This is a genomic window from Ureibacillus sp. FSL K6-0165, assembly GCF_038004285.1.
Taxonomy (GTDB): Bacteria; Bacillota; Bacilli; order Bacillales_A; family Planococcaceae; genus Ureibacillus; species Ureibacillus thermosphaericus.
The window spans coordinates 1592501-1823186 of the sequence record NZ_JBBOQS010000001.1 but is presented as its reverse complement, the minus strand read 5'-3'; the positions used below and the strand labels follow the sequence as shown (position 1 = coordinate 1823186).

The 230686-nt window shown below is 35.6% G+C and carries 216 protein-coding genes, 16 tRNA genes, 2 riboswitches and 4 other annotated features (2 of these 238 cut by a window edge); of the genes, 44 read left to right on the top strand and 188 right to left on the bottom strand.

The window, feature by feature from the left end; translation table 11 throughout:
* The 12 genes from NST00_RS09120 to NST00_RS09065 all read right to left on the bottom strand — a co-directional run.
* A protein-coding gene (locus NST00_RS09120; protein ID WP_168412389.1) for a hypothetical protein crosses the window boundary here: on the bottom strand, positions 1-777 show its 5' portion. The gene continues 75 nt to the left of window position 1, outside the view; 777 of the gene's 852 nt are visible here — the first part of the coding sequence; it begins with the start codon at positions 775-777; its stop codon lies off the left edge, out of view.
* A gap of 129 nt (positions 778-906) precedes the next feature.
* Positions 907-2196, bottom strand: a complete 1290-nt coding sequence (gene hemL, locus NST00_RS09115; RefSeq protein WP_096551367.1) for a glutamate-1-semialdehyde 2,1-aminomutase — start codon at positions 2194-2196, stop codon at positions 907-909.
* Between the two features lies 1 nt (position 2197).
* Complete coding sequence (hemB, locus tag NST00_RS09110; RefSeq protein WP_340433988.1) at positions 2198-3178, bottom strand: porphobilinogen synthase; 981 nt, start codon at positions 3176-3178, stop codon at positions 2198-2200.
* Positions 3178-3930, bottom strand: coding sequence for a uroporphyrinogen-III synthase (locus NST00_RS09105; RefSeq protein ID WP_340709874.1), 753 nt, complete (start codon positions 3928-3930; stop codon positions 3178-3180). Before NST00_RS09105 ends, hemB begins: the two co-directional genes overlap by 1 nt.
* Positions 3923-4852: a hydroxymethylbilane synthase gene (gene hemC / locus NST00_RS09100; RefSeq protein ID WP_016838430.1), complete on the bottom strand. Its 930-nt coding sequence runs from the start codon at positions 4850-4852 to the stop codon at positions 3923-3925. Before hemC ends, NST00_RS09105 begins: the two co-directional genes overlap by 8 nt.
* Positions 4853-4870: 18 nt before the next feature.
* Entirely contained in the window at positions 4871-5695 is an 825-nt protein-coding gene (gene ccsA, locus NST00_RS09095; protein ID WP_016838431.1) for a cytochrome c biogenesis protein CcsA, read from the bottom strand.
* A 108-nt stretch (positions 5696-5803) separates the two neighbouring features.
* On the bottom strand, positions 5804-7165 hold the full coding sequence (gene hemA / locus NST00_RS09090) for a glutamyl-tRNA reductase (protein WP_016838432.1): 1362 nt from the start codon (positions 7163-7165) through the stop codon (positions 5804-5806).
* Between the two features lie 312 nt (positions 7166-7477).
* Positions 7478-8059: a ribosome biogenesis GTP-binding protein YihA/YsxC gene (gene yihA, locus NST00_RS09085; protein ID WP_016838433.1), complete on the bottom strand. Its 582-nt coding sequence runs from the start codon at positions 8057-8059 to the stop codon at positions 7478-7480.
* Positions 8060-10378, bottom strand: a complete 2319-nt coding sequence (lon, locus tag NST00_RS09080; RefSeq protein ID WP_340709873.1) for an endopeptidase La — start codon at positions 10376-10378, stop codon at positions 8060-8062.
* A gap of 337 nt (positions 10379-10715) precedes the next feature.
* Positions 10716-11990 (bottom strand): ATP-dependent protease ATP-binding subunit ClpX, encoded by a 1275-nt coding sequence (gene clpX / locus NST00_RS09075; protein ID WP_016838435.1) that lies wholly within the window; start codon positions 11988-11990, stop codon positions 10716-10718.
* A gap of 210 nt (positions 11991-12200) precedes the next feature.
* Positions 12201-13493 (bottom strand): trigger factor, encoded by a 1293-nt coding sequence (tig, locus tag NST00_RS09070; protein ID WP_340709872.1) that lies wholly within the window; start codon positions 13491-13493, stop codon positions 12201-12203.
* Positions 13494-13601: 108 nt separating this feature from the next.
* Complete coding sequence (locus tag NST00_RS09065) at positions 13602-14594, bottom strand: tetratricopeptide repeat protein (protein ID WP_016838437.1); 993 nt, start codon at positions 14592-14594, stop codon at positions 13602-13604.
* 280 nt (positions 14595-14874) lie between these two features.
* Between NST00_RS09065 and NST00_RS09060 the strand changes: the two genes are divergently transcribed.
* A complete protein-coding gene (locus NST00_RS09060) occupies positions 14875-15396 on the top strand; it encodes a DUF3231 family protein (RefSeq protein WP_340709871.1) in 522 nt (173 codons plus the stop codon).
* Positions 15397-15463: 67 nt separating this feature from the next.
* On the opposite strand, the gene NST00_RS09055 is transcribed toward NST00_RS09060, so the two are convergent.
* The 4 genes from NST00_RS09055 to NST00_RS09040 all read right to left on the bottom strand — a co-directional run bounded on the left by NST00_RS09055 (position 15464) and on the right by NST00_RS09040 (position 17680).
* Positions 15464-15856, bottom strand: a complete 393-nt coding sequence (locus NST00_RS09055; protein ID WP_016838439.1) for a DnaA N-terminal domain-containing protein — start codon at positions 15854-15856, stop codon at positions 15464-15466.
* A 137-nt stretch (positions 15857-15993) separates the two neighbouring features.
* Positions 15994-16446 carry a MaoC/PaaZ C-terminal domain-containing protein gene (locus tag NST00_RS09050; protein ID WP_016838440.1) on the bottom strand — a complete coding sequence of 151 codons (453 nt, stop codon included), beginning with the start codon at positions 16444-16446 and terminating at the stop codon, positions 15994-15996.
* 97 nt (positions 16447-16543) lie between these two features.
* Entirely contained in the window at positions 16544-16960 is a 417-nt protein-coding gene (locus NST00_RS09045; RefSeq protein ID WP_016838441.1) for a universal stress protein, read from the bottom strand.
* A 228-nt stretch (positions 16961-17188) separates the two neighbouring features.
* The gene (locus NST00_RS09040) at positions 17189-17680 is read right to left on the bottom strand and encodes a hypothetical protein (protein WP_016838442.1); all 492 of its coding nucleotides are present in this window, start codon (positions 17678-17680) and stop codon (positions 17189-17191) included.
* 506 nt (positions 17681-18186) lie between these two features.
* On the opposite strand from NST00_RS09040, the gene NST00_RS09035 reads away from it, so the two are divergent.
* On the top strand, positions 18187-18312 hold the full coding sequence (locus tag NST00_RS09035) for a YjcZ family sporulation protein (RefSeq protein ID WP_016838444.1): 126 nt from the start codon (positions 18187-18189) through the stop codon (positions 18310-18312).
* 153 nt (positions 18313-18465) lie between these two features.
* On the opposite strand, the gene NST00_RS09030 is transcribed toward NST00_RS09035, so the two are convergent.
* The 3 genes from NST00_RS09030 to NST00_RS09020 all read right to left on the bottom strand — a co-directional run bounded on the left by NST00_RS09030 (position 18466) and on the right by NST00_RS09020 (position 20395).
* A complete protein-coding gene (locus NST00_RS09030) occupies positions 18466-18654 on the bottom strand; it encodes a hypothetical protein (RefSeq protein ID WP_016838445.1) in 189 nt (62 codons plus the stop codon).
* A 185-nt stretch (positions 18655-18839) separates the two neighbouring features.
* Positions 18840-19838: an NADPH:quinone oxidoreductase family protein gene (locus NST00_RS09025; RefSeq protein WP_168412395.1), complete on the bottom strand. Its 999-nt coding sequence runs from the start codon at positions 19836-19838 to the stop codon at positions 18840-18842.
* 122 nt (positions 19839-19960) lie between these two features.
* Entirely contained in the window at positions 19961-20395 is a 435-nt protein-coding gene (locus NST00_RS09020) for a DMT family transporter (protein ID WP_016838448.1), read from the bottom strand.
* 166 nt (positions 20396-20561) lie between these two features.
* Here NST00_RS09020 and NST00_RS09015 point away from each other — a divergent pair, with 166 nt between their 5' ends.
* The gene (locus NST00_RS09015; protein WP_096551401.1) at positions 20562-21023 is read left to right on the top strand and encodes a branched-chain amino acid aminotransferase; all 462 of its coding nucleotides are present in this window, start codon (positions 20562-20564) and stop codon (positions 21021-21023) included.
* 30 nt (positions 21024-21053) lie between these two features.
* On the opposite strand, the gene NST00_RS09010 is transcribed toward NST00_RS09015, so the two are convergent.
* Together NST00_RS09010 and NST00_RS09005 are read right to left on the bottom strand one after the other, a co-directional pair.
* Complete coding sequence (locus NST00_RS09010) at positions 21054-21692, bottom strand: HAD-IIIA family hydrolase (RefSeq protein WP_168412609.1); 639 nt, start codon at positions 21690-21692, stop codon at positions 21054-21056.
* A 218-nt stretch (positions 21693-21910) separates the two neighbouring features.
* A complete protein-coding gene (locus NST00_RS09005; protein WP_016838455.1) occupies positions 21911-22675 on the bottom strand; it encodes an SDR family oxidoreductase in 765 nt (254 codons plus the stop codon).
* 278 nt (positions 22676-22953) lie between these two features.
* Between NST00_RS09005 and NST00_RS09000 the strand changes: the two genes are divergently transcribed.
* Positions 22954-23073 carry a YjcZ family sporulation protein gene (locus NST00_RS09000; RefSeq protein WP_016838457.1) on the top strand — a complete coding sequence of 40 codons (120 nt, stop codon included), beginning with the start codon at positions 22954-22956 and terminating at the stop codon, positions 23071-23073.
* An 83-nt stretch (positions 23074-23156) separates the two neighbouring features.
* Here NST00_RS09000 and NST00_RS08995 read toward each other — a convergent pair whose 3' ends face one another.
* Positions 23157-23885, bottom strand: coding sequence for a YqjF family protein (locus NST00_RS08995; protein WP_340709869.1), 729 nt, complete (start codon positions 23883-23885; stop codon positions 23157-23159).
* A 136-nt stretch (positions 23886-24021) separates the two neighbouring features.
* On the opposite strand from NST00_RS08995, the gene NST00_RS08990 reads away from it, so the two are divergent.
* On the top strand, positions 24022-24201 hold the full coding sequence (locus tag NST00_RS08990; RefSeq protein ID WP_016838461.1) for a small acid-soluble spore protein H: 180 nt from the start codon (positions 24022-24024) through the stop codon (positions 24199-24201).
* Positions 24202-24389: 188 nt separating this feature from the next.
* On the top strand, positions 24390-25340 hold the full coding sequence (locus NST00_RS08985) for a TRM11 family SAM-dependent methyltransferase (RefSeq protein ID WP_311733643.1): 951 nt from the start codon (positions 24390-24392) through the stop codon (positions 25338-25340).
* Positions 25341-25558: 218 nt separating this feature from the next.
* Here the strand turns inward: NST00_RS08985 and NST00_RS08980 are convergent, their stop codons facing one another.
* The 6 genes from NST00_RS08980 to NST00_RS08955 form a co-directional block, all read right to left on the bottom strand.
* Positions 25559-25765: a zinc ribbon domain-containing protein gene (locus NST00_RS08980; RefSeq protein ID WP_016838465.1), complete on the bottom strand. Its 207-nt coding sequence runs from the start codon at positions 25763-25765 to the stop codon at positions 25559-25561.
* A 146-nt stretch (positions 25766-25911) separates the two neighbouring features.
* Entirely contained in the window at positions 25912-26412 is a 501-nt protein-coding gene (locus NST00_RS08975) for a CarD family transcriptional regulator (protein ID WP_016838466.1), read from the bottom strand.
* 614 nt (positions 26413-27026) lie between these two features.
* Positions 27027-27830 (bottom strand): MBL fold metallo-hydrolase, encoded by an 804-nt coding sequence (locus tag NST00_RS08970; RefSeq protein ID WP_016838469.1) that lies wholly within the window; start codon positions 27828-27830, stop codon positions 27027-27029.
* A gap of 67 nt (positions 27831-27897) precedes the next feature.
* Positions 27898-28143, bottom strand: coding sequence for a hypothetical protein (locus tag NST00_RS08965; protein WP_339288307.1), 246 nt, complete (start codon positions 28141-28143; stop codon positions 27898-27900).
* Between the two features lie 144 nt (positions 28144-28287).
* Positions 28288-29052 (bottom strand): formate/nitrite transporter family protein, encoded by a 765-nt coding sequence (locus tag NST00_RS08960; RefSeq protein WP_096551410.1) that lies wholly within the window; start codon positions 29050-29052, stop codon positions 28288-28290.
* A 137-nt stretch (positions 29053-29189) separates the two neighbouring features.
* A complete protein-coding gene (locus NST00_RS08955) occupies positions 29190-29630 on the bottom strand; it encodes a GNAT family N-acetyltransferase (RefSeq protein ID WP_096551412.1) in 441 nt (146 codons plus the stop codon).
* A 377-nt stretch (positions 29631-30007) separates the two neighbouring features.
* Here NST00_RS08955 and NST00_RS08950 point away from each other — a divergent pair, with 377 nt between their 5' ends.
* The 3 genes from NST00_RS08950 to NST00_RS08940 all read left to right on the top strand — a co-directional run bounded on the left by NST00_RS08950 (position 30008) and on the right by NST00_RS08940 (position 32307).
* Complete coding sequence (locus NST00_RS08950) at positions 30008-30808, top strand: amino acid ABC transporter substrate-binding protein (protein ID WP_016837229.1); 801 nt, start codon at positions 30008-30010, stop codon at positions 30806-30808.
* Positions 30809-30892: 84 nt separating this feature from the next.
* Positions 30893-31549, top strand: coding sequence for an amino acid ABC transporter permease (locus tag NST00_RS08945; RefSeq protein ID WP_016837228.1), 657 nt, complete (start codon positions 30893-30895; stop codon positions 31547-31549).
* An 11-nt stretch (positions 31550-31560) separates the two neighbouring features.
* The gene (locus NST00_RS08940; RefSeq protein WP_016837227.1) at positions 31561-32307 is read left to right on the top strand and encodes an amino acid ABC transporter ATP-binding protein; all 747 of its coding nucleotides are present in this window, start codon (positions 31561-31563) and stop codon (positions 32305-32307) included.
* 35 nt (positions 32308-32342) lie between these two features.
* On the opposite strand, the gene NST00_RS08935 is transcribed toward NST00_RS08940, so the two are convergent.
* Positions 32343-32828 (bottom strand): hypothetical protein, encoded by a 486-nt coding sequence (locus NST00_RS08935; protein WP_340709868.1) that lies wholly within the window; start codon positions 32826-32828, stop codon positions 32343-32345.
* A 169-nt stretch (positions 32829-32997) separates the two neighbouring features.
* Here NST00_RS08935 and NST00_RS08930 point away from each other — a divergent pair, with 169 nt between their 5' ends.
* On the top strand, positions 32998-33456 hold the full coding sequence (locus tag NST00_RS08930) for a DinB family protein (protein ID WP_016837225.1): 459 nt from the start codon (positions 32998-33000) through the stop codon (positions 33454-33456).
* Between the two features lie 38 nt (positions 33457-33494).
* Here the strand turns inward: NST00_RS08930 and NST00_RS08925 are convergent, their stop codons facing one another.
* Entirely contained in the window at positions 33495-33995 is a 501-nt protein-coding gene (locus NST00_RS08925; protein WP_016837224.1) for a hypothetical protein, read from the bottom strand.
* Between the two features lie 284 nt (positions 33996-34279).
* Between NST00_RS08925 and NST00_RS08920 the strand changes: the two genes are divergently transcribed.
* Positions 34280-35311, top strand: a complete 1032-nt coding sequence (locus NST00_RS08920) for a hypothetical protein (protein WP_340709867.1) — start codon at positions 34280-34282, stop codon at positions 35309-35311.
* Positions 35312-35498: 187 nt separating this feature from the next.
* On the top strand, positions 35499-36023 hold the full coding sequence (locus NST00_RS08915; protein WP_016837221.1) for a hypothetical protein: 525 nt from the start codon (positions 35499-35501) through the stop codon (positions 36021-36023).
* A gap of 805 nt (positions 36024-36828) precedes the next feature.
* Here the strand turns inward: NST00_RS08915 and NST00_RS08910 are convergent.
* From NST00_RS08910 to NST00_RS08800, 23 genes are all read right to left on the bottom strand, one after another.
* On the bottom strand, positions 36829-38820 hold the full coding sequence (locus tag NST00_RS08910) for a methyl-accepting chemotaxis protein (protein ID WP_016837220.1): 1992 nt from the start codon (positions 38818-38820) through the stop codon (positions 36829-36831).
* Positions 38821-39164: 344 nt separating this feature from the next.
* Positions 39165-40073, bottom strand: a complete 909-nt coding sequence (locus NST00_RS08905; protein ID WP_016837219.1) for a glycine betaine ABC transporter substrate-binding protein — start codon at positions 40071-40073, stop codon at positions 39165-39167.
* 443 nt (positions 40074-40516) lie between these two features.
* Complete coding sequence (locus tag NST00_RS08900) at positions 40517-40654, bottom strand: hypothetical protein (protein WP_168412600.1); 138 nt, start codon at positions 40652-40654, stop codon at positions 40517-40519.
* A 72-nt stretch (positions 40655-40726) separates the two neighbouring features.
* Positions 40727-41719, bottom strand: a complete 993-nt coding sequence (locus NST00_RS08895) for a DUF4179 domain-containing protein (protein WP_340709866.1) — start codon at positions 41717-41719, stop codon at positions 40727-40729.
* A complete protein-coding gene (locus tag NST00_RS08890; RefSeq protein ID WP_016837216.1) occupies positions 41712-42263 on the bottom strand; it encodes a sigma-70 family RNA polymerase sigma factor in 552 nt (183 codons plus the stop codon). Before NST00_RS08890 ends, NST00_RS08895 begins: the two co-directional genes overlap by 8 nt.
* A gap of 151 nt (positions 42264-42414) precedes the next feature.
* Positions 42415-43269: a Gfo/Idh/MocA family oxidoreductase gene (locus NST00_RS08885; RefSeq protein WP_339288295.1), complete on the bottom strand. Its 855-nt coding sequence runs from the start codon at positions 43267-43269 to the stop codon at positions 42415-42417.
* Positions 43247-44530, bottom strand: a complete 1284-nt coding sequence (locus tag NST00_RS08880; RefSeq protein ID WP_096551424.1) for a hypothetical protein — start codon at positions 44528-44530, stop codon at positions 43247-43249. The genes NST00_RS08885 and NST00_RS08880 overlap by 23 nt, the downstream gene beginning before the upstream one ends.
* A 66-nt stretch (positions 44531-44596) precedes the next feature.
* On the bottom strand, positions 44597-45643 hold the full coding sequence (locus NST00_RS08875; RefSeq protein ID WP_168412598.1) for a dihydrodipicolinate synthase family protein: 1047 nt from the start codon (positions 45641-45643) through the stop codon (positions 44597-44599).
* Entirely contained in the window at positions 45643-46659 is a 1017-nt protein-coding gene (locus NST00_RS08870) for an NAD-dependent epimerase/dehydratase family protein (RefSeq protein ID WP_026018977.1), read from the bottom strand. The genes NST00_RS08875 and NST00_RS08870 overlap by 1 nt, the downstream gene beginning before the upstream one ends.
* A 14-nt stretch (positions 46660-46673) precedes the next feature.
* Positions 46674-47942: an Nramp family divalent metal transporter gene (locus tag NST00_RS08865; protein ID WP_340709865.1), complete on the bottom strand. Its 1269-nt coding sequence runs from the start codon at positions 47940-47942 to the stop codon at positions 46674-46676.
* Positions 47943-48189: 247 nt separating this feature from the next.
* Positions 48190-48762, bottom strand: a complete 573-nt coding sequence (locus NST00_RS08860) for a PepSY domain-containing protein (RefSeq protein WP_016837211.1) — start codon at positions 48760-48762, stop codon at positions 48190-48192.
* A 1569-nt stretch (positions 48763-50331) separates the two neighbouring features.
* Positions 50332-50709, bottom strand: a complete 378-nt coding sequence (locus tag NST00_RS08855; protein WP_016837209.1) for a PH domain-containing protein — start codon at positions 50707-50709, stop codon at positions 50332-50334.
* Between the two features lie 520 nt (positions 50710-51229).
* Positions 51230-51303: transfer RNA gene (locus NST00_RS08850), tRNA-Arg, on the bottom strand.
* Between the two features lie 103 nt (positions 51304-51406).
* Positions 51407-51916 (bottom strand): metallophosphoesterase, encoded by a 510-nt coding sequence (locus NST00_RS08845; RefSeq protein ID WP_016837208.1) that lies wholly within the window; start codon positions 51914-51916, stop codon positions 51407-51409.
* Positions 51917-52168: 252 nt separating this feature from the next.
* Positions 52169-52498: a zinc ribbon domain-containing protein YjdM gene (locus NST00_RS08840; protein WP_016837207.1), complete on the bottom strand. Its 330-nt coding sequence runs from the start codon at positions 52496-52498 to the stop codon at positions 52169-52171.
* Between the two features lie 93 nt (positions 52499-52591).
* Positions 52592-53185 carry an XTP/dITP diphosphatase gene (locus tag NST00_RS08835; RefSeq protein ID WP_026018976.1) on the bottom strand — a complete coding sequence of 198 codons (594 nt, stop codon included), beginning with the start codon at positions 53183-53185 and terminating at the stop codon, positions 52592-52594.
* On the bottom strand, positions 53185-53943 hold the full coding sequence (gene rph / locus NST00_RS08830; RefSeq protein WP_016837205.1) for a ribonuclease PH: 759 nt from the start codon (positions 53941-53943) through the stop codon (positions 53185-53187). The genes NST00_RS08835 and rph overlap by 1 nt, the downstream gene beginning before the upstream one ends.
* A gap of 261 nt (positions 53944-54204) precedes the next feature.
* A complete protein-coding gene (gene racE, locus NST00_RS08825; RefSeq protein WP_016837204.1) occupies positions 54205-54999 on the bottom strand; it encodes a glutamate racemase in 795 nt (264 codons plus the stop codon).
* A gap of 297 nt (positions 55000-55296) precedes the next feature.
* A complete protein-coding gene (locus NST00_RS08820) occupies positions 55297-55518 on the bottom strand; it encodes a helix-turn-helix domain-containing protein (RefSeq protein WP_016837203.1) in 222 nt (73 codons plus the stop codon).
* A 71-nt stretch (positions 55519-55589) separates the two neighbouring features.
* Positions 55590-56036: an acyl-CoA thioesterase gene (locus tag NST00_RS08815; protein WP_016837202.1), complete on the bottom strand. Its 447-nt coding sequence runs from the start codon at positions 56034-56036 to the stop codon at positions 55590-55592.
* Between the two features lie 261 nt (positions 56037-56297).
* Positions 56298-57080 carry a succinate dehydrogenase iron-sulfur subunit gene (gene sdhB / locus NST00_RS08810; RefSeq protein WP_016837201.1) on the bottom strand — a complete coding sequence of 261 codons (783 nt, stop codon included), beginning with the start codon at positions 57078-57080 and terminating at the stop codon, positions 56298-56300.
* A 2-nt stretch (positions 57081-57082) separates the two neighbouring features.
* Entirely contained in the window at positions 57083-58843 is a 1761-nt protein-coding gene (gene sdhA, locus NST00_RS08805) for a succinate dehydrogenase flavoprotein subunit (RefSeq protein WP_016837200.1), read from the bottom strand.
* A gap of 50 nt (positions 58844-58893) precedes the next feature.
* Positions 58894-59505 carry a succinate dehydrogenase cytochrome b558 subunit gene (locus NST00_RS08800; protein WP_016837199.1) on the bottom strand — a complete coding sequence of 204 codons (612 nt, stop codon included), beginning with the start codon at positions 59503-59505 and terminating at the stop codon, positions 58894-58896.
* A 285-nt stretch (positions 59506-59790) separates the two neighbouring features.
* On the opposite strand from NST00_RS08800, the gene NST00_RS08795 reads away from it, so the two are divergent.
* Positions 59791-60207: a YslB family protein gene (locus tag NST00_RS08795; protein ID WP_016837198.1), complete on the top strand. Its 417-nt coding sequence runs from the start codon at positions 59791-59793 to the stop codon at positions 60205-60207.
* A 20-nt stretch (positions 60208-60227) separates the two neighbouring features.
* Here NST00_RS08795 and NST00_RS08790 read toward each other — a convergent pair whose 3' ends face one another.
* The 13 genes from NST00_RS08790 to zapA all read right to left on the bottom strand — a co-directional run bounded on the left by NST00_RS08790 (position 60228) and on the right by zapA (position 75048).
* On the bottom strand, positions 60228-61454 hold the full coding sequence (locus tag NST00_RS08790) for an aspartate kinase (protein WP_016837197.1): 1227 nt from the start codon (positions 61452-61454) through the stop codon (positions 60228-60230).
* A 121-nt stretch (positions 61455-61575) separates the two neighbouring features.
* Positions 61576-61760, bottom strand: a riboswitch (Lysine riboswitch).
* Positions 61761-61797: 37 nt separating this feature from the next.
* On the bottom strand, positions 61798-63585 hold the full coding sequence (uvrC, locus tag NST00_RS08785) for an excinuclease ABC subunit UvrC (protein WP_016837196.1): 1788 nt from the start codon (positions 63583-63585) through the stop codon (positions 61798-61800).
* 147 nt (positions 63586-63732) lie between these two features.
* On the bottom strand, positions 63733-64047 hold the full coding sequence (gene trxA / locus NST00_RS08780) for a thioredoxin (RefSeq protein ID WP_016837195.1): 315 nt from the start codon (positions 64045-64047) through the stop codon (positions 63733-63735).
* A 193-nt stretch (positions 64048-64240) separates the two neighbouring features.
* Entirely contained in the window at positions 64241-65218 is a 978-nt protein-coding gene (locus NST00_RS08775) for an electron transfer flavoprotein subunit alpha/FixB family protein (RefSeq protein WP_096551436.1), read from the bottom strand.
* Positions 65219-65291: 73 nt separating this feature from the next.
* Complete coding sequence (locus NST00_RS08770) at positions 65292-66065, bottom strand: electron transfer flavoprotein subunit beta/FixA family protein (protein WP_016837193.1); 774 nt, start codon at positions 66063-66065, stop codon at positions 65292-65294.
* Positions 66066-66084: 19 nt separating this feature from the next.
* Positions 66085-66855, bottom strand: coding sequence for an enoyl-CoA hydratase (locus NST00_RS08765; protein WP_016837192.1), 771 nt, complete (start codon positions 66853-66855; stop codon positions 66085-66087).
* 13 nt (positions 66856-66868) lie between these two features.
* Positions 66869-67453: a TetR/AcrR family transcriptional regulator gene (locus tag NST00_RS08760; RefSeq protein WP_016837191.1), complete on the bottom strand. Its 585-nt coding sequence runs from the start codon at positions 67451-67453 to the stop codon at positions 66869-66871.
* 93 nt (positions 67454-67546) lie between these two features.
* Entirely contained in the window at positions 67547-69238 is a 1692-nt protein-coding gene (locus NST00_RS08755; protein ID WP_016837190.1) for a long-chain-fatty-acid--CoA ligase, read from the bottom strand.
* A gap of 384 nt (positions 69239-69622) precedes the next feature.
* A complete protein-coding gene (locus NST00_RS08750) occupies positions 69623-70042 on the bottom strand; it encodes a DUF350 domain-containing protein (RefSeq protein WP_340709864.1) in 420 nt (139 codons plus the stop codon).
* Positions 70043-70047: 5 nt separating this feature from the next.
* A complete protein-coding gene (locus NST00_RS08745; protein WP_340709863.1) occupies positions 70048-72414 on the bottom strand; it encodes an endonuclease MutS2 in 2367 nt (788 codons plus the stop codon).
* Positions 72415-72441: 27 nt separating this feature from the next.
* On the bottom strand, positions 72442-74151 hold the full coding sequence (gene polX, locus NST00_RS08740) for a DNA polymerase/3'-5' exonuclease PolX (RefSeq protein ID WP_016837187.1): 1710 nt from the start codon (positions 74149-74151) through the stop codon (positions 72442-72444).
* An 88-nt stretch (positions 74152-74239) separates the two neighbouring features.
* The gene (locus NST00_RS08735) at positions 74240-74782 is read right to left on the bottom strand and encodes a CvpA family protein (RefSeq protein WP_016837186.1); all 543 of its coding nucleotides are present in this window, start codon (positions 74780-74782) and stop codon (positions 74240-74242) included.
* A gap of 5 nt (positions 74783-74787) precedes the next feature.
* On the bottom strand, positions 74788-75048 hold the full coding sequence (zapA, locus tag NST00_RS08730; protein ID WP_016837185.1) for a cell division protein ZapA: 261 nt from the start codon (positions 75046-75048) through the stop codon (positions 74788-74790).
* A 204-nt stretch (positions 75049-75252) separates the two neighbouring features.
* On the opposite strand from zapA, the gene rnhC reads away from it, so the two are divergent.
* Positions 75253-76197 (top strand): ribonuclease HIII, encoded by a 945-nt coding sequence (gene rnhC / locus NST00_RS08725; protein ID WP_340709862.1) that lies wholly within the window; start codon positions 75253-75255, stop codon positions 76195-76197.
* A 94-nt stretch (positions 76198-76291) separates the two neighbouring features.
* Here the strand turns inward: rnhC and NST00_RS08720 are convergent, their stop codons facing one another.
* The 3 genes from NST00_RS08720 to NST00_RS08710 all read right to left on the bottom strand — a co-directional run bounded on the left by NST00_RS08720 (position 76292) and on the right by NST00_RS08710 (position 79129).
* Positions 76292-77794, bottom strand: coding sequence for an ATP-binding protein (locus tag NST00_RS08720; RefSeq protein WP_016837183.1), 1503 nt, complete (start codon positions 77792-77794; stop codon positions 76292-76294).
* A 242-nt stretch (positions 77795-78036) separates the two neighbouring features.
* Entirely contained in the window at positions 78037-78645 is a 609-nt protein-coding gene (safA, locus tag NST00_RS08715; protein ID WP_096551448.1) for a SafA/ExsA family spore coat assembly protein, read from the bottom strand.
* 268 nt (positions 78646-78913) lie between these two features.
* Positions 78914-79129 (bottom strand): hypothetical protein, encoded by a 216-nt coding sequence (locus tag NST00_RS08710; RefSeq protein WP_016837181.1) that lies wholly within the window; start codon positions 79127-79129, stop codon positions 78914-78916.
* Between the two features lie 313 nt (positions 79130-79442).
* Between NST00_RS08710 and NST00_RS08705 the strand changes: the two genes are divergently transcribed.
* On the top strand, positions 79443-79628 hold the full coding sequence (locus NST00_RS08705; RefSeq protein ID WP_016837180.1) for a hypothetical protein: 186 nt from the start codon (positions 79443-79445) through the stop codon (positions 79626-79628).
* A 126-nt stretch (positions 79629-79754) separates the two neighbouring features.
* On the opposite strand, the gene NST00_RS08700 is transcribed toward NST00_RS08705, so the two are convergent.
* Positions 79755-80303, bottom strand: a complete 549-nt coding sequence (locus tag NST00_RS08700; RefSeq protein WP_340709861.1) for a hydrolase — start codon at positions 80301-80303, stop codon at positions 79755-79757.
* A gap of 119 nt (positions 80304-80422) precedes the next feature.
* On the opposite strand from NST00_RS08700, the gene NST00_RS08695 reads away from it, so the two are divergent.
* Entirely contained in the window at positions 80423-80884 is a 462-nt protein-coding gene (locus NST00_RS08695; RefSeq protein ID WP_126434509.1) for a hypothetical protein, read from the top strand.
* A gap of 6 nt (positions 80885-80890) precedes the next feature.
* Here the strand turns inward: NST00_RS08695 and NST00_RS08690 are convergent, their stop codons facing one another.
* From NST00_RS08690 to NST00_RS08665, 6 genes are all read right to left on the bottom strand, one after another.
* Entirely contained in the window at positions 80891-82177 is a 1287-nt protein-coding gene (locus NST00_RS08690; protein ID WP_016837177.1) for a glucose-6-phosphate isomerase, read from the bottom strand.
* Between the two features lie 138 nt (positions 82178-82315).
* Positions 82316-83206, bottom strand: a complete 891-nt coding sequence (galU, locus tag NST00_RS08685) for a UTP--glucose-1-phosphate uridylyltransferase GalU (protein WP_340709860.1) — start codon at positions 83204-83206, stop codon at positions 82316-82318.
* 151 nt (positions 83207-83357) lie between these two features.
* Positions 83358-85763 carry a phenylalanine--tRNA ligase subunit beta gene (pheT, locus tag NST00_RS08680; RefSeq protein WP_340709859.1) on the bottom strand — a complete coding sequence of 802 codons (2406 nt, stop codon included), beginning with the start codon at positions 85761-85763 and terminating at the stop codon, positions 83358-83360.
* 12 nt (positions 85764-85775) lie between these two features.
* Positions 85776-86813, bottom strand: coding sequence for a phenylalanine--tRNA ligase subunit alpha (gene pheS, locus NST00_RS08675; RefSeq protein WP_096551455.1), 1038 nt, complete (start codon positions 86811-86813; stop codon positions 85776-85778).
* A 123-nt stretch (positions 86814-86936) separates the two neighbouring features.
* Positions 86937-87165 (bottom strand) — a binding site (T-box leader).
* Between the two features lie 147 nt (positions 87166-87312).
* Entirely contained in the window at positions 87313-88074 is a 762-nt protein-coding gene (locus tag NST00_RS08670) for a TrmH family RNA methyltransferase (RefSeq protein ID WP_016837173.1), read from the bottom strand.
* A 20-nt stretch (positions 88075-88094) separates the two neighbouring features.
* Entirely contained in the window at positions 88095-89207 is a 1113-nt protein-coding gene (locus NST00_RS08665; protein WP_016837172.1) for a cysteine desulfurase family protein, read from the bottom strand.
* Positions 89208-89343: 136 nt separating this feature from the next.
* On the opposite strand from NST00_RS08665, the gene nadB reads away from it, so the two are divergent.
* The 4 genes from nadB to sspI all read left to right on the top strand — a co-directional run bounded on the left by nadB (position 89344) and on the right by sspI (position 93178).
* The gene (nadB, locus tag NST00_RS08660) at positions 89344-90933 is read left to right on the top strand and encodes an L-aspartate oxidase (RefSeq protein ID WP_340709858.1); all 1590 of its coding nucleotides are present in this window, start codon (positions 89344-89346) and stop codon (positions 90931-90933) included.
* Positions 90890-91735 (top strand): carboxylating nicotinate-nucleotide diphosphorylase, encoded by an 846-nt coding sequence (nadC, locus tag NST00_RS08655; RefSeq protein WP_016837168.1) that lies wholly within the window; start codon positions 90890-90892, stop codon positions 91733-91735. The genes nadB and nadC overlap by 44 nt, the downstream gene beginning before the upstream one ends.
* A complete protein-coding gene (gene nadA / locus NST00_RS08650) occupies positions 91735-92838 on the top strand; it encodes a quinolinate synthase NadA (RefSeq protein ID WP_016837166.1) in 1104 nt (367 codons plus the stop codon). Before nadC ends, nadA begins: the two co-directional genes overlap by 1 nt.
* Positions 92839-92968: 130 nt before the next feature.
* Positions 92969-93178 (top strand): small acid-soluble spore protein SspI, encoded by a 210-nt coding sequence (sspI, locus tag NST00_RS08645; protein WP_016837164.1) that lies wholly within the window; start codon positions 92969-92971, stop codon positions 93176-93178.
* A gap of 32 nt (positions 93179-93210) precedes the next feature.
* Here sspI and NST00_RS08640 read toward each other — a convergent pair whose 3' ends face one another.
* The gene (locus NST00_RS08640) at positions 93211-93633 is read right to left on the bottom strand and encodes a MarR family winged helix-turn-helix transcriptional regulator (RefSeq protein WP_016837162.1); all 423 of its coding nucleotides are present in this window, start codon (positions 93631-93633) and stop codon (positions 93211-93213) included.
* 198 nt (positions 93634-93831) lie between these two features.
* Here NST00_RS08640 and NST00_RS08635 point away from each other — a divergent pair, with 198 nt between their 5' ends.
* Positions 93832-94944 (top strand): S-layer homology domain-containing protein, encoded by a 1113-nt coding sequence (locus tag NST00_RS08635; protein ID WP_168412066.1) that lies wholly within the window; start codon positions 93832-93834, stop codon positions 94942-94944.
* Between the two features lie 415 nt (positions 94945-95359).
* Here NST00_RS08635 and argF read toward each other — a convergent pair whose 3' ends face one another.
* From argF to NST00_RS08620, 3 genes are all read right to left on the bottom strand, one after another.
* Positions 95360-96325, bottom strand: a complete 966-nt coding sequence (argF, locus tag NST00_RS08630; RefSeq protein ID WP_016837158.1) for an ornithine carbamoyltransferase — start codon at positions 96323-96325, stop codon at positions 95360-95362.
* A gap of 287 nt (positions 96326-96612) precedes the next feature.
* Positions 96613-97701: a M42 family metallopeptidase gene (locus NST00_RS08625; protein ID WP_026018973.1), complete on the bottom strand. Its 1089-nt coding sequence runs from the start codon at positions 97699-97701 to the stop codon at positions 96613-96615.
* 11 nt (positions 97702-97712) lie between these two features.
* Positions 97713-98195, bottom strand: coding sequence for a dUTP diphosphatase (locus tag NST00_RS08620; protein WP_016837153.1), 483 nt, complete (start codon positions 98193-98195; stop codon positions 97713-97715).
* Between the two features lie 92 nt (positions 98196-98287).
* Between NST00_RS08620 and NST00_RS08615 the strand changes: the two genes are divergently transcribed.
* Positions 98288-98671, top strand: coding sequence for a hypothetical protein (locus NST00_RS08615; protein ID WP_016837151.1), 384 nt, complete (start codon positions 98288-98290; stop codon positions 98669-98671).
* A 187-nt stretch (positions 98672-98858) separates the two neighbouring features.
* Here the strand turns inward: NST00_RS08615 and NST00_RS08610 are convergent, their stop codons facing one another.
* From NST00_RS08610 to citZ, 22 genes are all read right to left on the bottom strand, one after another.
* Complete coding sequence (locus NST00_RS08610; RefSeq protein WP_016837150.1) at positions 98859-99128, bottom strand: DUF1294 domain-containing protein; 270 nt, start codon at positions 99126-99128, stop codon at positions 98859-98861.
* A 90-nt stretch (positions 99129-99218) separates the two neighbouring features.
* Positions 99219-99578: a 50S ribosomal protein L20 gene (gene rplT, locus NST00_RS08605; RefSeq protein WP_016837149.1), complete on the bottom strand. Its 360-nt coding sequence runs from the start codon at positions 99576-99578 to the stop codon at positions 99219-99221.
* A 53-nt stretch (positions 99579-99631) separates the two neighbouring features.
* Positions 99632-99832 (bottom strand): 50S ribosomal protein L35, encoded by a 201-nt coding sequence (gene rpmI, locus NST00_RS08600; RefSeq protein ID WP_016837148.1) that lies wholly within the window; start codon positions 99830-99832, stop codon positions 99632-99634.
* Positions 99833-99864: 32 nt separating this feature from the next.
* The gene (infC, locus tag NST00_RS08595; RefSeq protein WP_016837147.1) at positions 99865-100368 is read right to left on the bottom strand and encodes a translation initiation factor IF-3; all 504 of its coding nucleotides are present in this window, start codon (positions 100366-100368) and stop codon (positions 99865-99867) included.
* 92 nt (positions 100369-100460) lie between these two features.
* Positions 100461-100607: a sequence feature (ribosomal protein L20 leader region), on the bottom strand.
* Between the two features lie 248 nt (positions 100608-100855).
* Positions 100856-102787 carry a threonine--tRNA ligase gene (gene thrS / locus NST00_RS08590; protein ID WP_016837146.1) on the bottom strand — a complete coding sequence of 644 codons (1932 nt, stop codon included), beginning with the start codon at positions 102785-102787 and terminating at the stop codon, positions 100856-100858.
* 413 nt (positions 102788-103200) lie between these two features.
* Positions 103201-104136: a primosomal protein DnaI gene (gene dnaI / locus NST00_RS08585; RefSeq protein WP_026018972.1), complete on the bottom strand. Its 936-nt coding sequence runs from the start codon at positions 104134-104136 to the stop codon at positions 103201-103203.
* Positions 104137-104146: 10 nt separating this feature from the next.
* Positions 104147-105517, bottom strand: a complete 1371-nt coding sequence (locus NST00_RS08580) for a replication initiation and membrane attachment family protein (protein WP_016837144.1) — start codon at positions 105515-105517, stop codon at positions 104147-104149.
* Positions 105518-105536: 19 nt separating this feature from the next.
* A complete protein-coding gene (gene nrdR, locus NST00_RS08575; RefSeq protein WP_016837143.1) occupies positions 105537-106001 on the bottom strand; it encodes a transcriptional regulator NrdR in 465 nt (154 codons plus the stop codon).
* 318 nt (positions 106002-106319) lie between these two features.
* Positions 106320-107339: a glyceraldehyde-3-phosphate dehydrogenase gene (locus tag NST00_RS08570; RefSeq protein ID WP_016837142.1), complete on the bottom strand. Its 1020-nt coding sequence runs from the start codon at positions 107337-107339 to the stop codon at positions 106320-106322.
* 287 nt (positions 107340-107626) lie between these two features.
* On the bottom strand, positions 107627-108223 hold the full coding sequence (gene coaE / locus NST00_RS08565) for a dephospho-CoA kinase (RefSeq protein WP_340709857.1): 597 nt from the start codon (positions 108221-108223) through the stop codon (positions 107627-107629).
* 13 nt (positions 108224-108236) lie between these two features.
* On the bottom strand, positions 108237-109109 hold the full coding sequence (mutM, locus tag NST00_RS08560) for a bifunctional DNA-formamidopyrimidine glycosylase/DNA-(apurinic or apyrimidinic site) lyase (RefSeq protein WP_016837140.1): 873 nt from the start codon (positions 109107-109109) through the stop codon (positions 108237-108239).
* Positions 109110-109124: 15 nt separating this feature from the next.
* Positions 109125-111752 carry a DNA polymerase I gene (polA, locus tag NST00_RS08555; protein WP_340709856.1) on the bottom strand — a complete coding sequence of 876 codons (2628 nt, stop codon included), beginning with the start codon at positions 111750-111752 and terminating at the stop codon, positions 109125-109127.
* 133 nt (positions 111753-111885) lie between these two features.
* A complete protein-coding gene (locus NST00_RS08550; protein WP_340709855.1) occupies positions 111886-112308 on the bottom strand; it encodes a DNA polymerase I in 423 nt (140 codons plus the stop codon).
* 112 nt (positions 112309-112420) lie between these two features.
* A complete protein-coding gene (gene hflC / locus NST00_RS08545; RefSeq protein ID WP_016837137.1) occupies positions 112421-113470 on the bottom strand; it encodes a protease modulator HflC in 1050 nt (349 codons plus the stop codon).
* The gene (gene hflK, locus NST00_RS08540; protein WP_340709854.1) at positions 113467-114435 is read right to left on the bottom strand and encodes an FtsH protease activity modulator HflK; all 969 of its coding nucleotides are present in this window, start codon (positions 114433-114435) and stop codon (positions 113467-113469) included. The genes hflC and hflK overlap by 4 nt, the downstream gene beginning before the upstream one ends.
* A gap of 195 nt (positions 114436-114630) precedes the next feature.
* Positions 114631-114774: a hypothetical protein gene (locus tag NST00_RS08535; protein ID WP_172597779.1), complete on the bottom strand. Its 144-nt coding sequence runs from the start codon at positions 114772-114774 to the stop codon at positions 114631-114633.
* A 550-nt stretch (positions 114775-115324) separates the two neighbouring features.
* A complete protein-coding gene (gene pnpS, locus NST00_RS08530) occupies positions 115325-116776 on the bottom strand; it encodes a two-component system histidine kinase PnpS (RefSeq protein WP_016837135.1) in 1452 nt (483 codons plus the stop codon).
* The gene (locus NST00_RS08525; RefSeq protein WP_016837134.1) at positions 116773-117483 is read right to left on the bottom strand and encodes a response regulator transcription factor; all 711 of its coding nucleotides are present in this window, start codon (positions 117481-117483) and stop codon (positions 116773-116775) included. The genes pnpS and NST00_RS08525 overlap by 4 nt, the downstream gene beginning before the upstream one ends.
* A gap of 57 nt (positions 117484-117540) precedes the next feature.
* Entirely contained in the window at positions 117541-117978 is a 438-nt protein-coding gene (locus NST00_RS08520; RefSeq protein ID WP_096551495.1) for a MaoC/PaaZ C-terminal domain-containing protein, read from the bottom strand.
* An 82-nt stretch (positions 117979-118060) separates the two neighbouring features.
* Positions 118061-118999 (bottom strand): malate dehydrogenase, encoded by a 939-nt coding sequence (mdh, locus tag NST00_RS08515; protein ID WP_340433231.1) that lies wholly within the window; start codon positions 118997-118999, stop codon positions 118061-118063.
* A 130-nt stretch (positions 119000-119129) separates the two neighbouring features.
* Positions 119130-120395 carry an NADP-dependent isocitrate dehydrogenase gene (gene icd, locus NST00_RS08510; RefSeq protein ID WP_096551501.1) on the bottom strand — a complete coding sequence of 422 codons (1266 nt, stop codon included), beginning with the start codon at positions 120393-120395 and terminating at the stop codon, positions 119130-119132.
* A 107-nt stretch (positions 120396-120502) separates the two neighbouring features.
* Complete coding sequence (citZ, locus tag NST00_RS08505) at positions 120503-121618, bottom strand: citrate synthase (RefSeq protein WP_340433226.1); 1116 nt, start codon at positions 121616-121618, stop codon at positions 120503-120505.
* 268 nt (positions 121619-121886) lie between these two features.
* On the opposite strand from citZ, the gene NST00_RS08500 reads away from it, so the two are divergent.
* Positions 121887-122855, top strand: a complete 969-nt coding sequence (locus NST00_RS08500; protein ID WP_016837129.1) for an AI-2E family transporter — start codon at positions 121887-121889, stop codon at positions 122853-122855.
* On the opposite strand, the gene NST00_RS08495 is transcribed toward NST00_RS08500, so the two are convergent.
* The 8 genes from NST00_RS08495 to NST00_RS08460 all read right to left on the bottom strand — a co-directional run bounded on the left by NST00_RS08495 (position 122842) and on the right by NST00_RS08460 (position 133031).
* The gene (locus NST00_RS08495; RefSeq protein WP_016837128.1) at positions 122842-123231 is read right to left on the bottom strand and encodes an FxsA family protein; all 390 of its coding nucleotides are present in this window, start codon (positions 123229-123231) and stop codon (positions 122842-122844) included. The two genes, NST00_RS08500 and NST00_RS08495, sit on opposite strands and share 14 nt — an antisense overlap.
* Positions 123232-123375: 144 nt before the next feature.
* Positions 123376-125136 (bottom strand): pyruvate kinase, encoded by a 1761-nt coding sequence (pyk, locus tag NST00_RS08490; protein ID WP_016837127.1) that lies wholly within the window; start codon positions 125134-125136, stop codon positions 123376-123378.
* A gap of 23 nt (positions 125137-125159) precedes the next feature.
* Positions 125160-126119 (bottom strand): 6-phosphofructokinase, encoded by a 960-nt coding sequence (gene pfkA / locus NST00_RS08485; protein ID WP_016837126.1) that lies wholly within the window; start codon positions 126117-126119, stop codon positions 125160-125162.
* Positions 126120-126299: 180 nt separating this feature from the next.
* Positions 126300-127265 (bottom strand): acetyl-CoA carboxylase carboxyl transferase subunit alpha, encoded by a 966-nt coding sequence (gene accA, locus NST00_RS08480; protein WP_096551508.1) that lies wholly within the window; start codon positions 127263-127265, stop codon positions 126300-126302.
* Complete coding sequence (accD, locus tag NST00_RS08475; RefSeq protein ID WP_016837124.1) at positions 127258-128130, bottom strand: acetyl-CoA carboxylase, carboxyltransferase subunit beta; 873 nt, start codon at positions 128128-128130, stop codon at positions 127258-127260. Before accD ends, accA begins: the two co-directional genes overlap by 8 nt.
* Before the next feature lie 20 nt (positions 128131-128150).
* Positions 128151-128798 (bottom strand): FadR/GntR family transcriptional regulator, encoded by a 648-nt coding sequence (locus NST00_RS08470; RefSeq protein ID WP_016837123.1) that lies wholly within the window; start codon positions 128796-128798, stop codon positions 128151-128153.
* Between the two features lie 195 nt (positions 128799-128993).
* Entirely contained in the window at positions 128994-132068 is a 3075-nt protein-coding gene (dnaE, locus tag NST00_RS08465) for a DNA polymerase III subunit alpha (RefSeq protein WP_168411915.1), read from the bottom strand.
* Between the two features lie 18 nt (positions 132069-132086).
* Entirely contained in the window at positions 132087-133031 is a 945-nt protein-coding gene (locus NST00_RS08460; protein WP_016837121.1) for a DHH family phosphoesterase, read from the bottom strand.
* Between the two features lie 99 nt (positions 133032-133130).
* On the opposite strand from NST00_RS08460, the gene NST00_RS08455 reads away from it, so the two are divergent.
* Entirely contained in the window at positions 133131-133439 is a 309-nt protein-coding gene (locus NST00_RS08455; RefSeq protein ID WP_016837120.1) for a YtpI family protein, read from the top strand.
* 51 nt (positions 133440-133490) lie between these two features.
* Here the strand turns inward: NST00_RS08455 and NST00_RS08450 are convergent, their stop codons facing one another.
* Both NST00_RS08450 and NST00_RS08445 read right to left on the bottom strand, forming a co-directional pair.
* On the bottom strand, positions 133491-134798 hold the full coding sequence (locus NST00_RS08450; RefSeq protein WP_016837119.1) for a DRTGG domain-containing protein: 1308 nt from the start codon (positions 134796-134798) through the stop codon (positions 133491-133493).
* Positions 134799-134977: 179 nt separating this feature from the next.
* Positions 134978-135658 carry a metal-dependent hydrolase gene (locus NST00_RS08445; RefSeq protein WP_016837118.1) on the bottom strand — a complete coding sequence of 227 codons (681 nt, stop codon included), beginning with the start codon at positions 135656-135658 and terminating at the stop codon, positions 134978-134980.
* 137 nt (positions 135659-135795) lie between these two features.
* On the opposite strand from NST00_RS08445, the gene NST00_RS08440 reads away from it, so the two are divergent.
* On the top strand, positions 135796-136887 hold the full coding sequence (locus NST00_RS08440) for a M24 family metallopeptidase (protein ID WP_339288250.1): 1092 nt from the start codon (positions 135796-135798) through the stop codon (positions 136885-136887).
* A 48-nt stretch (positions 136888-136935) separates the two neighbouring features.
* Here NST00_RS08440 and NST00_RS08435 read toward each other — a convergent pair whose 3' ends face one another.
* The 6 genes from NST00_RS08435 to ald form a co-directional block, all read right to left on the bottom strand.
* Positions 136936-137652: an ABC transporter ATP-binding protein gene (locus NST00_RS08435; protein WP_016837116.1), complete on the bottom strand. Its 717-nt coding sequence runs from the start codon at positions 137650-137652 to the stop codon at positions 136936-136938.
* On the bottom strand, positions 137645-138418 hold the full coding sequence (locus NST00_RS08430; protein ID WP_016837115.1) for an ABC transporter ATP-binding protein: 774 nt from the start codon (positions 138416-138418) through the stop codon (positions 137645-137647). The genes NST00_RS08435 and NST00_RS08430 overlap by 8 nt, the downstream gene beginning before the upstream one ends.
* The gene (locus NST00_RS08425; protein ID WP_168411917.1) at positions 138418-139368 is read right to left on the bottom strand and encodes a branched-chain amino acid ABC transporter permease; all 951 of its coding nucleotides are present in this window, start codon (positions 139366-139368) and stop codon (positions 138418-138420) included. Before NST00_RS08425 ends, NST00_RS08430 begins: the two co-directional genes overlap by 1 nt.
* 5 nt (positions 139369-139373) lie before the next feature.
* Positions 139374-140255, bottom strand: a complete 882-nt coding sequence (locus tag NST00_RS08420) for a branched-chain amino acid ABC transporter permease (RefSeq protein ID WP_016837113.1) — start codon at positions 140253-140255, stop codon at positions 139374-139376.
* A 42-nt stretch (positions 140256-140297) separates the two neighbouring features.
* Positions 140298-141482, bottom strand: a complete 1185-nt coding sequence (locus NST00_RS08415; protein WP_340709853.1) for an ABC transporter substrate-binding protein — start codon at positions 141480-141482, stop codon at positions 140298-140300.
* A 182-nt stretch (positions 141483-141664) separates the two neighbouring features.
* A complete protein-coding gene (ald, locus tag NST00_RS08410; RefSeq protein ID WP_340709852.1) occupies positions 141665-142786 on the bottom strand; it encodes an alanine dehydrogenase in 1122 nt (373 codons plus the stop codon).
* Positions 142787-143074: 288 nt separating this feature from the next.
* On the opposite strand from ald, the gene NST00_RS08405 reads away from it, so the two are divergent.
* Entirely contained in the window at positions 143075-143521 is a 447-nt protein-coding gene (locus NST00_RS08405) for a universal stress protein (protein ID WP_016837110.1), read from the top strand.
* Between the two features lie 223 nt (positions 143522-143744).
* Positions 143745-144707 (top strand): acyltransferase family protein, encoded by a 963-nt coding sequence (locus tag NST00_RS08400; RefSeq protein WP_016837109.1) that lies wholly within the window; start codon positions 143745-143747, stop codon positions 144705-144707.
* Positions 144708-144767: 60 nt separating this feature from the next.
* On the opposite strand, the gene NST00_RS08395 is transcribed toward NST00_RS08400, so the two are convergent.
* From NST00_RS08395 to ezrA, 9 genes are all read right to left on the bottom strand, one after another.
* Positions 144768-145706, bottom strand: coding sequence for a class I SAM-dependent methyltransferase (locus NST00_RS08395; protein WP_016837108.1), 939 nt, complete (start codon positions 145704-145706; stop codon positions 144768-144770).
* Between the two features lie 170 nt (positions 145707-145876).
* Positions 145877-146380: a thiol peroxidase gene (gene tpx / locus NST00_RS08390; RefSeq protein WP_016837107.1), complete on the bottom strand. Its 504-nt coding sequence runs from the start codon at positions 146378-146380 to the stop codon at positions 145877-145879.
* Between the two features lie 133 nt (positions 146381-146513).
* Positions 146514-147293, bottom strand: a complete 780-nt coding sequence (locus tag NST00_RS08385) for an RDD family protein (RefSeq protein WP_340709851.1) — start codon at positions 147291-147293, stop codon at positions 146514-146516.
* 13 nt (positions 147294-147306) lie between these two features.
* Positions 147307-148308: a signal peptide peptidase SppA gene (sppA, locus tag NST00_RS08380; RefSeq protein ID WP_016837105.1), complete on the bottom strand. Its 1002-nt coding sequence runs from the start codon at positions 148306-148308 to the stop codon at positions 147307-147309.
* A gap of 173 nt (positions 148309-148481) precedes the next feature.
* Complete coding sequence (mbcS, locus tag NST00_RS08375) at positions 148482-150068, bottom strand: acyl-CoA synthetase MbcS (RefSeq protein ID WP_339288238.1); 1587 nt, start codon at positions 150066-150068, stop codon at positions 148482-148484.
* Between the two features lie 180 nt (positions 150069-150248).
* Positions 150249-150458 (bottom strand): alpha/beta-type small acid-soluble spore protein, encoded by a 210-nt coding sequence (locus NST00_RS08370; RefSeq protein ID WP_016837103.1) that lies wholly within the window; start codon positions 150456-150458, stop codon positions 150249-150251.
* Positions 150459-150571: 113 nt separating this feature from the next.
* Entirely contained in the window at positions 150572-151780 is a 1209-nt protein-coding gene (thiI, locus tag NST00_RS08365) for a tRNA uracil 4-sulfurtransferase ThiI (RefSeq protein WP_026018967.1), read from the bottom strand.
* A 5-nt stretch (positions 151781-151785) separates the two neighbouring features.
* Positions 151786-152925: a cysteine desulfurase family protein gene (locus NST00_RS08360; RefSeq protein WP_016837101.1), complete on the bottom strand. Its 1140-nt coding sequence runs from the start codon at positions 152923-152925 to the stop codon at positions 151786-151788.
* A gap of 225 nt (positions 152926-153150) precedes the next feature.
* Complete coding sequence (gene ezrA, locus NST00_RS08355) at positions 153151-154857, bottom strand: septation ring formation regulator EzrA (protein WP_016837100.1); 1707 nt, start codon at positions 154855-154857, stop codon at positions 153151-153153.
* Positions 154858-154991: 134 nt separating this feature from the next.
* On the opposite strand from ezrA, the gene hisJ reads away from it, so the two are divergent.
* Together hisJ and NST00_RS08345 are read left to right on the top strand one after the other, a co-directional pair.
* Positions 154992-155786, top strand: a complete 795-nt coding sequence (gene hisJ / locus NST00_RS08350; RefSeq protein WP_016837099.1) for a histidinol-phosphatase HisJ — start codon at positions 154992-154994, stop codon at positions 155784-155786.
* A gap of 8 nt (positions 155787-155794) precedes the next feature.
* Positions 155795-156274 carry a GAF domain-containing protein gene (locus NST00_RS08345; protein ID WP_016837098.1) on the top strand — a complete coding sequence of 160 codons (480 nt, stop codon included), beginning with the start codon at positions 155795-155797 and terminating at the stop codon, positions 156272-156274.
* A gap of 44 nt (positions 156275-156318) precedes the next feature.
* Here the strand turns inward: NST00_RS08345 and NST00_RS08340 are convergent, their stop codons facing one another.
* Positions 156319-158169, bottom strand: a complete 1851-nt coding sequence (locus tag NST00_RS08340; protein ID WP_016837097.1) for a sensor domain-containing diguanylate cyclase — start codon at positions 158167-158169, stop codon at positions 156319-156321.
* 422 nt (positions 158170-158591) lie between these two features.
* Here NST00_RS08340 and rpsD point away from each other — a divergent pair, with 422 nt between their 5' ends.
* Positions 158592-159194, top strand: coding sequence for a 30S ribosomal protein S4 (gene rpsD, locus NST00_RS08335; protein ID WP_016837096.1), 603 nt, complete (start codon positions 158592-158594; stop codon positions 159192-159194).
* 124 nt (positions 159195-159318) lie between these two features.
* Here rpsD and NST00_RS08330 read toward each other — a convergent pair whose 3' ends face one another.
* Both NST00_RS08330 and tyrS read right to left on the bottom strand, forming a co-directional pair.
* Entirely contained in the window at positions 159319-159585 is a 267-nt protein-coding gene (locus NST00_RS08330; protein WP_340709850.1) for a hypothetical protein, read from the bottom strand.
* Positions 159586-159904: 319 nt separating this feature from the next.
* Positions 159905-161173 (bottom strand): tyrosine--tRNA ligase, encoded by a 1269-nt coding sequence (gene tyrS, locus NST00_RS08325; protein ID WP_339288227.1) that lies wholly within the window; start codon positions 161171-161173, stop codon positions 159905-159907.
* Between the two features lie 118 nt (positions 161174-161291).
* Positions 161292-161480, bottom strand: a binding site (T-box leader).
* A gap of 121 nt (positions 161481-161601) precedes the next feature.
* Between tyrS and NST00_RS08320 the strand changes: the two genes are divergently transcribed.
* On the top strand, positions 161602-164451 hold the full coding sequence (locus NST00_RS08320) for a transglycosylase domain-containing protein (RefSeq protein ID WP_340709849.1): 2850 nt from the start codon (positions 161602-161604) through the stop codon (positions 164449-164451).
* Positions 164452-164615: 164 nt separating this feature from the next.
* Here NST00_RS08320 and NST00_RS08315 read toward each other — a convergent pair whose 3' ends face one another.
* From NST00_RS08315 to acsA, 5 genes are all read right to left on the bottom strand, one after another.
* Positions 164616-165746, bottom strand: a complete 1131-nt coding sequence (locus tag NST00_RS08315) for an acetylornithine transaminase (RefSeq protein WP_016837087.1) — start codon at positions 165744-165746, stop codon at positions 164616-164618.
* A complete protein-coding gene (argB, locus tag NST00_RS08310) occupies positions 165743-166522 on the bottom strand; it encodes an acetylglutamate kinase (protein ID WP_026018964.1) in 780 nt (259 codons plus the stop codon). The genes NST00_RS08315 and argB overlap by 4 nt, the downstream gene beginning before the upstream one ends.
* Complete coding sequence (gene argJ, locus NST00_RS08305) at positions 166485-167705, bottom strand: bifunctional ornithine acetyltransferase/N-acetylglutamate synthase (protein WP_016837085.1); 1221 nt, start codon at positions 167703-167705, stop codon at positions 166485-166487. The genes argB and argJ overlap by 38 nt, the downstream gene beginning before the upstream one ends.
* 31 nt (positions 167706-167736) lie before the next feature.
* The gene (gene argC, locus NST00_RS08300) at positions 167737-168771 is read right to left on the bottom strand and encodes an N-acetyl-gamma-glutamyl-phosphate reductase (RefSeq protein WP_016837084.1); all 1035 of its coding nucleotides are present in this window, start codon (positions 168769-168771) and stop codon (positions 167737-167739) included.
* Positions 168772-168978: 207 nt separating this feature from the next.
* Positions 168979-170709 (bottom strand): acetate--CoA ligase, encoded by a 1731-nt coding sequence (gene acsA / locus NST00_RS08295; protein WP_016837083.1) that lies wholly within the window; start codon positions 170707-170709, stop codon positions 168979-168981.
* Between the two features lie 166 nt (positions 170710-170875).
* On the opposite strand from acsA, the gene NST00_RS08290 reads away from it, so the two are divergent.
* The 3 genes from NST00_RS08290 to NST00_RS08280 are packed head-to-tail and all read left to right on the top strand — an operon-like array spanning position 170876 to position 173325.
* Complete coding sequence (locus tag NST00_RS08290; protein WP_016837082.1) at positions 170876-171508, top strand: GNAT family N-acetyltransferase; 633 nt, start codon at positions 170876-170878, stop codon at positions 171506-171508.
* Positions 171509-171523: 15 nt separating this feature from the next.
* Positions 171524-172171 carry a CBS and ACT domain-containing protein gene (locus NST00_RS08285; protein ID WP_016837081.1) on the top strand — a complete coding sequence of 216 codons (648 nt, stop codon included), beginning with the start codon at positions 171524-171526 and terminating at the stop codon, positions 172169-172171.
* Entirely contained in the window at positions 172168-173325 is a 1158-nt protein-coding gene (locus NST00_RS08280; RefSeq protein WP_340709848.1) for an acetoin utilization protein AcuC, read from the top strand. The genes NST00_RS08285 and NST00_RS08280 overlap by 4 nt, the downstream gene beginning before the upstream one ends.
* Before the next feature lie 55 nt (positions 173326-173380).
* Here the strand turns inward: NST00_RS08280 and ccpA are convergent, their stop codons facing one another.
* Both ccpA and NST00_RS08270 read right to left on the bottom strand, forming a co-directional pair.
* A complete protein-coding gene (gene ccpA / locus NST00_RS08275; protein WP_016837079.1) occupies positions 173381-174394 on the bottom strand; it encodes a catabolite control protein A in 1014 nt (337 codons plus the stop codon).
* 181 nt (positions 174395-174575) lie between these two features.
* Positions 174576-175661: a bifunctional 3-deoxy-7-phosphoheptulonate synthase/chorismate mutase gene (locus NST00_RS08270; RefSeq protein WP_016837078.1), complete on the bottom strand. Its 1086-nt coding sequence runs from the start codon at positions 175659-175661 to the stop codon at positions 174576-174578.
* Positions 175662-175835: 174 nt separating this feature from the next.
* Here NST00_RS08270 and NST00_RS08265 point away from each other — a divergent pair, with 174 nt between their 5' ends.
* A complete protein-coding gene (locus NST00_RS08265; RefSeq protein ID WP_016837077.1) occupies positions 175836-177992 on the top strand; it encodes a cell division protein FtsA in 2157 nt (718 codons plus the stop codon).
* 84 nt (positions 177993-178076) lie between these two features.
* Here the strand turns inward: NST00_RS08265 and NST00_RS08260 are convergent, their stop codons facing one another.
* The 9 genes from NST00_RS08260 to NST00_RS08220 all read right to left on the bottom strand — a co-directional run bounded on the left by NST00_RS08260 (position 178077) and on the right by NST00_RS08220 (position 187880).
* Complete coding sequence (locus NST00_RS08260; protein WP_340709847.1) at positions 178077-178517, bottom strand: YtxH domain-containing protein; 441 nt, start codon at positions 178515-178517, stop codon at positions 178077-178079.
* 17 nt (positions 178518-178534) lie between these two features.
* A complete protein-coding gene (locus tag NST00_RS08255; RefSeq protein WP_016837075.1) occupies positions 178535-179011 on the bottom strand; it encodes a DUF948 domain-containing protein in 477 nt (158 codons plus the stop codon).
* 138 nt (positions 179012-179149) lie between these two features.
* Positions 179150-180457 carry a UDP-N-acetylmuramate--L-alanine ligase gene (gene murC, locus NST00_RS08250; RefSeq protein WP_016837074.1) on the bottom strand — a complete coding sequence of 436 codons (1308 nt, stop codon included), beginning with the start codon at positions 180455-180457 and terminating at the stop codon, positions 179150-179152.
* Between the two features lie 175 nt (positions 180458-180632).
* Positions 180633-183674: a DNA translocase FtsK gene (locus tag NST00_RS08245; RefSeq protein WP_340709846.1), complete on the bottom strand. Its 3042-nt coding sequence runs from the start codon at positions 183672-183674 to the stop codon at positions 180633-180635.
* 228 nt (positions 183675-183902) lie between these two features.
* A complete protein-coding gene (gene ytpR, locus NST00_RS08240) occupies positions 183903-184520 on the bottom strand; it encodes a YtpR family tRNA-binding protein (RefSeq protein ID WP_016837072.1) in 618 nt (205 codons plus the stop codon).
* A complete protein-coding gene (locus NST00_RS08235; RefSeq protein ID WP_016837071.1) occupies positions 184517-185332 on the bottom strand; it encodes a DUF1444 domain-containing protein in 816 nt (271 codons plus the stop codon). Before NST00_RS08235 ends, ytpR begins: the two co-directional genes overlap by 4 nt.
* A gap of 111 nt (positions 185333-185443) precedes the next feature.
* A complete protein-coding gene (locus NST00_RS08230; protein ID WP_016837070.1) occupies positions 185444-185959 on the bottom strand; it encodes a hypothetical protein in 516 nt (171 codons plus the stop codon).
* A gap of 110 nt (positions 185960-186069) precedes the next feature.
* Complete coding sequence (locus NST00_RS08225) at positions 186070-186591, bottom strand: DUF84 family protein (RefSeq protein WP_168411928.1); 522 nt, start codon at positions 186589-186591, stop codon at positions 186070-186072.
* A 215-nt stretch (positions 186592-186806) separates the two neighbouring features.
* Positions 186807-187880, bottom strand: a complete 1074-nt coding sequence (locus NST00_RS08220; RefSeq protein ID WP_339288215.1) for a M42 family metallopeptidase — start codon at positions 187878-187880, stop codon at positions 186807-186809.
* A gap of 233 nt (positions 187881-188113) precedes the next feature.
* On the opposite strand from NST00_RS08220, the gene NST00_RS08215 reads away from it, so the two are divergent.
* Positions 188114-188428, top strand: a complete 315-nt coding sequence (locus NST00_RS08215) for a hypothetical protein (RefSeq protein WP_339288213.1) — start codon at positions 188114-188116, stop codon at positions 188426-188428.
* A 45-nt stretch (positions 188429-188473) separates the two neighbouring features.
* Here the strand turns inward: NST00_RS08215 and NST00_RS08210 are convergent, their stop codons facing one another.
* The 5 genes from NST00_RS08210 to pepV all read right to left on the bottom strand — a co-directional run bounded on the left by NST00_RS08210 (position 188474) and on the right by pepV (position 193684).
* Positions 188474-189334 carry a YtnP family quorum-quenching lactonase gene (locus NST00_RS08210; protein ID WP_016837066.1) on the bottom strand — a complete coding sequence of 287 codons (861 nt, stop codon included), beginning with the start codon at positions 189332-189334 and terminating at the stop codon, positions 188474-188476.
* 102 nt (positions 189335-189436) lie between these two features.
* Positions 189437-190084, bottom strand: coding sequence for a tRNA (guanosine(46)-N7)-methyltransferase TrmB (trmB, locus tag NST00_RS08205; protein WP_168411930.1), 648 nt, complete (start codon positions 190082-190084; stop codon positions 189437-189439).
* Positions 190085-190288: 204 nt separating this feature from the next.
* A complete protein-coding gene (locus tag NST00_RS08200) occupies positions 190289-191266 on the bottom strand; it encodes a nuclease-related domain-containing protein (RefSeq protein ID WP_340709845.1) in 978 nt (325 codons plus the stop codon).
* A 161-nt stretch (positions 191267-191427) separates the two neighbouring features.
* Positions 191428-192279 carry a D-amino-acid transaminase gene (dat, locus tag NST00_RS08195; RefSeq protein WP_016837063.1) on the bottom strand — a complete coding sequence of 284 codons (852 nt, stop codon included), beginning with the start codon at positions 192277-192279 and terminating at the stop codon, positions 191428-191430.
* 13 nt (positions 192280-192292) lie between these two features.
* On the bottom strand, positions 192293-193684 hold the full coding sequence (gene pepV / locus NST00_RS08190) for a dipeptidase PepV (RefSeq protein ID WP_340709844.1): 1392 nt from the start codon (positions 193682-193684) through the stop codon (positions 192293-192295).
* A 292-nt stretch (positions 193685-193976) separates the two neighbouring features.
* On the opposite strand from pepV, the gene NST00_RS08185 reads away from it, so the two are divergent.
* Complete coding sequence (locus tag NST00_RS08185; RefSeq protein WP_026018962.1) at positions 193977-194198, top strand: DeoR family transcriptional regulator; 222 nt, start codon at positions 193977-193979, stop codon at positions 194196-194198.
* Positions 194199-194266: 68 nt separating this feature from the next.
* Here the strand turns inward: NST00_RS08185 and NST00_RS08180 are convergent, their stop codons facing one another.
* The 3 genes from NST00_RS08180 to asnB form a co-directional block, all read right to left on the bottom strand.
* The gene (locus NST00_RS08180) at positions 194267-194992 is read right to left on the bottom strand and encodes a pseudouridine synthase (RefSeq protein WP_340435134.1); all 726 of its coding nucleotides are present in this window, start codon (positions 194990-194992) and stop codon (positions 194267-194269) included.
* Between the two features lie 12 nt (positions 194993-195004).
* Positions 195005-196618, bottom strand: a complete 1614-nt coding sequence (locus NST00_RS08175) for a putative polysaccharide biosynthesis protein (protein WP_339289675.1) — start codon at positions 196616-196618, stop codon at positions 195005-195007.
* Between the two features lie 266 nt (positions 196619-196884).
* Entirely contained in the window at positions 196885-198738 is a 1854-nt protein-coding gene (gene asnB / locus NST00_RS08170; protein WP_168411932.1) for an asparagine synthase (glutamine-hydrolyzing), read from the bottom strand.
* 289 nt (positions 198739-199027) lie between these two features.
* On the opposite strand from asnB, the gene NST00_RS08165 reads away from it, so the two are divergent.
* Positions 199028-200278 carry a BaiN/RdsA family NAD(P)/FAD-dependent oxidoreductase gene (locus tag NST00_RS08165; RefSeq protein ID WP_340709843.1) on the top strand — a complete coding sequence of 417 codons (1251 nt, stop codon included), beginning with the start codon at positions 199028-199030 and terminating at the stop codon, positions 200276-200278.
* A gap of 94 nt (positions 200279-200372) precedes the next feature.
* On the opposite strand, the gene cysI is transcribed toward NST00_RS08165, so the two are convergent.
* From cysI to leuS, 6 genes are all read right to left on the bottom strand, one after another.
* On the bottom strand, positions 200373-202127 hold the full coding sequence (gene cysI / locus NST00_RS08160) for an assimilatory sulfite reductase (NADPH) hemoprotein subunit (RefSeq protein ID WP_096551618.1): 1755 nt from the start codon (positions 202125-202127) through the stop codon (positions 200373-200375).
* Positions 202117-203913 (bottom strand): assimilatory sulfite reductase (NADPH) flavoprotein subunit, encoded by a 1797-nt coding sequence (locus NST00_RS08155; protein ID WP_016837053.1) that lies wholly within the window; start codon positions 203911-203913, stop codon positions 202117-202119. Before NST00_RS08155 ends, cysI begins: the two co-directional genes overlap by 11 nt.
* 31 nt (positions 203914-203944) lie before the next feature.
* Positions 203945-204058: a DUF2292 domain-containing protein gene (locus NST00_RS08150; protein WP_408056479.1), complete on the bottom strand. Its 114-nt coding sequence runs from the start codon at positions 204056-204058 to the stop codon at positions 203945-203947.
* A gap of 34 nt (positions 204059-204092) precedes the next feature.
* A complete protein-coding gene (locus NST00_RS08145; RefSeq protein ID WP_340709842.1) occupies positions 204093-204845 on the bottom strand; it encodes a sirohydrochlorin chelatase in 753 nt (250 codons plus the stop codon).
* A 9-nt stretch (positions 204846-204854) separates the two neighbouring features.
* Positions 204855-205622 (bottom strand): uroporphyrinogen-III C-methyltransferase, encoded by a 768-nt coding sequence (gene cobA / locus NST00_RS08140; RefSeq protein ID WP_016837050.1) that lies wholly within the window; start codon positions 205620-205622, stop codon positions 204855-204857.
* A 460-nt stretch (positions 205623-206082) separates the two neighbouring features.
* On the bottom strand, positions 206083-208497 hold the full coding sequence (gene leuS, locus NST00_RS08135; RefSeq protein ID WP_016837049.1) for a leucine--tRNA ligase: 2415 nt from the start codon (positions 208495-208497) through the stop codon (positions 206083-206085).
* A 143-nt stretch (positions 208498-208640) separates the two neighbouring features.
* Positions 208641-208853, bottom strand: a binding site (T-box leader).
* 532 nt (positions 208854-209385) lie between these two features.
* Between leuS and NST00_RS08130 the strand changes: the two genes are divergently transcribed.
* Together NST00_RS08130 and NST00_RS08125 are read left to right on the top strand one after the other, a co-directional pair.
* On the top strand, positions 209386-210342 hold the full coding sequence (locus NST00_RS08130) for a TIGR01212 family radical SAM protein (RefSeq protein ID WP_168411936.1): 957 nt from the start codon (positions 209386-209388) through the stop codon (positions 210340-210342).
* Complete coding sequence (locus tag NST00_RS08125) at positions 210339-210920, top strand: class I SAM-dependent methyltransferase (RefSeq protein ID WP_026018961.1); 582 nt, start codon at positions 210339-210341, stop codon at positions 210918-210920. Before NST00_RS08130 ends, NST00_RS08125 begins: the two co-directional genes overlap by 4 nt.
* Positions 210921-210939: 19 nt before the next feature.
* Here NST00_RS08125 and NST00_RS08120 read toward each other — a convergent pair whose 3' ends face one another.
* Positions 210940-212418, bottom strand: a complete 1479-nt coding sequence (locus tag NST00_RS08120) for an alanine/glycine:cation symporter family protein (RefSeq protein WP_340709841.1) — start codon at positions 212416-212418, stop codon at positions 210940-210942.
* A 163-nt stretch (positions 212419-212581) separates the two neighbouring features.
* The gene (locus tag NST00_RS08115; RefSeq protein WP_016837044.1) at positions 212582-213376 is read right to left on the bottom strand and encodes an alpha/beta hydrolase; all 795 of its coding nucleotides are present in this window, start codon (positions 213374-213376) and stop codon (positions 212582-212584) included.
* A 123-nt stretch (positions 213377-213499) separates the two neighbouring features.
* Here NST00_RS08115 and NST00_RS08110 point away from each other — a divergent pair, with 123 nt between their 5' ends.
* Complete coding sequence (locus tag NST00_RS08110) at positions 213500-214012, top strand: gamma carbonic anhydrase (protein ID WP_016837043.1); 513 nt, start codon at positions 213500-213502, stop codon at positions 214010-214012.
* 91 nt (positions 214013-214103) lie between these two features.
* Here the strand turns inward: NST00_RS08110 and metK are convergent, their stop codons facing one another.
* Positions 214104-215300 (bottom strand): methionine adenosyltransferase, encoded by a 1197-nt coding sequence (metK, locus tag NST00_RS08105; protein WP_096551632.1) that lies wholly within the window; start codon positions 215298-215300, stop codon positions 214104-214106.
* A gap of 232 nt (positions 215301-215532) precedes the next feature.
* Positions 215533-215644: riboswitch (SAM riboswitch) on the bottom strand.
* Positions 215645-215895: 251 nt separating this feature from the next.
* On the opposite strand from metK, the gene pckA reads away from it, so the two are divergent.
* The gene (gene pckA / locus NST00_RS08100) at positions 215896-217482 is read left to right on the top strand and encodes a phosphoenolpyruvate carboxykinase (ATP) (protein WP_016837041.1); all 1587 of its coding nucleotides are present in this window, start codon (positions 215896-215898) and stop codon (positions 217480-217482) included.
* A gap of 298 nt (positions 217483-217780) precedes the next feature.
* On the opposite strand, the gene NST00_RS08095 is transcribed toward pckA, so the two are convergent.
* The 4 genes from NST00_RS08095 to NST00_RS08080 form a co-directional block, all read right to left on the bottom strand.
* Positions 217781-218572, bottom strand: coding sequence for an alpha/beta hydrolase family protein (locus tag NST00_RS08095; protein WP_340709840.1), 792 nt, complete (start codon positions 218570-218572; stop codon positions 217781-217783).
* Positions 218556-219023: an NUDIX domain-containing protein gene (locus NST00_RS08090; RefSeq protein WP_016837039.1), complete on the bottom strand. Its 468-nt coding sequence runs from the start codon at positions 219021-219023 to the stop codon at positions 218556-218558. The genes NST00_RS08095 and NST00_RS08090 overlap by 17 nt, the downstream gene beginning before the upstream one ends.
* Before the next feature lie 46 nt (positions 219024-219069).
* Positions 219070-219390 (bottom strand): hypothetical protein, encoded by a 321-nt coding sequence (locus NST00_RS08085; RefSeq protein WP_016837038.1) that lies wholly within the window; start codon positions 219388-219390, stop codon positions 219070-219072.
* Between the two features lie 100 nt (positions 219391-219490).
* Positions 219491-219934 carry a Dps family protein gene (locus NST00_RS08080; RefSeq protein ID WP_168411937.1) on the bottom strand — a complete coding sequence of 148 codons (444 nt, stop codon included), beginning with the start codon at positions 219932-219934 and terminating at the stop codon, positions 219491-219493.
* 342 nt (positions 219935-220276) lie between these two features.
* Here NST00_RS08080 and yidD point away from each other — a divergent pair, with 342 nt between their 5' ends.
* Positions 220277-220510, top strand: a complete 234-nt coding sequence (yidD, locus tag NST00_RS08075; protein ID WP_096551638.1) for a membrane protein insertion efficiency factor YidD — start codon at positions 220277-220279, stop codon at positions 220508-220510.
* A 108-nt stretch (positions 220511-220618) separates the two neighbouring features.
* Entirely contained in the window at positions 220619-221578 is a 960-nt protein-coding gene (locus NST00_RS08070) for a metal ABC transporter solute-binding protein, Zn/Mn family (RefSeq protein ID WP_340709839.1), read from the top strand.
* A gap of 158 nt (positions 221579-221736) precedes the next feature.
* Here the strand turns inward: NST00_RS08070 and NST00_RS08065 are convergent, their stop codons facing one another.
* From NST00_RS08065 to NST00_RS07965, 21 genes are all read right to left on the bottom strand, one after another.
* On the bottom strand, positions 221737-223173 hold the full coding sequence (locus tag NST00_RS08065; RefSeq protein WP_340709838.1) for an o-succinylbenzoate--CoA ligase: 1437 nt from the start codon (positions 223171-223173) through the stop codon (positions 221737-221739).
* 176 nt (positions 223174-223349) lie between these two features.
* A complete protein-coding gene (gene menB / locus NST00_RS08060; RefSeq protein WP_016837033.1) occupies positions 223350-224168 on the bottom strand; it encodes a 1,4-dihydroxy-2-naphthoyl-CoA synthase in 819 nt (272 codons plus the stop codon).
* Between the two features lie 20 nt (positions 224169-224188).
* Complete coding sequence (menH, locus tag NST00_RS08055) at positions 224189-224998, bottom strand: 2-succinyl-6-hydroxy-2,4-cyclohexadiene-1-carboxylate synthase (RefSeq protein ID WP_168411939.1); 810 nt, start codon at positions 224996-224998, stop codon at positions 224189-224191.
* Positions 224986-226707, bottom strand: coding sequence for a 2-succinyl-5-enolpyruvyl-6-hydroxy-3-cyclohexene-1-carboxylic-acid synthase (gene menD, locus NST00_RS08050; protein ID WP_340709837.1), 1722 nt, complete (start codon positions 226705-226707; stop codon positions 224986-224988). The genes menH and menD overlap by 13 nt, the downstream gene beginning before the upstream one ends.
* Positions 226700-228079, bottom strand: a complete 1380-nt coding sequence (locus NST00_RS08045; protein WP_016837030.1) for an isochorismate synthase — start codon at positions 228077-228079, stop codon at positions 226700-226702. Before NST00_RS08045 ends, menD begins: the two co-directional genes overlap by 8 nt.
* 243 nt (positions 228080-228322) lie before the next feature.
* Entirely contained in the window at positions 228323-229264 is a 942-nt protein-coding gene (locus NST00_RS08040) for a dipeptidase (RefSeq protein ID WP_016837029.1), read from the bottom strand.
* Positions 229265-229386: 122 nt separating this feature from the next.
* Positions 229387-229458 (bottom strand) — tRNA-Glu (locus NST00_RS08035).
* Positions 229459-229469: 11 nt separating this feature from the next.
* A tRNA-Ser gene (locus NST00_RS08030) sits at positions 229470-229562 on the bottom strand.
* A gap of 3 nt (positions 229563-229565) precedes the next feature.
* Positions 229566-229640 (bottom strand) — tRNA-Asn (locus NST00_RS08025).
* Between the two features lie 5 nt (positions 229641-229645).
* Positions 229646-229722 (bottom strand) — tRNA-Ile (locus NST00_RS08020).
* 2 nt (positions 229723-229724) lie between these two features.
* Positions 229725-229798: transfer RNA gene (locus NST00_RS08015), tRNA-Gly, on the bottom strand.
* Between the two features lie 6 nt (positions 229799-229804).
* Positions 229805-229877, bottom strand: a tRNA-Phe gene (locus NST00_RS08010).
* 7 nt (positions 229878-229884) lie between these two features.
* Positions 229885-229960, bottom strand: a tRNA-Asp gene (locus tag NST00_RS08005).
* A 4-nt stretch (positions 229961-229964) separates the two neighbouring features.
* Positions 229965-230041: transfer RNA gene (locus NST00_RS08000), tRNA-Met, on the bottom strand.
* Positions 230042-230061: 20 nt separating this feature from the next.
* Positions 230062-230154 (bottom strand) — tRNA-Ser (locus tag NST00_RS07995).
* A gap of 29 nt (positions 230155-230183) precedes the next feature.
* Positions 230184-230260 (bottom strand) — tRNA-Ile (locus NST00_RS07990).
* 6 nt (positions 230261-230266) lie between these two features.
* Positions 230267-230340: transfer RNA gene (locus NST00_RS07985), tRNA-Met, on the bottom strand.
* Between the two features lie 24 nt (positions 230341-230364).
* Positions 230365-230440: transfer RNA gene (locus NST00_RS07980), tRNA-Ala, on the bottom strand.
* An 11-nt stretch (positions 230441-230451) separates the two neighbouring features.
* Positions 230452-230528: transfer RNA gene (locus tag NST00_RS07975), tRNA-Pro, on the bottom strand.
* Between the two features lie 12 nt (positions 230529-230540).
* Positions 230541-230617, bottom strand: a tRNA-Arg gene (locus NST00_RS07970).
* Positions 230618-230633: 16 nt separating this feature from the next.
* Positions 230634-230686, bottom strand: a tRNA-Leu gene (locus NST00_RS07965); it runs 36 nt beyond the window's last position.

The window sequence follows — 230686 nt, the reverse complement described above, 5'->3', positions numbered from 1 at the left end:
CTTTTCATCAATGAATAGTTTACTAGATGATTCATTAACTAATTTTACTTCTTCCGTTTCTTTTCGAATTTTTTTTGCTTCTTCCACAAAGTTATATTCTTCAGGTGGTTCTACGGAAATGGACGGATTTTCATGTAGAGTAAATTCATCAGAATCCTGTAATCGTTGATTTTCATTCATTTTCGACGAATGGTCAGTAGTTTCAATCGTTCTTTGGGTTGTTTGTTGCAATGGTTCATTTACTAGTGGATGTTCTAATGTAGATGGCGGCTGGTCAGTTTTGGCTCTTTCTAATACTTCTCCTGTATTAGCCGCCACAACGGCTACTCGTTCAGCTACCTTCTCTTCAGATTCTACTTGGAATAATGCACCTACTACCGGTTCATCAAATGTGCATTTTACTTCCCATTTAAACGTACAGCTTGAGCCATCATATACAAAAAAGGATATATCATCAACAAGCAATTCTGGTCGACAATCTTTTGCAACTTTCTCACGAGGTAAATCAACTTCTAAAGGCAATGCGTATTCAAAGTAACCTTCATCACCTTTTAAATCTAAATGTTCAATTAACGTACCTTCGCTATAATCTGGCTTTATTTTTGGATTAAACTTCACTGTTGCTTTAATATGATAAATGCCTGTTAAACGAAGAGATTCTTCTAATTCTGTTTGTTGCCAACGCGGGATGACTTGGACCGAAACAACTTCTTCTACAATCCCATAAGCTTCTGGAAAAATAAATTGCGTCATCATTTCCCAATTGATTTTTGCCATATGTTTCCCTCCCGTAATACTCTATGCCCGAGAATCGGAAGTATGATTAAAGAATTAAAAATCCCTCATTACTTTTTAAAAATAAAAAAGAGTGTCTTTTCCTTATCAACGGAAAAGACACTCTAATTATTATCGAGCTAATTTTGCAAATACTTTGTGGAATGCATCTACCGTTTTTGCGATATGTTCTTCCGTATGTGCAGTTGAAATAAACAATCCTTCAAATTGGGAAGGTGGTAAGTATATTCCTTCTTCTAGCATGAGTCGATAGAATTCAGCAAATAATGTTAAATCGGAAGTTTGGGCAGATTTAAAATCAACTACATCTTCATTTGTTAAGAATAATCCAATCATACTTCCCGCGCGATTTATTGTATGCGGAATGTTATATTTTGTTGCGGCTTCACGAATTCCAGCTTCCAATTGGTCACCTAATTTTTTAAAGTAGTCATAAGATTCAGGTGTTAAACGGGATAATGTTTCAATTCCAGCAGTCATCGCGAGAGGGTTACCTGATAATGTTCCTGCTTGATACACTGGTCCACTTGGCGCAACCTTTTCCATGATTTCCCGCTTACCAGCATAAGCACCTACAGGAAGTCCGCCTCCCACAACTTTTCCAAGGCATGTTAAATCTGGATCAATGCCATAGTAACCTTGAGCGCAGTGATAATCGACGCGGAATCCTGTCATGACTTCATCAAAAATAAGCAATGCGCCATATTGTTTCGTAATTTCACGTAAACCTTCTAAAAATCCTGGTTTCGGTGGAACAACCCCCATGTTCCCTGCAACAGGTTCTACAATAACCGCGGCAATGTTATCACCTAATTTTTCAAATGTTGCTTTTACTGCTTCTAAATCATTATAAGGAACCGTTGTTGTATTTTTTGCAACGTCTGCAGGTACGCCAGGGCTGTCAGGTAAACCAAGTGTTGCAACACCTGATCCCGCTTTAATTAATAATGAATCTCCATGGCCATGGTAAGAACCTTCAAATTTCATTATAATGTTGCGGCCTGTGTATCCTCGAGCTAGTCGAAGAGCAGCCATCGTCGCTTCTGTCCCAGATGAAACAAAACGAACCATTTCAACTGAAGGTACTCTTTCAATAACGATTTGGGCTAATTTGTTTTCTAATACTGTCGGTGCACCAAAAGAAGTTCCTTTTGCTGCTTGTTCTTGAATTGCTTTCACAACTTCTGGATGAGAGTGCCCTAAAATTAACGGCCCCCAGCTAAGCACATAATCGATATATTCGTTGCCGTCAATGTCACGAATAATAGCACCTTCCCCAGATTCAATAAATATCGGTTCTGCATTAACAGATTTGAATGCACGAACAGGGCTGTTCACCCCTCCAGGCATTAAATTTACTGCTTCTTTAAATGCTTTCACTGAATTTTCATAGGTACGCATTTTACTTCTCCTCCAACCAACGAGCTACATCTTTAGCATGATAAGTAATGATTAAGTCAGCACCCGCACGCTTCATTCCAAGTAAAGTTTCTAACACAACAGACTTTTCATCAATCCAGCCGTTTTGTGCTGCTGCTTTCACCATCGCATATTCTCCAGATACGTTGTATGCAACTACTGGAACTGGGAAATTGTTTTTCACATCTCGAATAATATCCATGTAAGCTAGAGCTGGTTTAACGATTAAGAAATCAGCTCCTTCTTCAATGTCGGTTTCAGCTTCACGGAACGCTTCTAAACGATTGGCTGGATCCATTTGATATGTTTTGCGGTCGCCAAATTTCGGTGCTCCTTCCGCTGCTTCACGGAATGGTCCGTAATAGCTTGAAGCATATTTTACAGCATAGGACATGATTGGAACATCTTGGAATCCCGCTTCATCTAAAGCATGGCGAATGGCCACTACAAATCCATCCATCATATTGGAAGGTGCAATGATATCAGCTCCTGCTTTCGCTTGAGAAACAGCTGTGCGAGCTAATATATCAAGGGATGGGTCATTTAAAATTTTGTCCCCTTCCACTAAACCACAGTGACCATGATCAGTAAATTCACATAAACATGTATCTGCAATGACCATCAATTGAGGATATCTCTCTTTAATTTGTTGTGTCGCTTTTTGCACAATTCCATGGTCATGGAAAGCACCTGTTCCTTGTGCATCTTTATCAGCAGGAATTCCGAATAAAATCACTGATGGGATTCCAAGTGATACCACTTCATCAATCTCAGCATCTAAATTATCCAAAGAAAGTTGGTAGACACCTGGCATAGATTTTACTGGATTTTTAATGTTTTCGCCCTCAATCACGAAAATAGGGTAAATTAAATCTTCTTTGTGTAAATGGTTTTCTCTTACCATAGAACGAATTGTAGCGTTTGCACGTAATCTACGATGTCTTCTGAATTCAAATTGTGACATTATGATTCCTCTCCTTTTATAATCGCTTCAATAACTGATTGCATTGTATATTTCTTCGGAAAATATGTAACAACGGCACCATATTTTTCAACGGCACCTTTAGTTATGTGACCAATGCAAGCGATTTTCATTTGGTTCCATCCTACTTGTGAAACTGCAAATTTATTGAAACAATCTACCGCTGACGGACTGGCAAAAATAACAATTGGATCATTATTCGTTTGAATCGTCTTTACTAGCGTTTCAATGGATTTCCTATTTTCAATCGTTTTATATACCGTCCATTCGTCAATTTGAAATGGTAGCCCTTTCTTTATGGTGTCCTTTGCTAATTCCCCTCTAATAAATAAACATTTTGGTGACGTACCACTTACAAAAGGGAATTCTTTTACAAATGTATCAGCGCTGAAAATAGTAGGCATGAAATGAACCGTAAAGCCATATTGTTCTAACATTTTGGCCGTCTTTTCTCCTACAGCAGCAATTTTACTAGAAAAATGTGCCAAGTTAAAATGATGACGTTCTATTTTTTTATAAAAAAACTCAACACCATTTTGACTCGTAAAAATAAGCCAGTCATAGTTTAGGCAAGAAAATAATCGCTCTTTGTCCTCAATACTAATTACTTCTTCAGTTTGTATGAGCGGACAAACTACCGCTTCTCCCCCAAGCTGATCGATTTCGTCTATAATAGACAACGTTTTTTTTGAACCAGTTAGGATTATAGTTTTTCCTTCCAAAGGTTTATGCATTGTTCTCCGCCTTCACCTTAGCGATTAAATCATAAGCACCTTGATCAGTTAAAAGTTGAGCAAGTTTATTTCCAATTTCTACTGGGTCATTTCCTTGAATTGTTTCTTTGTAACAAATCGCTCCATCAGGTGATGCCACAAGTCCCGTCATTGTGATGACATCTCCATCAACCGTTGCATATCCAGCAATCGGTACTTGACAACCTCCATCCATCGCAGCTAAAAACGTCCGCTCAGCAGTTACCGCTTTCTTAGTGTTATTATCTGTTAATTTCGCTAGTTCTGTTAAAAGTTCTTCATCATCTTCACGACATTCAATTCCTAATGCTCCTTGAGCAACAGCCGGTAAGCAAATGTCAACATCCAAATATTCTGTTACAACTTCGCTTGACCATCCCATACGTTTTAACCCTGCTGCAGCAAGAATAATCGCATCATAACCTTCCGTCTCAAGTTTTTTCAATCGGGTATCGATATTTCCTCGAATCCATTTGATTTCAAGGTCTGGTCTCACTTGTAATAGTTGAGCACTGCGTCGTAAAGAACTTGTCCCTACAACTGCCCCCTCTGGTAAATCATTGAACTTAATATGATTTTTTGAAATAAGGGCATCACGAGGGTCTTCGCGGAATGGAATACAGCCGACTGTTAAACCATCCGGTAATACTGCTGGCATATCTTTCATCGAATGCACCGCAAAATCAATTTCTTTATCTAACAATGCTTTTTCAATCTCTTTTACGAATAATCCTTTTCCTCCTACCTTTGATAATTGAACGTCTAATATTTTATCACCTTTAGTGACAATTTCTTTGATTTCGAATTCAAAAGGAAAACCAGCTTTTTTACATTCGTTAATAAACCAATTTGTTTGGGTTAATGCTAATTTACTTTTTCGAGAACCTACAATAATTTTTCTCATGATGAACCTACCTTTCTGCTAATACCATATATGAAATTGGGATAGCTTACTTCCCAAAAAGAAATTAATGAGTACAACGAAATAAGCATAAACTTGAGTCCAAGCAAATGACAGTCCCGTAATTATTCCTCGCTGCTTTAACATAATGATAGCTACATATATGACAAGCACTATGAAAGAACCGATGATTTTTGCATCAAAAAACGAAATTGCTCCCTCCACTTTCATAAATGCTGATTCTAGTCCTAATAGCAAACTAATCACCATGATTGGAAGGCCAATAATGATTGAATAATTCATCCAAGTCGCCATTTGAGATAAGGAGGGTAAACGAGACCAAAGTTTTGTATATTTTTTCTTTTTTAATAGGTGGTATAAAATTAAGTATAGCACTGAAAAGACAAATGAAATGGAAAATGCTGCATACGATAAAATGGCAAAACCAATATGTATAAACAGCATTTCAGATTCCATGGTTTTTAATACTGGATTCAAATTATTTGGTGCAAACAGTCGAATTGTCATAAAAATAAATCCGAGTATATTAATAAAAAACACCGGTAAATCTGTTCTTGCTATGCAATGCAAGAAGATTGACAGCGTTACAAGTAACCAAGCATAAAAATAAATCCCTTCAGAAAGCGATAATATAGGGAATCGTTTAGTCTCCAACACGCTTAATACGATAAAAGCCGTTTGCAATATCCAAACAATGGATACTAACCAAAATGCAGTTCTACGAATGATTTCTTTTTTATAAAAATAATCGACAAAATAAAACATTATACTTATCGCATATAGTATAACCATTATTTGGTAAAGGTTACTCATCACTTCAGTCATACGAAACCCTTCTCCATCTTATACGTCATTATGATTAAAATTTAAAACAAAAGCGCTTCCGTATCATTAGTTTACCACATCGATACGAAAACGCCTCAAAATTCTTACTTAAAATGATAATTTTGGTTGATTTTCAATTCCGTCTTGAATTCGTTCTTCTTCAGTTTCTAACTTCAATTGTTGACTCTGAATTTCTTCTTGAACTAATTCTTCAATTCCAAAAATTTGTTGATACAATTGAAGTTTTTGATTGGCTTTTGGAGAGTTAGCAATTTCCTTCGCTTGAAGAATTGGTTCTTTTAACAATTGATTGATGATGGATTTCGTATGTTTATTTAAAATTTTACGTTCCCGTTCAGTTAGATTTGGCATTTTATTTTCAATACTTTTCATCGTTTCTTGTTGAATCATATTTGCTTTTTTGCGCAATGCCGCAATAACCGGTACTACTCCAAGCGTTGCAAACCAATCTTTAAATTCAACAATTTCTTGTTCAATCATTTTTTCAATTTGTTGAGCGGCCTGTTTTCGTTCTGCTAAATTCGCTTCTACAATTCCCTGTAAGTCATCAATATCATATAAGAATATGTTAGGTAATTCGCCTACTTTAGGATCGATATCTCGTGGAACTGCGATATCAACTAAAAACAAAGGTTTTCCTTTGCGTAAACGCTCTACAAACTGCATTAGTTCATAATCAATTACATACGTTGTTGAACCTGTTGATGTAATTAAAATATCTGTATCAAGCAAAGTACATTGCAATTCCTTAATCGATTTAGCATGTCCTTCAAATTTTTCAGCTAAAGACACCGCTTTTTCAAAAGTACGATTTAATACCGTTACTTTTCCAACGCCGCTTCCATACAGATTTTCCATAGCAAGCTCGCCCATTTTACCAGCGCCTAAAATCGATACATGTTTATTTTTTAGGGAACCAAATATTTTCTTTGCCAGTTCAACCGCAGCATAAGATACTGAAACGGCATTTTCGTTAATCGTCGTTTCTTTATGAGCTTTTTTCGCAAAAGTAATTGCTTGTTTAAACAAGCGGTTAAAAATCGTACCCGTCGAACCAATTTCTTGTGCCTCTAAAAAGCTTTTCTTGACTTGTCCAAGAATTTGAGTTTCTCCCAATACCATCGAATCGATTCCTGCAGTTACTCGGAATAAGTGTACTAACGATTGATCATTTTCACGAATAAATAAATAGCTCTCAAATTCCTCAATCGGAATGTTAAACCAGTTGGATAAAAAACGTTTTATATAATAACGTCCTGTATGCAGCTGATCAACTACCGCATAGATTTCCGTTCTATTGCAAGTCGACACGATCACGTCTTCTAATATGCTTTTTTCTTTTTTTAACGCAGCCATCGCTTGTGGTAATTCACTTTCAATGAACGACAACTTTTCACGAATTTCGACTGGCGCAGTTCTATAATTCAAGCCTACAACTAGTGTGTGCATGAACTTAACACCTCTCACGAACTATTTCATAACCTCTATTCTAACATAAAGAAAGCGCTATCTAAACGCTAATTATGAAAAAGTTATGAAATAAGATTTTTTACTTTAAAATAATTCTAATATAAGAATAACAAAATTTGATTCCTGTTTCAATATAATAACCTTTATACATAGTATTCAACAAATTCCGACAATTTACTCTTCTTGAACATATATAAAAGGTTGACCTATAGGATGCTAGGTCAACCTTTATAAAATTGGAAGTTCTTACTGTTTCATAAGCTTCATAAACATTTTCAATTATGTATGGAATCACATGAACTTTTGTATTTCAGTCCATGTTTCTTCCACTCCTACTCCCGTTTCCGCAGAAAACAGGATGATTGGATCTCCTTTTTCCATTTCTAATGTTTCTCTTACCACTTTTTTATGTTTATCCCACTTGCCTCTTGGAATTTTATCTGCTTTCGTTGCAACTACAATCGCAGGAATATTGTAATGTTTTAAGAAATCATACATCATTTGATCGTCTGCAGTTGGAGGATGGCGCAAATCAACAATTAAAATAACAGCTTGTAATACGCTTCGACCAGTAAGGTACTTTTCAATCATTTTCCCCCAAGCTTCCCGCTCTTTCTTAGACACTTTGGCGTAACCATAGCCTGGAACGTCCACAAAAAACAATTGATTTTCGATTTTATAAAAATTTAACGTTTGTGTTTTACCAGGCTTTGATGACGTACGAGCAAGGGATTTTCGATTAATCATCTTATTGATGAATGAAGATTTTCCAACATTCGAACGGCCCGCCAAAGCAAATTCAGGTAGACCGTCGTCTGGATATTGTTCCGGTTTGACAGCACTAATTACCATTTCCGCATGACTAACTTTCATTTAAAAACCTCCAACAAGGGCGATATTCAACACTTCTTCTGCCGATCTAACCGGTTTAAATACTAATTCTTCTCGAACTGCTTCAGGAATATCGTCAATATCTCGCTCGTTGTCTTGAGGAATGATGATAATTTTTAATCCTGCACGATGAGCTCCTAACGATTTTTCTTTCAGTCCTCCGATTGGAAGCACTCGCCCTCGCAATGTAATTTCTCCAGTCATTCCGACTTCTTTTTTGATAGGTTTATTGGAAATGGCTGATACAAGTGCTGTTGCAATAGTAATTCCCGCTGACGGACCGTCTTTTGGTACTGCTCCTTCAGGTACGTGTATATGAATATCATGTTGTTCAAAATAATCTGCATCCAAATTGAGGCGTTTGGATAAAGAACGAACGTAAGAAAGAGCAGTTTGAGCAGATTCCTTCATCACATCTCCAAGCTTACCTGTTAAAATCAGTTTTCCTTTACCAGGTGTTAAAGATACTTCAATTTGAAGTGTATCACCACCAACGGATGTGTAAGCCAATCCTGTCGCTACACCAACTTGGTTTTCCGTTTCCGCTTGACCGTAATGGAATCGATGTTTACCAAGCATTTCAATCAATGTTTTCGAATTGACAGTAACCCGTTTTCTTTCGCCAGAAACAATGACTTTTGCCACTTTTCGGCAAACTGCAGCAATCTGACGTTGAAGACCACGAACGCCAGCTTCTCTCGTATAGTATCGAATTAAATCAACAATCGCTTCATCTTTAAAGATAAGTTGTGATTTTTTCAAACCGTTTTCATCAAGTTGTTTTGGAATAAGATGATTCTTAGCGATTTTGATTTTTTCAATCTCTGTATAACCAGCAATCGATATTACTTCCATACGATCTAATAGTGGTCCTGGAATTGTGCTTAAATCATTCGCTGTAGCAATAAACATTACTTGCGATAAATCATAAGGTTCTTCGATGTAATGATCGCTAAAAGTATGATTTTGCTCAGGATCCAATACTTCAAGCATTGCTGCTGAAGGATCACCTTTGAAATCATTGGACATTTTATCAATTTCATCCAATAAAAACACAGGGTTAATTGTACCAGCTTTTTTCATTCCTTGTATGATACGACCAGGCATCGCTCCAACGTAAGTGCGTCTATGTCCGCGAATCTCAGATTCATCACGTACACCACCAAGAGAAATGCGAACAAATTTACGATTTAAACTCTCCGCTATCGATCTTGCTAGAGAGGTTTTCCCTACCCCAGGTGGTCCCACTAAACATAAAATTGGTCCACGAATGGAATTTTTTAATTGGCGTACAGATAAATACTCTAAAATGCGCTCTTTTACTTTCTCCAGTCCATCATGATCGCGATTTAGAATTTCTTCTGCCAAATTAACATCAAGTCGATCTTCCGTTTTTTCTTTCCACGGAATTGTGACTAACCATTCAATATAGTTTCGAATGACGCCGCTTTCTGCGCTGGCAGCCGGTAATTTTTCATAGCGTTCAAGCTCTTTTAGTGCCACTTTTTGTGTGGATTTAGGCATTCCGGATTCTTCAACACGTTTTCGAAGATCAGCAACTTCTCCTGTTTTTCCTTCTCGATCTCCAAGCTCGGCTTGAATCGCTTTCATTTGTTCGCGTAAATAATATTCTTTTTGAGTACGTTCCATCGCTTGCTTTACTTTTGTATTGATTTTCTTCTCTAAATTTAATACTTCTTGTTCATCATGCAAGCGAATCATTAAGTGGTCTAATCTTTTCTTAATATTGAAAATGCTTAATACTTCTTGTTTCTCAGAAATTTTAAATGGTAAGTGGGAAGCGATAATATCTGCTAGTCTTCCTGGTTCCTCGATGTCTAAAACAGATTCAATTGTTTCAGCAGTAATTTTATTTGAAGATTTCGCATACTTTTCAAAATAATTAACTACTGTGCGCATTAACGCTTCCATTTCCACGTCTTTTTCTTTCGAATCTTCATGCAATTCAATATCTACAGTTGTAAAATCATCGTTTTCTTGGTAATGAACAATTTTCCCACGACAAATGCCTTCCACTAAAATGCGCAACGTGCCGTTCGGTAATTTCAACATTTGTTTTACAGAGACATAAGTCCCAATCATATACAAATCTTCTTTTTCAGGTTTTTCTACCCGCAAATCCTTTTGCGTCGTTAGGAAGATTTTATTATCATTCATCATGGCATGTTCTAATGCAGCGACCGAACGTTTCCTACCAACATCGATATGTAATACCATTGAAGGAAATACGAGCAGTCCACGCAAAGGAAGTAGTGGTACATTTTTCTTTAATTCAGTCATGCGGGTTATTCACCTCCATTTGATACTAAAGAATGCACCCGCTTCTAGGCAAATTTAGTATGTGAAAAATTAAAAACATTTCACTTGGTTTTACATAGCAATTTCGATAAATTTAATCTTTCATAACAGCATTTACTATTCTCTGTTACATCAATTATTATTCCCGGTAAAATGTTATTTTGAACAATTTGACGCTCAATAAAATGATTTGCAAGTATTTGTAAAAATATGTAATTTTGATATTTGTTACAAAGAGCTGACTAACGAGATATGCATAAGCAAATTCGCAGTCAGCTCTTTATTTTAATGGTCATTATTACTGTTACTTGTAACTACTTTATGCGGAAGTTTTTTTATTGTCCTTCAAATCTTTTAATTCTGTACCGTCTTTTAAAATTAATTTTGGTTGCGCTTTGTCCGTAATCGTTTCTTTTGTAATAATACATTTCACGATATCATCGCGTGATGGCAATTCATACATCATATCAAGCATCGTATTTTCAATGATGGAACGAAGTCCACGGGCACCTGTTTTTCTTTCAATCGCTTCCTTCGCAATCGCTCGAAGTGCTTCCTCTTCAAATTCTAATTCCACATTATCTAATTCGAGCATTTTTTGATATTGTTTCACTAATGCATTTTTTGGCTCTGTCAAAATTCTAACGAGCGCTTCTTCATTTAACTGTTCAAGTGAAGCAATGACTGGTAAGCGACCAATAAATTCTGGAATTAAACCAAATTTCAATAAGTCTTCTGGAATTAATTGAGAAAGTAAAGATTCGCTTTCCACATTTTTATTTTTCATATCGGAACCAAAGCCAATCACTTTTTGTCCTAATCGACGTTTAATAATGCTTTCAATTCCATCGAAAGCACCGCCAACGATAAATAAGATATTTGTTGTATCAATCTGTAAAAACTCTTGATGTGGATGTTTACGACCACCTTGAGGAGGAACGCTAGCTACCGTACCTTCTAAAATTTTTAATAATGCCTGTTGCACACCTTCTCCAGATACGTCTCGTGTGATGGAAGGGTTCTCTGATTTTCGTGCAATTTTATCGATTTCATCTATATAAATAATCCCTTTTTCTGCTCGCTCAATGTCATAGTCAGCAGCTTGGATTAGTTTTAACAGGATGTTTTCTACGTCTTCACCAACATAACCAGCCTCGGTTAATGAAGTGGCATCGGCAATCGCAAATGGCACATTTAAAATTCTTGCTAAAGTTTGAGCAAGTAAAGTTTTCCCACTACCAGTTGGTCCAATTAAAATAATATTGGATTTAGATAGTTCCACATCATCTAATTTACTATTTGAATTGATTCGCTTGTAGTGGTTATATACTGCAACAGCAAGAGCTTTTTTAGCTCGCTCTTGTCCAATAACGTATTCATCTAAGATGCTTAAAATTTCCTTTGGCTTTGGAACATCTTGAAAATCGATTTCCTCTTCTGTACCTAATTCCTCAACAACGATTTCGGAACATAGCTCGATACATTCATCACAAATATAAACACCAGGCCCAGCTACTAATTTTCGCACTTGTTCTTGTGGCTTACCACAGAAAGAACACTTTAAATTGCCTTTTTCATCATTAAATTTAAACAATTTGCTTCACCCCTATTCAAGCAACAATCTTACAGGATATTGAGCACATTAGCAAATAAGAAGTTTCCAAAGCTAATGGAATATTTTGTATAGCTTATGTATGTAAAAATTATTTAGTCATTGGTATAAAACAAGGCACGGTGGTATATGCCGTACCTTGTTATTGGAACTATTCAATTAATTACAATCCTTCTATGAGGAAAGAATAAATTATTCAGTAATTTTCGCATTCTCAACTAAGAATTCTACAGTTTTTTGATTGCGAATATCATTTTCTAACATTTCAGTAGTTCCGCCTAAAGCAGTAATAATTTTTTCTTTATCCATTTTGAATTGGTCAGCCATTTTTTCAAGCTCTTTGTCGATATCTTCTTGTGTCACTTCGATGTTTTCTGCTTTAGCGATTGCTTCTAGTGTTAATGAAATGCGCACGCGAGTTTCAGCATCTTCTCTGAATTGTTCATGCAAGTCTTCCTCTGTTTGACCAGAGAATTGATAATAAAGGTCTAAAGATATTCCTTGCATTTGTAGGCGTTGAGCAAATTCATCAATCATACGGTGAATCTCGTTGTGGATCATTGCTTCTGGAATATCGATTTCAGCATTTTCTGCTGCCTTTTCTACCAATTCGTCACGGAGTGTGCTTTCAGATTCATTTTTCTTTTGCTCAGCTAATTGTTCTTTTAGTTTGTTACGTAATTGTTCAACTGATTCAACTTCCGGATCAACTTCTTTAACAAATTCATCGTTTAATTCTGGAAGCACTTTTGTTTTTACTTCTTTTACAGTCACTTTGAAAGTAGCATCTTTTCCAGCAAGTTCTTCAGCGTGATATTCTTCTGGGAATGTCACTTGAACATCTTTAGATTCACCAGCTTTTAAACCAACTAATTGTTCTTCAAATCCTGGGATAAATTGGCCAGAACCGATTTCTAATGGATAGTCTTCTCCTTTACCACCTTCGAATGCTTCATCGCCAATGAACCCTTCAAAATCGATAACAGCAATGTCACCTTCAACGATTGCTTTATCTTCTTGAATTTCGTACTCAGCTTTTCTATTTAATAAATTTTGAATTTGCTCTTCTACTTCTTCATCTGTTACTTCTGTGCTAAGTTTTTTCACTTCTAATCCTTTATATTCGCCAAGCTTTGGTTCAGGCTTCACAGTAACTTTTGCAGTAAATGTAAAATCTTTATCTTTTTCAAAACTATCAAGATCGCCAATTTCAGGATAATCTACTGGGAAGATACCTGTTTCATCAACAGCTTTTGAATATGCTTCTGGTACAATTATTTCTAAAGCATCTTGATATAATGCTTCTACACCAAAACGTTTTTCAAAAATTTGACGTGGTACTTTTCCTTTACGGAACCCTGGCACTGTAATTTGGTTTACAACTTTTTTGAACGCTTGATCCAATGCTTTATTTACTTCCTCAGCAGGAACTTCAATTGTTAATACTCCAGTATTCCCATCTTTTTTTTCCCATTTTGCTGACATATATAAATACCTCCAAAAATAAATTACAAATTTTAAGCATTTGTTTATACGATTTTGACAACCATTTTAGTATATCATAAGTAGCTCTAGTTTCAACATTTTTCATGCTTATTGTAGTTCTGATAGCTTTTCCAATTCTTGAATGAACTGATAGATTTCTTGATTCAATTCACTATCTTGTCCAAACATCTGATATACAAAATCGATATAACATTCTGCTACTTCATTTGATTGAAAATCCAACCACTCAAAAGGATACGTTACAATTGCATGTTTTGCAATTAAATATTCAACCATTTCTAAAACGGATGGTTCTTGTTGCAGTTTTTCACTAACTATATTTGAAATCATTTTATATTGTGATAACTCTGTTGGCAACCCAATTTTTGATGGGTTTACCACAATCATCCGGTCAAATTTACGTATCTTTAATTCAATATCAATATTTTGCTCATTCATTAATATAAGAATAAGACTTTTAACAAAAGGATGAGTACGATGACTTTCAACAATATTTTTTAAGTGAGCGATGATCGGCCTAATATTAGCAAGAGATAACTCATGCAACTTATTCACTTGCTCAGCATGAGCTAAAGATAAAAAAGAATCTAATTCATAGAGTTCAGGTTCTAGCTGTTTGACAATCATCGTAAAATCATCTTGCTTATCCATTTTTTCAATAATATTCGCATTTAATTCTTTCAACCTATTAAATTGGTCGATTTTATCAGGTGGAATCGCTTCTTCTTCCAATAGTGAAGTAATAATTTTTTCTACTTTTTTATATTCTTTTAATTGCATACAAACGGTTAAATATAATTCCATTACTTCAAAATACATCGTTGGTCCGATATTAAGTAACTTTTCACATACTTCTTTAGCTTTTAGATAAGATTTTGCTTCATATAATGAATAAGCATATAGACTCAATACATACTCATCGCCATCAGTATATTTCAAAGCTTCTTCAAAATATTGATTCGCAGTTTCAAATTGATTTTTTTTAATATATTTTTGTGCTTCGGAAATGAGACGTTCTACTGTTCCTGGAAATACGACAACATTTTCATAAGCCGTATATGAAGATTTTTTATTTTTCACTTTTTTCACTCCATGATGCAATACAAAATAATCCGTATCTTACTACTTACTTGCTTTTTACTAATATCATTCCCTTTATTGTAAGTTATAACAATTCAATCTTATTATAGAAAAAAATATAACGGCCATCACTATAAATACGTTTTTTTTGGAAATTCCCTATAAATATTATTCATTTCCAACTCAATTGTGATTATTGTAGCAGTATTTTTAGAATCTAATGCACAATCTGCTTTGTATAGATTTTTCCCATTTATTCATACTAAATACGGAAAATCAATTGAAGTTGCATTATAGTGGAATTTTAGGGAAAAATCCAAAAGATGAACCATTACACTATGGCGAAATATTTGCTATTTGGACAAATGTTTTAGGAAATAATGGTATGATTGCATACTATCAAACATTGTACAATCATACTGGAGATGAAGATTTAGCAAAAATAATTGAAGAAGCAATTCAAGGAATGCAGGAAGAAAATAGGCAGTTAACAAATCTACTGAAAGTAAACGGTGTCAGTCTTCCACCAGCACCACCGGAACGAGCAAACGCAAACATTGAAGATATCCCTGTTGGAGCCAAATTTAATGATCCGGAAATTGCAGCAAAAATTTCTGCTGATTTAGCAGCTGGGTTAGTCGCTTGCAGCCAAGCAATTGGGGTAAGTATTAGAGAAGACATCGCCATTATGTACGGACAATTCCATGCTGCGAAAGCTCAATTGGGAGCTAAACTACTTCGTTTAAATAAAGAAAAAGGTTGGCTTGTATACCCTCCCCTACATTTTAGTCCACGCGAATAATGATATAATAATGAAGGGATGAAATGTTCACGTTTCATCCCTTCACCAATACGACTTTCAAAGGAAATTATCGCACAATACGATCTCCCGCTTCTAAATAGACAACCTTCTTTTCCAACTCTCTTACCCTTTTTTGTAATCTATTAATCATGATATTTTGTTGGAGTATAAAGTTTTTAATTTCTTCATAAGGAGCCTTGGGATTGTAATTCATTTTTCGATCATTAGCATCTTTGTTCACAATTTGTATTTGAACTTTCTCCCCTGTCATTTCTTCCACTGTAAGCGCTATAAATTTTTTATAGCGATTGTTTAACCAATCTTTACAAACTTGGTTTTCTGTTAGGATGTATAACACGTCCCCATTCCATTCTGCTTCCGTTCTTGCAAACCACATATCATAGCTTGCTTTAGGAATTTTCCAACGAATACGTTCCAACACTTCCGACCAAAATTCCATCGAGTCCATCCCTTTCTGCGAATAAATTACGTATATCCACATTGTTACAATTTTTCGCAAAAATTAATCAGGACACCTATAATTTATAGAAATATTTTTACATGACATAAAGTTTGCAGAAAATAAAACAGGGACGTCTAAAACGACTTTTCAGACGCCCCTTCAGTATTGATAAGAAATTTGTATTCAGCAGCAATCACCGTTGCACCTGTCTGTTTTTTTATTTTTTGTTGAAACGTGACCACGCCAGTACCATTACCTTTATCAGCTAAATCGGTTACCCTTAATTCTAAATGGATTGTATCCCCAATGAATGTCGGTTGTAAAAATCTCAGTTTTTCAATTCCGTAGAAAGCAACTACTGTCTTAGGACTCATATCTAATAAGCCTGTCCCTATGGATAATACAAGCATACCATGAGCAATCCGTTGTTTGAATCTCGTATTCTTTGCATATTCCGAATCCATATGCAGCGGAAAAAAATCTCCGCTTACTCCTGCAAAATTGACAAGGTCGCTTTCCGTAATGGTCCGCCCGTGGGATGTCCATGTTTCGCCTATTTCAAACTGTTCGAATGGCTTGTTTAACATTATTTCTCTCCTTTATGAAGAAGATAATCGTATAATATTAAAATTTATGCATGAACAATTTAAAACATGAACATTCAACAAATCGTTTTAACATGAATTAACGGACTATTAATACATCACATTTTGAATAACGAACAATGCGTTCTGCCACAGAACCAAGCAACCATTTTTCAATCTTATTTAATCCTGTAGCACCGCAAACCATTAAATCGACTTCAACATTAGTTAAAATCGTTTTTGCAGCCCCTTCTTCTACCAATATTTCCACGTTGGCTACACCATCTTGTTCAGCATTCATTTTCATTTTGTTTAATTCTTCCCTAGCCTTTTCTTTCAATTCTTCGGCGTATTTTAAATCATAGGCTGCAACAGAGCCAAAGGATTTTGTATCTACTACATTTATAATTAGCAAAGTAGATTGAAAATTTTTTGCCATTTCAATTGCTTGTTTTAACGCTCTTTTTGATCCTTCTGAAAAATCTACTGCAACAGCTATTTTTTGATAAATTGCCATCCTTTTCACTCCTTTATGTAAATATAGCAAATAGTTGTAAAAAACTATATGAATATTTCATGTACTATTTCCTAAAGTAGTTGGATAATCAAAAAATACTATAATAAAAAGTAGAAAAATAACTAATGAAATCTTATGTAACTATTAAAAATACACCATCTCCCTAATATATAGGCTTAGGTGCACCGTGCTTAAGTATAATCATTTTTTCCTTTCGCGTTATAAAAATTATTCAAAGTAGTCTATATGAAATTTGTCTTTGTCGATTTCTGTTGCTAGTCCAGTATAATTGATTTTATTGTATTGTTCATATAATTCTGTCACTTCGTCTAACATATTGGGATCCAACCAAATTCTTCTTTTCCCCTTTTTATATAAAACGAGAGGATGCTGATTAAACAATTTTGCGTCAAGTATTTCACTTACATGTTGTATGTCAAAAGGTTCCGTTATCGGGCGAAACATTTCGATGCGATGTTCAGAAAGAAAATGTAGAATTTCAGACACTGTCCAATCATCTTTAAAAAAAATAAACGAAATCATTTCATAAGATGGTCCAGATTTTATAACTTGGACAAAACATCGATCCATTTGTATGCACTCAGTACGCTGAAAATTGAATGCATTTTCATAATTTTTGATGATGATGTATTCAAAGCAATCTGGATATTCACGTAGTTCGCCAATTAATTTATTGTATTTATATTGTAAAAAATTCACAACCTTACCCTCTTGCAATGAGTTCACCTGCCTATAATCCTTTTCAACACACTGAAAAGTAAGCGTTTACACAAGTATAGAAATAAATGAACATTTTTTTAATTTTATTTTATGATAATCATGCTCACAATTGAACTGTTATTGAAAAATAATCAATTTAATCATGCTAATAACAATAAAAATTCCAATGAGGATAATTGAATAATGAAAAAAGTCACTATTTTCATTATTTCTTTCAAACTCAATTAATCTTTTTTTATCATCTTTCGCCCGTCGATTCATCATCATCTTCCTTCCGTTACAAAGCCACATTTGTATATAGTTTTTTCGAACAATCAACCCTTCATTCTTCAAGCAATATACAATTGAAATAAAAAAATGTGTCACTGATGATGGCAATTAGATAAGCCGTTCAAATTTTTATCACTTACAATAATTCCGCATTTGTACCACACGGCAATGAAATTTTGCCATACATTAAGTACGAATAAAGGGGGTGAAAATATATGTCTTCAAACTACGGCTCAGTAGGAGGATTCTTCGGAAACAAGTGTGATTTCGTTTTACTTGTAGTATTATTCATCCTTCTTATCATTGTAGGATCTTGCTATAATCATGGATATCAATATTAATAAGGTCAGTAAATCCTCTTTACTTTCACTGTCCGCCATAAATTCCCCTTACTAACATCTTTCTTTTTTACGACCTAAAGCCATATCTTTAGGTCGTTTTTTTGTATAGAAAAAAACCATTTTGAACAACGAGTGGTTCAAAATGGAATTTCATTAATTTAACATTTTATGAGGCAGATTTTCATACATATCAAAGATCTCAGTTGCCGTTTCTTTTATCAGTTCTTCATCTCCATAATGAATAGCACTATCTAATTTTGCATAAATCAATAATAAAATACTTTTTGCTTCTGCCTCATCCAAATATTGAATCTTCTGTTTTACAATTTGAATTCGATTCAACTACGCCACCTCTCTTTCTCTCTACGTAGCTATTATACTGTAATAATTTATAAGCTTGTTAATGATGAAACCAATTTATTAAAAAAAAGACATTTCTAATAAAATATGACCACAAGTTTAGGCAAATTTCAACAAATATAGACTGCCTTGTAATTCCAAATTTAAGGCAGTCTATATTTTAGTGTTTATGAATTTATATTTACTAAAATTCTTCCTTTTGCTTGTCCTTTTAGTAGAATTGGGAAAGCATCAGGTAACTCTTCCAGCGTCACTTCTTTATATAGGAAATCTTGTAAATTATTTGGTTTATAATCTGTCGCTAAACGATTCCAAACTTCTTTTCTCGTACTATAGTCGCAATAGGCAGAATCTATGCCAAGTAGATCAACACCTCTTAAAATAAATGGATAAACCGTCGTTGGTAGGCTTGCACCACCTGTTAAACCACTCACTGCCACTTGACCCCCAAGTTTAATTTGGCTCAAAATTGATGCAAGTGACTCCCCGCCAACTGGATCTATTGCTGCAATCCATCTTTGTTTAGCTAAAGATTTTGGTCTTCCGTTGCTTACTACTTCTTCTCTTGAGAGTACAGATGCGGCTCCTAGGCTTTTTAAAAATTCATGTTCTGTTTCCTTACCAGTACTTGCTTCGACTTCATATCCTAGTTTTGATAAAATCGCTACAGCAAAACTACCAACGCCACCTGTCGCACCAGTCACAAGCACCTTTCCTTGATTAGGGGTTAATCCGTTTTTCTCAAGTCGATAAATGGACAAGGCAGCAGTAAAACCTGCAGTTCCAATAATCATCGCTTCTTTTAAAGAAAGACCTTTCGGAAGCGGTACAACCCAATCAGCAGGAATACGGGCATACTCACTATATCCTCCATAATGGGAAACGCCAATTTCATAACTTGTTGCGATTACTTCATCCCCTTCTTTAAAACGAGAATCCTCTGAAGCGACAACAACTCCTGATAAATCGATTCCAGGTACGAAAGGATAATTTTTCACTATATTTCCATTCGGGATGCTCGCAAGGCTATCTTTATAATTTACACCTGAATAATGAACTCGAATTAATACTTCTCCTTTTGGCAAATCATCGACGGACAATTGTTGAATATTTAAAGTTACGTCTTCTCCTTGCTTATCAACAACTAATGCTTTAAATTGCGACATTTCTATTTCTCCTTTCTTCAATTCTATTTTATATTTATTAACAATTTTCATAATATGTTAGATTTTATAAGGATATGTCCGATTCCTTTATATTAGAAAGATGACTAAAATTTTTTTATGATTTATTTATTAAATAAATAAAGCGAAAAAATTAATAACAAAATTGCTATAATTTTTTTACCAGTGATTGGATAATTCTCTCCTCCAAAAAATCCAAAATGATCGATCATGGCACCAATAATAATTTGTCCTAACACAACAGCCATTAATGTGGAGGTAACACCAATTTTATTGACTGAAAAAATAAGAATCGATACGTAAATTGCGCCTAAAATTCCGCCGATTAATTGCCATTTCGGTACTTCTGTAATAGCAAATATATTTCCTTTTCCGAAAAAGATAGTAAAGAAAAATAAAACAAGCGTACCAATCAAAAAAGAAATAAAAGAACCTTCAATTAATCCTACTTGCTTACCTAACCCTCCATTAACTTTACTTTGCACTGCAACTGCCGCTCCACCTATAGTTGCAAGCAATGCAACAACCAATTTAATCATATTGAATTCCCCTTTACTATAACCCTACTAAATTATATTTATGAAAAAAATATAAATTTATAAGTAACGTTATATGTTCTTCATAAATCTTTCTCGATAATACTTTAGAAGAATTTTCACCTATAAGTAGGTTATACTAGAAAAAGAATAAAGGAGGTAACAGAAAATGACTATTGATTTAAGCCGAGTATATATTGAACGTTGTAATAAAGAAACGGAAGAAATCCTTGAAAAAGAATCGGCATCTTTTTTAAATACATCGATTTCTTATTTCAAAAATCATTTAAATGAATTTCTTTATATTCAGTCCCCTGTATTTGATGAAATAAAAGTAGATGCTATTTCCATGGAAGTGGATGATGTATTTGGCACTTATATGGCCTTATTTGGATTAAAAGTTCAAAAGAAACATACGAAAACAATAAAAAATTTTTTAGAACAACACTTACATACCAATTCGATAAAAAACTATAGCGCTCTTTTTGCTGGTGATGAAGGATTATGGGAAATCAACTTACCGCTGAATTTTATTGAAGGGTTTCAAGAAGATATGACCATTGAACAAGCCCTATTCTTGACATGCGACTTTATTCAAAATTTAGTGCAGCAAATTGAAATAAGCGAATAAACCTCCCTATTTTGAGGGAGGTTTTTCTATTTATGTAGTAATTGTTAACTTACTTAATTCCTCCACAATTTCTTTAGGCGTATGGACTACATAAGTTGGATTCTCCTTCATGATAAGCTCAAAACTATCCAATCCCCAACTAACCCACATAAAAGGCACTCCCACTTTGTTGCACGCTTCAATATCTCGCAATTCATCTCCAACATAAAGTATACTTTGAGGTGTAATTTGATGATGCTTCATAAACTTTTTCATCGCTCGATCTTTACCAAACAGCTTTTTTACAGAAATCACTTCAGAAACGGTTGAAATTTGTTCTCGTTTTAAAATAGCTTCAATATTTTCCTTTTTATTTGAAGATAAAATAGCAATTGTATATCCCATAGAAGATATGGACTCAAGCATTTCTTTTACCCCATCAAACAACTTCACTTCATGAATATGCTCATGAAAATATTGATAAATTTTTGGTAAGATGAATGTTAGTTTATGCATTGGAAATTGATATTTTTTTGCTTTATTGGCATGGTCAAGATGTCGAATTTGTTGTAAATCCTCCAATTTTAACGGCAAATAGTTGTATTTCTCTGCATAAGCATTCCAAGCATCCACATACACTTCCGCAGAGTTGGCAAGAGTCCCATCAAAATCGAAAATAATGTATCTCACATTTCTATCCCCTTTTCTAATATGCTTCTTTTTATTTAAATTTTGCCGATAGTCAATTCATTCTTATATGGACAACAATACCAAATTCAAAATGAAGAAACAAAAAAACACACCATTTTCAATTAATGGTGTGGGCTAAAAATGTGGAGAAACTCGCTTATTAGAGCTGAAAAAATTTTTTACGACTAGTGTGGAATAGGAAAATGATTCAACCTTCTTTAGAATGCGGAAGTCCAACCGCCATCCACAACTACTACTGTTCCATTCATGAAACTTGAATCTTTAGATGCTAAGAAAAGGGCAACTTGAGCAATTTCTTCTGGTTTTCCTGAACGTGGGGATAGTTTATGAGTTAATCCTGATCGTTCCATCCCCAATTGACTAACGTTCGTAATGCTTGCACCGATATTTGTTTCAACAGCTCCCGGTGCTATTCCGTTTACACGTATTCCTTTATGTGCATACATAAAACCAGCATTTTTCGTTAATCCAACAACTGCATGTTTTGATGCTACATAGGCAGCACCGGCATGAGCACCATTTAACCCCCCAGTTGAAATCGTATTGATAATCACACCTTCTTTGTTTTGTTCCAACCAATAATTAACAGCTTTACGCATAGCACGCATTACACCTTTTAAATTAATATCAAAAATGCGATCCCATTTTTCATCTGTAATTTCTCCTACAGGTTCAAATCCATCCATTATCCCTGCATTATTAACTAAAATATCTAAAGTGCCATATTCATCAATTGCCGTTTGGACCATGTTTTCAACATCTTCTAATTGAGATACATCTGCTTTTACAGCGATACAAGTGCCACCATTTTCTGCAATACTTTCCTCAACCGCCTTTGCTCCTTCTAAATTGTAATCCGCTAAGATGACTTTCGCTCCTTCTTTTGCATATAACTCTGCAATCGCTTTTCCCATTCCTGAAGCTGCACCTGTCACAATGGCTACTTTATCTTGTAATTTCAATTTCATCCCTCCGATTTTGCATTTTTTGAACACCCATCTTAATTTTCATTTTATTTTTACAAAAAAAGTTATTCAAGTTCCACCGATTGATAATTTTGTAAATTTTATGAAACTATTTACATTTTCCATTAATTCTCCTTTTGATACTTGTTTACTTATTCATTGAGCACTAGAAAATGATTAAAAATAATAAGATAAAAATCTCTCTTTATCTACACAAATGTACTTACCCTCTTTCAAAGCAATTCATACATTAGATTCAGAAGGGGGTGAGTTGAATGGGTTACAAATACGATAACTACGGCTATGGCGGTGGATATTGCAATGGCTTCGCTTTACTCGTAGTGTTATTTGTTTTACTAATTATCGTTGGAGCAGGATTCAAAGGATTCTATTAATTCTTCCGATTATACCACCACCTGTCCCAAATCGACACTACGATGAAAGTTAATAAGTCCCAACGAAATTTTTGTTGGGACTTTTAAATTGAAATAAGAGGCCATATATGAACACTCAATTGTTTTGAATAATGAGGAATTGGATTAATAGCTTTAGAACTAATATTCAATGCTGTTGATAAAATATTATGTTCTACTTCCATTAACTCTACATCATGAACAATCCACGGTTCATGATAAATATCACAACGAAGTAATTTTCCTTGTGGATTTGTTGTATAAAAGCAATATCTTTCCAATAACCATTCGCCTAACGTTCCTTGCTTCATACGGGATGCTTGAGAATGAACATTATATTGACATTTGAATGGTAAAGAATAGATTCTACTGCTTTCAGAATGGAATTGCTTTTCTGATTTTAATAGCGACATATCCAAGTATATATACGGTAAATGAAACAACACCTTTGCCAATTTGGCAGTTACCCTATGACGAATCGCCAACTGAAAAAAATAGATACCTGGTTTATTTCCAGCTTTTACATACGTTCGCACATTCAACCCTGGAATTCCTCTACCCATCGGAACAGATGGTATGCCACGAATGCCAATCGCCTTCGTCAAGTATGATACAATCGTAACCCAACCTTGTCCTTCAAATGTATCAAGCATAAGATTTGGAGGAAGGTGTGCTTCTAATACATCTTTTTTTACTGGGTAGTGAAGAAATAAAATATCAGTCCAAGTTTGTTTCATCAACCAAGGGATTTTTTTTGATAATACATCTTTATTCGCATTATAAATTTCTCCCATATCCATCCTCAATCATCGATAGATTTTTCTATAATATTTACAATTTTTATTGAAATTATGACTAGTAAGCGAAAAGTATGAAATTTTTCAACTTGTCAATAATGATATTAGAATAGAGAAATCGGGAGGCTATTTCATGAATTTACAACGCGCAAAAGAAATCGCCGAATCAGGTGCAATCGCAAATGTTTTATATAACGGACAGCGCATCTACATTCAGCATGTTGATGAAACGAAAGGAACAGCCCGTATTTATCCTTTAGATGACCCAGAAAATGAAAAAGAAGTACCCGTTGAACAATTATTAGAAAATTGATATCCCTCTTTCATTATTGTAAATGTGCGCAAAATAGTTGCGCACTTTTATGATTGGCGCAAATGCAAAGAACGAGATATAACAACTTACTTTTACGTTTTTAAAAAAAATATGATATATTTAATGAATGTCAAACAAGACGGTCGAAATGGACTGTCTCTTTTTATTAACATATTTTCAAAAGGAAGATGAAATTGATTAAGCAACCGAAATATATTTATACTTTTGTTTACCATCCTGACGAATTTGAGCTTTGTCGAATGGAAAGGCGCTCTTTATTTGGAATTGATACTGAACAAAATTTTATTATCACCGATCGTAAAATCAATCCTAGCCGTAGTCCTTTTATAGAAGATTTCTTAGAAGTGTATGTTGAGGCACATAGTTTTGAGGAACTAAAACAGATCATTAATGGTATAAAATTTACGGATTCTTCTTACAAAGTCGTATGTCTTAACAAAATGGATATCGGAAATACAAAGAAAATCCATCATCCTGAAAGACGAAAAATTGAAAGGCAAATTGGACAGGCTATTGATGGAGAACCAGATTTAAACCAACCTGATGTTATTTTTGGTTTGCTTTACATAAATGAATGTTGGTATTTTGGAAAAGCGACAAAAGCTGAATCAATTTGGCGTAAACATTTACATAAGCCGAACAGTTATTCAACGGCTCTTAGCACGAGAGTGGCTCGAGCGATTGTTAACATCGCAATTCCCGAACCAGAAGGCATTCGAGCTATTGACCCTTGTTGCGGTATTGGAACAGTATTAATCGAAGCGTTATCTATGAATATTGATATTGTCGGAAGAGATATTAGTCCGCTCGTTTGTGTTGGAGCAAGAGAAAATATCGCCTATTTTGGATACGAAACGACTGTGACAAAAGGCTCCATTGCAGATGTAACAGATTATTACGATGTAGCAATTGTGGATTTACCATATAATATTTATTCTCATCTTTCACCAGAACAAGAATACGATATCATTCAACACGCACGGCGCATTGCTAACCGGGTTTTATTTGTCTCCATCAAACCGATTGATGATTTAGTGCAAAAAGCTGGATTTACTATAACAGATCGCTCAGTTGCAAAAAAATCAACTTTTGTTCGATTTATTTTATTGTGTGAATAAATTCTTTACATTTGGAATACATCCTTAATGAGAATGTTTTTTATGATGATTATCTTTCTTATATTGGCAAAATATGATTAAGTATTTACTAGATTTAAGATTTATTAATTGACTTGCTCATTAATGTAAATGAAAAATCATCCGCTCTTGATTGTCGGATGATTTTTTATTTTAAATTTATATCAACTAATTTTTTTGAAACTATTCTCCTTTTAAAATCATCCTCCAAAGAATAGATCAAGTATGTTCGATGCCGTTGATGATTGTTTATTATAAAATTCTGAATATCCACAGCTTTTACAGTAAACAACAATGAAATGATTATGTTGAATATCAAACATTTTTGATAAACCAGTACCCGACATGGCTACTTCCTTTGTTGCTGCATTGCGACTTCCACATTTAATACACCCATTTTTTTGCAAAATTATCCCTACTTTCCTTTCCATTCTTTTCTATTCTATACGATTTCAATGTCCCTATAGTTTCAACAATTTGAAAGCTTAATAGAAAAAGGAAAACATCACCTTTGTCTTAAGTGGAAAAGGTGATGTTTTATCTATTTCCTCATTTATTGACTTGCAGCTACCATTTCATTAATTTGTTTTGATATGGCATCCTTTGTCGTTGAAAGTGTAATAGCTAGTTCGTTATACAAAAGATTGCTTGCCTCTTCCAATAATTTTGTTTCTTGTATTGGTAACTTTTTTCCTTCATTTTCGAATTGTAATTTTCTTCTTAACAACGTATTCAATAATTCTGCTAGCTCTTTACGATTTTCACTGCTAATGACGGAATTGAAAAACTGATTGAGATCTGTATTTTTTTCAATCCATTCTTTTGCAGGTTGTTTAAAAATATTCATTAAATTTTTTGCTTCTTCTGCTGACAACATTTTTTTTAATTTCGATTGGTCACCATCTACAGGATAATATAATTTTAAATCTGGATAACTAATAGGATGCAAGACATAATATAATTTTTCTTTACCAGAAAAAAGTTTCTCTGCAACATCATCAATTACACAAACACCGTGACCGCCATATAATAAATATTCACCTACTTGGTACATGAAAAATCCTCCCTGCAAATGTATACCTATCAACTTCGTTAAGGTTTGTAATCATCATTCAGCCGACTATTTAAACCTATTACACTCTATCTCTACATGAAAGATATTGATTGAATGGCGAGTAAAAGTAAAAAAGGAGTTTAATATAACTGCTTATAAGAAGAAGCAATACAATTAACGAGGAAAGCAATGTACCGATATGATTTCAAATTGGCATATTTTATAACATTAATACGTCTATCTATACAGTGTGATTAACAAATAATCAGCACATCAATAATTAAATAGAAACTTCTACATAAAAATCCTATGAGTTTTATACAAAATATGGGAAAAGTTTCCATTTAGATATTATTCATTTAAAGAACGCGGAGTTTTTATATTCAGGAAATTTTCCATTGCTAAAAGAATTGCTGAAATAAAGTTAAGAGGGTATTAGTGAGGAATATGGAATCGAACAGCTTTAATGAAAAGATTATTACGGAAACAGCACACCATATATTATATGCATGAAATAAAAAAATGATACCATCATGAAATTAACCCAAGAAATGTTGAAATCACCGCATTTCTTGGGTTCTTGCTCTTTCCTATTAAATTACCAATTTACGATTCTACTCCGATAAAATCGAAGTAATCATATGTTTTGAATCCCACTCGCCTCTAGAGATTGTAGAAAGTTGATATTTTCGAGGGAACAATTGTTGATGAATTTCATCAACAGAATACCCTTTCTTTGATAAACTTTTCACCTGATCCGTTAACATATATAAATAATCGAGCTTTTGCCGAAATGCTTTTTTACCATCTTTTATATACCCTGCATGACAACAAAACATTTCTCCGAAATCAAGTTGTAATACTTTTTCGATTGATCGAATGATTTGCGGTATACTTTCTTCACGTAATATAAGCTTTGTACGTGGAGTGACAAATAAATCACCAGCAAATAGTTGGCCAGTTGATTCGTTTAAAAATGACACATGATCTGCTGCATGACCTGGTGTTTCAATGACACGCCATCTATATTTTCGTGATTCGAAACTTTCCTCATGGGGATTTGCACGATATGGAGGCCGAATCCCCCAAAAAAACTTTCGATATAACATATAATTTGCTTTTTTCTTACTTTTTTCAATTGACATAGGATGCAAATATATTGGTATACCTTTATCACTCAAATATTTCGCACAACCTTCATGATCTTCATGGGCATGGGTAATCACAACGCGGTCAATGGAGAGCGGTTCATAAAATCCCATAAACTGTTTTCTCATGACATGTGCTCCGCAGTCAATGACTACACCATCTTGGTAAAATGAATAAACGTTTAACTTGACTTGTGAAAATGCATTCTTCCCTTCAAAAAGTTTAACATCCCCTTGTATGCTTTCGAAAAAACTTTGTTTTAGCAGCAACTAAACCACCCCAATTTGCTCATTTATCGAACGTTGTATATTACTTCAGTAGCGTATTATGTAAACATCAGATTTCTTGAATGAATTGCACTTCGTCATAACCACACTCTTGACATACCATTAAATGTGGACAAACTTGGCCCCGTGCCGTATTCGGATAGCCGTCTCCCATTTTCACCGTCTCTTCGTCATTATAATGTCCATAAGGATCGAAATAATCGGAAACCTTCCCTGAATCCTCCAACTTATTCTTGCAATTTGGACAAAATACTTCTAATTCCTGCAAAGAATTGCAAAGTGGACATTGTGCCATCCTTCATTCACCTCAATCATCATTATTCACATGTAAAGAAAAAAGCATTCCTTCAAGGGAAAGAATGCTTAATATCTTATCCATAAGCTACATTAGATGTACACAATGTAAGCAAATTAAAATCTATTAAAACAAACAGCATTCTCATACATTTTTTAAATAAGCCAAATAGTAAAACAAACTTACAAAAATAGCTCCTCCAACTGAATTTCCCAAAAAGACAGGAACAAAATTTGTTATATACTGACCCCAAGTCATTTCACCTGCAAAAATAGCTGCAGGAATAATAAACATATTTGCTACAACATGTTGAAAACCGATTAATACGAAGATCATGATAGGAAACCAAATGGATAAAATTTTCCCAGAAAATGATGTCGTTCCGTAACACAACCATACAGCTAGCGCTACAAGCCAATTACAACCGATTGCAGAAACGAAAGCTTCAATAAAACTTGCATTTACTTTCGCCAATGCTGTACTTACCGTTTTGTTTAAAAAATCTCCTTCCGTTAGTCCAACGACATGTCCAAAAAAATAAGCTACAAATAATGCACCAATCAAATTAAAAACGGTAATCCAAAACCAATTTCTTAAAAGCTTTGTAAAAGTAATCCTTTTGGCAAAATAGGACATTGCAACTGCCATCATATTTCCAGTAACTAATTCGCCACCAGCTAACAAAATTAATATTAATCCAATTGGGAACACAGTTGCTCCCATGAAGGTTACAAAACTCCCCCATTCATCAGGCATTGTTCCCGTTATCCGAATAAATGCCAGATACCCCATTGAGATAAATGCCCCTCCTAAAAATCCTAAAATCAGCATTTGAAAAAGGGACATATTCGCCTTTTCTTCCCCTTTTTGAACGGTGATTTGGGCTATTTCCTTAGGACTGTAATCCATGTTAGACCTCCCAAGTCCTTTATTTTATAGAATAAGAGCTAGATAGCCCGCGTTAATTTTTATAAATTTAGGAAATTAGTTGTTCAGAATATTTTTAATTCTTTTTATAGATTTAATTATTATTAGGAGACAATATGTTATTCAAAATATTTTACCATTAAATAATGAGGGATACCTTCCTCCAAAAATTCATCCGAATTAATGATATAACCTAGCTTTTCGTAAAAAACTTTCGCATGAGATTGTGCATGTAACTTTACTTTTTGGCAGTCTTTTTCTTTTGCCATCTTCTCTAATTCTTGCACGATTAATTTTCCAATGCCAAATTTACGATATGGTTGTAATACACAAATTCTTTCTAATTTACCAAAACCATCTACGAAGCGTATTCTTCCAGCCCCAACAGACTTGTCATCGACAACAATCAATAGATGTTCGCAAGGAGAAAGAAGGTTATCATACTCATCTATTTCGCTTTCCATTGGAACACCCTGTTCCTCAACAAATACTTCTTTTCGAATTGAAAAAGCTTTTTCTAATTGCTCCTCTGTCGACACACGAATTACTTCAATCTTCATGTTATCCCCTTCCCATTTTCAATAAAATCTGTATATTAATTTACCATTATTAATATAAAAATACATGTATTTTCAATTGATATAAAAAAAATCTAATATACTAAATAATTAGTACTTGGTAATAAACAGATGGAGTGATATTTATTAGAGTTCATCAAAATAAACATTAATATGTTATAAGATTGTTAAATTTTTAACTAGACATCACCCTCAATGGCGGTTACTATAGTATACGAAGGTATTCTGTAAATCTAAATGTATTAGATTTTGTTTTTAAAAACACGAAGCATTTATTTCGTGTTACATTTTTTGCTAATACACTTTAGTTTACTAAACAACTAAATAATTAGATTACTAATATAAGGAGCGTATACTACATGAAACGTAAAATAGCTTTATTTTTCTTCATGACGATGATCACTTTAGTATTAGCTGCGTGTGGTTCATCATCTAAAGAAGAATCAAATGGTACAAAAGATGAAGCAAAAGATAAAGAAACTTTAATAATTGGTATTGATGATAAGTTTGCACCAATGGGATTCCGTGACGATCAAAACGAAATCGTTGGTTTTGATATCGACATGGCTCGTGCTGCTGCAGAAAAAATGGGTGTTGAAGTGGAGTTCCAACCAATCGATTGGACTACAAAAGAATCTGAATTATCCAGTGGCCGTATCGATTTAATTTGGAACGGTTACACTATAACAGATGAACGTAAACAGAAAGTATTATTTACAAAACCTTACTTAGAAAACGCACAAGTTGTTGTAACATTAGTAGATTCTCCTATTACAAAAATCAATGAACTTGCTGGAAAACAAGTGGGAGTTCAAGCATTGTCTTCTGCATTGGATGCGTTAAATGAACATCCTATTAGCAATGAAGTAAATTTAAATGAATACAAAGATAATGTACTTGCATTAACAGACTTAAAAAATGGTCGCCTTGATGCAGTTGTAATCGACAAAGTTGTCGTTGAATATTACATGACACAAGAACCAGATACATTTACAATTCTTGAAGAAGAACTTGCTCCAGAACAATATGGAGTTGGTGTGAAAAAAGGAAATGAAGAATTACTTGAAAAACTGCAGGCAGCATTAGATGAAATGAATGAAGACGGTACTGCAGCTGAAATATCTGAGAAATGGTTCGGTGAAGATCGAGTATTAAAATAATATATATGCTAAAATAGAATGTCATTATTTTCGATAAGAGTTTCCATGTGACAATGGAACTCTTATTTTTTGGGAGGAAACATCATGGTTGATTACTGGAATCGGATTGTTTGGCCGATGCTTGAAGGAGCTCAAATGACCATTTTGCTCTTTTTCATTGCCATTCTTGTATCAATTCCATTAGGATTTATTCTAACACTTGCGGTACAAAGCCGTTTTAAGCCCCTTGCATGGCTTTCACAAATATATATTACCGTCATGCGAGGCACTCCCCTATTATTGCAGCTCTTATTAATCTGCTTCGGATTGCCGATGCTGCCTGTGGTAGGAGAATATTTAGTATTTGATCGTTTCGTTGCGGCTTGTATTGGATTCGTATTAAACTATGCAGCCTATTTTGCTGAAATCTTTAGAGGCGGGCTCATTTCCATCGACAAAGGTCAATATGAAGCAGCAAAAGTACTTGGCTTAACAAAATGGCAAACGACAACACGCATCATATTACCCCAAATGTTTCGAGTAGCCTTGCCTGCTGTTGCCAACGAATCCATTACGCTCATCAAAGATACCGCGCTACTTTATGCAGTTGCAGTGCCAGAATTATTACACTTTGCACAAACAGCTGTAAACAGAGAGTTTACAATTGTCCCTTACTTTATTGCGGGAGTAATTTACTTAGCGATGACACTCATATTGACGGTATTCTTTAAATGGTTAGAGCGTCGATATAAATACGAATAGAGGTGAAAAAATTGGCGCTAATAGAAGTTACAAATTTGAAGAAATCATTTGGGAACCAGGAAGTATTAAAATCCATTTCATTTTCGGTAGATAAAAAAGAAGTTATTGCAATGATCGGCCCTTCAGGTTCAGGAAAGAGTACATTGTTACGCAGTTTAATTCATTTAGAAGAAATTGATAACGGTAGTATTTGTATCGACGGCGATTTTTTAGTAAAAGATGGGCAATATGCTAACCAAGCAGATATACGAAAAATTACAGGAAAAATGGGAATGGTGTTTCAACACTTTAACTTATTCCCTCACTTAACTGTTAAAGAAAATCTGATTTTAGCCCCGAAACTTAGAAAATCCGAATCGATGGAAGAAATAGAAAAACGCTGTATGGATTTATTGCGAAAAGTGGGATTGTCCGATAAAGCGAATGCTTATCCTAGCAATCTGTCAGGCGGTCAAAAACAGCGTGTTGCTATTGCACGAGCCCTTATGTTAAATCCACAAATCTTGCTGTTTGATGAACCTACTTCTGCCCTTGACCCGGAATTAACGGGAGAAGTGTTGAAAGTCATGAAGGATTTAGCAGAAGAACATATGACGATGATTGTCGTAACGCATGAAATGGGCTTTGCAAGAGAAGTGGCAAATCGTGTGATCTTTATGGATGGCGGAGAAATTATCGAATCAAATGAACCTGAACAGTTCTTCCAACATCCTCAACATGAACGTACGAAAGCATTTTTACATAAAAATTGGAAATGAAAAGGTCGTCTATTTTCAGACGACCTTTTGTCATATTAATCTAACACTACAGTTTCGTTAAACAATATTCCTAGATATCGATATTTGATATGTACATTATGAATATCTTCATGATGATTTACAGTTAATCCATAAATTGTATCCTTTTCTGTCGCTGAACCTTCATCAAATTTCTTTAACAGTTCTTCCGGAATCGTTCCTTTTGGAATGGAAATATCTTCGATGTTGAAATATTGAATGTGACTAGCTGCAACTGAATTTTCATCAATTGTTCCTGCAAAACCTACCAAAGCATTGCTAACTTGGATTTTTATTTCATTCGGATCCGCATGATTATTGACTTTTACACTAGTGATTTCCAAATCTCCAATCCCTTTATTCCCTATTGCAATTACAACGTTATGATGATCTTGACCCTTAAAAATCGTTCCTGTTACTAATGGTGGTGTCACTTTAATATAGATAAAAAACCCACCAATTAATAAAACGAGTATGAACGCAACAAGTAAAATTTTTTTCAATGTTCTCATCCTTTAAAGTAAATTTCCAAACCAATTATCCCTCTTTCAGTTTATACTACTTTCATGCAGAGAGTAGAATGTAAAATTTAAAACTATGTGAAAAATTTTTCAATGTTTTTAGTCATATCATTAAAATTTTATAGTAAAGATAAATTAAGGGGGAATTTTCATGGGAGAATATATTAAAATGCAATTTACTCGTACAAGAATGGTATTGAAGCAAACTTTAGAAAACATTACACCTGAGGTCTATTCTACAATTCCAAAAGGTTTTAATAACAATATTTTATGGCAAGTAGGACATGTATTGATGACTACAGATTTTTTACTCTTCAACGGTAAAGTGACGATACCAAAAAGTTATCAAAAATTATTTGGTCCTGGTACCAAACCAGCAGATTGGCCAATGGATGTACCATATCTTGAAACTTTGCTGCAACAAATTGAAGAACAACTGGAACGTATTCAATCAATCGATACCAATACCTTTAATGAAAAACTGCCAAAAAGTATATTTGGAAATGAAACAAAAGGAGAATTGGCTGCTTTTGCAGCATTCCATGAAGCAATGCATGTTGGACAAATTCAAGTAATGAAGCGATTGATTGAAACTATGAAAACAAAGTAAAAAATGATGAAAACCGCCATCTTCTGGCGGTTTGTTAATCATTGTATGAACATAACTGTTTCACCGATATTATATTCTTTCTGTTTCTCCTCTCCATCTTCTATCCACTTTACGACAAAGACACCTTCTTTTAAACGCTCTTTTATTTCTTCCTCAGTTATTTCACCCGTATAAAGGACGATTTCTTCTTGAACAATATACTCCTTTTTATCGATATTATCGTATTCAAAACCTTCTCCCGTCCAGTATACATTTGATGATAATAAATTTCTAATTGACTCAGACATTTCCGTATTAATGTTTTCTACTTGATTAGAATATTTAAATTTAAACGTAAAAAGCATTTTTCGGAAGTTTTTCTGATCAGGGTGTTCGACATATTCTAATGTCCCAAGGGTTTGATAAGTTTCATCATCGATTGGTGTTATTTCAGTACGAATTTGCATATATGGATTATTTAAATAATACAAATAACCTGATATAAAAAGAACGATAAAAAGAAACATCGTAACAATTAATGCAATCACTTTTCTTTTCATCATATCCCCTCTTTTTCTCGAATTTGTTCTATCAGAAGGTATCCATTTTAAATATTTCTTTTTGAAATCATGTTTCCCTGTTATTAAAATAAAATTTCTTTTGAATAATTTATTTTCTCATCATTAGTATCTCTATTACTCATTCAATTACTCCATATCAATAATCTTAAAATTTCCGTACATAATTTTTAATTCATTCATAACTAAATCAAATGCCTTCATTTGACACTTTTCATAGTACTCTTTATTATCAACTTAAAGTATAAGAAAGGTGAAGAGGTTAAATGAAACCACCATTAACAAAAGAGGAACGAGAATCCCTTTTCCCTTATGCAACTAAAGAACAACTGGATTTTCTCTTAAACCATGTTAAACAAGGCTTCAAAACAAAATTTTTAAATATAATGGCCGATATAAAAGTAACACTCGTTCGTTCTCAAGATGTCACGTTAGTAGAGATTGAAAAAGATGCTAGTAGCTGGATTCTTGAAGATTATATTGATTATGGAAAAGGCAACTACCTCGGCCGATGTGCCTGCAACAGAAAATTAAGACGAGTATTTACTGTAAAACATGTAGTGACCGGAAGAAGAATTGATTATGGTGAAGATCATCTTATGCAATTTCTCGGCATCGATGAAAATATTTTAAGAGACATTGTTAAAGATGCTTCCATTATTCATTTAGAACTGGATGAATTGCTCATAAAAATCAAAGAAAACCAATACGGCTATGAAATATTGGAAGATTTAGACGGAATGGAAATACCAGAAGATATTCAGGCCCATATCAATGCGAACGTCCCCTTATTAGATCGACAAATAAATCGTTTATATCGAAAATTGCGTGAAATTGAAAGGAATGTAAGAAAACAGCAAGAAGAATCATTAATGAAAGCTCTGTTGGAAGAAAAAAATCGAATGCTTCAACAAATAGAGCGGGAACATAGAAGATTGGAAGCAATAGTGGAAAAAGTTCGTCAAAATCTCCCACCAAACCCAACAAAAGAAATGATTGCACTTCAACTTGTATTCAACGGCTTCTCTAGCACATTAGAAATATGTCACATCTTAATTGATTACTTTGGTCAAGATGGCTCTTTATCTGCCGGAGTCCATAAAAGACCAAGAATTTTTCCATCCATTCTTCAACATTTTCTAGAACAAACAGAAAAGGGAAATTTAATACTTATGGAAAAAATCGGTGTTGAAGATTGTATCTTTATTCCAAATGAAGATGTAAACATCCGATTAGAAATGGAAGATACTATTGAGGAAAATAACGAAGGGGAAGAACAGTTAACTTTATTCTTATAAAATTTTATAAAACTCCTTCGCCATGTCGTTATCTAATTTAATGATGATTTCATCGCTTGTAATTTCATTTTCATGATGAAATTTTTTGATTTGAATATTTCTAAATAAATAGCAGTAAATCATATAAACAATTTCAGAACAGATTTTAAGCTGTTTATTTAGAAATGTTCTCCTAGGAGGTCGTTCAATGCTGAAAATTTTTACACATCTTTTAATTCCCAATTCCAACAACAGTCAATATGTCCGAATAGATAATGACATAAACATAGAAATGATTTCAAAATACATTTTTAATACATTTAATCAATATTCAATTGAAATTATTTACAATGAAAATTCTTTAACTGAGTTTCAGATTGTAACGATCGAACCATGGGTTACTTATTTATTGCTGATGAAAAATTATTTAATTAAAGATTTCGCCAGAGTCACCGACTTATCTAAACCCATTACTTACGTTTTTACTAAAGACGAACATGGACAATTCGTTTTTCATATCAATGATAAATTAAATCAACTTACACATCAGGTAATACTACCCGAAAAAGAATTTTTTCATACGCTTTATGAAAGTTTAATGATATATTTACAATTCATGAAAAGATGCAATGTGAATTATTACCAATACTGGATGAGTCGATACGAAAAACATATCTATATTGTTAGAAAGCAAATGGAATCAAAGTATTTTCATACATCATTTAATCATTGATGTACATCATGACCTCCCTAAAAAAGACATGCGACGAATTGTCCATGTCTTTTTTATTCAGCAATCATCGGAAAAGGCAAGTAATATTATATCTTTTTTACTTGCCTTTTTTCCTGTGAAAATATGTTTATATTACTAGTAATGAATAGGTAAAGAATACTTCATTCAGCAAATGATTGTTGGTAAAATGCACGTAAAACTTGCTAATCTAATCCTTGTCCATCCTTCTAGATTTTGCGTAATTGGCGAATACGATTAAGGAATGCAAAGTCTAGAATATATGACTGTGGAATGATAGTACTTCCGATAATTGCAGTATTAAGGAATTAGAAAACATTGTCATATTTTAGAATCAAAAACATACTTTTTTACCAGAAAACTTTGCCGAAAAATATTCTTTACACTATTAACTCAATTATCCATTAAATTTGTAATAATGGAAATACTGATATCATAATTGACGATTTTTCTGTCATAAGTGACTTTTTGTATAACTGTTTACTTGGTATTTTTTGTAATTTCTAACAATAAATTCTTGATTACCGCTACAAAATAAAAAATTATCAATGTTAGAAGTTATCTTCCATACTTTTTCTAATATAAAAAAAGTCGAGAGCAATTAATGATGTAAGCAGTCCAACTACTACAAAATTCGGTTCTGATTCATCATTTTTAATTTTATCAAAATAATTTTTACATCGTTGGAATTCTCATTTTTGGTTTACCCTTTAATCTCCCCGATATAATATCGACCCTCATAAAAAAGGCAGTGAACTTACCGCCCACTGCCCTTTAAAATCGTAATTTATTTTCCATCGTCTTCAGTTTTAAATCTTCGAATTAACATGTTCAGTTCCTCTGCCCAAGTAGCTAAAGTTTTTGCAGATGAGGATATTTCCTCCATCGACGCTAGCTGTTCCTCTGTAGCAGCAGCAACCTGTTGAGATGCAGCAGCATTGGATTGAGCAATTTGTGAAAACTCATCTGTCATGATTGATAATTTTTGTACTTCACTAGAAATTTGTTTTGAGTAATTAGCGATTTTTTCCATTTGTGGTGTGATATCTCTTGCACTTTGCAAAATAGCATTAAATTTTTCAATCGCTTCGCTGGAAACTTTGACTCCTACTTCTACGTCATTTTTCACTTTCGTCATCATATTAACGGAGCTCTCTGTATCTTGTTGAATAGCTTGAACAATGGATTGAATTTCTTTTGCGGAAGTTTGAGACTGTTCAGCAAGCTTGCGAACTTCTTCTGCAACTACAGCAAATCCTTTTCCATGTTCTCCAGCTCTTGCTGCTTCAATTGCTGCATTTAATGCCAACAGATTTGTCTGTTCTGCTATATCTGAAATGACGTTTAATATTGAATAGACTTCCTTCGAGCGTACTGCTAAAGAAGATATGATGGCATTGGATTTATGAACTGAATCATGGATATTGTTCATTTGATTCACCGTATTATGTACAGCTAATCCGCCATTTTCCGCATGATTGCTCGCTTGTTGTGCTAATTCTAGTACTTCCATTGTATAATTTGCTATTTGTGTTATATCATTGGAAATTTCTTTTATTGCTTTTGAATTTTGATCCACATTATTTGTTTGTTGCTCTGCACTGCCCGCAATTTTTTGAACAGAATCAGATACTTGTTCTGTTGCCAACATAGTTTGTTCTGCGCTAGCACTTAATTGTTCTGATGAGGAAACAACATGAAATGAATGTTGTTCTACTTCGCGTACTAGACTTTTTAAGCGTTCTTGCATCTCTTTAAAGGCCTTACTCAACTGGCCGATTTCATCATTGGTTTCAACTTCAATTGTTTCAGTTAAATCGCCTTTACTAATCGTTTCCGCTTGTTCTTTTAATCTTTTAATTGGTTTAATAATCGTTTGAATAATGAAAAATAGCAATAATACACCTATAAAAATAGAAATACAGATAATGAGAATCGTTTTAGAAAAAATCGGTGATGCCGTTTCATCAATTTCAGATGTATACAAATTACCAGCCAATTTCCATCCTGTTAAATTATTTGTTGTAAAGGCCATTATATTTTCTTCACCATTTAATTCATATTCAAATTGCCCATTTTCCATTTCATATAGCGCATTGTATAGAAGTTCATCAACTTGTTCGCCACTTTCATATGTAGGATGAACAATTGTTTTTCCATGCTGATCGAATACGGAAGTAAAACCATTTTTTCCAATTTTCACTTGATTCGCTAATTGTTCTAAATAACTTAAACTTAAATCAATTCCTATTACACCCGAAGCATCAGACAGAGTTTTAGATATCGTTACAACGATATGTCCATCACTTGCAGAAACATATGGTTCGGAAATAACAATATTTCCTTGTTTTTCCATCGCTTTTATGTACCAATCTCTAGTCCGTGGGTCAAAATCATTTCCTAAATCGATATTAGGCTCTAAGATAATTGAACCGGCAGTCGTACCAATAAATATCATTTCAATTTCAGGATGTAATTGTCGATACTCATCTAACTTGCCTCGTAATGTTGGAAGATTTTTTTCTTCAAATAATTCAGGTGAAATGATTTCGATGAAATATTCTAAATCATGTATTCTAGACTGTATTTCATTCGTAACAGTAATATTTAGCAATTTTAAATTTTCATCAACACTTGCCAGCATCTCCTTTTTCACAGTCTCTTTTGCAGTCAAAAATGCTGAGAATCCGACTATCATTGATGGTATAACTAAAAAAATTAAAAATGCTAATATGATTCTCGCCTTAAAGTTTTTAAAAATACTAAAGTTATTTTTCATGATTAAAAACCCTCATTTCATCAATCATTCATATGTGAGTAAGTTAATTTATTTATGAGTAACAAACTCTTTTAATTATATAATAAAATGTCGAAAAATGTTCAAATTTATTTGAAAAATATTCTATTCTTTCATCTATTTTCTTTTAAAATAAAAAAGCGATTGATTAAATTGAATCAATCGTTAAAAAGTGTTTGGCAATGGGGTTTGCTGAATTGATGAAAATCATAAGTGCAATTAATAAGCAATTCTTAGTAACCCGTGTCGCTGTACGTGTTTTTCACCCTTATTGCAAGTAATATTTTAGGCTGTCTAAAAAATTTAGACAGCCTATATCTCTTTTTTTATTCTTTTGGCTCTAAATCTTCAATAGAATCTATATCCATATAGCTTGGTACAACTAATCCAACTTTTGCCCCCACCAAATTTTCGCCTAAATCGATTATATCATCTTTGTATTGTTCATAGAACGATCCGTGCGTTACAGGCAACCAAGGAGCAACTGAAGCATCCCCTTCCCCGTTAGCAATTGCTTGGAACATGATAATTGGATCTACTGGTGTGATCGTTACATCATAGCCAAGTTGCTCTAATACAAATTTTACAACATGACTTGATGCTTCTTCCGTTTCCCATGGAGTCGACACCAATTCAAATTTCTCACCGTTAACGGATTGTAAACCTTCCATCCACTCGTTTACTTTCTCTTGGTTTTGTTCTGCCCATTTTTTTGCAGCTTCTTCAAATGTAACTGTTTGGGCATCTAGCATCACTTGCTCCATATCTTCTGGTTCCCAGTAAAAGCGATCCAACATTTCATAAGCAGTTGGGTGTTCTTCTTTTAAGTCTTTTCTAACAATCGTATTAATATTTTCCACTTCACCGAATGTGCCTTTTGGATCTTCTAAATATTTCAAATCATAAGTTGCAAATTTCCAATGAGGATTCCAACCTGTCACAATAATGGGCTCCTCACTTTGAATGGCTTTATCTAACATCGTCAACATGCCAGCAGTTGAACTTTCTGAAACTTTCCATCCTTTTAGATTTTCATATTCATTTAACGCCATTTCTGTTAATTGCATCATTCCAGCGCCCGGTTCTATACCCGTTATTGTATAATCGAGGGCTTGGCTAATACTTACTTGCTCTTCATTGCTTTGAGTTCCCTGAGATGTGTTGTCGCCACAACCTGCTAATACTAAAGATGCGGCGACTCCAAATGTTGCACCAATCGTTTTCACATATTTCATCTTATCTACCCCTCCAAAATGAATATCATTTCGGTAGGTTGTTCAAATCAATCCTATACGAAAAGTTTTATAATGCATTGCAACTGAATAAGCACACCCAACTTCAATTTACCGAATATTCAGATATAAAACTTTGTGATGTACGTTGTAATGCCTGGTAAAACTTCTCATCAACTTATTTTTGCCCAACCGACCGATAGTGTAAGGTTAACATGATTTATATCTCATTACTAGGCATAGGGTTCCAATCGATTGGATTTCGTACTAATTTACTAAATTTTATTGATTTATTTTCTATTTTTTTCAAATATCCCCATCGTTTTTGGCATTCAACCATGCAAAATGAGATGGTGATTTATAATCAAAAATCTCCCAATTAGGAATTAGTTCATTCATTACTTACCTAATTGGGAGAATGACTAAACGGTTTTGGTTACTGTTTATTACGATTTATCATTCGTCTTGCGGTTTCGTTTATTGGCAACATTGTGGTCAAATTCTCTTGCTATCTCTTCTGCTCTTTTTCTTCTGTTATATTTTTGACTGCCTGAATTAAGATTCATTTTATTTTTCTTTTTCATCCTTTTCACCTCCGTTGTCTTATTTTGTACAACTTTAGGTGAAATTGCGTATGCCACAATTTAGCAACATCATTATTTTGAAATTGTTACTTCAAAAGAATCAAAGATGATTTCTTCATTATCATTGTAAAGTTTCGGTGTAATGATTAGTTCTTTTGTTCCGCTTTGAATGTTTGCAAACGTAAAAGACCCTTTCGCCGCGTGTTTCGTCGTATTGCCTGTCAAATTCGTAATCATTTCGTAAGTATTACCGAACTCGTCTTTCACATCAAAACCAGTCACATACGGCAAATTGTATAGCGCGTAATTGGACGGCATCTGAATCTTGTAATGAAGATTGATTGTATAGCCAGTTATATCAAGTGAAGGAACAAAGATTGTAAAACCATTTTTCGAATCTCGATAATTGGCTTTTATTCCTTTCACATCAATCTTTTTTAAGTGAAATTCATAAGCCCAATCACCTTCAAAGTTTTCATTTGTATCATGATTCCAAACACTTCTAGGATTCCAAGTTAGTTTTACAGTGCGTGGCGATCGTCCATTTAATTCAGGTGTCAGCGTAATAACCCCAACATAAGATGTATCTGACCGTTTTTTCGTCCAAGTAACGGAAGAGCCTTCGATTTCTCCATTGATTTTAATAGGCTTATCAAAACTTGGATGTTCACCTAAATCTTTTTCCGTTTCAATGGCAAAGGTAAGCGTTACTGTCGTTCCGTCGTAAATTGCATCAACAATTTCAATTGTAATTCCATTGCTTTCTTGAATGGCATCAATTCCCGTTGCATAGTCTTCAAAATACTGAAATTGCGATGTCTCGCCTTTAAAATATTCGACAATTTGGTTAGCTAATGGGATATGGGAAGCGATTGTTGGCGAGTAAAAGACTAAAGTTGAACCAATTCCTCCAGCAAGTAAACAAGATGCAGCGATATATTTCATTGAATGGTTCTTTTTTTTCTGTAAAACAAATTGTAATACTCGTTTTTTCTCAAAACGGCTGACTTTTTCAGGCTCAATTTCATCCACATTTAATTGAAGCATTTTCTTTAATTCATCCATTCTTTTCACTCCCATCAGAAAGGATTTTTCCTAACTTTTTCTTCCCTCGATATAATCGATTTTCAACGGCAGATTTGGTAATTCCTAATGCATCTGCAATTTCTCCATTTGTAAGATCTAAGTAATATTTCATTAAAAATAGTTCACGTTCTGACTCAGGCAATAATTGCATTTTTAATAAAATCCTTTCTTTTTGTTCTTTGTTCAAATAAAGCAATTCCCCCGTTTCGAAATTTATTTGTTCATTGGAATGCTCCAATGAAACCACTTCCATTTTTTTCTGTTTTCGATATATGTCGATCGCTTTATATTTTGCAATTGTGCCAATCCATTTTTTTAATTCTTCTTCACTTCCCCTAAACTTGTCACTATTTTGCCAAACAGCTAAAAAAACATCATTTATACATTCATCAACCGCCCAGTTTCCACATGGTTGTTCTAAAATTTGTTTAGCGATGGCCTTTACATAAGGCATATATGTATCAATAACATAAGCAAGTGCTTTTTCATGTCTTAGCTTCAATTTCGAAATCACATCTTTCACTTGCTTCACTCCTTTCACTTATACCAACGAAAAAAGCTGAAAACACTCTCGTAAAAACAAAAAAACATATCCTCTTTCATGAGAGATATGTTTCATTATATAGAAAATGTTTTAACTTGAAGGAGGCTTTGTAATAAAATTCCGAACTGACCTAAAACTTTTGTAATTCTTCAATCCAAGTAATGATTCTCCGCGTACGTTGGATATTGAATGGAGGGTTTTTACTTTTAAAAAATTCCAATACTTCTTCTAATAAAGAAACATAATAAGATTTCTTCATTTTCCAAAACTCAAGCATTTTTGGAGGCAATCCTTTGCAATGGACAACTCCGCCAAACTGATCATGCCATTCATAATCCCCACGAAAAATTGCACGTCTGCCGTCCTGAAATAAAAATTCAACAATTTCATAACGTTCATATCGTTTTCTTTCAAGTTGTCGAACATCACAATCAAATAAAGCATCCATCCATTCTAGACTATGAATGCCGTACCAATAATATCCTGGCATCTTCTCTTGTAGTGGTAAAGGACCAAACCCATAGAGAAATTCAACGTCATCCTTATGAATGCCTTTTAATAGTTCGCTAAATCTGAGACTTGAAGATGAAAATATAGGCGTTTCATATCGTGTAGCCAACTCAACCATCCGATCAAAATTCTCTAACCCAATGGTAATGGGTTTATCAATGAATATGGGTTTCTGAAAGGAGGCGATTTTTTCAAACCATTGCAAATGATTTCTTCCGTCTACCGTTATAATCCACCAAGCATCTACTTCTTCATTCAATGTCTGAACATCATCAAATTCTGGTATATGATAGGATAGTAATACATTTTTATATTTTTTGGCTCGGTCCCGACTAATCGGCAAATCTTCAGAATAGCTTTCAATAAAACCACTAAACTCCACATCGTTTATATAAAAAGGATGATTTTCATCATGTAACATACTCGAAAATATTTCAACATGGGAAGTATCATTACCGATTAATCCGATTTTCATAACTTGCCTCCTTAAAGACATAACATTGTCTAGGTCTACCTCTGCCATTTACTTTTTCCAAACCGAAAAACTCAATTAAATTGGAATCTAGCCAATTTGAAATAATGCGATTGGCAGTCCGTTTTGTAACGTTTAAATTAATGGCTACCTCATCTGATGTAAAATAATTTAAATTGTTTTTCAATAAATATTTCTTAATTGTTTCAATTTGCCTCGTTTGAAATTCTTTCTCATGATCTGTTAATTGATAAACGGTCGGTATATTAATAATAATTGGCCCGATGACATTACGTTCTTCATTGACGATAAACGCAATATTCGTTGAATGTTGCTGACATTGCTTTAATGCCACATCTGCATGGAAAACTGAAACAGGGATGGACATACCAAATCCTACCCCTAACATCACCTTTAACTCTTTATATTGATTGATTTCTTTAAAGATATTTAGAACTTTATAGCCTTCCGTTATTCGTTCAAAATCGCCTCGATAAGCAATGAAATGATATTCAGTTTCACTCACGGGAATAATATAGCCATACATATCATCAACAAATCGATAAAGGGCTTTTTCTAACTTATTTTTCACTCGTGCTTTTTTATTTAGCGATTGTACATTTTGATCTTTAAATTCTATTAGGAATTTTCCGTATATCACTTGATTCTCTCTTTTTCTTCTTTGAGTCGAAGAAAGTAAAATTCGTTCAATGCAAACGATAATATCTTGTTGCGTCGGTTTCAGCCAAACGACTGGAAGATGATATTGTTTAAGGGCATCTTGCACTTTCTTAATTGAAGTAATAATTCCTACATTGGATTTCCCTTCAATTGCTTCAAGATGACGTTGTACTATTTTTTCATATCCCTCTACTATTCCTAAATGTTCAACAATTGTATAATCAATTCCTTCAATTTCACAGATTACGCTTTGTATATATTCTTTAGCTAATCCATCGATGCTAATAAATTGAATTGGATGATCTTTAATTAAGTAAAAAAGAGCTTCAAAAAAACCAGAACCTTTTAAAGGGATGTAATATGATTCAATGGAATCATTTATATGATCTTTTACTAATAAGTAGGTTGTCCTACTGGAATACAATATGCAATCGACTTTATTCATTAGCTCTTTTGTAAAAGTAATCGCATCGTAAATTTCATCGGAAAATCGATAGACTACCTCAATATTCGGAAACATTGAAAAACTTTTTTTGATTAGTTTTTCAATCCATGTTGGCCCAATAAAGCCTATTTTGATCATCCCATTCAACCTCCAAATAAAGAATAATCGAATGATTTAATCATAAACCATTCGATTACTATTTTCTTATACTGACTGCTTATTTAGAAAATTTTTTACAAATTCATCATCGTGAAGATGAGGGTACAATTTATAAACTTCATCAATTAATTCCAACTGTCCTTTGCTCAGCACTTCCCGTTCGCTTAAACATTTATTCGAGCGAATTAATCCTTGTCGGCGCAATACTTCATTGATACCTGCAATACTTCCTTTAAAATGATTATGCGAATCGAAAAATGCTGCATTTGCATGGGTTACTTCTTGAGCAATCTTCATCCATTTGGAATGAATAACATCTTTTTCCCGTTCTTCTTTAATGCTACGGAATAGTTCCACAGCTTTTGAAGTCCAGACTGCCCAATGACCTAACAATCCACCGGCAAATCGTTTCTTCCTAATTTCACCATCGACTTCCTCTTCAAATACTGTGAATAAATCATGAATTATTGAATCGTCATTGCCTGTATAAAGGGCAATCTCATTCCAACGGCTTGAGTGTAAGACCGCCCGTGCCACATCTATTGTTAAATACCTGTCGAAAGGAGCGACTTTAATTGCATAGGCATTCGGAATTTCACAAAACTGTTTCCAAAAATCAGTCGTAAATATACGGCCACCAACTGCTGGCTGTAAATAAAATCCTATAATTGGAATAATAGATGCAATTTCCCTTGCTCGTTGCAACAATTCTTCTTCAGTATAATGAAATAGCCCATTATTGCTTAATAATACAAGATCATATCCAATTTCTTTTGCAAATTGTGCTTCTTTTATCGCTTGCTCTATTTCCCCACTGACCCCTGCAATTTTAATAAAATCCGATTTTGCATGAGCAGAAATTTCCTCTATAGCTGTTTTTAATACTTGTTGATAAAACTCGAAAACTTGGTGAATCTCAAACTGTGTCGTATGAACTCCAACCGCTACACCATCTACCCCCGACTCGATATAATATCGTGTCAATAGACGTTGCGATTCTTCATCAAAAGATTTATCTTCAAATAATGCTAACGGGTGAGCAGGTATAAATGCGCCATCCATTAATTTTTCTTTTACCACATCTCTTAACATTAAAACTGCCCCTTTCGCTCTTGGAAATGGCTCGGTTTATTGAGAAGCTCACCATTATGTTGAATCCAATCGGCAATTAATTGAATCATTTCTTTTACAGAAACGGATGGATAACCAAAAGTTTGATGTGCTTTCGACGCATTGCTTAATAATGCTGTATCCGCTTCTTCACCAACGATGTTAGCTTCTTTCCCAAAGATTTTGGCAAATTCATTTGCTAACCAACGTACCGATAACAATTCAGGTCCCGTCACATTAAAAATTGTCGGAGGTGAAGAAGCATGTATTAATGACCGAATCGCAAACTCATTGGCATCACCTTGCCAAATGACATTTACATGCCCCATCGTTACATCTATCGGTTGATTATGATAAACCGCTTTTGCAATTTCCACTAACACGCCATAACGAAGATCAATTGCATAATTCAGACGAAAAATGGACATCTTCGTTTGATTTTTATGAGAAAAATACGTAAATACTCTCTCTCTTCCTAAAGTCGATTGACCATACTCTCCCACCGGATTAGGTGTAACCGACTCATCACAGCCACCCGTTTTTACTTCTGTTAGCGGATAGACATTCCCTGTAGAAAATACGACGATTCTTGAATCTTTATAATGCTCGGCAACACGTCCAGGCAAGTAGCTGTTCATCGCCCAAGTAAAATGTTCGTTTCCAACTGTTCCAAATTTATTTCCCGCCATAAAAATGACATTTTTGGCCTTAGGTAGTTGTTGAAGCTCTGAATCATTTAACAGATCACAAGAAATTGTTTCGATACCTTTCGAATTTAGTTTTGTCTCTAAATCTTTATTTGAAAATCTTGAAACACCGATTACTCGCTGATTTGTCCCCGCTTCATTAATCGCATTTTTTAATAGATAGGCTAGAGTTGGCCCCATTTTCCCTCCAACCCCAAGGATAATAAAATCACCATTTAACTTTTTCACATCCTCAATTAATGCTTTTGTTGGAGTAGACATAAATTCTTCAAGTTGTTCAACTGTTACAATCATTGCTTTTCCTCCTAAGATAAGAATATATTTTTGAAGTTATTGAATGCTAAATAAATGAGTAGTAATAAACCAATAATACCGAGTACATTACTAAACAATTTATTTTTCAAGTCCCCCATAATTTCTTTTGAGTTGGCGATTACTAAAATGGCAATTGCGATAAACGGAACTACAAAAATCGTCACACCTTGAGCAAAAGTAATTAAGTTCACAGGGTTTCCGTCAAAAATTAAAGCAATAAACGAACCAAACAGCATTACAATAATGATGGCTATTTTCACTTTCATCGATGATAATTGGTGCCCTAACCCCAGACCATCAGCCAGTAGCCCGCCTCCAATTGTGGCATTTCCTATTAATGATGAATAGGAAGCACCGAATAAACCGAGTACAAAAATAAACACTGCAAAACTACCAAATGATGGTTTTAAAATACCCGCCATTTCAATAGCATTGTTCACCAAAATTCCTTCAGGCTTTAATACAGTTGCAGCAGTGATCATGATTAAGAATGAAATAAATCCTAATAAGAATATCCCGAAAATTGCTTCAAATTTACTCTCTTGAACCTCTTTTCGACCTACTCCTTTTTCACGCACTAAATACGATTGATAGATAGCACCTACGATTGAGAATGAAGTCGCTATTAAAGCAATTACTAGTGCCATACTACCTTCAGGGAATCTAGGTACAAATCCGCTAAAAATGTCGACAATTGAAGGTTTTACGATGATTAACGTAATTAAGAAGGCGAATAACATCAAAATGACTAAAGCCAACATCAATTTTTCCAGCACTTTATAAAATTGCGTTAAAAATAATAAAGCTACGCCAAGTAAAGTACCTACAATAATCCAAACTTTTGAACTGATACCAGTAATCGCTTCAACCGCAATCCCCGTTCCAATTGCATTCCCAGCTTGGAATGAAGAACAAACTAAAAATGCACCAATTCCAATAATGACCCCTGCCCATTTCCCCCATTTTTCTTTCACTAGATTAATAAACGTATCTTTTCCGGCAATCCCTATTCTTGCTGCCATTTCTGTATAACAGGCCATTAAGATGACAGCGACAATGATAGACCACACTAATTCAGTTCCATAAATTGCGCCAATTTTTGAGTTTAATGTGATGGAACCTGGCCCTAATACAAGTGCCGAAGTAATAAGACCAGGACCTAAAATTTTCAAAAATTTCAAAAACCCATTTCCTCCATTTTGATGATTCCCAGAGATTGAAGCATTTACCTCTTTGTCCTTCATCACCATTTCTTCCATCCCCCTTTTTATTCAGAATTTTCTTTAATTTAATTTTATTGAAAATCTTAGTCCTCGAACACGACCTAAAATTGTCCTTAAATCAATAGTTGAATTTCTTTGATTTTATAAGCACTTTAATGAATTCAGAAGAACAGGCTCGGAGACTTTTGCGGATACCATCAGAAAAAAATGCACAACGAGCAAGATACTCATTGTGCATTTACGAAAAACAATTGCATCCATTCAAATCATATAATGTTGTAAGTTAATCATCCATCTTCATTTGTATCATTTCACCTGTTGTCCCATCGATTTTAATATCGATGTCTTGTGTTTGATTTTTATACTCAATAGTATATATTGGTTTTCCTCTTTCTACTTCAAGTGACCAACCAATTGGAGAAAGGTCTTTTACTTCATCATTAGTAGCTGCCTTTTCAATAGCTTCATTTGGTTCTATGATATTTGAAAAATCTAAAGCTTCATCACGATTGACTTTTGATTCAACTTCATTGACTTTTATTTCTTTCGTCGTTGCATCAATTTCTACTTCATACTCTTTTGTAGAATCATAACCATCAATATCATAATACAATTGACCAAAATCTGATTCTAAGTCAATCGACTCGATCTTTGCATCTGGATAAGCTTCTTTAAAGATATCGATTGCCTCTCTCATCGTTACAACAGGATTTGTAATATTGGATTCATTTTGTGCAATAGTCGATTCATTCGAGTTGTTTGTCGTATTGACTTCAGTTGTAATATTTTTTGCATTCATGCTACATGCAGCTAGTAAAGATAGCGTGAATCCAGCAATGATTAGTTTTTTAATCATTTCTATACTCTCCTTAATGGCATATTTCGTATTTATATTTTGAACAATTCTGTGATAAACATACTGTTTTGTAATTCTGTTGTTAAATTGTGAAGGCCTTCCTTGAATTCACTATTGCGACTTTTGCTATTTTCTAGGAAATAAACTTTTTTAATAAAATTAAATAGTTTTCAGCTTTCTCCCTCTCAAACAATTGCATGATAGCGTTAGTATTGTGTAAAAAACAGAAAAAAGCACCGCCAACAACATTAGCGGTGCCTGTAAGGAAAATCTACATCTTGCTTAATGTTTCCATTATCAATAATTGTTCCCATTTTCCTGAAGAGTATGTAATAAAGGGAGAAACAGATGGTCCACTTACTCGGTTAATCTATATTGACTACTTTGATTAACCGAAAGCCAAAAATTAAGGAAATAATGTATCCAATAAAGGCTAACAATAAAGTGAAATTGTTAAAGCTAAAATTGATTGATACAAGTGTTAAAATAATTATTCCTATAAGTAGATACAACATTTTATTCATATTTCTAATTATAACTTTAACTTTTGGTTCGATTATTTTTTTAAAAGCTTTAATAGAGAGCTATAAAACCTATCAGTAACATTGCAAAAATTGGATAAATTATAGAAGAATATGAATTTTTGAATGTTATATTTTGAAGTTTATACAAAACATCTACTAACAATAATAGTCCTGTTACATAAAAAACGATACCTATACCATAAACATATTTCCTATACATTAAATTCCCTCCAATTGCATTACACTTATAATCTATTTTGATTATTATGTCTATTAATTTTGAACATTTTTTACTATTTATTCCATTTATGGTATATAATACACTATACTAAAAAAAGGAAGTAATTACAATATGAGTAACAAGATACGAATAAAACAGTTCAAAAGATTGATTCTACAGCAGCGGATGCAATAGCAGACGCTAATTATAAATATATTAAACTCGTAGGAAACGTTGCAGGTCATATTGAATTGCGATTTACCGCAACAGGAAATTATTATATGCATGATACTTATATAGGTACTTCTCGTTATTGACTAATAAGTTTCATCGGATAAACCGCTATTCTAACAGCTCATGGAATTTTGTAGTGAACAAGATTTCATGAGCTTAAACGCTGGATTCTATACTACTAAATATGGTGATGTTATCAGAACATACAAGAGTTCAACAAATCTTTAAAAAGTAACCGCCTAATTAAAACTTTTAGATGTTTTGTAATCATTAAATCAACATCAAAAGGTACTTTTTCAACGAGTGGTTCAAGTGCTAAAACACATGTTAAGTAAAACCCAAAAAATGATTTTTTCTAATCTATTTCCATGAAAAAGAAAAAAGCCCGAAACCTCTTTAAATATCAAGGATTTCGAGCATCTGATTAGTTGATTAAACTTATTCGTTATTGTACAAGTAGCGTCCTAGAAGGGATTTATACCTAGAAAAAACATTGTGAGAAAAAGAAAGCCATACCCGCTAGAAACGATTCCAAGATAGCTTCTCAAACAATTCCGAAATTAATCGAATTGATCGCATTTATAAATACTCTTATTTCAATACATACTCCGCAAGCACACGCTGCACATTGTATATATTCGTCGATCTATTGAACGTCTTTTGAATCGGTAACTCACTACCGGACACCCAAATTTTTAACTCCGCATCTAAATCGAATGTGCCAGCGTTTTCCACTGAAAAATGCAATATGCTTCTGTACGGAATAGAATGATATTCAACTTTCTTCCCCGTCATCCCCTGCTTATCTATCAGTATCAATCGTTTATTAGTAAAAACAAACATATCTCTAATGACTTTATAAGCGTGCTCTACACTTTCCGAAGGTATTAAGATTTCTTTCAATTCTTCATTTATTTTTTCAACACTGACTTCGCTAGCATTTCCCATTAAACCGTCGAATAACCCCATTACATAACACCCCTTTGGTATTGTTATTAAATTTTAATATACCATAATTTGTATAAACTTGAAAACAATTCAATAATATTGTCCTAAGGCTTGAAAAATATTTGCAAATTTTTACCCCTAAATATAAAAAAGTTGCTAGCAAGCTCTGACTGTCAGATGAGCCCGTTTGAGCAGGCCGGCTTGGGGGTTTTGAACGCAAAAAAAGAGCAACCAACTTTATTCGTTGATTGCTTATCTTTTTATGCTTTCTATTAATTTTATTGCTACATCAAATGGCCTGTTTCCACTAAGCCAATTTCTGATGATTCAACATCGTTAAGTATATGCTTCTATGATGAACACAATGAACACTTATAGTAACTTAATATCTAGAGCGGTTCAAGAGCTGCATCTCAATTTGATAAATTTTTAAAGAGAAAGTTTGAAAATGGAACATTTTGGAGCATTTTTATTTCATGCAAAATTGTGAATAAAAATAAAAAAACCTTACAACCATTGAGGAAGTAAGGTTTCATAATAGCGTCCCAGGAGGGATTCGAACCCCCGACCGACGGCTTAGAAGGCCGTTGCTCTATCCAGCTGAGCTACTGAGACATTTTGTTTTCCCAAAGGACAATATTTATTATATTAGCGTAGTGTGAAAATGTCAACGGGTTTTTAAAAATTTTTTCAACTAATTTTCACACTACGAACCATTTTACAATTCTTCCAATGGATACTCTTTTTGAAATATTTCTTCCCCTTGATCCGTATACGCAGTAACTTTCCAAATTGAATCATTATACTCTAACACTGCGTAACTCTTTTCATCAATGCCCCGAGGCTTTAACAAGCTCCCGGGATTTACAAACAGAATATTGTCTATCAATTCTGCACCAAGTAAATGGGAATGTCCAAACAACACTGCATCTGCTTCTACTTCCTTTGCACGATAAAACAGATTCATGGTTGTCGACTTTACATTGAATAAATGTCCATGCGTTACATACACTTTTTTATTCTCAATTTCAAACTGCAATTCTTCAGGAAACCGGCTATCCCGGTCACAATTGCCGCGAACTCGCTTTACTCCTTCTAGATATGGGTGTTGATAATCTAGTTCGCTATCCCCACAGTGAATGACCACATCCACTCCTGGATGTCGCTCCTTAACTACTTGTATGATTTCTGCATCCCCATGGGTATCACTCATCACTAATAATTTCATTGTCTCCACCCTTATTTTTTACTTTGCATCCAAGTAATGAAAAATATGCCTAATAAAAATTTTAATAAAATCTGCTTGAAATGTAAAAGGTTAATTGCTGACAAAATACGACTTGCTGTTTTACTTAATGTACACAAGTAAATCTTTGTTTCGCATATCATTAAATAATTGCAACATTTGCTTAAATACTTGTGACTAAAATACTCGCAACTTTATCCTAAATAAAAAAGAGGCTGCTTGAGCCCCTTTACTTTAAGCTTTTTTCACAAATTCAGATTTTAACTTCATTGCACCAAAACCATCAATTTTACAATCGATGTTGTGATCTCCCTCTACCAACTTAATGTTTTTTACTTTAGTGCCAATTTTTAATGTGGAAGAACTTCCTTTTACTTTTAAATCTTTAATGATTGTCACTGTATCGCCATCTTGTAAAAGATTGCCGTAAGCATCTTTTACTACCAAGCCTTCCTCTTCAGTATGGTCGTTTTCAGTCCATTCATGAGCGCATTCTGGACAAATAAATACGTTTCCATCTTCATACGTATATTCTGAATTACATTTTGGACAGTTTGGTATCATTTCTTTTTCCTCCATATTTACATCATTACCTACTACTATAATGAAGTCTTAACGAGATTTCAAATGTTTATGGAAATTTTCAAACTGTCCACTTTATTTTAATACATTCGGCAACTCTTCTGTTAACTTCCGAATCGCATTTCCTCGGTGGGAAATTGCACCTTTCTCTTCTGGTGTAAGTTCTGCCATAGTACGACCTAATTCTGGTACGTAAAAGATTGGATCGTAACCAAAACCATTAGTACCTCTTTTTTTGTGCAAAATTCTGCCTTCACATGCTCCTAAGAATGTTCTCGTTTCGATGTTTGGACCGCTAATAGCGATGGCACAAACGAAGCGTGCTGTGCGCTCTTCATCCGGAATCCCTTGCATTTTTTCAAGCACTTTTTGAATATTTGCTTCATCATCATGATCTCCCGCATAACGGGCGGAAAATACCCCTGGTTCACCGCCTAAAGCATCGATTGCCAAACCGCTATCATCCGCAATAACGAGTTTACCAAGGGCTTGTGAGAGGGCTTCTGCTTTTAATATTGCGTTTTCTTCAAAGGTTGTACCTGTTTCTTCAATTTCCATATCACTCGCTATATCTAGCATTGTTACAACCTCATAATGAAGCGGCTTGAAAATCGCTTCAAAATCTTTTGCTTTTCCTCTATTTTTCGTTGCAATTACAACTTGTTTCATCATTCTTTTGACTCCCCAACTTCTAGAATGAATTTTGCATCTTCACCAAGTACGGACTTTTGTATTTCAATTAATTCTCGAATTCCTTTTTCACCGAGAGCAAGCAACGTATTTAATTCTTCTCGAGAGAATGTCGCTTCCTCCCCAGTACCTTGTATTTCAACGAATCTGCCGCTTCCAGTCATTACTAGATTCATATCTACCTTTGCTTGAAAATCCTCTGAATAATTTAAATCTAAAACCGCTCCAATCGGTTCTACAAATCCGACACTTGTTGCTGCTAAAAAATCAGTAACTGGAAACTTTTCAAATGGAGATTCTTTATGGCGCTTTGCAAGAGCTTGTGTTAATGCAACGAACGCCCCAGTAATAGAAGCTGTTCTTGTTCCTCCATCTGCTTGTATAACGTCGCAATCAATCCAGATAGTCCGCTCTCCAAACGCTTCTAAATCAACAACTGCCCGCAATGCTCGTCCAATTAAACGTTGAATCTCCATCGTACGTCCACCGATTTTACCTCGTGAAGATTCACGGATAGTACGTTCTTGCGTTGCTCTTGGCAACATGGAATATTCTGCAGTAATCCAACCTTTTCCTTGCCCACGCAGAAAGCTAGGAACTTTCTCTTCTATCGTAGCTGTACAAATTACTTTTGTATTACCTACTTGAATTAAAACAGATCCTTCTGGATGAATTAAATAATCTGTTTCGATTGTTACAGGTCTTAATTGATTTACTTCTCTTCCATCTACTCGCATGTACTTTCCTCCTACAAATAATCGCACAATATATTAACATACATTTTCTCCAGAAAAAAGTCATTGCACATTTTTGAAACTTTTTTGGCATACAATCTTTATAGCTTGTAGCACTGTACTACAAGTAAAAAAGCTCGAAAAGTGCCTTTCGAGCTTTCTTCATGTCTCATGCAATTCGGTATAACCGAATGATTTTGCTGCTTGATGTACCGAATCGCATGAGACTCAAAATGATTTGAGCATCATGGTTTTTTTGAGTTGTTAAAATTGAATTTTTCTTACATCTAAGTGTTTCATTTCTAACCAATTTTCAGCAATTGTACGGAAAATGGGCACCGAGCCGGTCACATAGAAAATATGATGTGGTTTATGATTTTCATTTCGGAGTAAGTGATGTTTTGTTAATAGCTCTTTTACTTCTTTTGCAGTTTCTTCTGCTGATGATAAAACAGTTACATTAGGTCCAACTACCTTTTCGATATGATGTTGAATCATCGGATAGTGAGTACAACCTAAAATGACTGTGTCAAAACTTTTATTTTCAAGCGGCTTTAATCCATTCGCTACAAGGTCGAATGCAAATTGTCCTTCATATTCTCCACTTTCAACTAGCGGTACAAATGTCGGACACGCAAGAGGAATAATTTTCGCCTCCGTATTTAAAGCAAGCAGTGCACGTTCATATGCGCCACTTTTAATTGTTCCTTCTGTTGCAAGAACCACAATTCGATTGTGCTTCGTTTTTTTTACAGCTGCTCGGGCTCCCGCATTAATGACGCCCACTATTGGAATTGAGAGCTGTTCTCTTAAAACATCTAATGCTACTGCCGTTGCCGTATTACATGCGATAACAAGGAGTTTTATATTCTGTTTTTCCAACGCTTTTGCTAACTGCATAGTAAAGGCGAGAACCTCTTCACTTTTTCGTGGGCCATAGGGGCACCTTGCAGTATCGCCAATGTAATAAATCGTTTCATTTGGCAAAACATTGATAATTTGTTTTGCAACAGTTAAGCCACCTACTCCTGAATCGATAACGCCTATTGGGGCATTCACTTATACCGCCTCTATCCTATTTCATTTGTATGATATATTATTATCTATTCTATTTTGACCTAATTCTTTACTAAGTTCAATGATTCTTTTATTCATACAATTGAACAGGAAAAGACAGTTTTTTATTTGAATACCCTCATGTTAAACATCGCGCCATTGATCCATGCAACTGCCCGATTGTTGTAATTGTATATCAGATAATAATTGACATTTTTTTGAATAAGTATTTTTCATCACTAATACGATTGTAGCCTTTTAAAATTCATTTTAGGATTTAAAGCCACTATCTTAAATCGATTAATGCAATGAAAGCTCGTCAAGCCTTAGCAATTCAATCAGTGCCTGTGACCTGCTAGAAACGCCCAGTTTTTGAATTGTGTTTGAAATATGGTTACGCACCGTTTTTTCGCTTATGCCCAACTTTTGTGAAATTTCTTTTGTGGAATAATCTAAAATTAATAATTGAAATATTTCCCGCTCTCTTTTCGTTAAAAGCGAACGATGCTGCGGGCTACTCATAAGGCAACACCCTCCTATCTCCTCTCTATGTAAAGTATGTCATGAGGGTGGAGGCTGTGAGGGCATTTTAACTATTTCCCACATAATATTACTTTTTGTTCTTCAGTCCAGCGATGAGGTTTACCAGTTTCTTTGTTGATTTGTACTAAAGCCCCTCTACCAGTTAAAACGATTTCATCTTTTTCATTTTTTACCATGTAGTGAAGATCTAGAGAGGAGTTTCCAACCCGTGCTGTTTTTACATAAATTCGCAGTTTTTCTCCGTAATAAACTTGTTTTAAATAGTCGCATTGCAAATCTGCCGCAACTGGAATACATTGCTCATCTTGTGAACCCCAATTGTTCTTCACATTCAGCCATTTAAAATATTCAATGCGTGCATGTTCAAAATATGAAAATGGTACAACATTATTTAAATGTCCATACATATCAACATCTGAAAAACGAACAATCTCTTCCGTGTAAAATGTAAATTCCTTCTCCCATTGTTCAAAATCTTCAATATACATTTCTTTCATTTTCCCATCCCCTTTAACCAATGTTTTACTTATATAATAAATATTATACAATAGTAGATTCATCGAGGAAATGAATGAAAATGTCGAATATTGGAAGGGGATGACGATGGATTTTTTTATTGAAAGAGGATTCGCAATGCAACTGTACAGAAATAAACTGCTTACTATACTATGCAGCATCATGAAAATTGGATAATTGTTCTATAAAAAAATTAAAAGCAGCCAAAATCGATAAACGATTTTGACTGCTTCTAATACATATTAGTCTACCATATGGTCAGAACCGAAGAATTTGCGGAACATGTGTACAGTCGTTGCTCTGTTTAATGATGCAATAGAAGTTGTTAAAGGAATTCCTTTTGGACAAGCAGCTACACAGTTTTGAGAGTTACCGCAGTTTGCAAGTCCGCCTTCACCCATAATTGCATCTAAACGTTCGTCTTTGTTCATTGCACCTGTTGGATGTGTATTGAATAAACGTACTTGAGAAAGTGGTGCTGGACCGATGAAGCTAGATTTCTCAGAAACGTTTGGACAAGCTTCGAAACAAACACCACAAGTCATACATTTTGACAATTCGTATGCCCATTGACGTTTGCGTTCAGGCATGCGTGGACCTTCTCCTAAATCGTAACTTCCGTCAATCGGAATCCACGCTTTTACTTTTTTCAATGCGTTGAACATACGGCTTCGGTCAACTTGTAAGTCACGAACAACTGGGAAAGTTTTCATTGGTTCTAAGCGAATTGGTTGTTCAAGTTGATCAACCAACGCAGAACATGATTGGCGTGGACGGCCATTAATTACCATCGAACAAGCACCACAAACTTCCTCTAGACAGTTCATGTCCCAAGTAACCGGTGTTGTTGGTTTTCCATCAGCAGTCACTGGATGTTGACGAATGTACATCAATGCAGAGATTACGTTCATACCTGGACGGTAAGGTACTTCGAATTCTTCCCAACGGCTTGCACCATTTGGATTATCTTGACGTAAAATTCTAAATCTTACTGTTTTTCCAGTTTCCACTTGTTGTGTAGTCACGATTAATTACCTCCTTTCGAAGAGTAGTCACGTTTACGAGGCGGAATTAATGAAACGTCTACTTCTTGGTAAGTAATAATTGGCTCACCTGTAGATGGATCAAATTTCGCCATAGTTGTTTTTAAGAAGTTTTCGTCGTCACGTTCTGGGAATTCTGGTTTATAGTGTGCACCACGTGACTCGTTACGTAATAACGCACCTTTTGTAATTACTCGTGCAAGATATAGCATGTTTTTCAATTGACGAGTAAAGTGTGCACCTTGGTTGCTCCATTTTTGAGTATCGTGGATGTTAATGTTTTCCCAACGCTCTAACATGTCACCAAGTGTGTCATATGTTTTTTGTAGGCGATCGTTGTAACGTACAACTGTTACGTTGTCAGTCATCATTTCGCCTAGTTCTTTGTGAAGTAAATATGCGTTTTCATTACCTTTGTCCATTTTTAGGATGTTATCCCATTTTTGTTGCTCTTGTTTTACATAAGAATCATATAAAGATTGTGGTAAATCTTCCGCATGTTTTGTTAAGCCTTGCATATATTTAACTGCGTTAGGTCCTGCAACCATACCACCATAAATCGCAGAAAGTAATGAGTTAGCACCTAAGCGGTTTGCACCGTGTTGTGAATAGTCACATTCACCAGCAGCAAACAGACCAGGAATTTCAGTCATTTGATCGTAGTCAACCCATAATCCACCCATTGAGTAGTGAACCGCTGGGAAGATCTTCATTGGTACTTTACGTGGATCGTCACCAACGAATTTTTCGTAGATTTCGATGATACCACCAAGTTTGATGTCTAATTCATGTGGATCTTTATGAGATAAGTCTAAATATACGATGTTTTCACCATTGATACCTAATTTTTGGTTTACGCATACGTCGAAGATTTCACGTGTCGCAATGTCACGTGGTACTAAGTTACCGTATGCAGGATATTTTTCTTCTAAGAAGTACCATGGTTTACCATCTTTATATGTCCAAATACGTCCACCCTCACCGCGAGCAGATTCACTCATTAAACGGTTTTTGTCATCGCCAGGAATTGCTGTTGGGTGAATTTGGATGAACTCACCATTTGCATATGAAGCACCTTGTTGATAAACAATTGATGCTGCAGAACCAGTATTGATTACTGAGTTTGTTGATTTACCAAAGATGATACCAGGACCACCTGTTGCCATAACTACAGCATCAGAGCGGAATGCTTTAATTTCTGATGTGCTTAAATCTTGTGCTACGATTCCACGGCAAACTCCTTCGTCATCAAGAACGATTCCAAGGAATTCCCAGTGTTCGTATTTTGTTACTAAACCTTCTACTTCGTAACGACGAACTTGTTCGTCAAGCGCATATAATAATTGTTGACCTGTTGTCGCACCTGCAAATGCAGTACGGTGATGCAATGTACCACCGAAACGACGGAAGTCAAGTAGACCTTCTGGAGTTCGGTTGAACATAACTCCCATACGGTCGAACATGTGAATGATACCAGGTGCTGCTTCACACATTGCTTTTACTGGTGGTTGGTTCGCTAAGAAGTCTCCACCATAAATTGTATCGTCAAAGTGGATCCATGGAGAATCCCCTTCACCTTTTGTATTTACTGCACCATTAATTCCACCTTGTGCACAAACTGAGTGTGAACGTTTAACAGGAACTAATGAGAATAGTTCTACTTCAGTACCCATTTCGGCTGCTTTCATCGTTGCCATTAGACCAGCTAAGCCGCCACCAACAACGATTAATTTCTTTTTGGCCATGATTATTTCTCACTCCTCTTTTCTAATTGGACGTTCTATCTATGCTTGTATCATACGAATGCTAGAATTGCAGATACACCGATAATGCTTAAGATGACGAAAAATGCCATTGTAATCCACGTAACTACTTTTTGAGAATGTGTTGATTGTGTGATACCCCAGCTTACAAAGAATGACCATAAACCGTTAGATAAATGCAATGTAGCGGAAAGGATACCCACAATGTAGAATCCTAACATCCATGGATTTGCAACGATTTTTTCCATCATTTCAAAACTTACTTCCGCACCAAATGCTTTTTGGATGCGAGTTTGGAACATGTGCCAAGCAATGAAGATTACTAGGAACACACCAGTAAGTCGTTGCAATAAGAACATCCAGTTACGGAATGTACTGAAGCGCTTATTGTTTGGTGTTGCTGTAAAGGCAATATAAATTCCATATAAACCGTGGAACAGAATAGGAATGTAGATAACAATCCACTCAATAAGTAATAATAGTGGACCTGGAATATAATCCATTACTCCTGTTGCACTGTTATATGTCTCTTCTCCCCCTGTTGCAGTAAAGTTTAGAGACAAGTGGAACACTAAAAATAGCCCTACAGGAATAACACCAAGTAAAGAATGTAGTCGGCGCCAGTAAAACTCATTTTTTGCCAAGACTGATACCCCCTTAAAATAAGTAGTCAATAAGTCGTCACAAATTGTAAACGCTTTATGCATTGACTGTTTTATTCATAATGGTACAATATTATGACAAGTTCATTGTACCCCCACGAACTATTACCGTCAAGGTTAGTTGTGCATATTTATTTTCCGAAATTTGTCTAATATTCGCTACAAAACCTTCTATTTTTTCTCTATTATGTTATTTTTCTCTATTTTAACTTTTTTCAAATTCTCTGTTGTTAAAAAAGAAAAATTCTAGAAAGAGGTTCTTATTATATGTCATTGTCGAAAGATTCGTTTCCTTTATTTGGATACGAACTGCTAAGAGATTATTTAGTGCCATCCATTTTAGGAAAGCATGAAAAAGATATTCTATATTGGGCAGGAAAAGATTTAGCTCGCAAATTTCCATGCACCGATATTCCTTTAATCATTTCCTTTTTTAAAGATGCCGGATGGGGTGATCTTACCCTTGAAAAAGAAATGAAAGACGGATTTGTGTTTAGTTTGACGAATGAACCGGAGTTGCTAAAGATTAATGAAAGAAATTTTCGCTTAGAAGCTGGCTTCATTGCCGAACAAATCCAAAACTTTAAAGGTGTTTTGACGGAATGCTATGAAGAGAAAAAAGAAAAACAACTAGAAGTAATTTTTACAGTAAAGATGGATTTAAAAGAAAAAATTGAACGCTAAGGGGCTTTATTCGCCCCTTTTTATACCCATTCCTCAGCAAGATTAAATTCATCATGCAGTGCATTTGCTGCACGAATCATATCATCTTGTGGCACAACGACAGATACTTTAATTTCAGATGTAGAAACCATTTTAACAGGGATATTTTCTTGACATAAGCGTGCGAACATGCGGCCTGCTACCCCTGGATTGGAAACCATGCCCGAACCCACGATTGACACTTTCGCTAAACCAACTTCAAAATCAGCAAATTGAAAACCTAACTCCTCTTTATGTTCTTCAAGCACTTTTACCGCATTTGTTAAATCCTCTTTTACAATTGAAAACGATATTGTCGGTTTTACTTCACTCATCACAGATTGTACAATAATATCTACGTTGACATGATGCTTTGCTAGGGTATTAAACAAGTTGGCAAGGGAAGATTTTTCTAGTAATTCATATCCAACAGTAAAGCGGATAATATCTGATTCATAGGCGACACCACGAACAATTAAATTTCTCTCCATTTCAATCTCTCCCTTAATCAATGTACCTCGAAGATTTTTCGTACTCGAACGAACAACAATTGGTATATCAAATTTTTTTGCTAATTCGACCGCTCTCGGATGAACAATTTTCGAACCTAAATAAGATAATTCTAACATCTCATCATATGTAATATCTTTCAATTTACGAGCCTGTTGAACTACATTAGGATCCCCTGTATATACCCCATCAAGATCCGTATAGATTTCCACACGTTCTGCATCAATGCTTTTTGCAATCGCTACCGCTGTTGCATCAGTCCCTCCAGCTCCGAGAAGGGTGATGTTGCCCTCATCATCAACACCTTGTCCGCCCGCGACTATGATTATTTCGCCTTTTTTAAACCGTTCAATAATGACATTACCATCGACTTGATGTATGCGAGCATTTCCTGCTAATTTTCGTGTTGTTTTCATTCCAAGTTGCCAGCCTGTAAGGGAAACAGCTCTAAATCCTCTTTTTTGAATGGCGATGGAAAGCAAACTGCTAGCAATTTGATTATTGGTAGAATGGATTGCGTCTAACTCTCTTTCGGATGGTGCATCCGATAAAGAGTAAATAATTTTTTCCAAACCCTCATTTACAGGTGGAGAGGATGGAACGACTGCTACTACATTGCGTCCAAACTTCTTCTCTTCGATGAGTCTTTTTGCTATTTCTCCAATGTTTTCAGGTGATGCTAGATTCCATTCATCCAACTTCACTACAATATTAATCATCGCTACACTCCCCTTATTTTCACAAGCCATGAAATGAAGTTTCCGAATCTTATATAATTAAAGAAAAAAGCAACTCTTCACAAAGGATGGTGAAAAGCTGCCTCAATTTTCAGAAAACACTTTATGAGATAGCTCTCCAGAACCATTTAGATTCTGACAATCTTGCATTTCTTCAATGCAAAACCAGCCAGTAAACTGGAACAAGCAAATTTACCGCTTCGGCAATCTCCCCTTTCCCTAACCTTCTTCAGACTTGTTCCTCTCCTCCAGTTAGGTACTCATGAATCTCGCACCTCTATCTATATCTAAACTTATTTACTTTTAAAATTACATTATCATACAGTTATTCCTTTGACAATGTGTCATTATGGAAATACTGATAGATTGTTTCTGCAACCACTTTTGGCATTTTCGCTTCCATTAATTCTTCCACAGAAGCTTGTTTGATTTTTTTCACTGAACCAAAATGACTCAGTAATTGTTTCTTCCGTTTTGGACCGATTCCTTCAATTTCATCAAGGACAGAGCGTAAAGCGTTCGTTTGATGTTGTTGCCGCAAAAATGTAATAGCGAAGCGATGGACTTCATCTTGTATTCGCTGAAGCAAGTAAAAAGCATCACTTGTTTTTTTCAGTGGAATCGACATAGGTGGTTCCCCGTATAATAGTTCAGATGTTCGATGCTTCTCATCTTTTGCAAGTCCTGCAATGGGAATTGATAATCCAAGCTCATCTTCCAACACTTCTCGTGCAACTTCAATTTGCCCTTTACCACCGTCAACAATAATTAGATCAGGAAGTGGCAATTGTTCTTTTAATACACGGGTATAGCGCCTGCGAATCACCTCTTGCATCGCTCCATAGTCGTCATGTTTCGCCGTATTTTTTAATTTATATTTGCGATATTCTTTTTTTGCCGGCTTTCCATTAATAAATACGACCATTGCGCTAACAGGATCTGCTCCATGCATGTGGCTGTTATCAAAGGCTTCAATTCTATAAGGCGTTTCAATATTTAGAGCCTCACCTAATTGTTGACAAGCGCCAATTGTCCTCTCTTCCTGGCGTTCAATTAATTGGAATTTTTCTTCGATTGCAAGCATTGCATTTTTCTTTGCTAAATCCACCAGTTCTTTTTTTGTGCCACGTTTTGGCACCAATACTCTTATATTTAATAATTTTTCTAAAATGCTTTTATCAATTGTTTCTGGAATCAATATTTCTTTTGGCTTTAAATGTTCTGTATCATAGAAACGCCCTACAAAAGTTAAAAATTCCTCTTCCGGATCACGGTAAATAGGAAATACAGAAACATCTCTTTCAATTAATTTTCCTTGTCGAACGAAAAAGACTTGAACACACATCCACCCTTTTTCAACTGCATATCCAAATACGTCCCGGTTCGTTTGGTCTCCTGAAACGATTTTTTGCTTTTCCATAACCGTTTCGATATATTGAATTTGATCTCGATATTCCTTTGCTCTTTCAAATTCAAGCTTTTCCGCAGCCTCCATCATTTTTTTCTCTAATTCTTTTTTTACTTGTTCATGGCCGCCATTTAAGAATTTTATGATTTCATTTGTCATTTCTTCAAAAATTTTCGGATCTATATCTTTAACACATGGAGCTAAACATTGCCCCAAATGATAATACAAACAAACTCGATCTGGCAGTCGGTTGCATTTTCTTAATGGATAGATGCGGTTGAGGAGCTTCTTTGTTTCATTCGCGGCAGATACATTCGGATAAGGTCCAAAATATTTAGCTTTGTCTTTTTTCACTTTTCTTGTCGTAATAATTCTTGGATAAATTTCATTGGTAATTTTAATATAAGGATAACTCTTGTCATCCTTTAACATTACGTTATATTTTGGATCATATTGTTTGATTAAATTGAGCTCCAAAATTAAAGCCTCTAAATCACTTGAAGTAACAATATATTCAAAATCTTCTATTTCACTAACTAGCAGTTGAGTTTTACCATCATGGGAACCAGTAAAATAGGATCGAACTCTATTTTTTAAGACTTTTGCCTTTCCGACGTAAATAACCGTTCCTTGTCGGTCTTTCATTAAGTAGCATCCAGGCAAATCTGGTAACAGCGCCAATTTATTTTGAATTGTTTCATTCATGGAGTATCACCTTACATTTAATCAACCTACTTTAACTCTATTATACGAATATCTTAAAGCAAAAATCGATAAGTTTTCTTTTAAATCAATAATCATATCCAAAATAAAAAATCGAGCACAAACAAATTCTTTGTGCTCGGTTGAATATTATTTATTGTTGTTGATGAATTCAACTAATGCTTCTTTTGGTTGGAAGCCAACAGTTTTTGCAATTAATTGGCCATCTTTAAATAAAAGCAAAGATGGAATCGACATAATTTGATATTCAGCAGCTGTTGCTGGATTGTTATCAACATCAACTTTTACAATTTTCACTTCTGAACCCATTTCGGCATCGAGTTCTTCTAATACAGGTGCAATCATTTTACAAGGTCCACACCAAGCTGCCCAGAAATCTACTAATACTAAACCAGAAGAGATTTCTTGTGAAAAGTTTTGATCAGTAGCATGTACAATTGCCATTTATAAAATGCCTCCTTAATGTAACATCTTTTAGTAGTATAGCACGTTAAAAATTCAAAGGGTAGTAAAGTGTTTTAAGAAATTGAAATCCGTTCATCTAACAAACAAATTCCTTTAATGATTTACTTTTTCACAATAAATAACCACATCTCTGAGATTTGAGATGTGGTGAGGAGATTACCAGTTTTAGATTTTAAGAATTTACTTTTAATGCTTTAATTTCTTCAATTAATAACGGAACGACTTCAAATAAGTCGCCGACAATTCCATAATCAGCAACTTTGAAAATGTTTGCTTCAGGGTCTTTGTTAATTGCAACAATTACTTTTGAGTTAGACATACCTGCTAAGTGCTGAATTGCACCAGAAATACCACACGCGATGTATAAATCTGGTGTTACCACTTTACCTGTTTGACCAATTTGCATTGCATAATCGCAATAACCCGCATCACAAGCACCACGGGAAGCACCTACTGCACCGCCCAGTAAGTTGGCAAGCTCTCTTAATGGTTCAAATCCTTCTGCTGATTTTACACCGCGACCGCCAGACACGATTACTTTCGCTTCAGATAAATCAACACCTGTTGTTGCATTGCGAACAACTTCTTTTACAATCGTACGCAAGTTTTTAATATCTACAGATACAGATTGAACGTCTCCTGTGCGGCTTTCATCTCGTTCAAGTGGCGCAATATTGTTAGGACGAACTGTCACGAACACGAGTCCTTCTTTAATTTTTACTTTTTCAAAAGCTTTACCTGAGTAAATTGGACGTACAAATAGTGCATCATCGCCTGTTCCTTCAATCTCTGTTACATCTGAAATCAATCCAGATTGCAGGCGAGATGCCACTTTAGGTGATAAATCTTTCCCTAAAGACGTATGCCCAATAACGATTCCTTCAGGTTTTTCTTGTTCCACAAGAGCTAATAAAGCTTGGCTGAAGCCATCTGAAGTATATGTTTTTAAATGTGGATGTTCCACAACGAGCGCTCGGTCAGCTCCATATGCAATTAATTCCTTTGCAAGATCTGCTACTTGATCGCCAAATAACGCGCCTACAACTTCTCCACCATCTGAGATTTGCTTTGCTGCAGCGATTGCTTCAAATGAAACATTACGTAAAGCACCGTCACGTACTTCTCCTAATACCAATATTTTTTTTGCCATTGTTTTCCCTCCATTACCGTACGAATCTAATGAAATCTAATACTCTTCAATCCATTCTAATTGTTCAGAAAATTTAAATCACTTTTGCTTCCGTATGAAGTAAATTTACTAATTCTTTCACTTGGTCTTTTAGTTCTCCTTCTAAGATGCGACCAGCAGATTTTTGTGGTGGTAAAAATACTTCCACTGTTTCAATTTTTGTTTCAACATCATCTTCATCGATGTCTAAATCATCTAATTCTAACTCTTCAAGCGGTTTTTTCTTCGCTTTCATAATACCTGGTAAAGAAGGATATCTCGGTTCATTCAATCCTTGTTGAGCTGTAACTAATAAAGGCAAGCTCGTTTCTATAATTTCAGAATCTCCTTCAACGTCACGAACAACTTTCACGTTATTTCCATCAATTTCTAATTTTGTAATCGTTGTTACATAATTAATGCCTAATAAATCAGCAACTCTTGGTCCAGTTTGACCAGAACCACCATCAATTGCAACATTTCCTGCCAAGATTAAATCTGGCTCTTTGTCTTTTAAATATTCAGCGAGAATATAAGCTGCACCACTGTGGTCTAGCTCGTCCAAATCATCTTCTGTATTGATTAAAACCGCTTCATCAGCACCCATTGCAAGAGCCGTGCGCAGTTGTTTTTCCGCTTCTTCATTGCCGATGGAGATTACCGTTACTTTTCCACCATGTTGATCTCTTACTTGAATTGCTTCTTCAATGGCATATTCATCATATGGATTGATAATGAATTCAGCGCCGTCTTCTTGAATTTTTCCATCTTGAATGACGATTTTTTCTTCTGTATCAAAAGTGCGTTTCATTAATACGAAAATGTTCATGTAAATTACCTCCTAAAAATTATTTGCCACTAAAAGTAGGTTGGCGTTTTTCAATAAATGCTTGAATTCCTTCTTTTGCATCTTCTGAATTAAATACAATGCCGAATTGCTCTGCTTCCGCTTTGATTCCTTCTTCGAATGATTTCTTACTGTATTGTAATGCATGAATAGCAGCTTTTAATGAAACCGGGCTCTTTTTGGCAATTTTTTTCGCCAATTCTAATGCTTGCGGTAAAAGTTCTTCTTGTGGTACAGCCTTATTTGCTAGCCCCCATTGTACGGCCTCTGCCCCTGAAATCGGCTCTCCTGTAAAAATCATTTCAGCAGCCTTTGCTAATCCGACATATCGCGGTAATCTTTGTGTTCCACCAAATCCAGGAATAATTCCAAGATTTAATTCAGGAAGACCCAACTTCGCGTCTTCAGCGACATATCGAATATGGCAACTCATCGCAAGTTCCAATCCACCGCCAAGTGCGGCACCATGAATTGCTGCGATGACAGGTTTTGGGAAAGATTCCAAGCGATCAAAAACAGCTTGTCCATTTTCTGCGAGATTTACTGCCTGTTGTTCAGATGAAACATCTGTGAACTCTTTAATATCAGCTCCTGCTGAAAAGAAACGTCCTTCACCGTGAAGTAAAACAACTCGAACATCATTATTATGTTCAACTTCAGTCATCAATTCGTCTAATTCACGGATTAGCTGTTGTGCTAGTGCATTTGCTGGCGGACGATTGATTGTTACAATCGCAACACCGTCTTCTGCTCTCCATTTTAGAAATTCCATGAAGACACTCCTTTTAATTATTTTTTAGACCATTCAATAGTAGATGCTTTACTTTAGGTGCATTATCTAAGAGGCTGTATCTGAAATCATTCATCACCCAAGACGTAATTGTCTCATCGATTGTTCCAAATACCATTTGTCTTGCAACTCTCACATCCATTGTTGGATTAAATTCGCCATTCATCATGCCTTCTACCAATATATTATCAAGAAGATTCAAATATTCTTTTAAAATTGCATTAATCTTTAACCTAAGCTCCTTATTTGATTGGCGCAATTCTAATTGGGTGACTGTCGCAAGGTGTTTATTATTGGCCAACACACTAAAATGGTTGTCTATCATTTTTGATAGTTTGTCAGAGGCGTTAGCACCAGTTTGAATGATTTCTTCTAAATTTTCAATAAAAACTCTCATTTTTTCTTTAAACAAGGAAATTAAAATATCCTCTTTATTTTTAAAATACAGGTAAATGGTCCCGTCTGCAACACCTGCTTGTTTAGCAATTTTTGAAATTTGTGTTTGATGATAGCCATTTTCGGCAATCGCAATAACTGCTGCTTCAATTATTTGCATGTATTTCGGTTTATCTCGATTCATGATGTTCACCACCAAAAAAATAAGAAAATATGAATGATTATTCATTCATATTTTCATATTATAATTTCATGAACTTTCTGTCAATAACTAATGCTATTTCGCTTGAAGCTCCTTAGCTTTCTGTTTTTCCTCATCAATTAATGTTCTTCTTAAAATTTTTCCTACTGCTGTTTTCGGTAGTGAATCTCTAAATTCATAAATGCGAGGTACTTTGTAAGCAGCTAAATTATTGCGGCAATATTTATTTAATTCATCTTCCGTCACTGTTTTACCCTCTTTTAATACAATGAAAGCTTTCACCGTTTCTCCCCGATATGGATCTGGAACTCCAACTACAACACATTCTTGAACCGCTTCATGTTCGTACAATACTTCCTCTACTTCTCGCGGATAAATATTAAATCCGCCAGCGATAATGACATCTTTTTTACGATCTACAACATAGAAATATCCTTCTTCATCCATATATCCTAAATCTCCAGTTAAGAACCATCCATCTGCAAACACTTTTGCAGTTTCCTCAGGGCGTTTCCAATATCCCTTCATCACTTGAGGTCCACGAATCGCGATTTCTCCTACTTCTCCAGGTGGTAAAATTTCATTTTCTCCTGGTTTCATAATCACCGCTTCTGTATCAGGCCAAGGAACTCCAATCGAGCCAACTACTCGTTTTCCCCAAATAAAGTTTGCATGGGTTACTGGTGAAGTTTCCGTTAAGCCGTAGCCTTCTACAAGTTTCCCACCAGTGATTTCTTCAAATTTTTCTTGTACTTCCACAGGTAGTGGAGCAGAACCACTTATACATGCATTGATGGAAGACAAATCATATTTAGATAAATCCGGATGGTTTAATAGACCAATATACATTGTTGGTGCACCAGGGAATAAAGTAGGTTTTTGTTTATCAATGGTTTTTAACACTTGTTCCACTTCAAATTTAGGAAGCAATACCATTTTGTTTGATTTCATGACGGATAAAATCAGCACTGTAGTCATGCCGTATACATGGAAGAAAGGAAGCAATCCTAATATAATTTCTTTTCCTTCCTCACATTTATATAACCATGCATCACACATCATTGTATTGGCAATTAAATTTTTGTGAGTCAACATTACCCCTTTAGGAACGCCAGTCGTACCACCAGTATATTGAAGAAGGGCTAAATCTTCTTCAAAATTAAAAGGCACATCAATTGGTTTCGGTTTTTCAACCTTCATGATTTCCGTGAATAAATGTGTGGAACCACGATGTTCTACTTTGACACTAAAGCCATATTGTTTCTTCTGAATAAAAGGATATACGAGATTTTTCGGAAATGGAAGATAATCTTTAATACCCGTGATGATAACGTTTTCAATTTGTGTTCGATGAATGACTTTCATGATTCTTGGGTATAAAATATCCAATGCCAAAATTACTTTTGCTTCAGAGTCCTGCATTTGATACTCTAATTCCCTCTCTGTGTAAAGCGGATTTGTTTGAACGACAATTCCTCCTGCATATAAAATACCGTAATAAGCTATAACTGCCTGTGGACAGTTTGGTAACATGATTGCTACCCGATCTCCTTTTTCAACCCCTAAAAAACGAAGATAGTTGGCAAATTTTAATGCTGATTCATACAGCTCTTGATAATCCAATTCCCTTCCCATAAAATGTATTGCACATTTTTTTGGATTTTTTTCGTATGCTCTTGTCAAAAATGTTTGGACGGGAATTTCTTCATACTCCAGCGTATGCGGTATCTCAGCAGGATAATGTTTAAGCCAAATTTTACTAGACATCAACACATCCCCCTTGCGCAAATGTTCAAATTTTCTTGCAATTGTTACATTTATTATAATTGAAAAGAAATGGTCTTTCAAACTATTTTTTTAGAATTATAATTTTTTTCTACTTTAATTCTTAATTTTTCTTATTCATTCAATAATTTTAATACTATTTTCTATGACGAAAAATGTCGAATAATAGGGTTATTTACTATTTTGATATAACTATTAATAACTTTGTAACAATAAAAAAACTAGTAGAAACGCATGTTAACGTTTCTACTAGTATTAAAATTTTAATAATAACCATTATAGTGAAAGTAAATAATAAAATCCTATAATAAAAAATAAGACAGCTACAACGATAAGCACTTTTGCTAATTTGTCCATTGGAACCTCCTAAATGATGCTGGCACCGATGACGAAGGAAAGTCCAAGTGAAATGGTGAATGAAATCAATCCAACTGAACGATTATCCGCTGCAATCTCCTGATCGACATTGAAATGGGGGATTAAAAATTCATATAAAAAATATGCGATGATAAGCAAAATAAACCCGTACAACCCCCAACCAATCATTTCAAAAAAAGTATTATGCCTTTCAATGGAATAGCGGAATATATTGCAAACACCTAGTATTTTTCCTCCAGTAGCAAGGGCGACGGCAACATTTCCTTTTTTAATTTCTTCCCAATTTTTATATTTTGTCACCATTTCAAATAAGACCATTGAAACTATTAAACATAATACAACAACACTAAAATAGCCTGCTGTTTCTATTAAAGGATGTTGCCAAAAAGTTGTACCCACATTCACCATCCCCTTTATTTTAATTCAACGACAGTTACTCCTAAGCCACCTTCACCAGCTTCACCATATCGGAAAGAACGAACTCGTTTATGTTTTTTCAAATATTCTTGAATTCCTTGGCGTAAAGCCCCTGTACCTTTTCCATGAATAATTGTTACACGGCTATAGTTGGCAAGTAGGGCATCATCAAGATATTTTTCTGTTTTCATGATGGCATCTTCTAACCGTTCTCCTCGCAAGTCTAATTCTAATTTAACATGACTATTGCGATTTTTCACCGTTGTCAATGTAATTCTTTGCTTTTCTTTTTCTGGCTTCACATATTCTAAGTCTGACTCATCCATTTTCATTTTTAATATACCGATTTGCACAACCCACTCATTATCGGAAACTTTTTCAATTAGCGTTCCTTTTTGACCGTAGCTTAATACTTTTACTTCATCACCAGGTTGTAAGTTTTGTGCTCGTTCACGAATTTTCGCTTGTTTTTTCAAAATTGGATTTTCTGCTGGTAATGCGTCTTCTAAACGCTTTTTCGCTTCGATGATTTCATGGTCTTTAATAACTTGATTAGCATTTTGCTGCATTTCACGTAATTCTTTAATGATATGTTCTGCTTCTTTTTTCGCATCCTCAATAATTTTCCGCGCTTCTTCCTTCGCTTTTTGTTCAAGGCTTTCTTTCTTTTCGTTAAATGCACTCAATTTTTCTTCTAACTGCGCATGCAATTGTTGTGCTTCTTCTAAAATTTCATGCGCTTCCTCTGCTTCCTGTTCAGCGCGGCGTCTGCTTTCTTCTAATGAAGCAATCATCGACTCTACTTCTCGACGGTCAGTACCTGTATAAGATTTCGCTTGATTAATGATGGAATCTTTTAAGCCGAGACGCTTCGAAATTTCAAATGCATTGGATCGTCCCGGAACGCCTATTAATAATCGATAAGTAGGACTAAGGGTTTCAATATCAAATTCAACACTTGCATTGATAACTCCTTTTCGGTTATACGCATATGCTTTTAATTCAGGATAATGGGTTGTAGCCATAACGCGCGCCCCTTTATCCACAACTTCATCTAAAATTGATATCGCAAGTGCCGCCCCCTCTTGCGGATCGGTACCTGCCCCAAGTTCATCAAACAAAATTAACGAGTTTTCATCAAAGTGTTTTAATATATCGACAATGTTCACCATATGGGATGAGAAAGTGGATAGCGATTGTTCGATGGATTGCTCATCACCAATATCCGCAAATACTTGACTGAAAACGGAAAGCTCTGAGCCATCTAATGCAGGTATTGGTATTCCCGCTTGTGCCATTAAGGTGCACAATCCAACCGTTTTTAATGTGACGGTTTTCCCCCCTGTGTTTGGCCCAGTAATCACAATTGCTGTATATTCTCGACCAAATTCAATTGTATTCGGCACCGCTACATCCATTGGGATTAGGGGATGTCTTGCTTGTATTAGACGAATATATCCTTCATTGTTCACGCTTGGCTTTGAGCATTTTTGTGCCACACCGTATTTCGCCTTCGCTAATATGACATCGATATCCGCTAGTATTTTAACTAGTTCAAATAAATCGTTCGCTACTTCTTGGACTTTTTCCGTAAGGGCAAGTAAAATCTTCTCTATTTCAGCCTTTTCACGAACCTTTAAACGTTGAATTTCATTATTGATTTGCACAACTGATTCCGGCTCAATAAATAAAGTTTGCCCTGAAGAAGATTGATCATGAACAATCCCGCCGTAGTAGCTTCGATATTCCTGTTTTACCGGGATAACATAACGGTCATTTCGAATTGTTACGATAGTATCCGAAAGCATTTTTGCTGCGTTAGGGCCTCTCGTTAAACTATCAAGTTTTTGTCTCACTTTCGCTTCTTCTGAGCGCAGTTGTTGTCTTATTGACCGTAATTCCACGCTAGCGGAATCCAACACCGTTCCATTTTCATCAATGCAATGATCAATTTCATGCTGTACCGCTGTTAAAATCGGCATATTATTTTTTCTTTCAATAAAATGTGGTATTTGAATTTCTTCATCATTTTCGATATCTTCAATAAAATTTCTTAAAATTCGACTTGCTCTAATAGTACTTGAAATTTCCATCAATTCCATTGCACTTAGCATACCGCCTATTTGTGCCCGCTTTGTATGTGGACGAATATCAAAAATACCTCCCATTGGCACATGTCCTTTTACCCGTAGGATGGCTAGTCCCTCATCCATTTCTTCTAAAAGTTCAACAACCTTTTCAAAGTTTGGCTCTGGCACAAGCTGCTCTATTTGTTGCTTCCCTAAGGAAGATGTACAAAAGTCTGACACTTGCTCACGCACTTTATCGAATTCAAGGGTTTTTAATGCTCGTTCAGCAATCACTCTGAACACTCCTGTCTGTACATATGTTTACTTATTTTTCCGAATAAAATTTTTGAACTGTTCAACGCTCCATGTATTGACAACTAGTTCTTTTTTCAACCACGCTTTTTGCGCATATTTTGTACCGATTTCCATATAATCAAGTTGTTCAATCGCATGGGCATCTGTATTGATTGCAATAGGAACACCAAGTTCCATCGCTAGTTTCAAATGTTCTATACATAGATCTAATCGGTATGGGCTAGCATTCAATTCCAAAATTTTCCCATACTCTTTCGCCCAATGAATTAATTGTTCAACGTTAGGATTATATCCTTCACGTTCACCAATAATTCGACCAGTTGGATGTGCAATCATATGAACATAGGGATGTTGAATCGCCGCAAATAATCGTTCCATAATTTTTTCTTGAGGTTGAGAAAAACTTGAATGAATGGAGGCGATCACAAAATCCAGATTTTTTAATACGTCATCATCATAATCGAGGGAACCATCAGGCAAAATATCCATTTCTGTTCCCGAAAATAAAGTAAAATCAGGGTGAGCTTCATTAAAAGCTTCAATTTCTTCACGCTGTTTTTTTAACCTTTCCGGTGTTAAACCATTTGCTACTTTCAAATATTGAGAATGGTCTGTTATCACTCCAAAATGATAGCCTTTTGAAATAAGCGCTTCTCCCATTTCTGCTACGGAATGAGCACCGTCAGAATAAGTGGTGTGCATGTGTAAATCAGCCTTAATATCTTCTATTGTAACCAATTCTTTAATTTCATTTAAACGATCCAATTCTTGTCCCGTTTCGCGAACAGTGGGCGGAATGTAAGGAAGTCCAAAATGAGCGAAAAACTCTTTTTCCGAATGGAATGTAAGGATTTGTCCATCTGGTTGTTCCACACCATATTCGCTAATTTTCTTCCCTTGTTCTTTTGCTAATTGACGCATGCGAACATTATGATCTTTTGAACCGGTAAAGTGATGAAGTGTTGTGATAAATTCTTCATTTGCCACTAATCGAAAATCAACGTTGACAAGCTCGTCCAAATCCAATACGACAGACACTTTTGTGTCTCCACTGCTAACGATTTCTTTTATTGTTAATTCAAATAAAAGCTGTTCCCTAACTTTTTCAGGACTTTTTGTGGCAATGACAAAATCCAAATCTTTGCTCGTTTCATTCACCCGACGGAAACTCCCGGCAACAGAATATCGTTCAATTTCTTCAATGGATGCAAGTAGTTGATTTATTTCTCTCACAACCGATTCAAGATACCAAATAGGAAGTCTTCCTGTTCGTTCTCCAAATTGTTCAAGTTCCTTCAAAATTTTCTCTTCCGTTTTCGGTCCAAACCCAGGCAACGATCGTACCTTTTTGGATTCACAAGCTTCCTTCAACGCTTCACGACTACTCACTCCAAGTTCCTGGTATAGCTTTGCAAGTTTTTTACCGCCAAGGCCAGGTATTTTTAATAGAGGGATTAAGCCTTTCGGTATTTGTTTTTCTAATTCGATTAATTGTTGGGACTCTCCCGTTTGAATCAGCTCTTCAATGACTGCTCCCGTGCCTTTTCCAATCCCTTTAATTTTCGTAAAATCATCAATTTCTTCAAGACTTCGTTCATCCAACTCTAATGCATTCGCCGCTTTTCGAAAGGCGGATACTTTAAACGGATTTTCTCCTTTAAGCTCCAAATACAACGCAATTTTTTCCAATGTACGAATGACAATTTTTTTATTCAACTGTCCCACCCTTTTTCTATTTTAAACCGCAAAAAAGTATCTCCGCTGTGTTGATGGAAGATACTTTTGACAATCATTTCGTTGTTTATTAATTTTCCAAATAAATATACCATAGTTTTTGGAATAATTGAGTTACGATTGGGGTATGTTCAAGCATGAAATTGGCAATAAACGAACTTCCCATGAGTTTTTGAATAGCATCAATTGGTAATAATGCGAAAACATATAATAAAATAAAAAGTATAAAATAAAATTCCACGAAGCATAGTAATGCCCCTAAAATGCGATTAAAAGATTTTAATACTGGTAAAAATGTTAAAAAATCAAATACCGAAGCAACAATTTGCATGGCAAGTTTAACAACAAAGAAGATTACCGCAAAAGCAATAATACGATAAAATGTTTTATCTACATCCAATGCATCCAACACTAATGTAAGAGAAGAGTCCGGCTGCAACCCCGGATATGGAATCCATAACACAAATTTTTCTGCTAGCGGTTTATAGTAAATGTAAGCCACGATTAACGCAACAAGAAAACCAACAAGATTAATTGCTTGCATGATAAAACCGCGCTTCATTCCTATTAATAAACTAGCAGCAAAAACAAAAAGCAATATGATATCTAACATGCAGTTCAACCCTTCAGTTTTTTCAATTCTTCTTCTAATCTCTCAACTTCTTCTTTGAGCTTTAAAAACTCATGAACACTGTTCACTGCGGTTAACACAGCTAGTTGAGTCGTATCGAGAGATTGATTATGTAATTTAATTTCCCTCATTTTATCATCTACGATAGAAGCGACTAATCGTAAATGACCAATGGATTCATTACCTACTAATTTATAAGTATGGCCATATATTTCGACTTCTATTTTATTTTTCTCTTGCTCAGCCAAGTGGGCACCTCCTAGAAGCTCGATATTTTTTCATAGGAGCTGTTAATTACATATATTTATGTTTTATTAGAATCAATAAGTTTATCATATCATCTTTATTCGTTGTCATACAACCTAGAGTTAAAAGGGATATTGTAGAATTTCATTCTCAATCTCCTTTTGGTAAAATCAATTTAAATCTTTCTTGGGAGAAAGGGTCGTATCATGAACAATATCGTCTTAAAATTATTACCACAACAACTCAATGAAATAGAAACGTATTACTTAAAACATAAGGTAGAACGTAATGCACCTGGTGTCGTATTTGCAGCAAAACTCCCCGATGTAGCCATCACCGTATACAGTTCTGGAAAAGTAATGTTTCAGGGTTTAGGAGCTCAACGGGAAGCTAGCCGATTTAACGAATTCGCTCTAACTGATGAAAACAATCAACAAAACATAAACTCAATAGGAGATACACTTCCGGAAAACTTTTCAAAATTGTCTGTTATTGGATCTGATGAAACAGGAACTGGAGACTATTTCGGTCCAATTACAGTCGCTGCTGTCTACGTACCAAATGACAAAATTGAACTAGTAACAGAACTGGGAGTAAAAGATTCTAAACAACTAAACGATCAAGCAATCCGAGAAATTGCACCTCATTTAATTGCAACTTGTGTTCATAGCCTTTTAACATTACGCAATGACAAGTATAACGATTTGCAAAGCCGCGGCTTAACTCAAGGAAAAATGAAAGCCATGCTGCACAATCAAGCTTTAAAACATGTGCTCCATAAAATTTCACCGGAAAAACCGGATTATATATTAATTGATCAATTTGCAGAAAGAGACACGTACTATCAATATATTCAAAATGAAAAAGAAATCATTCGCGAAAACGTTCTTTTTTCGACAAAAGCTGAACAGCAACATATCGCTGTTGCAGCCGCCTCCATTATAGCGCGTTATGCTTTTTTAATCGAAATGGATCGCCTATCTGACATTGTTGGGTTTCCCCTTCAAAAAGGCGCTAGTCATTTGGTCGATGAAATGGCAGCAAAAATTTTGTTGCAGCAAGGTGAAAATGTTCTCCGTTCTATCGCAAAATGGCATTTTGCGAACACTAAAAAAGCCAAAAGGATTTTTGAAAACTTCGCAAGTAGATGACTAACATTCAAAATGGTCGATTGTGGAATCGACCATTTTATATTGCTATTCATTCCAATCATCTAAGTACAAATTGGTAAGAAATAGGGTGATATTAACCATTTAAAATCTTTAAAATTTTATCCATTACAATTAAGTTATTGACAACAACTACATGCAGTTTTTTCCTCGCTCTGCTAATGTTTTGATAAAGCATTTTCGTCGGTTGATAATACGGCTTCTTGAAATTCATTTTGGCTGCTAATTTATGATTCGGTTTATAGTAAAACGAATCATCAATTACTGCTACAACATAATCGAATTCTTGCCCGATTACGTCAGCGGTTGTCACTGCTAATGGATTGCTTTGATTGTTGGAGCGATCAATAAACCTTGAAGGCGTGAAATCAATCACTTTCCAACCAGCTTGCTGTAAAAAATACAGGTAACTCTTTGTCGCTTGAATGGATGAGAAATATTGAATGCTCACATTAGAATATTGTTGTACAGGCACTTCCGTCGATAGATCAAACAACTTCTTAATAAATGAATGGATTTCTTTATTATATCGAACAACTTCTGTTAACTCATACTTCACAGGTTTCAATGTCGTCTCGATGATTTTTGGTACTTTATTTCTCATTTCAACAGTCGTTAATACTTGATTAGGGTCGTACGAGAATATACATTTCGTTTTTGATTTTTCTAAGAGATGAATGAAGCTCTGTAATTTATGAATATATAAACGCTGTACTTCATCGAAAATAATTAAGTCATATTTTGATAAATCCGTTTCTTTATGTATGACCTTTTGAAACTTACTAATTGGCACAATTGGCCATTTGTATTCTTCAATTAGCTTCAAATGTCCTCCATTTAATCGTCCGCAGTTAAAAATGATGACATTTTTCGATTGTCGAATATACTCTTTCGCAATGTCATAAGTGAGTAAGGATTTTCCTGTACCAGGGCCACCTTCAATCGCAAATATTTTTGATTGATTCGTCGGCTTGGCATGAATGATTTCTCGTTTATATGTACTTTGTTGGGCACTTAAAAAATATTTATCTTCCATAAATGCTTCTGTTGAATTGAATGGGGATACTAAGTAATTCGACGGATCAAACAAATCATCTAAATTTTCTATGACTTGTATTTGTTGTTGTATTAATTTATCAATTAAAAAGTGAAAATCAACTTCTTCAATTTGATGGTTTTCGTTTAACTTATATAATCTATTGATTGATGAAACATAGGTAAAATTGTATACATCCACATCTAGAAATTTTAAATAATGACGGTTTTGTACAAGCTGTTTCGTTATCTTTTCTACATTTCCTTCCCGCTTCAATTCAATATTGATGACACAGTCTTTCCCAATTCTTAATAAATCAAATTCCTTTCCGATTTGCTTAATCATATAGCCGACGTAATAACCATTGTAAATATGTATAACTTTAGATTTCTTTCTCAACTCTTCAACGAAAGCATGTAAATCATAAAATTCACTCGTTCGGATTCTTGGGTTGATTCCGAACTGCTCCAGATATTGTATAAAATTCGTTTCATATAAATCTTCTTTTGCATTCAGCAAAGAAAATAAATTGATCGGCTTCACAATAATATCCCCTTTATGAAAAAGCTACTTTAAAGTGAATTATATAAAATTACTACTTTGAAAGCAAAATATGGTATTGATGATAAAAAGCCCGACTAATAAGTTTGCACATTCTAGTAAGGCTCTAGTATTATATTTCTCTGCGACGGTCATATGAAACGCACCTCTATCTGCGATGAAGTGTGAGCGGCAAACGTAAAGAAAAGCGCCTAAAAATGACTTTTTAGGCGCCTCTTTTATCATTATTTTTGAATAAACATTTGTGTCCAGTAATGGCCATCCTTCACGTAACCAACACCGATGTGAGTGAAGTTTTTGTTTAAGATGTTTGCACGATGGCCAGATGAGTTCATCCAAGCTTTCACCACTTGTTCTGGTGTGCTTTGACCCATCGCAATATTTTCACCCGCAGATTTATATTGGATTCCGTAGTTTTTCATCATGGTAAAAGGTGAACCATACGTTGGACTTGTATGATCAAAATATTTTTTATCGTGCATATCTTGAGATTTATGTTTTGCAACTCTAGCAAGTTCCCAATCAGATTTTAATGCTGGTAGACCTGCTTTTGCACGCTCAACATTCACAAGTCGTACTACTTCTTCTTCGTAAGCCAACCCTTCTTTTTCAGGGATATTAATTTTTTGACCAGGGTATATTAAATTAGGGTTTTTTAACTGTGGATTCGCATTAATTAATTCTTGTACACCTGTTTGTGTTTTTACAGCAATTTTCCAAAGCGAATCTCCTGAAACAACCGTATACGTTCCTGCAGCTAAAGCCGTTGCCGGTACTAATAATCCAATTGATAGTACAAGTGCTCCTGCACCTCTTTTTAATTTTTTGTACATTTCCTTCAATCCTTCCTTCTTGATGTAAATTCATCATAAAAGGAATGATTGATGAATTCATCACAAAATTTTTGGAAGGATTTTTACAGTTTTGTTACGTTGAAATATTAATCTACCAACCCTTTGATAGAATAAGTTTCTTCTTTTTTATCTCGTAAAATTATTGAAATATTTTTGAAATAGGAATAAATTACTAGATATTTTTATATTAGAAACAACCAATCTCTTTATGAATTGGTAATTATTTGATTATAAATAGGAGGCTATTTTATTTCGAGTCTAAATGATACTCCATAAAAGCATCGATCCAGTACGTTTCTATTTGTTTATTTTGCTCATTGATGAATGAGTAATCTTCAACTTCTATTTCATATTGTACAAATCTACTTTTCGTTAAATCTTTTAAATAGTAGTACGTTGTAATATGTGCTGACTTTGGTAAATTTTCTATTAACTCAATCAATTGCCCTTTATTAATTGACAATGTTCCTTCCTCCTAAACTTCACATATTAATCTATCCACACTTTAAAATATATTGTTACTCACTATAAGTTATTCATTAATAATATGAAATTATTTTATTAAAAATAATTATGGATATATATTAGTTAAGTTAATACAGTTTGTGAGATTGCCAGCTTAACTCGTGAAACTGGTGTGGTTAATACACAATCTTGTACATTTAGCATTCACACACGTGCACCTAAAACTCCGCTTGTGAGGAATTTATGACAAACTTTGAGATGCATAACATCGTTGAAAATGCTCATATTAAAAACGAAAGGAGAGTTCTACAATGGATCATCGAATGGATTTAGAAAACAATAGACGCCATTTTGATTTTGTACGCGGCAAACAATCTGTGGGAAGTAATGGAGCAAGTCTCGAAGAATTTGGAATGGAAGAAGAATTTCATATTCCAAAAAAGAAAGAAAATCCATCAATCCGTGAACGACATGATCAATTTTTGGATAACGAATAACAAATGAAACAAACAACCTCCTGCATTCAATAATATGACTATAAATAAAGACAATACGGTATACCTCAAAATAAAAAATTATCATCCAAATCGGATGATAATTTTTTATTTTCAACCACTCAATCATCATTTAATAATCTTACTAATAGCTTTAAATTCATCTCCACGAGCAATTTGTTGCATTTCGAACAATGCCATTTCAACACTCGTTATTTTTGCTCCACATTGTTTCATTTTTTCTAAACCTATTTGTGTATTTAAAGCTGTACGAGAAGAAACGCAATCCGCTAACACTTCGACTTCATAACCATTTTGGAGCAAGTGAGCTGTCGTTTGGTACACACAAATATGCGTCTCAATACCGGCAATTAACACTTTTTTACGACATGTTGCTTCAAGTGCAGCGACAAATTCCGGTGTATCATATGCGCTGAACGTAATCTTTTCAATTGGTTTCTCATCTGCTAAATGCTGTGAAATTTCTTCTACAGTTGGCCCTAAACCTTTCGGATACTGCTCAAGCCATAAAATAGGCAAACCTAACACTTTAGCACCTTGTACCATATTGGCGATATTTTGAATCACAAATTCACTGTTGTCCACGATGCGTGCAAGTTTTCCTTGAATATCAATCAATACAAGTACAGTATCTTGTTTCGTCAACAAACTCCTCATCCCCCTTCAATCTTCCTTTTATTTAATTCTACAAAATATTGGTATTTCCTTGTATATAAATTTTCTTTCAATAAGAACATGTTTTTAAGATAGGTTATAATACTAGTAGCCTTAAAATAATGCAAAAGAAATGGATGATGTATGTGATTCGTTTAAGCTGGCTTATAAGTATCGCCATTTCCTTTTTCGGTTTTGTACTCGTTAGTCAATTGTATGAGGTGCAACCGAAAGGAGCAACTGGTAATTTAGGATTCATTGGCATCATTTTCTTATTCCCTTTTATTATATTGAGTTTAATTACCACTTTTCGCTATTTCTTAACTGTAACAAGCTCTGCAAAAAGAATAGAAAAATTTATAGGCATTGCCGGTGGAATATTGCTTCTTGGATTATTTGTGTATTTTTCATCTGTGCAATCAATAGAAGGAGACTTCTCTGAATTTAACAATTCGAAAAATCTAGTCTTTTTTAATATCTATACATTCGGATTAATCCATACAATTAGTGGTATACTTGGAGCTTTTTATGGTGTTATGAAACCAAAACCAATTGAAAATATAGAAGAATCCAATGTAGAATAATATTTTTCATTTTAATGGTTCATTTTTTAACAGTTTAAGCATTTTCTTTTTATACGCTTCCACTCCAGGTTGGTCGAAAGGATTTACTTCCAGTAACTTCGCACTCATGGCACATGCTTTCATAAAGAAGTAGATTAAATAGCCTAGATGATAGGCATCAAGCTTTTGCATTTCTAGTTGAATAACTGGCACTCCACCTTCTGCATGGGCGAGGGCTGTGCCTTGTTTTGAAGTTGCATTGATTTCGTTAAAGGAGCGGCCTGCTAAATAATTTAATCCATCTTCATTTCGACTATCATATGGTACGTCATAATCCCCGTCGATTTCATGGAAATGGAGAAGCGTTTCAAACAAAATGGGGCTTCCTTCTTGAATAAATTGTCCGATTGCATGCAAATCAGTGGAGAACGTAACACATGTAGGAAATAGACCTTTTCTTTCTTTGCCTTCACTTTCACCAAATAACTGCATCCACCATTCGTGAAACTTCTTTAATGAAGGTTCAAAGGATGCTAGCATTTCCACACTGTACCCTTCGTTATATAAGATATTTCTTATAACTGCGTATTGGTATGCATGATTACGCATTAAATCTACCGCTTTTAATTCCAAAGCTGCATTTTTTGCACCATCCATGAAAGATCGAATATCTATTCCAGATACAGCGAGTGGCAATAGCCCCACTGGCGTTAATACTGAATACCTGCCCCCTATATTCGAAGGGATAGCGAACTGTTTATACCCTTCCTTTTCTGCTATATTTTTCAAAATTCCTCTTTCAGGGTCTGTTGTTACTATAATCCGATTAACTGCATTTTCACCATAGCGTTTTTCCATATACTGTCTTAGCACGCGGAATGCTAAAGCTGTCTCCATCGTGCTTCCAGATTTTGAAATGACGTTGATATAAATTTCTTTATCATCTAAATAATGAATTAATTGCTCTAAATAAGCCCCGCTCATATGATGACCAACGTATATAACCTCAATGCCCTCTTTGAGAACACCAAAATAAGGAGATAATGCTTCTTGAACGGCACGGGCTCCTAAAAATGAACCACCAATACCAATTACAACAAACACATCCGCATTTATGCATATTTCACTTTTCAAATCCTCAATTTCATTAAATAACGCCTTATGGTCCATTAATGGATAATTAATCCAACCAGTCATATCCTTTGAATTTTCTAATTCAAAGTGAATTTGTTTAACTCGATCTTTATATGCTTCCATATCTTGATAATCGAATAAACAATTCAATAATGTTGTTTGAACAGAATGAGTTGTCAATGGAATTGCCTCATTTCTTATTTTTTTACTTTAAATATTCTTATAGAATCTTGAAATTTTTTCATCGTGATTTACAAAACTCTATTATCAATTAAACATAATCACTACTTATAATTTATTATTTCATTTAGCATTTCATTAATGGGAACGTGTTTGTATTGATAATTGTTGCGCTTTATCGATAATGAAACGTTTTACTTCTTCTCGCAAATCTTCACGCTGCAACGCAAAATCAATTGTCGTTTCAATGAATCCCATTTGATTGCCGACATCATATCGTTTTCCTTCAAAGCGATATGCAAACACACGTTGAATCGTATTCAATTCCTCAATAGCATCTGTTAATTGAATTTCTCCGCCTTTCCCCATTTTCTTTTGTTCTAAGTAGCGGAAAATTTCGGGTGTTAAAATGTAACGTCCTATAATCGCAAAGTTGGAAGGTGCTTCTTCTTTTGTTGGTTTTTCTACGAACATTTTCACTTGCATTAACGGTGAATCGGTGGAAATTGGATCAATCACACCATAACGATGGATTTCGCTATCAGGTACTTCCATAACGCCAATTACGCTAGAAAAGGTTTTTTCATATTGATTGATTAATTGTTTTAAACAAGGAACATCATTTTGAACGATGTCATCTCCGAGCAACACAGCAAAAGGTTCATTACCAATAAATTTACGGGCACACCAAATGGCATGTCCAAGGCCTAGAGGTTGTTTTTGGCGGATATAATGAATATCAATATCCGATGATACACGTACCTTTTCTAACAAATCGTACTTCTTTTTTTCAATTAAATTTGCCTCCAGTTCAAAGGCGTGATCAAAATGGTCTTCAATCGCCCGTTTTCCTTTTCCCGTAACGATGATAATATCTTCAATTCCCGAAGCAATCGCTTCTTCAACAATATATTGAATGGTTGGTTTATCTACAATCGGTAACATTTCTTTCGGCATGGCTTTCGTTACAGGTAAAAATCGTGTTCCTAAACCTGCAGCTGGGATGATGGCTTTTCTAATTTTTTTCAAGCGATTTCACTCCTCATCCATTGGTTTACATCAAGAAAATTATACAATATTTTCCCATTCTACTCATACTAAACACAAAGAGCAATGATGAGATAAAAATAGGCTGGAATCTAAATCCAGCCTTACTTTAAATATATAAATTTTAAAACCTTTAACGAATTATAGCACCAGCTTCTTTTAATGCTTTCAATACTTTTTCATGTGCATTTGTTACTTCTTCATCTGTTAATGTTCTTTCAGGATCAAAGTATGTTAATGTGAAGGCTACTGATTTTTTATTGGCATCGATATTTTCACCTTCATATACATCAAATACTTTTACAGCTTTTAATAATTTCGTACCTGATGTACGAATGATAGATTCAAGTTCTCCAGCAGGTTCAGAGCGATCTACTTCAATGGCAATATCTCGTGTAACAAGTGGGAAGCGTGGAACCGGTTCGTATTCTACTCCTTTTGCATCAGTGCGCAACAGGGCATGTAAATTTAATTCCGCTACATACGTATCTTTTAAATCCCACTCTTTTCGTTCTGATGGATGAAGACCACCAATTACTCCAATACGTTCTCCATCAAGTAATATATTTGCTGTTTGACCAGGATGTAATCCGTCCATTGCTGCTTTCTCAAAAGTAACTCGTTCAGTTAATCCTAGTTTTTCAAGCAATCCTTCTACAATGCCTTTTGCTGCGAAGAAATCTACATTGCGTTTATCCCCTAACCAAGCATCGTCTACCCATTTGCCAGTAATGACAAAGGCAACATGCTCTTCTTCAAATGGTAAACCTTCCTCCGTCTTCCCGAGGAATACAGACCCAATCTCATACAAACTAGCAGAATCCGCTTGACGCGCCAAGTTATAACTTGCAGCTTGCAATAAGTGAGGGATTAAACTTTGACGTAAAGTTGAACGGTCTTCGCTCATCGGCATTAACAATTTCGTTGTTTCTTCTTTTTTCAGTGCAAATTTTTGAGACAATTCAGCAGAAGTTAATGAGTAGGTGATTGCTTGATACAATCCAGCTCCTTCTAAGAAATTGCGCACAATGCGGCGCTTTTCTTGATACGGAGTTAAGCCACCAATATGCATTTTACCTTCTGGCAATGTCATTGGAATTTCATCGTAACCATAAAGTCTTGCGATTTCTTCAATGATGTCTTCCTCTATTTTAATGTCTTGTCGACGAGTTGGCACATCAATGATTAATAAACCTCGTGCTGCTTCCACCTCAAATTTTAAGCGTTGTAAGATGGAAATCATATCTTCTAGGGAGATTTTCATTCCTAATTTTGCATTAATTTCATCTGGTGAAATTACAATTCGCGCTGGTGTTTTATCAAGCTCATCAACTAATACGGTACCTTCTAATACTTCTCCACCAGCTAATTCACTAAGAAGTTGTGCAGCTCGTTCTTGAGCTTCTAAAACTCGATTTGGATCGACACCTTTTTCAAAACGAACTGATGAGTCGGAACGCAATCCTAAATCTTTTGAAGTTTGACGAACTGAATGACCAACAAAATAAGCTGATTCAAGTACAACCGTTGTTGTGTTTTCTGTTACTTCCGAATTGGCACCACCCATTACCCCTGCGACAGCAACAGGTTCTTTTCCATTTGTAATGACTAAATGATGACTCTGTAACGTGCGCTGTTGATCGTCTAAAGTAACAATTTTTTCGCCTTCATTCGCTAATCGAACAACGATTTCACCTGTGCCTAGTGAATCGTAATCAAAGGCATGAAGCGGTTGACCATATTCTAACAATACATAGTTCGTAATATCGACTACGTTATTGTGTGGACGAATACCCGCCGCCATTAAATAATGCTGTAACCATAATGGCGATTCTGCCACTTTTACATTTTTAATGACTTTTGCAGCGTATAATGGATTTTCTTTAGTAGCTTCTACTTTAACTTTAATGTAATCTTCCGCTTTTTCGTTTGAAGTTTCATATTGAATTTCTGGTAATTTGACATCTTGCGATAAAATTGCTCCCACTTCATAGGCTACACCTAACATTGAAAGTGCATCGGAACGGTTAGGAGTTAAACCAAGCTCCAATACAGAATCTCGTAAACCGATTAATTCTAAAGCATCGCTGCCAGGAACTGCATCTTCCGGTAAAACGTATATTCCTTCAGAATATGCTTTTGGTACAACGCGCCCTTCAATTCCAAGTTCTTGCAATGAACAAATCATTCCATTCGATTCTTGACCGCGCATTTTCGCTTTTTTAATTTTGATTCCACCCGGAAGTTTTGCACCAGGTAATGCAACGATTACTTTTTGGCCGGCTTCCACATTCGGTGCACCACAAATAATTTGTCTTACATCCGTACCTACATCTACTTGGCAAATGCTTAATTTATCTGCATCTGGATGCTTCTCCTTTGATACGACATGACCAACAACGATATTCGTCATTCCTTGAGATCGATCGATGACGGAATCGACTTCAATTCCAGCACGAGTAATTTTTTCTGCTAAATCTTCAGGTGACAGCCCTTGTGTATCTACATATTCTTGCAACCAATTTAATGAAACTAACATATTAATACCCCCTTACCCTTCTGTACGTCGGAATTGTGATAAGAATCGAATGTCATCGATATAGAAGTTTCGAATATCTTCCACACCATATTTCAACATCGCAATACGTTCTACACCGATACCAAAGGCAAAACCAGAGAATCTTTTCGGATCATATCCACCCATTTTCAGTACGTTAGGATGCACCATGCCGGCACCTAGTATTTCAATCCATCCTGTATGTTTACATACGTTACAGCCATTTCCTCCACAGCGGAAACAAGAAATATCCATTTCAACAGATGGTTCTGTGAACGGGAAGAAACTTGGGCGGAGACGAATTTCTCGATCTTCACCAAACATTTTTTTCGCGAGTTTATCTAACGTACCTTTTAGGTCGCTCATACGAATGTTTTCTCCTACCACGAGCCCTTCAATTTGCATAAATTGGTGTGAGTGAGTAGCATCGTCTGTGTCACGACGATACACTTTTCCCGGGCAAATAATACGGAACGGTTTGCCTTTTTTCGCAAGCATTGTTCTAGCTTGCACCGGCGATGTATGCGTACGTAATAACGTTTCTTCCGTAATGTAGAAAGTATCTTGCATGTCGCGAGCAGGATGCCCTTTTGGCAAATTCAATGCTTCAAAGTTATAATAATCCATTTCCACTTCTGGACCTTCTGCAATTTCATATCCCATGGAGATGAATAAATCTTCCAATTCTTCAACAACACGCGTTAAAGGATGTCTGTTGCCAAGGCGCACTTTACGTCCAGGAAGTGTTACATCGACGGATTCCTTTTCTAGTTGTTCTTGAATTTGTTGTTCTTCTAATACTTTGACACGTTGCTCCAACGCTTCAGTTACTTTTTCACGAACTGTATTGGCTAGAGCCCCCATTTTAGGACGCTCTTCAGGAGAAAGTTTCCCCATTCCTTTTAATACTTCCGTAATGGACCCTTTTTTCCCTAAATATTGAACACGAACATCATTCAGTTCTTTTAAGTTCATGCATGCAGCAATTTTCTCAATGGCTTCTTGCTCAATTTGTTTTAGTTGCTGTTCCATCATGTAACCTCCTTAAATGAAAAATATTTTTTGTTTGAATAATTACCATTATTTGTTACAAAATTTACATTTTTTGTGACATACTCACATGTTACAAATCAAATAAAAAAACCTCGCCCCAATTCAAGGGACGAGGAACATTCGCGGTACCACCCTAGTTATTGCAAAATGCAATCACTTCATTGACATAACGGCATTCGCCGGCAATCCTTTACAGAGCTTTACTCTGGTCCTGGATGCTGCTCGCGGGGTGAACTTCAATATTCGCTGCATACATAAGCTTCCAGTCATGGCTTATGCTCCCTGAAATGCAGTGTTTGAATATTTACTCTTCCCGCTCCAACGCATTTCCACTTTATTCACATATGATTGGAAAAATCTTAGACTATTCTACGATAAATTGGATTATGTTTCAAGTATCTACCTTGTATAATTATCCAATCCGTTTAATGAAAAACTCTTACTTTTACTTCAATCGAGAAGCAAAAGTAAGAGTTCGTTAATCGATGAAATGATATAATAAAATCCCTGTAGCAACCGCCACATTCAACGATTCTGCTTGTCCTAAAATCGGAATCATCACGTTTTGAGTCGTTTGCTCGAGCAATTCCTTTTGAACACCGCTACCTTCATTTCCTACAATTAAGGCGAAACTTCCTGACTTATGTAATTCTCTATAATCAACTGCATTTTCAAGAGCAGTTCCATACAAAGGAATGTTTCTTTCTTTTAATTTTTCAACCCAATCCATTAAATTTCCGCGAATTACCGGAATATGGAAGTGAGATCCTTGCGCCGAACGCAATGTCTTTGGATTATATATATCTGCACAGCCTTTTCCTAAAACAACCGCATCGATTCCAGCAGCATCCGCTGTACGAATCATCGTTCCGATATTTCCTGGGTCTTGCACTGCATCAATAAGCAATAATTTTTTCCATGATGCCTGTTCAGTTTCCGAAATCATTGTTTGTTTGCAATGTGCAAATATACCTTGTGAAGTTTCTGTTTCTGCAATATCCTTCGCAATGGAGTTCGTTACTTCCACTATCTTTACATCATTCAATGACCATTCACGGGGAATTTCAACCCCTTCGCGTACAATGATTTGAATGACTCGTTCCTTATTTTTTAGTGCTTCCTCTACTAAATGAAATCCTTCGACAATAAATTCTCCTGTTTTTTCTCGCTCTTTCCTATTGGTAACTAGCTTTTTCCAATGTTTCACATAAGCGTTTTGAGCCGATTCTATGCGTTTCATTATTGATAAACCGCCTTTATTTATTTTTTTACATCTTGATCTAAATTTACTAATGCTTTACTAAGTCGATAAATATGTTCTTCTGTTGTATCCATTCCAAAAGAGATTCGGAAAAATGTACGTGCTTCCGATAAGCTATGCCCCATGGCAAGTATCGCCTTTGTTCCTGATGCACTGTTAATATCGCAAGCACTTCCGGTTGAAATGCAAATTCCTTCTTCATTTAATCGCAACATCACGTATTGCCCTTCCGCCCCCTTCATACATAAGCCACATATGCTTGGGAGTTGATGAGCTTCGTCTGCTTCAATAAAATAGCAGTTTGTATCTTTTATTGATTCTTTTAATTGGTTTCGCAAACTCCAAAATTTATTGAAGTCATACTGGTAATGCTCTACGCTTTTGGCAAAAGCAAAAACCGCTGGGGTATCGACAGTACCGCCTCTTAAGCCCCTTTCATGAGTCACACCTGGAAAAAGTGGCAATATTCTTCTGCGTGGATTTAAATATACCGCACCACAGCCTTTTGGTCCACCAATTTTATGGGCGGATACTGTGATGCCATCAACAAATTTTGAAAATTCCGTTACATCTAATTTACAGAAGGACTGAACACAATCTACATGATATGAAATATTGTATTTTTGTGCAACTTCGGCAATTTCTTTCACCGGTTGAATAGAACCAATTTCTGAGTTGACATGTTGGATTGTAATGAGAACAGTATCTGGGCGAATCGATTGTTCTAACATGCTTACATCAACTATACCTCGTTTTGTTAACGGTAGTTTTGTAATTTCATAACCTTCTCTTTCTAGAGTATTTATAGCTGCATGTACACTCGTGTGTTCTGCGCTTGACGTGATGATATGTTTCCCTTTTCCTGCACGGGCTAAAGATATTATTGCAAGGATATTCCCTTCTGTACCACTTCCAGTAAATATGATGCCGTCCCGATTAACGCCTAATTTATTTGCCACAACATCTCTTGCGTTTTCTAACAAAAAGGCTGCTTGTCCACCTGCATCATGCAAACTGGATGTATTACCATATACGCTTTTTGCAGCAAGACTGTAAGCCTCAATACTTACATCCATCATCGGGGTTGTCGCAGCATAATCTAGATAAATCATTGATATTCCCCATTTCTACAAAAATTATGGACTCTTAGCATACTTTACATAACGGAAATTATGAATGAAAATGCTTGTTTTATCATTTATTTTATGTAAATATATGTGTCAAGACAACTGTAAAGAAGGTAATGCTATGATCATCAACACAGACATTGTCATTATAGGAAGTGGTATTAGTGCTCTTCAAACAGCAAAACTCCTTGCAAAAAAGTATGATGTACACATTGTCACAAAAAATCACATAAAAAACGGTAATTCATACAAAGCACAAGGAGGAATTGCTGCAGTCACAAGCAGTGAAGACAACATCCGATTTCACATAGAAGATACATTTGTTGCTGGCCTTCATCATCATGATGTGGAAAATGTAATAAAACTTGTAAAAGAAGGAAAACAAACTGTTCAACAACTAATTAACGATCATTTTCCTATTGATTGTGCACCTGATGGCTCGATTTTGCTTGGACTTGAAGGAGCACATAGCAAACCAAGAATCATCCATTCTGGCGGCGATGCAACGGGCAAAGCTCTAGTAAACTTTTTGGTAGATTCTTTGCCTGAAAACGTCATAATTCACGAATATGAGTTGGCTTATGAACTACTCATTAATGATGATGGAGAATGTATCGGTGTAAAAACGAAATCTTTTGAAGATCATATTACGTACTTAGCCTCATACGTGATTGTTGCAACTGGCGGTGTAGGAGCATTGTATGAATATACTTCAAATTGTTCCGATAGCTTTGGTGATGGGATTGCCCTTTCTTACCTTGCAGGAGCCGAAATCGCTGATATGGAATTTATTCAATTCCATCCAAGCTTAATTTATTTGGATGGAAAAACGCATGGACTTGTTTCTGAAGCAGTTCGAGGAGCAGGCGGTTATTTTGTTGATGAAAATGGAAATCGAATTATGGAAAGAGTTCATCCACTTGCGGATTTAGCTCCAAGACATATTACCGCTTACGAAATGTATAAACATCGTACAAATGGCCATGAAGTTTATATCGACATTTCGAACATCGAGCACTTTGAAGAAAAGTTTCCTACGATTACTAATATTTGCAAAGTGATAGGGATTGATTTATCGAATCAGCGCATACCCATTGCACCGGGAAGCCACTTTCTTATGGGAGGCATCGTCAGCGACGTTTACGGCCGGACTAATATCCCAAGACTTCTTGCCATTGGTGAAGCCGCTTGTACGGGTGTCCATGGAGCAAATCGACTAGCCAGCAATTCATTGTTAGAATGTATTACCTTTGGAAAATTGATGGCAGAACATTTGCTAAATAACGGCAGCCGTCAAAACAACTATACGATTCGAAAAATTGACAATAAATCGTCCAACATCCCAAAATTAATGCAACCTAGTGTCTTACAAAAAGAAATGTTCCTAAAGGCTGGCATCGTAAGAGAAAAAAAAGCGTTAACGGATTTAATTGAACAGTTGCCTGCCTATGAGGAATTTGCAAATGTCAATTTTGATGCATTAGACAGACGAACGATTGAACAGTTATTTATGCATATTACCGCCTCTTTAATTGTTCAAGGAGCATTTACTAGAGAAGAATCTCGTGGCTCCCATATTCGTAATGACTTTCCATCAATTAATGAGGATTGGCAAAATAAGTGGATTATCTTCAAACAAGGAAAATTACATGTGAGGGACGGACTTTATGAACAAAATCAAATTACAAGAAATATTGAAACAGTTTTTTAATGAAGATATCGGAGACGGTGACTTATCAAGCGAAACCATCTTTTCCCGTATAGATCAAGGATCTTTTACTTTTTATGCAAAGGAGGACGGAATCTTTTGTGGAGCTACGATAATCGAAACCGGATTTAAGTTGCTCGACCCTTTCCTTAACATCACCTTGCTGAAAGAAGATGGGGATGAAGTTCATAAGGGGGATCAAATCGCTATCATAGAGGGTTCTTTACAAAGTTTGCTTAGCGGAGAACGGGTCATTTTAAATTTAATTCAACGGATGAGCGGCATCGCAACGAACGCAAGAAAAGCTGTTGAATTAACTAAAGGAACAAATGCAAAAATATGTGATACCAGAAAAACGATGCCAGGTCTAAGAATGCTCGATAAATACGCTGTGCGGACAGGCGGTGCATATAACCACCGAAGCGGCTTATACGATTGCATTATGTTAAAAGACAATCACATTGCATTCGCTGGAAGCATTTCAAAGGCCGTACAATTAGCTAAATCAAAAATTGGTCATACGGTAAAAATCGAAGTGGAAATTGAAACGAAAGAACAATTGTTAGAAGCAATTGAAGCTGGTGCGGATATTATCATGTTTGATAATCGAACTCCTGAAGAAATTAAACAATGGTTGCCGCTTGTTCCAAAACATATAACAACGGAAGCTTCTGGGGGCATTACGTTAGACAATTTGCGAAAGTACGCAGAATCTGGCGTAGAATGGATTTCCCTCGGCTCCCTTACCCATTCGGTTAACGCTTTAGATATTAGTGCATTAGTAAAAAGAAAGGATGTTGAATAATGTCAACAATTTGCACACTTCCAACTCAAGGTATGTTGCCTGAAAAATATCGTCGCTTGTCTCGTGATGAAATGGAAAAGAGAGTTCGTGAAATAAAGGAAAAATTAGGTGATCAATTATTTATCCCTGCACATCATTATCAAAAAGATGAAGTAATCCAATTTGCTGATGCAATAGGCGACTCTTTGCAATTGGCTCAAGTAGCTGCTAAAAATAAACAAGCTAAACATATTGTATTTTGCGGTGTGCACTTCATGGCTGAAACAGCTGATATGTTAACAACCGATGAGCAAATTGTTTACTTGCCTGATATGCGTGCAGGTTGTTCCATGGCAGATATGGCAAATATTTATCAAACGGAAGAAGCATGGGAGAAGTTAACAGCCCTTTTCGGCGATACAATTATCCCATTAACATATGTCAACTCAACTGCTGCGATAAAAGCATTCACCGGGCGGAATGGCGGTGCTTGTGTCACTTCATCCAACGCTAAAAAAATGGTGGAGTGGGCACTTACGCAAAAAGAGCGAATCTTTTTCTTACCAGACCAACATTTAGGAAGAAATACAGCCTACGAATTAGGAATCCCTTTAGAACAAATGGCTGTATGGAATCCGATTTCTGGAGAATTCAAGTATGAAGGCAATGTCCAAGACATAAAAGTGATTTTATGGGATGGTTATTGTTCTGTTCATCAAGGATTTACAGTGGAGAATGTTCAAGAAGTTCGAGAAAACTATCCTGAAATGACAGTCATTGTTCATCCAGAATGTTCTTTTGAAGTAGTACAAGCAGCAGACCTTTCAGGTTCTACTAAATATATCGTAGAAACCATCAAAAATGCTCCTGCTGGCTCGAGTTGGGCAATCGGAACGGAAATGAACTTAGTGAAACGAATTATTGCTGAGCATCCCGACAAGCACATCATCTCACTCAATGAAAATATGTGCCCTTGCCTAACAATGAACCGTATCGATTTGCCACATTTCCTTTGGGCGCTTGAAATGATTGAAAATGGTGAACAAGGAAATGTCATTAAAGTGGACCGAGAAACAACGGAAGAAGCATTGTTGTCATTAAACCGTATGCTTCAATTAGCATAAAATCACATACACATTACGCAAGTTGCGCTAAGAAGAACTTTACTCCAAAAAAGTTTCTCCAAGGAGTTATTGAAAATGACGCATAATTTCATCGAGTGGTAACAAACTACTACTCGAGGAGGCGAATGGTATGAACTTTCAAATAAGAGAAGCCATTACAGCAAATGTTAAAGGAGACAACCCACAAGATTTTCAGGAAACAATTCAAGATGCAATCGCTCGAGGAGATGAGCACCTACTTCCAGGACTTGGTGTCTTTTTAGAAAAGTGGTGGCAAACTTCTACTGAAGAAGAGCATGCAAAGTTTACCGAAACATTATCAAAAGCATTTCAAAATTAAAGGGCTGGAGAATGGATTCTCCATGCCCTTATTTAATATAACCCCCATTCCATTTTTAAAATTTCCTTCAAGCTTTTTAGTTGTTCTTCCCCTATATGTTCTGCAATGATATTCTCCAATTCTTTTTTTAAAGCGATATATTTTTCATAGCAAGCTTCTCCCGAAGGTGTCAGTTCAATATATTTATCTCTCAAGTTCGCTTTATTCGTTTCCACCAAACCTTTTTGCTCTAATTGTTTGATAAATTTATGGGTTGCTTGCCTTGTAAAATGAACTTGTTTCGCTACATGAGAAATTAATGGCTTATCCTTATAAACTATTGATAAAATAGCAAATTCTGAATTTGTTATGTAAATATCACTAATATCTTGCCATTTTCCTTTCTTTATTTTTTTCAATAACATCCATTTCCCATTAATTAAATCAAACAACAATTCTCCCTTATGATCATTCAATCATCTCACCCCTTTGTAGACTAGCAACTATATCAATAATGAATTTATTATTCAATTGTTAATACTACTATCATACCTGAATAGTTCTAATTCGTCATTTACCAAAAAAAAGAGAGCGTTTATACTAGTATGAGAATTAGTAAAAATATCATTATTTCATAAGTTTATCCAAACTAGTATTGAAGGAGGGAAAGTGAAGTGGGAGTACATTACAATTGGAAACAATGGCTATGGAGTAGTTTTATCATTTGTATGTTAATTTTTTGCGTAAAAGTAAATCATGGAGATGCTGCTACTTTTAAAGATGTTCCTGAAAGCCATCCGTCAATATTCGAAATTGAATTTCTTGCGGATTCAGGAATTATTAAAGGTTATCAAGATCAAACCTTTAAACCTTCTAACAATGTTACAAATTCCCAAGTTGCATTAATGATTACAAGAGCATTAAATCTTAATGTAGAGAATCGACCAGCTCCAGGATTTCAAGATTTAGGAAAAATCGATGAAGTTACTTATAAGGCCATCGCAGCAGTCGTGGATGAAGGAATTTTTCCAAAAGGAGATACTTTTAGACCCTTTGAACCCATTACGCGCGGTGAAATGGCTCAAGTATTAGTTAATGCATTTCATTTAAAAGGTACAACAAACCAAGAGTTTAAAGATGTTTCCAAAAACCATACATTCTATCAAGCAATCAAAATATTAGCTGCAAATAACATTACAACGGGATTCGAAGATGGCACTTTTAAGCCTTCTCAACCTCTTACTCGCGCTCACTTTTCCACTTTTATGTCTCGGATTATTGAACCTGATTTTATTCCTGTTTCAAGTGGATTTGGGTACAATAAACAGTACCAGTACATATATGAATTAAATGAGGGCTATACCGCTCGAGAATATTTTTCGTATCTTTCATCTGACGAACTAGGGGATTGGTGGCAAGTTTCCGACGAAAACAATCAATACATCCATTATGTAAATCGCATCGATAAAAAAGGCTTCACTTTTACTGGTTACTTAGAAAATGAAGAAATTATCACAGATTTTCATATTCCGTATCCAGTAAAACTTGGAACGAGTTGGTCTTATTCATTTAAGGATGAGTATCAACCAGTAACCTATGTCGTAACCAGCATGTCGGAAAAAATCACAACACCTGCTGGAACCTTTCATCCTGTAATGGAAATTGTTAGTTCCGATGGTTACCAATATTATTATTCGAAAGAATTAGGCCACATTTGTACGAAAGATTTGCAAACAAATGCGATTGTTTATCAATTAATTGATTTAAAGAAACGGTCTTCTAAATAAAATATTCCTTCATGTAAAAAGGCAATCCAGCGCCTCCTGGATTGCCTTGTATCTTTTATTTATATCGATGCTTCATTCCACCTAGAAATCCACATCGAGTGAAAACATGTTTTAATCTGCATAGTAGTAGAGATAAAAGTTTCCTCTGCCGCTTTCGGGGCAGAGCTATAGCAGATTCTCTTCTATTTTCATTATGCTAAAAGAGATAACAATACTGCTTTTTGTGCGTGTAATCGGTTTTCTGCTTGCCCCTGCCGCTTGCGCTTTCGGGGCAGAGCTACAACATATTTTCTTCTGTTCTTTTTATGCTAATAGAGATAATAGCACTGCTTTTTGGGCATGGAGTCGGTTTTCTGCTTGCCCCTACCGCTTGCGCTTTCGGGGCAGAGCTACAACATATTTTCTTCTGTTCTTATTATGCTAATAGAGATAATAGCACTGCTTTTTGTGCGTGTAATCGGTTTTCTGCTTGCTCGAAGACGTATGAATTTGGTCCATCGATTACTGATGTTGCCACTTCTTCTTCGCGATGAGCTGGCAAACAATGTAAGAACATAAAGTCAGGTTTTGCATGAGCAACAAGTTCCTCATTGATTTGATAACCTTTAAAGTCTATTAATCTCTGAGCCGCTTCCTCTTCCTGCCCCATACTAGTCCATACATCTGTATAGATTACATCTGCATCTTTCACAGCTTCAATTGGATCATTTGTTACGACAACCGTGCTGCCATTTTTCTCTGCAATCGCTTGAGCCTTCTTCATGATGATTTCATCTGGCTCATACCCTTTAGGAGTTGCAACCACAATATCCATTCCAACATGGGCAGCTGCAACTACCAGCGAATGGGCAACATTATTTCCATCGCCAACATAAGCTGTTTTTAAACCTTTTAATTTTCCTTTATTTTCAACGATTGTTTCAATATCTGCCAATGCTTGACATGGATGATAAAGATCCGTTAATCCATTAATCACAGGAATTGTAGAGTATTCAGCTAACTCCTCTACCATCTTATGGGAATTTGCACGTATCATAATGCCATCTAAATATCCTGAAAGCACAAGGCCAGTATCAGAAATTGGTTCACCACGACCAAGTTGCATATCTCTTGCATGTAAGAAAATCGCTTTTCCACCCAATTGATGCATTCCTACTTCAAAGGAAATACGAGTACGAGTTGAATTCTTCTCAAAAATCATTCCGATTATTTTTCCATCTAATAGTTTTGGACATCTTCCGTTTTTCGTTACCTTTTTCATTTTTATTGCAAGACTAATTAGTTCTTGCACTTCTTCACTTGTATAATCAAGCAGCGTCAATAAATCTTTGCCCTTTAAACTAGAAACGGGCTTTAGCTGCACTTCTTCCAACAGTTTCATTGATTCTTACCGCTCCTTTAACGTTTGGTTGTATTCATTATACAATTGCATATTTATTAAATCAAGTGTATTTTTATTATATTTTAATCTTTTTGTCAATCGAAGGAATATTCAATCAAAACGAATAAAAATTCATCAAAACAGGTTTATTTTTGATTTTAATTAATATTTATGCGTACAAATTAAAATGATGTCCATTCCATTCTATTCATAATAGTACATGTTATGCATAAAGATAACTTCAAGCGTTCTAAATGCCAATAAAAAAGAGAGGATGTTTAATCCTCTCAATCAAATTTAATTTTATTCACCGCATCCCAATCAAGCCGTTTTACAATTTCGACCATTAATTTTACTGCATTTTCAAAATCATCCCGATGCAAAATGGATGCATGGGAATGAATATAACGAGTAGCAACGCCAATGGAAAGGGTTGGTACGCCGCTTCCAGTTAAATGAATAGAACCGCCATCCGTTCCACCACCAGGCATCGTTTCAAATTGATATGGAATCTTGTTCTCTTCTGCAACATCTATTACAAAATCCCGTAATCCTTTATGCGATACCATCGAAGCATCGTAAATAACGATTTGCGGCCCTGCTCCTAGCTTCGATGTCGATTCTTTTGCAGTAATCCCCGGCGTATCACCAGCAATTCCAACATCTACTGCAAAGCCAATATCAGGTTGGATTTTAAACGTGGACGTTTTCGCACCTCTTAAACCTACTTCTTCTTGTACATTGCCGACACCATACACGATATTTGGATGTTTTTCATTTTGTAATCGTTTCAACACTTCGATGGCAATGGCACAACCAATTCGGTTATCCCAAGCTTTTGCGAGTAACAATTTTTCGTTTTTCATCACATTGAATTCAAAATAAGGGGTAATCATGTCACCAGGTCGTATTCCCCAGCTTTCCGCTTCCTCTTTTGAAGATGCACCAACATCGATAAACATGTCTTTTATATCTACAGTTTTCTTTCTTTGTTCTTGAGGCAGGATATGTGGCGGTTTTGAACCGATTACGCCAATGATTTCTTCTCCTGAACGAGTTGTAATCGTTACCCGCTGAGAAAGCATAACATGAGCCCACCAGCCGCCTACAGTTTGAAATTTAATAAACCCCTTTTCATCAATTTGAGACACCATGAAGCCGACTTCATCTAGGTGACCGGCAATCATAATTTTTGGGCCTTTTTCATCGCCACATTTTTCAGCAATTAAGCTTCCTAAATTGTCATACTCAATCTTATCAGCAAACGGTTCGATATATTTTTTCATTACTGCTCTCGGCGCTTTTTCATTTCCTGGGATGCCGTTTGCATCAGTCAAATCTTTCAACATTTGCAGAGTTTGATCCAAATTCATTATGAATATCCTCCTTAATATCCATTGCGTTGCCGCTCGTAATTTTTCTCGTTTTTAGCAATGTATGCTTGGATAATATCATCCAATGTGAAACCTAAATTATAGGCAAGCACTCCATAATATTTCCACACTTGCAAGTAATTATCCTCTGTCGGATTATGAATAAATGATAATATTACATCTTGTGTTTGTAAAAACCACGTCGTTAAGTTTTCCTTTTTCTTAATTTCCGGCCAAGCATCTAATCGATAGCCTTTCTCATTTCCTAATGAAAGCAGAAAATGAATAGAATCTACAAATTCCTCTAATATCACTTCTCGTTCAGAAGGTCCTTTCGTGCTCCAATATTTAAAACAGCGAGTTTCATTTGCTAACTCTGCTAGTTCAATTGTTAGCGCCAATCCTTTTTCTAAAAACACATCACGGTTGATTTGCTGATTTTTTTGAATAAATGAATCCAGTTGTGCTTGCATATTAAACAGTTCTTTAAATTCCATTAATTTTATCCCTCATTTTCTATAAAAAATGAAACTATATATCTATCCTAATCGTATAGGATATGATACCTTTTATACAAGGGGGAACTTTTATGGGTTTTCTTTTGCGCATTATAGTTATTGTCCTCATTATCTATTTATTTTATAAAGCTGTTCGCTACTTAACAGATCCAAAAAGGAAATTAGATGAAGCCTATGAAAAGGGGCAATATTATTTTTATGACGATGTAAAAAATGTACGAAAAAACTTCTTTATTTCTTATAAAGGGGCATTATTTGAAGGTGAAAAATATTTAGGGACAACCGAAGATGCCTTTGAAGTTGTTTCGATTTTCGTCTGGGTGCATGATCCAATGAAACTTCACGGTATGACGAAAGATGATTTCAAATTTTTAGAGAAGGAAATTTTAATGAATTATCCTAAAGCGAAAATCAATTGGAAAAATCCTATTGAAAAATTGATGAAAGAAGAATAATAATCATCCTCTAAATAATGTTTTAATTGTTCGTTGATGGACAGGGGGCTTGTCCAAATAATATTAGTAAACTCTCTGTTGAGTGAATCATTTGAAAAATAAGCGGCTTGAGCTCTAAATCTTTATGGGCTTAAGCCGTTTAATTCTTTAAAGAGCGAAGTGGATCATCACAACATACTCCATCAAATTAGAATGAACGATTTATATACATGATTAATATAATCTGTATTGCAGACAAAAATGGCAATCCAAATGCAAATACTGAGTGTTTCGTTTTATGGCGGAATAGATACATCCCGATTAGCCCACCACAAGCACCACCGATGATTGCAACGAACAATAATGTTCTTTCTGAAATACGCCACTTCTTTTTTCTCGCTTTTGATTTATCAATCCCCATCAATGTAAAACAAATCGCTGATAGAATCATCATGTAAACAATAAGAATTTCATTCATATGCGCTTCTCCTAATAGAAAAAGACTGATAGGATGTCCTACCAGCCTTTAAAGTTGTTGTTTAAATTCGTGAAAAAATGAGTCAATTTCTTATTTCGCAATTGCTTTTTTCGCTTCTTCAGCAAGTTGAGCAAACGCTTGTGCATCGTTTACTGCCAAGTCAGCTAACATTTTGCGGTTTACTTCGATACCAGCTTGTTTTAAACCGTACATTAAACGGCTGTAAGAAAGGCCGTTTTGACGAGCAGCTGCGTTGATACGAGTAATCCATAATTTACGGAAATCGCGTTTTTTCTGACGGCGGTCACGGTATGCGTATAAACCGGATTTCATTACCGCTTGATTTGCTGTTCTATATAAAGTGTGTTTTGAACCGAAATAACCTTTAGCTAATTTTAATACTTTTTTACGACGCTTGCGCGTTACTGTTCCACCTTTTACGCGTGGCATATTAATTACCTCCTGCTATTCTCTCGTAAATTAAATTTTTATATAACGTTCAATTATTTTTTGTACGCAAGTAAAGTTTTAATGCGTTTGTAGTCACCTGCAGTCATCACTTTAGCTTTACGCAGTTGACGTTTTTGTTTTGTCGTTTTGTTTGCAGCTAAGTGGCTACCGTAAGCACGGTCAAATTTAAATTTACCTGTACCCGTTCTTTTGAAACGCTTAGCAGCGCCACGATGAGTTTTCATTTTTGGCATAGTATTTCCTCCTAAACCTTATTTCGTAATCATTATTTTTCATTTTTTGGTGCAAGTACTAAAAACATGCTTCGGCCTTCTAATTTCGGCTTTTGTTCTACTGTTGCATATTCTGCACATTCTTCAGCAAAACGATCTAATACCCGCTGACCAATATCTGTATGCGTAATTGCGCGACCTTTGAAACGCAACGTACATTTTACTTTATCTCCTTTTTGAAGGAACTTGATTGCGTTTCGAAGTTTTGTTTGGAAGTCATGCTCATCAATTGTTGGGCTTAAACGTACCTCTTTCATGTGGATGACTTTTTGATTTTTGCGAATCTCGCGCTCTTTCTTTTGCTGCTCAAATTTAAACTTGCCATAGTCCATAATACGAGCGACAGGTGGCTTCGCTTGTGGTGCTACTAGGACAAGATCCAAGTTTACACGAGCAGCCATTTCTAACGCTTCATTACGGGATTTAATTCCTAATTGTTCACCGTTTTGATCAATTACACGAAGTTCACGTGCACGTATCCCTTCGTTGACGTACATGTCTTTGCTAATAAAAATCCACCTCCAAGGTTGTGTCGCGAATACACGGTTTGGAAACATCCCTGGTTGAACGTCGCTGTTGATTCTGTTATGTCCATAAAAAAAGACGGACATTTCAGAAGATGTCCGCCCGCCGAAAAATACGCAAAAAGAGCGTATTCATTTTTCATGTATTCCAAACCTGCCAACTGCTTGAAGCGTCGAAACAGGTGAGAAGCGGGCAGCCTCTACTTTCAACCACAAACTTGTATTCTTAACCTTTGTTATCGTAACATTCATATTTTAGAATGTCAAGTTTTTTATCAATACATTCCTTTGAAAGAAAAAAAATAGAAAACTTTAAAATCTAAAATTCTTTAACGAATACTAGCTATCGTGCAATGATTAGAATTATAAACTAAAGTATTTTAAAAAATCAAGATGCCCTTTGCTAAGCTCCGGGCATCTTCCACACTAATCAAAAATACAAATCATTTTTGTATCCCGTTTACACTCTTGCGTCCTTTTTGATATCTTCAAGGAATTGTTCGAATGAAACTGTTTCGGAATCTTTAGATCCATATCTGCGAATATTTACCGCATTCGCTTCCACTTCTTTATCTCCTAATACCAACATGTAAGGGATTTTCTTCATTTGTGCTTCACGGATTTTATATCCTAACTTTTCTTCACGAACATCCAATTCTACGCGAATACCAGCTTTACGAAGTGTTTCTTCCACTTGTTTTGCATAATCAAAATGCACTTCGTTTGATACAGGTATCACTACTGCTTGAACTGGTGCCAACCAAGTTGGGAACGCACCTTTATACTCTTCAATTAAGAATGCAACAAAGCGTTCCATTGTCGATACAATACCACGATGAATTACAACTGGACGATGTTTTTCTCCATCTTCTCCGATATATGTTAAATCAAAGCGCTCTGGTTGCAAGAAGTCAAGTTGCACAGTTGATAATGTTTCTTCTTTACCAATAGCAGTTTTAACTTGTACGTCCAATTTAGGACCATAGAATGCCGCTTCGCCTTCCGCTTCAAAATATTCAAGGCCTAGGTCATCCATTGCTTCTTTTAACATGCTTTGAGCACGTTCCCACATTTCATCGTCGTCATAATACTTTTCTGTATCTTCTGGATCACGGTAAGATAAGCGGAAACGATAATCTTTAATATCGAAATCTTTATAAACATCTAAAATTAAGTTAACTACTCGTTTAAACTCATCTTTAATTTGGTCTGGACGAACGAAGATATGGGCATCATTCAACGTCATTCCGCGCACACGTTGTAATCCAGATAAACCACCAGATGCTTCATAACGGTGCATCATACCAAGTTCGGCAATTCGAATCGGCAACTCACGGTAAGAGTGCATGCTGTTCTTGTACACCATCATATGGTGTGGACAGTTCATTGGACGAAGCACAAGTGTTTCGTTATCCATTTCCATTGGAGGGAACATATCTTCAGAATAGTGATGCCAATGTCCAGATGTTTCATATAAACTTTTAGAACCTAGCACTGGAGTATATACATGTTGATATCCAAGACTGATTTCTTTATCAACAATATAGCGTTCGATGATACGACGAATTGTTGCCCCATTTGGCAACCAAATTGGTAACCCTTGACCTACAGTTTGAGATAAAGTAAATAGCTCAAGTTCCTTACCAATTTTACGGTGATCTCGTTCTCTTGCCTCTTCAAGCATTTGTAAGTGTTGTTTTAAATCTTCTTTATTGAAGAATGCTGTGCCGTAAATACGTTGAAGCATTTTGTTGTTAGAATCGCCACGCCAATATGCTCCAGCTAAAGAAAGCAATTTAAACTCTTTTAATTTGCCTGTAGATGGAACGTGCACTCCACGGCAAAGATCGAAAAATTCCCCTTGATAGTATATAGAGACTTGTTCCCCTTCTGGAATCGCATCAAGTAATTCCAATTTATATTCATCGCCGATTTCTTCATAAATTTTGCGCGCTTCTTCGCGAGTAACGTTTTTACGTACGATCTCAAGGTTTTCAGAAATGATTTTTTTCATTTCTTTTTCTATTTTTGGAAGATCATCTGCAGAAATTGGTGTTGGTGAGTCGATATCGTAGTAAAACCCACCTTCAATTACAGGACCAATCCCAAGTTTCACACCAGGGAATAAACGTTTTACTGCTTGAGCTGTTAAATGAGCAGTAGAGTGGCGCAATATTTCTAATGCATCTTCATGTTCTGGTGTAATGATTTCAATTGCACCATCTTCCTCAATTGGTGTTTTTAAATCTAATAACTTACCATTGATTTTACCTGCTAACGCTTTTTTACGTAATCCTGGGCTGATGGAAGCTGCCACATCATCAGTAGAAGTTCCTTTAGGAAACTCCTTTACAGCACCGTCTGGAAATGTTAATTGAATCACTTCAGACATACTCAAATTCTCCTTTACTATATTTTTTGATGCAAAATTTTTAGCTATTCTGTATTCATAGAAATCAAAAATTAATAAAGCTAAACAGTTGAAACCTAAAATAAAAAAACGCCATCCCAATAAAGGGACGACGCGATCGCTCGTGGTTCCACCCTTCTTCCTTCCGAAATAAAATTTCAGACGAAGCTCTAGGTCGGTGTAACGTACCGAAAACGTTAGCGGATTGTTCCCCGCTAATGCTCCGAGGTAGTAAAGTGTTGCGTCGTACTAGGAAACTTCCAGCCTAGGTTTCCCTCTCTATAAGCCGTTTCACAAACTTCGTGTCCTCTTCACCGCAAAATATTTTTCATCATCATAATGAAAGTATACGCTGAGTTTTTTAGAAATGCAACTATCGAAATAGACAAAGCTTTTTAAAGTCTCCTATTTCTTCCTGTCATTCGAATAGGAAACGTCACGGCTTTAATTCGCTCCATAATTCTTGCCGCTTTCACTACATCCATCTCACCACGAGAAGTTTCTGCTAGATGAATTTCCAATTGTTTATAATCTAAATTCGATGTAATAAAGGTTGGTAGTTGCTCACTCATTCGATAATGTAAAATGGATCCTAAGATTTCATCCCTCGCCCAGCTTGTTAATGATTCTGCACCAATATCATCGAGCATCAACACTGGAGCTTGTTTCACATAATCCACTTTCTCCTGAAGTGTTTGATCGTGGATGGAATTTTTTAATTCCCTTAAAAATTCAGGTACAAATACAAGAACTGACGGGACTTTTAAACTTGCGAGTTCGTTGGCAATCGCACCTAGTACAAAGGATTTCCCAACACCAAACTCTCCATACAAGTAAAACCCTTTTTTCGGTAATTCCCCTGAATTTTTGATATGAGCAACAAAATCAGCTGCATAATTAAGTATTTCAACCCGCGATTCATCATCAATTTCTAAATCTTTCAATGTTGCAGATAATACATCTTTTGGCATGTACATGCTTGAAATCATCGATTCAATTTCTCTGCGTTCATCCTCAATGATTTTTTGTTTGCATCGTTCATATTCAACATCTATGGAATTTTGAGTGATATACAGTTTTGGAACAAACCCTTTTAAATAATTAGTGCATTTTTCTGTCGAACCGCAGTTGCAACATTCGCTCGTTTGGCTAATATATTCATATAGCTTTGCTAAACTGCGTTCAACCATCTCTTTATTAACCACATCATCATGTTCTGCTAAAAATTTTTGAACGTTCGGATGTTCTAAAATTTGATTTCGGATGGCATTGTATCTCTCTTGAAAGGATGGAATTTGCACTTTATTTAAAGATTTTTTGATCGATTCGATGGTTGGTCACCTACCCGTCTACAACTCCAAGTTTTTGCAATATTTTTTTACGTTCTTCTTCAAAGTTAATTTTTTGTTTTGTGGACTGTTCTTCCTCTTTCCGAGGTTCGTTTCGTTTATAGAACCATTCTGGTATCTTTTCTTCCCTTATATTTCTGTATGGCTGTTTTCTATAGTTTAAAGCAGAAGACTTTTTCTCTTCGTTTTCTTGCTTCCACTTATTATATTGATCCCGTTCTGTGCGAGCAAGTTCCATTGCTTCCTTCGCCGTTCGAACATTTTTCCTCATCCAATGGTCCGCAATTCGTTCAACATATTTGCGTGGTAATTTCATGTCTGTAGTTAGCATAACATATTCAAGCAATACATTGACAACTCCGACGGGCATGCCATGTTTCAATATTAAATCTTCTGCTATTTCGACAGAAGATGGTACTGGCTCTTTTCCGTTATTAATGTCTCTTAACACTTGAACGGGTGGGGTCGTTTCAAGGTAATCAATTAACTCTTGTTCTTTCGTTAAAGGCTGATTTTGTATTTCTTGCGGTTTCATTTCAAAAGTTTTTTCAAGTTTCGGCACTTCTTTAGAAATCGTTAATTTATAATAATCTGATGCAGCTTTTTTTAATCTATCTAACGAAATTCGCATTTCATCATCAATCGCTAAAATAACAACCTTCTGCATATCAAGTGGAGAGAATTGATAGAGGAAGGCTATCTTTGCAATCCATTCTTTTACTTCAATTGTAAATACACTGGTAGGAATCAATTGTTCCGATAACCCAGCTTGCAATAAAGCAAAATCAAATTGTTCATAATAGAATGGATAATTGCGATTTTTTGTTTCTAGGTTGGGTTCGATGAATTCTTGGGGAACATTCGTATGAATGGGTTTGTACACATCCATAAATGTTCTTGATACTTCTTTAAAAGAATCCATGTTCATTCGCTTGATGAATCGTTTCCGAAGTTTACGGTATGCTTGTTCTCCAATTTTACTGAAAAGAAACATTGATAATAACGGATCTTGAAAAAATGTCTCTGCATCAAGAGGACGCACTAATTCATATATAAAGAAACGATTTTCTCCTTCTTCTTTTCGATATGTTCTTAATAAACCGATTGCTTCTAATGAAATACGGGCTTGAAACACTTTACCAATCGGCATATCTAACACATTCATTAAATAATAATGATTTAAAGTTTCCCTATGAGCATCTTCACCTTCTGCCCATAAAGTTAAATATAAGCTAATGGGTTCCGGACCAGTAAGTGGCTGATAGAAAAGCGTTAATAGTTGTCGTTCATGGGAAGATAGAGAATGAGGGAGAATAATGTCAAAATGATCCTTCGGTTGAAGCTCTTTATATAAATGAACCAATTTTGCTTTCCCCCTATAACTACTTTTTTGGCTGTCGATTCAATAATTCTGTTAACTCTTGCATAAATACATTAATATCTTTGAATTGTCTGTAAACAGATGCAAAACGAACATAAGCCACTTCATCCACCTTTGCAAGCTCATCCATTACCATTTCTCCAACATCTACAGAACTTACTTCCGAATTTCCTAGTCTTCTTAATTCTTTTTCAATAGAAAAGACGATTTGTTCAAGTTGTTCTAATGATACTGGACGTTTTTCGCAAGCGCGAATTAGCCCTCTTAACACTTTTTCTCGGCTAAATTCTTCCCTGGACCCATCTTTTTTCACTACAATTAATGGCGTTTCTTCTATTTTTTCAAAAGTAGTGAATCGGAAACCGCAAGATTCGCATTCACGACGTCTACGTATCTCTTTATTATCATCAACGGGTCTGGAATCTATGACACGCGTTCCATTGTAATAACAACTTGGACATCTCATAAAAATTTCTCCCTGTCTAGTATATTTATCATTATTATATCAAATAAACATAGGAAGTAACACTTTTCCTAGTACATAATCTCTAATAGAAGATGATAGGTTTTCATTTTAATATACTTCCAACCAAAAATCGAGGTTATTTATAATGAATTTCATTAGAATGATTGCTAGCACTTTCAATGCATATTTTTCGGGAGTTTTGTATATAAATAGTAATGAAAGATTATTTTTACAAGTGATATTACATAACTACAGATTATATAAAAAAGTGTAGACAAAGTCGTTGTCAGACGATGTCTACACTTTATCAACTATTTATTATGCAGTTACCGCTTCAAGTGCTTTTACAACTTTTTTCGTTAAATCAACTACGCGTGCAGAGTAACCCCATTCATTATCGTACCAAGCCATTACTTTAACTTTTCTTGTACCCATTACCATTGTTAATTGTGCATCAATAGTAGATGAATATGTTGTTGTATTGTAATCAACAGATACAAGTGGTTCTTCGCTATAGTTTAGGATACCTTTTAATGAACCTTCACTTGCTTTTCTGAAAGCTTCGTTTACTTGTTCAGCTGTTACATCTTGTTTTAAGTCGACTACTAAGTCTACTAATGAAACATTTGGAGTTGGTACACGAAGAGCTAAACCATGGATTTTTCCTTCCATTTCAGGAATTACTTTACTTAATGCTTTTGCTGCACCAGTCGTAGTTGGAATAATGCTTTGACCACATGCACGAGCACGGCGTAAATCTTTATGCATGTTGTCTAGATTTTTTTGGTCATTTGTATATGCGTGAACTGTTGTCATTAAACCGTTTTCAATACCAAATTGTTCATGCAACACTTTTACAACCGGAGCTAAGCAGTTTGTTGTACAAGATGCATTTGAAATGATGTGGTGTTTTGACACGTCTAATACATCATCATTAACACCCATTACAATTGTTACGTCTTCGTTTTTACCTGGCGCTGTTAAAATTACTTTTTTTGCACCTGCTTCTAAATGAAGAGCTGCTTTTTCGCGATCATTGAATTTACCTGTTGCTTCGATAACTAAGTCTACTCCAAGTTCTTTCCACGGTAATTTTGCAGGATCGCGTTCAGCAATTAATTGAACACGTTTACCGTTGACGATTAAAGCATCTTCCTCATACTCTACAGTTCCATCAAAATGTCCATGAATTGTGTCATACTTAACCATATGTGCTAATGTTTTTGCAGGATAGCTAGCATTAACTGCCACTATATTTAAATCCTCTTGAACAATCGCTTGTCGGAACACCATGCGGCCAATTCGTCCAAAGCCGTTAATTGCAATAGAAACTGTCATTAATATAAGCCTCCCGTTTTACTTCAATTATGTTTACTATTTCTCAATTAGTATAGCACATTATTATAAAAGGTGTACCAATAATTCTAATAATAAAAAAGTTATTATTTTCAGAAAAATAAATGATTAAAGGGAAAATGGTATTACTATGAGAAAATTGTTTAAAATTACCGCTTAAAGTCTAACTTTTCCATCGATTGCTGTTTTCATTACGTGAATGAAATGGAAAAAATTCACTTCACACAATGTTTAGAAATCAATAATTTGATCATCAATCGATGTAAAGCTTAAGAAAGAACTCCCCATTCTTTCAATATATGCTCTAATTGTTTTCGCGTCTCTTCAATTGTTCCATTATTATTTATAACCGCATCGGCTCCTTGTTCCTTCACTGCTAATGGCAGCTGAGAACGAATGCGGGCTTTTGCATCTTCCGCAGTTAATTGATTTCTTTTCATTAATCTTTCCAATTGTACATCTTCCGATACCGTCACGACTAAAATTTTATCAACAAAATGTTGAAGTTTACTTTCAAATAATAATGGAATGTCCATAATGACGGTTTTTTCACCATTAGCGATATATTCATCCCGCTGTCGCAACATTTCTTTCCGAATAGCAGGATGAATAATGCCATTTAACGTTTGACGTTTTTCTTCATCATTGAAGATAATGGATCCTAGCTTTTGCCTATTTAATTCTCCCGTCTCTGTTAGTACCTCTTCTCCAAAAGCTTCAACAACTCTCTTTAACGTTTCGCTGCCAGGCTCCACTACGAGACGAGCCACCACATCTGCATCAACTATTGGCAATCCATATTCTTTTAACATGTTGCTTACTGTACTTTTTCCACTTGCGATACTTCCAGTTAAACCAATAATCATATATAACACCCTTTTAACGTTGACATTTTGGACAATAAACGCTTGTTCTTCCTCCGATAATCATCGATTTCGTACTTGCATTACATGCTGGACAAACCTTTTTACCATACATTTTCAATCGATGCTGCATCCCGCCTGCTTCACCATTGATATTGCGATAATCAGAGATTGTTGAGCCTCCCCTTTCAATACTTTCAAGTAAAATTTTCTGAATCTCTTCAAATAATGCGATTTTCCGCATTATACTGATTCGCCCAGCCTTTCTCGCAGGATGTATGCCTACTCGAAAAAGCGCTTCCGTTGCATAAATATTGCCGCAGCCGGAAATCACTTGCCCATCCATAATGACTTCCTTTATCGGTTTGTTTTTATATTTAGTAAGCTCACATTTTTCTAAAAAGTAGTTTAATGCAATTTCATCAAAAGGTTCAGGAGCCATTTGTAAAAGAGGTGGGTGCTCATCAATTGTATTTAGCAATCTCAATTCGCCAAATCTACGAATATCTGAAAATATGAGCAACTCACCAGTAGATAATTGAAATGTGGCATGAATATGATTTCGAAACTTTTCTTCTAAAATTTCATTTTCGTTCTGAACAATAAACCAAGCGCCAGTCATTCCTAAATGATTAACGAAAAGATATGGTGTATTATTTTTTTCTAAATCAATAAAGATATATTTGGCGCGGCGAAGCACCTTTTTGATTGTCATGCCGCGCATCTGTTCTTCAAATTCCCTTGGCTCCATATTTTTCACTATGCATTGTTTTCCTTGTTGATGAGCATCACAAACCGTTTTAGATAGGGCAACTTCTAAAATTGTCTTACCTTCTATTTTCGGGGATAGCGCCCGAACAACTCCTTCCACTTCTGGTAATTCAGGCATGTCTTCACTTCCTTATTATTTTGCATCGTACCATGTTTCACCATAAGAGATGTCCACTTTTAATGGCACATCAAGTAAAATGGCACTTTCCATCACTTCTGGTACAATTTTTTCTAACTTTTCAATTTCTTCTTTCGGTGCTTCAAAAATCAATTCATCATGTACTTGCAAAAGCAGTTTCGCTTGTAATCCTTCTGATTTCAATCTTGCGTCAATATCTAGCATCGCCTTTTTAATGATATCTGCCGCACTTCCTTGAATTGGCGTATTCATTGCTGTGCGCTCTGCAAAACTTCTTAAATTAAAGTTTTTGCTCGTAATATCAGGTAAATAACGTCGGCGGTTTAAGATCGTTGTTACATAACCTTTCAATTTTGCTTCTTGCACGATGTTATCCATATATTCTTTTACCCCTGGAAAACTTTCAAAATACTTTTCGATAAATTCTCCAGCTTCTTTTCTTGAAATATCGAGGTTTTGGGATAGTCCATAATCGCTGATTCCATAAATAATTCCGAAGTTAACCGCTTTTGCCGCTCTTCGCATATTAGAAGTAACGTCGTCTTGGGATACATGAAATACTTCCATTGCTGTTCGTGTGTGAATATCCATCCCTTGATTGAAAGCTTCCACTAAATTTTTATCCTTCGACATATGTGCAAGCACGCGCAATTCAATTTGTGAGTAATCGGCGCTAAATAGCAGCCATCCATCATGGGAAGGTACGAATGCTTTCCGTATTTTTCTTCCCTCTTCTAAACGAATCGGTATGTTTTGCAAGTTCGGATCTGTAGAAGAAAGCCTTCCTGTTGATGTTAATGCTTGCATAAAACGAGTATGAACTTTGCTGTCTTTTGGATGAACTTCTTTGATTAATCCTTCAATATAAGTGGATTGTAATTTCGCAAGAGTTCTATATTCTAAAATCAACTGAACAATTTGATGTTCCGACTTTAGTTTTTCAAGTACATCCGCTGCCGTGGAGTAACCTGTTTTCGTTTTCTTTATGACCGGCAATCCTAATTTTTCGAATAAAATTACTCCCAACTGCTTTGGTGAATTAATATTAAATGTTTCACCAGCCAACTCATAAATTTCTGTTTCAAGCTTCGCGATTTTATCTTCTAATTCTTGTCCCATAGTTTCAAGGGTAGAAATATTAACTTTAATTCCTTCGCTTTCCATCTTTCCTAAAATAACAGCCAAAGGTAATTCTAAATCATGGTACAAATCAAACTGTTCATTTTCTTTTAACTTATTTGATACCCGTTCCTTACAGCTCCAAATCGCAAATGCTTTTCGGCAAACATGTTCAGCAAGAACTTCTTCACTTGGTAATGCCCATTTTGCCCCTTTTCCGTAAACAGCTTCGTTGGAACGCACATCTGTATAGCCAAATTCCTTTGCCAATGTGGCTACATCATCACCTGAAATGGCAGGATTGACAATATAAGATGCAAGTAGCAAGTCGAATTCCACGCCTCGCAAATTGATGCCATGACGTTTTAATATACATTGCGCAGCTTTTAAATCCGACATATATTTTTTCTTCGTTTCATCTTCAAAGTAAGATTTTAATCTTTCGCTCTTTTGCAAAACTTCTGTTGGAACGAAAAAGGTATTTGAACCATCTGTAAAGCCAAAACCTAATATATTACATGTATGATAATGCTCATTTTCCAGCTCAACATGAACAGCCATCGTATCAGTAAAAAGATCTTCCGCAATTTCACGAACGATTTTAAATGAAAGGGTAGCTGTTTCTTTTTCTTCAATTTCAAAATCTGATTTTTCGATTAACGATTTAAATTGTAACTCTTTCCATACTTCAAGAACCGCTTCCTGATCTGGACCTGGATAATTTAAATCATTAAGAGAAATTTCAATTGGTGCATTTGTATTAATTGTCGCCAATTGTTTGCTCATTTTCGCTTGCTCTTCATTTGCGATAAGCTTTTCTTTCATTTTTGATTGTTTCATTTCATCGATTTGTTCATATAAATTTTCGATTGTTCCATATTCCTTTAACAATTTAATAGCCGTCTTTTCTCCAATGCCAGGAACTCCCGGAATATTATCAGATGCATCTCCCATAAGACCTTTCATATCGATAATTTGTATTGGAGATAGTCCATATTTTTCCTGAATATGTTCTGGTGTATATTGTTCAATATCTGTCATTCCTTTTCGAGTAACATAAACTTTTACTTTCTCTGTAGCGAGTTGTGTTAAGTCCTTATCACCCGAAACAATGACAACATCGATGTTTTCCTTTTCCGCTTGTCGAGCTAGCGTACCAATGATGTCATCGGCTTCATACATTTCTAGTTCGTATCTTTTGATGCGATAAGCGTCAATTAACTTTTGTAAATACGGAAATTGTTCAGATAATTCCGGCGGCGTTTTTTGACGCCCGCCTTTATATTCTTCAAAAGTTTGATGGCGGAACGTCGTTTTTCCAGCATCAAATGCAACGAGCATCTTCGTCGGTTGTTCTTCTTCTAAAATTTTTTGAAGCATCGTTGTAAAGCCATAAACCGCATTTGTATGAATCCCATTATCATTCGATAATAGGGGTAATGCAAAAAATGCTCGGTAGGCTAAACTATTTCCATCTAGTAATAATAATTTCTCTTTCCCCACTCATTTGCACTCCTTCAACGTATAAATCATCTTCCATTACTTTTACACAGTTAATCCCATTATAAAACACGTATTTGCCGAAATACGACAAATACGTGTTTTTTTCTTAACTTTTATTTAGTTTGCGATCATTTTAATTCGTTTGATTCATTTCTTCGAAATAAAATATTTCTTCATAAATAACTGTCATGATAAAGGCATTCAAGAAGGCAATCACAAGATAAAGGGGCATGCCACCTAATTCAGGCTCCATCCAAGAACGGAAAAATACTTCCACAATCCCTACTTGAGTAAAGTAAAAGATCATGCCAACTCCCACTTCCCAGATGGAGCGTTTATTATCACGATTGTTATAACGGAACACTTTCTTAAAACTATTTCGAACATCTTCCGCAATAATGATAGAGAAGATGAAGATAATGATAAATAAAACAGGGATATGAATAAATTTAATTTTTAATAAAGCGTAAGGTGTTGAAAAATATAATGCTGTCATACTGCATGCCATCATTACAGCAAGCAATGTGTTTTGAATCCATTTATTTAAACGGTACATCCTTTCGCCTCAATTCTATTATTACTGTATAGTATTATATAATGAGGCTAATAGGTTGATAAAGTTGTAATTATTGCTAATACACTCAAAGGAATAAAATTTCCCAAATCCATTATTCATTTAATCCATTTACTAACTCATTATTTTCAATGTAGCCCGATAATATTTTGGCGTAAGGTGAATCTGAAGGAATAATAATAACTGTATCATCACCAATCGTTTTCTTATAAGTTTCTAATGTCCGATACAATTGATAAAATTCCGGATCTTTTGAGAAAGCTTCGTTATAGATTCTTGCGGCTTCTGCTTCCCCTTCAGCGATAATCAAAGCAGCTTCTTTTTTGGCTGTCGAAATCATTTCTTGCACTCGTCGATCGGTATTTGCCACGATACGATTTTTTTCTGCATCCCCTTCAGATAAATACTTTTGAGCGATCGATTCTCGATCAGAAATCATTCGTTTATAAACAGATTCTTCGTTTTCCTCTGGTAAGTCAGTACGGCGAATGCGAACGTCTACAACTTCTATTCCATAGTTGTCCGTTTGCAATAATTCGTTTACTTTCGTTGTAATTTTTTCTGAAAGGCTGCCCCGATCAGAATTTTCATCATTAATAATATCATCGTAATTGATTTGTCCAAGTTCCGTGCGCAACACCGAATAAATGAACTCTTCCATGCGCGCTTCTGCATTGACTAAGGATCTCGCATTCGTAATTAAAGATTTTGGATCTGTCACACGCCAAACCGCATAGTTGTCAATAATGATTCGTTTTTTATCCAACGTATTGATTTCTTCTTCAGACATGTTATGGATCATTAAGTTTTTCGGTAATGTAGTGACACTTTGAATAAATGGAATTTTCATATAAAGTCCCGGCTGATCCTGATATTTAATGACTTCACCAAATTGGCGAACGACTTTATATTCATTCTCTTTCACAATATATAAATTTGCTAATAAAATTGCAATGACTGCTACTATTACGGTAAGTATGATTGCTAGCTTTCCATATTTTTTCGGATTAAATGATGGCTTTTTATTAATGATTTCAACATTTGGAATATGGTTCGCTTCTTTATTTTTCTTTTCCTTATTTTTCTTTCCAAAAAGGTTGCGGATGAACTTTTCTAAATCCCCGTCATAGTAATTGTTGCTCATTGACTACCGCCTCCTTCTTTACGCTCTTTTTCTGTATTTTGTTGTACAGTTTGAGGTTGTAGCGGCAAATATTTTAATGTTTCTCCGTTATCGTTCATAATGTAAATTTGCGCACCCGGTAATACTTCCTCTAATGTTTCTAACACAAGTCGTTGGCGTGTAATTTCTCGGTTACCAACATATGCATTATAAAGTTTATTGAAAAGGGCTACGTCCCCTTCCGCCTGTTGAATACGTGCTATTTTTTCCCCTTCGGCACGGGAAATGATTGCATCTTTTTCCCCTTGAGCTTCGCTAATTTTTTGGTTTTCATATTTTTTTGCTTCGTTAATTTTAGTATTTTTCGTTTCGCGGGCATCCGTTACAGCTGTGAAGGCAGCACGAACCTCCGCATTCGGCAATTCGACGTCTTGTAGTTTCACTGCCAAGATCGTCACGCCGATATCGTAATCTTCCATGACAGATACTAGTAAGTCCCTTGTTTTTTGCTCGATATCTGCACGTCCATCCGTCAATGCTTCATCAATTGTTGAACTTCCAATAATGGAACGAATCGCACTTGAAGTAGCATGATGTAGAAGCTGTTTAGGGTCTTCGGATTGGAATAAATACTTCACTGGATCAGAAATCTTATATTGTACAACTAAATCGGTGAGCACAATATTTTCATCCCCAGTAATCATTTTCGTTTCGCTATCTTTTGTTACTATTTCTCCATCTTTTGTCGTCTTATAACCGAACTGTAAGCTGTATGTTTCTTTCGAAAGAATTTCTACTTTTTGTACTGGCCATGGCAATTTAAAATTCAAACCGGCATCTGTAATGGTTTCTGTTGCTTGTCCAAACGTGATAACAACGGCTTGCTCTGATTCATCGACCGTATACCAAGTAGTAAATATCGCAATAATACCTATAATTGAAATAATTGCTAGCCCTGTTGTAAGCAACGCTCTTTTTACACTCATAATCTCTCCCTCTCTTTCTTTTCTAAAATTACGTTAGCTAATTTACGTAACATTTACAAATAAAGTTTCACATAAATGAAAAAAATTAATAAAATTATTGTCTTATTATTAATATAAGTTAATCGAGTAGGAGGGAGCGATTAACTCCCGTCCTCTCACACCACCGTACGTACGGTTCCGTATACGGCGGTTCAATTAAGATGATTGACGCAAGTCTTTATAACTTCCGTGAATAGCTGTTCTCTTTATGCCAGTGGTCACTCCACCCTCCAAGAGGTCTCCCACGGGATTCACCGCTTCCTTCCTCAAGTGAGGTACTACGTTTTCTGTGTTCATCATGACTCACTGAATGCCAAGGGCTATTCTCTCTTAATTGTTCGGTCCTTCTTAGTAGTTCTAAACCAACTAATACTATGACCTCTGCTGACTTCTGACGGTTCAGCTACTTATCACTAAGTAGGTTATGAAGCGTACTTCACATATCCGCCAGACCTCCCCGGGTAAGAATGTAATCTTTCCTTCCATCTATCTGCTTCATTTACTCTGTACCACCTTTGGCAGAAAGGACTTTGTTTTGTTTAGCAAACTCATCCAATGATACCTAGCCTTATATGAAGTTCGTGTTCCTCAGACCGGAAGTTTGCCGCTCGCTTCCTTCAGATTCCGCGTCACCACGGACACCCTTGCGTTAAGCTAACTGTTACTTCTGCCTTCACAGTTCGGGACTTACACCCTATAGATTACACCCATGCCAGGCGCACTAAAATAAAAAGCCGCCTACAACGGACGGCTCTTTTATTAGACAAATTACTAAATTTAAAAAGGGGGTTTCATTTAGTACAATAAACGTAGAGTATGAAGGTTTCATAACAAAATTGTAAAGAGAATGTTAAATTTCTCGATAAATAGGAATCATCACCCGCATACAAGTTCCTTTGCCAACAGTGCTTTCTACTTCTATTTTCCCTCGATGGGCTTCTACTAAATGTTTTACAATTGCAAGCCCTAATCCAGTGCCCCCTGAATTTCTGCTTCGTGCTTTATCAACGCGATAAAAACGCTCAAAAATGCGTGGAATTTCACTTTTCTCAATTCCAATTCCTTGATCTTCCACTTCCACAATTCCATAATGTTCATTTTCTTTCATGCGCAATGTTATGACCGTATGATTTGGGGAATAGGTAATACTGTTTGCAATGAGGTTTGTAAAGATTTGAATTAAGCGGTTTTCGTCCCCCAGCACCATCACATCTCGTTTAATATCAATATCAAACTCCATATTTTTATGATCCATTTTCGGGCTTGTTACTTCGACGGCACGTATTAACACATTTTTTAAACTTGTTGGGACTAATTTTACTGTATAGCCATGTTGTTCAATTTTCGATAAATCTAATAAGTCTTGTATTAACATTTGAAGTCGATTACTTTCTTGATAAATAATTTCTAAAAAGGATAGCAGCATTTTTTCATCTTTAAAAGCACCATCCAACAAAGTTTCAGAAAAACCTTTAATCGATGTAATCGGCGTTCTAAGTTCATGAGAAACATTCGCCACAAAGTCTTTTCGAATCTGTTCTAAACGAATCAGCTCAGTAATATCATGCATAACGATGACAATTCCTAACCAGCGACCGTGATCACCTACAACAGGTGCCCCATAAACTTGTTCATAAATTTTTTCGTTATTCATTTCAATCTCGATTTGTTGTCGAAAAGGAAGTTCCGTTAAAAATACATGGTCTATAAATTTCTCCAATTCCCTAGGAAGACCGAGAGTTAAAAAGTTTTTTCCCTTTACTTCATTTAATGATAAATTAAATTCTTCCAAAAACTGTCCATTAACAATGGATACTGTCCCTTCCCTATCAATCATGATAAGTGCGCTACCCATGTTTTCAATTAACGTCTTCAAGCGCTCATCTTCTATTTCTCTCATTTTTTCAATTTCTTGAAGATTTCGCGCTAAAATATTAATGGAATTTCGCAATTCAATGATTGTCGCTGGTCCACTGGCATAAGTTCTTGCGCGATAATTCCCTTTAATCAATTCTCGTGCTGTTTCAGTCACATTTTCAATGGGGACAAGCAATTCTTTAATTAATCGATTTGCGATGTAGGCGATTAATAAAAATGCAAACGTTAATAAGATCGCTAAAATAAAGGCTAGCTGATACTTAATCTGTTCAATTTGTTCCTCTGTAAATGGAATATCGTTTTTCATAAAATAACTTTCCATATAGAAAGGAAATAGCTGACCTAGTACAATACCAAGGACAGCTATAATTGAACCCGTTAGCATAATAAAGATGAAAAACAATCGATTGCTTTGAGATTTCATTGTTTAGGCTCCTCAAATTTATAACCGATACCTCGCACCGTTTTGATAAACTTCGGTTTCCGGCTATTTTCTTCTATTTTATCCCGCAAATGACTTATATGAACATCGACAATACGTGTATCACCCGCAAAATCATAGTTCCAAACGGCACTCAACAATTGATCTCTAGTCAATACACGATTTTTATTTTCCACTAAGTATACAAGCAACTCAAATTCTTTAGGTGTAAATTCAAGTGGTTGATTGTCTAGAAAAGCTTCATAACGTTCTGGATAAACTTCTAATTTTCCAAAATGATAATATTTTTTTTCTTTCTTTTCTTCTTGAAAACTTGAATTGAAACGGCGCAACACAGCTTTGACCCTAGCAATTACTTCTCTAGGACTAAAAGGTTTTGTCATATAGTCGTCAGCACCTAATTCAAGTCCCAATACTTTATCAAATTCATCATCACGAGCCGTTAACATGATGATGGGGATATTTTTCTTTTGACTCCTTAATTCTTTACAAACTTCCATCCCGTCCATCGTCGGCAACATTAAATCTAATAGAATTAAATCCGGCAAGTGCTCAAGGGCCATATCAAGCCCTTCTTTGCCATCGTGAGCGAGCAACACTTCATACCCGACGCGTTCTAAATTATACTTTAGCAATGTAGCAATCGATACTTCATCTTCTACAACTAAAATTGTTTGATTTGTTGACATGATTAATCCTCCATATTGCCTGTGATTTGAAACCCCCATTTCAAATCAGTAATTTGTTTATATTGGAGGTAAAACTTTTAATATGCCATGTAAGACTTGTTGGTGACTTTTATTCATTGCATCTACTTGAATACTTACAATATTATTTTCGTAGTCAATGTGCTGGACTTCTAGCAGAAATTCGATTGTTTCATAATGATATACCGGTTCTAAGTATATAATATTTTGCTCGCGAATATGCGAACCTGGACCGGGTAAATGCTTAGAAATGGCACTTGTCACGATTCCATTCAACATAATCGTTGGGACAATTGGCTTTTTAAAAAATGTATCTTTTGCATATTCATGCTGAATATATAATGGATTATTATCATTTGTTAACCCTAAATATATAAGCAAGTCTTTATCTTCAATTGTTTCAACTAAGTGAATCCTTTCACCAACAGCAATTTCATCAATTTTCTTGCCAATCTTGGTTCTTGCCCCGTTTAGCAAATCGAAAAATTCCCCCTAATTGGTTACTTTAGTAACATAGTATCAGTTTTTTCAGAAAATAGCCACAATAAAAGGACACAAATTAAGATAAGGCTTTCATAACATTTCTTACAGATTCAGCGGATTTTTGTAATGCTTCTTTCTCTTCTTCCGTTAATTCTAACTCGAAAATTTTCTCCACACCATTAGCTCCAATCAAAGTTGGTACGCCTAAATAAATATCTTCAAAACCATATTCCCCTTCTAAATAAGCAATTGTTGGCAATATACGACGCTGATCTTTTATAATCGCTTCTGCCATTTCCACTAATGCAGCTGAAGGGGCATAATATGCCGAACCATTTCCTAATAAGTTGACAATTTCTCCTCCACCCACTCGAGTTCGTTGAACAATTTCTTCAAGTCGTTGTTTTGAAATCAACGTTTCAATAGGGATTCCACCTACGTAAGAATAACGAGTGAGCGGCACCATTGTATCTCCATGTCCTCCTAAAACAAAACCAGTGACATCTTTTACAGATACATTTAATTCCTCTGCCACAAAAGCACGGAATCGTGCTGTATCTAATATGCCAGATTGTCCCATAACTTTATTTTTCGGAAGACCGGATTCTTTATATGCTACATACGTCATAGCGTCAACTGGGTTCGTTAATACAATAATTGTTGGATCTGAAGAATACTTCATGATTTCTTTTGTTACCGATTTTACGACTTTTTGATTGATTTGTACTAAATCATCACGGCTCATTCCAGGTTTTCGTGCTACGCCTGCAGTGATGATGACTAAATCTGAATTAGCTGTTTTCTCGTAATTTGATGTCCCGATAACATAAGAGTCAAAACCTTGAATCGGTGCTGCTTCCCACATATCCAACGCTTTTCCTTTTGTTGGATTTTCTGCTTCGGGAATATCGACTAATACAACATCTCCCAATTCTTTTTGTGCCAATAAAAAAGCTGTCGTAGCACCAGTAAATCCTGCTCCAATCACAGAAATCTTTTTTCTTTTTAAAGTCATGGATTACACCTCTTTCACAAAAATAATAAATAAAAAGGGTCGTCTCAATCTGTTAGTTGAGACGGCCCAATTCAATCCGATTACTCGGTAAGCCTAAATATACAATTCTACAAAAGATATATTATTCCTTCTAGAAACTTATAATTAATTCATCTGCGAATTGAGAGCATTTAACTTCTGTCGCACCATCCATTAGACGTGCAAAGTCATAAGTAACAACTTTTGAAGCAATTGTTTTTTCAATTGATTTGATAATTAAATCTGCTGCTTCTTTCCAACCAAGGTGTTCAAACATTAACACACCAGAAAGAATTACAGATGAAGGGTTCACTTTGTCTAATCCAGCGTATTTTGGAGCAGTTCCGTGAGTAGCTTCAAAGATTGCGTGACCAGTTACATAGTTGATGTTTGCACCTGGAGCGATACCGATACCACCAACTTGTGCAGCTAATGCGTCAGAAATGTAGTCACCATTTAAGTTCATTGTAGCTACTACATCAAACTCTTTCGGACGAGTTAATACTTGTTGTAAGAAGATGTCAGCAATTGTATCTTTTACGATAATTTTACCAGCTGCTTCTGCTTCAGCTTGAGCTTCGTTTGCAGCTTCAACGCCTTTTTCAGCTTTAATGCGATCGTATTGATCCCAAGTGAATACTTTATCACCGAATTCACGTTCAGCTAATTCATAACCCCATTTTTTGAAGCCGCCTTCAGTGAATTTCATGATGTTACCTTTATGAACTAAAGTTACTGATTTGCGTCCTTCGCGAATAGCGTATTCAATAGCAGCACGAACTAGGCGCTCAGTACCTTCGATAGAGATTGGCTTAATACCAATTGCAGAACTTTCAGGGAAGCGGATTTTATTTACGCCAAATTCTTCTTGTAAGATGCTAATTAATTTTTTTGCATTCTCTGATTGAGCTTCGTATTCAATACCAGCATAAATATCTTCTGTGTTTTCACGGAAGATTACCATATCAACATGTTCAGGATGTTTTACAGGAGATGGAACACCTTCGAAGTAACGAACAGGACGTAAGCACACATATAAGTCAAGTTGTTGACGTAATGCTACGTTTAATGAACGAATTCCTCCGCCTACAGGAGTTGTAAGAGGACCTTTGATTGCAATTAAGTATTCGCTAATTTTATCTAAAGTTTCTTGTGGTAACCACTCACCAGTTTGATTGAATGCTTTCTCACCAGCAAGAACTTCCAACCATTGGATTTTTCTTTCGCCATTGTATGCTTTTTCAACAGCTGCATCAAATACACGTTGAGCTGCTGCCCAAATATCTGGTCCAGTACCATCTCCTTCAATGAAAGGAATAACAGGGTTGTTAGGTACTACTAATTTACCGTTTTCTACTGTAATTTTACCGTTAGTCATGTATGTTGCCTCCTATATTCATGAGTCTAGGACTGTGTCGTTTAACACAGTCCTAGTGTATTTTAGCATATTTTCTAAAAATTTTCTTATTAGATTAGAATAAAAAATTATCTTTCATCGATTGGAACGTATTGTTGACGTTGTGGTCCAACATATTCAGCACGAGGACGAATTAAGCGGTTATTTGCATATTGTTCAAGAATGTGAGCAAGCCATCCAGATGTACGAGATACTGCAAAGATTGGTGTGAATAGGTCATGCTCAATGTCTAGTGAGTCATACACTGATGCAGAGAAGAAGTCAACATTTGCTGGAAGACCTTTTTGTCCAACTACGATGTCATGAATTTTCACAGACATTTCGTATAATTCTGTTTTTCCTCTTAATGCTGTTAATTTTTCACTCATTACACGTAAATGTTTAGCACGTGGGTCTCCTTTGCGATATACGCGGTGACCAAATCCCATGATTTTTTCTTTGTTATTTAATTTGTTCATAATGTAAGGTTCTACGTTTTCAATTGAACCAATTTCAGTTAACATTTTCATTACTTGTTCGTTAGCTCCACCGTGAAGCGGCCCTTTTAATGCTCCAATTGCAGCTGTAATACCAGAGTAAACGTCAGAAAGTGTAGCGACACATACGCGCGCAGTAAATGTTGAAGCATTTAATTCGTGGTCCGCATGCAGAATTAATGCTTTATCAAATGCTTCTACTTCAATTGGCTCAGGATCTTTACCATGTAACATATATAAGAAGTTTGCTGCATATCCTAATTCAGGTTTTGGAGAAACAGGTTCTAAACCTTTACGTACACGAGCAAATGCTGTTACAATTGTCGAAATTTTTGCTTGAAGACGAATTGCTTTGCGATAGTTCGCTTCATCACTCATTACGTCAGCTTCTTCATCATACGCACTTAATAAAGAAACCGCTGTACGTAATGCAGCCATTGGATGAACTTTATCTAGAGGCATTGATTTAAATACATCGATAATTTGTTGAGGAATTTCAGCATTTTCAGCTAATTGTTTTTTAAGTTCTGCTAATTCTTCTTTATTTGGAAGACGTTGGTGCCATAATAGATAGATTACTTCTTCGAAAGTAGCATTTTCAGCCAAATCATCGATACTATAACCTACATATGTAAGTGTATCGTCGATTATTGAACTGATTTTTGATTCAGCTGCAATAATACCCTCTAAACCGCGTGTTGCTGTCATATAAAATCGCTCCCTCTCTTTAAATTTTAAAAAAATGTAAGTACTTATTGTAAGTGCTTTCTTTTTCTTCTATGACACTTACGATCGTTTCGCTCATAATGAACCTATTATTAAATCGCTTACATGGTTAATTATAATAAATTTTGACGGCTTTGTGAATAATTTTTCAAAAATAAAGAAAAAATCGTATTTTTAATAAAATCACCACTTAAACGAGAATAATTCCACGTTAACGAGATTATAATTACTTGGACTAGGGGTGATAAATTTGCAATTGAATAAATTTTCAACCTATTCGAATAAAAATGTAATTCAGTTGCTCGTGCTGATTTTATATTTTATTTTCCTTTGGCTCGTATTACCCATTTCATTAGCAATATTTTTTGCATATATGTTATATCCAATTATTCACTTTTGCCATCAGCGACTGAAACTACCATATATCATAAGTGCCATCATTATATCTTTATTAATCTTCCTATCAATTTATTCCTTCTTTTATATCACCATTCAAAGTATTATTGCCATTTATCCAGAAATAAAAATACAAGTAGATAATCTTCAATTATTTGATTCCGAATATTTAGTGGTATTAGAAAACATATTTAATGAGTCTTTATCGTATATCGATACTGCTATTATGAGTTTGGCTAGTTATTTGCAAGACTTTTTTCAATACATTTTTGAGCTCTTTATTTTTCTAGTGGCTTTCTTCTTTGCCTTGTTTGAATCAAGAAGAAATCGATACTGGTTTTTTATCTATGTGCCTAAACCATATCGTAAAGAATGGAAACAATATTTCTCCAAGGCGATGAACTTATTTAGCTATTTCTTATATGTAGAATTTCAGTTGTTCATTATTACCTTTTTCCTTCTTAGTATTGGACTGGCATTACTAAAATTTGAAAATCCAATAAACAAAGCCTTTCTAATCTCTTTTGCAGATGTATTGCCATTTTTCGGAATTGGGTTATTTCTCATTCCTATCGCCATATACTTTTTTGCAATTGGAGATAAGTTCGTAAGTTTAGCATTGGTTTTGCTTTATGTATTTATACAAATAACAAGGCAGCTAACTGAATCATTATTATGGGCATCCACTTTCCAATTGCGAACAGTCCACACATTTTTAATCAGCGCTGCCTCTATATTGTTGTTTGGGGTTTATGGTATATTGCTGAGTCCATTTATATTATTGATAGCTGTGAAAGTCAAACAAAAATCTATCGCTGGATAATAATCATCTCACTGTTTTTCATTTTTTTACGAATCCATTCTAAGATCATCGGTTTATAGAGACGTCTTGTCCATGGAAGAACCAAAGTAAAAGCAATTATATCCGTGAGAAATCCTGGTAATAAAAATAATACTCCTCCTAAAAATACGAGAAATGCATCGATCACCGCTTGTCCTGGGGGTTCTCCCCGTCGAATGCTATTCTGAATATTTTGTACGGATTCCAATCCTTGCTTTTTTGTTAACATCGCTCCAAATAAACTTGCTAATACAATTAATAACAATGTACTTAAGATGCCTAACCAATTACCGACGACAATGAAAATTGCAATCTCTATAAGAACAAACGCAATACATATGGAAAATAACTTTTTCAAATAATACCCTCCATTAGAGTAATTTTTTGACTACCATATATACGAAATTGCTAGGCTAAAAGTTTCAATTACAATAATATCGTAACAATAAATTGGGCTGTTAAAAAGTTTTCTACTTTTTAGACAGCCCAATTATGCTAATGCTTACAATACGCTTGCGTGACCTTTATAGATAACACCAGTTTCAGCATCCATTGTAATCTCTTGTCCATGTCGAATGATTGATGTTGCTTCTTTCACACCAACAATGACAGGGATGCCTAAGCTTAGACCAACGACAGCGGCATGGCTTGTTAAGCCACCTTCTTCAGTAATAATGCCCGCACATTTTTCAATTACCGACATCATTTCCCGATCGGTTCCAACCGTTACAAGGATACAACCTTCCGTATCATAAGCTTGTGCTTCTTCAGCATTTTTCACAACGATCGCTTTTCCAACGACAGATTGTTTACCAATTCCTTGTCCACGAGCTAATAAATCACCTATCACATGGACTTTCATTAAGTTCGTTGTTCCTGATTCTCCTACCGGCACTCCCGCAGTAATCACAACAATATCACCGTGATTTACATAACCATATTTCAACGCTTCATCCACAGCTAATTCTAAAATTTCATCCGTTGTCGTTACTTTATGTGTGACAATCGGATTAACGCCCCACACAAGCGTCAATTTTTGAGCAGTTGAAGGAGAATCTGTAATGGCGATAATCGGCACACCTGGACGGTATTTAGCAATCAATTTTGCTGTAACTCCGCTCGCAGTTGGTGCAAGCACCGCTTTAACACCTAAGTTAATTGAAGTGTATGAAACTGCTTGGGAAATGGCTTCGGTCATGGTTGTCTCTTTTTCACGACTTCTTGTTTGTACTATCGAACGATAATCCAGCGAGTTTTCTGTAAATACTGCAATTCTGTTCATCGTTTTCACAGATTCAACTGGATACTGACCAGCGGCTGTTTCTCCTGAAAGCATAATGGCATCTGTTCCATCAATGATTGCATTTGCCACGTCGCTTGCTTCCGCACGAGTCGGACGCGGATTTCGCTGCATAGAGTCTAACATTTGTGTAGCCGTGATGACAGGTTTTCCTACTTGATTGCACTTTTTAATTAATGCTTTTTGAACGAGCGGCACTTCTTCAGCAGGAATTTCCACTCCTAAATCTCCGCGAGCAACCATTAATCCATCAGAAACTTCAATAATTTCATCAATGTTATCTACGCCTTCTCGGTTTTCAATTTTAGGAATGATTTGAATGTGTCCGCCACCATTTTGTTCAAGCAATTCGCGTATTTCCAGCACATCTTTTGCTGTTCGCACGAAGGAAGCAGCGATAAAATCGACTCCTTGTTCAATTCCAAATAATATATCTTTCGCATCTTTCTCTGTAATGCCAGGTAGTTTTATTGAAACTCCAGGGACGTTCACACCTTTTTTATCTTTCAGCACTCCGGCATTTTCAACAATCGTATGAATTAATCCTTTATCGTAATCTTTCGCTAATACGCGCAATGCAATTAATCCGTCATCCAACAATATTGTATCGTTTTGATTTACATCATAAATTAATTTGTCATACGTAACGGAAAAACATGTTTCGTCTCCAAGAACTTCTGTCATTGAAATATCGATGACTTGTCCTGTTTTTAAGTGAACTTCCCCGTTTTTCATTGAATGTGTTCGAATTTCTGGACCTTTTGTATCAAGCAAAATTCCGACAATTTTATTTAATCGATTAGCTACATCTCGGATTGTTGCGATACGCATAGCATGTTCTTCATGTGTACCATGCGAAAAGTTAAGTCTCGCAACATTCATTCCGGCTTTAATAAGTTCTTCAAGAACTTCTGGAGATTCGCTTGCGGGTCCTATAGTACATACAATTTTTGTTTTTCTCATATACATTCTCTCCATTTTCTAGATTAAATTGAAAGTTCTTTTGATAAAGTATATAGACTAGTATCTGCTTTATGTTTTGCTGTAAAAATCTCCCGTAAATCATAATCGTAAACTTGATGATTTTTTATACCAACTGCACGACTAGTTTTCCCTTCCAACAATAATTCGACTGCTCGAGCACCTAGACGACTAGCCAATACCCGGTCAAATGCTGACGGCGATCCTCCCCGTTGAATATGCCCTAACACGGTAATCCTCGTTTCGATTCCAGCTTTTTCTTTTAGCATGTTTGCAAGTTTTGAGGCTGGCATAACTCCTTCTGCAACGATAATGATGCTATGTTTTTTATTTCGCGCTTCTCCACGCTTCATACGCGTAATAATATCATCTAAATCATACGGCTCCTCTGGTATAATAACAGATTCTGCACCGGCTGCAAGTCCCGACCATAAAGCAATGTCACCAGCATCTCTACCCATCACTTCTATAATAAAGGTATTTTCATGACTTGTTGCAGTATCACGAATTTTATCAATTGCACTGACAACAGTATTGAGTGCCGTATCAAAACCAATTGTAAATTCTGTACCAGCAATATCATTATCAATCGTTGCAGGAACACCAATACATGCTAATCCTAATTTCGTTAGCTCATAAGCTCCACGGAAAGAACCGTCGCCTCCAATTACTACTAAGCCTTCAATTCCAGCTTCTTTCATTTTTTCAATACCTTGCAGTTGATATTTCTTTTCTCTAAATTCTGGGCAACGGGATGAAAACAGCTTCGTTCCTCCTCGTTGAATAATCCCACCTACAGATCCTAAATCTAATAACTCCATTTTACCTTTTATAAAGCCTTCGTATCCATGGTATATTCCAAAGACTTCAACCCCATGATAATTGGCTTTTCGAACAACTGCACGAATTGCTGCATTCATGCCAGGTGAGTCACCGCCGCTCGTTAAAACACCTATTCTTTTCACCCTACTCCCTCCATTCAAATGCTCATAATGTTAACAATAACATAAAAAATTTCTATTGAAACTAGAAACTTTCATGTATTCCATTACTGATCATCGATAATAAACTGTTCATGTAAATGGAAAATGACAAAATCCTCACTATTGGATTTTGTCATTAGAAGGGTGGAAAGTCTAGTAATTTTATTGAACAATTTCTTCAATAAAATCTCCCATTTTACGGAATTTATCGTAGCGGTCTTGAATAATTTCCTCTTCCGACAATGCAGTTAATTGATCAAGCCCTTTTTTCAAATATTCCTTTAAGATTTTCGCTTGTGATACTGGGTCACGATGTGCTCCTCCTGGAACTTCAGGAATGATATCATCAATAATTCCCATTTCTTTTAAATCTTGAGCTGTAATTTTCATTGCCTCTGCTGCTTGTTTTGCAAGGCTAGCATCCTTCCATAAAATTGAAGCAGCACCTTCTGGAGAAATAACGGAGTATGTGGAATTTTCCAACATATAGATGCGGTTCGTTACTCCTAATGCCAATGCACCGCCGCTACCACCTTCTCCAATTACTACACTAATGACAGGCACTTTTAAACCAGCCATTTCAAACAGATTTTTGGCGATTGCCTCACTTTGTCCGCGCTCTTCTGCCGCTTTTCCTGGATAAGCGCCCTTTGTATCAATAAAACAAATAATAGGGCGTCTGAATTTCTCCGCCTGCTTCATTAAACGCAACGCTTTTCGATAACCTTCCGGATGGGGCATCCCGAAATTTCGTCGAATATTTTCCTTTGTTGCTTTACCTCGTTGATGACCGATTACAGTAATCGGCTGTCCATCAAAAAAGGCAATTCCTCCAACAATCGCTTCATCATCAGCATAATAGCGATCACCATGGAGTTCAATAAAATCTGTAAAAATTTCTTTTATATAATCGAGAGTTGTTGGACGTTCAGGGTTTCGCGCTACTTGTACACGATTCCACGGTTCCATGTTCGAATAAATTTTAATTTCCAATTGGCGCAATCGTTCTTCCAATGTTTTAATTTCATCGGACATATCTACATCCGCATTCTTTGCCAGTTCCCTTAACTCATCAATTTTTTCTTTCAGTTTAATAATAGGTTCTTCAAATGACATCGGTTTAGACATGAGTTACTCCTCCTTTGCGGTGCAATTTCACGATTGTTGCCACCTTATCACGCATCTCTTTTCGATGGAAAATAGCATCTAATTGACCATGTGCAAGTAAGAACTCTGCTGTTTGGAAGTCATCAGGCAACTTCTCACGCACCGTTTGCTCGATTACCCTTCTCCCAGCAAACCCAATAAGCGCTTTTGGCTCAGCAATATTGAGATCTCCTAGTGAGGCGAAGCTTGCCGATACTCCACCAGTAGTTGGATCAGTCATGATGGATAAGAAAAGCAAACCTTCGTCACTGTGACGTTTTAAAGCAACGCTCGTTTTGGCCATTTGCATTAAGGAAATAACTCCCTCTTGCATTCGTGCACCGCCGCTCGCAGTAAAGATAATGAATGGCACTTGCATTTCCGTAGCTTTTTCGATTGCACGGGTAATTTTTTCGCCAACAACAGATCCCATTGATCCCATGCGGAAATGAGAGTCCATCACAGCAACAACGACCTCTTCCCCTTTTAACGTCCCGCTTCCTGTTAAAACCGCTTCGGATAATCCTGTTTTCTTCATATCCGCTTCTACTTTTTCTATATATGATGGGAAGTTAAGAGGGTTTGTCGTGCGTAAGTGTTCATCAAACGGCGTAAATGATTCAACATCTAAAAAGGAGTCGATCCGTTCCCAAGCAGTCATTTTAAAATGATGGTCGCAATTTGGACAAACTTTTAAATTCGTTTCAATTTCTTTTGTTAAAAAGATTTTTCGGCATGATGGGCATTTCGTCATTAAATCTGCTGGAAATGAGCTTTCATTTTTAGAGTTTACAATAACCCCTTTTGTTTTTTTCCGATTTAAATTTAGCAAACTTTTTATTGCCACGATTTTTCCCCCTACTATATTTATTCTTCATGCGATTTTAAAAAATCTAACCATTCAGTATATGCCTCAAGAGCTTCTTTTTCATAACCAAGCTGCAAAGATTTTAATAGCCTTTGTAATATTGGCTTTTCTTCTTCCGTCGTCATTTTTTTTAACGCATTGGCACTATAAGCCACAAGTTGAATCCATATTCTAAGAGCTAAACGATTTTCTGATGCAATGAGAAGTTCACGTAAAATATGATCTCGAATTACTTCTGTTTCCAATTCAATTTTTAAAAATAAACTTTCCCAAACAGGAAGTTGTCTTAATCGTTTATCGGAACAAATAATTCGTATCGCTTCTCTTTCATGAATTTCCCGTGTTTTATGAACATCGCGTATTGATTGATTTTCTTGCAATATAAAAGTAGCTAGTAATTCAACTAATCGATATTGTTGAGAGGAAGCTAAAAAAGTACCACCGCCATGGCGGGTCTCAATAATTCCTAGCAATTCTAAACTTCGTAACGCTTCTCTTACCGAAGATCTACCAACGCCTAACTTTTCTGATAAAACTCTTTCCGAGGGGAGCTTATCACCAGGTTGAAGTTTATCAGCGATAATAATGTCTTTTAATTTACTAACAATTTCTAAAAAGACTTTTTTATTTTCTTGTTTCGTGTCCATGTTCACCTCAAAACGTTTTAACAACCCCTTATACCGATCGTTTACTAAAATACAGTAATCCCCAACATTATCATTTAAATCCTCACATAAAGTGGTCAGACCACTTTTGTACAGTTTACAAAATGTTTTCTACTTTGTAAAGAAAAAACTGTGCAAAATCGCACAGTTTTTGTAAATTCAAACAAAAATATCTCGCTATTGAACATTTCTTATCATTTTCACTTTTATTTGAGGCTGGTTGTAGCGATATTCTACATTACCTTCTAAATAGATTAGCACCTCTTCTTTTATCCATCCTAGGCATTCATTATATTGTTTCGGAAACAGAGTTGCTGAAACCGATCCATATTCATCTTGAATTTGAACAAACGCCATCAGTTCACCTTTTTTTGTGCGTATTTGACGAATGGACTCTACTATTCCTACAAGTTTTACTAAGGCGTTTTGCGGAAGACCATTCAACAGAAAACTATTTGTATTCACATGTAGTTTGTGGCGGATGTTTGTAACCGGATGTTCCGATAAATAAAATCCTATGACTTCCTTCTCGAATTCCAGTTTCATTTTATTTGGAATCGGCGCTGCTTCCATATATTTCGGTTTTCCAAATAGCGAGGTTTGTGAAGTAAATAAATCTTCTTCCTCTGTCGGCCGAACTATTTTTGCATGTTTTTCTGCTGCTTCAATCGTTGCAAGAAGCGTCGCTCGATCCTTTCCAAAATCGTCTAACGCACCTGCTTTAATCAATGGCTCTATCCATTTACGGGCGAAATAGTTACCGCTTAAGGAAACAGCCAAATCGAATATATCATGAAAATTACCTTGTTCTTTTCGAGCAGAAATTAATTTTTGTAAAAACGTTTGAGAAACGCCCTTGATTGCTGATAAGCTGTAGCGAATATTTCCATTTTCAACTGAAAATACCCGATTGCTTTGATGAAGGGAAGGCCGTAGTATCGATATACCTTTGCTTCTCGCTTCCATTATTAACGAGAATAATTTTTCTTGATTTCCTGTGGCAAAGGTCATCATGACAGCATAAAATTCCGCTGGATAATTTGCTTTCAAATAGGCCATCTGATAAGAAATCATGCTATATGCAACCGCGTGGCTTTTCGCAAAACCGTAATCTGCAAATCGCACAATTTGTTGATATACCGATTCTGCCACCTCTTTGCTATATCCTTTATGGATTGCGCCGTTGACAAAGGCTATCCTTTGCTCTTCCAATACCTCACGTTTTTTCTTGCTTACCGCTCTTCTCAATAAATCAGCCTGTCCTAGTGAGAATCCTGCTAGAATGTTGGCAATTTGCATAATCTGTTCTTGATATACTATGATGCCATACGTTTCTTTTAAAATTGGCTCTAAATCAGGGTGTGGCATCTCAACGGACTGTACCCCTTTTTTCCTGGCTGCATAAATCGGAATAAACTGCATTGGTCCAGGTCTATACAGAGCATTTACTGCAACAATATCGGAAAATTGTGTAGGTACAATTTCCCTCAAAGCACTCTTCATTCCCTCCGACTCCAGCTGGAATATGCCTGCTGTATCTCCTTTTTGCAACAATTCAAAGGTTTTATGATCATCCAATGGGATTTCATTTAAATCAATTTTCTCATTTCGAGCATAGTAAATCATTTTTTGAATTTGCTCAATCATTGTTAAGTTTCGTAAACCTAAAAAGTCCATTTTTAATAGACCTACTTGCTCCACTTCTTGCATAGGCCATTGTGTAATAAAAATCCCATCATGTCCCTTTTCAATCGGAACGACCTCAACTAAAGGAACTGGACTTAACACGACACCGGCTGCGTGAGTGGAAGCATTTCTAGGTAATCCCTCTAATTTTAACGCCGTTTCAAACCAACGTTTTCGAATAGACTCCTCTTCAATCCATCTTCTTAAAGGTTCACTTGTATGGTATGCTTCTTTTAATGTAATCCCTAATTTATTTGGAATGAGACGAGAAATCATTTCAAGGGTGTCAGATTCAAAGTTGAACATTCTCGCTACATCCCTAGCGACAGCCTTTGCCGATAGACTGCCAAAGGTGATAATTTGCGCTACATGCTTCTCCCCATATTTTTTTGCCACATACTGAATTACTTCCTGTCTTCTCGTATCGACAAAGTCAATATCGATATCAGGCATCGTTACTCGCTCAGGATTTAAAAATCGCTCAAATAATAATCCGTAACGAATCGGGTCGACTTGGGTAATGTATAAGCAATAAGCCACAAGTGAACCAGCTGAGGAGCCTCTCCCTGGTCCAGTTAAAATTTGCTGCCCGCGAGCAAAATTCATAAAATCTGCAACAATTAAGAAATAATCAGCAAAACCCATGGAACAAATAATTTCTAACTCATGATTTAATCGATGGATATAGATTTCATTTGGTGCATTCGTTTTTAACCGCTCTTTTAATCCCTTCAACGCTAACATTCTCAATACTTGTTCCGCACTTTGTCCTTGTTGTAAAGGAAATTTTGGCAGTATATGGCCTTTTTGAGCGATGTCTACTTGGCAACTCAAAAGCATATTTCTGCTCTCTTGCAGCCACTCTTCACGGTCATTAAACCAGTGGAGCCAATCATGTTTAGTAGGAGTATAATGTCGTTTGTAATTTTCATTGATTTGTACTTGTTCGCTTAATTTAACGCCCATTTCAATACTTCTTGCAACTCTATAACTAAAGGCATCTTCTCGATTTAAATATAGACATTCATGAATCGCCATGATAGGAATTTGCAATTTTTCACTCAGGTGAATGACTTCATTTTCAAAAGGAGACTTTTCTCCTTCAAGCCTTGAAATACCTAACCATATTCGCCCTTTGAATAACTTTTGCAACAGTTCGATGGAAGAGGGATGCTCTACCCATTTGGCATCATCACTTATAATTGGAATTACGACGGCAATACCGTTAGAGTATCCTTTTAGCCACTGAATTGGCAATAACTCATCATCTCTAATGGCAATGCTGCTAGATATCTTCAGTAGGTTTTTATATCCATCGTTGTTTTGTGCGTATATTAGAAGGGGAAGAACGATGTGATCAAACTGCACTCGAGCAGTAAGACCTATAACCGGATGAATACCTGCATTTTTTAATCCATGGTAAAAAGGCAAAAGCCCGTACAATTTTGTATTGACGATTGCACAAGCTTCTGCCTTTTGTTCAATTAAAAAAGGGATGAGTTCTTCCATACGAATCGTACTCTTTAATAAATCTGCACTTGTTCGTACTTGTGGATAAATGGACAATCTGCATCCCTCCTGTATTTATTGATATTCTTTACAAAGTTGTTTTAAATCTGCAATTACTTGGTCTACTTCTTCCCATGAATAAGCAGTTGCGCCAGAAGCTAGAGGATGTCCACCTCCATGGTATTTTTTGGCGAGTTCATTGACAATTGGACCTTTTGAACGCAGTCGCACTCGAATCTCATGAGGTTCTTCAACAAAGAACGCCCATGCCCGAACACCTTTAATATTACTTAGTGACCCTACTAAAGAAGAAGTTTCGGAAGTAGTGACTTTGTATTCTTCAAGTAGTTCTTTTGGTAGTTTAATATATGCAGCGCCATTTTCGTCCATAGTAAAGTTTTGATATACATATCCTTGCAATTTTAATAGGTTTGGATCCATTTCATACATGCCATTAAAGATTTCGTTGCGATTGAACTGATAATTAACTAATTGCCCTGCAACTTCAAAGGTTTTAGTAGTTGTGCTAGGATATAAAAATCTCCCTGTATCTCCCACAATGCCTGCAAAAAGAAATTTCGCACATTCTTCAGACATTTTCCATCCTTTGTATTCTCGACCTTCTTCATACAATTCGTAGATTAATTCGCTACAGGAACTGGATTCCGTATCAACCCATACTAAATCTCCGTATGCATCATCGTTGGGATGGTGATCGATTTTTACGAGAAAATTTCCATTAGAATATCGATCATCATCAATTCTCTCAGTATTTGCAGTATCCGTTACGATGACAAGAGCCCCTTTATATTCTTCATCGGAAACTTCATCAGGATGAGCCAAGTAGGATAATAATTCATCATGCGTACCAACTGCATACACTTTTTTATTGGGATAATTATCTTTAATTAATGTTTTTAAACCGAATTGTGAACCGTATGCATCAGGATCCGGACGGATATGTCGATGAATAATAACTGTATCATATTGTTCAATAGTATCAATAATTCGTCGCTTCAAATTGGTACCCTCCAAAGTTATTGAAAAATTTTTTAATATATTAGCATTTTTATAAAAAAATCGTTACAATAATTTTAGTTTGTTTAGGAGGTTCTGAAAATGTTAAATGCGTTATTTGTAACTTTCATCATCGTTTCATTTGCCGCCTATTTTTACTATAAAACGAAACAATTTCGTACTTCATTGCCGATACAAAAAAAATGGTATAAAGCGAAAGCCGGTGTTGCTTTAGGTCTTTTCGTTATATTTTTTGGTTTAAATACCTTTATTATTCAAGATACATTATTAGGTAATATAGTTGGTGTTGTTTTCGTTGTTGTCGGACTAATGGAATCTTATCACAGTTATAAACGTGCAAAACATGAAGGAAAATTTGTTCAACAAGAATATGAATTAAATAAGCAATAATCGATTTATGAAAAAGTTGTCCAATTTCTTTTGGACAACCTTTTTCATTTACTAACGATCTAACAGCTGGAAAGTAGCCATCGCTTTTCCAACAAGCGCTTCTTCGTGATAAACATCAAAATCCATTTTTACGAATTTTCTACTCATATCTAATATATGTGGAACAACTTTTAACACATTATCCATTTGAATTGGTTTAATATAATAGGTTGCAATGTTTTCTACTACCGCATCTCCACGTTTTCGTCTTTTTAGTGCAATTAATCCAACTTCCGTCAACAATGTTGTAAAGGCACCATAAGATATCGCACCATACTGGTTTGTCATTTGAGGCGTTACTGTAAATTCAACTATTACTTCTTCCTCACCAAGTACTTTCATTTCACTTTTTACGATGTCATCAATCGTTTCACCATGTTGCGGTTGATGTTGGGACGTTTGCAATGCCTTTAATACATCTTGACGGCTGATTACACCTTGTAAATATCCATCATCATCCACGACAGGAAGTAAATCAATCCCTTCCCAAACCATTCGGTGGCCTGCTGAAGCAACACTTGTTTTCATTGACACGGAAATCGGTTGTTTTGTCATTACCTTATCAATTAATTCATTTTCATCTTTCCCAATCACGTCTTTAGCAGTGACAATCCCCACTAATTTATTATTTTTTGAAACAACCGGGAATGCTCCGTGCGTTGTGTGGGCATTTAATGCATGAAAATCAGCAACCGATTGTCCGACATTTAATTTTGCTGTATCTTCCAAACGTACATAAATATCTTCTATTAGCAAAATATCTTTTTTAATGAGTTGGTCATAAATGGCACGGTTAATCATCGTTGCTACTGTAAATGTATCATAACTAGATGAGATGATTGGCAACTCCAGTTCATCCGCGAGTCTTTTATTTTCTTCTGTCGTATCAAATCCACCTGTAATTAATACTGCTGCACCAGTTTTTAAAGCGTTGTGATGAGCTTTAAAACGGTTACCAACAATTAAAAGACTTCCAGGGTCGGTATAGCGCATCATATCTTCTAATTGCATTGCACCGATGACAAATTTATTCAACGTTTTATGCAACCCAGCTTTTCCACCGAGCACTTGTCCATCTACGATATTGACGATTTCCGCGAAAGTTAGACGTTCAATATTTTCCTTCTTTTTCTTTTCAATTCGAATCGTTCCTACGCGTTCAATGGAACTCACCAAACTTCGATTTTCTGCCTCTTTAATTGCTCGATATGCCGTACCTTCGCTTACTTGCATTTCTTTTGCAATTTGTCGGACTGATATTTTTTCGCCAATAGGAAGTGACTCGATATATTGCAATATTTTTTCATGTTTTGTGGACATCGATATCACCTATTTTCATCGTACTTTCTCCTCCCATAGTGTAACATATTTTCAATTATGTATAGAAAAAAATCGAGAAAGTAGTCATGGATATTTTACAATAATCGACAAAATCTCCATAACTCACTTTCTCTATTGCTATTCATTTAAAAAACTTTTTGATTTTATGTTTTATAAGTTTAAGGCAATTCTACTTTTTGCCCTGCTTCTAAAATTTGAACTTTACTATTTTTCACCAACTTCGCAAAGTCATTTGGATCTTGTTTGATGAGTGGGAACGTATTGTAATGAATTGGTACAACCGTTTTAGGTCTTAATAATTCCACTGCATATGCCGCATCTTCAGGGCCCATTGTAAAGTTATCACCAATCGGTAAAAAGGCAACATCAATTTCATTTCGGTCACCAATTAATTTCATATCACCAAATAACGCTGTATCGCCTGCATGATAAATTGTTAAACCTTCCGCGTAGAACAAGATTCCACCAGGGTTTCCTGCATTAACAACTTCTGTTTCAGTTTCATAAGTAGAACCGTGGAAAGCAAGCGTATATTTTACTTTACCAAATGGAAATTCATAAGCTCCTCCAACTCCCATTGGATGGGCATTGACACCTTGTTTTTGTAAATATACTGCCAACTCATTTAGCGCCACTACTTGCGAATTGTTCGCTTTCGCCAGCGCTATCGTATCTCCAACATGGTCATTATGACCGTGTGTCAATAAAATCACATCTGGCTTTTCTTCCTCAACTTTTAAATCAGTTAAAGGGTTTCCTGTAATAAACGGGTCAATTAAAATCGTTGTGCCATTTGTTTTAATTTTTACGACGGAATGACCATGGTAAGAAATTTCCATTATGTTTCCCCCTTTAAATAAATAAAATTTCATCATTTATATTTCTACAAAACCTTCTTTTTTCCTTCTTTTTGCTATACTAATACTGTTATATTTCCTTTTATGTAATATATAAACCAAACTTGGAGGAACGTCTAATGAGCAAAATGATAAATATCCAATCTTACTTAAAGGAGCAGGAAATTGATATAGCCTTCGTTACAAATCCAGATAATGTATTTTATTTTTCAGGGTTTAAAAGTAATCCCCACGAAAGATTACTAGGTATTTCGATTTTTCAAAATGCAGACCCATTCATCATATGTCCGAAAATGGAAATCTCTGATGTGAAATCTTCGGGTTGGTCATTTGATATTGTTGGTCATAGTGATACCGATCAACCATGGAATATATTAGCTAACGAAATACATTCTCGTACGAAACATATTTCAACAATTGCTATTGAAAAAGGGCATTTAACAGTTGAACGATTTGAAGCTCTACAAGCCTTCTACCCTAATGCTCGTTTTGTTCCAATTGATAATCAAATAAACGAGCTTCGGGTAATTAAAGATAAAGAAGAACTGGATAAATTAAGAAAAGCCGCTGAATTAGCCGATTATGCAATTGATGTCGGTGTAAAGGCCATCAAGGAAGGTATTACTGAACTAGAAATTGTTCACATTATTGAAAGTGCTATTAAGGAAAAAGGTTATTCCATGTCCTTCGAAACGACTGTATTATCTGGTCCAAAAGCTGCATCTCCACACGGTACTCCAGGAAATCGCACCATTCAAAAAGGCGACTTTGTGTTGTTTGATTTAGGGGTAATTTACGAAGGATACTGTTCCGATATCACTCGCACCGTTGCATTCGGGGGAATTAACGAAGAACAAAGAAAGATTTATGAAACAGTAAAAAAATCAAACGAAGAATCCATCAAATCAGTGAAACCTGGAATTCGCTGCATGGATTTAGATAAAATTTCCCGGGATATAATTTCTGATGCAGGATATGGTGAATATTATACTCACCGATTAGGCCATGGTCTTGGCATTTCAGTACACGAATTCCCATCAATTACTGGAACAAATGAAATGAAATTAAAACCAGGCATGGTATTTACAATTGAACCTGGCATTTACAAATCCGATGTGGCTGGAGTTCGTATAGAAGATGATGTTGTCGTAACGGAAAATGGTGTTGAAGTCCTAACGAAATATCCAAAAGAATTAATCATTATCCAATAATTGAAAGAGCTTCTCAACGTCTATTAGACATTGGGAAGCTCTTTTATTTTAGACGGTCGTTTTTTTCTTTCCTAAATATGCTTCGACAATTCGCTCATCCTTGAGTAAATCATCCGCAGGTCCTTCAATAATTATTTTTCCTGTCTCCATTACATATCCATAATCAGCGATTTTCAATGCTTGTTTTGCGTTTTGTTCCACAAGCAGCACCGTCGTTCCATCTTCTTTGATTTCTTTAATTATATTAAATATTTCCGCAACAATTAGAGGAGCTAACCCCATAGAAGGCTCGTCTAATAATAATAGCTTCGGTTTTGCAAGCAATGCACGTGCAATTGCAAGCATTTGTTGTTGGCCGCCAGATAACGTACCAGCCAGCTGTGATTGGCGCTCCTCCAAAATCGGGAATCGTTTCATTACATTTTGTATATCTTTTTTCACATCATGATCTTTACGATGATAAGCGCCCATTTCAAGATTTTCTAAAACGGTCATGGTGGATAGAATTGCACGACCTTCTGGAACGAGGGAGATACCTTTCCTCAAAAGTTGGTGTGGACGCATTCCCGTTACATTTTGTCCTAAAAATTCTACCGTTCCCCTTTTTGGTTTTATAAGGCCGGCAATTGTTCGCATCGTCGTTGATTTACCAGCGCCATTAGCTCCAAGAAGTGTTACAATTTTTCCTTCTTCCACTTCTAAATGTATTCCTTTTAATGCTTGAATTTGTCCATAATACGTTTCAATATTTGTTAACTTAAGCAATTGTCTCTTCCTCCTCTTTACCGAGGTAGGCTTCAATCACCGCTTCATTATTTTGAATTTCATCCGGTGTCCCTTCTGCCAATTTCTCACCAAAATTCAGAACGGTAATTCGATCACACAACCTCATGACAAGCGACATATCATGCTCAATAATGAGTACTGTAATTCCCATAGATTGTATTTTTTTAATTAAATCAAATAAATTATCCGTTTCCGTTTCGTTCATACCTGCTGCCGGTTCATCGAGCAGCAATAAAGTCGGATTGCTTGCTAATGCTCTAGCAATCTCCAATCTTCTTTGTTGACCATATGCTAAATTCTCTGCAAATTGGTCTTTCAATTGACCAAGTCCAACTAATTCTAATAATTCTTCACTTTTTTCTTTTAATAATTTCTCTTCTTGCTTTTGAGATTTCGTTCGAATTACGCTTCTGAAGACTCCCGCTGAAATTCTTGAATGCCCACCGACCATTACATTTTGTAATGCTGTCATTTGCGGAAACAGTCGAATATTTTGATAAGTTCTACAAATGCCTTTTTCGGTTATTTTATATGGCTTTAGTTTTGTAATTTTTTCTCCATTAAAAAAAATTTCACCTTCTGTCGGTTCAACAATATTTGTAATGCAATTAAACATCGTCGTTTTACCAGCACCATTTGGACCAATTAATCCATAAATTTCCCCTTGTTGAATTGTAAAAGAGATATTTTTTAATGCGGTAATCCCGCCAAAACGTTTTGTAATGTTTTTCACTTCAAGGACCATTAGCTAGTCCCCCTTTTAATACGTTTTCCTTTTAATCGATAAAACAAATAAAGATCTAATATTCCTTGAGGGCGAACAGCCATTAAAATCACGAGCATAATTCCATAAAATATATACCGATAGTCACTTACAAAACGTAATACTTCAGGCAATAATGTTAAAATGGTTGCTCCAAAAACGGAACCAATTATTACTTCGCTGCCGCCAAAGACTGTAAATATCAAAATTTCTACTGCGCGATGATATGAAAAATCAGATGGAGAAATATAACCAATTGTATGTGCAAATAGTGCACCAGCAAGTCCTGCGATAAAAGCTCCTTGTGCAAATGCTAATACTTTATAGTACGTGATATTGATTCCCATTGACTCCGCCGCTTTTTCGTCCATTTGTATGGAAGAATAAGCTCGTCCAATTCTTGAATTTTGTTGACGAATGACAAACCATAAAATGAATAAAACGATTATTAATAAAACGATGACAAGGGATAAATAAACAAATTGATTATTTTTCAAACCTAGAGCACTAGGTTCTATTCCGATACTTTTTGCAAACTTTAGCAATTCCCTCCCCAACTGAGGAATACCAGTTAAACCAACTGAGCCTTTCGTCAAGCTTTCCCAATTGACAAAGAGAACACGAATAACCTCTCCAAATCCTAATGTTGCAATTGCCAAATATACACCCGTTAATCTTAATGATGGGATTCCAACGATAATACCAATTACACCTGCTAAGAGGGCACCCACTAAGATTGTTACATAAAGTGGAAGTTCATAATGAATCGTTAGAAGGGCGGATGTGTATGCACCAATTCCCATAAATCCTGCACTTCCTAAAGATAACTGCCCACTTGATAACGGAACATATATACTAAGGGCTAACATTATGTTAATTAATATGAAACATAAAACTTGTAAATAATATGGATTTAATAGTTCTCCTAACATTCTTATCACCTGCCCTCTGCCGTCTTGGATCCAAATATACCTTGTGGTCGAATTAATAAAATAAGAATTATCATGATAAATGCGATAGCGTCTCGATATCCCGAATCGCCATAAGCAACAAGCAACGTTTCAGATAAACCGAGGATTAGCCCCCCAACCATTGCTCCTTTCACATTGCCCATACCACCTAAAATAATGATGGCAAGACCCTTTAACCCCATAGATAAACCCATTTGTGGACTTACCGAGTTAAAGGCCATACCTACTAAAATACCTGCTATGCCTCCCATGCCGGAAGCGATAATCACCGTTAATGTGATGATTTTTTTCGTATCCACTCCAAGAATACTTGCTGTTTCTAAATTTTCTGCCGTAGCTCTCAGGGCTTTACCAGCTTTTGTTTTTGAAAGCCAAACAGATAATCCGACCATTAATATGACGGAAATAACAAAAATCGTAATTTGTACTAAATAAATTGTTATTGAACCAATTTCAAAACGAATTTCTGCAAAAGCAGTTCGAAATGGCTTATTTCCAGCTCCGAACATATGATGAGATAAATTTTCAAGAAAGATTGATACACCAATCGTACTAATTAGTGGAGCCAAATGGGATACTCCCTTTTTCCCTCTAAGAGGGCGTAAACTGAAGATTTCTAACAGATAACCTAATAAGGAAGTAACGACTATCGACGCAAGAAAAGCAAGCCACAACGGCCAACCTAATACACTCGTCGTCAATACACCAATAAAAGCTCCTACCATAAAAATTTCGCCATGGGCCATGTTGATGATGCCTAATACGCCAAAAACTAGAGTAAACCCAAGGGCGACAATCGCATAAATACTTCCTAATGTAATTCCATTGATCAACTGTTCAATTAGCAATAACCATCACCCTTTTCATATAAGGAAAAGTAGAATTCGAGGTTATTCCTCGAATTCTACAAATTTCCCATCTTTTATTTCTACAACTGTAACATCCATCACGACATCACCAACTTCATTGAATGAGAATAGACCTAATATCCCTTCAAAATCTTTCGTCTCAGCTAATGCATCTCGGAATGCATCTCGATCTTCACCTGTACCCGCTCTCTTTAATGCATCTGCATAAATATAAAGAGCATCATATGCTTGCGCAGCAAATTGGTCAGGCTTTTTCCCATATTCCTCTTCGTATTTTTTATTAAATTCAACAATTTTTGGATCTGTAGAATCCCCGAAATACGGTGTTCCTACAATTAAACCGTTCGCAGCATCGCCTGCAATTTCTAAAACTTGAGGGGAGTTAAATCCATTTCCTCCAACGAACGGAACAGTAATGCCCATCTTCCGCGCTTGATCGATAATAACGGCACCTTCGTTATATAAAGCAGAAGCTAAAACTAAATCTGGATTCGTATTTTTGATTTTCGTTAGCTGTGCTTTATAGTCGCTTTGACCTTTTTGATATGTTTCAATTGTTGTAATTTCTAAGCCCATTTCTTCCGCAGTTCTTTTCATTACTTCAAATCCCGCTTTTGTAAAAGCATCATCATTCCCATAAATAATGGCAACCTTTTTTGCTCCTGTTCTTTTTACTGCTTTTTCCATTGCAGCAGGAATTGCTAACGCTTCCGGAATTGAATTTCGGAATACATAATCTCCAATTTCAGGAATTCCGTCCGCTGTTGTAGATGTACCCATAATTGTAATACCGTTTAAATCCGCTTCAGGTGCAACCGCGAAAAATTCCGTACTAAGCGTTGGTCCAATAATTGCAAGAATAGAATCATCGGCCATTAATTTTTGACCGGCATTTACCGCTTGTTCCGCTTCACCAGCAGAATCTTCAATTACTAATTCAATATTCACTTCACCTTTTTCATTAATTTCCTTTTGAGCTAATTTCAACCCTTGTGTAATCGCCTCTCCATAGGCAGCCCCTGCACCAGATAGGTATGAAATTACCCCGATTTTTGCTTGAATTACCTCTCCAGATGTTTCGTCTTCAATACTTGTCTCACTTTGTCCTCCGCTGTTAGTTGATGTTGATGAACTACCACAAGCTGTTAATAGAATTAACATGAATGTTGCTAAAATAATTAGAAATAGTTTCTGGTACTTTTGCATTTTGAATCCCCCTAAAAATTCAATTCTATTAATTTACACTATTGGAGTAATGTAAATCTCTATTTATTATTCTATTAATTGAATTTTAAAAATATTACAAATTCTATTCATAAAAATTTCTAATAAAATAAAAAAATACTTGGAAATACATAAGTATTCCCAAGTATTTGAAATAGTTATAATTAGTCTTGTAACAGTGTATCAGCAGATACATATTCGCGTTGTTGCTCATCTGCAACCGCTTTATACACAACATATCCATTTAACGTGTTTAGACCTTTTTTCAGTGCTTCATTTTCTAAACAAGCTTGTTTATATCCTTTATTAGCAATTTGTAACGCATAAGGAACCGTTACATTTGTCAATGCAATTGTTGATGTTCTTGGAACTGCTCCTGGAATGTTCGGAACTGCATAATGTAAAACACCGTATTTTTCAAATGTTGGCTTATCGTGAGAAGTAGGGTTGTTCGCTGTAATTTCCGTACTTCCACCCTGGTCGATCGCAATATCAACGATAACAGAACCAGGCTTCATTTGTTTTACCATTTCTTCCGTTACTAATTTAGGAGCTCTTGCACCAGGAATTAGAACCGAACTGATTACAAGATCTGATTGTTTCACAGACTCTGCGATATTATACGGATTAGAAATTAATGTTTTAACAGAAGATCCAAAGATATCTTCTAATTGACGTAAACGATCCGGATTCAGTTCAATAATTGTTACATCTGCACCCATGCCAATAGCAACGCGAGCAGCATTTGTTCCAGCTACTCCCCCACCGATAATTGTAACTTTTCCACGAGGTACACCAGGTACACCGCCTAATAAAATTCCATTACCACCATTTAATTTTTCTAAATGATGCGCCCCAATTTGGACACTCATTTTTCCAGCAACTTCACTCATTGGTGTTAATAATGGTAATGCTCGATTTGGTAATTGCACTGTTTCATATGCAATTCCAATTACTTTTTTATCTAATAACGCTTGTGTTAATTCGTATTCAGGTGCTAAATGCAAGTAAGTGAAGAGGATTTGTCCTTCATAAAAATATTTGTATTCGCTTTCAATTGGTTCTTTTACTTTTAAAATTAATTCCTGTGACCAAGCTTCTTCAGCAGTGTCAACAATTTTTGCACCCGCAGCAATATAGTCTTCATCAGTGAATGAAGAGCCTAGTCCAGCACCTTTTTGAATATATACTTCATGACCAGCATTCGTTAAAGTTACAACCCCTGCAGGTGTCATTGCTACACGATTTTCATTATTTTTTATTTCTTTAGGTATTCCAATTTTCACGAAAACTCCCATCCTTTGCTTGAATATTCGTAATAAAAAATCAATCACCACTATTCTATCAATTGTTAAAAAAAAATTAAATTATTTTTTGAAAAATTTTTTCTTCCAAATAGTTCCATATTTTTTCACATTATTCACAATTGTAAATATAAAAAATTACAGTATTGTAGAAAATTTTTTTACAATAATTAGAATATTTTGTGAATGTTTTTCATTTTTAACTAAAATAGCATTCTCATTGTCTGAAAATTTGATATAATAAAAACATAGTTAAAGGAGGTAAACAATATGACAAAGTATAAGAGTATTGTGGTGGCTGTGGATGGTTCTAAAGAAGCAGAATATGCTTTTAAAAAAGCAACTGAAATCGCTAAACAAAACGAAGATGCAAAATTAAACTTAGTGAATGTAATTGATACTCGCTCTTTTGCAGCAATTGAAGCATATGATCGCTCAATCGCTGAAAAAGCACAGGCGTTCTCTGAAGAATTACTTGAAGGATATAAAAAGAAAGCTGAAGAAGCTGGCGTAAAAAATGTGAACGTAATCATTGAATACGGATCTCCAAAAACAATCATTACAAAAGAATTATCCAAATTAGTGGATGCTGATTTAATTGTCTGCGGTGCTACTGGTCTAAATGCCGTTGAACGTTTCTTAATCGGTTCAGTATCAGAAGCAATTGTTCGCTCTGCAAAATGTGATGTTCTTGTAGTTCGCACTCCTGAAAATTAATCTAGTATAGATTTTAACCCTTTATGATTTCGAAATCATAAAGGGTTTTTTTGTTTAACATAAAATATTAAAGTTTTTGTTATCTTTTTGCAATAGAAGTTTTTGTCGAATTATGATACAACTATATCTGTTCTCAATTAACCGCCGCTATAACGCTCATTTTGCTTTTTTAGTTGGCTTCTACTCCTTTGAGTTCACAATAAATATAGAAAGAATGATTCTATTGAAACGAAATTCATATTTTGATAATGCAAGAGCAATATTGATTTTCCTCGTTGTGTTTGGTCATATGATTAGTGACTATATAGAAAATGAAAGGATTCTAGCAAATATTTATCTTTTCATCTATACATTTCATATGCCTGCATTCATTTTAATTTCTGGTTATTTTGCAAAAAAAGTTTATGAACAAGGCTATTTTAAAAAACTCATCAAAAAACTCCTCATCCCTTATATTATTTTTCAAGTGTTGTACACTTTTTACTATGATTTAATATTTGAAGACTCGATAGGTTATAGTTTATTTATCCCAAGATGGGGACTTTGGTTTTTGATGAGTTTGTTATTTTGGAATATTCTCTTATATTTCTTTGGAAAATTAAAATATGGACTTCCAATCGCAATTCTTATTTCTCTATTAATTGGCTATGATACTGAAGTGGATGAATTTTTAAGTTTGTCCCGCACCTTTTTCTTCTTTCCGTTTTTCTTAGCTGGATTTCATTTAAAAGAACAGCATTTTGTCAAAATAAAATCCAAAATCAACGTATTTATTGGCACAGTACTTGCCATCGTAGGTTTTATCATCATAGTTCTCTATGTACCAATCGACTTCAGATTTTGGTTATTTGGAAAAAGACCATATGAAGAAATAACGAATCTCTTAGAATATTCAGCACTCATAAGATTAAGTACATACGGTATTCAGCTGTTAGCGTTGTATACCTTTTTTTCCCTCGTTCCTAAAAAACAATGCTATCTTACATCCATCGGCCAATCTACGATGGTGATTTATTTGCTTCATATGGCTATTGTTCGAGTTTTCCGTGAGTCTTCAATAAAGTCGTATATCATAGAATCAAGCCAATATTGGATATTGTTTGTATTCAGCTTATTAATTGTATATTGTTTGTCAAGAAAACCGGTCGTCCAATTCGTTGATACGTTATTGTACAAAAAATTTTAATAGGTGTTTAACGGGGTGTGTCTATAAAAATTAGACACCTCCTCTTTTTTTATAAATTTCCTATTTTCTCGTATTTTGTTCTTTCCAAATTTTCACTTTTTCAAAGAAGTATAATAATGCTTGCTTATTGGATAAATTCGGCACCTTCGCTAATAATACTTCTATTGGTGGCCTCAATGTATCACTTTTCTTTTGCAATATTAAAATGCTTTTTTCATGCAATTTGGATTTAAAGATGTTTTCTGGAAGCTGCATCACAGCTTGAATCCACGCATACTTCTTCAAAAATTTATGCAACATTTCAGCTTGTTCCGATTCAAATAAAGTTGCAGGGATTAAAAAAATCAAATAACCGCCATCTTTCGTATAATTTAATGCTTGTTCAATATATAAGTGATGAGCGTAACTCATCCCTTCTTTAGAACTTAATTCATAGTTTTTTGCAATATCATCATTTGGATAAAATCCTACTGGTAAATCACAAACTACCACATCTACAGGGTCAACTAGTAATGGTCTTAACGCATCTTGGTGGTATAACTGAATTGGTTGTTCAATAAGCTCTGCAATTTCCCCAGCTAATTGAATTAACAATTCATCCACTTCCACACCCGTTGCGAACACTTTTCCATCCAATTTGTTCATAATCGTAAACATTAAATTACCTGTTCCTAAAGCCGGGTCTAAAATTGAAATTGTTCCATCTTTTAATGTTTCCTCAAAAAATTGTTCAACGAAATACGTTATTAATAAGCCTAAAGAATCTGGCGTCATTTGGTGATTTGGTTGAGAAGATTCGCGCATTCCTTTTAATATAGAAAGCTGAATTGCTTTACGCATTTCTTCCTTCGTTGCTGCTTCAAAGGGTAATTCATATTTTCCATCAAGTATCCCCTTGAGAGTTGTTAAGACACTCTCTAAATATGTAGAGGACTCTGTTTTTTCAAGTTCCTCTGTTTTTTTATTGATAAAGGTAAATATTTGCTCTATCTTTTCCATCAAATTCTTCCTTTCATTAATTTCCATTTTTTTATGGAGTTACGATTAGAACGACAGGAACATAGTCGAAAATAAGTGTAGACAAAGCCGTCTTTGACTTTGTCTACATAAAAAGTTGTTATCATAAAACTATCATATACGATAAAAGAACTTCTTGCATCATCGTATTGTTAAATCAATTCTTTAACAGCGTTAATCGCCGCTTCATAATTTGGATGGTTTGTTGTTTCAGGAACATATTCTACATATCGAACAATACCTTCACGATCGACAACAAACACCGCACGAGCTAATAAGCGTAACTCTTCAATTGCAACTCCATAAGCTTTTCCAAATGAAAGGTCTTTATGGTCTGATACTGTCACTACTCGATCAATACCAGCTGCTCCACACCAGCGTTTTTGAGCAAAAGGTAAGTCAACAGAAACAGTATAAACAACCACATCTTCTCCTAATTTTGCTGCTTCTTCATTAAAACGGCGAGTTTCTGCATCACAAACACCTGTATCAAGAGACGGTACAGTAGCGAATAAGCGAATTTTACCTTCAGAATCTTTTAATGTTACAGGTGTTAAATCATTGGCAAGCACCGTAAAGTCTGGTGCAATGTCACCAACTTTCACTTCATTTCCTAACAATGTTACTGGATTATTTTTAAATGTCACTTCAGCCATTTGAATATTCCTCCTTCTTTTCTACTTATTTCATCTTACTAAACACCTTCACGTATAAGCAAATAACTTAACTTGAAAATTAAAAACCATTCAGCGTCTAAAATTTTCATGACACTGAATGGTTTTAGTAACTCTATACTGTTTGATGATTTGATTCAATCATTTTTTCTTTTATAACTTTTTTTTCATTTTTCACATACACTTTTTCATGCACCACAATGGTATCTGCTATATAATCTTGTAGTCCTTGATTTTTTGGAGTAAATGCAACAGCAATATAAGGAAGCCAAATTGTATTGTTAATAAAACGAGAGACTAACTCTCTAAACAATACTGTACTCCAAGATAGTTTTTGTTCTTTCAGTGACTTTACTTTTAAACCGAAAATCATTTTGCCAACAGTTTGCTGCCAATACTTTGTCATAAGTACAAAATATCCATAATAGAAAAATCCTGAAATAATCGTAATAGGCGCATACCAAACGGAACTAGATAAATTCCAACCCATCATATAGAAAATTGGTTTAACTAAAATACTGACGATTGCAGTAACAATGAGACCATCTGTAATAAATGCCCAAAAACGAATCCAAAAACCAGCTGTTTTTTCTTCATATTCTGTAACGATTTCCGTTTCTGAAAATGTTTTTGGAAATTTTTCCCTTTGCTCTAGATCTTTCTCTACACCAGCTTGCTGATCAGGCTTAATTTCTTTATCTGTCTCCACTTTGATTTCTTCTTCATTTGCAACGAACTTTTGAGCAATTTCCGAAGTGTGTGCATTTTCAATTTTAAACTCCTCTTGGTCTCGATCGTTTGCTGAGTTTTGTTCCGTTTGTTTGTTTTGTAAAATGTCATTATTCGACTCATGGGCAGAAGTTTTCCGGTTATTATCTTGATTATAACTCGTCATATTCCAGCCCTCCTTAATATTGGCCATATAAATACATTAATCGTGGTGCATCATAAGAATTCATCAATTTCATTAGCATCCGCTCTTCTGGTGAAGGGCCAAAGAGTGTTCCCAGTTTCATTGTAAATAAAGAAGCAAAACTACCTAAATTTGACTCATATTCGAACAATTCAGCGTCTTCCAATCCATAATCTTCTCTTAGTGACTGAATTGCATCCTCTAAACTTCCAAGCTCATCGACCAAACCAGCTCTTAACGCTTGACTACCACCTAAGATTCGTCCGTCCGCAACTTTTTTCACTTCCGCTTCAGTCATTCCTCTTCCTTGCTCTACTATATCTACAAATACTTCGTAAGATTCATTAATCATCTCTTGAATCATCGCTTTTTCTTCTTCTGTCGTAGGTCGAGTACCACCGAACATATCTTTATGTGGACCGGATTTGATTGTTTCAAATTCAACACCCAATTTTTTCGCTAGCTCTGCATAATTATAACTTTGCATGATAACACCAATGGAACCCGTAATTGTTTCACGATGGGCAAAGATTTTGTCTGCTGGAGCGGAAATATAATAACCACCTGATGCAGCCATGGATCCCATTGAAACGTATATTGGAATACCTTTTTCTTTAATTTTTAGCAATCTTTCATGAATTTCAGCAGATTCAATAACTCCACCACCTGGTGAATTGACAGATAATACAACACCTTGTACTGTATCATCTTCCAAAATTTGGTCTAATGAAGCAAGAAACATTTGGTGATCATATTCAAGCGGTACCCAAGGTGAACTTGAACCAACATCTTGAATTACTCCATCTATAGATAGTAAAGCAATTCGTTCATTAAAAGACCCTGGTTCGAGGACCGTCTCTGCAAGTTCTACATCCGTAAGCGTCTCAAATCCACTTAAAAAGTCACTCTTGAGAAATGACATTAACGTATTGATTGCGATTGATGCAATCAGCAAAAAAACTGCTGCTCCTAACGCTATCCATCTTTTTAAATTCATCTAATTTACCTCCTTCAATTTACATACGTTTTTCAACAACAATTGTTTCAAAAAAATGATAAATTTTTCTATGCTAGTATAAGATTACATGAAAAAAAGGCATTCAGAAAGTAATTGTTTCTGAACGCCTTGACTTTGATATCACTTCATGCAATAGATAAGTATTTAATTAATTATTTTAGAACTTGCTTTTGCATTTCTCTTTGACGCAATTCTACGCGTCGAATTTTACCGGAAGCTGTTTTTGGTAGCTCGTCGATAAATTCGATTGCTCTCGGATATTTATACGGTGCAGTAATATTTTTTACATGCTCTTGTAACTCTTGAACTAGGGTAGGGCTATCCTTTAAAGATGGATCTTTTAAAACAACGAATGCTTTTACGATGCTTCCTCGAATCTCATCAGGACTTGCAACAACCGCACATTCTTTTACCGCTGGATGTTTAACAAGGGCATCTTCCACTTCGAAAGGCCCAATCGTATAACCGGAAGAAATGATAATATCATCTCCACGACCCTCAAACCAGAAGTATCCTTCTTCATCCTTATATGCACGGTCACCAGTTAAATACCATTCTCCACGGAATTGTCTTTGCGTACGCTCAGGATCATTTAAATAACCTTTAAACAATGCAGGTGTAGAAGAATGAACTGCAATATCTCCAACTTCGCCTGGTTTTGTTGGTTCTCCATCTTCATTAATAATATCCACAATATTTCCTGGAGTTGGTTTACCCATAGATCCTGGTTTTGGTTTCATGCCGAGGAGTGTTCCAACAAGCAATGTATTTTCAGTTTGTCCATAACCATCACGAACTTGTAAGTTAAATACATTTAAGAATTTATTGATTACTTCACTGTTTAACGGTTCCCCAGCAGAAACAGCGCTTCTTAAATTGGATAAATCATAAGATTCTAAATCATCCACTTTCGCCATCAAGCGATATTCTGTTGGTGTACAGCATAATACATTAATCTTGTAATCTTGCAACATTTGCAAGTAGTTTTTTGGATCGAATCGTCCTGTATGAACAAATGCTGTTGCCCCGCTTCCTAAAATAGCTAAGAATGGGCTCCAAATCCATTTCTGCCAACCTGGTGCTGCTGTCGCCCAAGCTAAATCATTTTCTTTTACACCGAGCCAGTGCTCAGCTGCTGTCCGTAAATGTGCATATCCCCAACTATGAGTATGAATAACCCCTTTTGGATTTCCTGTCGTTCCACTTGTATAAGATAAGAAAGCAATATCTGAACTTTTCGTTTGCACTTCATTAAATTCATCGGATAAATTTTCAAGCTCTTTTTCTATTTGAATCCACGGTTCATTCGCTTCACCGTAAACGAAAAGTTTTAATCCATTTAACGATTTTACATCATCAAATTGAGAAATTTCATTTGAGAAAGCAACAATTCCTTTTGCACCTGAGTGTTCGATGCGGTAGTCAATATCTTTTGCTCTTAACATTTCAGAGCTTGGAATAATTGTAATCCCTGCTTTTAATGCACCAATGTATGTAGCATATGCTTCAGCAGAACGTGGAACCATGACAAGAAGAACGTCGCCTTTTGTCAGTCCATGTTTTTTAAATAAATTTGCTACTTTATTTGCTCTTTTTAATAACTCTACAAACGTGATTTTTTCTGTCGTACCGTCTTCATGGTGTACCAGTAACGCCACTTTGTTTTCATCTTTTGCCCATTTTTCGAATTCATCTGCAATATTATATTTCTCTGGAGCTAGTAAATCCTCTCTTTTCAAGCAAATTCCCCCTCAATTTTCAAAAATAAAAATATTATTCTAATTATAATATATTCAATAATATCATCAAAATATTCTAAATAGTATATATATTTTTGTTTAAAAAGTAATTTTTTTGAGAATGAATGAAATAAATTATAGAAAAAAAGCTAGTAGCATACGCTACTAGCCTTGTATTACTTATTGTTGAGTTCCACGTAATTGTGACTCAGCCATTTGCACTAGACGTTTAGTGATTTCTCCTCCGACTGACCCGTTTGCACGAGCAGAAGCTTCAGGTCCGAGTTGAACACCAAACTCTTGTGCAATTTCATATTTCATTTGATCTAATGCTGCATTTGCACCAGGAACTAAAAGTTTATTTCTGCTGCTGTTGTTGTTTGTAGCCATCTCTCTCACCTCCTTGTGCATTTAGAATGTGCTGTAATTATTAATTAATACATAAAAGGTGAGAGGTAAATTGTTCATATATTACCGATTCGATGGTACAAAATTATTATATATTATAATAAATGCTTAAATTTCTCTACTTTCATACGTTTTTCAGGCAACGTATAAATTTCGCGATTTTTCACTGCTCGTTCAATATACTCTTCAAAATCTACTTGAGATTCGAAATAAGTTACTCGATCTATTTTTGGTCTTGTTTTCGGATTTGCTGGTGTAAATATTGTACAGCAATCTTCGTACGGTTTAATGGAGATTTCGTACGTGCCAATCTTTTGAGCAATATCAATAATGTCCAGCTTATCGAATGAAATCAAAGGTCGAAGAATCGGTGTATTCGTTACTTCATTGATTGCCGTTAAACTTTCTAATGTTTGGCTTGCTACTTGTCCTAAACTTTCACCTGTAACAAGCCCCAAAGCGCCAATTTCTTCACGAACACGATCTGCAACTTTCATCATCACTCTGCGTGTTGTTGTCATTAACATTTCTTTTGGTACTGAATCTTTAATTAAAACTTGTAATTCAGTGAATGGTATAACATGTAAATGAATAGAAGAACCGAATTTTGTTAATTCATTTGCTAAATCTTTTACTTTTTGCAATGATTGTTCACTCGTATAAGGTGGGCTATAAAAATGAATGGCATCAATTCTTACTCCCCTTTTCATCATTAAATATCCTGCTACTGGGCTATCAATTCCTCCAGAAAGCAATAATAGCGATTTTCCGTTCGAACCTACAGGCATACCACCTGCACCATAAATGATTTCAGACATTAAATAAGCTGCTTCTTTTCGAATTTCAATTCGAAGTTCCACATCAGGATTTTTAACATTTACTGATAAATTTGGATTATGTTTTAATAAAAATCCTCCAACTGCTAATTGTATATCATATGTTTTGAGTGGGTATGTTTTATCTGATCGATGCACTTCCACTTTAAACGTGATTTGCTGATCTTTATAACGATCCATTATTTTTTGGGCTAACTGTTGGATGTTTTCAATTTCCCTATCGCATATAGCAACAGGACTAAACGATTGAATACCAAACACACTAGGCAATTTTTCCATCAATACTTCAAATTGTTTTTCATTATCAAGCTTAATATACATTCGATCCCGCTCTGCTTGAACTGTCAGAGGGGCAATATCAGAAAAAGTATATTTGATATTATTTTTTAATCGGTGAATAAAATCTTTACGATTTCGACCTTTCGTAGTGAGTTCACCATATCGTATTAATATTTCATTCCAAAGCATCATTTTTATACTCCTTTTAATTCTTTCATAACTTCTTTAAAAATTTCTTTAAATTGTTCTATTTCTTTCTCTGTATTTTTTGCGCCAAAACTTATTCGAATAACACCTTCTTTAAAGTGAGAATCTACATTTAAAGCTTCGACAACATGGCTTGTTTTCTTTTGTTTTGAAGAACATGCGCTAGATGTAGATACAATGACACCTCTTTTTTGCAATGCATTAATTATCACTTCGCCTTTTAAATCTCGCACGCTAAAAGACAAAATATGTGGCGCCCCTTCTTTAGTTGAGAGTAAATAAATATGATCACCGAAAGTATTGAAAAAATCCATCAGATGATCTCGCCACTTTGTAAATTTTGCATAATTTTCTTGTAGATGTTCAGTTGCAATTCGACAAGCTTTTGCTAATGCAACAGCTTGTGGAACAGGGACAGTTCCGCTTCTTAATCCAAATTCTTGACCGCCACCTACAATTAGTGGTGCAATGTTTAATTTTCTTTGAAATGCGATGATTCCTGTTCCTTTTATTCCATGGATTTTATGACCCGAAATTGTTAATATATCCGGTCCGGCATCACCGTTAAATTGAACTTCCAATTTTCCAAAACTTTGTACTGCATCCACATGAAAAATGGCACGAGAATGTTGGTGAATGATTTTGGCTGCTTCCTCAATCGGTTGAATTGCTCCCATCTCATTATTGACGTGCATCATGCTAACAAGAATCGTATCTTTTCGAAGTTTCCTGCGTAATTCATCTATGGATATTACACCCTTATTATCCACTGATAAATACTCGACTTCGTATCCATCTTTTTCTAAAGTTTTATATGCTTCCAACACTGATGCGTGTTCAATTTCAGTTGTAATTATATGTTTCCCAATATGCTTATTTTCTTTTGCAACGCCAAAAATTGCAAAGTTATTTGATTCTGTTCCTCCTGAAGTAAATAAAACGTGTTCCGGTTTTGTTTTGATTATGTGAGCAATTTGATTTCTTGCTGCTTCTAATAATTCATTTACTTCCACACCAAAGGCATGAATTGAAGCAGGATTCGCAAAATAGTTTTTATTTACTTCAAGAAATGTATGTAATACTTCATCATGTGGTTTCGTTGTAGCACTATTGTCAAAATAGATCATGAATACCAACCTTCTATTTATAATTTTTATGACAATTTCAAAAGAAAAGGGTTGTTCAGAAAGTGAACACTTTCCGGACAACCAACCTTCTCATTGTGTACTATTAGCATCAAAAGATCATCCAAAATCTTTCAAATGAATGGATAACAGCAAATTGCAATATCAATTTCCGATAATGCAATTTGTTATTAATATTATATCGTGAATAACCTTACCGTGCATAAACTAATGTTTCGTTTTTTCGAACATTTCTTCTTGAACGAGTTCTTGAATGCGTTGAATTGCTCCTTGTTCCGCCAGTTCCACAGCTTCTGCAGCTTCTTCCAAAGCTTTTACATAGCGGAAATTGTGGAACGATTCTTCCGCTTGAAGCAACAATTCATGGACCCTTGGATTTGAACGATATCGGTTTCCATATTGAATGATACGCTCTATTAACATCACATTTTCGATCATCTCTTTAGCATGTTTTTGCACATCTTGAATACATTTTTCCGCTTGATCTAAATTGCTATTTACCAAATTCATGTTCAACGGAACTTCTTGGAGGCTTTGCATTACAATAAATAATTGCTCTTCTGCTTCTTCTAAGCGAGCATCCATTTCTTCTGGTATACCCGGAATGTTTGCTCTATGTAACATCCGGTCTGTTTCTTGCAGGATTTTCTTTAAAGACTGAAGTTTTGCTCGAGCTTTATTTTCATCAATTCGCAAATTCTTTAACCGGTTTGAAAACTGATCTTGCACCGCTTGAATTTGCTCAATTTCATTACGAATTTCGATTAATTCTTCTTGCAAACTTGAGTATGCGGATTTTTCTTCTCTTACACGGGATAGCAATACTTCAAATCTTTTTTGTATCACTTCCAATTGTTTTAATCCGAGTTTTGGAATTTCAGCCTCTTCTTCCGGCAAACGATAGCTATTTTGCACATATTCTGCTTCTGTACTTACTTCTTTTGTAGCTTTCAAAACTTCATTTAAAGTTTTGTATGTACTATCGCAATTTTTATCGACATAGTTTTTTGCATAAACTTCTTTTTCAAGTAAATCGTAAAAATTGTCGATTTCATCATTGATTTCTTGGATTCTTGTCGACACATAAGAAATATTTAAATTCGCTAATTCCTCTTCTAATTTCTTTAATTCTTGTTCAATACGGTCAAGGTTCTTTGTTAATTCTAAATGCTGTAAGTAATATGATTGCTCTTCCATTTCTCGATGACCGGTTCTCAATTCATGGATTGATGCTGGTATTTTAGTTTGAATTTCTGTTAATAATGACGGGATTTCACTAATCAATTCATACATATTTTTCGACTTTTCATTGAGTAAAAGAACAATTTCTCTAGCATTTAAATAATTTCCCTCTTCTGTCATTTTTTCATATTCATCAAGCTTTTGAGGAAATTCTTCTAGCATTTTTTCCAAATTCTCAATCGCAGGACCAAAGGAATATTGATGAGCTAGAAGAGTTTTGCGAGCTGAACGATAAAGTTCCTTCAATTGTTCTATTTCAATGCGATTCTTTTCTTCACTGCCAATTAATTCTTCTAATTCAGATAAGATCTCATTTTTGATTTGATCACATTTATCAATATAATCTTCTATATCTTTTTCAATCATCGAAGCTTTTTTAAATTTAAACCGGTCAATATATTCTTCAGCATCGAACAACATGGAATCAATTTTGATGATGTCAACATCTACCACTTCAGTCCATTTATTTCGCCAACGTTCGAATAATTCTTCCGTCTGACCGTTCATATTTAAATTTTTTACCTTTGTTAATTCTTCAAATATAGGATAATGTTGAATTTGTAATTTCTTTTTTTCCAGTCGCTCTATTACAGCATTATGTTTTTTCCGGATGATTAGCCCGAACGTTAATAATGCTAATAGTACGATGATGACAATGATGATATACTTCATCGCAAGCCTCCTATTCCACACTCACGCAAATTGGCTATATGTTATATAATATACCATGTTTTTGAACTTTTGTTTTAAAAAATAAAGTATTTCATGAAAGTAATATAATTCTATTTAAAAGGAGTTGAAAAAAATTGAAAAAAGATGGGCACATTCATACTCCCTTTTGTCCCCATGGAACAGCTGATTCGCTGGAAGGATATATAGAAAAAGCAATTCAACATCAATTTACAGATATTACGTTTACTGAACATGCACCTCTACCAGCAAATTTTGTTGATCCCACACCCGAAAAGGATAGCGGAATGAAACCGGATTTATTGCCAACTTATATAGAAACATTGCACAAATTAAAACAACAATATGAAAAAGATATCACCATTCATATAGGTTTAGAAGTGGATTATATTGTTGGTTATGAAAACGAAACGAAAAACTTATTAAATAGTGTTGGTCCTTTTCTTGATGATGCCATCCTGTCCGTTCATTTTTTAAAATGGAAAGATGAATATGTTTGCATCGATTATTCAGAACAAGAATTTATGAAATTTGTAGAAAAAGTTGGAAGTGTTGAAGCGATTTATGAATTGTATTATGATACTGTTATTCAATCAATTGAAGTGGACCTTGGTGTACATAAACCTCGTCGCATCGGCCATCCTACCCTAGTCCATAAATTCCAACATGCCCATAAAGTTCATGTAAATGATGAACAGCGCATTAAAGAAGTATTAAATAAAATGAAGGCATTTGGATACGAACTGGATGTAAATAGCGCAGGGTTAAGCAAAAAATATTGTTTAGAGCCTTACCCGCCATTCCCAATGATTGAGTATGCTAAATCGATACATCTGCCACTTGTGTTTGGATCTGATGCTCACTCAATCAATGATTTGCATCAACATTATGAAAAAATTTTCCACAAATAGGAGGTACTATGTTTACGAAAACTGAATATAAAGGTAATCTCGAAGAGCAATATGACATGTTATCCAAGCAACTCTCCGCTTTACTCGAAGGAGAAGATGATATCGTTGCAAATTTAAGCAACGCTAGTGCATTGTTAAATCAATTTTTAACAGACATCAACTGGGTTGGATTTTACTTAATGAAAAATGATGAACTTGTCCTCGGACCATTTCAAGGATTACCTGCTTGTGTACGAATCCCAGTAGGACGTGGCGTATGTGGTACCGCTGTACAGAAAAGAGAAACGATCGTCGTAGAAGACGTTCACCAATTCCCTGGTCATATTGCATGCGATGCTCGAAGTAATTCAGAAATTGTCATTCCTCTAATAAAAAACGATGAAATCATCGGCGTCCTTGATATTGATAGTCCACTGAAAAATCGCTTTACAAACGATGACAAGCTGGGATTAGAAAAATTTGTCCAAACATTAATCCAATATTTATAAAAAAATTACTACGTTTTCGTAACTTTTACGAACGTAGTAATTTTTTATGGCCTCAAAGCCCTTACATCCTCATAAATACAAACCTTATTTTTTCCGCTATTTTTTGCAACATATAAAGCTTTATCTGCCTGTAAAAATAATTGCTGATATTCAGGTCGATTTTGTTTATGCCAAGTTATTAATCCCGCTGAAACGGTCACTTTAGGAACAGTTATTTTTGGAATTTGCGACACGATTTTTTTAGATAGATGATATGCTTCCGATTTAGATATATTTGGCACATAAATGCTTAATTCTTCACCGCCCCATCGAGCACAAATTCCTTTTTTTCCAACTTCCTCAATTAACTTTTCTCCAATTTGAATTAATACTTGATCGCCAACTTGATGACCGAATGAGTCATTAATTTGTTTAAAGTCATCAATATCAAGCAATAAAAACATACCGCTTTCATCGTTTGTTAATGATTGATTCACAAATTTATCAAGATAACTTCTAGCATAAAGCTTCGTTAAATGATCATGATCGACCATTTCTTGCAATTTATGTCTCAGAATATTATTCGATATCGCTAAAGATGAGTGATGGATCAGCGATTGCATTAATTTAAAGCTATCAAAAGAGAAAAAGTAAGCGTCTTCATGTAAAACAATGCTAAAGCCGATAATTTTTTGTCCAGCAATCATCGGTATGGCCATCATCGACTTGAATTTCACATCGCTTGAAATGAGTCGGCTAAAATCTGCGATGAATAAAGAGTCCTTCGATTTTTCAAAATGCTTTGCGACAAAATCAATGTAAAAAATGCCCTCAACCGATTTAAATAAACTGGTAGAAGCATTTGCTAATTGAAAACATTCCTTCTCCGCAAACACAAAACATAACTCGTTAGGTTGGAAAGATTTCATTAACTGCTTCTTTAAAAACGTAAGCATTTCAACTATATCTAGCTCTGAATTCAATCGATGACTGGTTTCATTAATTAGTTGCAAATCACCGATTAAACGATGAGATTGATGATATAATTTTGCGTTTTCTAATGCATTGCCCGCCGTATGTGTAAGCATTGCAATGTATTCCTTTTCCTTTTGGGAGAATACATATTGGATTGGTGCTTTCACTTGAAAAATACCGTAAATTGCTTGTCTCCCTTTTATCGGTGCGTTTAAAATACAACTGTTTAATTCCTCTGATTTTTCAATCGTAATTTTCCCCGATACAAATGCTTCAACTGTTGCAGCGCGCTCTTTTAAATAGTCAAACTGTTTAATTTTAAGGGAAGTCTTCTGTTCTTGATCATTCGACAATATTAATTCTACTTCAAATTCTGAATAGTTTTCTTGGATTGTGGTAATCACGTTTTCTAATATGATGTCGATATCCATCGTAGAGTGAAATAAATCCGTCATACTATATAATTTTTTAAATTTCTTTTCGTTCGTGCGTACTTCTAAATTATGAATGAATGCTCGAAGAAATTTTGAGATGTTATCGACGAATTCACAAAAAACTTCTGATTCAGAAAACTTTTTCCAAGTAGGACTCGATTGACATAATAATAATCCGAATACTCTTTCTCCTTCTCTGAGTAACACCATATCAGTGAAATCACGATAGTCAAAAAGCTCCTTTAAAGATTGTGGTATGGAAGCCCTAGCTTCGACCATTTGCGGTATCTCTCTCTGTTCTAATATGGAAATTGCGCTTTTATACTGCTTTAACGTATCATTTTCAACGAAGAGAATATCGCATTTCTTTATATTAAAATGTTGTACCAAACACTTTTTAAGCATATTGATAAATTCTTTCAAATCACGCTCATCATCGATGGAGCTAAATGAAAGGTTCAATAATTCCGACTTAAATTCCATTAATTTCAGCCGATCTTCTGACATGAAATCACCTTTTCTTGACTAACAAGATAACAACATACTATTAATTATACCATTTTTTAAAACTAATTTCCTACTTATATTTTAGCTTTAAAGACATATTGTAAAATAAAATTTTCTCTTTTCTGTATCATTGATTAATGTTATGAAAAAAACAGTTGAAATATCTCTAAACATTATCAATTCAATTATTTTCCCTTGACTGAAGTTCTAAAAAATTATAAAATTACCTTCGTGTAAAATAAATGCAGCAGTTGTATAAACTTGTGAATGTATTTTATTCCTCTAATAGTCACTGATTATTAGAAGGTGTATTGAGTAACCCTAACGGCTGCTAGGGCGAAAATACATGAAAATAAAATACACATAAGTTCGGATACAACTGGTTTTGTTTTACAACAAAAAAACCAAAAGGAGGAGACAAGATGTCTCGTTATACAGGACCATCATGGAAAATCTCTCGTCGCCTTGGTATTTCACTAAGCGGCACTGGTAAGGAATTAGAAAGACGTCCTTACGCACCAGGTCAACACGGACCTACTCAACGTAAAAAATTAACAGAATATGGTTTACAGCTTCAAGAAAAACAAAAACTTCGTCATATGTATGGTATGAACGAACGTCAATTCAAAAACCTATTCGTTAAAGCGGGTAAAATGAAAGGTGTTCATGGTGAAAACTTCATGATCCTTCTTGAATCTCGCTTAGATAACTTAGTATATCGTTTAGGTCTTGCTCGCACTCGTCGTGCAGCTCGTCAATTAGTAAACCATGGCCACGTTACTGTTGATGGACAACGTGTTGATATTCCTTCATACAGCGTAAAACCTGGTCAAGTAATTTCTTTACGTGAAAAATCTAAAAACTTACAAGTTGTAAACGAAGCAATTGAAGCAAACAACTTTGTTCCAGAATACTTAACTTTCGATGCAGAGAAAAAAGAAGGTACTTACGTTCGTTATCCTGAACGTTCTGAATTACCATCTGAAATTAACGAATCTCTAATCGTTGAGTTCTATTCTCGCTGATTTATTGCTTTATTACAAAAAGCCCTGGAAACTTTGTTATCAAGTTTCCAGGGCTTTTTTTAAGCATATGGAAAACTTTATTTCAATTAATAGTGAAACAAACAAATCTGTTAATATCAAGGCATTAAGTATATTCAATCGTTTTGCTATTATGTTTCTTGCGGGTAATTTTCCCCCATTGGCAACGTTTTTTTCTATATCCTATAAACGCCGAAACTCTAATCAGCGATAAAAAATAACGGAATATAGCAATTTCAATCATGACCATTAGTAATGCAATCATCACATCTGACCCATGCAGTTTTAATCCTTGAGTATATACTCGCTGGAAAAATGCTGCAAGAGACAATAAGATTCCATAACATGTATAAATTAAAAATAAATTAATCATAAATGGAACATTCAATAAATCGAATGATTCCAATTACCATCATTATTAAAGTGAATATTGTTAAATAATAAAATTGTATTTATTTACATTTTTTCATCTTTTTGGTTTAATTGTTTCGTAACATGTCAATAAAATATTATGTAGAATTAAGTGCATTATTACTATTTTGGTATTAATAAGTAAGTCTTAATGAAAGAAAATTTCAAAACCCCATTATATCTACTATCTAATTGGGTGGAATTTTTTTCACAAGGACAAAAATTAAGGCTTGATTGACATCATTTGTCAATCAAGCCTACTCGTTTATTTCTATCAAATATTAAACGTATTTAACCATATGATATTTCTTTTTACCACGTCGGATAATTGTAAATTCATCATCTAAACGCTCTTTGCTACCAACAATGTAATTTACATCAGTTACTTTGTCTCCATTAATAGAAATGGCTCCATTCGCTACGTCTTCTCTCGCTTGACGTTTTGATGGCGAAATATTTGCTTCTACTAGTAAATCTACAATATTTTTGTCTTCTTTCGCGATTTCTGCAGTAGGTACATCTTTAAATGCATCTCTCATTTCGCTGGCAGATAGTGATTTTAAATCCCCTGAGAATAGTGCATCTGTAATGCGTTTTGCTGTTTCGAGCGCTTCTTCGCCGTGAATTAGTTTTGTCATTTCTTCTGCTAATACCTTTTGCGCTTTGCGTAAATGTGGTTCTTCTTCCACAGATACAGCAAGAGCTTCAATTTCCTCTTTGCTTAAGAACGTAAAGATTTTTAAATATTTAACAACATCCGCATCAGCTGTATTAATCCAGAATTGATAAAATTCATATGGACTAGTTTTCTCAGGATCTAACCAAACTGCACCGCTTGCCGTTTTACCAAATTTTGTGCCATCCGCTTTTGTAACAAGCGGCATTGTAATACCGTAAGCCTTAGCCTCTTCATTATGTGTTTTGCGGATGATTTCAAGACCTGTTGTAATGTTGCCCCATTGGTCTGAACCCCCAACTTGTAATCGCACATTGTAATGATCATATAAATAATTAAAATCAATACCTTGCAATAAAGTGTAAGAGAATTCAGTAAATGAAATACCTGATTCAAGACGAGAGGCAATGGTATCTTTTGCAAGCATGTAATTAACATTAATAAGCTTTCCGTAATCACGCAAGAAATCGATGACATTCATTTGGCTAATCCATTCATAGTTATTCACTAAAATAGCACTGTTTTCACTATCACCGAATTCAAAAATGCGCTCCATTTGTTTTTTTAGTCCATTAACATTTTTTTCTATTTGTTCTTTTGTAAGAAGTTGGCGTTCTGTAGATCTTCCAGATGGATCACCAATCATTCCTGTTGCCCCACCAACAAGTAATACAGGTTTGTGACCTGCTTGTTGGAAACGACGCAGTGTCAGTAGTGGCACAATATGGCCAATGTGCATGGAATCAGCTGTTGGGTCCACCCCTACATATAATGATATTTTTTCTCCACTTAATAGTTTTTCTAATCCTTCTTCATCAGTTTGCTGATATATTAAACCACGCCATTTTAAATCTTCTAATAACGCATTTGTCATACTTGATTCCTCCTATTTTGTATTTATTAATGAAAAGGGATATAGTTTGTTCAATACATATTTCACCAAAGCTAGGTCAAAGAAATTTTGCAATAAAAAAACTGCATGCAATCATGCATGCAGGGACGCTATTCACGTGGTACCACCCAGCTTGGAGAAACTATCTCCCACTCATTCATCCTTATCGCGGAAAACGTTCAAGCTCCAAGAACGTAATTCATGTCTTCATTATGACTAGCTTGCACCAACCGCTAGCTCTCTAATACAGTGAATGAAAACACTACTTCAATCTCTTCAACGCTTGAAAATATATGTAAATCATAAAAAACTATAAGTCATATTGTACTCGTAAAATTTTCATTGTCAACAACTATACTCCGATTATATAGAATTGTGCTATAATATACAAGATTTTAGGAGGGGATTGAGTGAGAGAGTGGCTTCAACAATTTATCAATAAACTAATACAAATAAACGAAAAAATTGAAACGATAGCTACATCTAAAGATACAAGCAAGTTGCGCATTACATTAAGTGTGCTTTGGAATCTAGGACTCGTCTTTTTGATACTTTTTTTAACCGGCTTTGTATTTGTATTTTCCATTGGAGTAGGCTATTTTGCATCATTAGTAAAAGACGAGCCTCTGCACACGAAGGAAGAAATGCGAAAACAAATTTATAACTATGAAGAAACTAGTGAAATGTATTTTGCCGGAAATATTTACATAGGCAAAGTTCGCACAGATTTAGATCGACAAGAAACAACGCTTGATCAAGTATCACCCCTTTTAGTGCAGGCAGTCCTTGCAACGGAAGACGAATACTTTTATGAGCACAATGGAATCGTGCCAAAAGCGGTACTTCGAGGATTAATTCAAGACTTTACAAATGCTTCAACCCAAACTGGTGGTTCTACTTTAACGCAGCAACTTATTAAGAACCAAATATTAACGAATGAAGTGTCATACGAACGAAAAGCGAGAGAATTGTTGCTTGCATTCCGTCTTGAACATTTTATGACAAAAGATGAAATTTTAGAGGCGTATTTAAACATTATTCCATATGGCAGAAATGCTTCTGGCCGGAATATTGCAGGAGTGGAAACAGCGGCGAAAGGAATTTTTGGTGTAAGTGCAAAGGATTTAAATTTACCGCAAGCTGCATACATTGCCGGAATTCCACAAGCACCTTTTGCTCATACTCCTTATACGCAAAAAGGACAACTAAAAAGTCCAGAAGGTTTACAACCTGGAATCGAACGAATGAAAACCGTCTTATATCGAATGAAAGAAGTTGGCTATATTTCAGAAGAGGAATATCAAGAAGCTCTCAACTATGACATTACAAAAGATTTCAAAGAACCAGAATCACAAACGTTAAATTACCCATATCTAACTTTTGAAATCGAACGCCGAGCAAAAGAAATTATGGCAAGAGTATTAGCTGAAAAAGACGGCATCGATCCTAAACGTCTTGATGAAGAGGAAAATCTTTACGAAAAATATATAATACTTGCGGACAGAGATATACGTTCAGGCGGCTACCGCATATATACGACAATCGATAAAGACTTATATGATGCAATGAACAATGCAGCAAAGGAATTCCAATATTATGGTCATACTTTTACGAAAACAGAAATTGATCCAGAAACAAAACAAGAAGTTGAAGTCCCTCTTCCTGTGCAAGTAGGCAGTATACTAATCGAAAATAAGACAGGAAAAATATTGAGCTTTGTTGGAGGAAGAGACTTTGAAATTACCGAGTTAAACCATGCAACTCAAGCATATCGTCCGAATGGTTCAACGATGAAACCGCTACTTGTTTATGGTCCAGCGATCGAATATGGTGTGATTGGCGCAGGAAGTCCTGTTGTTGACGTCAAATTCAAGTATAAAGGCTGGGCTCCAACTAACTATATCCAAAACGAAGAGCGGGGAATCATACCGGCTAGGGTAGCATTAGCTCACTCGCAAAACTTAACAGCAATCCGTTTATACGACCAAATTATCGACAGAAGACCTGCTGAGCTATTAAAGAAAATGGGATTCTCAAAATTAACTGAAGGGGATTTTGTTAATCTAGCTACTTCTATCGGAGCATTAGAATACGGAACAACAGTGGAAGAAAACACAAACGCTTTTGCCACATTTGCAAATGGTGGGAAATTTATTGACGCTTATATGATTGATCGGATAGAAGATGTAGACGGCAATATTATTTACAATCACACTCCAGAGCCAGTTCAAGTGTTTTCCCCTGAAGCATCATACATCATTACTGATATGATGAGAGATGTATTGGAATATGGTACTGGTACTAGAGCACGCAGTACATTAAAATTCTCATCTGACTTTGCAGCAAAAACAGGTACAACTCAAGAATACAAAGACGTATGGTTCGTTGGATACAATCCAAATGTTTCTTTAGGGGTTTGGTTAGGTTATGACCAACCGAGAACTTTATATCAATTTAACAATATATATTTCCAACCAAGTACTCGTGTAAATTTATTATGGGCAACTTTAATGAATGCGGCTTACAATGTAAAACCCGAATTCATTGGTACGAAAGAGCGATTCCAACAACCGAAAGATGTCGTACATGCATCCTTCTGTGGCATCTCAGGAATGGCGCCATCAAACGCATGTAGTAATGCTGGTTTAGTACAAAATGACTTGTTTATTCGTAAATTTGTTCCATCCAAAGTAGATAATAGCTTCATCTCTTCTGAAACGAGAACGGTTAACATCAACGGTGAATCTTATCTTGCTTTGGATTCAACACCATCTGAATTTACTTATACTTCTAGCGGAATTTCATTAAATAAAGAATTTGTTGATAAATTACTAGGCCGTCTCGGCGGAAATCCTGATAAACTCTTAGGAAAACAATCAATCCAAGTTGCATCTGCAAAGAGCTTTGACGCAGACCAAGTTGCACCTCAACCAGTAAATGCAACAATTAAAGGAAATGTTTTATCCTGGTCACCTTCCGCTTCCAATGACGTTGTCGGTTATCGTGTTTACGACCTTTCCGACGGCGGTAAAAAATTAATCGCTTCCGTTAAAAGTGATACTCGCAGCATTACTGTTGGAAAAGGAAAATACGGAGTCGTCGCAGTTGATATTACGGGATTAGAATCTGCCATTTCCAACGTGCAAGCAGGAGAACCGTTACAAGAAAATCCTAAGGACGATCATAACGAAAACGAACAACCAAACGACAACGAACAAAATGAAACTGAAAAAGAAGAAAATGACCAGAACCATCAATAAAAACTGTTATTCCACAACAATGGCAACCCACATCATCATTTATAAACACGTCGTCTGAAATGATTTCAAGACGCCAATTGTAACACTATCGCAGGAACAAGTGTTATAAAAAAATAAGTGAGGGTGTCTGGAAAGTTTATGACTTTCTAGACACCCCCTTTCTTTTATACGAATACCTTTTTTAAAATGTCGATGGCTTGATCGATTTCTTCATAGCTTACAGTTAGAGGGGGCAATAATCGAATTACTTTTGTACCAGCCGAGCAAACTAATAAACCAGCTTCTTCTAGTTTACTAATAGCTGGCGCCACTTCATTTTCCCCTTCTAATCCAATCAATAACCCTCTTCCTTTAACTTTAAATTCTCCATTATGGAAAGCTGCTTTTAACTTTTCAACAAAATAATCTGATTTCTTTTTTACTTCATCTAAAAAATCTTGTTGGAATACAATGTCAATAACTTTTTGAGCAACAGCAACAGCTAACGGATTTCCTCCAAAAGTTGTACCATGTGTACCTGGACTAAAAGTATCAAACAATTCTTTTGTTCCTAATATACCACCGATTGGAAATCCTCCTCCGAGTCCTTTAGCTATTGACACAATATCCGGTTTTAAAGGAGTTTGTTCGAAGGCGAAACGGGTACCTGTTCTACCAATTCCTGTTTGAACTTCATCAATGATTAATAAAATTCCATTCTCTGAACAAATCTCTTGAATAGCTTCAGCAAACTCATCGGTAACCGCATTGACCCCGCCTTCACCTTGAATGACTTCAAGCATGATGGCAGCAACTGTATCATCGATTGCACTCTTTAATGCATCCACATCGTTAAATGGTAGATACGTAAATTTGTCCACTAACGGTCCAAAACCGTTATGAATTTTTCCCTGTCCTGTTGCACTCATTGAACCAAATGTACGGCCATGGAATGATTGTTGGAAGGTAATAATATGGTGTTTTCCAGTATGTTTACGTGCGAGCTTAATAGCCGCTTCATTTGCTTCTGCTCCGCTATTACAGAAAAATGCGTATGAAAAGTGTGTATCCTTTACGAGTGATTGCGCTAGTTTTTCCTGACCCGGTATTTGATATAAATTGCTAGTATGCCAAATTTTCTCGCTTTGTTCCTGAATTGTTTTGACAAGTTCCGGATGAGCATGACCCAATGATAATACAGCAATTCCGCTTGTAAAATCTAAATATTCTTTGCCATTTTGATCTTTGACGATGGTCCCTTTCCCCTCAACAAGAGCAATGGGTCTTCTTGCGTAAGTATTAAAAAGTGCACTCATTTTACTAACTCCTTACTGATTATTGTTGTCCCTGTTAACGTATCATCAACGATTTCTACTTTCGGGATGCCTGCTTTTAATACTCGAATCGCTCCCTCTACTTTTGGTATCATCCCCCCTGTAATTTCGCCTTCTTCAATCCACCGATAAATGAGTTCAGGTGTAACTTCTTTTTGATACTTTCCACCAATGCGAATTCCAGCTACATCTGTAACAAGCAGTAAACGTTCAGCACCTACTGCCAACGCAATTTCGCTAGCTACTGTATCACCGTTAATATTTAATCCTTGTCCTTCTTCGGAAACGCCGATGCAACTAATGACCGGCACCACTTTCTTTGTGGTAAGGATATCGATAATATCTGTATTTATATGCTTTATTTCTCCCACATATCCATAAGTTTCATAGTCTAGTAATTCACACTGGAGAAGATTCATATCAAATCCGTTTATACCGATTGCTTGAATGCCTGCTCGATTTAAATCGTAAACGAGTTTCGGATTCACTTGGCCAATTAAAGTCGACTGAACAACTTCCATTGCCTCTCTATTTGTTACTCGAATACCATTTATTTTATGCGATGAAACTTTCCTTTTTTCCAATTCGCGGTTAATGGCCGGACCTCCGCCGTGGGTAATGATGATATCATAACCTTCTTCTTGTAATGTTTTAAAATTGGAAAAGAAGGCCTCATTTAAGCCTTCTAATGTACTTCCACCTAATTTAATGACAATTCGTTTACGAACGGTAGCTTGCATTGATTTGTACATAGTCATAAGATAAATCGCACCCCCATGCAAACCCGTGTCCTTCTCCTTGACTTAATGAAACATAAATTTTTATTTCATTTGCCTTTAAAATTTTTATTAGTTCTTCTTCATTAAATGGAACGGGTTCACCATTTTCCACCATTTTTTTATCACCAATTTTTATCATAATTTTGTCTGGGTCAACTGTTGCTCCACTATAACCAACAGCCGCAATAATGCGTCCCCAATTGGCGTCACAACCAAATACCGCCGTTTTCACTAATGGAGAGCCTACAACCGTTTTTGCAATTTTCCGTGCTTCTTCATCTGAAACGGCCCCATCTACTTCTACCTCAATCAGTTTTGTCGCACCTTCTCCATCTCGTGCAATTGCTTTTGCCAAATCTTCTGCAACCATTTGTAAAGTTTTATAAAAATTGTTCCAGTCTGGGTGTTCCGGTGTTAATCGGTTATTCCCTGCTAAACCATTCGCCAACACCAATACCATATCGTTAGTTGAAGTATCTCCATCAACTGTAATACAGTTAAAAGTTAAATCTGTAATTTCTGATAACGCTTTTTGTAATACATCGGATTCGATATTCGCATCTGTTGTAATAAATCCAAGCATCGTCGCCATATTTGGTTCAATCATTCCAGAACCTTTTGCTGTACCTGAAATTACGACTTCTTTTCCATCGATAGTTGTGGAATAAGTCGTGTTTTTCATGACCGTATCTGTCGTTAAAATTGCTTGTGCAAAATCGATGCCATTTTCCAGTGTATTTCCTATCTCAATTTTTTTCACACCATCACGGATGCAATCCATCTTCAGCATCTCACCGATAACTCCAGTAGAAGAAACTCCCACTAATTCAGGATCGATACCTAATTTTTCTGCAGCTAATTTTTGCATTTCATAAGCATCAAGCAACCCTTGTTTTCCTGTGCAAGCATTGGCATTACCAGAGTTGACAATTACCGCCTGCATTTTTTTCGTTTCATAAACAACTTCTTTCGTTACTTTAATCGGTGCAGCTTGCACTTTGTTTGTTGTAAATACGCCTGCAACACTCGCTGGTACTTCACTATATAAAAGTGCTAAATCCTTTTTCTTATGTTTAAGTCCACAATGGATTCCAGCAGCTTTAAATCCTTTCGGTGATACAATATTTTTACTTGATAGCTTCATCTCTACTATAGATTCCATTTTTTCTCCTCCATTTCTCCCAAACACAAAATTAAATAAATAATGGTACGACATTTAAACCAGTCGTTTGCGGCAGATTCATTTGAACATTCATATTTTGAATTGCCTGCCCTGCAGCCCCCTTAACTAAATTGTCAATTACACCAATGATGGTAGCCCGATTTGTCCGTTCATCTACTTTTGCAAACACATCGCAATAGTTCGAACCTTTTACTCGACTAGTTCCAATTGTATCGGCATCGGTAATCACACGAATAAACGGATGTTTTTTATACGTTTCTAGTAAACATTCCGATAAATCTTTTGTAGTTACTCCATTTGTCACCGGTGCGTAGGAAGTCGCTAAAATTCCCCTCGTCATCGGCACTAAATGCGTATTAAATGTAATGGTTGCTTTAACGTTCGTAAACATTTCAATGGCTTGCTCTATTTCCGGAATATGTTGATGTTCATTTATCTTATAAATTGATAAGTTTTCATTCGTTTCACTAAAATGCGTCATTTTTGTTGGTTTATTTCCAGCACCTGATACTCCACTTTTTGCGTCTATCACTAAGAAGGAAGGATCAATTAAACCATTCTTAATTAGCGGAAGGATTGATAAGAGTACCGCAGTCGGATAACAGCCTGGATTTGCTATAAAAGCAGCCTCCTTAATGTTCTTTTCATTCCATTCTGTTAAACCATATACGCTTTTTTCTATAATTTCCGGTGGAGCCGGTTCTTTCTTATACCATTTTTCATAGTCTTGTAGATTTTTTAATCGATAATCTCCAGATAAATCGATTAATTTTGGTCCTCTTCCTACAAGCGGAGGTAAAAGTTTGCTCGTCACTCCACTAGGTGTACTTGCAAAGACAACATCATATTTCATCAAAGTCTCATAATCTATTTTTTGTAAAGGGACATCTTGAATATTCAATAAATGACCAAATTTAGACGAAAATATAACTCCTTCTTCAGAAGAAGTAAACAAGTCCATCCGTTCTACTTCAGGATGATTATGTAAAAACCGAATCAGTTCTAATCCACCATATCCAGTAGCTCCAATGATTGCCACCTTCATCATTCTCACCTCTTCTGTAAGATAATGTATAGTATAAACCTGTATAAATATAAAGTCAAATGTATGTTTATATATTTTCGAAAAATTCTATATAACAAAAAACGAAGGATAATCATTTATTGATAAATGAATTATCCTTCGGTGGATGCATAAATATTACCTTGCTCAACAAATCACATGATGTGTTCTAGCAATTCATTGAATCAATTAATCATCTTCCATCGTCGATAAGTCACCCGTTGGAAGATTTAACTCCCAAGCTTTTAATACGCGGCGCATGATTTTACCGCTTCGAGTTTTCGGAAGTTTATCTTTAAATTCAATTTCCCTCGGTGCTGCATGTGCAGCTAAACCAGTTTTGACAAATTGACGAATTTCTTCTTTTAATTCTTCTGTCGGTTCAACTCCAGGTCGTAGTGCTATAAAGGCTTTAATGATTTCACCGCGAACTGGATCTGGCTTTCCTATAACACCCGCTTCAATAACATCTGGATGTTCTAGCAATTTGCTTTCTACTTCAAATGGTCCAACTCGCTCGCCAGCTGTCATAATTACATCATCGACACGACCTTGGAACCAGAAATATCCATCTTCATCTTTATATGCTGAATCTCCTGAAACATACCATTCTCCATTTAAGAAATATTGTTCATAACGCTCAGGATTTTTCCAAATGGCTCTCATCATGGCAGGCCATCCTTTTCGAATCGCTAAGTTCCCCATCGTATATGGTGGTAGCTCATTTCCTTCATCATCAACAATAGTAGCGTATACACCTGGAATTGGTTTTCCCATGGAACCTGGTTTGATTTCCATGCTTGGATAGTTACAAATCATGTGCCCACCTGTTTCTGTCATCCACCAAGTATCGTGAATACGATGACCTAATTCACTCATACCCCAACGAATGACTTCTGGATTTAATGGTTCTCCTACAGAAAGCACGTGTCGTAATGAAGATAAATCATATTGTTTTAACACGCTTGTACCTGCACCCATTAACATTCTGAATGCTGTTGGTGCACTATACCAGACAGTAACACCATATTCTTCGATAGCTTCATACCATTTTTCAGGACTAAATCTTCCTCCGATGATTACGTTTGTTACACCATTCAACCATGGACCAAAAATACCATAGGCTGTCCCTGTCACCCATCCTGGATCTGCTGTACACCAATAAATATCATCTTCATGCAAATCTAATACCCAACGAGCAGTTTGATATTGTTGAATCATTGCATTATGCACATGCAATACTCCTTTTGGTGCCCCCGTTGATCCAGATGTATAATGTAAAAGCATTCCATCTTCTCGATCTACCCAAACAATATCGAAATGACTGGATGCTTCATCTAATCTTTTATTAAAATCAACGATTTTTTCATTTTCTTCTACTTGTTCCCCAACAAGAAATACTTTTTCTAAATGTGGTAATTCATCTAACGGCACTCGATTTAATAATTCTGGAGTTGTAACAAGTGCCTTTGCTTCACTATTTGATAATCTGTCATATACCGCTCCCTCCATAAATGCTTCAAAGAGCGGACCTACAATTACCCCCAACTTCAAAGCACCAAGCAAAGAAAAATACAATTCTGGAGATCTCGGCATAAAGATAAACAATCGATCCCCTTTTTCAAGGTTTGCATACTCTTTTAACACGTTGGCAGCCTTGTTCGTCATGCGCTTCATATCATAGAATGAGTAGGCTTCTTTACGTTCCCCGTTATTAAAGTAAAGAGCTACTTTGTTTTTTCGATCTGATTCTGCATGACGATCGATTGCTTCGTAAGCAGCATTTAGTTTCCCCGTCGTATACCAACTAAATGCTTTCTCTACTTCCTTCCAATCGAAATTAGCATATGTTTCATCATAGTTTTTTAGATGATAATCCCCGTGAACAACTGCTAATTTCTCAGTCGTTTTCATCCCCATGAAATATCCCCTTTCTTTTTTGATATTTTACATTTTACAACGAATTATTATAATTAGCAAAATATTTTTAACATTTAGTTAATTTGTTTATTTTTCACAAATTTCTGCGTTAATGCACAGAATTTATCATATAATGTTAATAATAGAAAAACGGAGGTGATGCTGATTGCAACATATAAAAAATTATTACAATGCGCAGTTGAAAACGCCTCATGGCACCGTCATCGTCGAAGGGCCCATACCGCCAGAAACACTCGAACAATATGAATTTCATGAAAATTTAACTTCTTTTCGTCCTCCTCAGGAACAAAAAAGGGCATTAATCGAGATAGCTAAATTAATAGAAGGTAGAATTATTATCGCTCGCAATGAAAATATCGTCATCGGCTATGTCACATATCTTTATCCTGATCCACTTGAGAGATGGTCAGAGGATAAGATTGAAAATATGCTAGAATTGGGAGCAATTGAAGTAATACCATCCTATCGAGGAGCTGGGGTAGGAAAAAAACTATTAGAAGTTTCCTTTATGGGAGATGAAATGGAAGATTACTTAGTTATTACTACAGAATATTATTGGCATTGGGATTTAAAAGGCACAGGACTAAATGTATGGCAATATCGAAATATGATGGAAAATTTAATGAAAACAGTTGGCTTTGAATATTGTGCGACCGATGATCCAGAAATAACATCTCATCCAGCCAATTGTCTAATGGTTCGTATAGGCAAGCGAGTGAATCAAGAATCCATCGAACGATTTGACAGACTTCGATTTAAATATCGATACATGTATTAATTTAGGAGGATAAGTATGATTGTCGAACAAATCATGAAAAGAGATGTGTATGCGCTTACACCAAAAGATACATTAAATGATGCCCTTAAATTGATGAGAGAAAAAAGTATCCGCCACATTCCCATTGTAGATGATGAAGAAAATGTCGTTGGTCTCATTACATCACACGACGTCAAAAATGCATTACCTTCTTGTCTTAAAGAAGAAAATAATCCGACTATTTATGATACACCTATTGAAAAATTTATGGTAAAAGATGTCATCGTTGGTCATCCACTTGATTTTGTTGAGGATGTAGCGATTACATTTTACGAATCAAAAATTAGTTGCCTACCTATAGTTTCTGGAGGGAAGCTTGTAGGTATCGTTACATCTTCGGATTTACTGTATGCTTATATTGAATTAACAGGTGCACATCAGCCTTCATCGAAAATTGATATTCGGTTAAAAGATAAAGTTGGAACATTAGCAGATGTCCTAACACTTATAAAAAAACATCATGCAAATGTGTTAAGCATTTTAGTATTTCCTGATACAGAAAACAATGATAGCCGCATCATTTCAATTCGCATTCGAATGATGAATCCTTTATCAATTATTACTGATTTACGAAACAACGGCTTTGAAGTATTATGGCCTAATGTGCCAGGGGTGAATCTATGAAAAATGCAGTATTTGTATACTCACCAGAACAATTAAGCTACAAGTTTTCTGACAGCCATCCATTTAACCATAAGCGGTTACTGTTAACTATTGATTTACTAAAAAACATTGACGCCTTATCAGATGATGATATCATTCCAGCAAGAGTAGCAACTGATGAAGAACTTGAACTGGTCCATGATCCAAAATATATCGACATCGTAAAAAAAGCAGGACATGGCCTCATAACAGCAGAACAAGCAGAACCATACGGCATTGGAACAGAAGATACCCCGATATTTCCGAACATGCATGAAGCAAGTAGTTTGCTTGTCGGCGGTACATTGCAAGCGGTAGATTATGTAATGCAAGGAAAAAGTAAACATGCTTTAAATCTCGGTGGTGGTTTGCATCATGGTTTTCGTGGAAGAGCAAGTGGCTTTTGTATATACAACGATAGTTCGATTGCAATCCGTTACATACAAGAAAAATATCAAGCTCGCGTTCTTTATGTAGACACAGATGCTCATCATGGTGACGGTGTACAATGGACATTTTATGATGATCCTAGCGTTTGCACATTTTCCATTCACGAGACAGGCAGATATTTATTTCCAGGTACGGGAAATATCAGTGAAAGAGGAAATGGACAAGGTTATGGAACTTCATTTAACTTTCCTCTTGAAGCCTTTACTGAGGATAATAGTTTTTTAATGGTGTACGAAAAAGCTTTAAGGGAAGTCATTGAATATTTTAAACCCGATGTACTTTTTACCCAAAATGGCGCAGATGCCCATTATTTTGATCCTTTAACTCATTTATATGCCTCCATGAAAATATACCGAGAGATTCCGAAACTCGCTCATGAATTGGCTCATGAATATTGTGATGGACGATGGATTGCCGTTGGTGGCGGCGGTTATGACATGTGGCGAGTTGTGCCACGGGCATGGTCACTGATTTGGCTAGAGATGAATGATGACCCCATTCCAACAGGAAAACTGCCTGAAGATTGGTTAAACAAATGGCAAAAAGAGGCGCCGGTGCCGCTCATTCCAACGTGGGAAGACCCAAATCCATTATTTGAACCGATTCCAAGGAAAGCAGAAATAGAAGAAAAAAATGCACAAATGCTCATAAAAGCATTAAATATCATCAGAAGTGAGAAAAAATAGCATTCATATAAGAAAAAGTGTAGACAAAATCATTTGAGACTTTGTCTACACTCTTTTATTTTTTTGATTTTTCTTTCACTGAATCACGTTTTTCAATTCGATAAGGCAAAATAACATTTTGATCTTCTACTTTTTCTTTATTCAAGAATTTCGTTAATAATCTCATTGATACTGCACCGATTTCATATAAAGGTAGTGCCACACTTGTTAATTGTGGTCTTACCATACGAGCTAATTTCGAATTTTCAAAACTGATGACCTCAATATCTTCCGGTACTTTTATACCGTGATCTTGTGCAGCATGAATAATTCCAATTGCTAATTCATCACTTCCAGCAAAATAGGCAGTCGGCGGATTTTCGATTTGGTTTAACTCTTTCCATGCTTCCACTCCACCGTCATACGTGCTGTCTTCAGCAACAATTAACGATTCATCCACATCTAATCCAGCATCTTTCAATGCTTTTTTATAAGCTTCTAGCTTATATTTGACGTTGATTGTATAACTTAACGGTCCGCTAACGAATGCAATACGTTTATGTCCATTCGTAATTAACATATTTACCGCTTCATAAGTTGCTTGGAAATAATCGATATTAACTGAAGGTAACTTTTGAGATTCATCAATTGAACCTGCAAGAACAATCGGTACAGGGGAATTTTCCATTGACTGAAGTAATTTCGGTGTAACTGCGTCGCTCATCATTACAATTCCATCAACTTGTTTTCCTAACATTGTGTCAAGCAGTGACAACTCTTTGTCTTCATTTTGGTCAGAGTTGGCCAAAATAATATTGTAGCGATACATCGTTGCAATATCTTCAATCCCTCGAGCTGCTTCAGCATATATATTGTTTGAAATATCAGGTATAATAACTCCTACTGTTGTAGTTTTTTTGCTCGCAAGTCCCCTTGCTACCGCATTAGGACGATATTCAAGACGTTCAATCACTTCAAGCACTTTTTTACGAGTAGAAGGCTTAACATTTTGATTACCATTTACTACTCGTGACACTGTTGCCATTGAAACATTCGCTTCCCGTGCAACATCATAAATTGTAACAGTCAAAGGTTTTCCCTCCTTTTTCATTTTATTATTGTCTTCATAATACGATATTTTGCTTAATTTTTTCAATACAAAGCAAAAGTTCAAAAAAATATAATATTTTAGATATAATACTAGTAAATTATCACCAAATATTCGAGTAAGAAAAAACTACCCAATCTTAGTGATTGGATAGTATAAAACATTAAGCTTTATATTCATATTGTTTCATGAATTTTTGAAGTTCTTCAAAGAATTGGTCAAATTGTTGTAAATCCATTTGTTGTTGTGAATCGGATAATGCTACAGATGGATCTGGATGCACTTCCGCCATAACACCGTCTGCACCAATAGCAATTGCAGCTTTCGCACATGGTAATAATAAATCACGGCGTCCTGTTGAATGTGTAACGTCAACAAATACTGGTAAGTGAGTTTCTTGTTTTAAAATAGGTACTGCAGAAATATCTAATGTGTTACGTGTTGCTTTTTCATAAGTGCGAATTCCACGTTCACATAGCATGATATTTTCATTACCTTTAGACATGATATATTCTGCTGCGTGCACAAATTCATCGATTGTAGCAGCTAATCCACGTTTTAATAATACTGGTTTGTTCGTTTCACCAACTGCTTTTAGCAATTCAAAGTTTTGCATGTTTCGGGCACCGATTTGAATGACATCAACATAATCCAAAGCTTCTTCAATATGAGCAGGTGTGACAATCTCAGTCACTACCGCTAATCCATATTCTTCAGAAATGCGTTTTAAAATTTTTAAACCTTCTAAGCCTAATCCTTGGAAGTCATATGGAGAAGTACGAGGTTTGTAAGCACCCCCTCGGATGAACTTTAATCCTTTAGCTTTAATTGAAGCGGCTACTTGTGCTGTTTGTTCATATGATTCTACTGAACATGGACCGAAGATGAATGTTGGCTCGCCAACTCCAATTTTTTCATTATTAATTTCAATCACTGTATCTTCTGGTTTTTTCTTACGTGACACAAGCAATTCTTTTTTCGTATCTGATTCTAATTGTTTCAAAGCCGTTTTAAAAATTGTTTTAAAGATATAATCAACCGTCATTTGATTTAACGGACCTTTATTATGCTTTTTCAGTAAATCTAACATATGACGTTCACGTAACGGGTCATATCGTGTAACGCCTTGTTTTTCTTTAATTTTACCAATTTCATTTACAATTTCAGCACGTTCGTTAATCAAACGAAGAATCTCTAAATTTAGTTCGTCAATTTGTTGTCGAAGTGCTTCTAATCTTTTTTCACTCATTCCCTAATTCTCCTCCTCCACTTAAATACAACACTTTCAGAAGACTGAAATGTATGTTACATTTTAAGATAATATCCATATTATAATCAAGAAAATTCAGAATGTCACGTTTTTAATTTAACGCTTCAACTCGTTAAAGTATATGAAGATAATAATAGAAAGGAAGCGGTTGCATTGAGTTCCAAAATATTTGCTTTAGATATCGGAACCCGGTCGGTCGTAGGAATTATTTTAGAAGAGGAAAATCACCAGTACCGTGTTGTGGATATACTCATGAAAGAACATAAAGAGCGGGCAATGATTGATGGCCAAATACATAATGTTTTATACGTGGCAGAATTAATAAAAGAATTGAAGTCAGAATTAGAAAAAAAACACGGTCCTTTAACAAAAGTGAACGTTGCTGCAGCAGGGCGTGCACTAAAAACTGAACAAGCTCTTGTGACAATTAATATTAAAAATCGGCCAATTTTTACACAAGAAGATATCAATAGACTTGAATTACAAGCTGTACAACAAGCGCAAGTTCAACTTATTCAGAAACATGAAAAAGATGAAAAAAATCATTATTATTGTGTTGGTTATTCTGTACTTTACTACAAGCTTGATGGGCAAGAAATTGGGAGTCTTTTGGATCAGCAGGGAAATGAAGCGACAGTTGAAGTGATTGCAACATTTTTACCACGAGTAGTAATTGAATCGCTATTTGCTGCATTAAAAAGAGCAGATTTGGAAATGGAGGCATTAACCCTCGAACCAATTGCAGCAATTAATGTCTTAATTCCTCCAACAATGCGTCGATTAAACGTAGCGTTAGTCGATATAGGTGCTGGTACATCGGATATCGCAATTACAAATAATAACACAATTGTGGCCTATGGGATGGTTCCAACAGCTGGTGATGAAATTACTGAAAGTTTGTGCGATCAATATTTACTCGACTTCCCTGTCGCAGAATCTATTAAACGTAAATTACATACAGAAGAAATGATTACGATTCAGGATATATTAGGATTTGAACAAGAAATCCCAAGCGTGGAAATCGTTCAATCGATTGAGCCATCCATAAAACAATTGGCAACTGCCATCGGAAATGAAATATTGCGATTAAATAACCAAATTCCACCAAAAGCTGTTATGCTTATTGGAGGGGGAAGTTTAACACCTAAACTACCTGAAGAACTTTGTAAAATCTTACAATTGCCAGCAAATCGTGTAGCCGTTCGGGATATTAGTGCCATTCAGAACTTAATAAAAGATGAAACCATTGAAGTAAGACCTGATCTTGTAACTCCAATCGGTATTGCGATTGCGGCTAAAAAATCTCCTATACAATATATGTCAGTTAAAGTGAACGATCAGGTTGTTCGACTATTTGAAACGAAAGAAATGACGGTAAGCGATGCTTTTTTAGCTGCGAAGATAAGTGCAAAACATTTATATGGTAAACCAGGACAAGGCATATCCATTACCATCAACGACCGGGATATTTTCATTCCTGGTGAACACGGAAATCCTGCAACGATATTGGTGAATGGTCAAGAAGCTTCAACTAAATCAAAAATTCAAGATGGGGATGAAATTACTATCATCCCTGGAGAAGATGGTAAAGATGCTCATGCTACAATTCGTGATATTATTGACCAAGCATCCACCAAAAAAATCAATTTCAACGAACAAACATATTTTGTTGAACCAATTGTAAAATTAAACGGAGAAAGAGCATCCCTCGATACTCCTATAAAAGACCGAGATCAAATTATCTTTGAACCTATTGAAACAGTACAAGACTTTTTAGAGCATATTAACCGACATGATGTCATCCAATTCCAAACGTTTTTAGTTAAAGTTGACGGTCAACCGGTATATTTACAAAAGTACAGTGGCACATTCTTATTGAATGGTAAACCTGCCAAATTAACGTACCCAATTCAAGATGGGGATGTATTAACGATACAAACCCCAACGACGATGCCAACAGTTCGAGTCGTGTTAGATCAATTAGATATTGCATTAGAAGACTCTATTACAGTAACTTTTCAAAATGAACCATTACAATTGAAAAAAACAAAATATGAAGTTCTCATGAATGGTGTAGTCGTACAGCCAACTACAATTGTGTATAACGGTGCTTCTTTACAATTAGTGAATAAAGATGGTAGCCCTTGGATTTTCCAAGACGTTTTTAAATTCTCAAACTGGCAAATGCCTCCTGATTTTAGAGGACAATTCATTATTCTTAGAAACGGAAATCCAAGTTCTTTTGACACGGAAATTTTTGGTGGCGATATTTTAGAAATTCAATTAATTGAACAACCAGCTATGGGATAACGGCTGGAAGAATGCTAAATTTTAATCTAAATTAAAAAAGCAAATTGAGAAAACTCATCGTTTTCTCAATTTGCTTTTTTCCGCTTAGATAGATGAAGGTCTAGCAACTTCTGAAATATCCATCCCATCATAAACATCATTTAAATTTTCCTCATAAGAAACCGTACCATCATCAATCACTTGTGGCGATTTTACTTTTTTTGCTTTAACTTTATCTACTAATTGAGATGACTGCTCTTTAATTTGACTTGAAAGTTGAACAGTTTTTTCTTTAGCTGTTGATGAAAGAACAAGCCCTTTTTGTCGAATATTAACTGCTTGTTGCGCAACATCAGTTCGCAAATCTTTTCCTGTTTTTGGAGCAAGTAGTAATCCTACAGCAGCTCCTACAATTCCTCCAACTAATGCACCGATTACGAAATCTTTCATATTGATTGTTTCCTCCTCTCTAGTTTCATGGACTAGGGATTCTTGAGGTAACTGTTGTTTTTTTACTTCGTTATAATTTGGTTTTTCCCCTGACATACATTTTCCCCCTTTATCTACTTTTTACGGCGTTTATATTTCGTCGTACTCGTATTATCCACTACCTCCACCACTTCTTGTTGGGCTTTTCGCTGTTTCCATTTTTCTGCTATATCCATTGCCACATTGCTCCATTGAACTACTTGAGCAATTTTTTCTTCATTTTTACTTACTTCTCTCGAAATGGATTCAGTAATTTGATTAATCGAGTTATTTAAATTGTTTACTGATACGCCTATATTTTTAACTGCATCTACTACAGAATTCAGCTTTTCTGATTTTTCTGTAATATCAGCAGCTAACGTATTAGTTTTTTCTAATAGAGAAGTCGTTTCACGGGTAATGCCTTCCATTTGTTTTTCAATACCTGCAATGGTACCTGCAATACTTTTTAATATTCCTTTTAATGAGAATAATGTCGCACCAATGCTTATGCAAAGAACTAAGAAAGCGATTGCTGCTACAAGTGCTGAAATATATAGTATCACTTCCATGTTGAAGACCTCCTAGAATGATGAGTTGTTTATATAATTCGACAAAATTTTTATTATTCCTTCTTCTGCTAAAAAAAGGAGCATTGAATTAGCTCCTTTTTTGATATATGAAAAATTTTCGTATCATCTTGAAAGGAACTATGCACCCATTTGGAGTATTGATTCAAATGCCTTTTGGAACTTATTAACATCACCTGCTCCCATAAATAGGAAAACTGCATTTTGATGTTTATTTAATTTATCAATTGTTTCAGCGTGAAGTATTTCACTACCATCAATAATGGCAGCTAAATCTTCAATCGTTAGTCTGCCATTTTGTTCACGAGCTGAACTGAATATTTCACAAAGATAAACCGAATCCGCATTTTTTAAACTATCAGCAAATTGTTGTAAAAAAGCTTCTGTTCGGCTGAATGTGTGTGGTTGGAAAATTGCCACAATTTCTCGATCAGGATATTTTTGTCTTGCTGATTGAATCGTTGCATTAATTTCTGTCGGATGGTGTGCATAATCATCAACAAGAACATTATTGCCAATTATCGTCTCAGTAAAACGTCTTTTTACTCCTTTGAATGTTTTTATTCTTTCTTTTATTACATTTGCAGGGATTCCTTCATAATGACATAACGCAATGACTGCCAATGAATTTAAAATTGCATGGTCTCCATACAATGGAATGAAAAATCGATCATAATATTCATTGCGAATATATACTTCAAAACTCGTACCTTCTGTTGATTTTTCAATATTTTTTGCTATGACATCATTCCGTTCTCCCAATCCATAATAAATCACCGGTACGTTAGCACGAATTTTTTGTAAATAATGATCATCACCACAAGCGATAATGGCTTTTTTAACTTGTAACGCTAATTCTTGGAATGCCGAAAATACATCATCGATTCCAGAGAAATAATCTGGATGATCAAAATCGATATTGGTCATCACTGCATAGTCCGGATGGTAAGCTAGAAAATGTCGTCGATACTCACAAGCTTCCATAACAAAATAAGATGCATCTTTTTTACCTGATCCAGTACCGTCACCAATTAAATAAGATGTTGGCTTAAATCCACCTATCACATGGCTTGTTAGGCCGGTGGTCGATGTTTTTCCATGGGCACCTGTAATCGCTATTGATGTAAATTTCTTTATATACTCACCCAGAAATTTATGATAACGAATAACTTCAACGCCTAATTCATTTGCTCGTACGATTTCAGGATGACTATCAGAAAAAGCATTCCCTGCAATGACAGTCATTCCGGGTTGAATATTATCCGGATCAAATTTTAATATTTTAATATTTCTTTCTCTTAAAGGTTGTTCGGTAAAATAATATGTTTCTACATCCGATCCTTGTACCGATTCACCGGAGTCAAACAATATTTGAGCTAGTGAACTCATTCCCGAACCTTTTATTCCTGTAAAATGATAAATTGTCATGTTCAAAAAACCTCCCAGGGATTGACCCTAATGAATAAATATTATATATATGTCTAGTTTATACATTTTTAGTTAATCAAAAACCTATTACATTATAGCATTTATTTTTCATTTGTCTTGAAAAAAATTGAGAGGGGGCGGGCCCCTCTTTTTCATACGGATGCGCTTTGGGAAATCAATCGAATAATTCCGCTAAATCTGATTCTGTAATATACACTTCCCTAGGTTTACTTCCTTTTTGTTCAGATACAAATCCGTAACTTTCAAGCATTTCAATTAAGCGGGCAGCTCGGTTGTATCCGATGTGATATTTTCTCTGAATAGAAGATGTTGATGCGGAACCCTGTTCATACACAAAGCGGCAAACGTCTTCGAACAATTCATCTTGTTCTTCAATCATCTCTACTTTTTTAAGCAATTCTTCTTGTTCAAAGAGATACTCAGGCTCTCCTTGCTCTTTCACATGCTCGATAATTTCTTCAATCTCATCATCCGTAACATAAGTACCTTGCAATCGAATAGGGTCTGTCATCCCGTTTCCTAAATAAAGCATATCGCCTCGGCCAAGTAAGCGTTCCGCTCCTTGACTGTCCAAAATTGTTCTTGAGTCGATTTGGGAAGATACAGAGAAAGCAATACGAGTTGGGATATTTGATTTTATTAATCCTGTTATGACATCAACGGACGGTCTTTGTGTGGCAACGATTAAATGAATTCCACAAGCCCTCGCTTTTTGAGCAATTCGGCAAATGGATTCTTCCACATCTTGTGGAGCCATCATCATTAAATCGGCTAACTCGTCGATAACGATTAATATATATGGCAGTTTTAAACTATTTTTCCCCTCTTGTTCAACAAGTTTGTTATATCGAGGTAAGTCTCTTACACCTGCATGGGCAAACAGTTGATATCTTCGTTCCATCTCATCTACCGCCCACTTCAGTGCTGCGGTTGCTGCTTTCACATCCGTAATGACTGGACTGACGAGATGCGGAATGTGATTAAACGGTGCAAGTTCCACCACTTTCGGATCGATTAACATTAATTTCAATTCACTTGGTTCTGCCTTTAATAACAGGCTAACTAAGATAGAATTAATGCACACAGATTTTCCCGAACCAGTTGCGCCAGCAATCAATCCATGAGGCATTTTACGCAAGTCAATCGTTACTGGTTTACCAGTTAAATCTAATCCAAGGGCTGCTTCAAGAGGCGATTCCGATTGTAAGAAACTTTCACTATTTACGACTTCAGATAGTCGAACTGCACGTGAAATGCGGTTTGGAATTTCAATTCCAATGGTGTTTTTCCCTGGAATCGGTGCCTGTATGCGTATATCTTTCGCAGCTAAAGCAAGCTTTAAATCATCTGCAAGATTTCGAATCTTGCTTACTTTCGTCCCATGACTTACTGTGATTTCAAACTGCGTAACAGCTGGCCCTTGCATAATGGATTCAACATTCGCATTGACTTGGAAATAAGAAAGTGCTTCCACAAGCGTTTCCGCCTGACGTTCCATCCATTCCCGATCTTCTGTCGATTCTTCCGGTGGTGCCAAATATTCTAAAGGCGGCTTCATATATTTATATTCAATTTGATTCTTCTCCAATTGTTCAGGAATTTCAATTGGTTGGGATTCCTTTAAGTCGTTTGTCTCCTTTTTTTGCACTTGCTGTTTTTTTGCTAATTTTTCTTTATCAGACTTTAACATGATGACATTAAATGGTATTGGTTTTTTCTTAGGTTGTTCTTGTGTAATTGGATGCGATTCATTTGAGAGTTCTTCTTCTAAAGCCGGCTCATTTATCTCACTATTATTAGATAACTCCATTTGAATATCATCGGTAAGTGGTTCTTCTACTTCCTTTTGTACATTTAATAAATCTTCAATTCTATTTTGATTGTTGAAAAGTTGTGCTTCGTTCAATACCGATTCTAAACGGTGCGATTCAGAGATTTGTTGAAGACCATTTGCTTCATCCTCTTTCAACGAATCGCTTGTTTCATATTCATTTTGGAAATTGGAATGATTTATGCTCTCTACTTCATTTATCGAATTGAATTCATCTTTATCGACAGTATGTTGTGTTTCCTCTATTTGTTCACCCGTTTCACAAGTAATATCTTCATGAAGGTTCAACGGTTCATTTTGTTCCTTCTCGATTTGCTCTTGTAAGTCTTCATCATGTTTTGCTTCTAATAACGTATTCGCTTGAAGTAAAGAACTTTTAACAGTTGGTTCCACATTCTCTCTATACCCTAATGCAAATTGTTTGTTAACCTCACTCGTTGCAACTGATTCTATATCGTCAGTTGCTTCTATCGCTTTTCCATGATTATTTTCAATTATATGAGCTTCTTCTGCTATTGGTTCTGTAAGGATTAGAGGTTCATTAGAAAATTCTTTCTCTTTATCAACTATTAGATGTACATCTCCATCATTCTGAACTAATTTTTCTTCATCATATTCTTTTGTCTTTCTTGCCTCTTCAATTGTAATCGAAAATCCTTCTTTTGATTGATGGATGAATTGTTCTACTTCTTCCTTCACTTGTTCTAGCTTTTTGTCAATCTCTTCAACAACAGTAGTGCTCGCTACTTCTTCTGATGCTATAATTATTTCTTTCGACTGTTCAAGAGAAATTTCTTTTTCAGCATTCATCTCAAATTTCTGTTCAGTTTGTTCTTGTGTATTAGTATACAAAGCACTTATTGGCTTACGTTTCTGAAATCCATACACCGGTGAAGGTACATCGGTAGGAATAAATCTTTTTCGGCTTGGTTGTGGTTGACTTTTTTCTTTTACAATTGGTTGTTCCTTTTGTATAGGTTCTCTTTTAATTGTTTTCTCAATTAAACGCTCATTACGTCGGGACGTAATATCATAACTGACACTTGTTGTTTTTTTCTTATTTTGTTTTCGCATTTCTAACAGTTCATGGATTCTTGACACTTCCACATCATATACAAGTGAATTTTTATGATGTTGAGGTTCGATATTTGAAATAAAATCATTATAAGACTTTGGTTGATGAGGGGTCTGGTCCGACGCTTGTAATTCTTCGTCAGGGATTAATGGAAATCGAAATTTCGCTCGATTTTGTTCTTTCTTTTCGTATATAGGTTCTTGCCACTCATCTTCTTTATAATAGTCATATTCATCTTCAACTTCGTCTTTAAATAACAACTTATTCAATGTACGTTTGAGCCAATTCATCGATCATCACTCTTTCTAACATCATACCTTTTATAATTATATGATAATAATCGGTAATGAAGCTACATTCTTTATAGAATTACATCTTTCATATATGTATTGGTAAGCGAATTCATGCATTTGAACTATGTATTCGCCACTAAAGAATACCATAAGTTTTATTGCAGATTCTTTACATTACAATAACATTCAATTAAAAAAGGCTAGGACAAATTGTCCTAACCATGTTTAGAGTGTAGAAGGGATTTGAAATGCTGAACCAATTTCAGCGTCCTCTTCTAAAACTAATATACCTTTTTCTTGAGGAGCATTTGGAATTGCTAATTCTCTAGCTGAACAAATCATGCCATAAGAATCTACACCACGTAATTGAGAAGGTTTAATTACCATTCCTGAAGGCATAACCGCGCCAATTTTGGCAACTACCACTTTTTGACCTGCTTCAACATTTGGTGCTCCACAAACGATTTGTAATACTTCATCCCCTACATTGACTTTACAAACACTAAGCTTATCTGCATTTGGATGTTTTTCCTTCTCTTCCACATATCCGACAACAAATTTTGGTGACAAGTCAACGTTTATAGTTACCTCAACATTATTTTTATTTAATGCAGATTGGATTTTTTGAACAAGCTCCTCTGTTACTTCCACATTACCATTCACATTCAATTCAACATATTTACTTGCATTAAATAAATTAAACCCTTTCACTTCACCAGTTGTTTTTTCTTTGATAAGAGCTACATCCCCTACTCGCTCTACTGATGGGGTTACAACTTCCTCAGTTGTAAGTTGAACTAATAAAACATCGCCAACATGTTCTTTATTGTACGCTACAATCATTGATCTTTCGTCTCCTTTTTTATTCGATTTTTTGCTAATATGAAAATCGGCGTCAGTTCTCCATTATCATATACGAAGGATAGTGATGTAATTGGTACACGGCCAATTGAAAAGAAATGCATCGTCATTTGGGCTAGCACATCATAACCTGTTTCATTTCGAATATCCCCAATGATTAGCACGTCTTGATGAGGAACGGAAATTGTCATATCTCCTTTAATTTTTTCCCTCATCTCTTTTAAAAAGGTTTCATTTAATATGCGGCTCGCATCATAGCCATCGTTTTCATTAACAAAATAAAATATGTTTCCTGCTACTTCATCTTTTTTTACATTCGTTGACAACTTTTTTACTGAAAAGCGGGCTATTTCCCGGATTTGTTCACCAGTAGCATTTAATTTCGAAAGCATTGACTCATCAATTAATCGATAAGTTGTACCTAAATCCAAAGCATAAAAAATGCGGGTTTCTGCCGTGTGATCTGACGTAATGAAGGGATGCCCCTCTTTCGATTTCAATGGGAAAGAAGTGGAACGAATAATCGGGAATATGTTAGATAATTGATGTATTTCTTCAGCTTGCTCTTTTTCCATCGCAATAAAAGTCTGTTCAATCGTATAGACTACATCTTCTAACGCTTGTTCTTTTCTCTCATTATATTTTGCGATAATCTCAGGAAGATTAATATCCATTCCTTTTCCAAGATTTTTATGATCTAAACGTAGTTTATTATCTTTGCGATTGTACGAGTAATTAAACCTTTCAATACCTAATCGTCTTTTTAACTCTTCTACAAGCTGCTCAGGTTTCACTAAAATCACTTCCTTATGTGCACAAATAAACGGCTCACTTCAGTGAACCGTTTTAATTTTCATACATTTATTGTATCAGAAGAAACATTGGACAGTCGATTAGAATGAATTTTAGTACAGTACTTCTACTGAACGAGCAATTAACATCATCTCTACTAACTTATTATCCATATGCTTATTATTGGATATCGTAGAAACTTTTACACCACCGCTACTAGCAATCAGTTCGAATTGCCCTTCATCATGTTCCAGTACCATTGTAAATCCAAAAGCACCATCTAGTTCAACTGGTTGCTCTTTTACTATTTTTTTCGTTGAATTATTTTTCAATAAGTCATAGTGAAGCTGACTATCTTCTTTTTCATTAACATTCACAAATAAAATATATTTATCTTTTCCTTTTGATAGTATGTAATTGTTTTCATCATCTGTTTCTTTTATGCTATATCCTGATGGCAAGTATAACTCGATTTGTCCAATCTTTTTATTTGGTTCTCTTGGCGATTCTTCAAATACTGTTTGTGCACTAGCTACACCTATATTGATTTGCTCTTCTACGGATTTTCCACAACCGGCTAATCCAAGCAACGATATACAGCTAATGGTTAATAGTAACCATTTTTTCATTTTTCATTTCACTTCCTTTACCCATACTACATTTTAGTAGGATATCGAATAGAGTGCAATCTTAAAGTCTAATTTTAGAATAATAGATAAAAAATAGGAAAATTTTATCATTATTTCTCCTTTTTTAAAAAAAAATATTGTCCAATCAATAATGTAACGATATGTTCAAACATTTCCTTACGATCAACCAAATTCGCTGTTAATACGCCAATTGCTCCTTTATGATGGCGCGTATCTTTTTCATTCGTATACTCATCCATAATAGGACCTAACTCTTTTCCCGCGCGTAGTTTTTTTGCAATTTCTTCAGGCAACATAAATTGTGCTCCAGCTGCAGTCAAAACTTGACCATTTTTTAATGCCAGTGCACCCCAATTGCAACAATACATGATTCCATCTATTTCACGAACTCCGCCTTCAAGACCAAAATTCAATTCTGCCCCAGTTGCTTCTAACGTATTTAAAGCACGGTTAATAGCGCCTTGTCGGGTTTCTTCATCAGAAAATGGTTGGGATGAAACATTTGAAGGAACATCCACTTCTAGAAATTCAATATCATCAAAATATGTATTCACTACGTTTTGCACCGCTTTTACTTTTGCACGGTTATGTGTTCCAATTGCTACTTTCATGTTGCACCCTCATTTCTCTTTACTTTATTATGTTCTAGTTATTTCATAGAAATTCATTACATTGTTTTTACAGGTATGTTACAGAAACAACAAACTGTTGATTTTCGCTACATGGGGAAGCGAAAGGGCAGGAACACCGCCGCCTTTCGCTCATATCAACAAATAGAAATTCATTTGGACAAATTCCCCATTATATAGAACAAAAAGAAATCTTTTTAAGGATTTTGAAGAATTGTATCGACAGTCGTACGATCTAATGTTCGAATTAGCTTAACTAATAGTTCTTTCGCAGCTAAATAATCGTCAATATGAATTATGGATGCAGATGTATGAATATAGCGAGAACAAATGCCAATAACCGCACTTGGAATGCCGCCGTTCATTGTATGAACTTTTCCAGCATCTGTACCACCATGTGATACAAAATATTGATAAGGAATTTGGTTGGATTCTGCAGTGTCTAATATAAATTCTCGCAATGTGCGATGAGTTACCATCGTCGGGTCGTATATTCGCAATAATACGCCTTTACCTAACTGGCCGAATTCCTTTTCACTTGTCATATCATTTGCAGCAGAGGCATCTAATGCAAAAAATAAATCAGGTTGAATCATGTAAGAGGATACTTGTGCACCTCGTAGCCCTACTTCTTCCATGACATTGGCACCAGAATAAAGATGATTGACCACTTTTTCATCTTTTAATTCCTTTAAAAGTTCGATGGCTAGTCCGCAACCATATCGATTATCCCAAGCCTTTGCCATTATTTTTTTCGGATTGGCCATTACTGTAAATGGACAAACTGGTAAAATGGATTGTCCAGGACGTATCCCCATGTTAATGACATCTTCTTTACTGTCAGCTCCGACATCAATGAGCATATCTTTAATATCCGTTGGTTTCTTACGTTGTTCTTCTGTCAATAAATGAGGTGGAGTAGATGCAATCACTCCGGGTATTTCTCGTTCATTTGTATAAATTATCACTCGCTGCGCAAGCAATACTTGACTATTCCAGCCCCCTAACGTTTGAAAGCGAATCATTCCACGGTCGGTAATGCTCGTTACCATAAAAGCTACCTCATCCATATGACCCGCTACTAAAATTTTGGGCGCATCCTTTTCTTCCGACTTGCGCAAGCCAAAAATTCCACCTAAATTATCTTGTACAATTTCGTCTGCATATTTTTCGAGTTCTGAACGCATAAATGCTCGCACTGAATGCTCATTTCCAGGTGCCCCTGGAAGTTCCGTCAATGTTTTAAATAATTGTAAAGTCTCTTCATTCATTCGGAACACTCCCTCATTATTTACTCGTTCTATTTTAACATAATCAATTGAAAACGTTGGAAATTAAGAAAGGTTTGTTCTAAACGAAAAGATTTATTTAATTGGATCCTTAAAAAAGGGAAATCTAAGTTATTTATAGAAAAGAGTATATATTCAATAAAATGATTTATCCTGCTTTCAGAAGACTGAAAAAATGATTTCATGATAAAATGGAAATTAGGAGGGAAAAGTTAATGAATTTACGTGATTTTATGTTAGGTGTAACAACAGGTTTAGCTGCGGCAGTCATTATAAAAGAAGCTTCAGAACGTATACAACCGTTTATGAATGCAAATCAAGTATTGGAAAATATTAAAGATGAATTTAGAAAAGAAAGCCCTATCGATGGTTCATGGATTTATATGAAGCCTGAAAATTATTATAACGGGGTTATGACAATCCCTGTTTATCGAGGCGGTATTTCAAGAGTATTAGATGGTGAAGTGGAAAACTTTGAATTTGCAGCGGATGCTCGTTCAGGAGTAATCGTTGAACTAAGGAAAGCATAAACAATGCTTTAAAATAAAAAAGATGGGATAACCCATCTTTTTTATTTAAAATTGAATTTTCGCTTCTTTACTTCTTTTCAATGAATCAATTATGTCTTTCCCTGATTCATCCCACTGTACCATACGATAATACGCATCGTGATAAAAAATAAATTTATATCCATTCGTATAAGCTTCTTTTAATAGCTTCTCTTTAGCAAAAATGCTTGTCATTGGATAATCATCATATGCCATTACCCATAGAGGGTTTTGATGGGCATGAGTTGGCATAATGTCCGCCATATGAATTAACGTTTCGCCTTTTTGCTTCAATTTCACAATGGCATGTCCGTCACTATGGCCGCCTGTATGAATCATTTCAATTCCTGGTGCAACTTCAATAAAGTCAGTAAAAGTAACAACTTGGTCTTGAATTGGCTCCCAATTTTCCGCCCAGTACGTTGCTTTTGAACGAATATTCGGATTGCGCATTTCATCCCATTCAATTTGGGAAACATAAATTTTGGCTTTTGGGAAAGTGGAAACCAATCGGTCCCCTTCATATTTCGTCAATCCACTGGCATGATCAAAGTGCATATGGGTCATCAAGATTCCATCAATATCTTCAACTGTCATACCTAATTTTTGTAAGCTCTCTTCAATATTTGACTGTTCCGTTACACCATAGTTGCGGATTTGCTTTTCATTTAATTTATTTCCAATTCCGCTGTCAATCATATAATTTTTTCCATTATATTGAATGAGAATTGGTTCACATGCTAGTTCGATTTGATTTTTTTCGTTTACTGGGTATTTTCTTGACCATAGTGGTTTTGGAACAACCCCAAACATGGCACCCCCGTCTAGTGACGTTACGCCACCATCTAACCATGTCAATGTCATATCGTGAAAATGTAGTTTGTCCATCCATTTCTCCCCCTAAAATATGAAAATGTCTATGAAATCAATTGAAACTTCAATTGGAATTTATCAAAAAATAGTGAGGGAAGTTTCAATAGATCATCAAAATTATTTCTTTACAAACTGAGCTTCTAATCGATAAATCGGCTGACCTAATGAAGAAAACTTTTCTTCATACTCAGTTCGTATATTATCTTCTGGTTCATTTGCATGTAAATCTAAAGAAACATCTTTCAACTTCATGCCATATTGGGACATTGATACCAATGAATATTCAAAAAGCCCTCGGTTATCTGTTTTAAAGTGGATTTCACCTTCATCTATCAAAATCGACTCATAGATTTTCAAAAACTTTTCATGAGTCAATCTACGTTTTGCATGCCGTTTCTTTGGCCAAGGATCAGAGAAATTCAAGTAAACGCGATGTACCTCATTTTTTTGAAAAATTTTCTCCAATTCTTCAGCGTTCACTCTCAATAATCGCAAATTGGGAGGCGAACCTGCTTCCAACGCTTTTTGTAATGCTTTTACAATAACTTTATCAAATAATTCGATTCCAATATAATTAATTTCTGGATTGGCTTGAGCCATGCCAACAATAAATTGCCCTCTTCCAGAACCGACTTCAATATGCAGCGGACGATCATTTCCAAAAAGCTCATTCCACTTCCCTTTATATTCTTCGGGATTCGGAATCACCATTTCAGGATGTTGTTGAATAAATTCTCGCGCCCATGGTTTATTACGTAATCTCACTTTATACCCTACTTTCTATGTTGTTCATTCATTTTACGTATGCAAACTATGCTTTTTAAAAATAATTGTTTTCTATTTATAGAATAAATTATTATGTAACAATTACAACCGTTCATAAAGAAATTAATTTTTCCAGGAATAGAGATACTCTTATTTATTACACTTTCTTCTTTATGTATATCAACGAATAAGTAGTTGTTTATTTTACTGCTCCAAATTTTGAGTATTCAAAATATCGCGGCTATGTGAAGTTGTCTCCACATTATTCAAAATCGCATGTGCCGCTTGTAATTGCATTTTTTTCAAAGGAGATGGAGAGAATTTTAATTGCTGTAACCACGTTGTATACCCACGCTTATCAATGATTTGAACGTTAAAAGGCGTCAGCGAATAATCAAAATAGCCATTCCGTGATAGCAATATTTTTCGAATCGGAAAATCTACCTGATGCTTATTAAATAGTTGTGACACAATTGCTTCCATTCGATTTAATTGAATGAACGGATTCAACATTTTTTCACTTCTTTTTCCTACTTTTTTCGTCCAGAATCGTTCTCCGTCACCAACATATACAGCAGACTCTTCTTCTTCCACAAGCGTGATACATAAACATTCGGTCGGTGTTAAGATAATGACATCTAGTTCTATCGGCGCTTTTTTAATTTTAATAACAGGATAGTAAAATACTAAATAATTATCAGGCAAACGCTGAAGAACTGTTCTTAAAAAACTGTCTCTAAAAAAACGAGGATCGACATATGATTTTTCTAATAGCGTTGAACTCGCCCATTTTATTTGAAAATGGAAAAATTGATCAAGAAACATACGTTTTAACTCTTCAATACTATCTGGATGATAAACGATATGTGGCTCAAAGTACAAAGTGGACTCTTCATCAACCTCTCCTTCTTCATCCGACATCGCTTCATGGGAGACATCAACAGATTCAATATCCTCTTGTTCTTTTATTCGCTTTTGATTGAACCATTTTTTTATAAAGGAGAAGCGGTTCGATTGTTCTTCTTCAATGTGTTCCCAAGATAATGGTTCTTCTCCAGTTAGCCATTGTTGTTTTACCTTTTCCCATTGGGTTCTTTTTAATCTGACATATTGTGTTGGATATCTTGTTAAATCAATTTGATATCTCGAAATATAATCCTGTAGTTTAATTAGTTGAGCCAATGAAAACACTCTCCTACATACTCTCTCGAATTCATTTTACATGACTACTTTAAAAATTCATAGTAACGCTCACATTTAAAAATGAAAAAAGTACCCTCAAAGTATGAGGATACTTTTGTTTTAGTGGTTTAAAAGCAAAACCAAACTATTCTCAATTCAGATTATATATGAAGCGGTTTTGGAATTTTTGTTTCAAATTGTTTTTGTAATTTACGAGTCCATTCTCCAACTTTTCCATCTCGAATCAACTTACCATCTATTTCAATAACCGGCGTAATTTCAGAAGTTGTACTTGTTACAAATAATTCATCCATTTTCAATGCTTCATGAGTTGTAAATGGAATTTCTTTTACAGGCATATTAATTTCATTTGCACAAGCTATGACAACGTCGCGAGTGATTCCTTTTAAAATCATATTGTTTGCAGGATGCGTATACAATATACCATCTTTTATTCCAAATACATTTGAAGAAGAGCCTTCTGTTACTGTATTATTTCGATGTAGAATCGCTTCATAGCAGCCTTTTTCATGAGCTTCTTGTTTTGCTAATACTGCACCAAGCAAGTTCAATGATTTAATATCACATCGTAACCAACGGATATCTTCCACAAAGGTAGCTTTTACACCTTTTTCAAGATTTTCTAATGGTCGTGGATTTTCTTTCGTATAACCAATGATTACTGGTTTTACAGTATTCTCAGGGAATTGATGCGCACGAGGCGAAGTTCCGCGAGTAACTTGAAAATAAATATGCCCAGTGTTTAATTCATTTTTTTCCACTAATTCATGTAGCAATTGATGAAATTTATCCTTTGTATATGGAATCGTAATTCGTATTTTTTCAGCTGATGCATATAATCGGTCAATATGTTCATTTACAGTAAACATTTCACCGTTATATACTTTCACAACTTCATATACGCCATCACCGAATTGATAACCGCGATCTTCTTTATCAATTTTGACTTCTTCATCTTTCACAATTTGGTCATTCCATAAAGTGTATCCCATTTTCCCACATCCTTCATTTTTTCGCTGCTAATTCAATAATTGCTTCTGCATATATTGCAGCAGACTTCACTAAGTTGTCAATGACAACATACTCATCTTTTTGATGAGCCACATCAGGTTCTCCAGGAAATAAACTGCCGAATGCCACCCCTTTTTTCAACACTCTTGCATAAGTTCCGCCACCGGTTGATAGTGGTTTAGGTTCATCGCCAGTATATCGTCGATAAACTTTTAACAATGTTTGAATCAATTCATCATCTTCAGGAATGTAATGAGGGCTTGAATTTGATATTACTGTTAAATTAAAAGGATATTTCGTTAAACGCTCTGTGGCTTCTCGAATTTTTTCTTCATATGGATAAGTGACAGAATAACGCATGCTGACGAGTATATTTCCTCCTCTTTCTGAATCAAAAGAAACTACTCCAGCATTCAATGTTGTTGGTCCTGACATTTCGTCTATATAATCGAAACCTAGAGCTTTCCCATATACATCACTAAAAGCATCGACAATAAAAGAAATAAATGCTTTACTTGCGTCGGTTGATAAATGTTGTTTTAAAAATTTCGCAAGCAAAACTGCAGCATTTATTCCTTTTTCTGGTTCCATTGCGTGGGCAGATTTTCCTGTTACCGCTATTATAACCTGTTCACCCTCTCTAGTGAAAGATGCTTCTTCATTAAATTGTTTAAAATATTCATAGAATTCTTTTTCAAAATCAGATGAAACATTTTTTACTATCGCTTTTGCAAAATCAGGAACCATATTATGTCGATCACCTGATTTAAAGGAAACGAGTTGCTCATTATGAGACAAAGGACTCGTTTGAGAAAACTGAATTACAGCAATTCCCTTTTCAGCATTGATGAGAGGAAAGTCTGCATCTGGAGCAAAACCTATATCAGGCATTTCTTCTTTTTTGAAGTAATGTTCAACACACCGGAATCCTGATTCTTCATCAGTACCTATAATTAAGCGAACCCGTTTGGACAGTGGGATACCGGCATCTTTCACCATTTTCATAGCAAGATAAGCCGCCATTGTCGGTCCTTTATCATCAATGGCACCACGTCCATACAACTTTCCGTCTTTTACGATCCCTTCAAATGGTGGATAAGTCCAATTATCACCAGCTGGAACAACATCTACATGACAAAGAATACCGAGAATTTCTCTTCCCTCTCCCATTTCAATGTGTCCTGCATAATGATCTACATTTTTCACTTTAAATCCTTCTTTTGAAGCTTTCGAAAGAAGCCACTCTAACGCCTTCTTAGGTCCATTTCCAAATGGTGCATCTTCTGTTTTATTCTCCTCATCCAATACACTTTTAATTCGAATAATTTGCTGCAGTCCTTCAATCAATTCGTTTTTTCTTTGTTCTGCTAATGTCAAAAAGTTCATGTATTTCACCTCTTTGATTAATAATTAAGGAGTTTCAAAAAAAATTAGAAAGGTATAAAACCCTTTATATTAACGTATTCTTTGAATAATAAAACACAAAAATTATCTTTATATCGTTTTGAATTGTGGAAAAATTAATAGTTTATTGCTATAATGATTCTGTCAAATGTATTTTTTGACAAAAAATTCTGAAAAGGGGATGTCTAGGGCAGAAATTTAGACCTCTCATTCATTTGTTAGTCGTCCGCTGGTCTTTGCCATGTGAATTAAGATGAAGGAGTGGTTCATGAATATGAAACCCGCTACAAATAGAATGCTAACTCGCATTAAAGACGTGTACTTGTACATTCGGGAGAATGGAACAGTAACTACACAGGATTTAGTTGAAGAGTTTAACATCACTCCTCGCACCATTCAAAGAGATTTGAATGTGTTAGCCTTTAACAACTTGGTAGAAAGTCCAAGTAGAGGCAAATGGACAACGACGAAGAAAAAAGTAAAATTAACTTCATAGAGATAGAAATACAATATATGCTATATTTTATTGCATACAGAAAATTAACGAGTGACCTTACGTCGGGGTCACTCTTTTTTATTCACATACTCTCTTATTGATTTTATTTCTTCTTCTGTTAGCTCACGATATTCCCCGTATTTTAAATTAGAATCCAATGTTATGTTCCCCATTGATAAACGTTTTAAAAATATCACTTTTTTATTGACAGCTTCAAACATCCTCTTTACTTGATGAAATTTACCTTCGTAGATCGTTAATTCGATTTCAGAAGTATCTCCGGACTTTAAAATAGTCAATTCTCCCGGTTTTGTGACCGTGCCATCATCCAACACGACTCCTTCTTTGAAGGCCAAAATATCTTCTTCCGTTACGATGCCATCAATTTTTGCATAGTAGGTTTTCGGCACATGTTTTTTCGGTGATAACAGCTGATGGGCTAAATTTCCATCATTCGTTAACAACAATAATCCTACAGTGTCTTTATCTAATCTACCAACAGGAAAAGGTTGATAGTGTCGATCGATTGGGCTTAATAAGTCAATCACGGTCTTTTCTCGAAGATCTTCCGTTGCCGAAATAACACCTTTTGGCTTATTCAACATTAAATAAATGAATTCTTTATAATCTAATTTTTCTCCGAGCACAAAGATTTCTTGACTCATTGGGTTTACGTGCATGGCAGGATCTTTCACAACTTTCCCATCAACTGTCACATGCTCTTTTTTCAACAACTGCTTTACTTCTTTTCGAGAGCCAAATCCAGAATTGGCAAGTATTTTATCTAAACGCATAATTTTCTACACCTACTTTAACCCGAATTTCCCTGCTATACGAGAAATTCGCTCTCCTAATAATTTTTGAGCTAACCCTGTTTTAAAGCTTATAAATGCATAAACATATACGCCAATCGCGACACAAATGGATGCCACAATTAAACTGGACAATTTACTATCAACTGGTCCAAATAACCATACTAATCCTTTATGCGCCAACAACACACAAGCAGCCATCACAGCTGTTAAGATAACGATGAGCAAAGTGCGTCTTAATACGATTTTCGATTGATAATTTAATACTTTCTTTAATACGATGAAGTTTATGGCAATCGAAACTGAATAACCAATTGCTGTCGAAAGAATTGCTCCATCCGCTTGCATTGCTTCAATAAGCGGCGTATTCAGCACTAACTTTATAAGAATACCTGTTAACAAGCTGAAAACAATCCACTTTTGAAAGTCAATGCCTTGTAAAAGTGCGGCTGTTACTTGGAATAAAGCAAATAAAATCGCTACTGGAGCATAGTGAGCAAGCACTTTCGCTCCCATTTCACTTTGAGCATACAAAAGGAAGTAAATTTCATGAGATAATAATGCAATTCCAATTACTGCAGGCAATGTGATGAAAAATAATATTTGATAAGACTTATCCATTGCCCCTTTCAATAATTGAAATTCACCACTGTTGAAATATTTTGCAATCGTTGGTACCAGTGCTAAAGATAAGCTAGTTGCTAGCATTACGGGAATAATAACTACTTTGTGAGTTGTAAAGTTAATCATACTTAAATATAGATCAGATACTTCTGACATCCCAATGTTTTTCATTGCATTATTAAATGTCAACATATCGACTAATTGAAAAAGAGGGTTGGCGATTCCGACGAAAATCATTGGTATGGAATAGCGTATCACTTCCATATAAATTTCAGTTAATTTAATGTCAGAGTTTCTGCTGCTTTGACTTCTAAGCTCATTCATTTGAGGTCGATATTTTTTCCAATAATAAAATAATACGAAAAGTCCTCCTATTGCACCGATAAAGGCAGCAAATACTGATAATGCAATAGCTGTTTCAGCTTTCCCTTTTAAAAGGATCATCACAATGAATGAAGCACAAAGTAAGAATAGAATACGCACAATTTGTTCCACTAGTTGTGAGTATGCTGTCGGCTCCATAATTCCATATCCTTGGAAAAAGCCACGCCACAAGCTCATAAATGGAACGACAATTAAAGCAAAACTAACCCATCGAATCACTGAAGCCACTTGTTCCACTGTGAAAACTTGCTCTTCACTTCGTATGACAATTTCTGCAATCGGTGATGCAAGTAAGTTTAATAATAAAAATGTCAAAAATCCTGTGACCATCATTGTGAGCAGTCCAGATTTTAACAACTTCCGTCCCGCTTCATAATCGCCTATCGTATTATACTTAGCTACAAACTTTGATACTGCAACTGGTGCGCCTGAAATAGCGACAGACAGCATGATGGTATATGGAATATAAGCATATTGGTAGAGGATAACGTTTTCTTCTCCGACAATTGCATAAAAAGGGAATACATAGATTAATCCAAGTACTTTCGATAAAAACATGCCAATTGTTAATATAGCTGTACCTTTCATTAAAGAGGACATCAAATTCATCCATTCTATAAAGGATTTTTTTATAATCATCACATTCATTATTATGTATTTTTAACGTTTATGCAGTTTATTAGTTCTTTTTAATTCAAGTAAATAATCATAGTATATAATTTTACATCAAAAAATAAGCACTACCTCATATTCTTTTGAGATAGTCCTTTATCAGAAACTATAAAATCTATAACATTGAAAGAATCGCACCGGTTCCCCAGATACAGAGAAAACCGGTACGAAACAAACTCATGAACGATTCATTTTTATTTCTCATCAATAAAGAAACGCTTATACCACACAAGGAAAACATATACTGTCCAAATGTATCTTGCGCGATTTGCTTTATTATGGTAATGCTCATCTAAATATTTCATTAATTGATTCGTATCAAAAAATTCCTTCGCATAATCAGATTGAAAAGCTTCTTTGACCATATTATAATACTTCTCTTCTCGAAGCCAATGGCGAATTGGAACAGGGAAACCGAGCTTTGGACGCTTTGCCCATTCTTCAGGAAGCTCTTTTAAAGCAGCAAGTCTTAATGCAAATTTTGTATCTTTTTCATTCACACGATAATTTGTAGGAATGTTTTTTGCTAATTCCATCACTTTTTTATCTAAAAACGGTACACGCAGTTCCAAAGAATGAGCCATACTCATCTTATCTGCTTTCAGTAAAATATCTCCCGGCAACCAAAGATTTAAATCTAAATATTGCATTTTCGTTACGTCATCTTCATATGGTACTTCATCGTAAATCGGTTTTGTTATTGAATGAACACTAGGGCCAGTACGATAAGCTGGTTTTAATACGTTTAAGGCATCTTCTTCATCCCACACAACTGCTTCCCCAATGAAGCGTTCTTCGATTGTTTGTCCACCTTTTATTAAGAAGTTCGTATATTTATTTTTCGGAAGTTTCTTTGCAATAGCTCCAATGATTTTTCTTAAGCCGAACGGAATTTTTTCATAGGTTTCCATTCGCTTCGAAGGTTGGTACCATTCATAACCTCCAAAAATCTCGTCTGCTCCTTCCCCAGATAAAACAACCGTTACATCTTTACTCGCTAATTCACAAAGGAAATAAAGCGGTACAGATGAAGGGTTGGATTGTGGTTCATCCATATGCCATTGAATGGTAGGCAGTTTTTCAAATACATCATCAGCAGATACATATGTGCGTTTATTTTCGATATTGAGAATATCGGATAATTCTTTTGCATGATCCGTTTCGTTGAACATTTTTTCGTAATTTTTAAATCCAACAGAGAAAGATGTATTTGGGCGCAATAATGAAGTTACGTAACTGGAATCAATCCCTCCAGATAAAAAGGAACCAACTTTCACATCACTTATTTTGTGAGCCTCAACTGATTCTTTCACTGTTTTTTGGATTTCTTCAACATAATGTTCCAACGTGCCATCTTTCGCATGGTATTTTTTATCCCAATATTTTTCCATTTTTACGATTTTGCCCTCTTTAATAATCATGTAGTGGGCAGGTCGTAATTTATAAACTCCTTTAAAGAACGTTTCGTCCATAGATGAATATTGGAATGTTAAGTACGGACGTAAAGCATCTTTATTTAATTCTTTAATAAATGAAGGATGGGGCAAAAATGATTTAATTTCAGATCCGAAAATGAACGTATTATCTTTTGTATTTTTTGTATAATATAACGGCTTAATTCCAAAACCATCGCGGGCTATCATCATTTGATTGCGGTTTTTATCCCAAATACAAAAGGCAAACATACCGCGCAGTTGTTTTACAAACTCTTCACCATATTCCATGTAACTATAAATCAGTACTTCGCTGTCTGACTTTGTTTTAAATTGATAGCCTTTATTAATTAGCTCTTCCCGCAATTGTTGGAAATTATAAATTTCCCCGTTAAAAACCAAAACGATGCTTCCATCCTCACTATAGAGAGGCTGATTTGCTGCATCAGTTAAATCGATGATGCTTAGACGACGAAATCCTAGGGAAACTTTTTCATCAATATGTATGCCTCCGCTGTCTGGTCCACGATGTATAATTGTATCCATCATTTTTTCAATTGTTTGGTGATGGTCTATTTTCTCCGTTCCATGTATATATCCAATAAATCCACACATTACTTTTCGCCTCAACTTTCTGCATAACAAAATTATTTTATCAGAAATTGCTCCGTAATCATACCGAATTATGATTATAAAACGATTCTACTTAAGATTCAATGAATCTTCTCAATTGTACTAAACTCGACAAAGCTAGACAATTTCTAGATAATTTTTCTATATGGACTTGCTACTTATATTTTTTCCAAATGCTATTCCTTTTTACAATTCCAAAAGATTTATATTTTCATCCATCCAGCGTGTATAATATGAAATGAAAAAATCTAAATGAAAGAGAGATTTTCTTATGTACGACTGTATTGTAATCGGAGGCGGTCCATCCGGTTTAATGGCTGCTATAGCGGCTGGTGAACAAAAGAAAAAAGTATTGCTAATTGAAAAAGGAAATAAACTTGGAAAAAAACTTGCGATTTCAGGCGGCGGTCGCTGCAATGTTACCAACCGATTACCTGTTGAGGAAATCATTAAACATATACCGGGAAATGGTCGTTTTCTTTATAGCGCCTTTTCCATTTTTAACAACGAAGATATCATACAATTTTTTGAAAGATTAGGTGTACCGCTTAAGGAAGAAGATCACGGGCGCATGTTTCCTGTCTCCAACCGAGCACAAGATGTGGTTGATGCCTTGACGCGTGAATTAAAACGCTTGAACGTAGAAATACGTTTACAAACTTCTGTCAGCAAAATATTAATGGATGATGAAAAAGTTTTAGGGGTTCGTCTACAAGATGGTTCTGAAATTCGTTCAAAAACAGTAATCGTGGCAGTTGGCGGCAAAGCGGTTCCTCAAACTGGTTCGACTGGAGATGGATATCCTTGGGCAGAACGAGCAGGTCATACAGTTACAGAATTATTCCCGACAGAGGTGCCGATTATATCGAAGGAGCCTTTTATTCAATCTCGGGACTTGCAAGGTTTATCATTAAGAGATGTAGCGGTTTCCGTATTAAATAAAAAAGGAAAACCCATTATTACTCATCAAATGGACATGCTCTTTACTCACTTTGGGATAAGTGGACCAGCCATATTGCGGTGTAGCCAATTTGTTGTGAAAGAATTAAAGAAAAATAGTGGTGCACCTGTTCAAATTCGTATACAAATCTTAACCAACTATAATGAAGAAACTTGTTTCCAATACTTAAATCAACTTCTAAAAAAGGAACCGAAAAAATCGATAAAAAATTTATTAAAACCGTTAGCTCCTGAGAGATGGCTATTATTTTTACTTGAAAGAGCAAATATCGATGCTTCAAAATCTTGCGCAGAAATTTCACAAGAACATATACGAAAATTAGCTCATGAGCTTGTATCGTTTACAATGGATGTCCATGGTACGCTGCCTTTAGAAAAAGCATTTGTTACTGGTGGTGGTGTGTCCATTAAGGAAATTGATCCTAAAACGATGGCCTCGAAGAAAAAGAAGGGATTATATTTTTGTGGTGAAATTTTAGATATTCATGGTTATACGGGAGGCTATAATATTACAAGTGCTCTTGTAACAGGACGTATTGCAGGAATGAATGCAGGAAAATAAATTTCATTGCTTCTGCCATGTCTTATCGAACAGGAGAGAATTTTTTACTTAATTCCCTTTTCGACATGGCAGAAGAATGAAATGAAAAATATGTTTATGCGTTTGTTTTCTCTTTATGGAATTCTCTTCCATCCGTAACTGCATCTACATATCCAGCACGGATGACGAAATCTCCGAAATACTCTCCTTCAAGCCGCTCATTTGCATAATGTTCAAAAATCGGCCTTAAAGTAGCTAATATTTCTTCTTCTCCTATATTTTCTTTATACAATTTAGCAAGTCGAGTACCTTGGAAACTTCCTCCTAAATGTAAATTGTATTTTCCAGGACCTTTTCCGATGAATCCAATTTCAGCCATAGCTGCTCTAGAACAACCATTCGGACAGCCAGACATCCGAATCACAATATCTTGATCAAATAAGCCGTATTCTTTTAAAATTGGTTCAATTTTTTGAATAAGGGTAGGTAAATACCGCTCAGACTCAGCCATCGCCAATCCGCAAGTTGGCAATGCAACACAAGCGATCGAATTTCTGCGTAGAGCTGAGTAATTGTCACTTTCCGTTAATTGATATTTTTCAATGATTTTATCAATGTTTTTTTTCGATCTTGGGCTTACATTGGCAATGACTAAATTTTGATTTCCTGTAAAGCGAAACTCACCTTTATGAATTTCAGCAATTTCTCGTAATGCGGTTTTTAATGGATAATTTTCAAAATCGCGGACACGGCCATTTTGAATAAATAATGTGAAATGATATTTACCATCTTCCCCTTTAACCCAACCATAACGATCGCCCGTGTGTTCAAAACGGAAGTCACGAGCTTCTTCAAATTCATATCCTAATCGTTTTTCGATTTCTTTCTTCACATTTTCTAAACCAAGTCGATCGATGGTGTATTTGAAGCGAGCATATTTACGTACTGAACGATTACCGTAGTCTCGCTGTACAGTCATAATTTTTTCACAAACATCAACGATTTTATCTTTCGAAACATATCCTATAATTCTCGCTAACTGAGGATAAGTGTTTGTATCCCCATGAGTCATTCCCATTCCTCCACCGATTGCCACATTGAAACCAACCAATTCATCATTTTCAACAATCGCAATTAAGCCGATATCTTGAGAAAAGACATCTACATCATTAGCAGGTGGAACAGCGATACCAATTTTAAATTTACGTGGTAAATAAAGAGCACCGTAAATAGGTTCTTGTTCCTCATGCGTATCTACAACTTTTTCATGATCTAACCAGATTTCATAATAAGCGTTTGTTCGAGGCAATAAATGTTGGCTGATTTTTGCTGCGTAATCAGATACTTCTTGATGCAGTTTAGATTGATAAGGATTTGCATTACACATGACGTTGCGATTTACGTCTCCACATGCAGCAATTGTATCAAGCAAAATACTATTTAACTCTTGTAAATGTTTTTTCATATTCCATTTTAAAATTCCATGGAATTGGATTGTTTGTCGTGTTGTAATTTTGATTGAACCGTTTCCATATTTATCAGCCAGTTCATCTAATTTTATCCATTGATTTGGTTTTGCAACTCCAGCTGGCATACGCAAACGCACCATAAATTGGTATGCCGGCTCTAATTTTTTACGTTCCCTTTCTACCCTTTGATCCCTGTCATCTTGCAAATAACTTCCATGGAATTTTAATAATCGATTATCCCAATCAGGAATACCGGATGTAACTTCATCTTGAAAAGATTCAGCCAATGTTCCACGCAAATAGTTACTTGCTTGCTTAATCTCCTCTACATCACTAGGTTTTCCCTCTTGGGGTGGTAACACAATTTTTTTTGTCACGTTTGCTTCCTCCTTAGTAAACATCCCGCTGATAACGTTTTTGCTTACGCAATTCTTCTAAATATTCCATTGCATCTTCTTCCGACTTGTTGCCTTCCTGTTGAATAATTCGGAGCAACGTCTCTTGCACATCTTTTGCCATGTTTTTATCACCGCAGACGTAAACAGCTGCCCCTTTTTCTAACCATGCATACAATTCTTTTGCATGCTTAAGCATTTTATGTTGTACATATACTTTTTCCTCTTGATCTCGAGAAAAAGCAACATCAAGTTTCGTCAACACTCCAGATTTAAGCCAGTTTAACCATTCCCTTTGATATAGGAAATCTGTTACGAAATGTTGATCTCCAAAGAACAACCAGTTTTCTCCACTAGCACCGCGCTCTTCTCGCTCTTGAACAAATGCGCGAAAAGGAGCTACACCTGTTCCTGGACCAATCATAATGATAGGTGTATCATCATCTACAAGTTTAAAGTTTGGATTTTTCTGAACATATACTTGTACTTGATCTCCCACTTCTAATTGATCGGCAACATATGTCGAGCAAACACCTAGTCTTTCTCTACCATCTACTTCATAACGAACAACACCGATTGTGACATGGGCTTCTTCAGGATATGCTAATAAGCTGCTTGAAATGGAATATTGTCGGGCAGGAATTTTACGCAAACAGTTGATGAAACCTTGGGCATCCCAATTAAATGGTCCAAATTGTTCCACAACATCTAATAAATCTCGACCATTCATAAATTGTTTTAAAGTTTCCTGATTTTCGATTAATGCATGGAAATCTTTATTTTCCGTATACTCTGCGATTTTATTCATCAACGGCTTTGTTAAAAGTGTTATTTCAAATGTCTTTAATAACGCTTCTTCAAGTGTAACAGATGTTCCATCCACATCGACTTTTGTGCTTGCCTCAAATCCTAATGCAGAAATTAAAGAGTTCACAAGTGTTTGATTGTTAATCGGGATGATAGCTAAACAATCCCCTGGTTCAAAAGCAATTCCTGAATTTTCAAGAGAAAGTTCCAGATGGATTGTTTCTTTATTGGAACCTTGCCCGTTTAAATTAATCTTTTCAATGATTTCTGCAACAAAAGGATTTTTGCGAGAATATTCCGTCTCTTCTTGTAATACAGTCGCTGCTGCTTCTTGTTCAGAAGGAGTAAATTGTGTAAATTCACTATGCAATTTCTCCTTTACTTCTCCAAACCACTTTTCTGCTTGTTCTGCATAATCAACATCACAATCAACCCGATCCACTAGGCGTTTTGCCCCTAGTTTTTCTAGCTGAATATCAAAATCTTTACCAGTTTGACAGAAATATTCATAGCTAGAGTCGCCTAATGCAAGTACAGCGTATTGTACATGATCTAATTTTGGCGCTCGTTTTCCATGTAAAAAGCTGTGGAAAGCAATCGCGTTATCTGGTGGCTCTCCTTCGCCGTGGGTACTTGCTACAATCAGTAAATATTGAGCTTTTTTCAATGCATTCGTTTTATAATCACTCATTGATGAAACCGAAACTTCTAAACCTATCTGTTGAAGCTGGTCGCCAAACTTTTCTGCAAGTTTTTGTGCGTTTCCAGTCTGACTGGCATAAAGGATTGTCACATGTTTTTGAATTGGGGAAGATGCAACGGCTTGTTGAGTCATTTCTCTAGGAGCTTCTATAACGCCAATGTTCGCACTTGCAGTTAAATATCCAGTTAACCAAATTTTTTGTTGGGGAGTTAACGTTGCTAACACTTCATTTAACTGCTTTACTTGTTTTTCATTAAATGGACTATTGATGACTTCTAACACTCTGCACACCTCGATAAAATAAATTCTTTTCTTACTTCAATCGAATCTTTTCGTTTTTTTCGATTTGAATAATAAAATTATCTTGAACAATTAAAGTGATTGAACCGTAATTCATTGTGCTAATCATTTTTTTAATACTTTCCATTGCCTTCTCAAAATTTTGTTGTTTTTTATCCATTTCAATCACTCCCTACAAATGAATATAGTGATTCTTCAATTCTCTCAATGAAAACTTGACGCACATTGTCGTCATAACCTAAACATTCACACAACACCACTTGTTCTTTCAAAAATCCTTGTTTCGCTACCCTTTTCTCAATGCCTAATTTTAATAACCCTGTAAATAATAAATAAGGAATTATGAATACCCGATTTTTGCTTTCATTTAATTTCATTAATTTTTCGTCGAAGGATGGTCCGTTACCATACAAAAAGCAAATATCAACTTTTGCATATTCGTATGTTTGTTGAAGGAGTTTTGCAATTTCTCCTAGTTCCTTCTGTACACTTGGATCACTGCTTCCCCTCCCAATCAACAAAATCTCCGTTTCCTTTGGGTCTACTGGACTTTGTTCCATTACTCGGCTGTGTAAACTATGAATAAGCTTTTCATGAACGCCGAGAGGCTTTCCAATCGTAAAGGTAACAAAAGGATATCGTCTTTTTGCTTGTTCGATTTCAGATGGAATATCGATTTTTGCATGATTTGCAGAAAGCAATAATAGTGGGATTACTGTAATGCATGTTGCTCCTTTCGAAACACATTGCTCTATTCCTTTTAAAATCGATGGTTCTGCCAGTTCTAAAAAACAATATTCTTGAATGCCAACATCGATATAGGATTTTACTGTTTCAATAAACTGAATCGCTTCTTTTACACCCTCTTTTACTCGGCTACCATGAGCAACATACAACAATGCTTGCAATTTCATCCCTCCTGTTTACACAGTTTCACGTAAAGTCGACTGACATTCTTCAAACCACGCAATCTTTTCACGCATTTTCACAACTTCTCCTACTATAATCATTGAAGGATTTTTTATTTTCTCTTCACTAGCGATGCTTACAATCGTTTCTAACGTACCCGTAACAACTCTTTGATGGCTCGTAGTTCCCCATTCAATTAAAGCTACAGGAATAGTTGGATTTCGCTTATATTTCAACAATTGCTCTGTAATGTATGGCAAATTACCAATACCCATATAAATTGCTAACGTATCGACTGATTCTGATAAACCTTTCCAATCAATTCCTTCGTCTTTTCCCTCTCTCATATGACCAGTAATAATTGCAAAGGTCGAACCAAAATCTCTATGAGTTACAGGAATTCCAGCATATGCAGGTGCAGCAATACCAGAGGTAATGCCTGGCACAATTTCAAACGGAATGCCCGCTTCCCTCAAGACCTCTGCTTCTTCTGCCCCACGCCCAAATACGAAAGGGTCTCCACCTTTCAACCTTGTAACAATTTTCCCTCTTTTTGCATGGTGTACAAGCAATTGGTTTATTCTTTCTTGTATGACATTATGTAATTTTGGTAACTTTCCGACAAAGATTAGTTCAGCGTTTGGTTTCGCATAAGTAAGCAACTCTTTTGATACAAGACGGTCGTACAAAATAACATCTGCTTGTTGAATACATCTCAAACCTTTTACCGTTATTAAATCGACACTGCCAGGACCAGCCCCTACAATATATACTTTTCCCATTTTGTTCCCTCACGTTTTTCCTGAAATATACAATGATAATCATGAATACTAAAAACCTTGAATTCTTATAAAACAACTAAGATTTATGTTTTTTATATATTACGAAATACCCTATACCATTTCAATACTTTTTTCTAAATTAAGCATAATGAATCAGTTTTTTCAAAACAGCCAAACCAATTAGAACCAATATAAAAACATGCATTAACAAAAAGACCATAATATCCCCTTGAACACAAGTACTCGTGTCTTTATGTTCATCCGGAGAATATTACGGCCTCTAGTTTTCTAGTCAGCACTTTAATCCATAGTAATTTGGTATAAATAATAAGGTCACAAACTTAATAAGTCAATAGAATTTTTTATAATTCTATAAATTTAGTAAGAATTATTTACATAAAAAATAACAATGACTCAAAAGGTTTCTTACTTTTGAGCCATTGTTTTCAACAAATGCTTTTTATTTCACAACAATATTGACAAGTTTTCCTGGAATGGTAATCACTTTAACAATTTCTTTTCCTTCAACAAGTTCTTTCACTTTTTCGTCTTCTTTTGCAATTTCTTCTAATTGTTCTTTTGATGCATCTTTCGCTACTTTCACTTTTGAGCGGACTTTCCCGTTAACTTGAACTACAATTTCTACTTCATCATCAACGAGTTTTGATTCATCATAAGTTGGCCAAGGTTCATATGTAATTGTATCCTCATGGCCTAAAATTGACCAAAGTTCTTCACCAATATGTGGTGCAATTGGAGAAAGCATTTTTACAAAGCCTTCTGCATACTCTTTTGGTACTACTTCTACTTTATAACATTCATTGATGAACACCATTAGTTGAGAAATTGCTGTATTGAAATGTAAGTGATCGTAGTCTTCAGACACTTTCTTTACTGTTTGATGATAAACTTTTTCCAACGTTTTATCATCGGACTCTTGAATTTTATTAGAAAGTGTCCCATCTTCGTTTACAAATAGTCTCCAAATTCGATCTAAGAAACGTCTTGCTCCATCTAGCCCCTTCGTAGACCATGCAACAGAAGCATCTAGAGGACCCATGAACATTTCATAAAGTCTCAACGTGTCTGCACCATGGCTTCGCACAATGTCGTCAGGGTTTACAACGTTACCTCTTGATTTAGACATTTTTTCATTATTTTCTCCTAAAATCATTCCTTGGTTGAATAATTTTTGGAAAGGTTCTTTCGTTGGAACAACGCCAATATCGTATAAGAATTTATGCCAGAAGCGAGCGTATAGCAAGTGAAGAACAGCATGTTCCGCACCACCAATGTAAATATCTACTGGCAACCAGCGTTTTAAAAGCTCTTCATCTGCAAGTTTTTCTTTGTTATTTGGGTCGATATAGCGCAAGAAATACCAGCTGGAACCTGCCCATTGAGGCATTGTATTAGTTTCACGACGACCTTTCTTACCTGTTTTCGGATCTACTACATTTACCCAATCTTCAATATTTGCTAGTGGAGATTCTCCTGTACCACTTGGGCGAATATCGTTTGTTTTAGGCAAGCGGAGAGGTAACTCTTCCTCAGGTACTGTTGTCATTGTGCCATCTTCCCAATGGATAATCGGAATTGGCTCGCCCCAATAACGTTGACGGCTAAATAACCAATCACGCAGACGATAAGATACTTTTCTTTCTCCTACGCCTTTTTCTTCCAACCACTCGATGGCTTTCTTAATTGCATCTTCTTTTCCTAAACCATTTAGGAAATCGGAGTTGATATGTGGTCCATCTCCAGTAAACGCTTCTTCTTCTATATTTCCGCCTTCTAAAACAGGAATGATTGGTAAATTGAACTTTTTCGCAAATTCATAGTCTCTCTCGTCGTGTGCAGGTACTGCCATAATAGCACCTGTTCCATATGAAGAAAGCACATAGTCCGCAATCCAAATTGGAATAGCTTTTCCGTTAACAGGGTTAATGGCATATGCACCAGTAAATACACCTGTTTTTTCTTTTGCTAAATCTGTACGTTCTAAATCAGATTTAGATTGTACTTGTTCAATATAAGCATCCACTTGTTCTTTTTGTTCAGGAGTCGTAATTTCTTTTACTAAATCATGTTCCGGTGCAAGAACACAATATGTCGCTCCGAACAATGTGTCAGGACGTGTTGTGAACACACGGAATTGTTTGTCAGTACCTTGTACAGTAAATGTAACTTCAGCACCTTCTGAACGGCCAATCCAATTTCGTTGCATTTCTTTAATGCTTTCAGGCCAATCCAACTCATCTAAATCTTCCAATAAGCGGTCAGCGTATGCTGTAATTTTTAGCATCCACTGTTTCATTGGTTTACGTATTACCGGATGCCCTCCGCGTTCTGATTTACCATCAATAACTTCTTCATTGGCAAGCACAGTACCAAGAGCTGGACACCAGTTTACAGGTACCTCATCAATGTATGCTAATCCATGTTTATATAATTGAATAAAAATCCATTGTGTCCATTTATAATATTCTGGATCTGTTGTATTGATTTCCCGATCCCAGTCATATGAAAATCCTAATTCTTGAATTTGACGTTTGAAGTTCTCGATATTTTGTTGAGTGAACTCGGCAGGATCGTTACCTGTATCTAATGCATATTGCTCAGCAGGGAGTCCAAACGCATCCCATCCCATTGGATGAAGGACATCATAACCTTGCATGCGTTTATAACGAGATAATATATCTGTCGCTGTATAGCCTTCTGGGTGACCTACATGCAAACCTGATCCAGATGGATAAGGGAACATGTCCAATGCGTAAAATTTAGGTTTCGAATTATCGTTTAATGTTTTAAAGGTTTTATTTTGCGCCCAATACGTCTGCCATTTCTTCTCAATTTCTCGATGATTGTAACTCACGGGTACTTCCTCCTTGACCTAATTTATTGCAACCTTTTTTACTACATACGTGAAACAATAAATTGCCTATCCGTATATTATCCTAAAAGTGGTAGAATTAACGGAATTTTTAAAAAAATAAAAAAACTCGCCCCAACCCAAAGAGAAGGGACGAGAGTATGTTACTCCCGCGGTACCACCCAAATTAGTGACACATGCACTCAGCTCATACCCTTAACGCGGTGAACGGTTTTAGCTACTACTTTTCACTAAAACAGACTCAAAGGCGAGTTCGATTTGTCTGCTTACTAGCTCCCACCAACCGCTAGCTCTCTGTTAAAGCGTCAAAATCTACTATTCCTTCTCCTAGTCGTACATATTTTCAATGAATTCATTTTAATGGAAATATAGAAATTATACAAGCCCTATGAATACAAATCTTAATGTATATTATTTTAGACTAAATTTCCTCATATGGCTAGTTTTTCACCAGTTATTCTGTATTTCTTTTCTTTATTTCCTTCAGTATATTTGAAACAATTCGAACAACGTAATAAACCGCTCCCCCAAATCCGATAGTGGCTAGAGCAAAAAATGCGGAATGCTTGAAAAAACCCAGTATCATGCTTAGAAGATAAATAAAAAAGAACATGATGAATCCAATAGCATTTCCTATCCCCATTATTTGAAATATCAACCCTAAACTCCCCTTTATTCTTCATGATTGATATATTATTACCTATTATAACCAATATTGTAAATTTTAATATAAATCATATAAGCAATATTAATAAGATTACAACGCTTCCTCTTCAATGTTATAATGTGTAATGGTATTCCGCTCATGAATCAACATCTAACCCAACAAAATGCAAATGTTTTCGTGAATACCAGTAAGGAGTGAAACAATTGACAGAGCAACAATTTCCATTCCCTTCCGATGGGAAACGTTATTATACATGGAATCGATATTTGCGTGATAAGTTTGGCCATAAAGTATATAAAGTAGCATTAGATGCAGGCTTTGATTGTCCGAATCGAGACGGAACAGTGGCATATGGAGGTTGCACTTTCTGCAGCGCTGCCGGCAGTGGGGATTTTGCCGGTAATCGAGTTGACCCAATTCCGGTCCAATTCGAAAAAATTAAAGCAAAAATGCAGAATAAATGGAAAGACGGTAAAACAATGGCCTATTTCCAAGCATATACAAATACTCACGCACCTCTACCTGTTTTAAAAGAGAAATTTGAAGCTGCACTAAATTGTGAAGGGGTAATGGGTTTAAGCATCGCTACTCGCCCCGATTGTCTACCAGATGACGTCGTAGAATATTTGGCAGAATTAAATGAAAGAACATTTTTATGGGTTGAAATGGGACTGCAAACGATACATGAAAGAACAGCAAATTTAATCAATCGAGCTCATGATTATGCTACATATGTTGAAGGAGTCGAGAAACTTCGCAAACATAATATACGTGTTTGTACCCACATCATTAACGGTTTACCATTAGAAGATTACGATATGATGATGGAAACGGCACGTGAAGTGGCTAAGTTAGATGTTCAAGGCATCAAAATTCATCTCTTGCATTTATTAAAAGGAACACCGATGGTAAAACAATATGAAAAAGGCATGTTGCAATTCCTTGAAAGAGAAGAGTATATCAAACTTGTAGCAGACCAATTAGAAATTCTTCCGCCAAACATGATCATCCATCGCATTACCGGTGATGGACCGATAGAGTTAATGATTGGACCAATGTGGAGCGTGAACAAATGGGAAGTGTTAAACGGCATTGATGCTGAATTAGAACGTAGAAACTCCTGGCAAGGAAAATATTATAAGGCGGAAGTGAACAAATAATGCTAGAACGGGTTTTACCTTACGCAAAAACTTTATTATCATCTGTAATTAATGAAGGTGATATCGCCGTTGATGCAACCGCTGGAAACGGCCACGATACATTATTTCTAGCTAATCTTGTAGGAGAGACAGGTTTTGTCTATGCCTTTGATATTCAACAACAAGCAGTAGATGTAACAATTCAACGATTAAAAGAAAACGGATTAGAACATAGAGCCCGTGTCATTTTAGATGGACACGAACAACTGACTAAATATGTCCAAGAAGAAGTAGCGGGGGCTATCTTTAATTTAGGCTACTTACCTGGTGGAAATCATGACATTATCACCAAAGGAGAAACAACTATTTCTGCAATTGAACAATTACTATCACTTTTAAAGATTGGTGGCATAATAGTTTTAGTGATTTACCATGGTCACGAAGGTGGGAAAGAGGAAAGAGATGCGGTGATTGAATTTGTAAAATCTCTTCCTCAAAAATATGTTCACGTTCTTCGCTATGAATTCATTAATCAAAAAAACGACCCTCCGTTTATCATTGCTTTGGAGAAAATGAAAAAACTGCCAGACTTAAAATAAGTCGGCAGTTTTTATATTTCTATTTTTCTTTATTTTCTTGTTGATTTTGAGATTTATTACGCTCTACCCAGAAATCTGCATTTTTAATTCCTAGTTTTATAGGATCAAATACAGGATCTTTTCCAGCTTTTCTTTGTTCCTCATAATCTTTCAAAGCAACGAAAGTAGGCTTCGCTAATACAATAATTCCAATGACATTTGTCCAAACCATTAAACCAAGTCCGATATCCCCTAGTAGCCAAGCTAAATCTGATGTTCTTATTGCACCATAGAAAGTAGAAGCTAGTATTACGAATTTTAATATCCAAGTAATCGTTCCTTCAGTGCGACCGGAGAATAAATAAGCAACATTTGTTTCTGCAATATAGTAGTAAGCCATTAATGTTGTGAATGCAAAGAAGAATAACGCAAAGGCTACAAAAGCAGAACCGAAGTTATCTAATCCAGGGAATGCTCCAGTAACAGCAAGCTGAGTAAATTCTGTATAGTTATGCCCTGGTACATGTTCAACAATTAATTCTCCATCAGCATTATTCACATTCGTATTGTAAGTGCCCATGAATAAAATCATTAACGCTGTCGCGGAACATACAAGCAACGTATCAATATAAATAGATGCTGATTGTACTAGACCTTGCTTAACTGGATGGGATACTTCCGCAGCTGCAGCAGCATGTGGTCCTGTACCTTGTCCAGCTTCGTTGGAATAAACAGCGCGTTTTACCCCCCATGCAATGGCAGCACCAATCATTCCACCGAATGTTGCATCTACACTAAATGCACTGCGGATAATTAATCCGAATACTGCAGGCACTTCAGAAATATTCATGATAATCACGACAATTGCTACTAATAGGTATGCAACCGCCATAAATGGTACGATAATTTGAGCTGCATTCGCAATTCGTTTTACTCCACCAATAATAACGAAACCAAGTAAAGCAATTGTAATTAAACCTGTTATCCAAGGTGAAATGTTAAATGCGTTGTTCATTGCACTGGAAATGGCATTTGATTGAACTCCAGGCATCAAGATAGCCATCGCTAAAATGGCTGCAATCGCAAACACTACCCCGAACCAGCGTTTTCCAGTCCCCTTTTCCATATAATACGCCGGTCCACCACGATAAACCCCTTGTTTCTTAGTTTTATAGATTTGCGCTAATGTTGATTCTACATATGCAGTTGATGCTCCAATAAATGCTGTAATCCACATCCAGAATACCGCACCTGGACCACCGAATGCAATAGCGCTGGCCGTACCAATAATATTTCCGGTACCGACGCGTCCTGAAAGCGCTATCGTTAATGCTTGGAAAGAAGAAACACCAGCTTCTGATTTCTCTCCAGTAAACATTAAAACAAACATTTCTTTAATTTTTCTAATTTGAGCAAATCGGGTCATAATCGAGAACACAAGTCCTACGATTAAAATCCCATAAATCATGATTGGCCCCCAAAGGATGCCGCTAATCCAGTTTAAGAAATTTTCTAACATACACACACCCCTTTAAATTTATGTATCATGAATATTTTTTATATTACAAAAACTTATGAAAACAATCAATATTTTTGATATCATTTTTTTAAAAAAATTATTAATTTTATATTAAAAAAGGAATGTCCATATCGAACATTCCTCCAATTTCAATATAATTCAATTAAACTATATATCCTATAGATCGTAGAACATTATTCATAAAATCTCTCATGTATAGAAATACTTCTTCCCTTTCATAATCATGAAAAATATTGTGATAACTATGGGGCCAGTCTTTATATTGAAATTCACTTGTTTTTTGCAATAATAACCACTTTCTCGCCGTTTCTGAATCCGCCACTTTATCTTGATTAGGGGTAATGAGCAAAATGGGCAATGACAATGTCTTATCCTGAGTCATCAAATTTTTCATTAATTGTTGAATGTCTCGATACCATCGAACGGTAACATTGGAATGATATGGTACGTCATCCTCCATCTCTAGAAAACCATCAGAATTTCGAGTAAATAATCGTCTATCAAACTCCATCGACACTTTTTTGCTTGGTGCTATGTTCATGCTTGCTAGTGCACTTGTAAGTAAATTGGAATGTTTATGCAACTGTAACCACGGAGCAGTTAATACTAGTCCAGCGCATTCCATCTTCGTTGACCTTAAAAATTGAATTGCAAGGGTTCCGCCCAAGCCATGTCCAATGATAAATACTGGTAAATGATATTGAAGAGCGCTTTTCATGAGCTGTTTAATGAAAAGTAAGTATTCGTCAATTAATTCATCATGAACCCTCGTAAATTTTGACCCTTCTTCATGCCCTGGTAAATCGCCCATCACGACATGATAACCTTCCGTCATCAATTTTTCTATTAACCATGCATACCAACGGTGGTTTTCAAAAGCGCTATGTATTATTACTATAACAGCTTTCGGTTGCTCTTTAGTTTCCCACTTCCACATAGCGTTCCTCCTAAATCCACTAATACTTCTGTCATTACAAGTTAGTTTTGTTCTATTTTCAAATATTTTCTTATTTGCTAGGATAATATACATAATAATACTTTAGAAATGAGGAGCTTTGCGATGATTTATCCTTATAAAGATAAAGAACCTAATATCGATCCTTCTGTATTTATAGCAGACCATGTAACGATTACTGGAGATGTTACAATTGGCGAAGATACGTCAATTTGGTTTGGAACTGTGATTCGCGGAGATGTTGCACCAACGATTATTGGAAAACGTTGTAGCATCCAAGATTTAAGTTGTTTACATCAAAGTCCCAATAACCCTCTAATCATAGAGGATGAAGTCATCGTTGGTCATCAGGCTACCTTACACAGTTGTATTGTACGTAAACGCGCTTTAATTGGCATGGGATCCATCATATTAGATGGTGCTGAAATCGGAGAAGGAGCACTCGTTGCAGCTGGAAGTTTAGTACCTCCTGGTAAAAAAATCCCTCCAAATTCTGTCGCTATGGGCAATCCTGCTAAAGTCGTCCGTCAAGTAACAGAAGAAGATCGTAAAGATATGGATCGCATTATTCAAGAATATGTTGAAAAAGGAAAATATTATCAGTCATTAAAGAAATAAAATTCAAGTTATTATTATTTATACAATATTAAATTTACATTGAAAAATAAAAATGCAGGCGTTCATATTTGCCTGCATTTTTATAAAATAATTATAATCCTGCCTTCTCTCTTAATAATTGGGCCACATCTGTTCTTTCCCAAGGCAAATCGATATCCGTGCGACCAAAATGACCATATGCAGCAGTTTGTTTATAAATTGGACGACGCAAATCTAGCATTTTAATGATACCCGCAGGTCGTAAATCAAATAGTTCTTTGACCCACTCAACTAATTTGCTCTCACTTACTTTACCTGTTCCAAAAGTATCAATTGAAATGGATACAGGACGTGCAACACCAATTGCATAAGCTAATTGAACTTCTACTCGATCAGCAAGACCAGATGCTACGATGTTTTTTGCTACATAACGCGCAGCATAGGCAGCAGAACGGTCCACTTTTGTAGGGTCTTTTCCAGAAAATGCTCCTCCACCATGACGAGCATATCCACCATAAGTATCCACAATAATTTTGCGTCCAGTTAGACCCGCATCTCCTTTTGGTCCACCAATTACGAAGCGGCCAGTTGGGTTAATGAAGTATTTAGTATCGTCATCAATCAACTCTATTGGAACAATTTCCTTAATAACTTTTTCCATCATATCTACTTTAATTTGATCAAGAGTAACTCCTTCATCATGCTGAGTAGAAATGACGATTGTATCAATGCGACGAGGTACATTATTTTCATCATATTCTACAGTTACTTGTGTTTTACCATCTGGTCGTAAATACGGAATCTCTTTTGATTTCCGAACTTCTGATAATCTTCTTGCAAGTCGATGAGCTAAACTAATCGGTAGAGGCATCAGTTCTGGAGTTTCATTGCAAGCAAATCCAAACATTAATCCTTGGTCTCCAGCACCAATCGCTTCGATATCCTCATCAGTCATATATCCTTCTCGTGCTTCTAAGGCTTGGTCTACACCTTCTGCAATATCTGGTGATTGTTCACCGATTGCAGTGAGCACCGCCAAGTTTTCTGCATCAAATCCAAATTTCCCACGCGTATATCCAATTTCTGCGACAGTGTCCCGAACAATACTTTGAATATCGACATAAGTTGTCGTAGTAATTTCTCCGGTTACAAGCACTAATCCAGTTGTAACAATTGTTTCACAAGCAACCCTTGCATTTGGATCTTCTTCTAGTATCGCATCCAATATTGCATCGGATATTTGGTCACAAATTTTATCTGGATGACCTTCTGTTACGCTTTCTGATGTAAACAGTCGACGATTTGACATTAAATTTCCTCCTAAATTTACGAGACGAATCTCTGCTATGATACGGTACTCATTATCCATTTTGCCTTAGCAACATTCGCCCGTAAGGAACAGTGCGAAGATGATGAAAGGCTTTAAGAAATTTTTATCTTTTTATAGGTTTTATAGGTTGAATGAGTACGACATTTGTGCTTGAATAAAAAAAGTTCCTATCCACATGCATGAGGAAAGGAACTAAACATTCTACCTTTCACTCTTATCGTTCAAGGGAACCCCTTGCATCAGGTTAGCACCACGCATTATTATAGTAATGCAGGTTGCCGGGTTTCATAGGGCCTTAACCCTCCACCAGCTCTGGATAAGAGTATCCGTTCAACCAACATGTTACGTAATATACTATACAATGTCAAATATTTTTTCCTTTTTCTCAAATTTGACATAACCCGGTATTCTATAATTTACTTATAAGTAGGTACTCTTGTTACAAGCAAAAAATTTTCATAAATAATTTTAAGAATTAGTATAGATTATTTCATCTAATGTGTTATACTAATTTCTGTATTATATAACCAACAATTAATTTTCCTAAAAATAAAAAAAGGATGGTATTTAATCGATGAATTCAGTAGAAATTGCAAATGAGCTGAAGGAATTATTAAAAGGTGGAAATATAAACACTCAATTGTCAGTGCCTCAATTAGTTGAAAAGGCGGTAACTCGTGGAGAAGCCAAATTAACAATTGATGGTGCAATTGTTGCTGAGACAGGTAAATATACAGGCCGTTCTCCAAAAGATAAATTTATTGTCGAAGAAGAAAGCATTAAAGATAAAATTGATTGGGGTAGTGTAAATCAGCCAATCTCTGCTGAAGTGTTTGATAACTTGTATATAAAAGTATTAAATTACTTAAAAGAAAAAGACGAGTTATTTGTATTTAAAGGCTTTGCTGGAGCAGATAAAGAATCTCAATTATCTATTCAAGTAGTAAATGAATATGCTTGGCACAATCTTTTCTGTCATCAATTATTCATCCGTCCAACAAAAGAAGAATTAGCTTCTCATACAGCTGATTTCACAATTATTTCTGCACCTGGTTTCAAAGCGAATCCAGCTGTTGACGGAACAAACTCAGAAGCATTTATTATCGTATCATTCGAAAAGAAAATTATTTTAATCGGTGGTACGGAATATGCTGGTGAAATGAAAAAATCTATTTTCAGTATCATGAACTACTTGTTACCTGAAAAAGGAATTCTTTCAATGCATTGCTCTGCTAACGTTGGAGAAGATGGTGACGTAGCGTTATTCTTTGGTTTATCTGGTACTGGAAAAACAACTCTTTCTGCTGACAGTGATCGTAAATTAATCGGTGATGATGAACATGGTTGGTCTGACAACGGTGTGTTCAACATTGAAGGCGGCTGCTACGCTAAAACAATTAATTTATCAGCTGAGAAAGAGCCAGAAATTTATAATGCCATTCGTTTTGGTACAGTGTTAGAAAACGTTGTAATCGATTCAGAATCACGTATTCCTGATTACGATGATAATAGCCTAACAGAAAATACACGTGCAGCGTATCCAATTCATTACATTGATAATATTGTAATGCCTTCTATTGCTGGTCATCCGAAAACAATTATTTTCTTAACTGCTGATGCTTTTGGAGTGCTTCCTCCAATCAGTAAATTAACGAAGGAACAAGCAATGTACCACTTCTTAAGCGGATTCACTTCTAAATTGGCTGGTACTGAACGCGGCGTTACTTCACCTGAACCAGTATTCTCTACATGCTTCGGTTCTCCTTTCTTACCACTTCCAGCAACAAAATATGCTGAAATGTTAGGTGAGAAAATCGATGAACACAACGTTCAAGTATTCTTAGTGAACACTGGTTGGACTGGTGGCGAATACGGTGTAGGTAGCCGCATGAAGCTTTCATATACTCGCGCAATGGTACGTGCTGCTATCAGCGGTAAATTAAACGATGTTGAAACAAAACAAGATGGTATTTTCGGATTACACATCCCAACTGCAATTGAAGGGGTTCCAAGCGAAGTGCTAGATCCTCGTGAAGCTTGGAAAGATAAAGAAGCTTACGATCAAAAAGCTCGTTATTTAGCTGATTTATTCAAAGAAAACTTCAAGAAATTTAACAACGTATCAGAAGATATTTTGAAAAAAGGTGGACCATTGGTTTAATATCAACGTTCCATCCATTCTAAACTCATATTAAGATTAAAGAGGCGCCTAATAAGTCATTGAGGCGCCTCTCTTTACGACTGATGCTCATGCATTCTTCGCAGATTAATTTCGACAAGGAGTCGCGTCAGATGTGACCAACGCAGGGAAAATATAATCATCATAAAGAATTTGAGCCTGATCAAAAAATATTACACTTTTTGATCAGGCCATTTAATTTTGATGGGCTTTTTTATAAATCTTTAATGAAAAACGTTCTAAGTGTTTCAATAATTAAAGGGAAAAGAGTGAATTGAAATCATCGCTTCTTTCCTTTTTCTTTCATCCAATTGCAAATAGAACGGACCGTTTCTCTATTGATATGGGGTGGAAAATGGTGTGCCAAATTGGCCATATACCACGTTTCAAATTCTTTTCCTGATTCCTTAAGCGCCTTTTCAAGCTTATAGGACTGTTCGATCCTAACATTGGAATCTTCAGTACCGTGGATAATAAGTACCGGTGCATGAATGCGGTCCACTTCATAAATTGGTGAGCGTTCTTCATAAATTTCCGGATATTTTGTTGGAGATCCACCGATAAGTCTCTTTAGCGTACGTCTTAAATCAACCCGTTCTTCGTACAAATCCGCCAAATCAGCTACACCCGACCAAGTGACGATTGACCGAATATCTTTACTCAAAATCCCCATCCATAAAGCCATTAATCCTCCCCTTGAAAAACCAAAAAGGTGTACCGAATCATTATTGGCAAATTCTTTTAATAATTGGATGCTATGCAGTGCATCAAGTCGGTCATCGCCCCCAAATTCATCGCGACCTTCTCCACCTCGATTTCCACGATAATACGGTGCAAATACAATAAACCCATTTGAGGCAAATTGCGCAATTCTAGCTGGCCTTACCATTCCTACCGACTGCAATCCACCACGCAAATATAATAATGCTTCATATGAACCATCTCCAATAGGTCTAGCAAGCAATCCTTTCACTCGAAGCCCTTCCGACCAATAAACGATTTCCTCAAGCTCTACATTTGGATTAGGAGAAGGATATTTTCTAATTAATTCAATGCTACCATTCTTTTTCAAGTTGTTTCACTTCCTGCAAAATTTTTTTCATCCCTTCATCCTTCATATAAAAACTTGCATATGGATGTTGTAATACTTCCTCCGTTGTTAAAAAAAGTCGCCCGACCGTTTCGTATTGTTGAACAAAAGGTTCGATTCGAGCCACCTTTGCAACAAATACGGCTTTACAAAATGGGATTTTTTCATAAACAGTATAATGGGCAAATAATTTCAAATCCGTAATATGTACGAGCGTTTCTTCATAAACTTCCCGCTTAGCTGCTTGTTCTATTGTTTCTCCCAATTCCACTTTACCTCCAGGAAATTCCACACCCCGTTTTTGATTGATTGTACAAAGCCATTTTCCATCTTTTTGTACAAGCACCAGGACATGCTTCGGCTCAAGTGGAAACGGAGGACCTTCAAAACTTAGTTCGACTTTATTATTGTTTAAATCATAAAAAGTAAACATCCCTTCAACTCCTATACATTTAGTGTAGCGAAGGGATGTGTTCTATTCAATTATTGAAATAGGGCAATTGTTCCACAAATTCTTTTATTTTTTCATCGCCAAACTCATGAATTAAAGCATAAATTTTTTTCAATCGATTATCAATTTCATCATTCTCTTCATCAAGATGGTATGGAAGATATGGTAAATGAGCTCTTACTGCATTATCAAATTCTAAAGAGTTTAACTGATTAAATAGCTTTTTAAATATAAACACTTTATCCGGATCCAATTCAATCTTAAACTCACAAGGTTCGCCAGTAGGAATGTAATTATAAGATTGGTTTAAGACGTTCACATACAGCGTTGTCTTTTCGATAGTAATCACCCTCCTTATATTCATTATGGTGAAATATAATTAGGGCTATTCAAAAGGATAAAAAATCCTCAAAAGTTCTATCATTGAACTCTTGAGGATAGACATTCCGTTATTTACCTAAAAACGCTGATAACATCCATGTATGTTTTTCTAGACTTTGGAAAGTTGCGTTCAACATATCTTCTGTACGATCATCGCCTTGATTTGCCGCCTCTTCCATTGCTTCTTTAATCAGCTTCATAGTGGATTGGAAGTCATCAATTATTGTTTGAACCATTTCCTCTGATTTTTCTGAACCTGAAGCTTCTTGTACTCTTGATAATTCTAAATGCTCTTTTAATGTTGCAACTGGCTTTCCGCCTTTTGTTAGAATACGCTCTGCTACTTCATCTAAGTTTGCCGTAATTTCATTGTATAATTCTTCAAATTTTTCATGTAATGTAAAGAAGCTTGGACCTGTTACATACCAATGGTAATTATGAAGTTTAGTATATAATACTGAGTATGTTGAAACTAATTCATTTAATTGGGCAATTAATTTATCGTTTGACATCATTTCACCTCATTTTACAGATTTTTCTTTCTTTTTTAATTATACTAAAAACATTGTTTTTATAATTTTACAATTGCATGAAATCTCAGAAAACAGTTCATATATAGTATGATATTTTTTATTGAATTTATCCAAATATTATGTTCACCTTGTATTCAACAATCAGAAGAATAATTATGTTAGTATATAGGTAGAGGTGATGATATTGAATATGTCTGGTATCTTAATATTAGTAGGCGTTATGTATTTCATCATAATGATTGGTGCTATCGGTTTCTTTATACATATGAAAAGAAAAGGTCGATTTTAAATAAGTAAAGTAAGGAATGAGAAATTCGAACAATGAAATATCCTTTTATTTGGCTTATTCAATTTTATAGAAAATTTATTTCTCCACTCACACCACCAACCTGCCGATTTTATCCGACTTGTTCTCAATATGGACTTGAAGCATTTGAAAAGCACGGTGCTATTAAAGGCTTTATTCTTACTACAATCCGCATTTTAAAATGTCATCCTTTTCATCCTGGGGGTTTTGATCCCGTACCTGAAAAGTGGCCTTCGAAAAAAAATTAATTTCGAAGGTTTTTCTTATTGTATTTATTCACTTGTTCATGGTATTATTGATTTCGTGAAAATTACATAAATCGTAATCATTACTATTTGATGAAAAGGAGAAATATAATGAGAAATTTGATTTTCCTCTCATTACTAGCGATGACGCTGCTTTTAACTGCCTGCACCAATAATGAATCGAATCAAGAAAAGAATAACGAAATTAATATATATACTACTGTATACCCACTACAATATTTTGCAAAACAAATCGGTGGAGATTATGTGAATGTTTCTTCTATCTATCCTCCTGGAGCAAATGAGCACACTTTTGAACCAACACAAAAGGATATGATCGCTTTAGCAGATGCAGACGTATTTTTCTATATTGGATTAGGTTTAGAAAGTTTTGTGGAAAATGCGAAAAAATCATTGGCAAATGAACACGTAAAATTTGTTCCAGTCGCAGAAAAAATTGATGAACAAAAACTACAAACTTCTGTTGGACATTCCCACGAGGAACATGAACATGAACATGAACATGAACACGACCACCACCATGGAGAGGTCGATCCACATGTTTGGCTCTCTCCTACGATCTCTAAAGATATAGCATTGACGATTAAAAATGAACTTGTCAACCTTCTTCCAGAACAAGAAAATACGTTCAATACAAACTATGAGCAATTAGTAAAACGTCTCGATGAATTAGATCAACAATATAAAGACTTAGCAAGTCATGCTTCATCCAAAACATTTTTTGTGTCCCATGCAGCCTTTGGATATATCGCAGGAAATTACGGGTTAACACAAATCCCCGTTGCTGGATTAAATTCACAAAGCGAACCATCCCAGAAGGAACTTGCGGAAATTATCGAACTTGCCAAAAAATATAAAATTCAATATATATTATTTGAGCAAAATGTTTCATCGAAACTAGCATCTGTCATTCAGGAAGAAATTGGAGCCGAATCGCTAATATTACATAACCTAAGCGTATTAACAGAAGATGATCTAAAAAATAATGAAGATTACTTTACATTAATGGAAAAAAATTTAAAAACGTTGGAAAAAGCTTTAAATTATTAATCTTAAAGGAGCGAATTTTGAAAGCTACAGGCTTTCGATTCGCTCTTATTTTTCCTAAAATTAGGAACATGATAAGCAATCTATAGTTAAAAACGTAGAAAAGTTAACCTTTTCCCATTAAAAAAGTAGTACAAATCAGCTTGTACTACTCATGGAGATTAAGGTAACAATTCTTTTAATTTTCGACGCAACAATTTATTGGAAGCATTTCTTGGTAATGCATCAACCACATAGACTTCTTTTGGTACTTTATACTTCGCTAAATGTTGTAAACAATATTCTTTAATTTCATCAGGTGAAACATCTTTTTTCAATACAATGAAAGCAACTGGAACTTGTCCCCATGTTGCATCCTCCACTCCACAAACACCCGCTTCTTTGATTGCAGGATGCCCCATTAACACGTTTTCCACTTCTGCTGGATAAATGTTCTCTCCACCGGAAATGATTAGGTCTGAACGGCGATCAACGACATATAAATATCCTTCGTTATCTACATAACCTATATCACCAGTATGTAACCATCCGTCTTCCGTCGATGGTTTCGCTTCGTAACGTCCAATATATCCTGGCGTCACATGTGGGCCGCGGATACAAATTTCCCCTTCTTGATAAGGACCGTCTGCTCCTAATATTTTAATCTGATTGAAAAATAATGGTTTACCAGCCGAACCGATTTTCCGCAAAGCATCTTCCGCAGGTAATGTCGCTGTTTGAGAGGAAGTTTCCGTCATCCCATAAGTTTGCAATACTTTCAATCCCCGCTGTTCTGCACGAATTAAATAATCTTTCGGAATAGGGCCACCTCCTGCCAATATCAACTTAAATGATGGAGATGCCTTCTGATTTCGTTCCTCAAGGATATGTAAAATTCGCTCAAGCATCACAGCTACCACTGAAACATTTGTCACCCTACCGAAAACAATATCCTCTGCAATTTGTACATGATCAAATTTTCGATAGAGCTTTACTTCGTTGCCGTATAATAGAGAACGAACTAATATCGAAAATCCACTAATATGAAAAAGAGGTACAGCACAAAGCCAAACATCTTTTTCGGATAAACCGATATTCAAAACTGAAGCAACGGCACTTGATTGATGGTTTTCTACCGTTTGACGCACGCCTTTTGGAAAACCTGTCGTGCCGCTCGTATACATAATGGAAATCGTCTGTTGCAGCGGCCATTCACGGCTTATTTCAATTGGCTTACAATCGCTATTTTCGATTTCAGAGAATCGCAAGTAGTTCACATCTTCAGGCAGTAATGACAGATCATTGTCATTGACTAATACCATTGAGACTTGTGCATCATTGATTTGATAAGCCAATTCATTAGTAGTTAGCTTACGGTTTAATAACACCATTTCACATTGTAAATGCATACATCCGTACATAATAAAAATCAAACTTGAATCGTTTTCTCCAAGAACCGCAACACGGCTTCCCTTGTCTATGCCTAATACCTTTAATTGTTCCGCACGTTTTACAGAAATCTTTTTGATTTCTTCAAAAGTCCAGTGATTACCTTCAAAAGATAATCCAATTCGATTTGGAGTTAAATAGGCTCGCTGTAGAATCCAATTAGGGTACATTATAATTCCTCCCTTTCTCCCCTTCATTTTACTAAAAAAATATCATAAATAAAAATTAACAATCAGACTCATTAGTTATCATGATTTACAAAATCCATCCAAAATGAAAAAGGCTGTCTTGAAAGTAGAAACTTTCAAGACAGCCTATTTTCAAAAACGAATTATCGATATCTAAATCAAGGGAATCTTGGGAATTGACCAAAGTTTGGTTTACGTTTTTCTTTAAACGCATCTCGTCCTTCTTTTGCTTCATCCGTTGTATAGTAAAGAAGCGTCGCGTCTCCAGCGAATTGTTGAAGTCCTGCAAGTCCATCTGTATCTGCATTCATTGCAGCTTTTAAGAAACGAATGGCAGTTGGTGATTTTTCAAGGATTTCTTCACACCATTTTACCGTTTCATCTTCCAATTGTTCTAAAGGTACAACCGTGTTTACTAATCCCATTTCTAACGCTTCTTGTGCATTATACTGACGGCATAAGTACCAGATTTCACGAGCTTTTTTATGTCCAACGATGCGTGCTAAATAGCCAGAACCGTATCCAGCGTCAAAGGAACCAACTTTCGGACCAGTTTGTCCAAATATAGCGTTGTCTGCAGCAATCGTTAAGTCACACACTACGTGTAATACGTGTCCGCCACCGATAGCATATCCAGCAACCATCGCAATAACTGGTTTTGGAATTACGCGAATTAGTCGTTGTAAATCTAGTACGTTTAATCGTGGGATATTGTCATCGCCTACATACCCACCATGACCGCGCACCTTTTGGTCACCACCAGAACAGAATGCTTTATCACCTTCACCTGTTAAAATGATAACACCGATATTTGCATCATCACGAGCACGTGAGAAAGCATCAATTAATTCTTCAACCGTTTTTGGTCGAAATGCGTTGCGTACTTCCGGACGATTAATTGTAATTTTTGCAATCCCATTATAAAATTCATACTTTATATCTTCATAAGTATGTAAAGTTTTCCACTCACGAGTCATATGAGTAACCTCCCCGAATTTTATAAGACTTCCTTAATTATTGTAGCAAATTGTTCCGGATTTTCCACGTGAATTGAATGGCCTACATTAGGAACGTTAATATGTTTCGCATTTTGTAGCTGTTCAAGCATTTGTTCAGCAATTTGGACGAATTTTTGATCTAATTCTCCAGTTATGAGTATAACGGGAAAGGAGAGACGAATTAATTTTCGCCATAATGAAGGTTGGGCACCTGTCCCCATTCCACGCAAACTATTAGCAAGCCCCGTTTCTGATTGGCTTAACCGTTCTTCTCGAATCGCTTGTTGTATTTGTTCAGGTAATGTCTTTTGGGATGCAAAAAGGGGGATGTTTTCCCACTTATCTACAAACCATTGAATTCCCTTCTCTTCAATTTCATCAGCCAATAATTCATCCGCCTGTCTTCTAGCCAGTTGTTCTTCTTCGGTATGTAAACCTGGCGATGAACTTTCTAATATTAATTGTTTAATCCGCTTAGGAAAGCGAACTGCGTATGATAATGCTACTCGCCCTCCCATTGAATAACCTAATAAGTTAAAATAATGTAATCCCAATTGATTAAATATTTCTTCCAAGTCCTTCACTTGTTCAATCATAGAATATCGTGAAGAATCTTTTGGCGCTTCTGTTTTACCATGTCCAATTAAATCAATTGCGACAATTTTTATTGTATTTGGCAAGTATTCAATTACTTTATTCCAGGTGTTAGTTGTTCCAGTAAAACCGTGTAACAAAACAAGAACTTCTTCTGCACCCTCATTCCATATTTCCACATTGACCTGTATTCCACGAATATTTAAAGTAGCCATTCTTTCAACTCCGAATTTATATGTTGCCATAACTTTCGATGTGCCTGAACATTTTCATTTCGGTTTGTTCGAATTTCTATTAATCTTAATGGTTTGTCCCCTTTTTCAAAAATCTTTTCTTTTTCATCAAAATGGTTGATTAGCAAATAGTCCATTCCATACATGTTTGCTACATCTTGAAATTTTAGTGCAGTCGGAGTTCCAAATAAGTCCTCATAGTATTCTTTTACGGTTGCTTGAGACAAGTAGGAAAAAATCCCCCCACCATCATTATTTAATACAAAAATAGTCATATTACACGGTTGATAGCGGGTTAATAGAAACGCGTTAATATCATGTAAGGCTGCCAAATCTCCAATCAATAAATACGTTTTTCGATTTTCTCTCCCTTTCGAAAATCCAAAAGCCGTTGAAATGACTCCATCAATACCGTTTGCCCCTCGATTAGCAAAGATTTGAATATCCTTTGAAGTAGGCAACAAAAAAGTATCAATATCTCGTATTGGCATGCTACTGCTCACAAATAAATCACTTTTTTCTGGCAATTGTTCTAACAAATAGCGAACGAATGCCCCTTCATCTTTTTCATGTTGAGTATATGCAAGTATATGTTTTTTAGCTATATCATCAGCTGTTTTCCAAAGAGTAAAATATGATTCATTAATCGTTGACTGGATAATCATTTCCTCTAACCATGATTCGATGGTTGCATGGATAAAATGTGTTGAAACGGAAGTTGAATCTCGAAACATCGGATCCTCATCGATTACTATATAGTTTTTTGGCTTTGATTCCATTAAAAAAATCGTTAAAAATTTTGAAACTGGTTGTGCACCAAAACGGATGACTGTATCGCAAACTGCCAATTTTTTAAACTCATCGCTTTTTAAGAGCGCATCATATGTAGCAATGACATACTGTTTACAAAATTCTGGGATATTCGCTCTCATATTTGATAAACTTTCAACTAAAACAGGCCATTGTACTTTTCGAATAAATGACCATAAATATTCTAACTTTGTACCAAGTGCAAGTTCACCGATTACGATTATTCCTCTTCGTGTTTCTTTGATAATCGATGATAGCGCCTTCATCGCTTCATAGTGTGGGGTAATCGTGCCATTGAAACTTGCCAAAAATGATCTTTTTGGTAATTCATTTTGAAAATCAATCAACAATGGCTCACGAAACGGAATATTAATATGTACCGGACCTAATGGATGAGTCTTAGCAATATTGACAACTCGTACAATATGACGTTCAACAAATGGCAGAGTTACACTGTTATCATCAGGTATTGGAAATTCAGCAAACCATTTGACATGATTTCCATATAAATCAATTTGATTGATTGCTTGTGGAGCCCCTACTTCACGCAATTCATGGGGACGATCAGCTGTAATGACAACGAGCGGAACTCGTGCATATTTTGCTTCCACTATAGCAGGATAGTAGTTTGCAGCTGCAGTACCTGATGTACACAGTAATACTACTGGTTTCCCTTTTGACTTTGCCAATCCTAACGCAAAAAACGCCGCAGATCGTTCATCCACTTGTCGATACAGATTCAATTCTTTTGTTGATGCAAATGCATAGGCTAACGGAGTTGACCGTGATCCAGGGCTAATGACTACATCTTCCACACCATTTTGGACAAGAGACGCTACAATTTGATACACATAATCCGTCAAAATTTTACGTTCACTCATTAAATTGTCCTCCTAGAGCCCGCAACATCGGACGAAACTTTACTAACGTTTCTTCATATTCCGTCATTGGATTTGAATCTGCAACAATTCCACCGCCAGCATATAAGTATGCTTTCTTATCAATTAATGCTGCAGATCGTATAGCAACGGCAAATTCTCCATTTCCATCAGCATCAATCCAACCGATTGGTCCTGCATATAATCCCCTGTTCATTTTTTCGAACTCACGAATAATCTCCATCGCTTTATTTCTAGGAACTCCACCTAACGCGGGAGTAGGATGCAAATGTTCTACTAATTGCAATATTGTTGCATGATTGAATAATTTTCCTTCAACAGGCGTATATAAATGTTGTATATCACGAATTTTTAATAATTTAGGACGCTTTGGCACTTTATACTCTTCACAATGTTTGCTAAAAATATTTTCAATCATATCGACAACATATTGATGTTCTTTTAAGTTTTTGGAATCACTTAATAGTTGTTCCCCTAGCAATTTATCTTCTTCTGCTGTTTTTCCCCGTTTGATAGAACCAGCAACACAAGCAGAATAAGCATACTGATTTTTCACCTTTACTAAACGCTCAGGGGTAGCACCAAAAAATAGTAAGTTTTTCCGCTCAAGACCAAATAAATAACTTTCCGGCTGTTCATTCATTATTTGATAAATGATTTGAGGCGAAGATAACGCATCTTTAAAATCCAATTCTAAAGAACGGGCGATTACTACTTTATCTGCTTCGTTTTTTTGAATTAAATGGGTAACATTTTCAACTGCATGGAAATAGTAATCTTTATTTCGCTCATGAATCGAGTGAATTTTCGGCTTTTCATATGTTTTCAATTCTTTCACTTGAGCTGCATGAATTAATCGGTCCCGTTCTTCCCTTAATTTTTCAAAATGTATCGAAGAATCTTGTTGTTCTGTAATCAAATGAATGCTGACATAAGTTTTCTCATGTTGTTTTATTAATTGAAAAGTAGCTACAGTAAAATAACTTTGAGGAAAATCATTCCACTCACCATTTTCTTTATTTTCCGGATCAAAGGTAAAACCTCCGAATAAAATAGGTTGAGGTTCCTGCTCTTCCATTACAATATTTTTCGTTAATTCTTTCCATTGATGCTCAATATCATAAAAACGTTGACCATTTTTATTATTTTCCAATACGATTGCTTGTCCAAGTCCAACAATCGTTAATGTTTTTTCACGATTTTGCCAAAAAAACCTTTCCCCTCTATATTGCTGTTCTCCTGCTGCATAAAAAGCTAAAGGGGACAATTGATTCACTTCAATCGTTTCAATATAAAAGGACAATTTATTTGATGCCACTTCAACTTCAGTGGTTTTAGACCACTTTTGATGCATGAAAAAAACCTCCGTAAAAAAGCAATGTAATTTGCCATAAAAATAGCAGAATCTTATTTCTGCTTTCCTAAAATAATTATTCTGATTGCCTTTCCGAACAATGCAATATCTATTTTATCATATCATTTTTTTAGGTTTAATAATAATACTTTCAACTATTCTTTCTGTGAAATTATTTATAAAGTTTTTATCCTAAAATCTCCAATTTTAGGAGTATATAGTTTTTATTTCCCTATCTCTATATTAAGTCGTTGCATTTAATTTTCTTATATAATTCATAAATCCCTCTTCTGAAAATAATTTCACCTCATCATCTGTAAACTCTTGACGCAACCTTTCAATGATATTTGGAAATTCAGAAGCATTTGATAAATTGCTTACTGACAATGGGTCCATCCCATCAAAATCAGAACCAAAACCGATATGTTCCACTCCTACTAAATTAGCTAAATATTTTATGTGCTCAACCAATTTTTCGATTGTCGTCGTTTTCTTCTCCTTTTCTATAAATGGGGGATAAAAAACAACATGGATACGTCCACCTTTTTCTACAAGCATTTTCACTTGTTCATCCGTTAAATTTCTTGGATGATCACAGAGAGTGCGTGAATTACAATGGCTAGCAATCACTTTTTTTGCAAGCGGTAATAATTCATAAAATCCTCTTTCATTTAAATGCGCAACATCTATGATAATATCTCGTTCATTTAACAATTCAATTACCTTTTTTCCAAAAGGTTTTATACCCTTTGTAGAATCTTCTGACGTGCCATAGCCAACTTTATTTTCATAATTCCAAGTTAATCCGACTATCTTAACGCCTGCATCCAAAATGATCTTTAATTTTTCAAGATCATCATCTATGGCATCACAGCCTTCCAAACTTAATACGGCTCCTATTTGCCCTTCTTCGAGCTCATCAATTTGCTTCCAATCTTTAATATGAACCATTTCCGGCTCTTTCAATACATATTTATGGAAGGCTTCAATCTGACGTAATGCTTCTTGAAATTTCTGCTCTTTAGGAATATCTGGATGGATAAATATTGCAAATACTTGAATTTTTACATTCCCTGCCTTTAATCTTTCAAAGTTAGAATATATTCTAGAATCATTGCGAAAATTGGCATCTTCAAATCGTGCTAATTTTTCTAATACATCGCAATGTAGGTCCACTACTTTCATCTATTCTCCACTCCCCATACTCTTTTGTTTTTATAGTATTTATTAATGAATAAAGATGTTCCATGCGATAATTTGTAATAAAAAAACCTCGAGACAATCATAAATTGTCTCGAGGTTTTTTATGACCCCTACGGGATTCGAACCCGTGTTACCGCCGTGAAAGGGCGGTGTCTTAACCACTTGACCAAGGGGCCACAGCTATGTATGGCGGAGAAGGAGGGATTTGAACCCTCGCGCCGGGTTACCCCGACCTACACCCTTAGCAGGGGCGCCTCTTCAGCCTCTTGAGTACTTCTCCTTATGGCTCCGAAGGTAGGATTCGAACCTACGACCAATCGGTTAACAGCCGATTGCTCTACCACTGAGCTACTTCGGAATATATGGTGGGCCTAAATGGACTTGAACCATCGACCTCACGCTTATCAGGCGTGCGCTCTAACCAGCTGAGCTATAGGCCCATTGGAGCGGGTGATGGGAATCGAACCCACGACATCAGCTTGGAAGGCTGAGGTTTTACCATTAAACTACACCCGCATCAAGTGGGTCGGGACGGAATCGAACCGCCGACACTTTGATCTTCAGTCAAATGCTCTACCAACTGAGCTACCGACCCGTATTTATGGCGGTCCCGACGGGACTCGAACCCGCGATCTCCTGCGTGACAGGCAGGCATGTTAACCGCTACACCACGGGACCACTTTGGTTGCGGGGGCAGGATTTGAACCTGCGACCTCCGGGTTATGAGCCCGACGAGCTACCAGACTGCTCTACCCCGCGATAATAATTATTTTATATTATGGTGGAGGAAGAGGGATTCGAACCCCCGCGCGGTTTGACCCGCCTGTCGGTTTTCAAGACCGATCCCTTCAGCCAGACTTGGGTATTCCTCCATTTGTTTCTTATCTATCTTTTCAACCTTTGGTGGACCTTGCAGGACTCGAACCTGCGACCGGACGGTTATGAGCCGTCTGCTCTAACCAACTGAGCTAAAGGTCCTTAAGATGGCGGTGGAGGGGATCGAACCCCCGACCTCACGGGTATGAACCGTACGCTCTAGCCAGCTGAGCTACACCGCCGTCAATTGTTATTCATTTATAATTTGGTGGAGCATAGCGGGATCGAACCGCTGACCTCCTGCGTGCAAGGCAGGCGCTCTCCCAGCTGAGCTAATGCCCCGTAGTTCCTGCTGGTCGGGAAGACAGGATTCGAACCTGCGACCCCTTGGTCCCAAACCAAGTGCTCTACCAAGCTGAGCTACTTCCCGGTTCACTTTTTTTGGCGCGCCAGGCAGGAGTCGAACCCACAACCTTCTGATCCGTAGTCAGACGCTCTATCCAATTGAGCTACTGGCGCTAACTTCTATTTTACATGGTGCCGAGGACCGGAGTCGAACCGGTACGGTAGTCACCTACCGCAGGATTT

Coding starts and splice junctions, on each gene's coding strand:
- NST00_RS09050 (WP_016838440.1), bottom strand. CDS start 16,446: ATGTTAAACAAGCCATTCGAACAGTTTGAAATAGGCGAAACATGGACA.
- NST00_RS08525 (WP_016837134.1), bottom strand. CDS start 117,483: ATGTCAACAAATCAAACAATTTTAGTTGTAGAAGATGAAGTATCGATT.
- NST00_RS08750 (WP_340709864.1), bottom strand. CDS start 70,042: ATGGTGAATGTGGGTACAACTTTTTGGCAACATCCTTTAATAGAAACA.
- NST00_RS08615 (WP_016837151.1), top strand. CDS start 98,288: ATGGGTTTTCTTTTGCGCATTATAGTTATTGTCCTCATTATCTATTTA.
- NST00_RS08665 (WP_016837172.1), bottom strand. CDS start 89,207: ATGATTTATCTAGATTATGCTGCGACAACCCCGATGATGGATGTAAGT.
- pyk (WP_016837127.1), bottom strand. CDS start 125,136: ATGAGAAAAACAAAAATTGTATGTACTATAGGACCCGCAAGCGAATCT.
- NST00_RS08770 (WP_016837193.1), bottom strand. CDS start 66,065: ATGAACATTTTCGTATTAATGAAACGCACTTTTGATACAGAAGAAAAA.
- tig (WP_340709872.1), bottom strand. CDS start 13,493: ATGTCAGCAAAATGGGAAAAAAAAGATGGGAATACTGGAGTATTAACA.
- pepV (WP_340709844.1), bottom strand. CDS start 193,684: ATGAACTTTTTGACATTAGCAGAACAAAGAAAAAACGAATTGATTGAA.
- yihA (WP_016838433.1), bottom strand. CDS start 8,059: ATGAAAGTTAGTCATGCGGAAATGGTAATTAGTGCTGTCAAACCGGAA.
- NST00_RS09035 (WP_016838444.1), top strand. CDS start 18,187: ATGTCTTCAAACTACGGCTCAGTAGGAGGATTCTTCGGAAACAAGTGT.
- NST00_RS08360 (WP_016837101.1), bottom strand. CDS start 152,925: ATGATCTATTTTGACAATAGTGCTACAACGAAACCACATGATGAAGTA.
- argJ (WP_016837085.1), bottom strand. CDS start 167,705: ATGGAATCTATAGTAGAGATGAAGCTATCAAGTAAAAATATTGTATCA.
- NST00_RS08995 (WP_340709869.1), bottom strand. CDS start 23,885: ATGGGAGAAATTTATAATGCGAATAAAGATGTATTATCAAAAAAAATC.
- nadB (WP_340709858.1), top strand. CDS start 89,344: ATGATCATCAACACAGACATTGTCATTATAGGAAGTGGTATTAGTGCT.
- NST00_RS08260 (WP_340709847.1), bottom strand. CDS start 178,517: ATGTCAGGGGAAAAACCAAATTATAACGAAGTAAAAAAACAACAGTTA.
- NST00_RS08945 (WP_016837228.1), top strand. CDS start 30,893: ATGGTTGATTACTGGAATCGGATTGTTTGGCCGATGCTTGAAGGAGCT.
- NST00_RS09105 (WP_340709874.1), bottom strand. CDS start 3,930: ATGCATAAACCTTTGGAAGGAAAAACTATAATCCTAACTGGTTCAAAA.
- nrdR (WP_016837143.1), bottom strand. CDS start 106,001: ATGAGATGTCCAAGTTGTTATTACAATGGAACGCGTGTCATAGATTCC.
- ccsA (WP_016838431.1), bottom strand. CDS start 5,695: ATGACTGAAGTGATGAGTAACCTTTACCAAATAATGGTTATACTATAT.
- NST00_RS09000 (WP_016838457.1), top strand. CDS start 22,954: ATGGGTTACAAATACGATAACTACGGCTATGGCGGTGGATATTGCAAT.
- menH (WP_168411939.1), bottom strand. CDS start 224,998: ATGGCTACTTTAAATATTCGTGGAATACAGGTCAATGTGGAAATATGG.
- NST00_RS08470 (WP_016837123.1), bottom strand. CDS start 128,798: ATGGACACGAAACAAGAAAATAAAAAAGTCTTTTTAGAAATTGTTAGT.
- NST00_RS08860 (WP_016837211.1), bottom strand. CDS start 48,762: ATGATTAAAAAACTAATCATTGCTGGATTCACGCTATCTTTACTAGCT.
- NST00_RS08795 (WP_016837198.1), top strand. CDS start 59,791: ATGTCATTGTCGAAAGATTCGTTTCCTTTATTTGGATACGAACTGCTA.
- NST00_RS08385 (WP_340709851.1), bottom strand. CDS start 147,293: ATGACGAGTTATAATCAAGATAATAACCGGAAAACTTCTGCCCATGAG.
- icd (WP_096551501.1), bottom strand. CDS start 120,395: ATGACTAACGGTAAAATTACAGTAGAAAACGGTAAATTAGTAGTACCT.
- NST00_RS08620 (WP_016837153.1), bottom strand. CDS start 98,195: ATGGAATTTAAAGAACTGTTTAATATGCAAGCACAACTGGATTCATTT.
- NST00_RS08450 (WP_016837119.1), bottom strand. CDS start 134,798: ATGTCCACAAAACATGAAAAAATATTGCAATATATCGAGTCACTTCCT.
- rnhC (WP_340709862.1), top strand. CDS start 75,253: ATGAACAATATCGTCTTAAAATTATTACCACAACAACTCAATGAAATA.
- NST00_RS08920 (WP_340709867.1), top strand. CDS start 34,280: ATGAAACCACCATTAACAAAAGAGGAACGAGAATCCCTTTTCCCTTAT.
- mdh (WP_340433231.1), bottom strand. CDS start 118,999: ATGACTTTAAAAAGAAAAAAGATTTCTGTGATTGGAGCAGGATTTACT.
- metK (WP_096551632.1), bottom strand. CDS start 215,300: ATGTCAAATCGTCGACTGTTTACATCAGAAAGCGTAACAGAAGGTCAT.
- NST00_RS09015 (WP_096551401.1), top strand. CDS start 20,562: ATGACTATTGATTTAAGCCGAGTATATATTGAACGTTGTAATAAAGAA.
- cobA (WP_016837050.1), bottom strand. CDS start 205,622: ATGGGAAAAGTATATATTGTAGGGGCTGGTCCTGGCAGTGTCGATTTA.
- NST00_RS08270 (WP_016837078.1), bottom strand. CDS start 175,661: ATGAGTGAAAAAAGATTAGAAGCACTTCGACAACAAATTGACGAACTA.
- NST00_RS08985 (WP_311733643.1), top strand. CDS start 24,390: ATGAAATTGATTAAGCAACCGAAATATATTTATACTTTTGTTTACCAT.
- NST00_RS08220 (WP_339288215.1), bottom strand. CDS start 187,880: ATGAATGAAGAGACTTTACAATTATTTAAAACATTGACGGAACTTCCA.
- hemL (WP_096551367.1), bottom strand. CDS start 2,196: ATGCGTACCTATGAAAATTCAGTGAAAGCATTTAAAGAAGCAGTAAAT.
- murC (WP_016837074.1), bottom strand. CDS start 180,457: ATGACAATTTATCATTTTACAGGAATAAAAGGTTCGGGAATGAGTTCA.
- hemC (WP_016838430.1), bottom strand. CDS start 4,852: ATGAGAAAAATTATTGTAGGTTCTCGAAAAAGTAAATTAGCATTAACC.
- NST00_RS08070 (WP_340709839.1), top strand. CDS start 220,619: ATGAGAAATTTGATTTTCCTCTCATTACTAGCGATGACGCTGCTTTTA.
- menD (WP_340709837.1), bottom strand. CDS start 226,707: ATGAGTGAACGTAAAATTTTGACGGATTATGTGTATCAAATTGTAGCG.
- NST00_RS08210 (WP_016837066.1), bottom strand. CDS start 189,334: ATGGACAAACTACATTTTCACGATATGACATTGACATGGTTAGATGGT.
- citZ (WP_340433226.1), bottom strand. CDS start 121,618: ATGACAGCAACACGCGGTTTAGAGGGTATTATTGCAGCTGAATCAAAA.
- ezrA (WP_016837100.1), bottom strand. CDS start 154,857: ATGAAGTATATCATCATTGTCATCATCGTACTATTAGCATTATTAACG.
- pheT (WP_340709859.1), bottom strand. CDS start 85,763: ATGTTAGTTTCATTAAATTGGTTGCAAGAATATGTAGATACACAAGGG.
- NST00_RS08430 (WP_016837115.1), bottom strand. CDS start 138,418: ATGGTCCTTGAAGTGAAAAACATTACAAAACGTTTTGGCGGGATTACC.
- tyrS (WP_339288227.1), bottom strand. CDS start 161,173: ATGACAAATGCGTTATTAGAAGATTTAAAATGGCGTGGTTTAATATAT.
- mutM (WP_016837140.1), bottom strand. CDS start 109,109: ATGCCTGAATTACCAGAAGTGGAAGGAGTTGTTCGGGCGCTATCCCCG.
- NST00_RS08340 (WP_016837097.1), bottom strand. CDS start 158,169: ATGTCAGAAGATCGGCTGAAATTAATGGAATTTAAGTCGGAATTATTG.
- NST00_RS08790 (WP_016837197.1), bottom strand. CDS start 61,454: ATGATTAATATTGTAGTGAAGTTGGATGAATGGAATCTAGCATCACCT.
- NST00_RS08285 (WP_016837081.1), top strand. CDS start 171,524: ATGATTGTCGAACAAATCATGAAAAGAGATGTGTATGCGCTTACACCA.
- pckA (WP_016837041.1), top strand. CDS start 215,896: ATGAATTCAGTAGAAATTGCAAATGAGCTGAAGGAATTATTAAAAGGT.
- NST00_RS08835 (WP_026018976.1), bottom strand. CDS start 53,185: ATGAAACAAGTTGTAATTGCAACGAAAAATAGAGGAAAAGCAAAAGAT.
- rph (WP_016837205.1), bottom strand. CDS start 53,943: ATGCGAGTAGATGGAAGAGAAGTAAATCAATTAAGACCTGTAACAATC.
- NST00_RS09025 (WP_168412395.1), bottom strand. CDS start 19,838: ATGTCGCAATTTAAAGCATTAGTTGTTGATAAGCAAGGAGAAGACGTA.
- NST00_RS08855 (WP_016837209.1), bottom strand. CDS start 50,709: ATGGGGTTATTCGACGGTTTAATGGGAAATGCTAGCGAAGTCAGTGTT.
- NST00_RS08445 (WP_016837118.1), bottom strand. CDS start 135,658: ATGGAAATTTCTTACCATGGTCATTCCGTCGTAAAAATTAAAACAAAT.
- NST00_RS08425 (WP_168411917.1), bottom strand. CDS start 139,368: ATGTTAGGAGAACTATTAAATCCATATTATTTACAAGTTTTATGTTTC.
- NST00_RS08915 (WP_016837221.1), top strand. CDS start 35,499: ATGCTGAAAATTTTTACACATCTTTTAATTCCCAATTCCAACAACAGT.
- argB (WP_026018964.1), bottom strand. CDS start 166,522: ATGACTATGTACAAATCAATGCAAGCTACCGTTCGTAAACGAATTGTC.
- NST00_RS09055 (WP_016838439.1), bottom strand. CDS start 15,856: ATGGAATTTTGGTCGGAAGTGTTGGAACGTATTCGTTGGAAAATTCCT.
- nadA (WP_016837166.1), top strand. CDS start 91,735: ATGTCAACAATTTGCACACTTCCAACTCAAGGTATGTTGCCTGAAAAA.
- NST00_RS08900 (WP_168412600.1), bottom strand. CDS start 40,654: ATGAAAAAGAAAAATAAAATGAATCTTAATTCAGGCAGTCAAAAATAT.
- yidD (WP_096551638.1), top strand. CDS start 220,277: ATGAAATATCCTTTTATTTGGCTTATTCAATTTTATAGAAAATTTATT.
- NST00_RS08245 (WP_340709846.1), bottom strand. CDS start 183,674: ATGAATTGGCTCAAACGTACATTGAATAAGTTGTTATTTAAAGACGAA.
- NST00_RS08165 (WP_340709843.1), top strand. CDS start 199,028: ATGTACGACTGTATTGTAATCGGAGGCGGTCCATCCGGTTTAATGGCT.
- NST00_RS08255 (WP_016837075.1), bottom strand. CDS start 179,011: ATGGAAGTGATACTATATATTTCAGCACTTGTAGCAGCAATCGCTTTC.
- NST00_RS08930 (WP_016837225.1), top strand. CDS start 32,998: ATGGGAGAATATATTAAAATGCAATTTACTCGTACAAGAATGGTATTG.
- NST00_RS08705 (WP_016837180.1), top strand. CDS start 79,443: ATGGATCATCGAATGGATTTAGAAAACAATAGACGCCATTTTGATTTT.
- hemB (WP_340433988.1), bottom strand. CDS start 3,178: ATGTCACAATTTGAATTCAGAAGACATCGTAGATTACGTGCAAACGCT.
- NST00_RS08875 (WP_168412598.1), bottom strand. CDS start 45,643: ATGTTAAGAGATGTGGTAAAAGAAAAATTAATGGATGGCGCATTTATA.
- rplT (WP_016837149.1), bottom strand. CDS start 99,578: ATGCCACGCGTAAAAGGTGGAACAGTAACGCGCAAGCGTCGTAAAAAA.
- NST00_RS08755 (WP_016837190.1), bottom strand. CDS start 69,238: ATGTCTAGTAAAATTTGGCTTAAACATTATCCTGCTGAGATACCGCAT.
- NST00_RS08315 (WP_016837087.1), bottom strand. CDS start 165,746: ATGAGTGCACTTTTTAATACTTACGCAAGAAGACCCATTGCTCTTGTT.
- thiI (WP_026018967.1), bottom strand. CDS start 151,780: ATGCTTTGGAATGAAATATTAATACGATATGGTGAACTCACTACGAAA.
- NST00_RS08080 (WP_168411937.1), bottom strand. CDS start 219,934: ATGTCAAACGATAAATTAATTGCCCAATTAAATGAATTAGTTTCAACA.
- NST00_RS08415 (WP_340709853.1), bottom strand. CDS start 141,482: ATGCAAAAGTACCAGAAACTATTTCTAATTATTTTAGCAACATTCATG.
- NST00_RS08225 (WP_168411928.1), bottom strand. CDS start 186,591: ATGAAAGTAGCAATTGGAACACATAACCGTGCAAAAGTAAAAGCGGTG.
- NST00_RS08405 (WP_016837110.1), top strand. CDS start 143,075: ATGACAAAGTATAAGAGTATTGTGGTGGCTGTGGATGGTTCTAAAGAA.
- NST00_RS08775 (WP_096551436.1), bottom strand. CDS start 65,218: ATGGCAAAAAAAATATTGGTATTAGGAGAAGTACGTGACGGTGCTTTA.
- NST00_RS08230 (WP_016837070.1), bottom strand. CDS start 185,959: ATGAAAAAATGGTTACTATTAACCATTAGCTGTATATCGTTGCTTGGA.
- uvrC (WP_016837196.1), bottom strand. CDS start 63,585: ATGAATGAAACAATTCAAAATAAATTGGCGCTGTTACCAGATTTGCCT.
- hemA (WP_016838432.1), bottom strand. CDS start 7,165: ATGCACACACTAGTTGTAGGCTTGAATTATAGAACTGCGCCAGTCGAA.
- NST00_RS08820 (WP_016837203.1), bottom strand. CDS start 55,518: ATGAGTAGCCCGCAGCATCGTTCGCTTTTAACGAAAAGAGAGCGGGAA.
- sppA (WP_016837105.1), bottom strand. CDS start 148,308: ATGAATTTAAAAAGATGGATAGCGTTAGGAGCAGCAGTTTTTTTGCTG.
- infC (WP_016837147.1), bottom strand. CDS start 100,368: ATGTACGTCAACGAAGGGATACGTGCACGTGAACTTCGTGTAATTGAT.
- NST00_RS08925 (WP_016837224.1), bottom strand. CDS start 33,995: ATGAAAAGAAAAGTGATTGCATTAATTGTTACGATGTTTCTTTTTATC.
- NST00_RS08345 (WP_016837098.1), top strand. CDS start 155,795: ATGTTTACGAAAACTGAATATAAAGGTAATCTCGAAGAGCAATATGAC.
- NST00_RS08990 (WP_016838461.1), top strand. CDS start 24,022: ATGAATTTACAACGCGCAAAAGAAATCGCCGAATCAGGTGCAATCGCA.
- accA (WP_096551508.1), bottom strand. CDS start 127,265: ATGTCTAAACCGATGTCATTTGAAGAACCTATTATTAAACTGAAAGAA.
- NST00_RS08700 (WP_340709861.1), bottom strand. CDS start 80,303: ATGAGGAGTTTGTTGACGAAACAAGATACTGTACTTGTATTGATTGAT.
- NST00_RS08040 (WP_016837029.1), bottom strand. CDS start 229,264: ATGAAAGTAGTGGACCTACATTGCGATGTATTAGAAAAATTAGCACGA.
- lon (WP_340709873.1), bottom strand. CDS start 10,378: ATGACTGAATTAAAGAAAAATGTACCACTACTTCCTTTGCGTGGACTG.
- NST00_RS08765 (WP_016837192.1), bottom strand. CDS start 66,855: ATGGAATTTCTAAAATGGAGAGCAGAAGACGGTGTTGCGATTGTAACA.
- NST00_RS08370 (WP_016837103.1), bottom strand. CDS start 150,458: ATGGCTACAAACAACAACAGCAGCAGAAATAAACTTTTAGTTCCTGGT.
- NST00_RS08110 (WP_016837043.1), top strand. CDS start 213,500: ATGATTTATCCTTATAAAGATAAAGAACCTAATATCGATCCTTCTGTA.
- pnpS (WP_016837135.1), bottom strand. CDS start 116,776: ATGAAATCTCAAAGCAATCGATTGTTTTTCATCTTTATTATGCTAACG.
- NST00_RS08815 (WP_016837202.1), bottom strand. CDS start 56,036: ATGAAAGAAATGTATATTGAAGATTTTGAACAATGGGAGAAGGAATTT.
- sdhA (WP_016837200.1), bottom strand. CDS start 58,843: ATGGCCAAAAAGAAATTAATCGTTGTTGGTGGCGGCTTAGCTGGTCTA.
- NST00_RS08395 (WP_016837108.1), bottom strand. CDS start 145,706: ATGGAAAAGATAGAGCAAATATTTACCTTTATCAATAAAAAAACAGAG.
- NST00_RS08455 (WP_016837120.1), top strand. CDS start 133,131: ATGTTAAATGCGTTATTTGTAACTTTCATCATCGTTTCATTTGCCGCC.
- NST00_RS08145 (WP_340709842.1), bottom strand. CDS start 204,845: ATGAAATTGCAAGCATTGTTGTATGTTGCTCATGGTAGCCGAGTAAAA.
- dat (WP_016837063.1), bottom strand. CDS start 192,279: ATGGGATACACTTTATGGAATGACCAAATTGTGAAAGATGAAGAAGTC.
- NST00_RS08865 (WP_340709865.1), bottom strand. CDS start 47,942: ATGGAAGAAATGGTGATGAAGGACAAAGAGGTAAATGCTTCAATCTCT.
- NST00_RS08115 (WP_016837044.1), bottom strand. CDS start 213,376: ATGTGGAAGTGGGAAACTAAAGAGCAACCGAAAGCTGTTATAGTAATA.
- hflK (WP_340709854.1), bottom strand. CDS start 114,435: ATGAGTGTAAAAAGAGCGTTGCTTACAACAGGGCTAGCAATTATTTCA.
- asnB (WP_168411932.1), bottom strand. CDS start 198,738: ATGTGTGGATTTATTGGATATATACATGGAACGGAGAAAATAGACCAT.
- NST00_RS08215 (WP_339288213.1), top strand. CDS start 188,114: ATGAATTTACGTGATTTTATGTTAGGTGTAACAACAGGTTTAGCTGCG.
- NST00_RS08880 (WP_096551424.1), bottom strand. CDS start 44,530: ATGATCAAAATAGGCTTTATTGGGCCAACATGGATTGAAAAACTAATC.
- safA (WP_096551448.1), bottom strand. CDS start 78,645: ATGTACAAAAAATTAAAAAGAGGTGCAGGAGCACTTGTACTATCAATT.
- NST00_RS08150 (WP_408056479.1), bottom strand. CDS start 204,058: ATGGAAAGTATTAAAAAAATGATTAGCACAATGAATTACGGTTCAATC.
- NST00_RS08695 (WP_126434509.1), top strand. CDS start 80,423: ATGCAAAAGAAATGGATGATGTATGTGATTCGTTTAAGCTGGCTTATA.
- NST00_RS08570 (WP_016837142.1), bottom strand. CDS start 107,339: ATGACAGTTTCTATTGCAATTAACGGCTTTGGACGAATTGGCCGCATG.
- NST00_RS08330 (WP_340709850.1), bottom strand. CDS start 159,585: ATGATTAATTTATTTTTAATTTATACATGTTATGGAATCTTATTGTCT.
- NST00_RS08090 (WP_016837039.1), bottom strand. CDS start 219,023: ATGTTTACTTTTTATGATTTAAACAATAATAAAGTCGAACTAAGTTTT.
- NST00_RS08185 (WP_026018962.1), top strand. CDS start 193,977: ATGAAACCCGCTACAAATAGAATGCTAACTCGCATTAAAGACGTGTAC.
- NST00_RS08175 (WP_339289675.1), bottom strand. CDS start 196,618: ATGTCCTCTTTAATGAAAGGTACAGCTATATTAACAATTGGCATGTTT.
- NST00_RS08910 (WP_016837220.1), bottom strand. CDS start 38,820: ATGAAAAATAACTTTAGTATTTTTAAAAACTTTAAGGCGAGAATCATA.
- pheS (WP_096551455.1), bottom strand. CDS start 86,813: ATGGAACAGCAACTAAAACAAATTGAGCAAGAAGCCATTGAGAAAATT.
- acsA (WP_016837083.1), bottom strand. CDS start 170,709: ATGGGGATGAAAACGACTGAGAAATTAGCAGTTGTTCACGGGGATTAT.
- NST00_RS08550 (WP_340709855.1), bottom strand. CDS start 112,308: ATGTACCGTTTAAATAAATGGATTCAAAACACATTGCTTGCTGTAATG.
- sspI (WP_016837164.1), top strand. CDS start 92,969: ATGAACTTTCAAATAAGAGAAGCCATTACAGCAAATGTTAAAGGAGAC.
- NST00_RS08905 (WP_016837219.1), bottom strand. CDS start 40,073: ATGAAATATGTGAAAACGATTGGTGCAACATTTGGAGTCGCCGCATCT.
- tpx (WP_016837107.1), bottom strand. CDS start 146,380: ATGGCTGAAGTGACATTTAAAAATAATCCAGTAACATTGTTAGGAAAT.
- NST00_RS08955 (WP_096551412.1), bottom strand. CDS start 29,630: ATGAAGATTGAAGTAATTCGTGTGTCGACAGAGGAGCAATTAGAAAAA.
- NST00_RS08965 (WP_339288307.1), bottom strand. CDS start 28,143: ATGGCACAATGTCCACTTTGCAATTCTTTGCAGGAATTAGAAGTATTT.
- NST00_RS08975 (WP_016838466.1), bottom strand. CDS start 26,412: ATGTACCAAGTAGGTGAATATTTATTATATGGCGGTCACGGTGTTTGT.
- NST00_RS08840 (WP_016837207.1), bottom strand. CDS start 52,498: ATGATACCAAACTGTCCAAAATGTAATTCAGAATATACGTATGAAGAT.
- cysI (WP_096551618.1), bottom strand. CDS start 202,127: ATGTTTACTAAGGAGGAAGCAAACGTGACAAAAAAAATTGTGTTACCA.
- rpsD (WP_016837096.1), top strand. CDS start 158,592: ATGTCTCGTTATACAGGACCATCATGGAAAATCTCTCGTCGCCTTGGT.
- NST00_RS08845 (WP_016837208.1), bottom strand. CDS start 51,916: ATGAAATTATTAGTGATGAGTGATACCCATGGGGATGCAGAAATCATA.
- NST00_RS08735 (WP_016837186.1), bottom strand. CDS start 74,782: ATGTTAGATATCATATTGCTTTTTGTTTTTGCTGCTAGTTTATTAATA.
- NST00_RS08180 (WP_340435134.1), bottom strand. CDS start 194,992: ATGCGTTTAGATAAAATACTTGCCAATTCTGGATTTGGCTCTCGAAAA.
- nadC (WP_016837168.1), top strand. CDS start 90,890: ATGAACAAAATCAAATTACAAGAAATATTGAAACAGTTTTTTAATGAA.
- argF (WP_016837158.1), bottom strand. CDS start 96,325: ATGAAACTGTTGGAAGAAGTGCAGCTAAAGCCCGTTTCTAGTTTAAAG.
- coaE (WP_340709857.1), bottom strand. CDS start 108,223: ATGATTATTGGTTTAACTGGAAGTATCGCAAGTGGAAAAAGTACAGTA.
- NST00_RS08440 (WP_339288250.1), top strand. CDS start 135,796: ATGAGCAAAATGATAAATATCCAATCTTACTTAAAGGAGCAGGAAATT.
- NST00_RS08950 (WP_016837229.1), top strand. CDS start 30,008: ATGAAACGTAAAATAGCTTTATTTTTCTTCATGACGATGATCACTTTA.
- thrS (WP_016837146.1), bottom strand. CDS start 102,787: ATGTCTGAAGTGATTCAATTAACATTTCCAGACGGTGCTGTAAAGGAG.
- hflC (WP_016837137.1), bottom strand. CDS start 113,470: ATGAGCAACAATTACTATGACGGGGATTTAGAAAAGTTCATCCGCAAC.
- NST00_RS08895 (WP_340709866.1), bottom strand. CDS start 41,719: ATGGATGAATTAAAGAAAATGCTTCAATTAAATGTGGATGAAATTGAG.
- NST00_RS09045 (WP_016838441.1), bottom strand. CDS start 16,960: ATGGCAATTTATCAAAAAATAGCTGTTGCAGTAGATTTTTCAGAAGGA.
- ytpR (WP_016837072.1), bottom strand. CDS start 184,520: ATGATTGTAGCGTACAATAAAGAACATGTTGGCGATGTTTTATTAGTT.
- NST00_RS08045 (WP_016837030.1), bottom strand. CDS start 228,079: ATGCATCAAAAGTGGTCTAAAACCACTGAAGTTGAAGTGGCATCAAAT.
- NST00_RS08280 (WP_340709848.1), top strand. CDS start 172,168: ATGAAAAATGCAGTATTTGTATACTCACCAGAACAATTAAGCTACAAG.
- NST00_RS08670 (WP_016837173.1), bottom strand. CDS start 88,074: ATGAAACGCATAGAATCGGCTCAAAACGCTTATGTGAAACATTGGAAA.
- argC (WP_016837084.1), bottom strand. CDS start 168,771: ATGAAGGTGGCAATCATTGGAGCTACTGGATATGGTGGATTAGAACTG.
- menB (WP_016837033.1), bottom strand. CDS start 224,168: ATGACTCGTGAGTGGAAAACTTTACATACTTATGAAGATATAAAGTAT.
- NST00_RS08960 (WP_096551410.1), bottom strand. CDS start 29,052: ATGGATTACAGTCCTAAGGAAATAGCCCAAATCACCGTTCAAAAAGGG.
- NST00_RS08610 (WP_016837150.1), bottom strand. CDS start 99,128: ATGAATGAAATTCTTATTGTTTACATGATGATTCTATCAGCGATTTGT.
- NST00_RS08760 (WP_016837191.1), bottom strand. CDS start 67,453: ATGAATCGAGATAAACCGAAATACATGCAAATAATTGAAGCAGCAGTT.
- rpmI (WP_016837148.1), bottom strand. CDS start 99,832: ATGCCAAAAATGAAAACTCATCGTGGCGCTGCTAAGCGTTTCAAAAGA.
- NST00_RS08065 (WP_340709838.1), bottom strand. CDS start 223,173: ATGTACCCTAATTGGATTCTACAGCGAGCCTATTTAACTCCAAATCGA.
- NST00_RS09020 (WP_016838448.1), bottom strand. CDS start 20,395: ATGATTAAATTGGTTGTTGCATTGCTTGCAACTATAGGTGGAGCGGCA.
- trxA (WP_016837195.1), bottom strand. CDS start 64,047: ATGGCAATTGTACATGCTACTGATCAAAACTTTTCACAAGAAATCTCT.
- NST00_RS08120 (WP_340709841.1), bottom strand. CDS start 212,418: ATGTTAGAAAATTTCTTAAACTGGATTAGCGGCATCCTTTGGGGGCCA.
- NST00_RS08885 (WP_339288295.1), bottom strand. CDS start 43,269: ATGAAAATCGGATTAATCGGTAATGATACTTCCCATGTTGAAATATTT.
- NST00_RS08535 (WP_172597779.1), bottom strand. CDS start 114,774: ATGATGAACACAGAAAACGTAGTACCTCACTTGAGGAAGGAAGCGGTG.